General features: G+C 58.5%; 161 protein-coding genes, 2 tRNA genes, 1 pseudogene and 1 riboswitch. Of the genes and pseudogenes, 56 read left to right on the top strand and 108 right to left on the bottom strand.

The annotated features are described in order from the left end of the window. Window positions 1-514 precede the first annotated feature (514 nt). Genes B7Y89_RS08435 through B7Y89_RS08425 form a run of 3 tightly spaced genes read left to right on the top strand, consistent with a single transcriptional unit; the run spans window position 515 to window position 4,529 of the window. A complete protein-coding gene (locus B7Y89_RS08435; RefSeq protein ID WP_292937548.1) occupies window positions 515-2,419 on the top strand; it encodes a potassium transporter Kup in 1,905 nt (634 codons plus the stop codon). An 8-nt stretch (window positions 2,420-2,427) separates the two neighbouring features. Next, window positions 2,428-3,861, top strand: coding sequence for a DUF4118 domain-containing protein (locus tag B7Y89_RS08430; protein ID WP_292937546.1), 1,434 nt, complete (start codon window positions 2,428-2,430; stop codon window positions 3,859-3,861). After that, complete coding sequence (locus B7Y89_RS08425) at window positions 3,858-4,529, top strand: response regulator transcription factor (RefSeq protein WP_292937544.1); 672 nt, start codon at window positions 3,858-3,860, stop codon at window positions 4,527-4,529. Before B7Y89_RS08430 ends, B7Y89_RS08425 begins: the two co-directional genes overlap by 4 nt. Before the next feature lie 339 nt (window positions 4,530-4,868). Here the strand turns inward: B7Y89_RS08425 and B7Y89_RS08420 are convergent, their stop codons facing one another. Next, on the bottom strand, window positions 4,869-5,756 hold the full coding sequence (locus B7Y89_RS08420) for a hypothetical protein (RefSeq protein ID WP_292937542.1): 888 nt from the start codon (window positions 5,754-5,756) through the stop codon (window positions 4,869-4,871). Next, window positions 5,753-6,751, bottom strand: a complete 999-nt coding sequence (locus B7Y89_RS08415; RefSeq protein WP_292937540.1) for a 2-oxoglutarate and iron-dependent oxygenase domain-containing protein — start codon at window positions 6,749-6,751, stop codon at window positions 5,753-5,755. Before B7Y89_RS08415 ends, B7Y89_RS08420 begins: the two co-directional genes overlap by 4 nt. A gap of 151 nt (window positions 6,752-6,902) precedes the next feature. On the opposite strand from B7Y89_RS08415, the gene B7Y89_RS08410 reads away from it, so the two are divergent. The 4 genes from B7Y89_RS08410 to B7Y89_RS08395 all read left to right on the top strand — a co-directional run bounded on the left by B7Y89_RS08410 (window position 6,903) and on the right by B7Y89_RS08395 (window position 9,805). Beyond that, entirely contained in the window at window positions 6,903-7,841 is a 939-nt protein-coding gene (locus B7Y89_RS08410; protein ID WP_292937559.1) for a LysR family transcriptional regulator, read from the top strand. A gap of 87 nt (window positions 7,842-7,928) precedes the next feature. Continuing rightward, complete coding sequence (locus tag B7Y89_RS08405) at window positions 7,929-8,840, top strand: sterol desaturase family protein (protein ID WP_292937538.1); 912 nt, start codon at window positions 7,929-7,931, stop codon at window positions 8,838-8,840. A gap of 113 nt (window positions 8,841-8,953) precedes the next feature. Continuing rightward, window positions 8,954-9,346, top strand: coding sequence for a hypothetical protein (locus B7Y89_RS08400; RefSeq protein ID WP_292937536.1), 393 nt, complete (start codon window positions 8,954-8,956; stop codon window positions 9,344-9,346). A gap of 117 nt (window positions 9,347-9,463) precedes the next feature. Beyond that, complete coding sequence (locus B7Y89_RS08395) at window positions 9,464-9,805, top strand: UrcA family protein (RefSeq protein WP_292937534.1); 342 nt, start codon at window positions 9,464-9,466, stop codon at window positions 9,803-9,805. Window positions 9,806-9,849: 44 nt separating this feature from the next. Here the strand turns inward: B7Y89_RS08395 and B7Y89_RS08390 are convergent, their stop codons facing one another. From B7Y89_RS08390 to B7Y89_RS08350, 9 genes are read right to left on the bottom strand one after another with little or no spacing between them, the layout of a single operon-like run. Continuing rightward, window positions 9,850-10,782, bottom strand: a complete 933-nt coding sequence (locus B7Y89_RS08390) for a YncE family protein (protein ID WP_292937532.1) — start codon at window positions 10,780-10,782, stop codon at window positions 9,850-9,852. Between the two features lie 31 nt (window positions 10,783-10,813). After that, window positions 10,814-12,580, bottom strand: a complete 1,767-nt coding sequence (gene atzF / locus B7Y89_RS08385; RefSeq protein ID WP_292937530.1) for an allophanate hydrolase — start codon at window positions 12,578-12,580, stop codon at window positions 10,814-10,816. Beyond that, complete coding sequence (gene uca, locus B7Y89_RS08380) at window positions 12,577-16,170, bottom strand: urea carboxylase (RefSeq protein WP_292937528.1); 3,594 nt, start codon at window positions 16,168-16,170, stop codon at window positions 12,577-12,579. Before uca ends, atzF begins: the two co-directional genes overlap by 4 nt. Beyond that, a complete protein-coding gene (locus B7Y89_RS08375; protein WP_292937527.1) occupies window positions 16,167-16,802 on the bottom strand; it encodes an urea amidolyase associated protein UAAP2 in 636 nt (211 codons plus the stop codon). Before B7Y89_RS08375 ends, uca begins: the two co-directional genes overlap by 4 nt. Before the next feature lie 15 nt (window positions 16,803-16,817). Then, entirely contained in the window at window positions 16,818-17,642 is an 825-nt protein-coding gene (locus B7Y89_RS08370) for an urea amidolyase associated protein UAAP1 (protein WP_292937525.1), read from the bottom strand. Further along, complete coding sequence (locus tag B7Y89_RS08365; protein ID WP_292937524.1) at window positions 17,639-18,115, bottom strand: CopG family ribbon-helix-helix protein; 477 nt, start codon at window positions 18,113-18,115, stop codon at window positions 17,639-17,641. The genes B7Y89_RS08370 and B7Y89_RS08365 overlap by 4 nt, the downstream gene beginning before the upstream one ends. Before the next feature lies 1 nt (window position 18,116). After that, entirely contained in the window at window positions 18,117-18,890 is a 774-nt protein-coding gene (locus B7Y89_RS08360; RefSeq protein ID WP_292937522.1) for an ABC transporter ATP-binding protein, read from the bottom strand. Further along, window positions 18,887-19,702, bottom strand: coding sequence for an ABC transporter permease subunit (locus B7Y89_RS08355; protein ID WP_292937520.1), 816 nt, complete (start codon window positions 19,700-19,702; stop codon window positions 18,887-18,889). The genes B7Y89_RS08360 and B7Y89_RS08355 overlap by 4 nt, the downstream gene beginning before the upstream one ends. Before the next feature lie 42 nt (window positions 19,703-19,744). Beyond that, on the bottom strand, window positions 19,745-20,827 hold the full coding sequence (locus B7Y89_RS08350) for a putative urea ABC transporter substrate-binding protein (RefSeq protein WP_292937519.1): 1,083 nt from the start codon (window positions 20,825-20,827) through the stop codon (window positions 19,745-19,747). Window positions 20,828-21,306: 479 nt separating this feature from the next. Between B7Y89_RS08350 and B7Y89_RS08345 the strand changes: the two genes are divergently transcribed. The 5 genes from B7Y89_RS08345 (at window position 21,307) to B7Y89_RS08325 (ending at window position 26,875) form a co-directional block, all read left to right on the top strand. Then, on the top strand, window positions 21,307-21,519 hold the full coding sequence (locus B7Y89_RS08345) for a hypothetical protein (protein WP_292937517.1): 213 nt from the start codon (window positions 21,307-21,309) through the stop codon (window positions 21,517-21,519). 97 nt (window positions 21,520-21,616) lie between these two features. Continuing rightward, entirely contained in the window at window positions 21,617-24,016 is a 2,400-nt protein-coding gene (locus B7Y89_RS08340) for a TonB-dependent receptor (RefSeq protein WP_292937515.1), read from the top strand. Between the two features lie 143 nt (window positions 24,017-24,159). Then, window positions 24,160-25,029: an MBL fold metallo-hydrolase gene (locus B7Y89_RS08335; RefSeq protein ID WP_292937557.1), complete on the top strand. Its 870-nt coding sequence runs from the start codon at window positions 24,160-24,162 to the stop codon at window positions 25,027-25,029. A gap of 152 nt (window positions 25,030-25,181) precedes the next feature. Further along, entirely contained in the window at window positions 25,182-26,192 is a 1,011-nt protein-coding gene (locus tag B7Y89_RS08330) for a sterol desaturase family protein (RefSeq protein ID WP_292937513.1), read from the top strand. A gap of 71 nt (window positions 26,193-26,263) precedes the next feature. Continuing rightward, on the top strand, window positions 26,264-26,875 hold the full coding sequence (locus B7Y89_RS08325) for a hypothetical protein (protein ID WP_292937511.1): 612 nt from the start codon (window positions 26,264-26,266) through the stop codon (window positions 26,873-26,875). A 19-nt stretch (window positions 26,876-26,894) separates the two neighbouring features. Here B7Y89_RS08325 and B7Y89_RS08320 read toward each other — a convergent pair whose 3' ends face one another. Next, complete coding sequence (locus B7Y89_RS08320; RefSeq protein ID WP_292937509.1) at window positions 26,895-27,332, bottom strand: response regulator; 438 nt, start codon at window positions 27,330-27,332, stop codon at window positions 26,895-26,897. 207 nt (window positions 27,333-27,539) lie between these two features. Between B7Y89_RS08320 and B7Y89_RS08315 the strand changes: the two genes are divergently transcribed. Beyond that, window positions 27,540-31,937, top strand: coding sequence for a chemotaxis protein CheB (locus B7Y89_RS08315; RefSeq protein WP_292937507.1), 4,398 nt, complete (start codon window positions 27,540-27,542; stop codon window positions 31,935-31,937). Between the two features lie 92 nt (window positions 31,938-32,029). Here the strand turns inward: B7Y89_RS08315 and pnp are convergent, their stop codons facing one another. From pnp to B7Y89_RS08285, 6 genes are all read right to left on the bottom strand, one after another. Next, entirely contained in the window at window positions 32,030-34,348 is a 2,319-nt protein-coding gene (gene pnp, locus B7Y89_RS08310; protein WP_292937505.1) for a polyribonucleotide nucleotidyltransferase, read from the bottom strand. 153 nt (window positions 34,349-34,501) lie between these two features. Beyond that, on the bottom strand, window positions 34,502-34,750 hold the full coding sequence (locus B7Y89_RS08305) for a hypothetical protein (protein ID WP_292937503.1): 249 nt from the start codon (window positions 34,748-34,750) through the stop codon (window positions 34,502-34,504). Between the two features lie 54 nt (window positions 34,751-34,804). Then, on the bottom strand, window positions 34,805-35,041 hold the full coding sequence (gene rpsO, locus B7Y89_RS08300) for a 30S ribosomal protein S15 (protein ID WP_292937555.1): 237 nt from the start codon (window positions 35,039-35,041) through the stop codon (window positions 34,805-34,807). Then, on the bottom strand, window positions 34,978-35,928 hold the full coding sequence (gene truB / locus B7Y89_RS08295) for a tRNA pseudouridine(55) synthase TruB (protein ID WP_292937554.1): 951 nt from the start codon (window positions 35,926-35,928) through the stop codon (window positions 34,978-34,980). The genes rpsO and truB overlap by 64 nt, the downstream gene beginning before the upstream one ends. A 5-nt stretch (window positions 35,929-35,933) precedes the next feature. Beyond that, entirely contained in the window at window positions 35,934-36,641 is a 708-nt protein-coding gene (locus B7Y89_RS08290; RefSeq protein WP_292937501.1) for a site-2 protease family protein, read from the bottom strand. Then, window positions 36,638-37,213 (bottom strand): thymidine kinase, encoded by a 576-nt coding sequence (locus tag B7Y89_RS08285; protein WP_292937499.1) that lies wholly within the window; start codon window positions 37,211-37,213, stop codon window positions 36,638-36,640. Before B7Y89_RS08285 ends, B7Y89_RS08290 begins: the two co-directional genes overlap by 4 nt. Window positions 37,214-37,286: 73 nt before the next feature. On the opposite strand from B7Y89_RS08285, the gene B7Y89_RS08280 reads away from it, so the two are divergent. Beyond that, window positions 37,287-37,901: a YceI family protein gene (locus B7Y89_RS08280; RefSeq protein WP_292937497.1), complete on the top strand. Its 615-nt coding sequence runs from the start codon at window positions 37,287-37,289 to the stop codon at window positions 37,899-37,901. Here the strand turns inward: B7Y89_RS08280 and rbfA are convergent. From rbfA to rimP, 6 genes are all read right to left on the bottom strand, one after another. Continuing rightward, window positions 37,898-38,290: a 30S ribosome-binding factor RbfA gene (gene rbfA, locus B7Y89_RS08275; protein WP_292937495.1), complete on the bottom strand. Its 393-nt coding sequence runs from the start codon at window positions 38,288-38,290 to the stop codon at window positions 37,898-37,900. The two genes, B7Y89_RS08280 and rbfA, sit on opposite strands and share 4 nt — an antisense overlap. A 2-nt stretch (window positions 38,291-38,292) precedes the next feature. Then, window positions 38,293-38,829, bottom strand: coding sequence for a DUF1697 domain-containing protein (locus tag B7Y89_RS08270; RefSeq protein ID WP_292937493.1), 537 nt, complete (start codon window positions 38,827-38,829; stop codon window positions 38,293-38,295). Between the two features lie 173 nt (window positions 38,830-39,002). Further along, window positions 39,003-41,627, bottom strand: a complete 2,625-nt coding sequence (gene infB, locus B7Y89_RS08265; RefSeq protein ID WP_292937491.1) for a translation initiation factor IF-2 — start codon at window positions 41,625-41,627, stop codon at window positions 39,003-39,005. Between the two features lie 5 nt (window positions 41,628-41,632). Then, window positions 41,633-42,370 carry a DUF448 domain-containing protein gene (locus tag B7Y89_RS08260; protein WP_292937489.1) on the bottom strand — a complete coding sequence of 246 codons (738 nt, stop codon included), beginning with the start codon at window positions 42,368-42,370 and terminating at the stop codon, window positions 41,633-41,635. Further along, window positions 42,351-44,003 carry a transcription termination factor NusA gene (nusA, locus tag B7Y89_RS08255; protein ID WP_292937487.1) on the bottom strand — a complete coding sequence of 551 codons (1,653 nt, stop codon included), beginning with the start codon at window positions 44,001-44,003 and terminating at the stop codon, window positions 42,351-42,353. Before nusA ends, B7Y89_RS08260 begins: the two co-directional genes overlap by 20 nt. A 3-nt stretch (window positions 44,004-44,006) precedes the next feature. Further along, on the bottom strand, window positions 44,007-44,600 hold the full coding sequence (gene rimP, locus B7Y89_RS08250) for a ribosome maturation protein RimP (RefSeq protein ID WP_292937485.1): 594 nt from the start codon (window positions 44,598-44,600) through the stop codon (window positions 44,007-44,009). Window positions 44,601-44,923: 323 nt separating this feature from the next. Here rimP and B7Y89_RS08245 point away from each other — a divergent pair, with 323 nt between their 5' ends. Then, entirely contained in the window at window positions 44,924-45,052 is a 129-nt protein-coding gene (locus tag B7Y89_RS08245; protein ID WP_292937483.1) for a hypothetical protein, read from the top strand. Further along, on the top strand, window positions 45,052-45,276 hold the full coding sequence (locus B7Y89_RS08240; protein ID WP_292937481.1) for a PspC domain-containing protein: 225 nt from the start codon (window positions 45,052-45,054) through the stop codon (window positions 45,274-45,276). Before B7Y89_RS08245 ends, B7Y89_RS08240 begins: the two co-directional genes overlap by 1 nt. 55 nt (window positions 45,277-45,331) lie before the next feature. Here B7Y89_RS08240 and B7Y89_RS08235 read toward each other — a convergent pair whose 3' ends face one another. Next, entirely contained in the window at window positions 45,332-46,051 is a 720-nt protein-coding gene (locus B7Y89_RS08235) for a queuosine precursor transporter (RefSeq protein WP_292937480.1), read from the bottom strand. Window positions 46,052-46,110: 59 nt separating this feature from the next. On the opposite strand from B7Y89_RS08235, the gene B7Y89_RS08230 reads away from it, so the two are divergent. Then, a tRNA-Arg gene (locus tag B7Y89_RS08230) sits at window positions 46,111-46,187 on the top strand. A 152-nt stretch (window positions 46,188-46,339) separates the two neighbouring features. Here the strand turns inward: B7Y89_RS08230 and B7Y89_RS08225 are convergent. From B7Y89_RS08225 to rpsM, 19 genes are all read right to left on the bottom strand, one after another. After that, window positions 46,340-47,398 (bottom strand): tyrosine-protein phosphatase, encoded by a 1,059-nt coding sequence (locus B7Y89_RS08225; RefSeq protein ID WP_292937478.1) that lies wholly within the window; start codon window positions 47,396-47,398, stop codon window positions 46,340-46,342. A gap of 23 nt (window positions 47,399-47,421) precedes the next feature. After that, window positions 47,422-50,082 carry a TonB-dependent receptor gene (locus tag B7Y89_RS08220; protein ID WP_366415876.1) on the bottom strand — a complete coding sequence of 887 codons (2,661 nt, stop codon included), beginning with the start codon at window positions 50,080-50,082 and terminating at the stop codon, window positions 47,422-47,424. A gap of 129 nt (window positions 50,083-50,211) precedes the next feature. Next, on the bottom strand, window positions 50,212-50,883 hold the full coding sequence (locus B7Y89_RS08215; RefSeq protein ID WP_292937477.1) for a pilus assembly protein TadE: 672 nt from the start codon (window positions 50,881-50,883) through the stop codon (window positions 50,212-50,214). Next, entirely contained in the window at window positions 50,877-51,512 is a 636-nt protein-coding gene (locus B7Y89_RS08210) for a TadE/TadG family type IV pilus assembly protein (protein WP_292937475.1), read from the bottom strand. Before B7Y89_RS08210 ends, B7Y89_RS08215 begins: the two co-directional genes overlap by 7 nt. Next, window positions 51,509-53,452, bottom strand: coding sequence for a pilus assembly protein TadG-related protein (locus B7Y89_RS08205; protein ID WP_292937473.1), 1,944 nt, complete (start codon window positions 53,450-53,452; stop codon window positions 51,509-51,511). Before B7Y89_RS08205 ends, B7Y89_RS08210 begins: the two co-directional genes overlap by 4 nt. A gap of 147 nt (window positions 53,453-53,599) precedes the next feature. After that, entirely contained in the window at window positions 53,600-54,748 is a 1,149-nt protein-coding gene (locus B7Y89_RS08200; protein WP_292937471.1) for an aminotransferase class I/II-fold pyridoxal phosphate-dependent enzyme, read from the bottom strand. Between the two features lie 185 nt (window positions 54,749-54,933). Continuing rightward, entirely contained in the window at window positions 54,934-55,290 is a 357-nt protein-coding gene (locus B7Y89_RS08195; protein ID WP_292937469.1) for a hypothetical protein, read from the bottom strand. 12 nt (window positions 55,291-55,302) lie between these two features. After that, on the bottom strand, window positions 55,303-56,100 hold the full coding sequence (locus B7Y89_RS08190) for an NUDIX domain-containing protein (RefSeq protein WP_292937467.1): 798 nt from the start codon (window positions 56,098-56,100) through the stop codon (window positions 55,303-55,305). Window positions 56,101-56,397: 297 nt separating this feature from the next. After that, complete coding sequence (grxD, locus tag B7Y89_RS08185; RefSeq protein ID WP_292937465.1) at window positions 56,398-56,727, bottom strand: Grx4 family monothiol glutaredoxin; 330 nt, start codon at window positions 56,725-56,727, stop codon at window positions 56,398-56,400. A gap of 28 nt (window positions 56,728-56,755) precedes the next feature. Next, window positions 56,756-56,989, bottom strand: coding sequence for a BolA family protein (locus tag B7Y89_RS08180; RefSeq protein WP_292937463.1), 234 nt, complete (start codon window positions 56,987-56,989; stop codon window positions 56,756-56,758). Further along, window positions 56,989-57,312 (bottom strand): DUF1476 domain-containing protein, encoded by a 324-nt coding sequence (locus tag B7Y89_RS08175; RefSeq protein ID WP_292937461.1) that lies wholly within the window; start codon window positions 57,310-57,312, stop codon window positions 56,989-56,991. Before B7Y89_RS08175 ends, B7Y89_RS08180 begins: the two co-directional genes overlap by 1 nt. A gap of 107 nt (window positions 57,313-57,419) precedes the next feature. Continuing rightward, window positions 57,420-57,962, bottom strand: a complete 543-nt coding sequence (locus tag B7Y89_RS08170; protein WP_292937460.1) for a hypothetical protein — start codon at window positions 57,960-57,962, stop codon at window positions 57,420-57,422. Window positions 57,963-58,052: 90 nt separating this feature from the next. Further along, window positions 58,053-58,646 (bottom strand): hypothetical protein, encoded by a 594-nt coding sequence (locus B7Y89_RS08165; protein WP_292937458.1) that lies wholly within the window; start codon window positions 58,644-58,646, stop codon window positions 58,053-58,055. 129 nt (window positions 58,647-58,775) lie between these two features. After that, on the bottom strand, window positions 58,776-61,025 hold the full coding sequence (locus B7Y89_RS08160) for a prolyl oligopeptidase family serine peptidase (RefSeq protein WP_292937456.1): 2,250 nt from the start codon (window positions 61,023-61,025) through the stop codon (window positions 58,776-58,778). A 64-nt stretch (window positions 61,026-61,089) separates the two neighbouring features. Next, window positions 61,090-63,279 carry a prolyl oligopeptidase family serine peptidase gene (locus B7Y89_RS08155; RefSeq protein ID WP_292937454.1) on the bottom strand — a complete coding sequence of 730 codons (2,190 nt, stop codon included), beginning with the start codon at window positions 63,277-63,279 and terminating at the stop codon, window positions 61,090-61,092. A 243-nt stretch (window positions 63,280-63,522) separates the two neighbouring features. Then, on the bottom strand, window positions 63,523-63,948 hold the full coding sequence (gene rplQ, locus B7Y89_RS08150) for a 50S ribosomal protein L17 (RefSeq protein ID WP_292937453.1): 426 nt from the start codon (window positions 63,946-63,948) through the stop codon (window positions 63,523-63,525). A 118-nt stretch (window positions 63,949-64,066) separates the two neighbouring features. Next, the gene (locus tag B7Y89_RS08145; protein ID WP_292937451.1) at window positions 64,067-65,131 is read right to left on the bottom strand and encodes a DNA-directed RNA polymerase subunit alpha; all 1,065 of its coding nucleotides are present in this window, start codon (window positions 65,129-65,131) and stop codon (window positions 64,067-64,069) included. Window positions 65,132-65,248: 117 nt separating this feature from the next. Next, entirely contained in the window at window positions 65,249-65,638 is a 390-nt protein-coding gene (gene rpsK, locus B7Y89_RS08140) for a 30S ribosomal protein S11 (RefSeq protein WP_054108060.1), read from the bottom strand. A 49-nt stretch (window positions 65,639-65,687) separates the two neighbouring features. Then, complete coding sequence (rpsM, locus tag B7Y89_RS08135; protein ID WP_292937449.1) at window positions 65,688-66,056, bottom strand: 30S ribosomal protein S13; 369 nt, start codon at window positions 66,054-66,056, stop codon at window positions 65,688-65,690. A gap of 452 nt (window positions 66,057-66,508) precedes the next feature. On the opposite strand from rpsM, the gene B7Y89_RS08130 reads away from it, so the two are divergent. Beyond that, complete coding sequence (locus tag B7Y89_RS08130) at window positions 66,509-67,294, top strand: transglutaminase family protein (RefSeq protein WP_292937447.1); 786 nt, start codon at window positions 66,509-66,511, stop codon at window positions 67,292-67,294. Here the strand turns inward: B7Y89_RS08130 and B7Y89_RS08125 are convergent. The 3 genes from B7Y89_RS08125 to hemF form a co-directional block, all read right to left on the bottom strand. Next, window positions 67,291-69,378 (bottom strand): bifunctional (p)ppGpp synthetase/guanosine-3',5'-bis(diphosphate) 3'-pyrophosphohydrolase, encoded by a 2,088-nt coding sequence (locus B7Y89_RS08125; protein ID WP_292937445.1) that lies wholly within the window; start codon window positions 69,376-69,378, stop codon window positions 67,291-67,293. The two genes, B7Y89_RS08130 and B7Y89_RS08125, sit on opposite strands and share 4 nt — an antisense overlap. A 163-nt stretch (window positions 69,379-69,541) precedes the next feature. After that, complete coding sequence (locus tag B7Y89_RS08120; RefSeq protein ID WP_292937443.1) at window positions 69,542-70,168, bottom strand: GNAT family N-acetyltransferase; 627 nt, start codon at window positions 70,166-70,168, stop codon at window positions 69,542-69,544. Window positions 70,169-70,172: 4 nt separating this feature from the next. Beyond that, entirely contained in the window at window positions 70,173-71,036 is an 864-nt protein-coding gene (gene hemF / locus B7Y89_RS08115) for an oxygen-dependent coproporphyrinogen oxidase (protein ID WP_292937441.1), read from the bottom strand. A gap of 46 nt (window positions 71,037-71,082) precedes the next feature. On the opposite strand from hemF, the gene pdeM reads away from it, so the two are divergent. From pdeM to B7Y89_RS08090, 5 genes are all read left to right on the top strand, one after another. Next, window positions 71,083-71,757 carry a ligase-associated DNA damage response endonuclease PdeM gene (gene pdeM, locus B7Y89_RS08110; RefSeq protein ID WP_292937439.1) on the top strand — a complete coding sequence of 225 codons (675 nt, stop codon included), beginning with the start codon at window positions 71,083-71,085 and terminating at the stop codon, window positions 71,755-71,757. Window positions 71,758-71,884: 127 nt separating this feature from the next. After that, window positions 71,885-72,403: a translation initiation factor IF-3 gene (infC, locus tag B7Y89_RS08105; RefSeq protein ID WP_231468052.1), complete on the top strand. Its 519-nt coding sequence runs from the start codon at window positions 71,885-71,887 to the stop codon at window positions 72,401-72,403. 204 nt (window positions 72,404-72,607) lie between these two features. Next, a complete protein-coding gene (locus B7Y89_RS08100; RefSeq protein ID WP_292937435.1) occupies window positions 72,608-72,907 on the top strand; it encodes a hypothetical protein in 300 nt (99 codons plus the stop codon). 53 nt (window positions 72,908-72,960) lie between these two features. Continuing rightward, window positions 72,961-73,635 carry a L,D-transpeptidase gene (locus tag B7Y89_RS08095; RefSeq protein WP_292937434.1) on the top strand — a complete coding sequence of 225 codons (675 nt, stop codon included), beginning with the start codon at window positions 72,961-72,963 and terminating at the stop codon, window positions 73,633-73,635. A 76-nt stretch (window positions 73,636-73,711) separates the two neighbouring features. Beyond that, window positions 73,712-75,115 carry a DASS family sodium-coupled anion symporter gene (locus tag B7Y89_RS08090; protein ID WP_292937550.1) on the top strand — a complete coding sequence of 468 codons (1,404 nt, stop codon included), beginning with the start codon at window positions 73,712-73,714 and terminating at the stop codon, window positions 75,113-75,115. A gap of 12 nt (window positions 75,116-75,127) precedes the next feature. On the opposite strand, the gene B7Y89_RS08085 is transcribed toward B7Y89_RS08090, so the two are convergent. The 12 genes from B7Y89_RS08085 to ccoN form a co-directional block, all read right to left on the bottom strand. Then, window positions 75,128-77,911, bottom strand: a complete 2,784-nt coding sequence (locus B7Y89_RS08085) for a phosphoenolpyruvate carboxylase (protein ID WP_292937432.1) — start codon at window positions 77,909-77,911, stop codon at window positions 75,128-75,130. Between the two features lie 24 nt (window positions 77,912-77,935). After that, window positions 77,936-78,550 (bottom strand): bifunctional 4-hydroxy-2-oxoglutarate aldolase/2-dehydro-3-deoxy-phosphogluconate aldolase, encoded by a 615-nt coding sequence (eda, locus tag B7Y89_RS08080; protein ID WP_292937430.1) that lies wholly within the window; start codon window positions 78,548-78,550, stop codon window positions 77,936-77,938. Window positions 78,551-78,661: 111 nt separating this feature from the next. Then, a complete protein-coding gene (hemN, locus tag B7Y89_RS08075) occupies window positions 78,662-80,050 on the bottom strand; it encodes an oxygen-independent coproporphyrinogen III oxidase (protein WP_292937429.1) in 1,389 nt (462 codons plus the stop codon). After that, on the bottom strand, window positions 80,001-80,294 hold the full coding sequence (locus B7Y89_RS08070) for a hypothetical protein (protein ID WP_292937428.1): 294 nt from the start codon (window positions 80,292-80,294) through the stop codon (window positions 80,001-80,003). The genes hemN and B7Y89_RS08070 overlap by 50 nt, the downstream gene beginning before the upstream one ends. After that, on the bottom strand, window positions 80,291-80,440 hold the full coding sequence (ccoS, locus tag B7Y89_RS08065; protein ID WP_292937426.1) for a cbb3-type cytochrome oxidase assembly protein CcoS: 150 nt from the start codon (window positions 80,438-80,440) through the stop codon (window positions 80,291-80,293). The genes B7Y89_RS08070 and ccoS overlap by 4 nt, the downstream gene beginning before the upstream one ends. Beyond that, complete coding sequence (locus B7Y89_RS08060) at window positions 80,437-82,560, bottom strand: heavy metal translocating P-type ATPase (protein WP_292937424.1); 2,124 nt, start codon at window positions 82,558-82,560, stop codon at window positions 80,437-80,439. The genes ccoS and B7Y89_RS08060 overlap by 4 nt, the downstream gene beginning before the upstream one ends. After that, on the bottom strand, window positions 82,557-83,024 hold the full coding sequence (locus B7Y89_RS08055; protein ID WP_292937422.1) for a FixH family protein: 468 nt from the start codon (window positions 83,022-83,024) through the stop codon (window positions 82,557-82,559). The genes B7Y89_RS08060 and B7Y89_RS08055 overlap by 4 nt, the downstream gene beginning before the upstream one ends. Further along, window positions 83,021-84,490 (bottom strand): cytochrome c oxidase accessory protein CcoG, encoded by a 1,470-nt coding sequence (ccoG, locus tag B7Y89_RS08050; protein ID WP_292937420.1) that lies wholly within the window; start codon window positions 84,488-84,490, stop codon window positions 83,021-83,023. Before ccoG ends, B7Y89_RS08055 begins: the two co-directional genes overlap by 4 nt. Before the next feature lie 22 nt (window positions 84,491-84,512). Next, window positions 84,513-85,442, bottom strand: coding sequence for a cytochrome-c oxidase, cbb3-type subunit III (gene ccoP, locus B7Y89_RS08045; protein ID WP_292937418.1), 930 nt, complete (start codon window positions 85,440-85,442; stop codon window positions 84,513-84,515). Next, entirely contained in the window at window positions 85,435-85,605 is a 171-nt protein-coding gene (locus B7Y89_RS08040) for a cbb3-type cytochrome c oxidase subunit 3 (RefSeq protein WP_292937416.1), read from the bottom strand. The genes ccoP and B7Y89_RS08040 overlap by 8 nt, the downstream gene beginning before the upstream one ends. Next, window positions 85,602-86,351: a cytochrome-c oxidase, cbb3-type subunit II gene (ccoO, locus tag B7Y89_RS08035; RefSeq protein WP_292937414.1), complete on the bottom strand. Its 750-nt coding sequence runs from the start codon at window positions 86,349-86,351 to the stop codon at window positions 85,602-85,604. Before ccoO ends, B7Y89_RS08040 begins: the two co-directional genes overlap by 4 nt. A 25-nt stretch (window positions 86,352-86,376) precedes the next feature. Beyond that, window positions 86,377-88,017: a cytochrome-c oxidase, cbb3-type subunit I gene (ccoN, locus tag B7Y89_RS08030; protein WP_292937413.1), complete on the bottom strand. Its 1,641-nt coding sequence runs from the start codon at window positions 88,015-88,017 to the stop codon at window positions 86,377-86,379. Window positions 88,018-88,031: 14 nt separating this feature from the next. Between ccoN and B7Y89_RS08025 the strand changes: the two genes are divergently transcribed. Beyond that, complete coding sequence (locus B7Y89_RS08025; protein ID WP_292937411.1) at window positions 88,032-88,226, top strand: hypothetical protein; 195 nt, start codon at window positions 88,032-88,034, stop codon at window positions 88,224-88,226. A 26-nt stretch (window positions 88,227-88,252) separates the two neighbouring features. Beyond that, window positions 88,253-88,939: an OmpW family outer membrane protein gene (locus B7Y89_RS08020; RefSeq protein WP_292937410.1), complete on the top strand. Its 687-nt coding sequence runs from the start codon at window positions 88,253-88,255 to the stop codon at window positions 88,937-88,939. 117 nt (window positions 88,940-89,056) lie between these two features. On the opposite strand, the gene B7Y89_RS08015 is transcribed toward B7Y89_RS08020, so the two are convergent. The 4 genes from B7Y89_RS08015 to B7Y89_RS08000 all read right to left on the bottom strand — a co-directional run bounded on the left by B7Y89_RS08015 (window position 89,057) and on the right by B7Y89_RS08000 (window position 92,490). Further along, window positions 89,057-89,944: a bestrophin family ion channel gene (locus B7Y89_RS08015; RefSeq protein WP_292937408.1), complete on the bottom strand. Its 888-nt coding sequence runs from the start codon at window positions 89,942-89,944 to the stop codon at window positions 89,057-89,059. A gap of 98 nt (window positions 89,945-90,042) precedes the next feature. Next, entirely contained in the window at window positions 90,043-90,738 is a 696-nt protein-coding gene (locus tag B7Y89_RS08010; RefSeq protein ID WP_292937406.1) for a Crp/Fnr family transcriptional regulator, read from the bottom strand. 299 nt (window positions 90,739-91,037) lie between these two features. Further along, the gene (locus B7Y89_RS08005; RefSeq protein WP_292937404.1) at window positions 91,038-91,526 is read right to left on the bottom strand and encodes a flavin reductase family protein; all 489 of its coding nucleotides are present in this window, start codon (window positions 91,524-91,526) and stop codon (window positions 91,038-91,040) included. 52 nt (window positions 91,527-91,578) lie between these two features. Beyond that, entirely contained in the window at window positions 91,579-92,490 is a 912-nt protein-coding gene (locus tag B7Y89_RS08000) for a CmcJ/NvfI family oxidoreductase (RefSeq protein WP_292937402.1), read from the bottom strand. 284 nt (window positions 92,491-92,774) lie between these two features. Between B7Y89_RS08000 and B7Y89_RS07995 the strand changes: the two genes are divergently transcribed. Continuing rightward, a complete protein-coding gene (locus B7Y89_RS07995) occupies window positions 92,775-94,559 on the top strand; it encodes a DEAD/DEAH box helicase (RefSeq protein WP_292937401.1) in 1,785 nt (594 codons plus the stop codon). Window positions 94,560-94,600: 41 nt separating this feature from the next. Here B7Y89_RS07995 and B7Y89_RS07990 read toward each other — a convergent pair whose 3' ends face one another. From B7Y89_RS07990 to B7Y89_RS07975, 4 genes are read right to left on the bottom strand one after another with little or no spacing between them, the layout of a single operon-like run. Next, entirely contained in the window at window positions 94,601-95,332 is a 732-nt protein-coding gene (locus B7Y89_RS07990) for an ABC transporter ATP-binding protein (protein WP_292937399.1), read from the bottom strand. Next, window positions 95,332-96,291 (bottom strand): iron ABC transporter permease, encoded by a 960-nt coding sequence (locus tag B7Y89_RS07985; protein ID WP_292937397.1) that lies wholly within the window; start codon window positions 96,289-96,291, stop codon window positions 95,332-95,334. The genes B7Y89_RS07990 and B7Y89_RS07985 overlap by 1 nt, the downstream gene beginning before the upstream one ends. Further along, window positions 96,288-97,232, bottom strand: coding sequence for an ABC transporter substrate-binding protein (locus B7Y89_RS07980; RefSeq protein ID WP_292937395.1), 945 nt, complete (start codon window positions 97,230-97,232; stop codon window positions 96,288-96,290). The genes B7Y89_RS07985 and B7Y89_RS07980 overlap by 4 nt, the downstream gene beginning before the upstream one ends. Before the next feature lie 17 nt (window positions 97,233-97,249). Next, complete coding sequence (locus tag B7Y89_RS07975) at window positions 97,250-99,139, bottom strand: TonB-dependent receptor (RefSeq protein ID WP_292937393.1); 1,890 nt, start codon at window positions 99,137-99,139, stop codon at window positions 97,250-97,252. Window positions 99,140-99,242: 103 nt separating this feature from the next. Further along, a riboswitch (cobalamin riboswitch) is annotated at window positions 99,243-99,443 on the bottom strand. A 181-nt stretch (window positions 99,444-99,624) separates the two neighbouring features. On the opposite strand from B7Y89_RS07975, the gene B7Y89_RS07970 reads away from it, so the two are divergent. From B7Y89_RS07970 to B7Y89_RS07925, 10 genes are all read left to right on the top strand, one after another. Continuing rightward, window positions 99,625-100,809 carry a cell wall hydrolase gene (locus tag B7Y89_RS07970; RefSeq protein ID WP_292937391.1) on the top strand — a complete coding sequence of 395 codons (1,185 nt, stop codon included), beginning with the start codon at window positions 99,625-99,627 and terminating at the stop codon, window positions 100,807-100,809. Window positions 100,810-100,989: 180 nt separating this feature from the next. Beyond that, entirely contained in the window at window positions 100,990-101,301 is a 312-nt protein-coding gene (locus B7Y89_RS07965; protein WP_292937390.1) for a hypothetical protein, read from the top strand. Window positions 101,302-101,639: 338 nt separating this feature from the next. Next, window positions 101,640-102,602 carry a malate dehydrogenase gene (mdh, locus tag B7Y89_RS07960; RefSeq protein ID WP_292937388.1) on the top strand — a complete coding sequence of 321 codons (963 nt, stop codon included), beginning with the start codon at window positions 101,640-101,642 and terminating at the stop codon, window positions 102,600-102,602. Between the two features lie 85 nt (window positions 102,603-102,687). After that, entirely contained in the window at window positions 102,688-103,578 is an 891-nt protein-coding gene (gene sucD, locus B7Y89_RS07955) for a succinate--CoA ligase subunit alpha (RefSeq protein ID WP_292937386.1), read from the top strand. 222 nt (window positions 103,579-103,800) lie between these two features. Further along, entirely contained in the window at window positions 103,801-106,653 is a 2,853-nt protein-coding gene (locus B7Y89_RS07950; RefSeq protein WP_292937385.1) for a 2-oxoglutarate dehydrogenase E1 component, read from the top strand. A gap of 36 nt (window positions 106,654-106,689) precedes the next feature. Then, on the top strand, window positions 106,690-107,919 hold the full coding sequence (gene odhB / locus B7Y89_RS07945; protein ID WP_292937383.1) for a 2-oxoglutarate dehydrogenase complex dihydrolipoyllysine-residue succinyltransferase: 1,230 nt from the start codon (window positions 106,690-106,692) through the stop codon (window positions 107,917-107,919). A 120-nt stretch (window positions 107,920-108,039) separates the two neighbouring features. Then, a complete protein-coding gene (gene lpdA / locus B7Y89_RS07940) occupies window positions 108,040-109,440 on the top strand; it encodes a dihydrolipoyl dehydrogenase (protein ID WP_292937381.1) in 1,401 nt (466 codons plus the stop codon). Between the two features lie 111 nt (window positions 109,441-109,551). Next, window positions 109,552-109,749 carry a hypothetical protein gene (locus B7Y89_RS07935; RefSeq protein WP_054108024.1) on the top strand — a complete coding sequence of 66 codons (198 nt, stop codon included), beginning with the start codon at window positions 109,552-109,554 and terminating at the stop codon, window positions 109,747-109,749. Window positions 109,750-109,765: 16 nt separating this feature from the next. Further along, window positions 109,766-110,851 (top strand): serine hydrolase domain-containing protein, encoded by a 1,086-nt coding sequence (locus B7Y89_RS07930; protein WP_292937378.1) that lies wholly within the window; start codon window positions 109,766-109,768, stop codon window positions 110,849-110,851. Further along, on the top strand, window positions 110,851-111,465 hold the full coding sequence (locus B7Y89_RS07925; RefSeq protein WP_292937376.1) for a trimeric intracellular cation channel family protein: 615 nt from the start codon (window positions 110,851-110,853) through the stop codon (window positions 111,463-111,465). Before B7Y89_RS07930 ends, B7Y89_RS07925 begins: the two co-directional genes overlap by 1 nt. A 9-nt stretch (window positions 111,466-111,474) precedes the next feature. On the opposite strand, the gene B7Y89_RS07920 is transcribed toward B7Y89_RS07925, so the two are convergent. The 7 genes from B7Y89_RS07920 to B7Y89_RS07890 form a co-directional block, all read right to left on the bottom strand. Further along, on the bottom strand, window positions 111,475-112,476 hold the full coding sequence (locus B7Y89_RS07920; protein ID WP_292937374.1) for an NADPH:quinone oxidoreductase family protein: 1,002 nt from the start codon (window positions 112,474-112,476) through the stop codon (window positions 111,475-111,477). Window positions 112,477-112,568: 92 nt separating this feature from the next. Then, entirely contained in the window at window positions 112,569-113,177 is a 609-nt protein-coding gene (leuD, locus tag B7Y89_RS07915; protein WP_292937372.1) for a 3-isopropylmalate dehydratase small subunit, read from the bottom strand. 39 nt (window positions 113,178-113,216) lie between these two features. Beyond that, complete coding sequence (locus B7Y89_RS07910) at window positions 113,217-113,378, bottom strand: LPXTG cell wall anchor domain-containing protein (RefSeq protein WP_292937561.1); 162 nt, start codon at window positions 113,376-113,378, stop codon at window positions 113,217-113,219. A gap of 62 nt (window positions 113,379-113,440) precedes the next feature. Then, window positions 113,441-113,977: a DNA-deoxyinosine glycosylase gene (locus tag B7Y89_RS07905; protein WP_292937370.1), complete on the bottom strand. Its 537-nt coding sequence runs from the start codon at window positions 113,975-113,977 to the stop codon at window positions 113,441-113,443. Next, window positions 113,932-114,462, bottom strand: a complete 531-nt coding sequence (locus tag B7Y89_RS07900; RefSeq protein WP_292937368.1) for a hypothetical protein — start codon at window positions 114,460-114,462, stop codon at window positions 113,932-113,934. The genes B7Y89_RS07905 and B7Y89_RS07900 overlap by 46 nt, the downstream gene beginning before the upstream one ends. Window positions 114,463-114,469: 7 nt before the next feature. Continuing rightward, window positions 114,470-115,903, bottom strand: a complete 1,434-nt coding sequence (gene leuC / locus B7Y89_RS07895) for a 3-isopropylmalate dehydratase large subunit (RefSeq protein WP_292937366.1) — start codon at window positions 115,901-115,903, stop codon at window positions 114,470-114,472. Window positions 115,904-115,997: 94 nt separating this feature from the next. Further along, window positions 115,998-116,378: a hypothetical protein gene (locus tag B7Y89_RS07890; RefSeq protein ID WP_292937364.1), complete on the bottom strand. Its 381-nt coding sequence runs from the start codon at window positions 116,376-116,378 to the stop codon at window positions 115,998-116,000. Between the two features lie 136 nt (window positions 116,379-116,514). Here B7Y89_RS07890 and B7Y89_RS07885 point away from each other — a divergent pair, with 136 nt between their 5' ends. Beyond that, the gene (locus tag B7Y89_RS07885; RefSeq protein WP_292937362.1) at window positions 116,515-117,030 is read left to right on the top strand and encodes a sterol desaturase family protein; all 516 of its coding nucleotides are present in this window, start codon (window positions 116,515-116,517) and stop codon (window positions 117,028-117,030) included. On the opposite strand, the gene B7Y89_RS07880 is transcribed toward B7Y89_RS07885, so the two are convergent. The 12 genes from B7Y89_RS07880 to B7Y89_RS07825 are packed head-to-tail and all read right to left on the bottom strand — an operon-like array spanning window position 117,031 to window position 121,102. After that, window positions 117,031-117,381 carry a YbaN family protein gene (locus tag B7Y89_RS07880; RefSeq protein WP_292937360.1) on the bottom strand — a complete coding sequence of 117 codons (351 nt, stop codon included), beginning with the start codon at window positions 117,379-117,381 and terminating at the stop codon, window positions 117,031-117,033. 5 nt (window positions 117,382-117,386) lie between these two features. Beyond that, entirely contained in the window at window positions 117,387-117,800 is a 414-nt protein-coding gene (locus B7Y89_RS07875; protein ID WP_292937358.1) for a SufE family protein, read from the bottom strand. Between the two features lie 50 nt (window positions 117,801-117,850). Next, on the bottom strand, window positions 117,851-118,027 hold the full coding sequence (locus B7Y89_RS07870) for a hypothetical protein (protein ID WP_292937356.1): 177 nt from the start codon (window positions 118,025-118,027) through the stop codon (window positions 117,851-117,853). Then, window positions 118,024-118,236, bottom strand: coding sequence for a hypothetical protein (locus B7Y89_RS07865; RefSeq protein ID WP_292937354.1), 213 nt, complete (start codon window positions 118,234-118,236; stop codon window positions 118,024-118,026). The genes B7Y89_RS07870 and B7Y89_RS07865 overlap by 4 nt, the downstream gene beginning before the upstream one ends. Before the next feature lie 28 nt (window positions 118,237-118,264). Further along, window positions 118,265-118,510: a hypothetical protein gene (locus B7Y89_RS07860; RefSeq protein ID WP_292937352.1), complete on the bottom strand. Its 246-nt coding sequence runs from the start codon at window positions 118,508-118,510 to the stop codon at window positions 118,265-118,267. Between the two features lie 14 nt (window positions 118,511-118,524). Further along, window positions 118,525-118,797 carry a hypothetical protein gene (locus tag B7Y89_RS07855; protein WP_292937350.1) on the bottom strand — a complete coding sequence of 91 codons (273 nt, stop codon included), beginning with the start codon at window positions 118,795-118,797 and terminating at the stop codon, window positions 118,525-118,527. Beyond that, entirely contained in the window at window positions 118,794-119,111 is a 318-nt protein-coding gene (locus tag B7Y89_RS07850) for a hypothetical protein (protein WP_292937348.1), read from the bottom strand. The genes B7Y89_RS07855 and B7Y89_RS07850 overlap by 4 nt, the downstream gene beginning before the upstream one ends. Then, window positions 119,111-119,392 (bottom strand): hypothetical protein, encoded by a 282-nt coding sequence (locus B7Y89_RS07845; RefSeq protein ID WP_292937346.1) that lies wholly within the window; start codon window positions 119,390-119,392, stop codon window positions 119,111-119,113. The genes B7Y89_RS07850 and B7Y89_RS07845 overlap by 1 nt, the downstream gene beginning before the upstream one ends. A gap of 26 nt (window positions 119,393-119,418) precedes the next feature. Further along, window positions 119,419-119,793, bottom strand: coding sequence for an envelope stress response membrane protein PspC (gene pspC / locus B7Y89_RS07840; protein ID WP_292937344.1), 375 nt, complete (start codon window positions 119,791-119,793; stop codon window positions 119,419-119,421). Beyond that, entirely contained in the window at window positions 119,790-120,095 is a 306-nt protein-coding gene (pspB, locus tag B7Y89_RS07835) for an envelope stress response membrane protein PspB (RefSeq protein WP_292937343.1), read from the bottom strand. Before pspB ends, pspC begins: the two co-directional genes overlap by 4 nt. 3 nt (window positions 120,096-120,098) lie before the next feature. After that, window positions 120,099-120,947, bottom strand: coding sequence for a phage shock protein PspA (gene pspA, locus B7Y89_RS07830; protein ID WP_292937341.1), 849 nt, complete (start codon window positions 120,945-120,947; stop codon window positions 120,099-120,101). Next, window positions 120,944-121,102 (bottom strand): hypothetical protein, encoded by a 159-nt coding sequence (locus B7Y89_RS07825; RefSeq protein WP_292937340.1) that lies wholly within the window; start codon window positions 121,100-121,102, stop codon window positions 120,944-120,946. The genes pspA and B7Y89_RS07825 overlap by 4 nt, the downstream gene beginning before the upstream one ends. Window positions 121,103-121,286: 184 nt before the next feature. On the opposite strand from B7Y89_RS07825, the gene pspF reads away from it, so the two are divergent. Both pspF and recF read left to right on the top strand, forming a co-directional pair. Then, a complete protein-coding gene (pspF, locus tag B7Y89_RS07820; protein ID WP_292937338.1) occupies window positions 121,287-122,306 on the top strand; it encodes a phage shock protein operon transcriptional activator in 1,020 nt (339 codons plus the stop codon). 239 nt (window positions 122,307-122,545) lie between these two features. Then, on the top strand, window positions 122,546-123,619 hold the full coding sequence (recF, locus tag B7Y89_RS07815) for a DNA replication/repair protein RecF (RefSeq protein ID WP_292937336.1): 1,074 nt from the start codon (window positions 122,546-122,548) through the stop codon (window positions 123,617-123,619). A gap of 23 nt (window positions 123,620-123,642) precedes the next feature. Here recF and B7Y89_RS07810 read toward each other — a convergent pair whose 3' ends face one another. Further along, the gene (locus tag B7Y89_RS07810; RefSeq protein ID WP_292937334.1) at window positions 123,643-124,323 is read right to left on the bottom strand and encodes an arylesterase; all 681 of its coding nucleotides are present in this window, start codon (window positions 124,321-124,323) and stop codon (window positions 123,643-123,645) included. A 68-nt stretch (window positions 124,324-124,391) separates the two neighbouring features. On the opposite strand from B7Y89_RS07810, the gene B7Y89_RS07805 reads away from it, so the two are divergent. Together B7Y89_RS07805 and B7Y89_RS07800 are read left to right on the top strand one after the other, a co-directional pair. Next, window positions 124,392-125,084 carry an ABC transporter ATP-binding protein gene (locus B7Y89_RS07805; protein WP_292937332.1) on the top strand — a complete coding sequence of 231 codons (693 nt, stop codon included), beginning with the start codon at window positions 124,392-124,394 and terminating at the stop codon, window positions 125,082-125,084. Next, the gene (locus B7Y89_RS07800; protein WP_292937330.1) at window positions 125,081-127,618 is read left to right on the top strand and encodes an FtsX-like permease family protein; all 2,538 of its coding nucleotides are present in this window, start codon (window positions 125,081-125,083) and stop codon (window positions 127,616-127,618) included. The genes B7Y89_RS07805 and B7Y89_RS07800 overlap by 4 nt, the downstream gene beginning before the upstream one ends. Before the next feature lie 75 nt (window positions 127,619-127,693). Here the strand turns inward: B7Y89_RS07800 and B7Y89_RS07795 are convergent, their stop codons facing one another. The 4 genes from B7Y89_RS07795 to B7Y89_RS07780 form a co-directional block, all read right to left on the bottom strand. Then, window positions 127,694-128,110 carry a DUF805 domain-containing protein gene (locus tag B7Y89_RS07795; protein ID WP_292937328.1) on the bottom strand — a complete coding sequence of 139 codons (417 nt, stop codon included), beginning with the start codon at window positions 128,108-128,110 and terminating at the stop codon, window positions 127,694-127,696. A 54-nt stretch (window positions 128,111-128,164) separates the two neighbouring features. Further along, entirely contained in the window at window positions 128,165-128,581 is a 417-nt protein-coding gene (locus B7Y89_RS07790) for a DUF805 domain-containing protein (RefSeq protein WP_292937327.1), read from the bottom strand. A 151-nt stretch (window positions 128,582-128,732) separates the two neighbouring features. Continuing rightward, window positions 128,733-131,156 carry a TonB-dependent receptor gene (locus B7Y89_RS07785; protein WP_292937549.1) on the bottom strand — a complete coding sequence of 808 codons (2,424 nt, stop codon included), beginning with the start codon at window positions 131,154-131,156 and terminating at the stop codon, window positions 128,733-128,735. A 9-nt stretch (window positions 131,157-131,165) separates the two neighbouring features. Next, window positions 131,166-131,426: a hypothetical protein gene (locus B7Y89_RS07780; protein ID WP_292937325.1), complete on the bottom strand. Its 261-nt coding sequence runs from the start codon at window positions 131,424-131,426 to the stop codon at window positions 131,166-131,168. 399 nt (window positions 131,427-131,825) lie between these two features. Between B7Y89_RS07780 and typA the strand changes: the two genes are divergently transcribed. Next, the gene (gene typA, locus B7Y89_RS07775) at window positions 131,826-133,652 is read left to right on the top strand and encodes a translational GTPase TypA (protein ID WP_292937323.1); all 1,827 of its coding nucleotides are present in this window, start codon (window positions 131,826-131,828) and stop codon (window positions 133,650-133,652) included. Between the two features lie 88 nt (window positions 133,653-133,740). On the opposite strand, the gene B7Y89_RS07770 is transcribed toward typA, so the two are convergent. Then, on the bottom strand, window positions 133,741-134,598 hold the full coding sequence (locus B7Y89_RS07770; protein WP_292937321.1) for a hypothetical protein: 858 nt from the start codon (window positions 134,596-134,598) through the stop codon (window positions 133,741-133,743). A 154-nt stretch (window positions 134,599-134,752) separates the two neighbouring features. Between B7Y89_RS07770 and B7Y89_RS07765 the strand changes: the two genes are divergently transcribed. Beyond that, window positions 134,753-135,943: a glycosyltransferase family 1 protein gene (locus B7Y89_RS07765; protein ID WP_292937319.1), complete on the top strand. Its 1,191-nt coding sequence runs from the start codon at window positions 134,753-134,755 to the stop codon at window positions 135,941-135,943. 3 nt (window positions 135,944-135,946) lie between these two features. Here the strand turns inward: B7Y89_RS07765 and B7Y89_RS07760 are convergent, their stop codons facing one another. Both B7Y89_RS07760 and B7Y89_RS07755 read right to left on the bottom strand, forming a co-directional pair. Then, a complete protein-coding gene (locus tag B7Y89_RS07760) occupies window positions 135,947-136,399 on the bottom strand; it encodes a hypothetical protein (RefSeq protein ID WP_292937318.1) in 453 nt (150 codons plus the stop codon). Between the two features lie 53 nt (window positions 136,400-136,452). Continuing rightward, entirely contained in the window at window positions 136,453-137,085 is a 633-nt protein-coding gene (locus tag B7Y89_RS07755; RefSeq protein ID WP_292937316.1) for a PadR family transcriptional regulator, read from the bottom strand. Between the two features lie 99 nt (window positions 137,086-137,184). Between B7Y89_RS07755 and B7Y89_RS07750 the strand changes: the two genes are divergently transcribed. From B7Y89_RS07750 to B7Y89_RS07740, 3 genes are all read left to right on the top strand, one after another. Next, window positions 137,185-138,507 (top strand): replication-associated recombination protein A, encoded by a 1,323-nt coding sequence (locus B7Y89_RS07750; protein ID WP_292937315.1) that lies wholly within the window; start codon window positions 137,185-137,187, stop codon window positions 138,505-138,507. Beyond that, window positions 138,504-139,376 (top strand): hypothetical protein, encoded by an 873-nt coding sequence (locus B7Y89_RS07745; protein ID WP_292937313.1) that lies wholly within the window; start codon window positions 138,504-138,506, stop codon window positions 139,374-139,376. Before B7Y89_RS07750 ends, B7Y89_RS07745 begins: the two co-directional genes overlap by 4 nt. Before the next feature lie 25 nt (window positions 139,377-139,401). Continuing rightward, window positions 139,402-139,477 (top strand) — tRNA-Thr (locus tag B7Y89_RS07740). A 248-nt stretch (window positions 139,478-139,725) separates the two neighbouring features. On the opposite strand, the gene B7Y89_RS07735 is transcribed toward B7Y89_RS07740, so the two are convergent. Beyond that, complete coding sequence (locus B7Y89_RS07735) at window positions 139,726-140,205, bottom strand: hypothetical protein (protein ID WP_292937312.1); 480 nt, start codon at window positions 140,203-140,205, stop codon at window positions 139,726-139,728. Between the two features lie 886 nt (window positions 140,206-141,091). Here B7Y89_RS07735 and B7Y89_RS07730 point away from each other — a divergent pair. Together B7Y89_RS07730 and B7Y89_RS07725 are read left to right on the top strand one after the other, a co-directional pair. Then, entirely contained in the window at window positions 141,092-142,810 is a 1,719-nt protein-coding gene (locus tag B7Y89_RS07730; protein WP_292937310.1) for an AAA family ATPase, read from the top strand. A gap of 3 nt (window positions 142,811-142,813) precedes the next feature. Further along, window positions 142,814-143,650, top strand: a complete 837-nt coding sequence (locus tag B7Y89_RS07725) for a hypothetical protein (protein ID WP_292937309.1) — start codon at window positions 142,814-142,816, stop codon at window positions 143,648-143,650. A gap of 464 nt (window positions 143,651-144,114) precedes the next feature. On the opposite strand, the gene B7Y89_RS18295 is transcribed toward B7Y89_RS07725, so the two are convergent. From B7Y89_RS18295 to B7Y89_RS07685, 9 genes and pseudogenes are all read right to left on the bottom strand, one after another. After that, the gene (locus B7Y89_RS18295; RefSeq protein ID WP_366415890.1) at window positions 144,115-144,588 is read right to left on the bottom strand and encodes a DUF2326 domain-containing protein; all 474 of its coding nucleotides are present in this window, start codon (window positions 144,586-144,588) and stop codon (window positions 144,115-144,117) included. A 157-nt stretch (window positions 144,589-144,745) separates the two neighbouring features. Then, a pseudogene (locus B7Y89_RS18290) lies at window positions 144,746-144,805 on the bottom strand (hypothetical protein); the annotation flags it as partial. A 344-nt stretch (window positions 144,806-145,149) separates the two neighbouring features. Further along, a complete protein-coding gene (locus B7Y89_RS07715) occupies window positions 145,150-145,392 on the bottom strand; it encodes a hypothetical protein (protein ID WP_292937305.1) in 243 nt (80 codons plus the stop codon). After that, window positions 145,385-146,344, bottom strand: coding sequence for an SMEK domain-containing protein (locus tag B7Y89_RS07710; protein ID WP_292937303.1), 960 nt, complete (start codon window positions 146,342-146,344; stop codon window positions 145,385-145,387). Before B7Y89_RS07710 ends, B7Y89_RS07715 begins: the two co-directional genes overlap by 8 nt. Window positions 146,345-146,503: 159 nt before the next feature. Further along, on the bottom strand, window positions 146,504-147,373 hold the full coding sequence (locus B7Y89_RS07705) for a hypothetical protein (RefSeq protein ID WP_292937301.1): 870 nt from the start codon (window positions 147,371-147,373) through the stop codon (window positions 146,504-146,506). A gap of 229 nt (window positions 147,374-147,602) precedes the next feature. Then, entirely contained in the window at window positions 147,603-147,794 is a 192-nt protein-coding gene (locus tag B7Y89_RS07700) for a helix-turn-helix domain-containing protein (RefSeq protein WP_292937299.1), read from the bottom strand. A gap of 111 nt (window positions 147,795-147,905) precedes the next feature. Next, complete coding sequence (locus B7Y89_RS07695) at window positions 147,906-148,655, bottom strand: hypothetical protein (protein WP_292937298.1); 750 nt, start codon at window positions 148,653-148,655, stop codon at window positions 147,906-147,908. Between the two features lie 204 nt (window positions 148,656-148,859). Then, window positions 148,860-150,242 (bottom strand): site-specific integrase, encoded by a 1,383-nt coding sequence (locus B7Y89_RS07690; protein WP_292937297.1) that lies wholly within the window; start codon window positions 150,240-150,242, stop codon window positions 148,860-148,862. Window positions 150,243-150,497: 255 nt separating this feature from the next. Then, window positions 150,498-150,758: a hypothetical protein gene (locus tag B7Y89_RS07685; protein WP_292937295.1), complete on the bottom strand. Its 261-nt coding sequence runs from the start codon at window positions 150,756-150,758 to the stop codon at window positions 150,498-150,500. Window positions 150,759-151,346: 588 nt separating this feature from the next. Between B7Y89_RS07685 and B7Y89_RS07680 the strand changes: the two genes are divergently transcribed. From B7Y89_RS07680 to B7Y89_RS07655, 6 genes are read left to right on the top strand one after another with little or no spacing between them, the layout of a single operon-like run. Beyond that, complete coding sequence (locus B7Y89_RS07680; protein ID WP_292937294.1) at window positions 151,347-151,706, top strand: hypothetical protein; 360 nt, start codon at window positions 151,347-151,349, stop codon at window positions 151,704-151,706. Beyond that, the gene (locus B7Y89_RS07675; RefSeq protein WP_292937292.1) at window positions 151,706-152,440 is read left to right on the top strand and encodes a cellulose synthase operon protein YhjQ/BcsQ; all 735 of its coding nucleotides are present in this window, start codon (window positions 151,706-151,708) and stop codon (window positions 152,438-152,440) included. Before B7Y89_RS07680 ends, B7Y89_RS07675 begins: the two co-directional genes overlap by 1 nt. Continuing rightward, window positions 152,437-156,873 carry a UDP-forming cellulose synthase catalytic subunit gene (gene bcsA / locus B7Y89_RS07670; protein ID WP_292937290.1) on the top strand — a complete coding sequence of 1,479 codons (4,437 nt, stop codon included), beginning with the start codon at window positions 152,437-152,439 and terminating at the stop codon, window positions 156,871-156,873. The genes B7Y89_RS07675 and bcsA overlap by 4 nt, the downstream gene beginning before the upstream one ends. Next, window positions 156,870-160,388 carry a cellulose biosynthesis protein BcsC gene (locus B7Y89_RS07665; RefSeq protein WP_292937288.1) on the top strand — a complete coding sequence of 1,173 codons (3,519 nt, stop codon included), beginning with the start codon at window positions 156,870-156,872 and terminating at the stop codon, window positions 160,386-160,388. Before bcsA ends, B7Y89_RS07665 begins: the two co-directional genes overlap by 4 nt. Before the next feature lie 5 nt (window positions 160,389-160,393). Further along, window positions 160,394-160,834 (top strand): hypothetical protein, encoded by a 441-nt coding sequence (locus B7Y89_RS07660; protein ID WP_292937286.1) that lies wholly within the window; start codon window positions 160,394-160,396, stop codon window positions 160,832-160,834. Beyond that, the gene (locus tag B7Y89_RS07655) at window positions 160,824-161,831 is read left to right on the top strand and encodes a glycosyl hydrolase family 8 (RefSeq protein ID WP_292937285.1); all 1,008 of its coding nucleotides are present in this window, start codon (window positions 160,824-160,826) and stop codon (window positions 161,829-161,831) included. Before B7Y89_RS07660 ends, B7Y89_RS07655 begins: the two co-directional genes overlap by 11 nt. A 10-nt stretch (window positions 161,832-161,841) precedes the next feature. On the opposite strand, the gene B7Y89_RS07650 is transcribed toward B7Y89_RS07655, so the two are convergent. Continuing rightward, window positions 161,842-162,006, bottom strand: coding sequence for a hypothetical protein (locus tag B7Y89_RS07650; protein WP_292937284.1), 165 nt, complete (start codon window positions 162,004-162,006; stop codon window positions 161,842-161,844). 2 nt (window positions 162,007-162,008) lie between these two features. Then, on the bottom strand, window positions 162,009-163,031 hold the full coding sequence (gene rsgA, locus B7Y89_RS07645; protein ID WP_292937282.1) for a ribosome small subunit-dependent GTPase A: 1,023 nt from the start codon (window positions 163,029-163,031) through the stop codon (window positions 162,009-162,011). A gap of 229 nt (window positions 163,032-163,260) precedes the next feature. On the opposite strand from rsgA, the gene B7Y89_RS07640 reads away from it, so the two are divergent. Then, window positions 163,261-163,728, top strand: coding sequence for a GreA/GreB family elongation factor (locus B7Y89_RS07640; RefSeq protein ID WP_292937280.1), 468 nt, complete (start codon window positions 163,261-163,263; stop codon window positions 163,726-163,728). Between the two features lie 13 nt (window positions 163,729-163,741). Here the strand turns inward: B7Y89_RS07640 and B7Y89_RS07635 are convergent, their stop codons facing one another. Further along, entirely contained in the window at window positions 163,742-164,203 is a 462-nt protein-coding gene (locus tag B7Y89_RS07635) for a tRNA (cytidine(34)-2'-O)-methyltransferase (RefSeq protein WP_292937278.1), read from the bottom strand. 155 nt (window positions 164,204-164,358) lie between these two features. On the opposite strand from B7Y89_RS07635, the gene B7Y89_RS07630 reads away from it, so the two are divergent. Then, window positions 164,359-165,594: a glycosyltransferase family 4 protein gene (locus B7Y89_RS07630; protein WP_292937277.1), complete on the top strand. Its 1,236-nt coding sequence runs from the start codon at window positions 164,359-164,361 to the stop codon at window positions 165,592-165,594. A gap of 18 nt (window positions 165,595-165,612) precedes the next feature. On the opposite strand, the gene B7Y89_RS07625 is transcribed toward B7Y89_RS07630, so the two are convergent. Beyond that, window positions 165,613-167,006 (bottom strand): calcium-binding protein (locus B7Y89_RS07625; RefSeq protein WP_292937275.1); only part of this gene is annotated, 1,394 nt, incomplete at its 5' end.

Genomic DNA, 167,006 nt, shown 5'->3' with positions numbered 1-167,006 from the left:
AAAATCCAGGCCGCTGTCTAAACCATCGGAATGGTGGTTCCCTTTTGGACGCCGATCACCCCGCTAGCCGGGTTCCTTTTGCACGCCGATCCACAATTTCGACCAGGCATGTGCCGACCAATTTGCGCCATTCAGAGGTTTGGGTGTGAACGTCTGTTTGTGCCGAGACTTGCCAATCGCGGCATAAAAACTGTCGTCAGCAATGCCAGCACACCGGGTCGCTGTTGTTAAGGGTGGCGAACGACAGCAATATCTCTGACTACTTCATTCCAAGACTAGTGTGTCGATGTGAACGAACGGCATACTTCAACCCTGTCTATTCGAGGGCAGCAACGACCGAAGTTAAGGCCCTTTCGACTCTTGGTTTGATCATACCAAACACACTGCGTTCCAAGCTTCCCGTTCAACCGCTCAGGCTTGATTTTACGGGATCTTTACGCAGCAAGGACCTTATTCCCATGGCGGCTTAACGGCCATCTGCTGCAAAGCCAGTTCTTCATTCCGGAGACTGTCTGTGCAAGCTGCCAACACGACGAAACGCAACTCCCTTGCTGCGCTCACCCTTGGTGCAATCGGGGTTGTCTATGGCGACATCGGCACCAGCCCGCTTTACGCCTTCCGAGAGGCTTTGGCCCAGACTGCCGGAGGCGGAATTTCGCAGATCGAAATTCTCGGCGTACTGTCATTGGCCCTCTGGGCGCTGATCATTGTCGTCACACTGAAGTACGTTCTGTTCCTCAGTCGGATGGATAACAATGGCGAAGGCGGTGTCCTATCGTTGATGGCGCTGGCCAAGCGCGCGACAGGCGGGCGCTGGCTGGTAGTCTTGCTGCTTGGCGGTGCGGGAGCTGCCATGTTCTATGGCGATGCTATCATAACGCCTGCGCTCTCGGTTCTATCTGCGGTTGAAGGCTTGAAGACGATACCCGGATTTGGCGGGATGAGCGAAATGGCGATCCTTGCAGTTACCATCGCGATCCTTGTCAGTTTGTTTGCGATGCAAGCGCGTGGTACGGCCAGCATGGCTGGTCTGTTTGGACCAGTCTGCACGCTATGGTTTCTGGCGCTCGCGGCTTTAGGTATCTGGCATATTGTTGAAGCACCTGAAGTCTTGGCGGCGTTCAATCCACTCTATGCCGCCATTTTTATGACGTCACACGGGGTGACCGGCTTGTTTGTTCTGGGCGCGGTATTCCTGACTGTTACCGGCGCTGAGGCCCTTATCGCCGATATGGGGCACTTCGGGCAAAGGCCGATCCAGCTGGGCTGGCTGGTGTTTGTCTGGCCAGCGCTGACGCTGAACTATCTTGGCCAGGGCGCGCTGGCGCTCAAAGCACTGGCGGTTGCTCAAGCCTCAGGAAAGCCGTTGGCCAATGCGGACTGGTTCTTCATCATGGCCCCTGACAGCTTGCGCGCGCCATTGGTGATCCTGGCAACTCTGGCAACGATCATTGCCAGCCAAGCCGTAATAACAGGGGCCTATTCGCTGACCCATCAGGCCATCGCGCTCGGTTTGCTGCCACGCATGACCATCCGCCAGACTTCAGAACATCAGGTCGGCCAGATCTATATGCCTGCAGTGAACTGGCTGCTTCTGGCAGGGGTGCTGATCCTTGTCATCGGCTTCAAATCAAGCTCTGCGATGGCAGCAGCTTATGGCATTGCGGTAACCGGCACGATGGTCGTAACCACCAGTCTTGCGTTTATCATCGCATGGAAGTTCTGGAATTGGAATCCGGTCTGGACCGCGCTTTCGATTGCCCCGTTTCTCGCACTCGACCTGTTCTTCTTTGGTGCCAACTTCCTGCGTATCAGCGAAGGTGGCTGGGTGCCGCTGCTGGTGGCCGCGATTATTGGTCTGGTTGTCGTGATCTGGCTGAAAGGGCGGAAAACGGCGATGGAACGGGCAAGCGAGCAAGGCACCGCACTTAATGACATGATCACAGCGTTGGCTGCCCGTCCGCCTGTGAGCATTGAAGGCACCGCAGTATTCCTGACGCAAGACCTGGATATGATGCCATCGGCTTTGCTGCATAACCTCAAGCACAACAAGGCGCTTCACCGGACGAATGTCTTACTGAAAGTGGAAACCCAGTCTAAACCACACATCGCGCCAGATGAGCGACTTTCGCTGGAGCGCGTCGATGACCGCTTTTTGAAGGCCCGGCTGCGCTATGGTTATATGGACGCTATTGATGTGCCGAGCGATCTTGCCCGCAACCAAGGGCTGCTGGTGGGGCCGGGAGGAACGTCGTTCTTTGTGGGACGCAGTGCAATCCGCTTTGCGACCAAGCCGGCGATGCCGCGTTGGATGACGGTGATCTATATGTTCCTGCATCGCAATGCCGCCGATCCTACCGCATACTTTTCGATACCTCCTAATCGTGTGGTCGAACTCGGCAGCCAAATCGAGCTATGATGCACAACATGAGAGCCACAGCGACGCCTTACATTGTTGCCTTGCTTGCTGTGGCAGGCGTGTCTTGGCTGAGTTCGGTCTGGCTGGACGTGCTGGGCCTTGCCTCCGCAGCATTGCTGTTCTTGCTGCCGGTCCTTTACGCTGCAACGCGTGGCGGTATTGGACCGGGACTGTTTGCAGCGCTTTTGGGGGCTGGCGCCTTTAACTTCTTCCTTCTGCCGCCACGCTTCACCTTTCGCGTCCATGGGCTGGATAATGTTGTCAGCCTTGTGGTGCTTTTGGCAGTAGCAATCGTTACAAGCCGTCTTGCAACAAGGCTCATGGCTCGTGAGGCAGAGGCTTTGGAACGCGCCAGAATGGGCGAGGAGGCTGCTGAACTCTCCGCTATTCTGGGCGCACATCCAGCCCGATCAGCATTGCAAGGCGGTCTTGATCTGGTCTCAGGACGGTATGGTGATCTGGTTCTTGTTTCAGAAGATGCGCTGCAATCAATCGGCGCTGCCTTTTCGTCACTCGACCTTTCGGCAGCGGCTTGGGCGATCCATAATGGCGATGTTACAGGCCACGGTACACAAGTGATGGGCACGGCCGATTGGACATTCTTTCCGCTTGTCCAGAAAAACCGTCCGGCGAGCGAAGTTGCCGCGCTGGCACGTCCGGCCAATGGTTCCATCAGGCGCGCAAACCAGTTGGAACACGTGCGCCAACTTGCTCTTTTGCTTGGCCAGTGCCGGGACCGCGATATGCTTGAGGCCGAGCGGCGCGAACGGGAAATGCTGGAGCAAAGTGACCACCTGCGCCGTACTTTCATGGCTTCGATGGCGCATGATTTTCGAACACCGCTGACAGTAATTACCGGACAGTTGGCGCTCTTGGCCAATACCAGTGCAGGCGCAGGCGAAGCTTTAGCCGCTGCCCAACGCCTTGAACGAATGATGGCCGACCTGCTTGGTGCAGCGCGTCTTGAGTCACGCTCGCTCACGCCCAGTTTCGAAAGCCTTGATCTGGTCGACGTCATCGCGGCTGCCTGTGACGGGACTACCCTGCCCCCACATCTTTTGCTTACCCGGACACTCCCTGCTGATCTGCCATTTGTGAAAGCCGACCCGGTGCTGTTGCACCATGTGCTTGCCAACCTGATCGACAATGCCCTGCGCCACGCCAAATCACAGGTCGCCCTTGCTGCGACGCAGGAAGACGGCACAGTTTGCCTTGCTATCAGCGACGATGGTCCGGGCGTACCGCAAGCCGAGAGATCCCGTATATTCGATCGCTTTATCCGCCTTGAAGGCAGCGATCAATCGAGCGGCAGCGGGCTGGGCCTTGCCATCGCCAAAGGATTTTCCGATGCCATGGGAATGTCAGTTTCGATCAGCACCGCAACCACTGGCGGAGCGTGTTTTACGCTAGTGTTTCCGTTCGCCGAAAGGCCGTGTGCATGAGCCGTGTGCTGTGCATTGACGACGAACCCGCCATCTTGCGCTTGCTTTCGGTGGTTCTTGAACATGATGGTCATGAAGCCATCTCTGCCGCCAGTGGCCGTGAGGCAATGGCTATGCTGGCACGCGGCGGCATTGATGCGGTTCTGCTCGATCTTGGCCTACCGGACCGGGACGGCCTCGAACTCATTGCATCCATAAGGTCGCAGAGCGCTATTCCTGTCATCGTGGTGTCTGCGCGCGGTGACGTTGCCGAAAAGGTTGCTGCGCTCGATCTGGGCGCGGCTGATTACGTTACAAAGCCGTTCGACGGCGAGGAACTGCGCGCACGGCTGCGTGTGGCATTGCGCAACGGGCGGGCATCGCAAAAAGGCGGCGAATTGGTCCATGGCCCGATCCGCATGATTCCAGACCGCCACGAGGCGGAAATAGCGGGCCAACCCGTCGCGCTTACACCCAAAGAATATGCTGTGCTGCAAGCATTGGTCGAAGCTGGAGGCCGCATCATGACGCATGCAACCCTGCTCGAACGCGTTTGGGGAAAGGCCCACCGCAATGACGTCGAATATCTGCGCGTCGCTGTGCGTGCCCTGCGCCTCAAGATCGAAGCGGACCCTTCACAACCCACGATTATCCGCAACGAACCAGGCATCGGCTATCGTCTGACATAGATAGGTCTTGGCTGAAATGGGAGGATATCGGTGCTTGTGAAAGGCTCGAAGCGCGCGCAAGGACCGAAGCAATGAAAACTGACGGCTTCGTCCCAATTCTGGCCATACGAAGTCTGGTAGTCACATCAAAATCTACTGGCTCGCCATTCAAACAAGACGTTGAAAATCTGAAAACATAATTGTGACCAACATGCAGTGGGCAGGCCAAAGTCTAAACAGCAGAATTCTGTTCGCCATTTTTCAGAGCATTATTCGACAGCCTTCTCCGCTATCGTATTTTTTATGTAAGGTTGTGGTTTGCGCGGCGATCAGTTTATCTGGCGCGGGCGCCAGTGTTGGCTAGCGCACAATCTTTGCGTGGCGCAGGAGATGCTCATTTTCGCGTTCAGCCCATTGGAGCGACTCCATCGAGCACAGGCTTTTGTTCGCAAACGCGACGTTTGATTGGTGACAATCAACGGCAAAGTGCAATTGGCATCGTGCGCCTTTGATTGATGTGGACAGGATCACTTTGCCCTCAGTGTTGATCTTGAAGTCCCCGTTAACGAGGTTTTGACCGAGACGTTCAGGTTGGGTGCTATGCGTGATGGCAAGGCCGTTGGTGGCGACCGAGACTTCATAGCTCTCGATCTGGCCTTCTGTGGCAATACCGTCTGCCAGGGCCTTGGCGAGATCGCCTGCTTCATCCAGCGCAGCATCGACAGCCGGAAGCCGTGATTGTGCGTAGGCTGCATAATCGCCCGCGACAATCAGACCGCCGTCCATCGCATGGGTGTGCCCCGTAGTTTCGTTGAAAAGGCTTAACAGACGCAGTCCCAACAATGGGCCGGTGGTAGATTGCTGGCGCCAATCTTCGACATATGCGCCCGAGGGGGCGTACTCCAGAACGCAATTGCCAATGAAGCTGAGCGTGGCCGGTTCAGGCCATTGATTGCGCGGTTGGTAGCTGCGGTTGATGGTCCAGGATAGCTGTTGCGCGGCGTCATCCCATAACGTGTCCCCCACCCAGCCTTGACGATCCTCTGGGGGTGTAGCGGGGCCATCTGGCAAGCGCAGATCGATGGTGAATGTTTTGGACTGGAACCAGTAAACAACAGTTGTCTCGTCTGTCAGGCCATTGGCGAACGTGATGCTTTTGCGGCGGAATGCGCCGAGCAAGGCTTGCGGAAATGGCATGTCCGAAAGGTTCGATTGGGGAAGTGCCGCAAGCAGATCGGCGAGTGTCATACAGATGCGCGTTGGCCGAAGGAATCAAGCGGCACGGCGTCATTCAGCACAAGTTCGCCACTTGCGATCCGGCGCTTTAGATAAGCGAAAGTCTGGGCGGTTTGATTGTACAAATGCTCACCACATTTGAGCAGCGCGTATCGCGGTGCTTCGCCTTTGACGACAGGCGCGATGACGTGATCATAATTGCAGGCGTGGAACAGCGCGAAGGAATAGCGCTCTTCCGGGACTTTTTTAACGCGGTGGCGTGTGGCGATATAGCGGCCATTGGACATGATCTCCATCATATCGCCGATGTTCATAATCACCGTGCCATCAATCAACGGCACATCGATCCACGCGCCCTGCTTGTTGATAATCTGTAGGCCCGGTGCCGTGGCAAACAGCAGGGTAAAGCATTCATAATCGGTATGCGCACCAATGCCGGGGCAGTCACGCGCGGTGGCATCGTACGGGTAATGGATCAGGCGGAGCTGGCTTGGGGAATGGCTGGTGAGCGCATCGAAATGATCTTCAGCCAACCCCAAGGCAAGAGCGAAACTGCGGAAAAGCGCGCCGCCGATTTGCGTGACATGGCCGTAATAAGCCTGAACATCTTCGCGGAAACCCGGCATGTCGGGCCAGATGTTTGGCCCAAGCAAGGGATTGCGACCTGCCGCGTTTGGGTAATCGCGATTGATGTCGTAAGCCTCTTTAAGGTCGTCAGACCCTTCCCCAAACTGCTCCTCACCCACCGGCACATAGCCGCTGTGGTTTTCAGACAAGCCGATGTAGCTTTGCATCTTGGCTTCAGCTGGAAGCGCGAAATAGGCCTTGGCGCGTGCGATCAGGCGATCAAACAGCGCCGCATCCAATTGCGCGCCGCGGATATATAGGAAGCCTGTGTCTGCGCAGGCGCGGTCCAGCTCTTCGGCAACCGCCAAGCGGTCCTCGATGCGATTGCTGTCGATCCGGGTGATGTCGACAATGGGGAGGACCGGGGCTTTTGTCATCATGGATAAAGGCATAATTGCCGCAGGTCATAGCGATAGACGTGCCCTTTTTATGTTTTTCATTGATTTGATCTATGACCAACTTGCCGGACAGTTTATATGTGCAAATTCAACGGCCTTTTTGAAGTCGGCCTTGCTTAAGGATGATATCGGCGTGAGTGATCGCGTGCCATTGATCGACAAGAAATTTGCCAGCCGGGTTGATTGGAACCTGATGCGCACGTTTGTGGACATCGTCCGCGCTGGCGGCATCGGCGCTGCTGCACGCCAGCTAAACCGCCAGCAGCCAAGCATAAGCGCGGCGCTAAAGCGACTTGAAGATCATGTGGGAGCAACGCTCCTGCACCGTACCGCGACGGGTGTCGAGATGACGTCAGCGGGCAAAGCGATGATGGCCTTATGCGAAGATATGCTGGAATCTGCACGGATGATGCCGCACCAGATTGCCCAGGCAACCAAGCGCGTGGAAGGCTTTGTCCGCATCCAGATCGTGTCCGGACTGGTCTCGCCAGAGTTTGATGAGGCCATCGCCAGTTTTCATCGGCGCAATCCCGACATTCATATTGAAATCCGCGTGTCACCATGGCGGCAAGTGCTCGACGCGCTTGAACAAGGCGATGTGGAAATCGGCGTGAGTTATGATGCCAATGTGCGCGGCAGTTTGATGTACGAGCCTCTATTGGTTGAGCGCCAGCAACTTTATTGTTCGCGCAGCAGCCCTTATTTTGGCCATCGCGTCAGCCGGTTGCACGACCTTAAGGATGAAGGGTTTGTCCTCACCGGCGAAGATGAAATCGAACTGATCACCCATTTGCGCCGCCGCTACCGGCTTGGCTCCAAGGTGAGCGGGATGGCCGAAGACATCAACGAAGCGCGAAGATTGATCACGCAAGGCGTGGGCATAGGCTTTTTGCCAATCCTCGCAGCAGAAAATGAAGTGGCAAAGGGCAGATTGTGGCCCTTGCTGACGGCTGAATTCGAGCCATCTTACGATATCTATTTATTGGCGCGGACAGACCCGGCACGAGACACGGCAACCCAGCTTTTCTGGGACGAGGTGTACCGCCGCGTCCGCGCCCTTCGTAAGCCATAGTTCCAATCTATGCCTTTCATCGGAAAATTGCCCCTGCCCATATGACGCGGCGCAACGCACAGTTCCAACTGTAAATGGAGCCGGTGCATGCTTGCGAGCCTCAAGACAAAAGCCTTCAATATGATCCCGCCTGCGATGATCGCTGCGGTCATATTGTTTTGGGCCTATGCGCCCAAGGCGGTCGTCGATCACTCCTCGGCATTGTTGATCACATCTTCGTTGATCGTCGTTTTTGTTCTGCTGCTTGAATTTGTGCATGAACGGCACACCGGCTGGAGGATGAACCGGCAGGAGTTCTTTACCGATCTGTTTTACGTGGTGCTCAGCGCCACGGTGATTTCGTGGTTGACGCAAACTCTCGCCGAAGACCCGTTACTGGCGGCAAAGTCTGCACTTGGCATCAGCACCAAATGGATGGCTGCGGTGCCATGGTTGGCGCAAGTGGCGATGGTCATCGTCATTCTTGAGTTCGGGCAATATTGGATGCACCGGCTCATGCACAATTGGACGCCGTTCTGGCTGACCCATGCGCCACATCATCACCTTACACAATTGAACGCTGCCAAAGGCGCGGTCGGCAATCCCATTGAATTGTTCCTGATCAGCCTCAGTGTGCTGGCGTTCTTCGATTTCGAAAAGACCGCGCTGTTTGCCGGGCTTAACACGCTGAACGTCATCGCAACGTTTGCCCATGCCAATGTGCGGTCAGATCCGCCGATCTGGTATTCGTTCTTTTTCACGACAATCCGCCATCACAGCTTGCATCATTCCACCGATTATGAGGCAACCCGCTGCAATTACGGCAATTCGCTGATTTTGCTCGACCGCATCTTCGGCACCTATCGTGAAGGCGAAGGTGTTTTGGTGGGCCAGGACGAACGTAAGCGGCTTTCGATCTGGGAGCAGACGATCTTTCCGTTTCAGCCGTTGATTGCAAAAGTGAAAGCTGGGCGCGCTGGTAAGGATGTCGACACGGTTAGTGGCGCGACCACCGCATGAGCGCCATGCGAACCCTGCAAATTCATGCAGCGCAACATCCGCAAAGGACGGACTTTGCAGCTGCGAATCAGCCTAGCCTGATCGGTTTGTCAGCGCTTGCCCGGATTTCCATCGTGAATGCTTTCACCAAGCAATGGGGAAAACTAATGTTGCGACTAAAAACGCTTGCGGTGTTCGCGGTTCTGTCTGGGGCGCTTGCAACCCCTGCTATTGCGGCGAGCAAGCCGAGCACCCGCTTGGTCAAATGTGGTTCGGAAAGCTGCTTGCGTGTGTCTGGTCAACGAACGGATAAGACGTCAGCCGTGCTGATCAATGGCCGAGAAGTATCGGCAAAAGGTACGCAGCGGTGGCATGTGCGCGTGCCGGTCAAGACTGTTCGCGCCTGGTCTGCGCCTTATGCACGGACAATCGCGGTTTCGGTGGCGGGCTCCACACAAGATGTAAAGTTGCCAATCGGCATGATGGGGCACGGCGATCTGGCCATGCTGGTGGTGCGCGCGAAGTAATAACCAGGCAACGTTAGAGTAATAAACTACTGATTTCGCGTTGAATATTGAAATTGTCATCGTCTGCGGCTATATCAGCGACAGCGGCCATAGAGCCGTAATCGTTTTACGCAGGAGATGACCTTGAAAACTGCTCTCGTGGCGCTTGCCGCTCTCGCATTCGCAACATCGGCCACTGCCGCAAGTGCGAACTCCAATCCTTTCGCTCAAGACAAGGCGATCCTGAACCTTCAAGGTCTTGATTTGTCGTCGGCCGATGGGCAACAGCGCCTCGCCATTCGCGTGGACCAGGCTGCTCGAGCGGTATGCGGTGATCGCTTTTCAGGTTTGCACCTTGCTGTCGAAGCCAAGGCACAGCAATGCCGGACTGCGGTAACGGCTGATGTGCGCTCACAGATTGAAGCACGGCTTGCCAAAGCAAGCGGAACTGCTGCGGTCCGCGTCGCTTCAGCCCGTTAATTCTAGCATCATCCGCGGCCCGAATGTTCGGGCCGCGGAAGAGATTACATACCGTGCGCCAGAATCGGTTCTGGCCACCATGTGATCGTTTTCACGTCGTGGGCTGATGTCCACAAGCCTGACGATGCAAAGCGCAGCGCGCCGCTGCCCTCGGCTTTGCCCAAGCGGCTGACGACAGTCAGGTTCACCGGATCAATTGCGACGAAGGTTTGCGCTTCGGTCGTGCGCAGCCAGACGAGGCCTGCGCCGGTGTCGATATCACCCCATTTGAGCACTTCGCCAACTTTCACCCGGCCGGTCACATCACCAGTGGTCGGATTAATACGCGCGACAGTGCCGTCACCTTGTTCCTGAACCCATACTGCGCCGACGCCCGATGCAAGGAAGCCGGGGCTATTGCCCAACTCAGTGGTTTTGACGACGGTGTTTGTCTTGGGATCAATGCGTTGGACTGTCTTGCTTTCACTACTGACGGCCCACAGGGCATCATAACCGAACGTAAGGTAGTGCGTTCCAAGGCTGACCTTGATGGTGGCAACGACTTTATTGGTCGCCGGATCAATTCGCGAGACGACCCCCTTCTGGTCACTTGCGACCCAGATTGAACCGGCACCTGCGACGACATTCAATTCCCCTTTGGGATTGGCGATGCCGGTGGCAATTGTCGCCACCTTCTGGGCCTTTTGCGTGTCTATGCGAACCAGCGCGCCTTCCTTGCAATCAGCGACCCACAAACTGCCTGCGTGGATCGCCATGGCACCGCACGGGCGCGTCATAGCAACCTCGGCCAGTTTACCTTGGCGTGACCAACGCTCAACCCTGCCCACGTTGGTTGCCCAAACGCTGTCGCCATCTACGGCGAGAAAATCGGCGGAACCGGGGACTTCGAGCACCTGTTCTTTGTGCGCCAAGGCCATTGTCGGGATGATAGAACCGCTGATCGCCAGCGCTGTGAGCATTGCCTTGAAGGTTCGCATATCGGGTGTCCTTGCCAGAAGCGGAATTCCGTTACTTTTGAGCAATGTAGGCGCGCCAACCGCCAAGATGCGTGATGTCTTCGGCACCTGTCAAAGCGCGCGGTTCGGCGACGAAGCCTTTGACACTGGTGCCATCGGCGAGCGTTACGGTGCCGATTGCCAAAGGCGGCGGCACTTCCACGACGAAGCTGCCGAATTCCGCGACGCCCATTTCATAGACTTCGAGGGCGATAGCTGCGCCATCATCGCTGTAGACCAGCGCGGGCTTTGGCGGGACGCTGTCAGCGATGGCGTAAAGCCTGTAATTCGGGGCGGTTTCGAACGCGCCGACGAACTTTGCGTCGCGCGAGGTGAGCTGCCAGTGGAGCGGCATGTCTTTGAGGTGAGCGCCGACAACGGCCAGTTTCACGGTCTGCATTTTGCCCTCCAGATCGAGCGGGGGTGGTGATGGAAGATCGGCGATGGCGAGATAGGCGTCGGCCGCATCGAGTAGTGCGCGGTCGGTATCTGCAGGGCCGATCAGGGTTATGCCAAAACCGGTGGCATTGGTGCGGGTGCCGGCAGGTACGGCCAAAGCGGCCATATCCAACAGATTGACGAAGTTGGTGTAGTACCCGAAGGCGCTGTTTAGCACGATGGGGGATGCCTGGAGTTCGGCCACGCGGTAGGTTGTTCCGGTTGTGGGAAATACCATTATATCAATGGTTTGCCATAGGTTTTCGGCATAACGCTTTAACTCGGCGAGGCGGTAGATGCCGTTGAACAGTTCAACTGCTGTGGTTCCCTGCCCCACCTCGACGATCTCGCGCACCGTCGGGTCGACCGCTTCGGGATTGCTGGCGAGAATGCCTGCCATCGCGGCGGTGCGTTCTGCCACCCATGGCCCGCTGTACAAAAGCTGCGCGGCTTCTTGCAGCGGGGCGTAATCGATCTCGACCACGTTGTAGAGTTGGCCGAGTTTTTCTATCGCGCGATCAAAGAGATACTCGGATTCAAGATCGCCGAAAAACACGCGCTGGTCGCGGCGCGGGACGCCGATTGTCTTGCGTTCGATGGGCAGATTGGCGAGCGGTCTGGAATAGGCATCGCGCGCATCGAAGCCTGCCACGACGCTGTCAATCAGGCGGGCGTCGGCGGTGTCATCAGTGAAGACGGTGATGCAATCGAGGGTGCGGCAGGCGGGGACGAGGCCGGTGTTGCTCCACCTGCCTTTGGTTGGCTTGAAGCCGATAAGGTGTTGAAATGCGGCGGGAACGCGGCCTGATCCGGCGGTGTCTGTGCCGAGGGCAAAGGCGACCAGACCCGCTGCGGTGGCTGAAGCCGAGCCGGAGCTGGAGCCGCCGCTGACATAGGCCAGATTGTAGGCGTTGCGGGGGGCGCCGTAGGGGCTGCGGGTGCCATTGAGGCCGGTGGCGAACTGATCAAGATTGGTCTTGCCGACGCAGAGCGCACCTGCATCCAGCAAGCGTTGCACAACCGTGGCGGAAGCTTGCGGGCGATAGGCGAAGGCGGGACATGCCGCCGTCGTCTCAAATCCAACAACATCGATGTTGTCTTTTACCGCAAAAGGCACACCAGCCAGCGGAAGATCGTCGCCCGCAGCCACACGGGCATCAATCACACGCGCAGCAGCAAGCATGTCTTCATAGGAAGCACGACTGATCCAAATTTGTGGCTGGATCGCATCGTAAGCAAAAAGCCGCGCATGTATTTCATCAACTAGAGCCACAGCGGTGGTCTGCCCTGTCCTCACAGCATGGGCGATCGCGGTGGCACTCTGGCGTTCAAATGTGGTCATGCGTGCCTCGTGAGTGCCAGAATGGGCGTTCCGGGCTGCACGGCCTGGCGTTCCTGCGCATAAAGTGCCGACACTGTCCCTGCCCCGGGACTTTCGACGCGGCATTCCATTTTCATCGCTTCGATGATGGCGATGGTTTCGCCCGCCAGAACTTCGTCGCCGACGCCGACGAGCATTTTCCAGACACTGCCGCCGAAGGGTGCTTCGACCATGTCCGCGCCATCCGGCACAACTACCGCACCGGCATCGACCACTTCGGCATCGACCGAGTCTGTCCGATCAAATTCGCCGCGCCTTTGCCATTCGGCGCGCTCTTCATCGAAGGCGGCCTGGCGATGGGCTTCGAAGCTGGAAATCTGCGCGGCGTTGTCTGCCAGGAAGGCGCGATAATCGGCGAGGCGGAATTCGGAGGGTTCGATGCGGATCGAGCGGCGACCGGTGGGAAAATCGCGGCGCCATTGCGTAAGTTCATCGGCGCTGACCGGATAGAACCGGATCTGGTCGAAGAAACGCAGCAGCCATGGCTTGCCTTCGATGAAGGCGTCGGTCTGGCGATAAGTGTTCCAGACCTGAAGCGTGCGGCCGAACAACTGGTAACCGCCGGGGCCTTCCATGCCATAGATGCACATGTATGCACCGCCGATGCCAACGACATTGGGTGGCGTCCATGTGCGCGCCGGGTTGTATTTGGTGGTGACAAGACGGTGGCGCGGGTCAACCGGGGTGGCGACCGGTGCGCCTAGATAGACATCGCCGAGGCCGAGGACGAGGTAGTTGGCTTCGAAGATCAGGTTTTCGACCGCCGCTGCATCGGGAAGGCCATTGATGCGGCGGATGAACTCGATGTTATCGGGGCACCATGGCGCATCATCGCGCACCGCGCCCATATACTTTTCGATGGTTTCGATAGTCGCGGGATCGCGCCAACTGAGCGGCAGGTGGACGATGCGCGAGGGGATGGTGAAATCCTCAAGATCGCCAAGCCGTTCTTCTGCTGCGATCAGAGTGGCCAGTGCCGCGCTTTGCGTCATCGTGACGCCATCGAAATGGAATTGCAGCGAGCGGATGCCGGGGACGATATCGATCACACCGGGCAGTGCGAGGCGTTCGAGTTCGGTCATCAAGGCCTGGACGCGGATGCGCAATTCGATGTCGAGCACGATCGGGCCGTATTCGACGAGGATGTTGCGATCCCCCTGCTGGCGATAGACGGTGCGTGGACGCTGCGGGCCTTCGGGGATTTCACCAAGGATCGGGGTGAGCGTTTCGATAGGACGCGCAGGGCCGGTGCTGTGGCCTTCGCCGCTTTCCAGCAAGCGGCGCTGAAAGGTATCGGCCATGGCGGCATCGACCGCATTTACGGGCACGAAGCGCAACTTGTCGCCGGGGGCAAGTTGTCCGATCTTCCAGCGGTCTGCCGCGATGACCACGAACGGGCAGACGAAACCGCCAAGCGATGGACCATCCGGGCCGAGGATGATCGGCATATCGCCGGTGAAATCCACCGCGCCGATGGCGTAAGGATTGTCATGGATGTTCGAGGGGTGCAGGCCCGCCTCGCCGCCATCCTTGCGCGCCCATTGGGGCTTGGGACCGATCAGGCGGACGCCGGTGCGGTTGCTGTTGTAATGGACCTGCCATTCTGCGGCGACGAAAGTATCGACATCTTCATCGGTGAAGAAATCGGGTGCGCCGTGCGGTCCATACAGGACGCGCAAGGCCCATTCGTTGGATAGCGCGGGCAATGTGGCATCGGCCAGCGCAGGTTCTGCGCCTTCGCCTGCGAGGTGGATCGTATCGCCTGCGAGCAGGCGGCGCGCGGCGTGGCCGCCGAATTGCCCCAGTTCAAAGGTGCTGCGGCTGCCGAGATAGGGCGCGATATCCAGCCCGCCAGCGAACAGAATATAGCCGCGCAAACCGCCGCCGACCAAACGGCCAAGGGCAAGGGTTTGGCCAGCGGCCACGTCAATCGCAACGCCCCGCGACACCGGAGTGCCGTCCAGCGTTGCGCCGAAATCAGCACCGGTAAGGCAGATGCGGGTGGCGGTGTTGAAGGTGAGTGTAGGGCCGGTGATCGTGACTTCGAGGCCCGCCGTGCCTTCAGGATTGCCGAGCAGGCGGTTGCCGAGACGGAACGACTGATCGTCCATCGGGCCGGATGGCGGGACACCGATGGACCACAGCCGCTGGCGGCCCGGCCAGTCCTGCACGGTGGTAGCAGTGCCGCCGCTGATGATCTGGAAACTGCGCGGCTGATAGACGATATCGGCCAGCGCGCGGGTTGAAACCTCGCCACTGGTGAAAGCCTGGCTGCGGACCACATCGCGCAGCCAGCGCAAATTGGTTTCGATGCCATCGATGCGCGATTGATCGAGCGCCGCCTGCATCGCCTGAACCGCAAGATCACGCGTGGGGGCGTGGACGATCAGCTTGGCCAGCATCGGGTCATACCACGCGCTGACCGTGCTGCCCGCCATGCACCATGTTTCGGCGCGGATATCGGCGGGGAAATCTACGGCAGTCAGCGTGCCCGAGGTGGGGCGATAATCGAGCGCGGGGTCTTCGGCATAGAGCCGGACCTGCACCGAATGACCACGGGGTTCGCTGGGGGCAGTATCGAGGAAGCCGAACTCCCCTGCCCCGCCGCGCACCATCCATTCGACCAGATCGATGCCCATGACCTCTTCGGTCACGCCATGTTCGACCTGAAGGCGGGTGTTCATTTCAAGGAAGAAGAATTCCTGCCGTTCGGAATCGTAGAGGAATTCAACTGTACCGGCAGAGCGATAGTTTGCCGCTTGGCCCAAGCGGATGGCTGCGGCAATCAGATCGGCGCGCACGGTGGCAGGTAGCAAGGGTGCTGGCGCTTCTTCGACGACTTTCTGGTTGCGCCGTTGCAGTGAGCAATCGCGTTCGCCCAGCGCCACGACTTTGCCTTTGCCATCGCCGAAAATCTGCACTTCAATATGGCGGGCACGGCGGATGTAGCGTTCAAGGAAGACGCCCGCATCGCCAAAATTGCCAAGGCCCTGGCGCGCGACTGTGGCGAAGCCTTCGCGCACGGAGGCTTCATCTTCGCAAATCCGCATGCCGATGCCGCCGCCGCCAGCGGTGGCTTTGAGCATGACCGGGTAGCCGATGGCTTGTGCAGCATTGGCCGCTTCATCTTCATCGGTGAGCAGATTGGTGCCCGGAGCGAGCGGCACGCTATGGGCGGCGGCCAATTCGCGCGCGCTGTGCTTCAGGCCGAAAGTGCGCATGTTTTCAGGCGTGGGGCCGATAAACACGATCCCTGCGGCAGCACAGGCTTCGGCAAATTCGGCGTTTTCGGCGAGGAAGCCATAGCCCGGATGGATTGCTCCCGCGCCGGTTTTGCGTGCAGCATCGAGGATGGCGGCAACGTTGAGGTAGCTCTCGGTCGCGCGGGCCGGGCCGATGCATACGGCTTCGTCGGCTTGCGAGACGTGGAGCGAATCTGCGTCTGCCTCGGAATAGACCGCGACGGAGCGGAGCCCCATGGCTTTCAAGGTGCGGATGATGCGCGTGGCGATGGCGCCACGGTTCGCGATCAGGACAGTATCAAAGCTCATGCGGTGACAATCATCCGGACGGGGGTGGGATTGAAGCCGTTGCAGGGGTTGTTGATCTGCGGGCAATTGGAGACGACGACGGTGACATCCATCTCGGCAAAGAGATCGACGGTGAGGCCGGGGGCGGAGATGCCGTCAACGATGCCCAGCGCGCCATCGGCTTCGACCGGCACGTTCATGAAAAAGTTGATGTTCGAGACGATATCGCGCTTGCCTCGGCCTTCCGTCAGGTTGGCTTCGAGGAAGTTTTCGACGCAGGCATGTTCGGATTTGGTGTGATGACCGTAACGCAAGGTATTGGATTCACACGAGCAAGCACCGCCGATGGTATCGTGGTAATCGACCGAGGTGGAAGCGATGGTCATCATCGCGCGGCCTTCGTTCGAGCGCAGGACCGTGCCCTTGCGCAGGAACAGGTTGGCTTGGGCCGCGACGGTATCTTGCGCGCTGTAACGCTCGGAATCGTCAGATGTGGCATAGAGCAGGAAATCGACGGCCTGATTGCCTTCAAGATCGACAATGCGCAGGGTTTGGCCTGCGGCGATATGGTGCAGCCACGGCGCGCGGGCGGGCACGATTACATCGTGGACGATAGAGCCGGAAAGGCCAGCGAGATGGGGGTCGACGCTCATGGGAAGGTTTCCTTTTTAGCGGCGGAAATAGTCTTCGACGTTGAAAAAGGCGCGCTGGCCTTCGGGCGTCGCATTGCGGACGGGATCATCTTGCTCGGTGACCGGCCCGCGCCAAGCAGTTGCGCGCAAGGGTGTGACTGTCCATTGATCACGCGGATCGAGGACGTGCGGGCAATTGGCGATAACCACGATCACGTCCATTTCGGCGCGCAGCACAACGCTGCGTCCTGGGGCATAAGGGCCGATTTGCGTGACGATTGCGCCGTCTGCGGCAATGGTGGCGGCTTTGAACAGATTTATGCAGGGGTGAACATCGCGGCGTTGCAGCCCGTGTTTTGCTGCGCCCAGCAGGAAGCGGTCACGCCCGTTGGGATAAGGACCACTGTTGCTGCCATCGCCGTACTTTGCAGCATTTGTTGCAGCATTCGAGGTTCCGCAAAAGGCATCATGCGTGCCTGCGGTATCCTCGACAATGCTCATCATGACACGGCCCATATCGGACAGGAGCAGCTTGCCCTGACCGAGATAGGCGTTCCATTGCACCTTCACCGTGTCAGCCACGTTGAGCCGTTCGGTGGGCATTTCGGCGTTGAACACGAGGAGCGAGGCGCAAGCATCGCCTTTGACATCGATCAGGCGGAGGCGTGCGCCGCGCGAAAGGCGGCGGGTGGCGTAACCACCTGCGGCAATGGTTTCCTCCCACACCACATCAGCGGGCGAGACCCCTTCGGGCAGATCGGCGGCGACGGGCGGGAGGACCGGCATGGCTTCGACCACCGTGCCGGCCATGGAGCGGGCGTGATCGCGGGCGGCGTTTGGATCGGCGAGAGGTGCGCTCATGCGGCGGCTCCTTCGGATTGATCGCCTGCGTCCGGTTCATAAAGCGGCGGCAGCAGGGCGGTGGTGGTGACGAGCTGGAGCTGATGGACGCCGCGTACCCGGCGCAGCGCATCGCACAAGGCTTTCAGCCGGACAGCGGGGCCTTGCACCAGCAGGACTTCGAGCGACTGGTCATCTTCAAGAAAGACGTGCTGCGAGGAGATGACCTCTTTGAGGTATTCCGCCTGCGTCTGCGCGAGCTGATGGCGCACGCGGCCGCGATCACCGCGATAGACGATGGTGACGGTGCCCGCGAGCATCTCTTCGGGGCGGGTATAGGCTTCGTGTTCGGCGAGCGCGTGGCGGATCAGTTCGGCAATAAGCTGCGAGCGCGATGGCAGCCCGCGCTCTTCGACCATAACATCGAGCTGGCGGAACAATTCGCCCGGAAGGCTCATCGAAAGCCGGGCAAGGCTGGCGGGTTCTGTGCTCACGTCAGGCGCTTTCTTTGCTGGTTTCGGGTTCGGGTTCTGCATCTTTGCGCAAGGTAAGATCATAGACCGCCGTTGCGCCGAAGCGGTGCGGGGCGTGGGGATCGTGGCGGCGTTTATCGAGCGCGAGGACGCGGGTGCCGAGGCTGAATGCCTCGCGGATATCGTGGGTGACCATGATGATCGTCAGCGCATAATCGCGCCACAACTGCTTGATCAGCAGGTGCATATCGGCGCGTATGCCGGGATCGAGCGCGCCGAAGGGTTCATCGAGCAACAGGATACGCGGGCGCTTGATCAGGGCCTGTGCGATAGCGAGGCGCTGTTGCATGCCGCCGGAAAGCTGGGCGGGGTATTGGTGCAACGAGTCACCAAGGCCGACAGCTTTGAGCATCTGCGTCGCCTCTTCGGTAGCGGCGCGGCGGGCAGAGCCAAACAGGCGGGCGGTGAGCGGGGCTTGTTGGCATTCAAGGCCGAACACGGTGTTGTCCAGCGCGGACAAGTGCGGGAATACCGAATAGCGTTGGAATACCACGCCGCGATCCGGACCACATTCAGGCGCGAGTGGCACACCATCGAGCATGATGCTGCCGCGTGTGGGGCACTCCTGCCCGAGGATGATGCGCAGCAAGCTGCTTTTGCCAGCGCCCGATGGCCCGATGATCGAGACGAACGAGCCAGCTTCTATGTCGAGGTCGACCTTTTCGAGGACGATCTTCTCGCCATATTCGACCCAGACGTTTTGCAGGCTGAGGATGGGGGCGGGAATGGCGCTCAATGGTTTGCTCCATGTGCCCAGGGGAACGCGCGTTTGCTTAACCGGTTAAGGGCCACGTCCATGATGATGGCGAGCAGCGCGATCCATGCGACGTAAGGAATGATGACGTCCATCGAGAGATAGCGGCGGACGAGGAAGATGCGGTAGCCAAGCCCGATGTCCGACGCGATCGCCTCTGCCGAGATCAGGAACACCCATGCCGGGCCAAGCGAGAGACGGACCGTCTGGATCAGGCGCGGCATAGCTTGCGGCAGGGCGACGCGGATCATGATTTGCCATGAACTGGCGCCTAATGTTTGCGCCTTGATGATCTGTTCAGCCGGAAGCGCGGCGACGTGGGCGGCAATATCGCGCACCATGACCGGTGCGATGCCGATGACGATCAGCGCAACTTTTGCTGTCTCACCCAATCCCAAAGCGATGAACAGGATGGGCAGAAGGGCGATGGGCGGAATGACCGCAATTCCGGTAACCAGTGGGCCAAATGTGGCGCGCACCGGGGGCAACACGCCCAATACAAGACCCACAACCAGCGCCGTTAAAGTGGCGATGCCAAGGCCCAAGCCGAGCCGTTGCAGGCTGGCCATTGTATCAACCCAGAACACGAATTGTCCGCTGAGTTGGTCAGCCTGAAACATCAGCGCCAACATGCCTTGTGCCATGCTGGACGGCAGCGGCAGGATCTTGTCCATCGGATTGGCGGCGTGGCGCTGTGCCGCAAGGAACAAGTAGAGCAGCACCAGCAGCAGGATCGGTAGCGCCCCCAGAAGGATGCTATTGTTCCGGCGCACGTGACGGTTGACCCAACGCATGATCGTATTCGTACCTTAGCTAAGCCCGAAGGGTTTCGCGGATCACAGTTTGCCGTCGGCGGCGAGCTTCATGAAGCTATCGTCAAACCGTAGGGTGACGCGTGCGGGATCGCCGAGCGTTTTGGCGCCGGGGAATGCAATGCCCACCGCGTCAGCCGATGTTGCGCCTTTGAACAGGCCCTTCGAAAAGCTGAAGTCGCGCACCATGGTCATCTTGGTAATGAGTTCAGGTGCGGTTGTTGCAGCGACAGCGGCCTTGGGATCACTGTAGAGGAAGGTGGTCTTCAACTGGCTTTCGAACATTTCAGGCGTGGCGCCTGAAAGCTTGGCCATGGCAGCGCGTGCCTCCGCGCCCTTGGCGTCCTGCTGCTGCATAAGTGCAACGGTTTCATACCAGATGCCTGCGAGCGCCTTGCCGAGGTTGGGATTAGCTTTGAGCGTGGCGGTATCAACGACCATCAGATCGAGGATTTCGCCAGGAATATCGGCCGAGCTGAACACCTGGGTGACGCCTTCCCCGCCCTTCATCACAGAAAGCTGCGGGTTCCAGGCTACGGCGGCATTCACATCGGCTGCACCGAAGGCTGCGACGATATCGGCATCTGACGTGTTCACGGTGGGGACGTCTGTCGATTTCAGGCCGACCGATTCAAGCCCGCGCGCGAGCAGATAATGCGACACGGACAATTCAACCAGATAGGTTTGGCGGCCCTTGATATCAGCAAGCGAACTTGCGCCTTTCAACAAGATGCCATCGTTGCCGTTGGAGTAATCACCGACGATGATCGCGCTTGTATCTTTACCGCCAGCGGCGGGAATTGTGAGGGCGTCCATATTGGTGACAGTGACGCCATCAAATTTTCCCGCGGTGTACTGGTTGACCGATTCAACGTAGTCATTGACCTGCACAAGATTGATATTGATGCCGTACTTGTCGGACCACTTCTTAACGATGCCAGCCTGTTGCGCATAAGGCCACGGCATCCATCCGGCATAGATCGACCAGCCGATATTGAACTCGGTCTTCGGACCGGCCTGAGGACTTGGCGACTGTGAACAGCCTGCCAACATGAGTGCGCCAGCCATCAGCACTGCGGTGCCGAATTTGCCAACAAGCTTGATCATGATTCGATCCCCTTTCGCAATGCAGCATCACCCCACAGTTTCTCCTTGTCCATCAAAAATTATTACCACCGCAAAAAAAGGTAATACCGGCGACCGGCCAGACGACTGGACATGAAGGGGGTAGAGCTTTGGGCAAAACCAGTCTTTCTGCCGTGCAGCCTCGCAAGACAGCGCTGAAAACACTGGTTACACAGGGGTAAATCTTGGCGGAAGCTAGTGATCTGCGCAAATCAGCGTATTGACCTGAGGGTTTCCATTCCGTGCTTCGCCCTGCAGCAGACCTTCCGGCGTTCAAGCCGCCTGATCGCACGTCAGAACCGTAGTATTTCCGCCATTTTTGCAGTGCAGCATGAACTTCGGAGCGCAGTGAGCATGTGCAAAATTATTACGCTTGACGAGATATGTAATATCCATAGCGTAGGGACATCGCCATCACGGCGGACAATGAGGGTTGTTAGCAAATCGTAAAGTGAGGGTTCGTGGCTCAATATCTGGCCTGCACATCAATTTTTACAGATAAAGCGCTGCCGATGACGGGCAGCGTGTTTGCGGCAGCCAGCGTCTTATCCCCAGCCCGCTTTTACCCAATCCATACATATGGCGCAGAGTCAAAGCTGAGCCCGACGAAATTCCACCCCGGCAACGGCTTTGGACCTTCGCGTCTTGAACAATACAGGCCGAAAATCGGCTGACAAGGTGCCAATCCGGCCGAAAGGCCAAGGGTTAGAGCACCACTGGGAAGGATGTCACTTAACGACAGGCTCACCATTCAAGGGAGTCGGAGTGACTATGAAACTGTTTCGAAACACACTGCTGGGCGCAACCATGCTGATGGGTGTGGGCGCTGCTCCGGCTTTCGCGCAAGACGCCGCGCCGCAAGCGGTGGACGATGGCAGCGCCGGTGAGATTGTGGTGACGGCAACTCGCCGCGCCACTTCACTTCAAGACGTGCCGATCAATATAAGCGCGGTTGGTGCAGAACAGATCAATCGCCAGCGGTTGGACGACGTGCGCGACATCGGGGACTTCACACCGGGCCTGACCATTGCCGACACCGGGCCGGGATCTACCGGCAAGATCGTGTTGCGCGGCCTGAACGCCTCCGACACGAGCGCGAGCGGTGAGTCTTATGATAATGCCTTGGGCGTTTATCTTGGCGAAGTGCCGTTGTATTATGACTTCAAGCTGCTCGACATTGCGCGGGTAGAAGTGCTGCTTGGCCCGCAAGGCACGCTTTATGGTCTTGGCACTTTGGCCGGCGCGATCCGCAACATTCCCAATCGTCCGAATCTTGATACTGTCGAGATGGAACTGCACGGACGCTTTTACGGCAAAAGCCAGAGCGGCGATGTGGGTCTTCAGGCAGATGGTGTGATCTCCATCCCGATCATCAAGGATCACGTCGCCTTCCGCACCGCCACCGGCTATTACTATGATCCCGGCTTTATCGATTACACGCTGCTTGTGCAGGAACCGGGCGTTTCATTGCCGCAGCCAACCGGCCCTGTCAGCGTCACTCCAGATGCCTACGCGGCTAACCTGACCCGTCGCAATGATCTCAACTTCGAAAAGACGCTTTCCAGCCGCAACCAATTGTTGGTGCAGTTCAGCGAAGACCTGAAGGTGAACTTCACTTACGCCTACCAGGAAACCAAAACAGACGGCGGACAATACAACAGCAACGGTGTTCTTGGCACCGGTCGTTATGAAAGCGCAGCGCGTTTCATCGAACCGGTTTCACGCCGTGCGCATCTTGGCAGCATGGAAATCAACGCAAACATTGCCGATATTGTGGATGTGGTGGCGACAACTGCTTACACCAATGTGCGCAACAAGGCGCAAGGTGACAACACCGACCTGTTGCTCGATCTTGACTACGATTATGAATTGTTCCCCGCGTTTTCGAGCTATAACGAGAGCCAATCGACGCAAAAGCAGTTCAACCAGGAAATCCGCTTGGTTTCGCGCCACGGTGGACCGCTGAACTGGGTATTGGGCGGGTTTTACAACGAGTTGAAGAGCCAGCGCGATTACCGCGAAATTCTGCCGAACCATCCGTTTGTGGACATCACGACGAACCCTGACCAAGTCGAATACGCATCGTTCAACCGGTCGAAGGTGATCGAAAAGGCAGTGTTTGGCGAAGGGACGTTCAGAATCGTTCCCGAATGGCAGGTGACCGCAGGTGCCCGTTACTACAACTACGACATAGACGTAGCTGGTCGGGCAGTAACTCCACTGCTGGGCGATCCCATCAGCCCCTATGATCTCCCGGCGGCGGGGGCACCCGACCAAAACTCCGGGTGGGTTTGGAAGTTCAATACATCGTATAACTTCACGCCGGATATCATGCTCTATGCAACCTACAGCAAGGGCTATCGCATTGGCGGTCCGAACACCGTGGCACCGTGTGTATTGCCGCTGAAACCACCACCGTTCCAGAACGTGTGCGCCCTGCCGAACGAATTGTCGTTTGGGCCGGACACGACCAAGAACCTTGAAGTTGGTGTCCGGGCGCAACTGTTTGACCGCAAACTTACGCTGAACCTCAACGCTTACACCATTGATTGGGAAGGGATTCAGGTCTCTTCTGCAACAATCAACGGAATTGTCGGGATCACCGTGAATGGCGGCAAGGCCAAGTCGGAGGGCGTGGAAGCTTCATTCCAGATGCGCCCTGTTGACGGGCTTTCGATCCAAGGCACCTATTCCTACAATAACGCGCGGTTGACCCAGGACGTGCCCGGCATCATCGCGGTGAACAGTCCTGCCGGTGTTTACCCCAGCAGTCCGATCCAATTGAGTGCGCTGAAGGGTGACCGGTTGCCCGGATCTACCCGGAACAGCGGCAGTCTGGGGGTAACGTACACCACGCCGGTTGGTGACGGAAACCTCGTTGCGGACTGGACCGGCACCTATCGCGGCGATGTTGTCACGCGCCTTGGTTGGGACCGGGCGTTTGGCGACAAGTTGCCGGGCTTTGTCTTGCACCGTGCATCATTCGCCTATGAGACTGACAAATATTCTGTCTCGTTGTTTGCCAACAACATCTTCAACAAGTTCGCCGTGGCGTCTGTCTCGAATGACCGCTCACGCGTCGGCCTGAATGATGGTGTGTTGCTGCGCTACTATCGCCGCAATGTCATCAACCCGCGCACCGTCGGTATTGAAGCGCGGATCAAATACTAAGCTTACGGGGGGAGAGAGGCGCTATTCTGCAAAGGGTAGCGCCTCGAACCGTTTAGAGCGCTTTTCAGGGGTAAAACGGCATGGCATTTCTACCTCGCTTGTCTTGGCCGCATCGCGCTGCGGGGTGGAGTTTGGCGCTTTTGATGGCGAGCAGCGCGGCGGGTGGTGCAGCCATTGCTGCAACTCCGAAGCTGTTTGCGGAACGGTGGATTGACGGGACGAACGGCGTTGAACCCGCTACGCAGGTACAGGCCCTCGATGCTGACATGTTCGTGATCCGGCAATCGGTGAAAACCAATTTTGAAGCGCCGTTTGTTTACCTGATCTTTGGCCGTAAAAAGGCCTTGTTGATCGATACAGGGGCGCAAGACGGGCAAATCCGGCAGGCGGTTGACCGGTTGATCAGCGATTGGCTGGCCCGCAACAATCGCCCGGATATTCCGCTGGTGGTGGCCCATAGCCACAGCCATGGCGATCATATCGCAGGCGACAGCGCATTTCGTGAGCGCGCCAATACGACAGTGGTTGGATTGAAGCCTGCGGATGTTGCGGCCATTTTTGGCATAGCCAAGTGGCCTGAGCAGATCGGCCAATTTGACCTTGGCGGGCGCATGCTGCGCATCCTGCCAACGCCGGGACATCAATCGGCGGCAATCATGGTTTATGATCCGAAGCTGAAGATCTTGCTTTCAGGCGACACTCTCTATCCCGGCCGGCTTTATGTGCCGGTCAATTTTGTGGCGGACAACCGTGCCAGTGTGAACCGTCTGGCTGCGTTTGCGGCAAAACACCCGATCCGCGCGGTTTTGGGCGCGCACATCGAATTGACCCGCACACCGGGGCGCGATTACGCCCATGAAGCGGCAACCCATCCTGATGAGCATCCGCTTGAACTTCCAGCAGAAACGATTGGGGAGTTAAAGGCTGGGATGACTGCAAAGCTCGACACGCCGGATCAAGGCCAAGTCCATGATCATTTCATCATTGTCCCGGTGGCGGCGCGTCCGGAGTGACGACATAGATCCAATCTATGGGATCTATACCATAATGCTGTCTGGCGTGATGGGGCAGTTTTGATAACCGTTTAGTCCAAGTTTTATCATCGTAAGCCCTTAAGCAGATGGGGAAATCCCATGCAAAGGGTAAGCATCGCGAGAGCAAGCGTATGGACGGAGTTCGTGTAGGCAACCGGTTGATAGGCACGCAAGCGCCGGTCACCATTGGTTGGGAAAACATCCCCCGCGTTGAAGGCGGGCCGATCAAACAGTTCGTATTCACGTACTTTCAGCCCGCAGCATTGTTTGCGATGGTCGCTTTCTGGTATTATGCGCCCAATTCGCTTGCCAAAGCATCGACGGCTATCTGGATCGGGATTGCCTTCAAGGCACTGCTGCTGGCGCTGGAGTGGGTCAACCCGCGCTTTGAAAGCTGGCGGTTGACGTGGAAGGAGGCAATGACCGACCTGTTTTATGTCGGGCTTGGTTATACCTTCCTTGATCAGATCGAGAATTTCATTGGCAGCGGCGCGGTCATCGAAGCGGTCCGGAACAGCTATGATTGGGACAAGCTGTCCTGGTTCACCGGGCTGCCGCTGCTGGTTCAGGCTTTCATCATCTCATTCATGTTCGACTTCGGGCAGTACTGGATGCATCGCGGGATGCACAACTGGTATCCGCTGTGGCTGCCGCATTCGGTGCACCATTACATCACCCAGTTGAACATCAACAAAGGCGCGGTCGGCAATCCGATCGAACTGTTTCTGATCGGCCTTGGCATTGGCGGGTTCTTCGATTTCCTGCCGCGCGCCGCGCTTCTGGCCGGGGCGCTGGGACTGACAATCGGGATCTATCAACACATCAACGTGCGCTTCAACACCCCGCGGTGGTGGCGGTTTTTGTTCAACACGACCGAACATCACAGTCTGCACCATTCGCAAGACTTTGAAGCCACGCGCAGCAATTATGCCGGAAGCTACATCTTTATCGATCGCATCTTCGGCACGTGCATAGACGGCGAGGCCGAGCTTCTGGGCATGGAAGGCGGGCGCCGGATGACTGTTCGTGAACAGATGCTCTTTCCCTTCACCGAAGGCTGGAAATCGCTCAAGGCCAAGTATGGCAAAGGAAGCGCCGCCGACAATGAATTCGACCGGCCCGATGCGGTGCCCGCAGAATGACCGGGCAGGCCACTCCTCGCAATTTCGCAGACTTTGGACAACTTGAGCCAGCACCATCCGATGGACACCGTGTGAACCTTCGCCTCATCGACTGGATCTGGAATGTCAGAGGCAGCGTACCACTTGAACCCGGCCAATCGAGCGATGAGGCCTTCAACAAGTTGGACCCGCTATTCCGCGAATACGGCACAACGCATGAGCGGTTCAGTGATACGCTGACTTTCAGCAAAAAGGATCAACCGGCCCAAGACAAAATGTCGGTTTTTGATTCAGGCGTGCTGAAGATCGAACGAGGCGTGGGCGGAGCGGTTCTGCATTACCGCTTGGCCAGCCGGGCGTTGCTATTCTGTTTTTGTTTGCCTGTGTTGTTCTTGCTTTTTGCGCAGGCGACCATTGCTATTGGCGAATATCGCAAGCCTGCGCTGGAAGCGGCGGAAAAGGCGAAGAAGCCCGAGAAGAAAGAACCGGTCGTGCGCGCATTGCACCCGATTGATACATTCCTTGGCGCTCCAGCTCCGGAAAAGCCCAAGAAAGAAGGTGCGGGCAAGCGTGAAGATACCAAGCATTCGCCAACATCGGCCTACGTCTTTGCTGCGCTGTTTACTGCCATGTATGTGATTGGCCGCATCCTTGAAGCATGGCTGGTGAAGTCATTGTTCCGGAAAAAACTGCGGGGCGAGTAGGGCAAGAAACTGGAAATACTCACCTGCGCTGAAAGCATGTGGGGAATGGGCAGGACGGAATGCACCGTGCAAGTTCAAGCGCATGTGGAACCAAGGGGCCGCAGCACAGCCGGACAGCGGCAATGCCACATGCCAATTCGTGCAGGTTAAACGGCTTGGTCACGACCACCGCATCCGGGTCTGTTGCAAAAACTTCACTTGGATAATCAGCCAGAAAGAAGTGTGGCATCGGGCCTTGTTCAAGGATGCGGTGCATCGCGTTGACGCCGCTACCATTGGCCAGAATGCTGTCCACGATCATCATGTCCGGTTTGCACCGTGCGGAAGCCGCTACGGCCTCAGTCTCGGTAGAGATCAACGCGCAGACATGGTGGCCCAACTCTGTCAGCAATTCAGCCAAGTCCATGCCAATCAGGGCGTTCTCTTCGGCAATGACGATTTTAAGCCCGTCCATCATCCGCGGCCCCTTTGCCCCCTGAACTGCCACAGCTGCAATTGCAATTTTACGCCGTCTCACACAAAACGGCGCGCCCGCATAATCGCACATATTTGCTGGATTGGTGAGGCTCGGAAACTACTCATGCCGACCGAACGCGCTATGGATTTGGCAGTTTCTTCAAATAATTGTGCCTGAACCTGGACAGAGGATGCTATCTGCTGAACCATGGCAGAGACAGACGATACGTCCGCAGGCGCAAAGCCCCTGCCCCCTTCCCGGGACGGGGAACTGACGGCATCAGTTTCAGCCACGCCGTTGATGGCGCGCGGCCCGCCCGAGGCAATGCCGATTGTCGTGATCGGAGCTTCTGCTGGAGGCCTGGAGGCCACGTCCAAACTCCTGGACAGTTTGCCTGATGCAACCGGCATGGCGTTTATCATCATCCAGCACCTTGATCCCACCCACAAAAGCATGATGGTGGCGCTGCTGACAAAACACAGCGCAATGAAGATCCTCGAAGCGTTGGATGGAAGTCAGCTCTCTCCCAATCATATTTACGTCATCCCGCCGGGACGCTATCTTTCGGTGCGCGCAGGGACATTGCATTTGTCCCCCAAGCAAACGCAGCAAGGCGCACGTCTGCCATTTGACCATTTGCTCCAATCCCTTGCCAAGGAGTATGGTCCCAGAACAACCGCGATTGTCCTTTCGGGAACCGGCGCTGATGGCAGCGGTGCAATTGGCGCGTTGAAGGCGGCAGGTGGATATATCATCGCGCAACTGCCCGAAGAGGCTGAATACGATGGCATGTCGCGCAGTGCCATTGCCACAGGTCTTGTCGATGAGGTGCTGCCCCTGGCCGATATTCCGGCAGCATTATTCAAACAGCTAATCCGGCCAGTCAAAAAGTCCAACCGGACCAGCGTGGAACAAGAGCAACACGCCAGCGGGCTGGAAGCGATCATCGCCTTGCTAAAAGAAAAGACCTCTCATGATTTCACGCAGTACAAGCCTGGCACGATGGAGCGCCGCATAGAACGGCGCATGGGACTGCTGGCGATGGAGCGTCGCAATCTGTCAGCCTATCTTGAACTTTTGAACAGCGATCCGGATGAGCGCGAGTTACTCGCCAAGGACTTACTGATCAATGTGACCAGCTTTTTCCGCGATCCGGGCGTCTATGATGCCTTGCTCAATTCTGCGATCCCCGAATTGATTGAGCGTTTGGCCGAACACCAGCCGTTGCGGGTTTGGGTTGCGGGATGCAGCACGGGCGAAGAGGCCTATTCCATCGCGATCACGTGCCGCGAGACGATCAAGGCATCGGGCCGCGACATCAAGTTGCAGGTATTTGCATCCGATGTTGATGCCGATGCCATCGCAAAGGCGCGCGAAGGCCTTTATCCGCTCGAAATTGCAGGCGCCATTTCCGCTGAACGTCTGGCCCGGAACTTTATCAAGGATGACGCTGGTTACCGCGTTTCAACCAGTTTGCGCGGAGATGTGGTATTTACGGTGCAGGACCTTCTAACCGATCCGCCATTTTCAAAGATCGATCTGATTTCTTGCCGCAATTTGCTGATCTATCTGAACACCGAGGCGCAAGCGCAGGTCATATCATTGTTCCACTTCGCTTTGCGTGAAAACGGTTTGCTGGTGCTGGGTTCATCGGAAACCATCGGCGGTGGGGAAGACCGGTTTGAACCGATTGCCAAGTATGAACGCATTTACCGGCACATCGCCCGAAGCAGGAGCGCAGAACCGAGAAGCCCGTTGCGCTTTGGCGAGACGTTGCCAGCCATTGGGCTTGGCGACCGGATAGCACCGTTAAGCCGGCAAACGACTTTGGCGGACATTTGCCGTACAGCCGTGCTTGCCACGCATGCCCCTGCAGCGATCCTGATCAACCATAACCGCCAGTGTGTATATTCGATGGGACCGGTGGAGCGCTATTTGCGCATTCCGCCCGGCTATACCACGCTTGACGTATTGGCGATGGCAACCCCTGCACTGCGCACAAGGCTGCGTTTGGCAATTGATGAGGTTGGCCCGAATAAGTCACGCGTTGACGGCGGCAAAACCCGCATGACGTATAACGGCAAGACGGTTTGGTTCAGGACCGATGTTCAGGCGCTAAAAGGCGATCATGAAGAACTTATGCTCGTGTGCTTTACAGAAGTGCATGCAGAGCCAAGAGCCAAAGCATTTGCCGCAAGCCGCAACAATGCACCCCGCGTTGCGGAACTTGAGCTTGAACTTGAAGCGACCCGCGCCGAACTGCAGGCAGCAATCCTGCATCAGGAAATGTCGAGCCAAGAGCAAAAGGCCATCAATGAGGAGGCTTTGTCAGTCAACGAGGAGTTCCAGTCTACCAACGAAGAATTGCTGACTTCAAAGGAGGAACTGCAATCGCTGAATGAGGAACTGACCGCCCTGAACAGCCAATTGCAAGAGACGCTGGAGCGCCAGCGGTTGACGTCTGACGATCTTCAAAACGTATTGTACAGCACGAATGTGGGCACGCTGTTCCTCGACATGGAACTGAAGATCCGGTTTTACACGCCAGCCATCAGATCCCTGTTCAGCATCATCGCGGGCGATATTGGCCGACCGCTGGCTGACTTGCAGCCGATTGCTACCGATCATAATTTGCTGGCAGATGCGCGGCAGGTGTTGATCGACAAGGTCCTGATCGAGCGAGAGATTGATGCCCCCGATGAAACGTTCTTTCTGCGCCGGATATTCCCATACCGCACCCACAATGCCCGAGTTGAGGGCGTGGTCATCACCTTTGCCGACATAACGGAACGCAAGATCGCCGCCAAAGCGCTGGAAACGGCCAAGCTGGAAGCCGAGCGTGCCAATGTGGCCAAATCGCGCTTCCTTTCCGCAGCCAGCCATGACTTGCGCCAACCGCTGCAATCTATGACCTTGCTGCAAGATTTGCTGGCGCGGACGGTTCAAGGCGAAAAGCCCAAGCGACTGGTGGCGCGCCTGGAACAAACGGTGGGCGCGATGTCTGGCATGCTGAACGCACTGTTGGACATCAACCAGATTGAAGCCGGTATTACTGAAGCCCGGCCCATACGGTTTCCGGTGGCTGGCGTGCTTGATAGCTTGCGCGATGAATTTACCTCCTTGGCGCAATCGCGCGGGCTTACCCTGCGTATTTTGAGTTCAGACGCGTTTATAACCAGTGATCCGGCGTTGCTTTCGCAAATGATCCGCAACCTACTGGGCAACGCGGTAAAATATACGCGGCAGGGCAAAATTCTGCTCGGGTGCCGCCGCCGGGGCAACACATTACGCATTGAAGTGTGGGACACAGGCATCGGTATTGCCGCTGACCAATTGCACGCGATTTTCGATGAATTTCATCAGGTCGACAATGCTGCGCGCGAACGCAGTTTGGGATTGGGCCTTGGCCTGTCGATCGTACAGCGTCTGGGCCAACTTCTGGGACATGACGTGGACGTGCGGTCGAAACCCGACAAGGGGTCGGTCTTTACCGTTACGATTGCCGATGCCATTTCACCCATTGCTATAGTCGAGCCTACGACCGTCAAAATCGACACTGACGAAGTGATCAACCACCATAGTTGCAGGATTGTGGTTGTTGACGATGATCCCGATGTGCTTGAATTGCTTGAACAGTTGCTCACGGATGAAGGGCATTCGGTCAAGTGCGCGACAAGCGCAGCCGAAGCGCTGAAAATCATTACGGGCGGAGCGATGCTGCCAGAGATTCTGCTCACCGATTACAGTTTGCCCGGCGGGACATCCGGGCTTGAACTGATGCACCAACTGCGCAGCCGTCTAGCAGCGCCACTGCCAGCAATCATCCTGAGCGGCGATGTTTCGAGCGAAACATTGGCAAAAGTTGCAGCCCAGGGCTGCATGCAGCTGAGCAAACCGGTTAAACCACGCGAACTTCTGTCCGCGATTGAGCGGCTTTGTGTCGGCTCCTGTCCGATTGCTCCAATTGCCGCGCAGACCACCGACAAAAGCGTAGGCGCCGTTGCTTACGTCATTGATGAGGACCCGGATGTTCGCGCGACAATCCGCGAAGTGCTTGAAAGCGATGGCCAGATGGTAAAGACCTTTAGCAGCGCAGAGGCGTTTTTGGCCGCATACGCTCCGGGCGGCGAAGGTTGCCTGCTGGTCGATGTAAACTTGTCGGGGATGACAGGCATTGCACTGCTCCAAAAGCTGCGCGCACAAGGTGATAATCTGCCGGTCATCATGATCGCGGGGAGCGCGGGCACGAAGGACGCTGTGCAAGCCCTGCGCAATGGCGCGTGCGATTTCATCGAAAAGCCGGTGGGGCGCGCCGAACTGATCGGCAGTATCGCGCGCGCGGTCGACCAATCACACGAGATCCGGATTGTTGAGGCCACGCGGGATGCCGCCGCAGCACTTGTGGCTCAACTGACCAATCGGCAGCGTCAAATAATGGAGATGGTGCTGCGGGGGCAGCCGAGCAAAAATATTGCGGCAGACTTGGGGATTAGCCAGCGCACCGTGGAAAACCATCGCGCTGCAATCATGGCCAAGATGGCAGCAAAATCCTTGCCTGAATTGGCGCGCATAGCGCAAGCGGCCGCCGTTGAGCGGAAGGCCTGACGCCGTCTGGCTTTTGATCTGACGAGCCGTACGCAATGAAAAAGGGCCCGGTTCTTGCCGAACCGGGCCCTTTTTCGTTTCAGGCCTTAGCCTCAGTCGTCAGACTTGAGGAAAGCAGGCATGTGATCGGGAGCCGGACCATCTTCACGGTCACGACGTGGGCGATCACCGCCACCGCGTGGACCGCGATCACCGCCGCCACCTTCACGACGGGGGCCACGATCATTGCCGCGGGGCCCGCGACGGTCACCGCCACCGCGATCAGGACGATCGCCGCGAGGTTCGCGTGGTTCACGAGCCGGACGGGTATCTTCCAGTTCAGCACCGGTTTCCTGATCGACAACGCGCATGGAAAGGCGAACCTTGCCGCGCGGATCGATTTCAAGAACCTTGACCTTTACAGCCTGGCCTTCCTTGACAACATCCTGTGGCTTTTCAACGCGCTCGTTCTTCATTTCAGACACGTGGACGAGACCGTCCTTGCCGCCCATGAAGTTTACGAAAGCGCCGAAATCAACGATGTTGACGACCTTGCCATCATAGACTTTGCCGACTTCGGCTTCTTCGACGATGCCCAGGATCCAGGCCTTGGCAGCTTCGATCTGCGACGTGTCGGAAGACGAAATCTTGATCAGGCCTTCATCATCGATGTCGACCTTGGCCCCGGTGGTGGCGACGATCTCGCGGATCACCTTGCCGCCGGTTCCAATGATGTCACGGATCTTCGACTTGTCGATCTGGATCGATTCAATGCGCGGTGCATGTGCCGAAAGTTCGGTACGTGCTTCGCCCAGTGCCTTGGTCATCTCGGCAAGGATGTGCGCGCGGCCTTCCTTGGCCTGCTCCAGAGCCTTTGCCATGATCTCGCGCGTGATGCCCGCGATCTTGATGTCCATCTGCATCGTGGTGATGCCGTTGGCCGAACCTGCAACCTTGAAGTCCATATCGCCAAGGTGATCTTCATCACCAAGGATGTCTGACAGAACGGCGAACTTGTCGCCTTCAAGGATGAGGCCCATGGCGATGCCCGAAACCGGACGATCGATGGGAACGCCTGCGTCCATCATCGACAGACAGCCACCGCACACGGTTGCCATTGACGATGAACCGTTTGATTCGGTGATGTCTGACAACACGCGGATCGTGTAAGGGAACTCGTCCTTGGTAGGCAGCACAGGGTGCAGCGCACGCCATGCCAGCTTGCCGTGGCCGACTTCACGACGGCCCGGAGCGCCGAAGCGACCGACTTCACCGACCGAGTAGGGCGGGAAGTTGTAGTGCAGCATGAAGCGCTGATACGACAGGCCATCAAGACCGTCGATCATCTGTTCAGCGTCTTTGGTTCCCAGCGTGGTGGTGCAGATTGCCTGCGTTTCACCACGTGTGAACAGCGACGAACCGTGCGTGCGTGGCAGGAAGCCGACGATGGCTTCGATCGGGCGGACCTGTGTGGTGGTCCGGCCATCGATGCGGGTTCCGTCCTTGAGGATGGCGCCGCGAACGATGTCCGCTTCGACCTTCTTCATGGTCTTCAAAGCAACCATTTGCGTTTGCGGGGTTTCGTCCGCGAACGCAGCCTTCGCCTTTGCACGCGCGTCGTTAAGCGCGTTCGACCGGGCCGATTTGTCAGTCAGCTTGTAAGCGGCAGCAACGTCCTTGCCGACAACGTCCTTGAGCTTTTTCTTGATGTCGGCAGTGTTGTCCGACAGATCAACGTCCCAAGGCTCCTTGGCAGCCTTTTCAGCCAGTTGGATGATCGCGCCGATAACCTTGCGGATTTCATCGTGCGCGAACATCACGCCGCCGAGCATTTCTTCCTCGGTCAGTTCCTTGGCTTCGGATTCCACCATCATCACGGCCGAATCTGTGGCAGCAACGACGAGGTCGAGGCGACCTTCAGCGACTTGGCTGAGTGACGGGTTAAGCTGGTATTCGCCTTCCTTGAAGCCGACGCGCGCAGCGGCGATCGGGCCCATGAACGGAACGCCCGAGATTGTCAGCGCAGCCGAGGCAGCGATCATCGCAACTACATCTGGCTCAGTTTCGCCGTCATAGCTGAGAACCTGGCAGATCACGTTGATTTCGTTGTAGAAACCTTCGGGGAACAGCGGACGAAGCGGACGGTCGATCAGGCGGGAAACCAGCGTTTCCTTTTCTGTCGCGCCGCGCTCACGCTTGAAGAAGCCGCCGGGGATACGGCCAGCAGCCGAGAACTTTTCCTGATAGTGGACGGTCAGCGGGAAGAAATCCTGGCCTTCCTTGACAGACTTTGCAGCGGTAACCGCGCAAAGCACAACAGTTTCGCCATAAGTGGCGAGGACTGCGCCGTTTGCCTGGCGGGCAACACGGCCGGTTTCCAGAGTGAGGGTTTTGCCGCCCCATTCCAGCGATACGGTTTTGACGTCGAACATTTAGCTTCCTTCAGCCCACGGCCCTATTGCGCGCGGGTTTTTGCTGCCGGGGTTTCCCGTCCCGGTCCGGTGTGGGGCTTTTGCCCCGGACTGGCCGACTTCGCCGAATTGCGAAGTGGGCGGGTTGAGTCATCAGAACGAATGGCCTGAGCCTTATATATCGAAATGATCGGTACTCATTCTTGGCGGTTCGGTATTCTGAACCACCTCTCGGACATCACTACGAATGCTGTCTAAGCCACTTTCTAGGGAGCCTATTTGCGCGGACAACACATCAATCGACTGAACAAGCCGGTCGGTGTCAATTGAGGCGCGGACGGAGGCTTTCTCGATTGCCTCTTTTACACCCCAAGCCGCTAGAAACGGTGCGCAAAAGATCAAGTAGCCGATCCAGTCGCTCACCACCAAGCCCCCCCATAACGCAAAAGCGGCCCACTAGGGGCCGCTCCGCGTGTGTTACTTACGAAGACCAAGCTTCTGGATGAGAGCGTTATACCGCGCCACATCCTTTTTCTTGAGATAGTCGAGCAGCGAACGACGCTTGTTGACCATCATCAGCAGGCCGCGACGCGAGTGGTTGTCCTTATGGTTGGACTTGAAATGCTCGGTCAGGGTCTGGATGCGGCTGGTCAGGATTGCGACCTGTACTTCCGGCGAACCGGTGTCGTTTTCGGCGCGAGCGTGGCTTGCAATGACTTCTTGCCAGTCAGGCTACCGCCTGAAAGCTCAACCAAGGCGACCGGCACAGTGCCTGTCCGCCCCCAGTAAAGCCCGTCATTAAAGGGCAGTCCCGCAAGAACGCGGCCCTGACGGACCGCCCTTGCCTGTTCGGGACCGAGGTTGAGAGCCGGGATGTCGACCAGCCCTGCCTCTAACGGCAAGAGTACGTGTTCAAGGGCCGCGCCTTGGCCGAGTGCGTTGAGTTTGTCCAGCGAAATCGCTTGGGCCAGATCAAACGGCCCTGCCCGCAAACGGCGGAGCATGGTGACGTGGCCCACCGTGCCGAGAGTGCGGGCAATATCGCGCGCCAGACTGCGGATATAGGTGCCTTTGGAGACATGCGCGGTGAGCGTGGCGGATTGCAGCGCGCCTGCCACACCATCGGTCGCATCGAGGGTAAGCGTGTGGATCGTGACGGCGCGCGATTTGATTTCGAACTCCTGCCCTGCCCGCGCGAGATCATAAGCACGCTCGCCATCGATCATCAGCGCCGAGTAAGCTGGCGGCACTTGTTCGATGGGACCGGTAAAGTTGGCAAGAGCAGCTTCAAGATCGGCAAGCGTGGGCCGGACATCGCTTTGCGCGATGACTTTGCCTTCAAGATCGAGCGTGTCAGTCTCAACCCCCAAACCGATGGTGAAACTGTAGATCTTGCTGGCATCCAGCATTCGCCCGCAGAGCTTTGTCGCCTCGCCAATGCCGATGGGCAGGACGCCCGTTGCCAGCGGATCAAGCGTGCCACCGTGCCCGACTTTGACTTTGCCAAAGCCCGCCTGCCGCAAGTTGCGCTTTACCGCTGCCACGCCTTGGGTGGAGCCAAGCCCCAGCGGCTTGTCGAGAATGATCCAGCCATTGACCATGGGTGTTACATCAATTCCGGACCGGCAACCGCCGCAGCCAATTGCGCCAGATGCGCCGCCATCCATTGGACCGGCGGCCCGACAAGCCGTTCAACCAGCCGCAATTCTGGCATTAGATAAGGCAGGATTACGAGGATCGCGAAGACAACCAGCAGGCCGTACCGTTCAATTTTGCCATAAGCGTGCGCAAGCGGGGCCGGCAGGATGCCCATCACGATACGTGAGCCGTCAAACGGCGGGATCGGCAGCAGGTTAAAGGTGCCGAGGAACAGGTTTACGAGGAGGAAGTTGCGCAAATTATCAGCAAGGAACAACACGGGCAGCCCCGGCTCGACCGAACCGTCCGTGGCCCTCACCAGCAGACCAAGCCCGATAGCAGCAACCGCAGCGAGAATAAAGTTAATCCCCGGTCCCGCTGCTGCCACCGCGACCATGCCCCAGCGCGGATTGCGCAAGCGGCGGAAATCCACCGGTACCGGCTTGGCCCAGCCAAACACCGGAGCGCCCGTCAGCTTCAATAGACCCGGCAGAATGATCGTGCCAAACGGATCGACATGGCGCAGCGGGTTAAGGCTCAGGCGGTTCGCCTCTGCTGCGGTGGGATCACCCAAGGCACGCGCCATCCAGCCATGCGCCACTTCGTGAAAGACAATCGCAAGGATCATCGGGATCGCGACCGTGGCGATTGACCAGATTATACCGTCGGGGTTCATCGCATTGCCTCACTAAAATGTTTGCGGCACAGCGCGACATAGCGGTCATTGCCGCCGATTTCGGTTTGCGCACCTGCTCGCACGGCTGCACCGCTTTCATCGACGCGCAAGTTCATTGTCGCTTTTCGTCCGCAGTGGCAGACGGCTTTAAGTTCAACGAGCGAATCCGCAATTCCAAGCAAGGCTGCCGCGCCTTCAAACAATTCCCCCTGGAAATCGGTTCGCAGACCATAGCACAGAACCGGAATACCGGCCTCGTCAGCGATGCGCGCCAGTTGCCAGACTTGCAGTTTTGACAGGAATTGCGCTTCATCAACCAGTACGCACGATAGCGGCTGCGCGGCATGGGCGGCGCGGATGGACGCCCACAGATCGGTCGCGCTATCAAACCGGTGCGCCTGGGCGTGCAGGCCGATACGTCTTTCAATCGCCCGCTCTCCGCCGCGCTGGTCGATTGATGCTGTCCACAGCATCGTCGCCATGCCGCGCTCGCGGTAATTGAATTCCGCCTGGAGCAGGTTGGTTGATTTGCCTGCGTTCATGCTGGCGTAGTAAAAGTAGAGCTTGGCCATTACCCGAAGTGCCATAATGCCATGGCCACGGAACGCCATAGGCTAAGGGCGTTTATTCGACATGGAGTAGCGCATGCACCGACCAATGACGGGACGAGTGGCGTCATTGGTGGCGCTAACGCTTGGTTTGATCCCTAACCTGTCTGCATCGGCGCAGGCACCGCCTCCCTCCACCGAGGGGCAATTGCAATTCACCCTCGATCCTGTGTTGAGCAAAGTCCACGCGCGCGTTGGTTTCCTCGGCCTTGCCAGCAAGACAGCCCGGTTTCCCAAAGTGAGCGGCAGGATCGTGCTAAGCCCCAAGCGGCTCGATACCATCCAGTTAAACGTCGATCTTGACGCGACGGCTTTGGCGGCAAGCGATGCCATCACATTGGCACGGCTGAAAGGCCCTGATTTCTTCGACGTGAAACGCCATCCTAAGGTGCGCTTTGTCGGGCGAACTATGGCGATGACAGGCCCTGTTACGGCACAGATCAGTGGTGATTTGACCGCAAAAGGCATCACCCGTCCGGTTGTTCTCGCAGTCAGTTTTCGCAAACCACCTGCGTCGGCGACCGGCGGAGAACCGATCCAACTGACCGCGCAGACAAAGATCGACCGCACGGAGTTCGGGATGAAAGCCTATCGCTTCATCGTGGCAAAGACAGTGACGATAACAATAAACGCGCAGATGGTACCGCGTTAGATCTCGCCGAGATCGCGCTTCACTTTTGGATCTGCCAGGATCGATTCAATCCGGCTGGCCGTGTCGAAGCTCTCGTCGGGCAGGAATTTGACCTTGGGCGCAAACTTCAGCCGCAGCCGCTGGGCGACCTCACGCTGAAAGAATGCCGTGTTCGTGCGCAAGGCCTTCAGCACGATATCCTCGTCCTCGCCCAACAGCGCTTTGACGAAGACCGAGGCATGCTGAAGATCGGGCGACATGCGTACTTCGGTGACTGAAACGGTATGCGCGCTTAGCACTTCGTCATGCACGACCTGACGCATCAGCAGTTCCGACAAGATGTGGCGCACTTGTTCGCCCACTTTAAGCAGGCGGACGGAACGGGTTTCAGGGGTGGTCTGTTTGGCCAAGTCTAACTCATTTTCGCTAGGATACGGGCGATGGATCGCACATTGCGCGCGGTGCCGCGAGTGCCGAGACGGCGTTCGATGAAAGCACCGGTCAGTTTGCTTTCGCCAACGCCATTGGCAAAGTCGATATAGATGCTGCGGTTGCCGATGGCCATTTTTTCCATGCCGCGCATCGCCTGATCGGCAGCCAGCTTGTCGAACGCCGCTTGATCTGGCTGGGTGCCAAGGAACATGGTGTGGACCAGATTGTCCGCGCCGATGCCGGTGAACGGATTGCCTTCGATGGCTTCGGCCATAGCCTCACGGTTGCGGACGGCGACGAAGCTGTCGAAATCGAAGCGGTCCAGCATGACGTGGGCGAACATGTCTTCGAGGCCGTCAAGCGGGCGATCATCGTATTCGAACAGCAGGTTGCCGCTGGCCACCACGGTTTCAAGGCCGGTCAGCCCTTCGCGCTCAAACGCGTGGCGCAAGTCCGCCATCGTCAGACGATTGCCGCCGACATTGATGGAACCGAACAGGGCAACGTAGCGGGTCAAGCTCAAACTCCATCCGACTGGCATGCCGGGAAGGATGCCTCTTGTCTCCCCTCCCGCCTGCGGGAGGGGCCGGGGGAGGGTTTGTTGGGTAAAGCCGGTTTAGCAGGCCCTCCCCTAACCCCTCCCGCAAGCGGGAGGGGGATTTGCTGTGTTCCGGCTTCGCGGAACGCGTTTTACAAAGTCCGGTCGCGCATTTCGACTTCGAAGACTTCGAGCTGGTCGCCAGCCTTGATGTCGTTCGTGTCGGTCAGCAATACGCCACATTCCAGACCGCCGCGCACTTCGGCAACGTCGTCCTTGAAGCGACGCAGCGACGAAATAGTGGTGCGGCTGACGATGACGTCGTTGCGCGTGAGACGGGCATGAAGGCCCTTGCGGATGACGCCTTCGACGACGAGCAAACCTGCTGCCTTGTCCTTCTTGCCCGCTGGGAACACTTCCTTGACCTCGGCACGGCCAACGACCGTTTCGATGGCTTCTGGCCCCAGTTCACCGGCCATTTCCGAACGGATATCGTCGGTGAGCTGATAGATCACGTCAAAGTACTTCATGCGTACCTTGTTGCGTTCAATCAGTTCGCGCGCCTTGGCGTTTGGACGGACGTTGAAGCCGACAATCGGCGCGCCGCTGGCTTGCGCCAGATTGACGTCGCTTTCGGTGATCGCGCCAACGCCCGATTGCAGGATGCGCACCTTGATCTCGTCAGTCGAAATCTTGTTGAGCGCATTGACAATGGCTTCGACCGAACCCTGCACGTCACCGCGCACGACCAGCGGATATTCGATAACCGCATTCTTGGTGGCAAGCGCCGAGAACATGTTTTCGAGGTTGACCGGTGCCTGAACAGTACGCTTGGCGGTGGCGCGTTCCTGACGGTACGCCGCCACTTCACGGGCACGCGCTTCGCTTTCCACCACGGTCAACGTATCGCCAGCCATTGGCACACCGCCAAGGCCGAGCACTTCGACCGGCAACGATGGACCGGCTTCCTTTACCTGACGCCCCTTGTCATCCAGCATCGCGCGGACGCGGCCAGACTGGGTGCCGACGACGAGGATGTCGCCAACTTTGAGGGTACCACGGTTGATCAGGACGGTAGCCAATGGCCCCTTGCCCTTATCAAGCTTGGCTTCGATCACAGTGGCTTCTGCTGCACGATCAGGGTTTGCGCCCAGTTCAAGCAGTTCTGCCTGAAGCAGGATCTTCTCGATCAGTTCATCAAGCCCTGCGCCGGTTTTGGCGGAAAGTTCAACGTCCTGAACGTCACCCGACATGGCTTCCACCAGGATTTCATGTTCAAGCAAGCGTTCGCGGATTTTCTGCGGGTTGAATTCCGGCTTGTCCGATTTGGTGATCGCCACGATCATCGGCACGCCAGCAGCCTTGGTGTGATTGATCGCTTCAATCGTCTGCGGCATCAGGCCATCATCGCCCGCCACCACAAGGATGACGATGTCAGTGACATTGGCACCGCGCATACGCATTTCGGTGAAGGCTTCGTGGCCCGGCGTATCAAGGAAAGTGATGCGATCACCGCCCTTGGTCTTGATCTGGTAAGCGCCGATGTGCTGCGTAATGCCGCCCGCTTCGCCACGAACCACATCTGTACCGCGCAGAGCATCAAGCAGCGACGTCTTGCCGTGATCGACGTGGCCCATGATCGCCACGACCGGAGGACGCGCTTCCAGCGTCTCATCGGCGTCAACGTCAAACGTGGTGTCAATATCGGCGTCGCTATCGCTAACGCGTTCAATGTTGTGGCCAAATTCGGTGACCAGCAGTTCGGCAGTGTCCTGGTCGATGGTCTGGTTGATGGTGACCATCATGCCCATCTTGAACAGCGCCTTGATCAGGTCTGCAGCCTTTTCAGCCATGCGGTTGGCCAGTTCCTGAACCGTGATTGCATCAGGCACGATGACATCGCGCACTTGCTTCTCACGCGGTTGTGACTGGCCTGCAAAGTGTGCGCGCTTTTCCTTTTCGCGGGCACGCTTCAACGCAGCAAGACTGCGGGCGCGCGCGCCTTCATCATCGTTCAGCGCGCGGGTAACCGTGAGCTTGCCACCGCGACGGTCTTCGACCTTGCGATCACGCGGAGCGCCTGCCGGCTTCTTCGCTGCAGGTTCAGGACGCTTGGCCGGCGCGGTCGAAGCGACGGGGGTAAAGCGGCGTGGCGCAGGAATGGCAGCCGGTTCGTCAGCCTTGACGGCTTCTTCAGCAGGCTTGGGCGCAGGCTCGGCAGCCTTGGCGACTTCCGGTTCTGCCACGGGCGTTGCGGCAGGTGCGGGAGCGGCGACAGGAACTTCGGCTGCAACAACTTCCACTGCCGGTTCTGGCGTTGGCGCAGGTGCAGGCTCAGGCTTTGCGACCACAGCTTCAGCAGGCCGCGCGGCCTCTTCGGCGCGGCGACGCTCGTCTTCTATGGCACGAAGGCGCGCTTCTTGTTCGCGGCGGTTGTTTGCCTCAGCCGCAGCGAGGCGCGCTTCTTCGGCTTCACGCAGCAAACGCGTCTGCATCTCCTGCCGAGTTTCACGGCTGGCTGCGGGCGGCGGAGGGGGTGGCGGCGGGGGTGGAGGCGGCGCAGCAACAGGCGCAGCAGGCGCGGGCGCAGCGACAACAGGCGCGGCAACAGGAGCGGCTTCGCCCGGGCGGCCCACCAGCTTGCGCCGCTTCACTTCGACCACCACTTTGTTGGTGCGGCCGTGGCTAAAGGTCTGCTTGACCTCGCCAGCCTCTACCGCGGTCTTCAGGCCCAGTGGCCTGCGGCCCAAAGTAGGCTTTTTGTCGCTATCGCTCATTTAACTCAGTCGCCCTTCGTATCAATATCATCGTCTGCTGCCATGCCGTCATCGGGCTGTGCAGCATCATCGGTCTCGTGTCCGAGAAAGTGCATCAAGCGCTGCAAAGGCCCGGCGACTCGCTCGGTCGCAATCGGGTCGGTCAGCGCCAAGTGAACGACGTTGTCGCGGCCCAATGCCACAGACAGCGCCGCTCGGTCCAGCGGCAAGATTGTGCCTTTGAGCCCGGAGCCTTCAGCCCCTTCGCCCACACGCCAGGCTTGCGCCAATTTGTTCGGACCATCAGTCCCTGCATCGGAAGCATGGCCGAGGAAAGAGACCGCGCCCGAACGCGCTCCTTGCGCAATACGCTCGGTGCCGAGCAAAACATTGCCTGCGCGCAGTTCAATGCCAAGCCGGTCAGTTAACGTGCGGCGCAGCGCCACTTCAATGCGTTCGCCAAGATCAGCTGGAATTGTGAGCTTCACGCCTTTGAACGCGCGCGTCAGCGCACCCTTAAGTTTGCTATTCGCAAGGGCTTTTTCAAGGTCTGTCCGAGAAACACCAATCCAGGCGCCGCGCCCGGGGGCACGCGCCTGAACATCAGGCAGCACGTCACCATCGGGAGAAATGGCGAGGCGGATCAAATCCCCCCGCTCATCATGACGCCCGGTCAGTACGCACTTACGCTCCGGCGGGGTCTTACCCGCCGGGGTGCGATCAGCAATGTCGGAGCTTAGCGGCTCATTGTGAGGGTTCCGCATGGGCGGCCTCCTCAGCTTGTGGCCCGGAGTCAGCTTCAGGAGCGTCGTCGAACCAGTGGGCACGTGCGGCCATGATGATTTCGTTGCCCTGCTCTTCGCTCAGGCCGAATTCGCCAAGAACGCCGCCCTTGTCTTCGGTGCGCTCTGAACGTTCAGTCCGCTCACGCGGGGCTTTGTCGTTGCGCCGGCGCTGTTCGACGCGCTTCTTGGCGATGAGTTCATCGGTGGCAAGATCAGCCAGATCATCAAGCGTCTTGATGCCAGCCTTACCAAGGATGACCAGCATCGCTTCGGTCAAGTGCGGCAGTTCCGCCAAAGCGTCTTCGACACCAAGTTCACGGCGCTGCGTGCGCAGGGCTTCTTCGCGGCGTTCGATGGCTTCGGTCGCGCGGCTTTGCAGTTCCTGGCCAAGCTCTTCATCGAAGCCTTCGATGGCTGCGAGTTCGGAAATGTCGATGTAGGCCACTTCGTCCAACTCGCTGAAGCCTTCAGCCACCAGCAGTTGCGACAGGGTTTCATCAACGTCGAGTTCTTCCTCGAACATCTTCGAACGCTCGGCAAATTCCTTCTGGCGCTTTTCCGAAGCTTCTGCCTCGGTCATGATGTCGATAGCAGAGCCCGTCAGTGACGAGGCCAGACGCACGTTCTGGCCGCGACGACCGATGGCAAGCGACAACTGGTCATCGGGCACGACAACTTCGATGCGGCTTTCTTCTTCATCGATCACCACGCGGCTGACTGTGGCAGGCTGGAGAGCGTTGACCACGAATGTCGCGGTATCTTCGCTCCACGGAATGATGTCGATCTTTTCGCCCTGCAGTTCCTGCACGACGGCCTGAACGCGACTGCCCTTCATGCCGACGCAGGCGCCGACCGGATCGATGCTGCTATCGCGGCTGATCACGCCAATCTTGGCGCGGCTGCCCGGATCGCGCGCGGCGGCCATGATGGTGATGATGCCATCATAGATTTCGGGCACTTCCTGCGCGAACAGCTTCTTCATGAATTCAGGGTGCGCGCGGCTCAGGAAAATCTGCGGACCACGGTTCTGGCGCTCAACTTTCATGATCAGCGCGCGGACGCGTTCGCCGACGCGTGGCACTTCGCGCGGGATCTGCTGATCGCGGCGGATCACGCCTTCGGCGCGGCCAAGATTGACGATCACGTGGCCGAATTCGACCGACTTGATAACGCCGGTGATGACTTCGCCTGCACGGTCCTTGAACTCGTCAAATTGGCGATCACGTTCAGCATCGCGGACCTTCTGGAAGATCACCTGCTTTGCCGATTGCGCATCGATACGGCCAAGATCAACCGGCGGAAGCGGATCGACAATAAAGTCGCCCATTTGCGCACCCGGCTGCAGCTTTTCGGCCTGCTTCAGGTCAACCTGCTTGAAATAGTCTTCAACCACTTCAACCACTTCGACCACACGCCAAAGACGAAGATCGCCCGTGCGCGGATCAAGCTTTGCGCGAATGTCGTTTTCGGCGCCGTAACGGTTACGCGCAGACTTCTGGATTGCCTCTTCCATCGCCTCGATGACAATCGACTTGTCGATCATCTTCTCGGTGGCGACCGCGTTGGCGATTGCAAGCAGTTCTGCACGGTTGGCGGAAATCGCACTGGCCATGGGTCAGTCTTCCTGTTCTTCGTTGATTTCGCTCAGATCATCTTCTGAACTGAGAATTTCTTCATCAATGCCACTGGTGTCCAGCGGACGAGATGAGGCGATAAGCTTATCAGTCAAGACAAGCTTGGCATATTGCACATCAGCCAGCGGAAAGGTTACGCGGCCAGACTTGCGTTCATCCAGCGTAATTACATCATCTTCCAGCCCGACCAGATCGCCGGTTAGCGACTTGCGGTTGCCGTCAACCGGATTATGCAATGTGATGCGCACTTCATGCCCGGCCCAGGCCAGATAATCTTTCACGCGCGTCAGCGGACGATCAATACCGGGCGATGACACTTCAAGGCGATAAGCTTCGACGATCAGATTCTCTCCGGCATCTTCCAGTTCATCAAATCGGTCTGAAATACGGCGAGAAAGCGCAGCGCAATCCTCAATCACCAGCTGGCCGGTTTCGGGGCGCTCGGCCATGATTTGAAGCGTGTGCTCCTCATCACCAATTTCGCCACCCTTGAACATGCGCACGCGCACGAGATCAAAGCCGAGTGCCTTGACCTCGGGCTCAATAACCTCGGTAATTCGCGCAATATCCGCCATGCAATCTCCAGTAGCCGATCAGAAGCAAAAGCGGTGCCGAGCCGGGACCGTCTGGTTCCAGCCTGACGTTGCTTTCACAATGTCGGGATGAGCGGCAACTACGCGCGATTCCGTTAATTTGCAAGTCGCAATCTACGGCGATGTCGCGATAGAAACTTTCACCCCCACAAATTAGTATATTACACCAGATTTTGGCAATCGGATCACATTGCAATTACCATATTTTCGCAAGAAACCGCGGATTTCCGCAGTTCAGCGCGTTTGGCACAGCCCATGCACAGCATCAAACAACAAGCGAAACGACCAAACAGGAGGACGTGTTCATGACAACCATCGCCCAACGCATCACCGCCGCCGCTACCGCATTCGCGCTCAGCCTCGTGCTGATTGCCGGAACCGTACACACCCCGGCCCCAACCGGCACACCAGTTACAACGCAGGAGATGATTTGATGTCGCAGCTTCGCTTTGATGATTCGGCCGTCCGTCCATTGGAAAAGACCCGCGGGTTCCGCCTTGATAAGACGCGCGGCAAAATGATGGGCGTTTGCGCCGGGATTGCCAACTATTTCGGTCTGGATGTCACGCTGGTTCGCGTCGCCTTTGGCCTTGCAACGATCCTCGGATTTGGTTCGGCGATCATCGTGTATTTGCTGATTGGCTTTATCGCGGACTAGGCCGACCTCGAACGCCCTGCCCCGCCTGAGAACGGCGGGGTTGTGGCGTTGAAATCTAGCCTGCTTTTGCAAATGGCGAAAAATCGGTGCCGGTATCAAAGACATCGGTGCCCTCACGCTTTTTGAGCCATCCGACCACAGCATAGGTGACCGGCGTCAACGCCGCTTCCCAAACCACTTTCATCAGCCAGTTGGTGACCATGACGGTCAGGACCTGGTCAGTGGTCCAAATGCCCAGAAAGGCGATGGGATAGAAGATCAGGCTGTCGATGGCCTGCCCGAATACCGTTGAGCCGATTGTCCGCGACCACAAATGTTTGCCAGCCGTCAAAATCTTCATTTTTGCCAGCACGAATGAATTGACGAACTCGCCCGCCCAAAACGCAGTAACTGAGGCAAGCACGATCCGCCACGTCGATCCGAATACGCTTTCATATGCGGCCTGCCCGTCCCAGCCCGGAGCAGGCGGCATCGCGACGACAACAAAGCTCATGAATGCCATGAAAATCAGCGCGAAAAAGCCCATCCACACACAGCGGCGCGCGTTGGAGTATCCGTAAACCTCGGTCAGCACATCGCCGATCACATAGGACACCGGGAAGAACAGGATGCCCGCACCGAAGGTGAAACCACCGACTTGCGCCAGCTTTGCTGCGCCGATGAGGTTCGACAACAGCAAGATCGCCACGAAAGCAGCCATCACATAGTCGAAATACCGGAAGTGGCGGCGGGCACCGTCGACTCCGTCGATGCGCGAAATGTGGTGATTGTTCATGACACGCTTGCTAACGCGGTTTTCAGGCAACGAAAAGCATGCTTAAGGGAAATCGGCGCGCGCCCTTAGCTCATCTGGATAGAGCGCGAGACTTCTAATCTTGAGGTAACAGGTTCGAGTCCTGTAGGGCGCGCCAATCCATCCCAATGGAATTGTTGGGCAAAATTCGTATTTGCCATCTTTGATCCAAAGGCGTTACCCGCTTGAAACCTGCGTGGATCACTGCGCAGCAAAGTGCCCAATGACCCACAGCAAATTTCAAAAAAGTCGAACGGGATCAGCGCTGGATCAATTCAGATAGAGCGCCCGCAACCGCTCGATCTCGGGCTTGTTGACGCCGATTTCTTTGGCAAGGTAGGCTTCTACGCTGCCGTAATCCCGGTCAATCACTTCAAACAACTGCGCCAGATGGGACAAGCCTTTAGGGCTGTAGAGGGGTTCAGCCTTTGGGCCGCCGGGCTTTTTCAATGATGCCACATAGTACGGGACAATAGGGTTGCCCGGCCAATCTGCTGGATCAAGCGCCGGCATTTCAAACTGTGGACGGCGCAGTTCGGTGGAAAGGTGATAGTCTTCCAGAATAGTTTTGCGATCAACGCCCAAGGCGCTGAGCACCAATGCCGTAGCGATGCCCGTACGATCCTGTCCGGCAGAGCAATTGTAAAGAACGGGGCCCTCAGCCTTAACCAGCGAACGGAAAATAGCCTTGATTTGCGGATTAATCATCGGCCCCATGCTGGCATACATATTTTCACCGCCGTTTTTGCCGATACCGGCCATCAGCGGCTTGAGCGAATAATCATTGCTGACAAAAGTCGCATCGGTGCGATCATCAAGCATTGTCGGCGCAATCATCCGCTCATCTGTCGAACGCAGATCAACAATCGTTGCAATCTTGAGATTTGCCAAGGTTGTGTAATCAGCCTCGGTCAAAAGCGGCATCGCCCCTGAACGGAATATCCGCCCCCACACCACTTGCTTGCCATCAGCACCGATGTAGCCGCCGACATCACGGAAGTTCGATCCTTGCTCCAGCGGCAGGACCCGTTCGGCCACGCGCATCACCGAACCATCGCCGCCATCACGCAAGGTGTAATACCGGCGTTGCGCGGCAGTTGCTGGCAGAACGATGCGGCCAGACCGGTCTGCTTTTGCAACCATCTCGGACGAAGCGTCAGCGCCAGCAGGGTCGGATGAAGCCAAAACGGTAACCGGATCGGCATCGCTCCATTCGATGGCGATGTGCCCGGCATCAATGCGTGTAATCGCCGCCCGGTCTATCGCTGCTGCCGGAGTGGCAGCAGCGATGACGAGGAGCGATGCGGTGGCGGCGATTATCTTGCGCATGGTGGTTTCCTCTTAGCCCTTGATCAGAAGTTGAAGCGCATGCCGAACAAATAGCGCGACCCAATGCGCTCAACCTCGGTCGGCTGTTCCAGAGTGTCCTGATAGGCAATGTATGTTTCGTTGGTAAGGTTGGCAGCATCAGCAAACAAGGTGAAGTTGTCGTTCACCTGATAGCGCAGCGACACATCAAGATTGCCATAGGATTTGCGTGATTCCCCGCTGCCAAATCCGCCAAGGCTGTCCAGCCAATCAGACCGCCATTGGTAGCTGGCGCGCGCCGAAAAACCGTACTTTTCATAGTAAAGCGAGGCATTCCAGATCGTGTCTGACAGGCCCTGGAAGGCAATGCCCTTTTGCTGTGCACCATTCACCACCTGGGTATCAAACTTGCCATCCAGCAAGGTCAAGTTGCCCTGGAAGCCAAAGCCGTCAAGCGGTGAAGGCAAGAACGTGAACTTCTGTTGGTACGTCAACTCAACGCCATAGAGCGTGCCGTTCTGGCCATTAAAAGTGGATGTCAGCAAATAGCCCGAACGATCCCTCCCCCCGGTGTTGAAGACATCGCTGCCAACGATCTGGGCGTTCTGATAGAACACATTATCGACCCAGCGATGAAAACCTGCGACCGAGACCAAGCCATTGCCAGGCAGGTAATATTCGACGCTGCCGTCAAGTCCCCACGTGTACTCGGCCTCAAGCCCCGGATTGCCGCCGGTGATGGTGCCGGGCGACGCCGTATCGTTGATTGATGAACCGACCCGGATCGCACCATACGCTGGACGTGAAACGCCGCGCTGGCCCGAGAGCCGCATCACGAAATCATCGCCGAACGAGAAGCGAGCGTTAATGCTGGGGAACAGGTCAGTGCGCGTTTGCTTCACCGACAGCGGCGTTTGGGTTGTTCCTACCAGCGCAGTGCCACTGTTGATCAGGCGATAATGCTCCAGACGCACACCACCTGTCAGCAACACGTTGTCCAGTTCTGCCGACGCCATGACGTAACCCGCCAAAGTCTTTTCCAACTGGCGATACCGATCCGTAACCGGAATATCGTTGGCTGGATTGTAAAGCCCGGCCGCTGCCAGTTTGGGCAACAAGGTATCAAGCGCTTCGCGCATTGCCCGGTTATCAATATAATTCAGCGTGAAGCCGAGCGGGAAATCCGTAGTCCAAGGCCGGTTGGTGACAAAGCTGTTCACGTCGAACGGCTGCCCCACACGGGTGCCCAAAGCGCCAACGGCAGCGACGTTTGAAAACGAGAAGTTGTTTCCCACAATCGTGCGGTCGGCGTACAAACCGCCAGCTGAAAGCGTCAACCTGTCCATTTTTTTGCTGAGATCAAGCTTAAGCGTGTAGCTGTCGGAAACCGTGGCTTGGCGGGCAGCAATTGCAATAGCACCGGCATTGTTCAAAGACGTTTGATTGAATGCGGTCAAGGCCGTGGTGCCACGCGCTGGCGTGGTTCCATTCAAAACAGTGTTGAACAGCGACACGACCGGGAAGCGCGGGTCTGACCGGTCATAGGTTAGCGATGGCGAATTCAATCCGGACGTGCTGGCCTGCACCAGCGGCAAATACGATGTATTTTCCGTGCGCGCATAGTTCAGGCGAACATTCGCGCTAAAGCCATTGTCGGTGGCGTAATCCCCGCCGATGGCCCCAATGATGTTGCGATTGCGATATTCGCCGTAATTGAACGAACCACGCATCGGAACGCCGACCAGTGCGCCATTATCAAGATTGCGTGTACCGCTGGCTGCACGATCAAGCCGCAATTCGTACTGGTTGCGCTGTTCATCATCGTTGAATTCGGTGAAGATCGCCTTGGCCCAGATCTTCTGACCAGCAACGGGTTCGTATTCAACGCCGCCGAACAGGCCATTGCTCCAACGCTCGATCTCATACTGGCGGATGTCAATTTCCGTCGGGCCGAATGTGGTGTCTGTTGCACTGGATGGCGCGTCATAGGCACCAACTTCGCGGTTGTCGGTAAGCTGCTTGCGGCGATAGTGCGATCCGCCCAGCACGATGCCGACTACATCATTGGCCCAGCTGACGCGCAGCGACGCTTGACGCTGTTCACCTTTGCCAAGGTTCATGAACCCGTAGCCAAGATCACCGACAACATGCAGACCCTTGCGCTCAAGCGGCGACCATGTGCGCAGATCGACATTGGCAACGATGGCATCTGCCGGAAGCTCGGGCGTCAGGGATTTGTTGATCACCATCGACGACAGGATCACAGCGGGAACAGCGTCAAAGCGGAAAGCGCGGGTATCGCCGCCTTCATCCACACCGATCATAGGCACGCCATCAATCATGACCGAAGTCCAGCGATTGGGCGCGCCGCGGATCTGGATGTAGCGTTCCTGACCCTGATCGCGTTGCACGGCAACGGCAGGCAGGCGGGAAAGCGCAGCGGCACTATTCTGGTCAGGAAAACGGCCAACCGCATCAGCCGCCGCAACATCGACAAGATTTACTGCGATCCGCTTTTCACGGATGGAAGCTGCCTGCGATTCAGCGATTGTACCGGTAACAACGATAGGCTCGTTCGCTTCAGCAGCATCGGGTTCAACCATCGCATCCGCAGTCGGTGCAGCTTGGGCAAAAGCAGGAACAGCGCCGAATGCGGCGATTGCGATTGCAGCCGTAGCGCAACCGGTCGAAAAACGATGAAGCATGTAGCAGACCCCTGTCAGCGGCCATCTTGGCCATGCAGGGCGCGCTAGGGCAACAATGCGTCAGTTAACGGACAGTTTGGGGACTCGAAAATTGCAATGTGAAAGCTGTGAGACAGTACAATCCAAATCTTAGACTGCGGTCGCACACGAATGCGTTCCATCGCCGCCACTTACGTCAACGCCCAAGCGGCGGCTATCGCGGATCAGGAATGCGCCTTCCTTCTTCAAAGTGCGATTGCTTACGAATAAATCGCCAAACAGGCCTTTGTAAGTGTAGTAAACTTCAACAAACATTACCGCGCTGTTCGCAGCGGCAGTGATTTTGGTAGGACCGCTTCCCAAGCCCGTTATGATCGGGCCATTCAGCCCGTTAAGGTCGGTGTCGTTGCCATATCCGGATTGGCGCGCAAGGTTGCCAAAGCACCGCTGCCACCGGATGGTTTGCTTACCCGTCGCCGTATCGTGCTCAAGGCTTGTCAATATCACTTTGCCTTGGGCTTGGAAGTTGTAACCAGCAGCCTGTTCCTGCGCCCCGCGCATAACCTCCTTGATGTCGGTTTCATTCACCGTGGGAGTGACATTGACATTGTCGGTTTGCCCGATGCGCGAGGCGTTGTCGGCAAGCGACAACGCGACTTCGCTCATCTTCATGTCGACAGCCGTAAAATAGGCCAGCTCAATGCCATAGCACGCAACCGACAGCATCAAAGGCGCGGCGAGCGCAAACTCGACGAAGGCAACGCCTTTGGTGTCGTAAAGCAGTTTACGCGCGAGCGTGCGGGTTCGAGTGGAGCTTAGCATGTTTTTGGCCGTGCTGAATAACTGCCGCTTTGTTTTCCAAAGGGCTGATTGCGCTTAACCGCCGTGGCGCTGATTTCCCTGGTCGACCAATCCAGCGGGACCATGGGCATGGCAAAGACAGGTTCGTAGGCAACGTTCACCGTGTAAACGATCACGTCGTTGGCGCCACCCTTGCCAGCAGCCCCCAAGTCCTCGTCCCAAGCATCATTGCCATTCAGATCGGTGTAGGCCTCGCCCGGTGAGCAGTCCCCGTCACCGTTCACATCGTCGAGTTCTTCGCCGCGGTTTGCGCTGTTGAAATCAAAATAGCTTTTGCGCGTCGCAGAAACTCTCGCCTCAGGCAGTATTTCCAGAACCGCCCTTTTTACAACACGATCAGCAAGCGTAGTATCGCCGCTTTCCAGTGTTGAATCGCGGGCAGCCTTTTCAACCACGCCATCCAAAACCGACTTGGCATAGACCATCTGGCCAAGATCAAGGCTTCCAACAATCACCATCAGAAAGATCGGTGCAACCAGGGCGAACTCTACGGCTGTGACGCCTGCGCTGTCCCGTGTTAGCCGCCGCAAAAGCGAAGGTTGTGCTACCCGATGAAGGCTTGCTGGCACCATCCGTTTGCGCTTGATCATTGGTACACCCGCAGCTCGCCAACGCTCTTGGCGATATCCTGAAACGCACTGTTTAATTGCGTTGCGTTGGTTGCGAAAAATGAACTGTTGCTCGATGCGCAATAGGTCAGATCACTGGTGAATGACGAAGCAAAGGCAATCACCCAAACCCGGAATCCTTTGGCCTTGGCGACATCACAAAGCGCGCGGAAGCGGGCCGTGTGGCGGGCAGCCAGATTGCTGTAACCATCATCAGTGATCCGCCGATCATGCCATTCAACGCCATACGTCGATTGGATGGCATAGTTCGGTTCCATCATGCCATCGGTCATAAAAATGATGTGGCGTGCCACTTTGGCGCCGTTGGTTGGCGTGGCGTTGACCAGTTCCTGCCATGGACCTTCAGGCGAGTTGAGGCGCAAGCCCCACATCAGCCCCAGATCATGATATGTCGAACCAGCTGCAACCAGAGAATCCGCATAGTTGTAAAAGCTCGATTGCTCCATTTCCTGCAACAACTGCGCGCGCTGGGGACAGAACGATTGCGCCTTTGTCCCGCGTGTTGTTTCAGGTTCGTTCGTCAGATTGTTGTAAGAGTTCAGCCTATAATAGGCCAGTTCCGGCCACATCGGACCCCATTTGGTTGCTTCATCGCCATCTTGCGGCAGCTTGTCGATATTCAAATCCTGCGCGTCGGATGGCGACATGCCCAGCAAGTTGGAATAGCTGACGCTGCCCGTGGCAACCGTGTCACGCTCTTCAATACAGCCGTTCCACGTATAGCTGATGGGCGTTCCATTGGCCCCGTTGTTGACCGTTGCCGGAGCAAATCGCTTGTAATCAACCGTGCTGAAATTGACCTGCTTGTAGGCCCAATTGCTGAATTCCTGACGCGTACGGGTCTCAAAGATCGCATCAGATGTCGCATATTGATAAGTCAGAAAATTGCGCGTCACGTAGTAGGAAAACACGCGCCAGGGCCGACCATCGTTGTTAGTCCGTTGGCAGGTGTAGCGCGTGCGGATCTGGGGCTGCGTGGTGGTTGTGGTAACCACCTGCCGCCCTGAATTGCTCGTCGTGCTACTGTTCTCGGACGTAGCGCCATTGTCAGTCCACGCCGTGTCGGCAGGACGCGCGGAATTGCAGTTGGTTTGCGACGAGTAATTGGTCGAACTGAACTGCGATGCAGGGCCAGACATTTCGGCGCTGTAGTTTTCCGAACTCGTATAGACAGGTTCATTCCAGCCAACGAACACTTGCTCATTAATGGTCCTGAACACCGGTTCGCGCGATTGGATCGGCCATTGGTCTGCCAGAAAATTCGGATCGCGATCATGGATCAACCGGCCAACATTGACCGAAGAACTATAGGGCACGAACGAGTAACGGACGCGTGCGTTTGATCCCGAAGCTTCCATCGCAAGCGTGTCGTAAAAATTCTTCATCGCTGCGCGCAAGGCCTGGATGCGGGTTTGCGACGTCCCAGAAAGCGTGCTGCCCATCGAACCGGTGGTATCAAGCACCATCGTTATGTCGCTGTTGCCAACGCCCAAGGTCGCCTGACAGCTTACCGAGATGTCGAAGGTGTCAAAGCCCATCGCACCCATGACAGCCATTTTTACCGATGTTTCGGCGGAACCAACAACGAAATTGCCCTGATCAGGTGAACTCGAAACAAAAGTTGTGCCGGTTGCACCAACATCGCTTTCAACAAAATTCGTGTTGAAGTAGGTGCTGGCAACTGCTTGCTCATCGGTGTCGTAGCCATCGTTGGTAACAGCGCGACGGCCTGCCAGTGTCGCGGCATCACAGGCGGTTTGCAGCCGGTTGCGTGCCTTGTAGACACGGCTCATGTCCAAGCCGCTTCCGACCATCGTCAGAATGACCGGCAAAGCAATTGCAGCAAGCGGCAAAATGCTACCTGTGGAATTGAGCTGTAGGCGAGAAAGCCAACCGGTCACTTGCTACCTAACTTTCGTTTTTGGATACTCTTCCAAAAGCAACAGTAAGGCTTGCTAGAATCATAAATTGATTGGTAATTTTTGCGTTAACCGAACATATTTAACCCTATGGGAACTGGTTAAAATCTTTCGAGAATCTGTTCATGATCAACTGGGCCCCGTCGACAACCGTCGTTGCGCGAACCATGGTGTGATCCGCTGCACCGCTTCTTCAATCAGCTGTGTTGAAACGGCAAAGCTGAAACGAATAAAACGATGACCATTGACCGGATCAAAATCGATCCCCGGCGCAATGCACACACCGGTATCGCCAAGCAATTGCGTGCAAAACGCCAAGCTATCTTCGGTAAATTCGCTGGCATCTGCGTAAATATAGAATGCGCCATCAGGCGGAGCGATGTGCCCCAGCCCCATTTTCGGCAACGCTTCCAGCAAGATCGCCCGATTGCGCGCATAAGTTTCGACATGCCCCTTCAACTCGTCACGGCAATCAAACGCAATTAACCCCGCCTTTTGCGCCAAGACTGGCGGGGTGAGAAACAGGTTGCCCATACGCGCCCGTGCAGCGCCGATCAAATCTGGCGGCACCACCAACCAGCCCAAACGCCAACCTGCCATGCTGAAGTATTTCGAGAACGAGTTGACGACCACCGCTTGCGGCAAATGTTCCAGCATCGATGCTGCTCGCCCGCTGTATTCAAGGCCATGATAAATCTCGTCTGACACAACACGTATGTCCTTGCGCCGGCATACATCGGCAATGGCAGACAGCTCTTCAGGCGCAATAATGGTACCCGTCGGGTTTGCGGGACTGGCAATGATCAGTCCGCCGGGCACGGGATTGAGCGCGTCAATCGCAGCCGCCGTCACTTGAAACCGCTCGGCCTCTCCACAATCCAATTCAACAGGTTCAAGGTACATCGCCTTCAATGTGTTGCGATAAGCCACATAGCCGGGACGCGCCAAAGCCACCCTTGCACCGGGACGAAACAGACACGACAGCGCCATGACAAAGGCTGGTGATGCACCACACGTCAGGATTACTTGCTCTGGATCAACTTCCACACCGTAAGTATCTGCATAATGGCGCGCGATCCGGTTCTTGAGCGGCACACTTTCCCAATACCCCATCGCTTCATTATCAAGCACTTCATGGGCCACTGCGATGGCGCGGACAGGCGCACCGGTTGATGGCTGTCCAAACTCCATGTGGATGATGCTATGACCTGCCGCCTCCATGTCATGGGCGAGACGGCTGACGGTGATAGCGTGAAAGGGTTCAACTTGAGCAATCATGGCGTGGTGCTAGTTGCAGGGGATACAAGTTGCAAGGCCGAGCCTGCCCACAAAACCAGGCTTTTTCGGCATGCATCAGGTGGAGTAAAAATCACCCCAATAGACGAGGCGTGTTTCAGAATTTCCGCAAAATACCAAGCAATCGGAACAATCAGCCCCACACCACCATAAGCAGCGGTAGTTGCTTAATCGATGGCGCCGACGACATACAAAATGCCGGCCCAAAGCGCTATCGATAGCGTAACCGGCAATGCCATTCGGACCCAAGCGGGTGCCTTGGTGGCTTTATAGACATAAGCTGATTCTGAGCCGTTATTGGGCTCATCCAACTGCTGCAACTTGTCTTGAAGCATGTGAACGGGTGACGCGATGGGCGAATCTATGTGATTTGCCGCGCGCAGCTTATTCGCCGGCTTGTCGATTACGACAGTCGGTTGCGAGTTTGGAACGATGACTTCGGCGGGCAAAGCTTGCGGTTGGGACATGATGACACCTCGGATAAACCTTACACACCAAATCCTTAACCCAATCTCAACAGCCATTGGGTCCAACTCCTAGCCGCGATTTGCCGTCTCAATCGGTTCGCCCAAAACAGGGTAGCCATAGCCGTCCGGGATCATCAACCAACGCTTACCGTCGCGTATTTCAACAAAAGGGCTAATCGCGTCAATTGGAAATACTTCCGCATGTGCACGAACGGCGTCAAAAGTATCGAACAATGCCAAACGTTCAAGGTTGCGTTGGGTTGGAAAAATAATTCTGATCTTTCCTCTTTCGGCAAGTTCAAGTGCTTCTGCAGCACTAGCCCAGAATAAATGACGGTTTTCAGTGGCATCAACTTCAATGTCGACTGCGCCAGTCCCCAAATCGGCAAGAAAGAAGCGCGTATCAAAAATTCTTTCGGCACGATGCCTCGGCCACCAGCGCGCAAACGGTACAAGTCGATCCGGCACCAAAGTCCAGCCAAAGGCATCAAGCACCGGCGCAAGATTACCTTCAGCCAACAACATACGCCGCGCTTTTGCGGCGATCACACCGTCAACCCGGCCCTCAATGCCTATGACCAGTCCGGTTTCCTCCAGTGTCTCGCGCACGGCGGCAACACGCGCCGCGCCAAGATCGTGATCTCCGCCCAACTGCGCGGCCAGTAGTCGGTCGGCGGGATCCACTTTGCCTCCTGGAAAAACCGTGGCCCCCCCGGCGAACGCAAGGCTGGCGTTGCGCTCAACCATCAGCAACTGCGCCGGTCCCCCAGCAGAATTTCGCCGATAAATGACAACAGTTGCCGCCGGAACTGTTCTGGCCAGCAGGTTTTCAGGTTCAAGATCATGTGTTTCCATCAGACCCACCATGTCTGCTGGAAGGACACTTGCCAAGTCGGCACAGCATGTCGGATTGTTTTACACTTGGTGTGAATCCGTGCGCTGCCCACCGCCTGCTTAGCCCAGTTCCCTTGCCTTTTTAAAGTTTGGCACGGCTCATGCATACTTCCTGCTGTCCCGAAGAGTATGTTCTTCTCGAGGCGGAGCCAGTCCCCCCGGGCAATATGGCTCCGCCTCTCCCGGGCCCCCCCCAAAGTCCGAACAACAAAAAACGCGACCGACAAACTGCCGACCGCGCTTTTGGATAAACCATGAACTTGAGAAAGATCAGGCGGGTTTTACGCCGCTATCTTCCATCAGTTGATGAAGTTCGCCTGCTTCAAACATCTCCATCATGATGTCAGAACCGCCGACAAATTCACCCTTTACATAGAGCTGGGGTATTGTCGGCCAATCAGAGTACGCTTTTATTCCGCCACGGATTTCCATGTCTTGCAACACATCGACGCTGGCGTATTCCACGCCCAGATGCTCCAAAATGGCAATGGCTTTGCTGGAAAAGCCACATTGCGGGAACAACGGCGAACCCTTCATAAACAGGACAACATCGTTGCCGTTGACGATTTCGGCGATACGTTCTTCGGTGGTGTTGGACATGGGGGATCGTGTTCCTTTCGCGCCGTTCTCAGTTGGGAACGGCGGTGGTCAGTTGCAAGGCATGAAGCACGCCGCCCATCCGGCCACCTAGCGCTTCATAAACCAGCTTGTGCTGTTTTACACGCGGGAGACCGGCGAAGCTTGCCGACACAACGCGCGCGGCGTAATGGTCACCGTCTCCGGCCAAATCGGTTATTTCGACTTCCGCATCAGGCAACGCCGTGCGGATCATGGCTGCGATCTCGTCAGCGGCCATCGCCATCAGGATTCGCCCATCAACTGCCGACGTGCGTCAACCGATTTCGCATCAAGTGCGAGGCGGATTTCAGCCTCGTCAATCTCAACTCCGGCAGACGTTAAATCACCCAACAACTTGCGCACGACATCTTCGTCACCCGCTTCTTCAAAATCCGCCTGCACAACGGATTTGGCGTAACCTTCTGTCTCAGCAGCGTCGAGGCCCATGCGTTCAGCTGCCCAAACACCCAAAAGGCGGTTGCGGCGGGCATGCAAGCGGAACATCATTTCTTCGTCACGGGCGAATTTGGCTTCAAAAGCCTTTTCGCGGTCGTCGAAAGTGGTCATGGGCCAATGAATCCTTCAATAGAAGCTCTTCCCTAGCCGATAGTCAGCCCACGCTCGCGCTGCAAGGGACCTGCAAAAGAATTGCAGGCCCGCTACCACAAAAATGATCAAGGCTGGCCACGGCGCACGTCAAGCTGCACGCCGCCTTGACCCGAAACCTCGCAAGAAAACTCGTCACCGCCGCGCAACGTCCCTGCCACGCGATAGCCGCCGCCGCTGCGCGAGGCATCGTAAACTTCCTCAACTTCGCCGCGGCGCGATGCTTCATCGACGCAGCGCTCAACGGCATCGTTGATATTGCGGGTTGCACGCTGGTCAAAGCCACCTTGACCGCCGTTTTGACGCCAATCTTCGCCCTGGTCGGGCGCGCTCGGCACGGGATCATTGCGATATTGCGGGTTCTGCTCGCGATAGTCCTGATCGCGCGGGACAGTGCGATTGTTTGATTTGCTGGCTGCGCTGGCTATGGCTGCGATGCCGCCGATGATCAGCAATCCGGCCAGTACATCGCCGCCATCAATCCCGCGATCCCCGCGCCAATGCCGTCCGCCGCCCCAGCCCGGCCGGGCCTGTGCCTCTGCTGCCAGTGGCAACATGGCCGTGGCCAAACCTGCCATCGCAACTGCCACCTTTGCAAATTTGCCAATCATATCTGTTACCCCCGCCCGAATGCGATAAAGAGATAGGCGGTTCAGGCTTTCACGCACCTGAACCGCCGCTGTCCTTGGCTTTCGCCACCCTTACAGACCGCGAATACCGCTATAGTCGATATCTACCACGCGGCCACGTTCGACCCGGCACTTGAACGATCCGGCATCATAGCCGCGTAGCGAATTGTCCCAGCCGCGATAATCACCGTTCCAGCCACGACCATAGTCACGATCACCACGGCGCCAGTCGCGGCCATTGGCGTTGACGGCGATGCGTCCTCGTACTTCATAGCCCCAGCGCGTCTGGCGGATGTCGCGAACGTCTGTCACATCAGCTCTGCCATAGCTGAAACGCGATGCAGTTCTTTCGGCGTTTCGCACACATTGCTCAATTGCCCCGCGCACATTGCCCTGTCCGTAAAAACCGTTGCGATTGCCGCGATTATTCCAGTCGTTGCGACCGTTCCAATCATCACCATAGCCATAGCGGCCATCATCGTAACGATTGTTGTTACCGGCCGCAGCGGCAATCGCGGCAATGCCGCCGATGACCAGCGCACCAGCAATAATGTCGCCGCCGTCAATGCCGCCGCGGTGATCGCGCGCCATGGCAGGTGCAGCCGAAGACACCGCAACCGCAGCGACGGCGGCTGTTCCGACGAGGGCTTTGGTAAACGTCTTCATGCTTGCCATCCTTCGTATCGGGCGGGGCAATTCCCGCCACGAATGAAGTTCTGCCTGATTCGCCGTGATAGGACGCTGAACCGGCATGACAGCTTTTGTTCACAAAAAGCGATCTTTACATGAACAACCTTATTGCGCGCCCGGTTCGCTTGGCAAGCCTGTCCAGTACGCGAGAAAGGAAAGCACGTCGGCACCGGTACTGATCACTTTGTCGACCGGCTTGCCCGCACCATGGCCTGCCCGCGCCTCGACGCGCAACAAGTGGGGCCGGTCACCAATCTGCGCGGCTTGCAATGCCGCGACATACTTGAAACTGTGCGCCGGCACGACCCGGTCATCGTTATCAGCTGTCGTCACCAGAATGGCGGGATAGGCCTTGCCGCCGGAAATGTTATGATAAGGCGAATAGGCCCGCAGCGTGCGCCAATCGGCCTCACGGTCGGGTCTACCGTAATCGTCGACCCAGAACCTGCCCGAAGTGAACCGGTCAAACCGCAGCATGTCCATCACGCCAACATCCGGATTGGCTGCGGCAAACAGATCGGGCCGTTGATTGACCACTGCGCCCACCAGCAGGCCGCCGTTCGAAGCCCCCTGAATCGCCAGCGCGCCTTTCGCAGCTATGCCTTCACGGATCAGATATTCACCCGCCGCGATGAAATCATCAAAGCTGTTTTGCTTATTTTCGCGCCGCCCCGCCTCATGCCAGTTGCGACCGAATTCGCCCCCGCCCCGGATATTGGCAAGTGCAAAGGCGCCGCCTGCCTCAAGCCAGGCCATCCGCACCGGCGAAAAGCCCGGCGTCAACGATATGTCGAACCCGCCGTAGCCGTAAAGCAGCGTCGGCAGCGCGGTTCCCGCCTTGGCAGCAGAGCGTTTGCGCACGACATACATCGGTACCTGCGTGCCATCTTTTGATGCGAAACGGCGTTGTTCAACCTCAAAGTCTGCCGGATCAAACGCCATCTTCGGTACGGCAAAGGGGGTTACGGCACCGCTACGCAAATCCATCCGGTAAATCGCAGGCGGCGTGGCAAAACTGCTGAACTGATAGAACGTCTCAGGATCGCCCGGACGCCCGCCAAAACCGCTAGCCGTGCCAATACCGTTGAGCGTAATTGCCTTGCCCGGGCGGCCCTGACGGTCAGTCATAACAGCAACGCTTTGCCCGTCCTGCAAGTAGGACAGCAAAAATCGATCACCAATCATCCGCGCGCCTTCAAGCTTGTTGGCACGCTGCGGCACAACCACTTTCCAGCCGGACTTCGCCCGCGCCAAATCAATGTTGACCAGATGAAATTCGGGCGCGGCAAGGTCTGTCAGAAACCACAGCTTATCACCAATCCCGGCCACCATCCGCCAATGGTTGGAAATCTCGGGCACGAGCGGCACCGACACCCACGATCCTGCCTGACGCCCTGTTAGCGGGATCAAATGAACCGCGTTGCGCTTGTCTGTGCTGACTTCGCTGATGATAACTGCCCAGCGCCCGTCACTTGTCACTTGCGCCTTGTGGCTCCATTCGGGATGGTCTGGCGTTGCGAAGACGTGTTGGTCCTCCCCCTGCCCTGTTCCGACGCGATGATACCACACGGCCTTGTTGAAGCGGGGCGCGCGCGGGTCTTCACCTGCCACAGGCGCGGGAAAGCGGGAGTAGAGGAAACCCTCATCGCCAATCCATGCGATCTCCGTGTCATTGGCCCAGGACAGCCGCTCTTCCAGCACTTTGCCTGTTGACACCTCAACCACGCGCAAGGTGCGCCAATCGCTGCCCGCCTCTTGTTCAGCAAAAGCGAGGAACCGGCCTGTCGGTGATGGCTCCCATTGCGCCAGCGCCAGCGATCCGTCTGCGCTCCAAGTGTTCGGGTCCACCAGCAAGCTTTGCGCACCATCTACGCCTTTGCGCACCCACAGAGCAGACTGGTTTTGCAGGCCTGAATTGCGCGAATAAAAGTACCGGCTACCGGCTTTGCGCGGCAGGCCGTAGCGCTCATAATCAAACAGGCTGCGGATGCGCGCGGCGAAGTGGTCGCGGCCCGGCAGATTGCCTAGGTAATCGGTAGACAGCGCGTTCTGGCGCGCAATCCATTTGGCCACATCGGCATCCTTGCCGGGATCAGCCTCAAGCCAACGGAAGGGATCTGCAACGCGCTCACCGAACGGCTGCTCAACCAGTCCGTCTATGCGGGTGACGGGATAGGCGCTGCGCTGCAAGATCATGCGTGATGGCGGAATTGCCGATGATGCGCCGCTTGATCCGGGTAAGCTGGCAATTTCCGCTGCGTTTTCGGCGCGCAATGGCGCGGCTGCCCAAAATAAAGACAGTGCTGCAATCGCACCAATGGCGCGTTGCCTTGTCAGATCCTTTTCCCAAATCATTATTGCTGCCTTCATAGCAGCTTAAGACGAGATCTGCGAGATGAATTGCCAAGTGAACTTAAGATCAGTCTTGTGGTTTCAGGCCGGTCCAGTGGGCAAGAAACGCATAAACGTCAGCCGATTCCTCGATCATTTTTGAAACGGGTGTGCCAGCGCCATGCCCTGCGCGCGTGGCAATACGGATCAGGTGAGGCTTTGGCCCGATGTCCGCCGCTTGCAGCGCGGCAGCATATTTGAAGCTGTGGCCGGGAACGACGCGGTCATCGGTATCGGCAGTTGTGGTCAGGGTTGCGGGATAGGCCGAACCAGATTTCACGTTGTGATAGGGGGAATAGGAGCGGAGCCGCCGCCAGTCGGCCTCCTTTTCGGGGAAGCCATAATCGAACACCCATTCGCGCCCCGCGGTGAACTTGTCGAAGCGCAGCATGTCCATCACGCCGACGGCAGGGTGGGCGGCGGCGAACAGGTCAGGCCGCTGGTTAACTACCGCGCCCACCAGCAAACCACCGTTGGAACCACCTTCAACCGCCAAGCCATCCTTGGCCGTCACACCATTGGCCTTCAGCCATTCGCCCGCAGCGATGAAATCATCGAATACGTTCTGCTTGGTCGCGCCTTTGCCGCCAAGGTGCCACGCCTCTCCATATTCGCCGCCACCGCGAATGTTGGCCACGGCATAGGCCCCGCCCGCTTCGAGCCATGCCATGCGCGCTGCCGAAAAGCCGGGTAGGACCGAGATGTTGAAGCCGCCATAGCCGTACAGGATCGTCGGCAATGGCCCGTCCAAATCTTGGCGGCGGACGACGAACATCGGAATTTTTGTGCCGTCTTTGGATGGATAAAACACCTGCCGCGTTTCAAAGCGCGCGGGATCGAACGTCAGCTTGGGCGCGGCCCAAACGCTGGTCGAAGCGGGGTTGGCAGCATCAAAGCTGTAAACGGTGGCAGGCTGGGTGAAGCCGCTGAACACGAAGTGGCCTTGGGCGTCCCCCGGTTCGCCCTGCACCCCGCTTACACTCCCGATGCCGGGAAGCGCCAGCGTTCCGGCGGGCTTCCCGTCCAGATTGGCAAGCCGCAGTTCAGCCTTCACATCGCGCAAATAATTGAGCACCAGTTTGTCGCCAACAATGCTCGCGCCATCAAGCACAGCTTCATCTTCTGGGACAACGATCATGATCGCCGGTTCCGCGCCCGAAAGATCAACCATCACCACCTGTTTGCGTGGCGCATCCTTGCTGGTCATGAACCACAGCGTATCGCCGATGCCGTCGATCAGGCTCCATTCGTCCTTCAGCAAAGTGACCAACGGTCGCACCGTCCAATCACCCTTGCCGATGGCCGCAACGCCCACCGCATTGCCTTTTTCGCTGCCGGTGCTGGTCGAAATGACCATCCAGCGCTGATCATGGGTGACGGCGGCGGAATGATAGAGGCGCGGGTTATCGGGCGTGGCATAGACCAGTTTGTCTGCCGACTGATCGGTGCCGATCTGGTGATACCACACTGATTGGTTGGAACTCACAGCCTGGAACGCCTCACCCGGTTTCGGCGCGGGGAAGCGTGAATAGAGGACGCCGCCACTGCCAGCCCACGCCAGCGCAGAGAACTTCACGTGCTCCAGCGTCTCGGGAAGGGTGGTTCCGGTGGCGACATCGAGGAATTTGACGGTGCGCCAATCCGATCCCCCATCCTGCACTGTAAAGGCAAGGCGCGCACCATCCTTGGAAGGCTGCCAATCGTCAAGCGCGGTCGCGCCATCCTTAGCCCAAGTATTCGGATCAATCAGTACGCGGCGTTCACCGCTGCCATCAGCGTTGCGGACATAGAGCACGGACTGGTTTTGCAAGCCGGAGTTGTGGCGGAAAAACAGGAGACTGCCCGCCTTTACCGGCATGCCGATGCGTTCGAAATCAAACAGCGTTTTAAGACGCACTTCAAATGCCGGTCGCTCTGCCAATTTGGCAAGGTAATCAGCGGTAAAGCGGCTTTGCGCTTCCACCCACGCGGCCACCGTTATGTCCTCGCGCACATCGGCTTCAAGCCAGCGGTAAGGATCGGCAACCTTCTCCCCAAAAGCCGTTTCAACTGCGCTGCCACGTTGGGTGGCGGGATAGTGCATTATGGCCTCTCCACTTTGCCCAAAAGCTGGCGTGACAACAAGCGTGGCAGCCGAGGCTGCGAGCAAGGTGCGGATGGATGGCATGTAGGCACTTTCAGTTTGGTCTTTCCGGTTGCGAAGGAAACTAGCTGACATTCGTGTTCACGCAAGCAAGCCCGAACGAATTTACACAGCATGGACTATCGACAGAAAGATTTGCGAAACAGCCGTACCGAAAAAATCATGACGGACAATCGAGGTGTGTTTTTTGCCCCCTCTCCCAACGCTCGCCTGTGAAAGAGAGAGACGTCATTTGCCCCTCAGCCCTCTACAACGAAAAACGGGCGGTGGCATTGCTGCCCCGCCCGTTGTTCTAACTTGTTATGAACCGAAGCGCTATTACGCGGCTTCGTATTCGTCTTCGTCAGCGGTCATTACCGGACCTGAGTCCTGACCCTTGGCCGAAGTATCGCGGTCCACCAGTTCGATCACGGCGACTGGCGCGGCATCCGAAGCGCGGTAGCCGGCTTTGATGATGCGGGTGTAGCCGCCGTCACGAGTCGCATAGCGCTCAGCCAGCACTGTGAACAGCTTGGTAAGCTGCGTATCGTCACCCAGACGGGCATGTGCAAGACGACGGTTCGAAAGGCCGCCCTTCTTGCCCAGCGTGATCAGCTTTTCAAGGTAAGGACGCAGCTCGCGTGCCTTTGGCGTGGTCGTGGTGATCTGCTCATGCTTGATCAATGCCGCCGCCATGTTGCGGAGCATCGCCATACGGTGGGCAGATGTACGACCCAGCTTACGCTGGCCAATTTTATGACGCATGGGTATTCCCTTCAGTTCGTAGGGGGGCCGTACAAGGTACCCCGAAACAGGCGGCTATTGCAGGTTGCCGCCAAATCACCCAAAAATCGGGGCGTTCCGAAGAACGCCCCGATTATCTTTAACCCAAAAGCTCTTGTTCGAGCTTCTTGGCCATTTCTTCGATGTTCTCTGGCGGCCAGCCAGGAATGTCCATGCCGAGGCGCAGACCCATCGAGGAGAGAACTTCCTTGATTTCGTTGAGCGACTTGCGGCCGAAGTTCGGCGTGCGCAGCATCTCGGCTTCGGTCTTTTGGACCAGATCGCCGATATAGATGATGTTGTCGTTCTTGAGGCAATTGGCCGAGCGGACCGACAGCTCCAATTCGTCGACCTTCTTGAGAAGGTAACGGTTGAGTTGGTTGGCATCGCTTTCTTCCGGTGCGTGGGTGGCAACGCCGCCCGATACCGAAGGAACATGACCAACAGGAACCTGATCATCGAAGTGGACGAACAGCGACAACTGGTCCTGAAGGATGCGCGCAGCATAAGCCACTGCGTCTTCAGGCGTTACCGTACCATCGGTTTCAACGGTGAGGTTAAGCTTGTCGTAGTCAAGCTCTTGTCCGATGCGGGCATTATCGACCTTGTAGGACACCTGACGGACCGGCGAATAAAGCGAGTCAACCGGGATAAGACCGATTGGTGCATCGACCGGGCGATTGGCAACAGCAGGGACATAGCCCTTGCCGGTATCAACCGTCAGTTCCATGTTGAAGGTTGCGCCTTCATCAAGATTGCAGATGACGAGGTCCTTGTTGAGGACTTCGATATCGCCGGTAACTGCAATGTCGCCTGCCTTGACTTCGCCCGGGCCGGTTGCCGAAAGCTGGAGACGCTTGGGGCCTTCGCCCTGCATCTTCAATGCGATCTGCTTCACGTTCAGAACGATGTCAGTCACATCTTCACGCACGCCGGCAAGCGACGAGAACTCGTGAAGTACGTTCTCGATCTTGATCGAGGTAACGGCTGCGCCCTGCAGCGATGACAACAACACGCGGCGGAGCGCGTTGCCGAGGGTGAGACCAAAGCCACGCTCAAGCGGTTCAGCGACAAAAGTCACGCGACGCTTGGGATCGTTGCCCGGTTTGATCTCGAGATTGTTGGGCTTCTTCAGTTCCTGCCAGTTCTTGATGTTGACAGTCATGGAATTCCCCTGGGGTTTGTGCGGGCTTGCCGGACATCGGACGAATTATCCGTATCCGGTCGAGGTATTGGGTGGGTGAAAGCGCCGGTACCAGCGCCACCACCCACCGAAGGCAAATTAGACGCGACGACGCTTCGAAGGACGAACGCCGTTGTGCGGGATCGAGGTCACATCGCGGATAGCCGTGATGGTGAATCCGACCGCTTGCAGTGCACGGAGCGCGCTTTCACGACCCGAACCGGGGCCCTTGACCTCGACCTCGAGGGTGCGGACGCCGTGTTCAGCAGCCTTCTTGCCAGCATCGTCTGCAGCGACCTGCGCTGCATACGGTGTCGACTTGCGGCTGCCCTTGAAGCCCATCATGCCGGCCGAGGACCACGAAATCGCGTTGCCCTGTGCGTCGGTGATGGTCACCATGGTGTTGTTGAAGCTGGCGTTTACATGCGCAACGCCGCTTGTGATGTTCTTACGCTCGCGGCGCTTAATGCGCTGAGGTTCGCGTGCCATTGATCTCTATCCTCGATAATCTGGGACGGAAGAAAGCCCTTCTCGGGTCTTACTTCTTCTTGCCGGCGATCGGCTTGGCCTTACCCTTGCGGGTGCGGGCGTTGGTGTGCGTGCGCTGTCCGCGGACCGGCAGGCCCTTACGGTGACGCAGACCACGATAGCATGCGAGGTCCATCAGGCGCTTGATGTTCATCGCAACTTCGCGACGAAGATCGCCTTCCACGTTATGATCGGCATCGATCGTTTCGCGGATCTGGAGGACTTCGGCATCCGACAGGTCTTGCACACGACGGCTGTGGTCAATTCCCAGCTTGTCGGCGATCTGCTTGGCCTTGTGAGGCCCGATACCATGGATGTAGGTGAGCGCGATAATAACGCGCTTGTTGGTGGGGATGTTTACCCCGGCAATACGAGCCACTTGATTCTCCGTTTTGCTCCACAGGACACAAGCGACTCGCGCCGCTGGCCCTATCTCATCGCGAAAAACACTCGGGAAACCGGATAATCTGCGGGGTTTCAGGGGTTTAATCCCGATAACGCATACTATGGCCGGAAGTGAGTGAAAGGCGCGCTTAAGCCGTTTCGCAAGCAACGTCAACCGCTCTGCGCATAGATAATAAGAGACAGCGCACCCCAACCCGGCGCGGTCGAACTCTATTATGGAAGCTTGATACCGCAGATCAGGCACAAGGTCAAAATCGAACGTGCGGTTTGTCCGCTTTCGCGTTGCGCCGGTTGTCCCCGCCTTACTTGGCTGCCCCTATGCACAATGCACCACAAACGCTAAGCGGCCGGTCATCCCGTCTGAATTGTGCCAATTATCCGCACCGCTGACCGGAACCTTTGGCACACCTGCGGATAGGGGCATCCATGGCTCAAGACATAACCCTTTCCGTACGGCTTGATTACACAATGCGCGAATGTGCGCCGGTGCTGATGCAAATTGCGGCTGCGGCGCTTCCCGGTCAGGAAGTGCGCACAGCATCGCTTGTCGTCACGCCGCCTGTATCCACGCGGGCTATAGCAGCGCATGACAATGTGGGCGAACGAACGTGGCTTGAACCAGTGAGCGGCTTTACCGTATCCTATGATGCGCAAGTAACGGTCAAGCGTCAGGCTTCGGTACTCGCAGCGCTTGCTGCCGATCCGCTGCCGTCCTTGCCCGCAGGCGTGGTCGAATATCTCCTGCCTTCACGCTATTGTCCGGTTGATACGCTGCACGTAACTGCGATGGACCAGTTCGGTGGGATGAGCGGCGGGATGATGGTTTCATCCGTCACCGAATGGATCGCCGGACACCTTACTTATGTCCCCGGCGCAAGCCATGGAGCGACAACCGCGCTAGACACTTTTCTGTCCCGTGAAGGCGTGTGCCGCGATTACGCGCATTTGTTGATCGCACTGGTGCGTGGTCTTGGAATTCCGGCGCGGATGGTCAGCGCTTATACGCCCGGCGTTACTCCGCCCGACTTCCATGCGCTCGCCGAAGTCTGGCTGGACGGAGGCTGGCATCTGGTGGACGCCACCGGCATGGCTGATCCGGCCAAGACCGTGATCATCGGTGTCGGGCGAGATGCCGCAGACGTCGCGTTCCTGACAATCTTCGGCGCCGCAGAATTGAATGCGCAGTCCGTTGATGTGAAGCTGGCCGGTTAGATCCGCTCGGCCTGTGCCACAGCGTCGCTGGCGCGCAAGGCGCTGACGATCCGGGTCAGATGCGCCAGATCACGCACTTCAAGATCGACTTCATAAGTGTGAAACGGGTTTTCGCGCTGGGTCATCTCAAGATTGACCACGTTGGCGTGATTGTTGGCAAAGATACCCGCCATTTCAGCAAGCGTTCCAGGGCGGTTATACAATTCGGCGCGCAAGCGTCCAACCGCGCCATCGGTACGCGCATCCCACGACAGATCAATCCAATCGGCGTCGACGCCATCGGCCAGTTTCATGCAATCAATCGCGTGGACTTCCACGCCCTTTTCCGGACGGCGCAAACCAACGATGCGGTCACCGGGTACGGGATGGCAGCAATCGGCCAGCTTGAACGCCATGCCCGGCGTCAAGCCACGCACCGCGATGGCGCGTTGCTGGCTGGGCCAGTTTTCTTGCGGTAAATTGGCCGCGCTGCCGGGAACGAGCGCTTCCATCACTTGCCGGTCATCAATTTTGGCTGAACCGATGGCGAACATGAAGTCCTCCTCAGTCGCCATTTTCAAGCGCTTGACCGCATCAGCCAGCGCTTTCTTGCCGATTTTGGTCGATAGCCGCTCGACGATTTCCTCGTAGAGCTTGCGACCGATGGCGGCGACCTCGCCCCGCTCTTTCTGGCGGACAAAGCGGCGGATCGCGGCGCGGGCTTTGCCGGTAACGACAAAGCCAAGCCATGACAATTGCGGTTCGGAATTGCGACTTTTGATGATTTCCACCACGTCACCATTGCCCAGCGCCGTTCGCAGCGGCACGTGACGGCCATTAATTTTGGCACCGACCGCAGCGGCGCCCAAATTGGTGTGAACCGCAAATGCGAAATCAATCGGGGTTGAGCCTTTGGGCAACTGGAACAGCGCACCCTTGGGCGTGAATGCGAAGATGCGATCCTGATAAATCGCCATCTTGGTGTTTTCGAGCAATTCTTCGGCGTCGTGACTGGATTCAAGAATTTCGATCAAATCGCGCAACCAGCCAACTTGCCCGTCCGATCGGCTACCTTGTTTGTAAGACCAGTGCGCCGCCAGACCGAATTCGTTCAATTGGTGCATTTCGCGAGTTTTGATCTGAACTTCGACACGCATCGCATTGGAATATATCAAAGACGTGTGCAGCGAACGATAGCCGTTCATCTTGGGCGTCGAGATGTAATCCTTGAAACGCCCCGGGATCATTTGCCACGCCCGATGCAGCAAGCCCAAGGCCCTGTAGCAATCGTCTTCGTTTTCGGTCAGCACGCGGAAGGCCATGATATCGCTGATCTGTTCGAACGACACGTGGCGTTCAGCCATCTTGCGCCAGATCGAATAGGGATGCTTTTCGCGGCCCGAAATCTCGACCCGCATGCCCTCGCCCGCCAGCACCTTTTTGATTTCCAGCGCGATGGCATCAACTTGCGCGCCCTCTTCGCTGCGGATGGCTGCCAGACGCCCGGTGATCGTAGCATAGGCCTCAGGTTCGATCTGTTCGAATGCGAGCAACTGCATCTCGCGCATATATTCGTACATGCCCACACGCTCGGCCAGCGGGGCATAGATTTCCATAGTTTCACGCGAGATACGACGGCGTTTTTCCTCGCTGCGGATGTAATGCAGCGTACGCATATTGTGCAGACGATCAGCCAGTTTGACGAGCAGGACGCGCAAGTCCTCGCTCATCGCCAGCAGGAATTTGCGCAAGTTTTCAGCCGCGCGCTCGCTCTCGCTCATCGTTTCGATTTTGGAGAGCTTGGTTACGCCATCGACCAGCCGCGCGACATCGGGGCCGAATAAACGCTCGATATCGGCGACCGTGGTCAGCGTGTCTTCGACCGTATCGTGCAGCAGTGCAGTGATAATCGTGTCCTGATCGAGCTTCAGCTCGGTCATCAGGCCCGCGACTTCTACCGGGTGCGAGAAATAGGGGTCGCCGCTAGCGCGCTTTTGGGTGCCGTGTTTCTGGACGGTAAACACATAGGCGCGGTTCAGCATTGCCTCATCCGCATCGGGATCATAGGCAAGCACACGTTCGACAAGTTCATACTGGCGGAGCATCTGTCATGTAAGATGGGCGAAACTGCAGGCAGTTCGCAAGGGCAAACACGCGCTTTGCCCCAATCTTGACGTTTTGCCGCGATCTTCACACTGTATTTGCCGCAGCAGATGGCCTTAGCAGTGTTGGTCTGGGCAATCTGGTGCGGGAGCGCCAATCGGCTTATCAGCCAGTGATCAGCGCGATTTTGGGTGCGGTCTCCTCAGGGTAGAGCCCGCATAGCCTTGGATCGCGATAGACTTCGACGAAACGGGCGATGGGCTTGAACCCTCGCGACATATAGAACGGTACGGCGCGGGGATCGTCATTGGTGCAGGAATGCAACCAGACGCGTGATACCGCTTTGGCCCAAGCCATCTGCAACGCCTTGCGCATCAGCCATTTGCCAAGACCTTTGCCCGTCGCGCCGGGGATCAGTCCGAAAAACACGATCTCGCATTCGCCCTCGGTCCGGAAATCGAGTTCGACAATGCCGATTTCCACGCGGGCACGATCAACAACTGCGAACAGATGCACACGCGAATCTGACAAAATTTCAGATAGTTCGGCATCGTTCTTAATAAGTCGTGACCACCACAACCACGGCCCGCCCACGCGTTTGTAAAGCATTCGGTACTTTTCAGGTGTGCAGTCTTTCCACCGGACAAGCTGGATCGGCACATCATCTTCGGGCGTCAGGCGGCGCAAGTCTGCGGGCGGCTCACGCATTTCAAGCGCGGTGACAATGCAAGCAAGATCACCGGCGCGGACGTTGAAATAGCCCTCGCCCAATGGTTCGCCATCAACCTTCATGCTTTCAGGTCCAGACGGCTTCGGGAGGCAGGCTCATCAGGATTGCGTCGATATTGCCGCCGGTCTTCAGCCCGAACAGCGTGCCCCGATCCCAAACGAGGTTAAATTCCGCATAGCGCCCGCGATATTCCAACTGTTGCAGCTTTTCAGCCGCGTTGAAGTCCATGCCCATGCGACGGCGGACAAGTGTCGGGAAGATGTTGAGGAACGCATCACCGACATCACGGGTAAAGGCAAAGTTCGCCTCGAACGCAGCCTGATCGGCACATTCAAGGTGATCGTAGAAGATCCCGCCAACACCGCGATGAACCTTGCGGTGGGGGATATAGAAGTAATCATCCGCCCACTTCTTGAAACGCGGGTAATATTCCGGATCATGTGCGTCACAGGCCGCCTTGTAACTGGCGTGGAAGTCTGCGGTGTCTTCGTCATACGGGATTGGCGGATTAAGATCACCCCCGCCGCCAAACCAGGCCTTGCTGGTGGTCAGGAAACGCGTGTTCATGTGGACTGCGGGCACATGCGGGTTGGCCATGTGGGCGACAAGGCTGATGCCGGTGGCGGTAAAGCCCGGTGTTTCAGCACTGGCACCGTTGATCGTGCCTGCAAATTCCTGAGAAAATTCACCCTGTACGGTCGAGACGTTGACACCGACCTTTTCGAAGATCTTGCCCTTCATCAACCCCTGGACACCGCCGCCGCCATTGGCGACCGCTTCGCCATCGGCTTCGCGGTTCCACGGCGTATAGGCGAAGCTGGCATCGGAACCTGCCTCGCGCTCGATTGCTTCGAATTCGGCACAGATGCGGTCCCGCAGCGATTCAAACCATGTGCGGGCTTGGGCGGTGTTGGTGGTCCAGTCGGTCATGGATACGGTACTTGCCAAGGGAAACGCCATCCGGCAAGGGGGTGTCATGGTTCCCTTTTCGTTCGCACAACAGGAATTCCGGCTGGGCGCATCCAGAGCATTGTTCTGGGCTGAGGAAAACGCGTTACTGGTGGCCGATTTGCATTTGGAGAAGGCCAGCTTCTTTGCCCGTCATGGCCAGATGCTTCCTCCTTATGACAGCAGGGCGACGCTGGAGCGTCTGGCCGAAGCAGTGAAGGCAACCGGTGCAAGGCGGGTCTATTGTCTGGGCGATTCGTTCCACGACTCGGGCGGGGTGGACCGGCTTGAACCCCACGCTGCGGGCATGCTGGATGCCCTCACCCGCACCATAGACTGGGTCTGGATTACCGGAAATCACGATGAAGACGCCAGCGCGCCCGGCGGAACGGTGGTGGACGAACTTTCTGCACGCGGCATTTTGCTGCGCCATATTGCCCGCAAAGGAGAAGCGGGTTGCGAAGTTTCAGGCCACTTCCACCCCAAATTGCGGGTTAAAGTGCGCGGTCGCTCCATTGCCCGCCCATGTGCCGTAGCCAGCGAAAACCGCCTGATTTTGCCCGCTTTTGGCGCTTTGACGGGCGGTATGGATGCAGCCGATCCGGCCATTCTGGCAGCATTGCAACCTGCCCAAGCAATTGATGCCATCGTTCCGGCCGGTGACCGTCTGGCCCGCTTTGCGCTGTGGCGCTGTGCCGCATGACCAGAATGGTTATGCAATGGGCGTAATGCGCGCTTTATCTAAGCGCACATTGTGATATGAGCGCGCCAATCGACTTTTTGTTTAAACTGCAGGAGAAAGCACAATAGCTCCCCCACCCCGGCGCAGTATGGCGCCCCCCGTCAAGAGCGGGCCTCGCTTTAACCAGATGATCAACGTGCCCAAAGTGCGCGTGATCGACGAAAATGGCGAGAACCTGGGTGTCATGTACACCCGCGAAGCAATCGATCAGGCTGCCTCTGTTGGCCTCGACCTTGTCGAAGTATCGCCTACGGCTGATCCGCCGGTCTGCAAGTTCCTCGATGTCGGCAAATTCCGGTATGAGGCGCAGAAGAAGGCCAACGCTGCACGCAAGAGCCAGAAGACGCAGGAGATCAAAGAGATCAAGATGCGTCCAAACATCGATGACCATGACTACGATACGAAAATGCGTAACGTGGTGCGGTTTATCGAAGATGGCGACAAGGTGAAGATCACGCTGCGTTTCCGTGGCCGTGAACTCTCGCATCAGCAGATCGGCATGAACCTGCTCCGCAAGGTGCAGGACGACGTGGCTGAAATTGCGAAAATTGAAGCCTTCCCCCGCATGGAAGGCCGCCAGATGCTAATGGTTCTTGCGCCGAAATAAGCGTTTAGAGCCGCATTCTGAAGGATTTGGGGCGTGCCGGAAGGTGCGCCCCTTTCCATTGGCCGACAGCGGGGGGCGGCTTGGCGCGTGTTCCCACAACACAGCGCAACCCGCCCTGATCCATGCACGTCCCAACGAAACAAACATGCCCGATGTTTGATCCCGTCCGTATTAGGCATGGTTCGTTAACTAAGGATTCCCTGCATGATTACTTCTGTAAAAGTCATTTCCACCCTTGGCATTATGGCCTGTTCACTTGGCCTCGGTGGTTGCGCCACCAAAAGCTACGTGCGTGAACAGGTTGCCATTGTCGATCAGCGCGTAAGCGCACTGGAAGGCCGCGTTGCTGAAACTGACGGTGTTGCCCGTGCAGCACGCGGTGAAGCTCAGGCTGCTGCCGGACAGGCCCAGACCAATACGCAGCGCCTTGATGCGCTGACTGGCCGCGTCGATGGCGTTGAACAGCGCATGGTTGAAGCGCAGCGCAAGCGTCCGCGCAACTAAGTGAACACAGCTTCCGATCTGCCCGTTTACTGATGATTTGAGTGCGACAATCGATGAACCACGGTATTTTGGCGCTTGCAGGTCTTGCGCTTATCCAATCTGCCCCCGGCACAGCCGCGCAGACGATGATAGCCCCTGTTGCTTCAGAAACGTCGCAAACTCAAACCACAGAAGCGGACAGATCGGAGGCTGCTTTTCGCGTAACACGTTGGGTTGCAACTTCGGGCGATCATGCCCGCCTGCCCTATATCATCATAGACAAGCCGTCGGCGGCGATGTTCCTGTATGACGCCAAGGACAAGCTTTTGGCCAAGGCCCCGGTTTTGCTGGGCATTGCCTTGGGTGACGAGGCGACGCCCGGTATTGGTTCAAAGAATTTATCCGAAATCGGTCCTGCTGAAAAAATGACGCCCGCCGGACGGTTTTTGGCCAAATTCGGCGTGGCGGCAGGATGGCAAAAGGTGTTGTGGGTGGATTATGCGACGTCGGTTGCCATTCACACAATTCCCACCGGCAACTCGAAAGAAAAGCGCCGCGAGCGGATGCTGTCCGAAGCCATCGACGACAATCGCGTGACCTTTGGCTGCATCAACGTGCCCAAGGCGGCTTATGCAAAAATTCGCCAGCAGTTCGGCAAAAAGGGCGGATACGTTTATATCGTACCTGATTCAAAGCCGGTTGAAGCGGTATTCCCGCCGCTGCATGCCCTGCCTAATTTAGCGCGCTAGCCGGCTTGCCCGTTCGCTTTGTGCGCTGGCTCTGCTAGGGCAAGCGCGGGGATGAACGGGGAGCCTTTAACTGGTGATCGACGCGCGCAAGATCGGATTGATTGCCGGACCGCTGGGCATGGTGGTGACGCTCTTGATCGCACCGCCTGCTGGCATGCCCGATACGGCGTGGAGCGCAGCGGGCCTCGTCTGGTGGATGGCCGCATGGTGGATGACCGAAGCTTTGCCGCTGTCGGCCACGGCGTTCCTGCCATTCCTTGTCTTGCCGCTGACCGGCGTTGCGGATGCCAACAAAACGGCGTCATCCTATTATTCGCCGATCATGTTCCTGTTCGTCGGCGGGGCATTTCTGGCCTTGGCAATAGAACGCACGGGCCTGCACCGGCGGCTCGCGCTATTTATCATGAGCTTTGCCGGGGCAAAGCCGGGGCAATTGCTGCTGGGCGTGATGGTAGCCACTGCGGTGCTTTCAAGCTTTATCTCGAACACCTCCACCGCCCTCATCATGATGCCAATGGCGCTGGCGATGCTGGCCGCAGGCGGCGTGCGTGAGGGTGAAACCGCTGGCATGGCGGGCGCTTTGCCGATGGGCATTGCCTTTTCGGCATCACTGGGCGGCCTTGCCACGATGATCGGCACGCCCACCAATGCCATTGCCGCGGGGCTGATCGAAAAGACGCTGGGCACGCAGATCACCTTCCTTGGCTGGGCGATGTATGGCGTACCGATTGCGCTGCTGGCGGTTCCCTTGGCCGCATGGATCATTGCGCGGGTGCAAGGATTGGACAAGGACAGCTTTGATCCGGTGTCAGCGCGCAACGCTATTGACCATTCGGCGCATTGGTCCAGCGCCGAGCGACGTTTGATGCCGGTCGTGATGTTCGCCTTTATCGCGTGGGTGCTGCAGCCATGGCTCGAAGGGTTTTTCCCCAAAGGCGGGCTGACCGATGGCTCTATTGCAGCGATTGCGGGGCTGGTGCTGTTTGTCCTGCCAGACGGTTCGGGCCGTGCGATGCTGACATGGCCAGAGGCGAACCGCGCGCCGTGGGACGTGGTGCTGATGTTTGGCGGCGGCTTGGCCATGGCGATGGGCATGACAGAGTCCGGCTTGACGTTGTGGATGGGCAAGATGTTGCTACCATTGCAATATGTGCCTCTGCCCGTAGTCGCACTCGTGCTGGTCGCGTTCGTTATTCTGGTGACGGAATTTGCCAGCAATATTGCGGCGGCCAGCGGTATTATGCCGGTGGTGGCGGCGCTGGTTGCAGCATTGGGCGCTGATCCCATTCTGCTCGCCCTGCCCGCCGCCTTTGCCGCCACATGGGGCTTTATGCTGCCCGCGGGAACCGGACCGAACGCGTTGGCGTGGGCTACGGGGCATTGCTCCATGCGGTCGATGATCAAGGCGGGATTTGCGCTTGATATTGCGGGCGTATTTTTGCTGACCGGCGTGGTTTGGGGAATTGCCGCGATGACGTGAGGGAGAAGATGGTTATCCGTGCGCGCCGAAGTAGTTTGCGATGGCCACCGCGATGCGAATGTTCAGCGCGTGGGCGCGCTCAATCGGGTCGATGAAGCGTGCGCGGATGGCGCCATAGTCTTCACCGCGATGATCGGGATAGTCGGTGGGTTCGTCCACGGCAAAATCGGTGATTTCAGGTTCGATGACGGGATAGGCGCGGCGCAATTGGGCCAGCGCATCATCCACACGCAGAGACAGCACCATTTCCAGCACATCGTCGCGGCTCACGTCGTTTGATCGCGCAAAAGGCGGGACTTGCACGGCACGGAAGAACATGTGCATCAGCAGCGCAAGACGCAGCGATTGAAGCAAGCCGATGCTTCGGCGATCTGCATCCTGCACCGGATCGCGGCCTTGCCGGTGGCCCGGCACCAGCGAGAGCAAGCGGTGGAGCTTCATCCAATCAACCCGCAACCGCGAGGTCAGGCGGCGGAAGACGCCAGCGCGGTCGTCCTTGGTCAGATACTCCGCCAGTGCAAGGCAGGCGGTTTCCAGCGCGGTTTCAGTGCCGCGATAAGGGCGGCTAGCCCAATAGGCAGAATTGAACAGTTCACCATGCGCCGCCACGGTCTTGATCGAGGCCAGTCCATTGGCCGCGCGCAACAGGCGCACCAACTGGTTGCCACGGTCTGACCGGCCAAGCAGTTCGGCAACCGATTCCATCTCTTCGCCAGCAGCCGTACCCGCACCTGCGATGACGTTTACCGGATAGCCGATCTGCTGAAGGATGGCGTTATGCGGGATGGCGCGGATCTGGCGCAAGCTCATCGTACGGTCACTACCGACATCGGACTGGCGGCGCGAAACGCGGCTGCCAGTGGACTTGAGCAGCCCCAATCCGAACGCGGTCAAAGCGCGGGAATACGTCGCGCTTTCAAGGTGTTCGCGCTGCACCCGGCGGATCGACCGGTAGAAATCAAGGCTGAGATCGGTGCGGTCATAGAACGGGTCCTTGGCCGTCAGATCAAGGTCCTTGCCCTCTGCTTCGGCAATGCGGGTGAGCGTTGCCAACGCCAGATCATCGTTGCGGAAAAACAGATAGCCATCGCCGCCTTGGAAGCTGGCCTCGGGCTCAAGCGTGATCCCGGCACGCGCAAATCGGCGGCGCGCCCAGTTTGACAGCGGCCATGTGAGGCGATCAGCAAGGCCGGATGGATGCGCGCCGCGCCCCATCGATTCCCCGTGTGTATCGAAAATCAACGCAGCAACATCGGTCAGCCCGTTGTTTTTCATCGCTTCGGCAAGGCGGCCCTGCAGGCGTTCAATGGCGAGCGCGGCGGGAAGCTGGCCCATGAAACGGCCAGCATCGGAAAATCCGGTCTGGATCGAGACGCGCCCACGAGCACGAGCATAGGCACGGTACGATTCCTCGGCTAATAGCGCTTCAAGGAAGCGGCCACCGTGTTCCAGCGCGGTTTCCGTTTCGAACAGGGGAGAAACGTCAACTTTGCCTTCGATACCGAACAACTTGGCGAAATAGAGCGCAGCCAAAACGGTTTGCGGCTGTTCGCATTCGGCAATCAACATGCGGATCGGCGCATCGGCATCGATGTGTTGGAGCATCTTGGCCATGACCAGGAACTGGCGCATCGCCGTGCTTGTTTCGATGGCCAGCGCGCCGAAGTTGACGCGCAATGGCTTCACCTCGCCAAGCAATTCACGCAACCGCGACAGTGCGCTTTTGCTGCCTAGGTCAAGCGTGCCTTCAGGGTCAATCCGGCGGCGCAAGGCGTTGTGAAGTTGCGAGGCGTTGACGCGGAAGTGGATCCAGCCAATGCCAAGGCCATCGGCGCGCATGGCAGCAGCAAGCGTTGCCAGCGCAATCGCCTTATCCTCTGAAGCCGCCTTTGCTTCTGCTTCAAGCGCCTCGATCAGCGGAGAAAGGCTGAGCAGTTTGGCAGGATCATCCGCGCTTAACCGGTTGGCTGCAGCGGCCAGATTGTCTGGCGCTTCAAGATTGGTCGAAAACAATTCTGCCATGTCTGCCGAATAGGATTGCGCCGCATCAAGCGTCGCCAGCAAACCATGCGTGTCGTCAATCGCCCTCAGACAAGAGGCGTAACTTGCCAGACGGCGGGCCTTTTCGCGCAAGCGGAAGGCGATGGATGTGGTCCAGCCGATGTCGGTCCGGCCATCCATGTCATAGCCCACCCACGTGGCAAACCGGAATGGCAGCGGGCGGAAATCAAGCCAGCGGCCTGGCCAGCGCTGGCGGGCGTGGGCAAGCAGCGTGGCGTTGATCTTGTCACGTGCTGCCGCCGCGCGTTCAATCGCGGCACAAACTTCAATGTGTTCAAATTCCAGCGTAATCGCAGGACCGACTGACGGGACAGTGCAAACCGTTGATGCCTGCGGATCATCATTAAGTGCAGCGGTGGCAACCGCATCGGCTTGCGCAGGGCTGAGCAGGAACGTGGGATGCGCCGTGAACACTGCGTGGAGCAGCGGCTTTTCCCAGCGGGTGCGGAAGTCCGAAAATCCTGCCTCTTCCGGGTTGATCGCGGCAATGCACGACAGGTTTTCTGCCGCCGCTGTCGGCGCGATCAGACGACGCAGCCGCACAGCGCGGCTTTGCAGCGCCTCGCATTCCATTTCCGCCACAAGGCTGTCGAGATCATCAAGGCTTAAGCCGCCATCTTCCAGCAGGCGCGACAAATCGTGGCTTAACTGGAAAACGGGATTGAACAGCGGCGTTTCGGCCGTCCGCTCATGGAGTTTCTGCAACCTAGCCCTGAGCTTGGCGACCGTTTTCATGTTCGCTGATTTCCTCTGAATTCGTTATCGCCCTAGCGCGACTGCTTCGCGCGCAGCAGCTTCAATCGCCGCTTCATCAGGCATGCCTTTGCCAACCACCCAACTGCCGCCAACACACAATACCGGATCAAAACCCAGCCATTCGGGCGCAGTGGCAGACGTAATGCCGCCGGTTGGACAGAAGCGGCATTGATAGAACGGTCCGGCCAGCGCCTTCAACGCGGGAAGCCCGCCCGATGTGGAGGCGGGAAAGAACTTGAAATGGGTAAGCCCCAGATCAAGACCGCGCATGATATCACCGGCTGACGCGATACCCGGCAGGAACGGAATGCCCGATGCGACGGCCGCTTTGCCAAGATTATCAGTCAACCCTGGCGAAACGATAAATTCGGCGCCCGCATCAATCGCGGCTTTGAGTTCATCGGGATTGGTCACCGTGCCCGCACCAACAATCGCGCCTTCGACAGCCTTCATCGCGTGGATAACATCCAGCGCAGCAGCGGTGCGCAGCGTGACTTCAAGAACGCGCAAGCCGCCCTTGACCAGCGCGCGTGCGATGGGGAGCGCGTGAGCCACATCCTCGACCACCAGAACCGGAATGACCGGCGCTGTCCGCATGATGGTTTCAATCGGCTTCATGGCGTCTCCCTTGCGCAATCGTTCAGCGCATATTCCCTGCTGGAATGCTGGCTTAACGCGAGTGAGACAGATTGTGCACCTGCTAAGAGCGGATGCATAGCTATTCTTGGATCAAATGGCCGAGCTGAATTGCTTCTCTCCGCCACGATAGGCATCAAAAACAGCAGCGATTGAACGCGCATAGGGTTCATTGCCCGCCAGCAATTCAAGACTATTGCCATCAAGCCTGGCAAGACCGCGCTGGATGAAGGGTTCCAGACGGTCGCGGTTGATCGCCAGCAAATCAACGTCGATGGTTGCTTTGCCCCGGCACAGAAGATCGGTGATGATGGCCCCGCGCCGACGGTCATCTGCGGTACGCACCACGCCCTTGCGCCCGGTCAACTGGTCTGCACCAACCAACATCCGATAGCGTCCGGCGTTCTTTTCATTCTGCACGAACACTTCGGGAAATTCGCTGATGGACGAAGCGCCAAGGCCGATGATCACGGACGACTGGTCTTCGGTAAAGCCTTGAAAATTGCGGCGCAATGTGCCGGCCTTGGAAGCGAGCGCAAGGTCATCACCCGGCAGCGCAAAGTGATCAAAGCCAACCGCATCATAGCCCGCAGTGGTAAGGCGCGCATAGCCTTCGGCGGCCATGCGGAAGCGGGCGCGTTGATCGGGCAATTCGCTGGCATCGATGCGCTTTTGGCGCGGGATCATGTGCGGCACGTGGGCGTAACCGAACAGGGCGATCCGGTCTGCACCCATCGCGATTGACTGGTCCAGTGTCTCGGCCAGCACCGCATCATCCTGGAACGGCAGGCCGTACATCAAATCAAAGTTGATCGAAGCCACGCCCGCGTTGCGCAGGCCTTCCACGGCGCGTTCAATATGTTCGCGCGGTTGGACGCGCCCGATGGCGGCCTGGATCCTGGGATCGAGCGTTTGCACGCCAAGGCTGGCCTTGATCACGCCAATGCCGCGCACCGCCATGAACCAATCGGCAGCCAGCCCGCGCGGATCAAGTTCGATAGAGATCACCGGGTTCGACAGGCGGAAATTGAGGGTCAGCTTGTCTACCAACCGCACAAAATCTGTCGGCTTGATCGCATTGGGGCTGCCCCCACCAAAGGCTATACGCGCTATGTGGACCGAGGGATGGAGATTGCGCGCAACCAGTTCAATTTCGTGATGTAACGCTTCGAGATAGGCGGTGAGACGCTGAACCTTGTTCGCGGCACCAGTGTTGCAGCCGCAGTACCAGCAGATTTCCTGACAATAGGGGATGTGGAGATAAAGCGAGACGTTTCCGCGCATGGCTTGCAATGCGGCGCGCTGGCGTTCTTCAAAGCTTTCGTCGACGAATTCTGCAGCGGTAGGATAGCTGGTGTAACGCGGAACCGGGCGTTCCAGCAGTTCGGGATAATAGGCCCATTCGGCAAAGGTTTCGGTCAGGTTATCGCCTTCACGTGACGTCTTCGCTGTCGTCGTCGCTCCATTCCCCAAAGCCGTCATTGTCGTCTTCCCTATCACTGTCATCGCAACAGATATCGGCGGCAAAACGCTTGCGCATTGAGATATGACAAACTTTGCAGCAGGGCTGATTGGTATTGCCGTCTCTTTTTCCGGGGATGCGGATGGGCACCATGCCACCTGCTCCGCCGCATGATGGCACCATCATGAACGAGGCTTGCGCAGGCGCGGGGCTGGCCATCTGGAGTATCGCCAGCGGAGCGAGCAGTTTGAGCAAGCGGCTCATAGCTCGTCATCCTCTTCGATCAGGATGCGCGCTGCAGCACCGTCCAAATCGCCGAATTGCCCACGTTTCAGAGCCCAGAAAAACGCAGCCAATCCGAACAGGCCCATCCCCAGCGCTATCGGCAGCATGATCGCAATGCTGTTCATCTGGCTTCTCCTGAAAGGCGCAAAGAATTGGCAACGACGATCAGCGAACTGGTCGACATGGCGATGGCAGCAACCAATGGCGTTACAAAACCGGCAATCGCCAAAGGCACGGCCAGAATGTTGTATCCGATCGCCAGCACAAAGTTCTGGCGGACCACGCGCATGGTGGCGCGCGATACGCGGATGGCGCGGGGGATGGCGAGGAGCGATTCACCGGTAAACACCATGTCTGCGGCTTGCCGTCCCACATCGCTGGCTGTGCCCGGCGCGATGGATGCGTTGGCCGCAGCAAGCGCAGGGCCATCGTTCAAGCCATCGCCCGCCATCATCACATTCCGGCCAGCGTGTTGCAGACGTTCAATGGCTTCCTGCTTTTCAGCGGGCGATGCTGCGGCTTGGGCGGTAAGGCCTGTGATCCGCGCAATCGTGCCCACTGCGCTGACAGAGTCACCCGAAAGGATGGATGCTTCGATTTTCATCGCGGCCAATTGCGCCAATGCAGCTTCGGCGTCGGGACGCAGCCGATCAGCAAACGTTATGACGCGAACGGGGCTGCCATCAATGCGCAGCGCTGTGGCCATACCCTGTGCCGATGCGGGGCGACCGAGTGCTACAGGAATGCCGTTCCAACGCGCGCTGACTCCTTCACCGGCATCTTCGCGCACGCCTTCCAGTTCGGCTGCGCGCGCGCGCCTCCCGCCAAGCGCCTGGACCAGACCCTGCGACAGGGGATGGCGGCTGTGGCTGGCAAGGGCGAGCGCGACCGAGGCCTCTGCATCGGAGAGTGCGCCAAGCGTAACTTCATCGGGCACTGGTCGGCCAAGCGTTAACGTGCCGGTTTTATCGAGCAGCAGCCGATCAACTTCAGCCATGCGCTCCAGCGCCGAACCGTCTTTGACCAGCACGCCGCGCTTCATCAGCGCGCCTGCCGCCACGACTTGCGCCACAGGCACGGCAAGGCCGAGCGCGCAAGGGCACGTGATGATCAGTACGGCGATGGCGATGACGAGCGAATGGTAGACCCCAGCCCCTGCCAGCATCCATCCGGCAAAAGTCACCGCCGCCAACGTATGCACCGCAGGCGCATAGAGCCGGGATGCGCGATCCGCGATCCGCACGTATTTCGAGCGCGATTGTCCGGCAACTTCCATCAGTCGCGCGATTTCGGACAGCGCGGTGTCCTGTCCCGTGGCGGTGACGCGCACATCGACCGGCACATCGGCGTTAAGCGTGCCTGCATGGACCAGCGCGCCAGGCCCTGCCTTTACCGGCTCGCTTTCACCCGTAAGCAGCGATTGGTCAAAGCGGGTGTTTCCGCGCAGAACTTCCCCATCGGCGGCCAGCCGTTCACCAGCGGCCACGCGCATCAGCATGCCGGGAAGCAGGGATTTTGCATCAATCCAACGGGTAGCGCCATCAGCCTCGATCACCATCGCGCCGGTTGCGGCCTGCCGCAGCAGCGCATCGACGCCCGACCGCGCACGATCCCGCATCATGGCATCCAGCACACGCCCCGCGAGCAGGAACATCAGCAGCATCAGCACGCCATCAAACCACGCTTCAGCCCCGCCGGTCAGCGTTTCATAGAACGACAGGCCGGTGGCGATAGTGACGCCGATAGAGATCGGCACGTCCATATTGGTCTTGCCATGGCGCAAAACCTTGAGCGCCGAGGCGAAGAACGGGCGGCCAGCATAAACGATGGCGGGAACGCCGATCAGCGCGGAAACCCAATGGAATAGCGACCGCATTGTGCCATCCGCGCCCGACCAGACGCTGACAGACATCAGCATCACGTTCATGCAGGCAAATGCCGCAACGCCCAGCGGCGCGAGCAAGGGCTTTACTGCCGATACAGGCTCTGCCTCGGGCTCGCGCACCTGGGCTTCGAAGCCGGTAGCGGCGAGTGCGGCGACCAGTGCTGGCATTTCTACGTAAGGTTCGTGAACGACTTTGACGGTGCGGGCGGTCAGGTTGGTGCGGGCGGAATGGACGCCTTCTACCTTGCCGAACGCGCGTTCGACTTTGCCCATGCATCCGGCGCAGTGCATGGTGGGGACGGCCAATATGGTGTGGATAGGCGCTGTTATCTCAGGCTTTTTGAAGGCGACGACGCTCATAGCACTTCGCCCATCGTGCGCCATGCCTTGCCCTGGGCCTCGACCGTGATGCGCAGGCGCCAGCGGCCTACTTCCAAAGGCGCGGCATAAGTGCCGGGGCGGGTTTCGTGCAGGACCAAAGCGGTTGTGGGGCGACGGCCCAGAGGGTGCTCTGCCACGGCGGTTACCTTGGCTGCGGAGATTGGTTTACTATCCTTATCAAGCAGTTGCAGCGTTGCGCGTCCCTCATCATCGCGGGCAATCGCGCCTTTCCAGCCAAGCGCCTGTTCGGCGCTGGCCTGCTTCAACCAGCCGTTGAATTGCTGGCTGGCGACGTAGGAGTTTTCAACCACGACCCCGCCGAAGGTGGACGAGGCGAAGCGCGCCATCAGGAGGTTTACGCCCACGACAACGGCAAAGAAACTGATGAGAATCAGTGCCATATGCCAGCCGGTGAAAGTGCGGATGCGGCGTGGCGGGATCATTGGCCGTTTCCTTGTGCTGTGGTGAAGGTCGTTTCGCTGATGTCTGTGCCGCCTTCCTTGTCGGTCGCGACAAGGACGAGAGCAAATTCGGCAGGCGCGCTACCACGGGGGACGAGGGCATAGACACGGACCGGTTTGGTGGTGTCTGAGGGCACTTCGACGGTCAATTGGCGGCGTGCAGCGGTGGAATCCATCTCGTCAGTATAGATCGTGCCGTTATCCAGCCCGCGCAGTTCGATGCGGAATGTGCGCGGACGCGATTCCATGTTCCGCAGCTTAAGCGTGTAGGCATTGCGCACCGAGCCGTCGGACAGGGTGACGTATTCGGGGTTGCGATCCTTGGCGATGGAGATGTCCATGCGCTCACGCTGGCCCAGGGCGAACAGCAGCGCGAGGCCGATGCCCGACCATACGCCGAGGTAGACCAGCGTGCGCGGGCGGAAGACTGTCTTCAAAATCGGCACGGAAGTTTCGCCGCGCTTTTCGCGCTCCGCATCGTCCAGCGTACAGTAATCGATCAGACCGCGCGGACGTCCGACATCAGCCATCGCCTTGTCGCAAGCATCAATGCACAATGCGCAAGTGATGCAGCCGATTTGCGGCCCTTCGCGGATATCGATACCGGTGGGGCACACGGCCACGCATTGCATGCAATCAATGCAATCACCCAGCGGGGTGGCGGCCTTGAGCGCCGACTTGACCGAACCACGCGGTTCGCCGCGCCAGTCTTTATATGTGACGAGCAACGACTTTTCATCGAGCATCGCGGTCTGGATGCGCGGCCAAGGGCACATGTAAATGCAAACTTGTTCGCGCATGAAGCCGCCGAAAATGAACGTCGTCATCGTCAGCACAAAAGTGGTGGCATAAGCGACAGGCGCCGCCGTGCCGGTCCAGAATTCGTACTGCAGGGTAGGCGCATCGGCGAAGTAGAAAATCCAAGCGCCGCCTGTGGCGAAGCTGATCCCAAGGTAAATGCCCCACTTCAGACCGCGCCGTGCGATCTTGGCCGGTCCCCATGGAGCCTTTTGCAGCCGCAATTGGGCGTTGCGATCGCCATCGATCAGCCGGTCAACGTGCTGGAACAGATCGGTCCATACCGTTTGCGGGCAGGCATAACCGCACCATGCGCGCCCGACCACGCTGGTAACGAGGAACAGGCCGATCCCCGCCATAATTAGCAGACCTGCCACAAAGTAAAATTCGTGCGGCCAGATTTCGATGTTGAACATGAAGAACCGGCGGTTCGCCATATCGATCAACACCGCCTGATCGGGAGCATAAGACCCGCGATCCCAGCGGATCCACGGGGTGCCCCAGTAGATTGCCAGACACACGGCCATGACCAGCCACTTGAAGCGCCGGAACGCGCCATCAATGGCCTTGGGGAAAACGGCCTTACGTTTTTCGTACATGCCGATTTCGTTGGAGTGGTCCGCGCTCATTTTGGGATCGTGCGCGTTCATGGCCGTGTGTCCTGTTTTCGGTTTATTGGGCTACTGTGGCGGGTGCTACGGGTGCCGCTGGGTCTGCTGCCGGAGCAGGCGCTGCTTCACCGCCGCCCAGCGAATGGACGTATGTTGCCAGCATCTTGACGGTTACCGGATCAAGCCGGTTACCCCACGATGGCATCACGCCGTAACGGGCATTGGTGATGGTTTGCGTCAGAGCCTTGCGATCACCGCCATAAAGCCAGATCGCATCGCTAAGCTTTGGCGCACCGACTGCGCGGCTGCCTTCACCATTCGCGCCGTGGCACACCGCGCAATTGGCGGTATAGATTTCGGCACCACGTTGCGCCGATGCGCTGGGTTTTTCCTCGCCAGCAATCAGGCGAACATGGCTGACCACATCCTGTACTTGGGGTGCTGTCAGGATGCCGTCGCGCCCGAAGGCTGGCATCATGCTCATCCGCGTGGCGTCATCGCCGGGCTGGCGAATGCCGTTGACCAGCGTCTGATGAATGGCCGCAGAATCGCCGCCCCACAGCCAATCATCGTCATTGAGGTTAGGATAGCCTGCGCTGCCCGCTGCGCCGTTGCCGTGGCACTGGATGCAATTGACCTTGAATGCAGCGCGGCCACCATCAATTGCGGCACGGCGCAGGCGGGGATCGGTCGCAATCTGTTCAATCGAGGCTTTATCGAGTTCTGAGCGGATGGCTGCTGTCCGCAAGGATTCAGCCTTCATTTCCTTGTCCAGATCACCCCGGCTGGACCAGCCGAATGTGCCTGCGGTTGCAGTGTTGAGCATCGGAATAGCGGGATAGACCACGCTATAGCCGATTGCGAAGACGATGCAGGCATAGAACGACCACAGCCACCAGCGCGGCAGGGGGTTGTTCAGTTCTTCGATGCCATCCCATTCATGGCCAACGGTTTCGACGCCGGTTGCGTCATCCAGACGTGGTTTAGACATCGCTTTCGTCCTTGAAGATCGAATTGGCAGCATCGCGGTTCATTGGCCGTGCACCGGGCCGGAAGGGCCATGCGCAAAGGCCAAGGAAGATGACGGTCATCATCACCAGCCCCCAGCTGTCGGCCAGATGCCGCAGCAGGTCATACGTGGAGTGCGTGCTCATCGGCCCTTCTCCTTCGCCAGCGCTTCTTGCGCGGCAGGGGCGTTCACATCGACCAGCGTGCCCAGCATTTGCAGATAGGCGACCAGCGCATCCATTTCGGTCAGGCGCTTGGGATCGCCATCGAAATCGCGCGCCTGTGCCTTGGGGTAGCGCTTCTTCAGATCAGTCGCATCGCCATCGGCCTGTGCCTGAACTTTCAGATCGTCATTGGCCTTGGCAATGTCGTCCGGCGAATAGGGCACGCCCACTTGATATAGCGTGCGCAATTCCGCCGTCATGTCGCCTGCGTTCAACTCATGCTCGGCCAGATGGGCATATGTCGGCATGATTGATTCCGGCACCAGGCTGCGCGGATCTTTCAAATGCTGGACATGCCATTCATCCGAATAGCGATTGCCGACGCGCGCCAGATCAGGCCCGGTGCGCTTTGATCCCCATTGGAAAGGATGGTCGTACATCGATTCCGCCGCGAGGCTGTAGTGGCCATAGCGTTCGACCTCGTCGCGAAACGGGCGGATCATCTGGCTGTGGCAGTTGTAGCAGCCTTCGCGAATGTAGATGTCGCGTCCGGCTTGTTCGAGCGGGGTGTAAGGCCGCATGCCCTCCACCTTTTCGATGGTGTTATCGATCCAGAACAGCGGCGCGATCTCTACGATGCCGCCCACCGTCACCGCTGCAAAGGCAGCAAGGCCCAGCAGGGTGACATTGCGTTCCAGTTTCTTGTGGCGTTCCACGATTGTGGTCATGGGATTTTCTCCGGAAAGATCTGGATCAGGCCGCAACCGCGACGAGCGGGCGATCCTTTGCGGGATCGAAGGCGGCATCGCGCATCGGTGCCTCGTCACGCTGGTGGCCAAGGATGGTGCGCCACACGTTGACGGTCATCACCACCGCACCGCTGAGGAACAAGAGGCCACCAAAAGCGCGCAGGAAGTACATCGGTTTCAGCGCAAGCACGGTTTCGGCAAAGCTGTTCACCAGATATCCGTCAGCGCCATATTCGCGCCACATCAGGCCCTGGGTGATGCCGGCAACCCACATTGACGAGGCGTAGAAAACGATGCCCACAGTGGCCAGCCAGAAGTGCCAATTGACCATGCGCAAGCTGTAGAGGCGCGGTTTGGCCCATAGACGCGGCACCATGTAATAGACGCAGGCAAAGGTGATCATGCCGTTCCAGCCCAAAGCGCCGGAATGAACGTGGCCGATGGTCCAATCGGTATAGTGCGACAGGCTGTTGACCGACTTGATCGACATCATCGGGCCTTCGAACGTGCTCATCCCGTAGAACGCCAGCGCCATCACCATCATGCGGATGATCGGATCGGTGCGGACTTTGTCCCATGCGCCGTTTAGCGTCATCAGGCCGTTGATCATGCCGCCCCAGCTTGGCATCCACAGCATGACCGAGAAGACCATGCCCAGCGTCTGCGCCCAATCGGGCAAGGCGGTGTAGTGAAGGTGGTGCGGACCTGCCCAGATATAGAGGAAGATCAGCGCCCAGAAGTGGATGATCGACAAGCGATAGGAGAAGATCGGACGTTCGGCCTGTTTGGGCACGAAGTAGTACATCATCGCCAGAAAACCTGCGGTGAGGAAGAAGCCGACCGCATTATGGCCGTACCACCACTGCACCAGCGCGCCCTGCACGCCTGCGAAAACCGGGAAGCTGCGGCTGCCGACAAAGCTGACGGGCCAGTTCAGGTTATTGACGATGTGCAGCATCGCCACGGTTATGATGAACGAGAGGTAGAACCAGTTTGCCACATAGATATGCGGCTCGGTCCGCTTGATGATCGTGCCGACAAAGACCGCCAGATAAGCGACCCAAACGATGGTCAGCCAGATATCGACGTACCATTCAGGCTCGGCGTATTCCTTGGCTTGCGTGATGCCCAGCAGATAGCCGGTGGCGGCCAGCACGATGAACAGCTGGTATCCCCAAAACACGAAACGGGCGAGGCCGGGGAAGGCCAGCCTCGCCCGGCAAGTACGCTGCACGACGTAGAACGACGTGGCGATCAGCGCGTTGCCTCCAAATGCGAAGATGACAGCAGATGTGTGCAGCGGGCGTAACCGGCCGAATGCGGTCCATTCCAGCCCCAGATTAAGCACTGGCAATGCCAGTTGCAGCGCGATGATCAGGCCCACAAGGAACCCGGCCATGCCCCAGAACACCGTGGCGATGACACCCCAGCGGATCACGTCATCGTCATATCTCCCTTGATCGGGCGAAAGGATGGCGCGGGACAGATCAAGCCCGCGCAAAGTGACGATCAGCCCGATGATGCAGGCTAGGCCGACAATGCCCATGTGGATAGCGAAGCCTGTATCGACTGCGGCAGCGCAGGCGAGTACGGCGATGAGAAGCCCTGCGAGCCAAAGCCCTGAGCGTTTGAGAGCAGATTCCATGGAGCCTTCCTTCCATGAGTGATGTTGATGCCGCGCTGCACCCAACCGGGACTGCGGACATTGATCGACATCAAATCGGCGGAAATCAGGCTTATACTTTGGTCGTAGATGGGAAATCGGGAATTTTGCGCTTCGTCAATGCCGGACGATTCGCTGCGATGCATCAGCAGCTTCAAGCCACGGACAATGTCTGGGTCTACGAGGGGTAGACCAGCCGTGGTGCAGGACATGACCGATGAAAAAGCTGATGACTGCCGCCCTGCCCGCCCTGATTGCTGCTGCCGCACTGGCTCCGGCGACGGCTGTTGCCGGTTCAGCAGACGGCAAGTTGCAAGTGAAGGTGCTGGGCACTGGTGTGCTGCCTGATGGCAAGATCGTTGCGGTTACCAACGATCCGCTGAACCTGACGGTTGGTGCGAACACCAAGGCCAACGATAATTATGTGCCGACGCTGGCGGTGGAATATTTCGTCACGCCAAATATCTCGGCCGAGACGATCTGCTGCTTTACCCAGCATCACGTCAGCGGCACCGGCACTCTGGCTGCGGCAACGAACATCGTAGATCATGTGCTGGTCTTGCCCGCTACGCTGACGCTGAAATACCATTTGCCTACCGGTGGCGGCATGAAGCCTTATCTGGGTGCCGGGCCTGCGATGTTTCTGTATTTCGGCGAAAAGCCCGGCTCAAGCATCGTGCCGCTGGGCGTTACCAAAGTGCGCTTTTCCAACGATGTGGGCTTCGCCCTGCAAGCAGGCGTTGACGTTCCGTTGAATGACAAGGGCCTCGGCCTGAGTCTGGATGCCAAGAAGTACTTCATGGACACGACCGCGCACTTCTTTGCCGGCAATGCCGAAGTGCTGACGACCAAGCATTCACTTGATCCATGGGTTGTCAGTGCGGGCCTTGCCTACCGCTTCTGATAAGCGATTTCACCGGGCCCTGCTCACCCCCATGCGTGCAGGGCCCGGTGATAGCGGGCAGGAAGGTTGAAGGGGTTCTGGGATCACCTCGTCACCCCCCTGCCCGCACCTTTTGCGTCAGGTCAGAATCCGGCCGCCGACTGGCAATACCGGCGCGGGTGCCTTCATTCCCACCGATTGCAACAAGTCGATCTCGATCGTGCGACACATCGCGTCCAGCGGCAGATCGTGAACGGTGTTGGAAAACGGATCTACCAGTTCGTTGCCGATGGCCAAAACCGCCAGGAACATCAACCCGGCGATGGTCGAACCAAGCGGCGTTGCGAAACCCAGCGTCTCCACTAGTCCAAACGGCAAAAGCACACAGAAAACGTGCGCAAAGAGCGTGGGATAGAAACGGAAATGGCTGGGAAGTGGCGTATTCTTCAGCCGCTCCATACCGCCTTGTGCGTTGGCAATGTCGATCAACACGCTTTCAATCGATGTTTGCTGGATCGTATCAATCCACCCCCGCCGTCGCGCGCCATCAATCTCGTGGCTCGTCCCATCCAGAATGGCGTTGGCCACATTGGTGCGGCCCATCGCATCACGTTCTTCCACTTTGGACAGGTAATCTGTTACCTCTGCATCGTAGGGCAAGCGCCGCAACTGGCACCGCAAGGCGTTCACATAAGCAATTTGGCGGAACACGATATCGCGCGCCAGTGGCGTGCCTTGCGGATCGGGCATGAAGCTGATTGTGGCGCGGGCCAGATTGCGACTGGCGTTGATCATGGCCCCCCACAGCACCCGCCCTTCCCACCAGCGTTGATAGGCCGAGTTGCTGCGAAAGCCCAGGAACAGCGCAACAACCGAACCCAGAAGAGTGAGCGGCAATTGCGGCGCGCGAAATGGCAAGACATAATATGTGACCGTCACCACCACGTCCCAGACGAACAGAAACGTCAGCGGCTTCCAGACATTGCGGACGATGGTCTTTACTGACGGGATGGGTTTGACGATCAAGGATCAGACTCCGCATTTGAGCAGCGCTTTGGCCTGCATGGGAACTTGCAGGTAAAATGCCTAAGGCCGACCCATTCAAGCCCTATGGCACAAGGCTGTCAGCCCGCCAAAGCGAGCAGCGCACCACGGTTGACGATCTCAACCTCGCGGCGAGAAGGCAGTTCCACCACGCCATCATTTTTGAGCTTGGTGAATTGGCGGCTTACCGTCTCGATCGTCAGCCCCAGCAAATCGGCCACTTGTTGGCGCGAAAATGGCAGCGAGAACCGTTTGGCAGGGCCAATTGCCCCTGTGCAACTGCTGTCAGCCAGACGGTCAGACATTTCCAACAGGAACGTAGCGATCTTTTCCGACGCATTTTTGCGCCCCAACAGCATCATCCATGACCGGGTGCGGTCCAGTTCGGCCAGCGTGCGCTCAAGCAACTTGTGTTCAAGTTCAGGATGTTCGCGCGCAAACCGGTCAAAATCGTTGCGCGAAAATACGCAGACCCGCGCGTCGGTTAATGCAACGACGCTGGCGCTGCTGGTTTGACCGAACGGGCGTCCGATGAAATCGGATGGATAGGCCACGCCGACAATCTGTTCCCGGCCGTCTTCTGTGCTGGTCGTGAGTTTGAGGACACCTTCGATGACATTGGCGACGAGAAGTGAATCGTCGTCTTCCCAAATCAGCGGTTCGCCAGCCGTAACATTGCGCCGCCGACCGATGTTGTTGAGCGCCACAAGCTCAGCATCGTCAAGGCCAGAGCAAATCGCACGGTTACGGACAACGCAGGTATCGCATGGGGTCATTGGCTTGCGTTACCATTGCACGCAACGTCCCGCAATTGGCGAAAGTGCCAAACCGCTGTTCAATCGCCAAGATCAGGCCTTGGAGGGTCATTTGGATATGAAAAATGGGGCGGTCGGAATACCAGACCGCCCGAGTAGGGGAGAAATCGGCGAAGCGGAGAGGTAGCCCAGAGAGCGAAAGCTCTCCGTTTCGTCGCAGCTATCACTAATGCTGCGCAACTGCCCAGACCTTGACCGATATCAAAAACGCAACCAGATTTCAGCTTCCAGAACGCTTGGCGCTCATCTCTGATCAGCGATTAAACGCCGGGTAAATCTGCCACGTCATGATACTGCCCCCGGAAGAACAGCAGCGGCGTGCCATCCTCGCGTCGATCAAGCGCTTCCACAGCGCCGACCACCAGCAAGTGATCACCGATTTCCTCAACGCGTTCGATCGTACAGTCAATCCATGCGATTGCATCATCGAGAAGCGGTTGGCCTGACGGGCTCTCTCCATGCGCCAATTCGGCGTACTTATCTTCTGCACGCGAGGCGAAACGGTTGCACAAGTCCAACTGGCCTGCTCCCAACACGTTAACGCAGAACCGGCCACTCGCGGCAATTTTTGGCCAGGTACTGGAACGCTTGTCCGGGAAAAAGCCCACCAGCGGCGGTTCGAGCGAGATTGACGAGAATGAACCCACCACCATGCCGTGGCGCTGACCATCGGCATCAACAGCAGTGATAACACATACGCCAGTCGGCCAGGTGCCGAGGACGTTACGGAAGTGGCGAGCGTCGATCATTTCTGCCCCCTGTCGACAAACGCAGGAGACGTCAACTACCTTCCCTTTTGGGCTATTCAAAGAAAGCGATGCACCGCACTTCGATGCTCATTCGCGTTTGCGTATCGGGCAGGCTTGTGTCGTGAAAAGCCGTGTGCGGACAACGCCATGTGACCGAATGATCGCTATCCTGAAATTTGAACAGCAATACATCGTCGGCCGTCATGTTCGAAAAATACCACCACCTGTGCCGTTCACGATGACGAAAGATGGTAGCTGCGATCATTTGATCTTCGCCCTCGACGGGGGCGGTCAAGGCATCACCTGTCGGGAATTCATCCACAACAAACAGGGTATTTGAGGCCGTTTCCTCGTCCCCCACGGTACGCCCATCGCACACTGCCAGCGGCCAGTCCTGCGGCCCCGGTGAAAATGTGCGCCATAGCGAAAAGCAGATATAGCGCTTGTATCCGGGTGCATCGGGGAAACGACCAGCATATATGCGCGCCGCCGATCGGCGGCCGGTCAATTCGTTGTAATCGACATGCGCCTCGCCCGCAGGTGGTTGAATGCCGCCGCTGTGCTGATAGCCTTCGACTTTCTCTTTGGCCCGTGCGGTAAGATCGGCGGAAGTGCGGATCATCCATCCTTGCGCTGCAACCCGCGTGGCTCCGCACAGTCCAGCCACGAGTTCTTCCACTTCATCCAGATACAGCGTATCGACTGTGGACCTGTCGTGGAAATCCTTGATGGCTGTCTGATGCTTGCTGATCATGAAGCCATGGGTATCAAGCACGAAGTGGTCGCGGATGGGCATGCCATCGCGCACGACGCAATCATAATCACAGTATTCGCCGGTGTTGATTTCGGCGCCCTGGCTGACATAGCGGCGGGTTACGTAGTCACCCTCGGCCAGATACCGGATGCGCGCTGGCGCTTGGCGGACCGTATCTTCTACATCGACTGCATCCGCTTGATCGGCCACCAGTTATGTCTCCCGCAAATATAATTTGGTACCCTAACAATTTATACAAATGTCCATTCCATCGCAAGCTGTGGTTTCACACCAACGCCCCGGCAGCATGCCAATTTGAAAAAAAGACAAGCCAAACATGAAATCACCCTGTAAGGGCCGCGCGAACTGCATCGCCAGAGTCTTGTGGGATAAATCGAGGCCAGAGCGATGCGCAGCGGTGACCGCTGCGCAAACAGCCGGCAGACTGACCCTACAAAAACGTGCCGCATAAGTGGCCAGACAAGCGATGACGTATGATTTTTGAAAACTTGCCCGCCCCTCTCGCCAAGGCCCTGGAGAACCACGGCTACACCGCGCTTACCCCGGTTCAAACCTCGGTAAGCCAGCCAGAAGCCGTGGGCCGCGATATGATCGTTTCGGCCCAGACCGGTTCGGGCAAAACGGTGGCGTTCGGTCTTGCCATGGCCAACGAACTGCTCGGCGATGCGCCGACGATGCCATACACCACATCACCATTGGCGCTGGTGATTGCGCCAACCCGCGAATTGGCGTTGCAAGTCAGCCGCGAATTGACGTGGCTTTATGCCCCCACCCAAGCGCGCATCGCCACATGCGTTGGCGGTATGGACGCTTCGCGCGAACGCCGCGCCCTTAGCCACGGCGCGCATATCGTTGTCGGCACACCGGGCCGACTGCGCGATCACCTTGAACGGGGCGCACTTGACCTTTCGGCCTTGCGTTCGGTCGTGCTCGATGAAGCAGACGAAATGCTTGACATGGGCTTCCGCGAAGATCTGGAAGAACTGCTCGACGCGACGCCAGAAACGCGCCGTACGTTGCTGTTCTCGGCAACGATGCCAAAGCCGATCGAGGCGCTGGCCAAGCGTTATCAGCGCAATTCCTTGCGCATTTCCACGGTTGGCGAAGATCGCGGCCATGGTGACATTGCCTATCGTGCGGTTGCCGTCGCACCGGCTGAAATCGAAGCCGCCGTCGTCAACCTGTTGCGTTACCACGAAGCCGAAACCGCGATGCTGTTTTGCGCAACCCGCGACAACGTGCGCCGCCTTCATGCTACGCTGGTGGAACGCGGCTTTACCGCTGTTGCGCTATCGGGTGAACATAGCCAATCTGAACGCAACAACGCACTGCAAGCGCTGCGTGATCGCCGCGCGCGCGTTTGCGTTGCCACAGACGTCGCTGCGCGCGGCATCGATCTGCCCTCGCTCAGCCTTGTGGTTCACGTTGAAATTCCGCGCGATGCCGAAACGCTTCAGCACCGTTCGGGCCGGACAGGCCGTGCAGGCAAGAAGGGCACTGCTGTGCTCATCGTGCCCTACCCACGCCGCCGCCGTGTTGAAATGATGCTGCGCGGCGCACGCATCAATGCCGAGTGGGCCGATGTGCCTTCGCTCGAAATGATCCGCGCGCAAGATCGTGTCCGCCTGATGGAAACCATTCTGGCACCGGTGGAAGTGGATGAAGCCGATCTCGAAATCGGTCGCGTCCTGCTTGAACAGCGCTCGCCCGAGGAACTGGCCGCCGCGCTGGTCCGCGCGCACCGTGCCGCGATGCCGCAGCCTGAAGAAATGCTGACTTCGGGTGGCAACGATGAAGGCCGCCGCCAGCCAACCGCGCATCGCGAAGGCTTTGAAGACACCGTGTGGTTCCGCATGGATGTAGGCCGCCGCCAGAATGCCGATCCGCGCTGGATTTTGCCCACATTGTGCCGCCGTGGCCACGTTTCGCGCCAGGAAATCGGCGCGATCCGCATCACGCCCAACGAAACGTGGTTCCAGGTGCCACGCGCAATCGCAGACAAGTTTGCCGATGCCGTGCGCCGCACAGCCGATCCCAAGGGTGAGGACGAGAACGGCATTCACATCGAAGCATCGCCCGATGGCCCGCGTGAAGTGGCGCGTGACAACCGTCGCGGTGATTCAAACGATGGCCCGCGCGCTCCGCGCAGCCATCCCGGTGGTCCACGTCCGCACCCCGGTGGCCCGCGCCAAGGTCCACGCGGCCCTCGCCCCGAAGGCAAACCCCACCGCAAGGGTCCGCCGCCCAAGCGTTCATAATTTGACCGGCCTCCCCGATCCTGAATCGGGGAGGCCGTGTTTTACATGACAAGAGCGCGATGGCCGGGTTCGCCCACCCATTGCGTTTGCAGGCCCCACACGTCTGCAATAACGCGTTCTGACAATGCCTTGACCGGCGCCCCTGTTGCCGCGACAGTGCCTTTGTCCAGCACGATGACATGGTCGGCGTGATTCATCGCCAATGCCAGATCATGGACAACCACGACAACGCCCCGCCCCTGCGCCGACAATGCGCGTAGGCGCGCTGCCAAGGCTTGCTGATGCGCCAAATCCAGCGCAGCCAGCGGTTCGTCTGCCAATATCCATTGCGGCTGTGTGGCGAGGACGCGTGCCATCAATGCTCTTGCGCGCTCCCCTCCTGACAAATCGGACAAAGCCCTGTCTGCCATGCCTTCAAGCTGCATCAGGCCCAACGCTTCGTCAACGGCGCGCGCATTTTCTGCATCACCGGTGCGGTGCGGCATGCGCCCCAACCCGGCCAAAGTGCGGACCGAAATGTTCCAAGCGACTTGCGCTGACTGTGGCAGATAGCCAATCCGGCACGCGCGCTCTTGTGGCGTAATCTGGTCAAGCGGCTTGCTCAGCAGGGTAACCGTGCCGCTGTCGGGAACGATCAGGCCCGCAAGCGCGCTCAACAGCGTTGATTTTCCGGCACCATTCGGACCGCAGATGGCGGTGAGACGTCCGGAATGCAGTTGCGCGGTCACGCCGCTCACCCGTCCCGGAATGGTGATACCGAGAGCTTCGAGCATTATGCAAGTTCCCGGCGGATCTTGAGCAGCAACCGCAAGAAAAACGGCGCTCCGGCAAGGCTGAGGGCGATGCCGAGGCGCAATTCCCCGCCCGCAAGCGGGAGAATGCGGCACAGACAATCGGCAATGAGCAGCAACAGCGCTCCGGCCAATGCCGAGGGGACCAGCGTCGCCGAGGGGCGCTGATCGGTGAACGGGCGCACGAAATGGGGGACCATCAGTCCGACAAAGCCGATCATCCCCGCCACCGCCACACCGCTGCCCACGATCAGGCCGACGCCCACGATCATGAGCCAAAGCAGCCGGGTCGGCTCAACCCCAAGCGAACGCGCGGCATCCTCACCCAGCGTCAACGCATCAAGGCTTGGGGCCGCGCGCCACAGCGCGACGAGGCCAAGAACAGTCAAGGGGGCGGCAAGGCGCACTTCATACCAGCCGCGATCAGCCAGTGCGCCCATCAGCCACGTCACGATATCGGACAAGGCAAAGGGATTGGGCGAAAGGCTGATGGCAAGACTGGTGAGCGCGCCAGCAAGGCTGGCGATCATCATGCCGGCCAGCGTAAACAGCGCAATCCCGCCCGAGCGCCCGGCGATAAGTGCAAGCAAGCCCATTGCACCGCCTGCGCCAATCAGGGCGAGCAATGGCAGGAGCAGCGCTTGCGCTGCAAAACCGGCGTAGAATGACAGCACCGCGCCAAGCGCTGCGGCAGGTGCAATGCCAAACAGGCCGGGGTCCGCCAGCGGATTGCGCAAATAGCCCTGCATCGCTGCGCCCGCTGCGCCAAGGCCCGCACCGAGGATGAGCGCAAGGATAGCGCGCGGAAGCCGCAGCTCCATCAAGATGGCAGTGGCATTGGGCACCGGCGGGCCGAACGGGTCAATCCACACCTGGCCTGCAAGAAGGGAAAGCGGGAGGGTAGCGATGAGAGCAAGGATAAGAGTTTTGGTGAGACTCATTTCGTTGCGCCATGCGGGCGAACAGGCCCACCCCCTCCCGCTTGCGGTCGGTGACCTAAGGAGCGGCGCACTTTGGCCAATTGCCGGGCCGCAGCGATGATGGTGGGGCCGCCGCAATAGAGCAGCTTGGGGTTCAGGTGAGCGCGGTGCGTGGTGGTCAGGGCCCGAAGCGCGGGATGCGATAGAACGCGGTCATCGCCTTTGCCCGTTTCTGCGCTCTGGCCTGCGACGAGAATCAGGCTGGGAGGATCAGCCAGCATCTTTTCAAGCGGCAGGAAATCAGCCTGCCCCAGCCCGCGCGCGGCGGCGAAATTGGTGAAGCCTGTGCGGCGCAAAAGATCAGCGATCAGCGTGCCGTCGCCGGGGACCATGCCACCCGACTGCCAGACTACGGTGGGGATCGGCGGGGTGCTCGCGGGGGGAGCAGCGTTCACGAGTGCTGCATCCATGCGCGCGACCAAAGCCTCGCCGCGATCTGCATGGCCCGCCAGTGCTGCAATCTGGCGGACCTGGGCGCGGCTGTCGGCAATGGTAGCAGCCATGCCGATGGGTTCAAAATGCAGGCCGAGGCGGTCATAGGCACTGGCGCTTGCCGGATCGATGAACGTGCTGCCAAGGACCAGATCGGGGCGCAGCGAAAGCACTTCTTCAACCGTGCCGCGTGTGGATGGCAAACGGCGCGCGGTCGCTTCATCCATCGAGGAGGAGCGCGGGTCTTTGCTGTAGTGCGAGATGGCAAGGATTTGTGCAGGATCAGCCACTTCTGCAAGGATTGCATCGGTGCAAGGGTTCAGGCTGACGATGGTGGGATAGGGTTGGTCTGGTTGATCGGGGGTGGCGCGGGATTGGGGGATGCAACTGGAAAGGAGGGTCGCTGCGGCCAGCACCACCCCCTGCCCCCAACCTCTGACGAGGATGGGGGAAAGAGGGCGTTTCGCCATAAAGGCGGGGTGCCGGTTCAATAGCGCGCCCGGATGCCGATGAATGCTGACCGGCCCCACGTGCCATAACCAGCGGCAGTCTGATATCCTTCGTCGAAGAGATTTTCGACGCGGCCATAAATTTCAACCGCCTTGGTCACAGGAAGACTGGCGCGCAAAGTGGTGAGCGCATAGCCATCAAGACGGCGAGAATTTGACGCGTTTTCAAAGCTATCCCCGACCATGCGCAAATCTGCCCCCAAAGTGAGGCCTGCCAGCGGCGTTGTCCAGTCGCTCGAAACAGTCAGCGCATGACGCGGGCGACGGGCCAAATCGCGCCCATTGTTGGCATTGCCGGGCGTCACATTGCGCGCTTCGAGGTATGTATAGGCTGCGCGCAACTGCACGGTCTCGTTGGGGCGGGCGCCAAGTTCGACTTCAAAGCCTTCTGCGCGGGCTTTGCCGATGTTGTCGTAAAGGCCGAACGGGCGCGTCGCGCAAGCGTTGACGCTGGCGCAAGAGACGAATGCGATCAGGTTGCGGCTGTCGCGGCGGAATACTGTGGCCGAGGCATGCAACGCACCATTGCGGCTGCCCCATTCGAGGCCTGCATCATAGCTTTTTGAGCGTTCCGGAATGAGTGCGGTGTTGCCGTATTCCGAGAGCAATTGATACAGTGTTGGAGCCTTGAAACCTTCACCGTAAGACGCGCGCAGACGCAAACCCTCGGTCAATTCGAACGAACCGTTGGCGCCAAATGTCCACGCCGTGCCAAAGCGGCTGTGATCATCAACGCGGAACCCTGCGGCAAGGCTGGCGCGGTCTGATGTCCATCCAAGCATGGCGTGGCCACTGGTGAGATTGGCGCGGGCTTCGGCGTCGAACGTGCTGGAAAACCGCGTCCATTCGCTATCTGCGCCAAAATCGAGCGTGAAGCTGGCGGGAAGGTTCAACCGTCCGGTCAAGTCTGCACGTTCTGATCGGCCCTCGTACCCGAACGAAGGGGCTGTGCCGAATGTGGGATCAAAGTATTCGCGCTTGGTATCGAACAGGGCAATGCCCGTGTTAAGCGTGAGCAAGTCGGACGAATAGCGTAAGCCGACGCGGCCAGATGCTTGGCGGGTTGTCTGAAATTCAGGGGTGTCGCCAAACACGGTGTAGGTTGGCGGACCAAAGCCATCGATATCAGTAAGACTATCGGCATAACGGGCGGTGGCGACAATCGCGAGATCTTGCGTGATATTCAACCGTCCACGTCCGCCGATGCGCCACTGGCGGAAGCCATCGGGTTCAGTGCCCACTGCTGCTGCCGAAATGCCATCATTGCGGGTATAACCGCCGTTGATAGATAGCGCGCCGAGGTCTGAAGACAGGCCCGCAGCGGCATCAGCGGTGAAACTTTCATTGGCGCCATATTCGGCGCTGGCTTCAACGCCGGTGAAATCGCGCGACTGGACCGCGATCACGCCGCCAATGGCCGCGCTGCCCCAAATGACCGAATTCGAACCGCGCAAAACGTCGATCCGTTCAATCCCGCCGGGGGTAAGCGTACCGAAATCAAACCCGCCCGATGGCGCAGAGACATCTTCAACGCGCACGCCATCGACGAGGACAAGGACTTGTTCGGCATCAGCGCCGCGCAAACGGACGCCGGTAAAGCTACCGGGGCCGCCGTTGCGCGTGAACGTCAGGCCGGGGACCCGTTCGAGCACGCGGGTGATGTCGGGGCCCTGAATCGACTGGATTTCTTGTGCTGTAATGACGGTGACGGGCTGGCCGAGTTGATCGACGCGGGCTTCACTGCCGGTAGCAATGACGGTGATCGTTTCGGCGCGTCGCTGATCATCTGTCAGCGCACCGTCGTCAGCCGAAGCATGGGCCGGAATAGCAAGAACCAAAGCGGAAACGGAAAGCAGATACTTCTTCACAAGACGGACTCCCGGCCACGAACGGAACTGCCGTTCATGGCGAGAGGAACGCTGGGCCAAATTGGCGCGCCTCGTCGCGTGCGCCCGGTACACCCCGCCCGGCCGCGGAACGACGACCATCGGCAGGTTTCCTGGCTCCCGGGTCATCGTGCGTCGCCCGCCTTCCCAGCACCGGGATCGAATCCGGCACCAGTGGCATAACTGGGCAACGCGCTATCCGGTTACAGTTGCGGGGGCAGCACCGGATTTGAACCGGCTTCCCTCTTAGCCCGGATTAGCGGGCACCGTTGGCGTCGGCGGCGGCACTACTCCGAACTTTTGTGCACTGCAAGACCCTACCTTTAACTTCGATCAGACGCCCTTCGAGGAGGTTAACCGGATAGAAGGGGAATGTGCCGCATCGGGACAGGCGGAAATGCGCAGATGCGATGACCCTGCCAAAGGGTTAGCGCGGCCTGTGGATAATTAGGATTCGCCGCACTATCATGCCCTTGGACGTTGCTTACCGACCAGTCGAGCTATCTTGCGCCGCGCCGCAAGAGGAGCGCGTACGACCGGTTGAAGCGCGCCCACGTGATTTTGCAGCGCGTATCCGACGGCGTGACATGCGCTCTATCCGGCGGGCATTGCGGGCACCATCGCTGATAAAGCAGCGCATGGTTGGCATTGCGATGTTCGGATTGCTGGCAATGGTGCTTGGGCCAATGGGCTGGGGCGAACCGGGCGGGATTGGCGCAGCATCTGCGCAAGAGCGCAAGACGGGGCTCCAACCATTTGAGAAAGCGGGAGAAAGCTTTCCAGGTTCGGCGTTCTATTGGCTGGCTGCCGAAGAAACCGGACTGATTGCCCCGACCGAAGCCCAATCGGCGTGGGATGCACGGCGCGACGATGAAGAAGTGCCGGTTGGCGCAATGGCGAGGCCGGTATTGGCAACCGGGACGGGAGAAGACCGCTGGCGCGCGCTGCAATGCCTGACCGCAGCAATCTATTACGAAGCGGCCAGCGAACCGGATGCAGGGCAGCGCGCGGTGGCGCAAGTTGTGCTCAATCGTGTGGCGCATCCCGCATGGCCCAACACCGTCTGCGGCGTGGTCTATCAGGGATCAGAGCGGCCATCGTGCCAATTCAGCTTCGCATGTGACGGATCAATGGCGCGCAAGCCGATGGCAGCGTTTTGGGATCGTGCCCGCCGCGTGGCATCTGATGCGCTGGCCGGATATGTCTATGCGCCAGCGGGCCTTGCCACCCATTATCACACCACGGCGGTCCATCCTTATTGGGCGCCAAGCCTGACTTTCCTTGGTACGATTGGAGCGCACCGGTTCTATCGCTGGGCAGGCAATGCCGGAAAGCCTGCCGCATTTACCGCGCGCTATACAGGCGGGGAACCAGTAGCCGCACCGCATCCGCGCACGTGGACGCCATTGCCCGCCGATGTGGCCGATCCTCTGGCGCTTGAGCGAGCATTCGAACAAGGCCAGATCGCCGCGAACGTAACAGCCCTGCCAACTGCCCCAATGCCTGCGCCAATTTATAGCGCTCCGATCCAGCAGCGTGGCGGCGAAGCGCTTTTCAAAGCAGAACCGGCCAACTCTCCGTTAAGCGGCAGTGGTGCAATCCGGCCTGAATATGAAAATGCTGGCCGTTGGATCGCCCAACCCGGCAGCTGAACGCCTCGAAGAGCCCACCCGCGCTTTCGGCTCATCGTAAAATCGTTTCATACCGAGTGGTTATCGCTTCCTTTACCGTGTCATCCAACGGAAACTTAGTGCGATCGGGCCTAAAGGCGTGGTCGAACAAGACGGCCCAGGCGTAATTTTTGTGGTGCCGTTAAGGAGACAAGACAACTCATGGTGCGATTTGCCCCCCGTTACGGCATTGTTTCCCCCTGCCTCGCCCGCCCCATTCGTGGACGGCATGTGCGTGCGGTGAACGACAATGCCGAAGAATGGTGCGGTTCATGGCTGCAAGAGAGCGAAACACTCGACACTGCGTTACGCATGTTTGCAGCCCATGGATTTTCAGCCGCTTCCCGCGCGTGCGATGCAGCGTCAATCGCCGACATGAGCGGCGATGATGAGCGGTCGCAATTCTGGCTGGAAGTGTGCCGCACGCTTGATCGGCGGCTGGCACAGGATTTCGCAAAGCAACTGAGCCGTTAAGGCATTCCCGTTCAATGGCGCTTCAAGAGGCCCCGGTGTGCATGCCGGGGCCTTAATTGTTTTGATTTGCAGCGCTGTTTGACCGTGATTCACCATCCAGACACAAGCGGTATCGCTATTGCGAAGTGTTATCACAAAAAGGCGGAAACTAGCTATTTTTCGCGGTTGCAATCATCTGCGCGCGCGCTTAGTGCGGCACCCATACGTCAGCACTCCCCTGTCTCGCGGGGCATGGGGGAGGACTGGGACGGTTTTGCCGTGGCGTGTCATTCGTGGCAACCTTGGTGAACCGGTTGTCTTGTATGCTTGTCCCCGCGAACGGGAAAGGACCGTAAAGCATGGCACGCAAGAAGATTGCGCTTATCGGCGCAGGCAATATCGGTGGAACGCTTGCCCACCTCGCTGCCCAAAAGGAACTGGGCGATATCGTCTTGTTCGACGTTGCTGAAGGCGTGCCTCAGGGCAAGGCGCTTGACCTGTCGCAATGCGGTCCGGTCGAAGGTTTTGACGCCAAGATCACCGGTTCGAACGATTATGCCGATATTGCAGGCGCAGACGTGATCATCGTCACCGCCGGCGTTGCCCGCAAGCCCGGCATGAGCCGCGACGACCTGCTCGGCATCAACCTTAAAGTTATGAAGGCTGTCGGCGAAGGCATTGCTGCCAACGCACCTGACGCGTTCGTGATCTGCATCACCAACCCGCTCGACGCGATGGTTTGGGCGCTGCGCGAATTCTCGGGCCTTCCGCACAACAAGGTTGTCGGCATGGCAGGCGTGCTTGATTCGGCGCGCTTCTCGACTTTCCTTGCATGGGAATTCGGCGTTTCGATCCGTGACGTGAACACGTTTGTTCTGGGCGGTCATGGCGATACGATGGTGCCTGTCACCCAGTACTCGACCGTCAACGGCATTCCGGTGCCAGACCTCGTCAAGATGGGCCTGTCCACGCAGGAAAACATCGACGCGATCGTGCAGCGCACCCGTTCGGGCGGCGGCGAAATCGTCGGCCTGCTCAAGACCGGTTCGGCGTTTTATGCTCCTGCTGCTTCGGGCATCGCCATGGCTGAAGCCTATCTGTTCGACCAGAAGCGCATCCTGCCTTGCGCCGCTTATGTCGAAGGCCAGTACGGCGTTGACGGCCTTTACGTCGGCGTGCCCGTGCTGATCGGCGCGAACGGCGTGGAAAAGGTTATCGAGATCGAACTCGATGATGCTTCGAAGGCTGGCCTTCAGGTTTCGGTCGACGCGGTCAAGGAACTGCTGGAAGCCTGCAAGGGCATTGATCCAAGCCTCGTCTGAAAATCAGTTGTGCCCTACCAGTTCGGTAGGGCACTTTTAAATTTCCGCGCTTCCGAAACATGAAGCACGCTCGGAAAGGAACATTATGTCCATTCTCATCGACAAGAACACCAAGGTCATCACGCAAGGCATGACAGGCGCTACCGGCACGTTCCATACGGAACAGGCGCTGGCTTATGGTACGCAAATGGTTGGTGGCGTTACCCCCGGCAAGGGCGGCACGACGCACATCGGTCTGCCCAACTTCAACACCGTGCATGAAGCCAAGGCTGCCACCGGCGCCACCGCATCGTGCATCTACGTGCCGCCTCCGTTCGCTGCCGATTCGATCCTCGAAGCTATCGACGCCGAGATGGAATTGATCGTGGCGATCACCGAAGGCATTCCTGTGCTCGACATGGTCAAGGTCAAGCGCGCATTGGCAGGGTCCAAGAGCCGCCTGATCGGTCCGAACTGCCCCGGTGTTCTGACGCCGAACCAGTGCAAGATCGGCATCATGCCGGGTTCGATCTTCAAGGAAGGCACCGTGGGCGTTGTTTCGCGCTCGGGTACGCTAACCTATGAAGCCGTGTTCCAGACCACCGCGATTGGCCTTGGCCAGACGACGGCTGTCGGCATTGGTGGTGACCCGGTCAACGGCACCAACTTCATCGATATCCTCGAACTCTTCCTTGCTGACGATGCTACCAAGTCGATCATCATGATCGGTGAAATCGGCGGTGATGCAGAAGAAATGGCTGCACAGTTCCTGATCGACGAAGCCAAGCGTGGCCGCAAGAAGCCTATGGCAGGCTTTATCGCAGGCCGTACGGCGCCTCCGGGCCGCCGCATGGGTCATGCCGGCGCGATTGTTTCGGGCGGCAAGGGCGATGCAGACAGCAAGATCGCGGCAATGGAAGCTGCTGGCATCAAGGTTTCGGCCTCGCCATCACTGCTTGGCGAAACGCTGGCTGAAGTGCTGAAAGAACGCGTTTAATCGTACGTAAAAGCTACCGCCCGGATAGGCCACCATACGTAGGTGACCGCCGGGCGGATGCTTGGAATTGGGCTGTTATGGTTAATCCTATCGGATGATACCTGTGGCCACTGGATTTTAACGGGACCAAATTACGGTCTCGTGGGTAAGGTTTCTTTCGCCGGTCGGCGAAGGCGCGATTGTCCGAAGCCCCCAACCTCCCCGGGGGATCAGGAGTTGACAATGGGTTCTGAATTGCACGAATTCGACGTGGATCCCTCACAGGAAGGTCCGCAACCCGGTCCTTCGTGGGCCAGCAAACGCTGGCCCGTTACCGATGCTTTTGCAGGCGATGACCTGACCCAGGCGATGGACCCGATGGCGATGAAAGCCGCCATCGAAAAGGCCGCCAAGAAAGCCGGAACTCCGTTGGACGAAGCCGCGTTGCAACAGGCCGCGCTCGATTCCATCCGCGCCATGACCCTGATCCGCACGTACCGTGTGCGCGGGCATTTGGCCGCTGATCTTGATCCGCTGGGCCTTGCCCGTCAAAAACTGCCCGCCGACATTTCGCCCGAATACCATGGCTTCACCGCTGCCGACATGAACCGCAAGGTTTACATCGGCGGCGTACTGGGCCTTGAATGGGCAACGCTGACCGAACTGGTCGTGATCCTGCGCGCAAATTACTGCGGGCACGTCGGCTTTGAATATATGCACATCGCCGATGTGGAAGAGCGCCGCTTCATCCAGGACCGCATCGAAGGTGGTGACAAGTCGATCGACTTTACCCCCAACGGCAAGAAGGCAATCCTTGCCGCTGTTGTGCGCGGCGAACAGTACGAAAAATTCCTCGGCAAGAAGTACGTCGGCACCAAGCGCTTCGGCCTTGATGGCGGGGAATCGATGATCCCGGCGCTTGAAGCCCTGATCAAGTACGGCGGCCAGTTGGGCGTGCGCGAAATCGTTTACGGCATGGCCCACCGCGGCCGCCTCAACGTGCTCGCCAACGTGATGGCCAAGCCTTACCGCGTCATTTTCCACGAATTCTCGGGCGGCACTGCCAACCCGCAAGACGTCGGCGGATCGGGCGACGTCAAGTACCACCTCGGCACCAGCACCGACCGTGAATTTGATGGTATCAAGGTTCACATGAGCCTTGTTCCCAACCCCTCGCACCTTGAAACGGTCGATCCTGTCGTGCTCGGCAAAGTCCGCGCGCAGCAGGTTTTCCGTGACGACATTGGCGAAGACGTTGGCCCCAATGCGCGCCACAAGCAGGTTCTGCCAATCCTGATCCATGGCGATGCTGCCTTTGCCGGACAAGGTATTGTCTGGGAGTGCTTCGGCCTTTCGGGCGTGAAGGGCTACAACACTGGCGGTTGCATCCACTTCATCATCAACAACCAGATCGGCTTTACCACCAGCCCGCAATTTTCGCGCGGATCACCCTATCCATCGGACGTGGCGAAGGGCGTGCAAGCGCCAATCCTGCACGTCAATGGCGATGACCCGGAAGCGGTGACTTTCGCGTGTAAGATGGCAATCGATTATCGCCAGAAGTTCGGTCGCGATATTGTCATCGACATGTGGTGCTACCGCCGCTTCGGTCACAATGAAGGCGATGAACCTTCATTCACGCAGCCGCTGATGTACGCCAAGATCCGCCAGCATCCGCCAGTGAGCGATGTCTATGCCAAGCGTCTCGTCTGGCAGGGTGTGATTGACGAAAATCACAAGGCCGAAGTCGAGAACCAGTTCACCGCGACACTGGAAACCGAATTTGAAGCTTCAAAGGGCTACAAAGCCAATGAGGCTGACTGGTTTGGCGGACGCTGGTCGGGGCTGAACAAGCCAGCCGACCCGGTAACTGCGCGCCGCAATGTGCCAACAGGCATCGATCAGAAGATGTTCGATAGCCTTGGCCGTACGCTGACCGCCATCCCCGACGATCTGACCGTGCACAAAACGCTGGGCCGCGTGATTGATGCCAAGCGCGAAATGTTCACGACGGGCCAAGGGTTCGACTGGGCAACCGGCGAAGCTTTGGCATTCGGCAGCCTTGTCATGGAAGGTTATGGCGTACGCTTGTCCGGCCAGGACTGCGGGCGCGGCACGTTCAGCCAGCGTCATGCCGTCTGGGTCGATCAGACGACCGAGCGCAAGTATGTGCCGCTAACCACCCTGCCCCATGGCAGCTTCGAAGTGCTGGATTCCACGCTATCGGAATATGGCGTGCTCGGCTTTGAATATGGCTATGCCAGCGCTGATCCCAAAAGCCTTGTGTTGTGGGAAGCGCAGTTTGGCGATTTCGCCAACGGTGCGCAGATCGTGATCGATCAGTACATTGCCGCATCGGAAGCCAAGTGGCTGCGGGCCAACGGCCTCGTCATGCTGCTGCCGCACGGGTACGAAGGCCAGGGGCCCGAACATTCGTCAGCCCGGCCCGAACGTTTCCTGCAGCTTTGCGCTGAAGACAACATTCAGGTTTGCAACATCACGACGCCGGCAAATTACTTCCATGTGCTGCGCCGACAAATGCACCGTCCGTTCCGCAAGCCGTTGATTATCATGACGCCCAAAAGCCTGCTGCGCCATCCTTTGGCAAAGTCGGTCGCGTCCGATTTCATCGGTGAAGGGCACTTCATGCGTATCTTGTCCGACACCAACGGTTCGGCAGACAAGGACACCAAGCGTGTTGTGCTGTGTTCGGGCAAAGTTTCGTACGACCTGATGGAAGCGCGCAATTCAGCCGATATGACGGATACGCAAGTGATCCGGCTTGAACAGCTTTACCCGTTCCCGGGTGAGCCACTGGCAACACGCCTCGCGCGGATGCCCAATCTTGAAGACGTGGTGTGGTGTCAAGAAGAGCCCCGGAACAACGGTTCCTGGTTCTTTGTCGAGCCGCTGATCGAGGAATCGCTGAAGGCTGCCAAATGCAAAGTTGCCCGCGCACGCTATGCCGGTCGTCAAGCTTCGGCCTCGCCTGCAACGGGCCTCGCCAGCCGTCACGCGAGCGAGCAAGGCGCGCTGGTTGCCGATGCTTTGGGGCTCTCGGTACGCGGTGAAATCCGCCGCCAGAAGAAATCCTGATTTTCCTGAATTTTCCTTCTCCCAAGGAATTGCATTATGTCGATTGAAGTAAAGGTTCCAACGCTGGGTGAAAGCGTCAGCGAAGCAACCGTCGGCCAGTGGCTGAAAAAACCCGGCGAAACCGTTGCCCTTGATGAGCCGATTGTCAGCCTTGAAACGGACAAGGTCGCGGTTGAAGTGCCTGCGCCTGCCGCTGGTGTGATGGGAGCATTGGTCGCCAACGAAGGCGATACTGTGGCGGTGGGCGCGCTCCTTGCGCTGATCGAAGACAGCATTGCTGCTGCGGGCAATCAGCCGCCAGCGCCACGAACAGAGGCGCCGGTTGCACCTGCTTCTGATACGATGCCAAAGGATGCTGGCACCAGCGGCGATGCAGCAGTGCTTTCGCCTGCGGTGCGACGCGCGGTTCTTGAATATGGCATTGATCCTTCAAGCGTTAAAGGCACCGGCAAAGACGGCCGCCTGACCAAGGAAGATGTGACTGCTGCGGCACAAGCCAAACAAGCAACGCCTGCTCCGGCGACTTCTGCACCAGTCACAACTGTTGCCGCTGCACCTGTTGCGGGCCGCAATGAAGAGCGCGTGAAGATGACGCGCATGCGCCAGACCATCGCCAAGCGCCTGAAAAGTGCGCAAGAAACCGCCGCAATGCTCACCACGTTCAACGACGTGGACATGGGCGCGGTGATGGAAGCCCGCTCCAAGTACAAGGACGTGTTTGAAAAGAAGCACGGCGTGAAGCTTGGCCTGATGAGCTTCTTTGCCAAGGCTTCAGTACTGGCGCTGAAGGATATCCCTTCGGTCAACGCGCAGATGCAGGGCGATGAAATCGTCTATTTCGATTACGTCGACATTTCGGTTGCCGTCTCGGCCCCGAACGGGCTGGTCGTACCTGTCGTCCGCAACGTCGATAAGCTGAGCTTTGCCGACATCGAAAAGTCGATTGCCGATTACGGCAAAAAGGCGCGCGATGGTTCGCTGACGATGGAAGACATGAAGGGCGGCACTTTCACCATTTCGAATGGCGGCGTGTTCGGCGGACTTATGTCCACCCCGATCATCAACCCGCCGCAGTCCGCCGTGCTCGGCCTGCACCGCATCGAAGACCGTCCGGTTGTCCGCAACGGCGAAATCGTGATCCGCCCGATGATGTACATCGCGCTGTCATACGACCATCGCATCATTGACGGCCGCGAGGCTGTGACGGCATTGAAGACGATCAAGGAAGCGATCGAGGATCCAACCCGCTTGCTGATCGATTTGTGATCTGATGTTTCGCGGCATCCCGCAACAAGCTCAGGATGAGCGGGTGCCGTGTTTCTGACCTGAATCCAAGGCCGCTTATGCTGAGTTTGTCAAAGCATGAGCGCGCAACGGAGGCCGAACATGGCTGAATACGATTACGACGTTCTGGTTATCGGTGCCGGTCCCGGCGGTTATGTTGCGGCCATCCGCGCCGCACAGCTGGGCCTGAAAACGGCTTGTGCCGACGGGCGCGATACGCTGGGCGGAACCTGCCTCAATGTTGGTTGCATTCCGTCCAAGGCGCTGCTGCACGGCTCGGAAATGTTTGATGAGGCCACCAACGGCACGTTCAACACGTACGGCATCAAGACCGGTCCGGTCGAACTCGACCTTACCGCAATGCAAGCGCAAAAGCTGGATTCCGTAAAGCAACTGACCGGCGGCATCGAGTTCCTGTTCAAGAAGAACAAGGTTACCTGGCTTAAAAGCTATGCCGCGTTTGAGGACGCCCACACTGTCACAGTTGCAGGCCAGACTGTTACTGCCAAGAACATTGTGATTGCCACAGGTTCGAGCGTCACCCCACTGCCCGGCGTTACGGTCGATAACGACGCAGGCATTATCGTTGACAGCACCGGCGCGCTGGCGCTGGATCGCGTTCCGAACCACATGGTGGTTATCGGCGGCGGCGTAATCGGGCTTGAACTCGGCTCGGTGTGGCGCCGTTTGGGTGCGAAGGTTACGGTCGTGGAATTCCTTGACCAATTGCTGCCCGGCATGGACGGTGATGTGCGCAAGGAAGCGGCCAAGATCTTCAAGAAACAGGGCATGGACATCAAGCTTGGCACCAAGGTGACCGGCGTTGCTGTCAGCGGCAAGACCGCAACCCTGACGGTTGAGCCCTCCAAGGGTGGCGAAGCTTCGACCATTGAAGCCGATTGCGTGCTGGTGGCAATTGGCCGCCGCCCCAATGTGGAAGGCCTTGGCCTCGACAAGATCGGGCTTGAACTGAACGCCCGTGGCCAGATCGAAACCGATCACGATTTTGCCACCAAGATTGATGGCGTATGGGCAGTGGGTGATGTGATCCCCGGCCCGATGCTGGCGCATAAGGCCGAAGATGAAGGCATTGCGGTTGCTGAAAACATCGCAGGGCTGACCGGCATCGTGAATCACGATCTTATCCCCGGCGTGGTCTATACCTTCCCCGAATTTGCTGGCGTTGGCCTGACCGAGGAAGCAGCGCGCGAGAAGGGTGACATCAAGGTCGGCAAGTTCCCGATGCTCGCCAACAGCCGCGCCAAGACCAACCACGAGCCGGACGGCTTCGTAAAGGTGATCTCCGACGCCAAAACAGACCGCGTTCTGGGCGTGTGGTGCATTGCATCGGTGGCAGGCACGATGATCGCGCAAGCCACCCAAGCAATGGAATTTGGCGCGACGTCGGAAGACATCGCCTATACCTGCCACGCGCACCCGACGCATTCCGAAGCGCTGAAAGAAGCCGCTATGGCGGTGACGGGCAAGCCGATCCACATGTGATTTTTGCGACGACAATTGACAGGGGCCGTCCTTCGGGGCGGCCCTTTTCGTTTGAACGCGTGGCTTCAGCCGCCTAAGTGCAACGCAACGCAATTTGAAGGAACTGCCACGATGTCGATCAAGCTTACCCTGACCGAAGACGAAACAGAGATCCTGATTGATGCGCTTGAAGCGGATATGGAAGGCTATCTCGAAGCGGCCAAGGAAGCGCGCGGCAATACGCGCCGTGAAGAAATGAAGACTTTCACCGATGCGGCAGAGCGCATTGGCGCATTGAAAGCGCGGTTGGAAGCGCTGCTGGGCGAGTAAGCCGGCGCGCGTGCAAATGACCCGCCGCCTTCTTGTTTCAGCGCTGGCTGCCTGCGGTCTTTTGCCCGCAAAGCTGGCGGCGCAAGTTACGGACGGCGGGCTTCATCATCTTCTGTCCCGGCCACTCAATGCGGCCACGTTGGCAAGCTTGCGTCAGGCATTGGGTACGCCGGGAATGGCTCTGTTTTGGCAAACAGGGTCTGCGCCACCGGTCGTCATGGCCGATGGTTTTCGCGCTGCCGGGAACCCTGCTTCTGTAACAACGCAGGACCAGTGGCATCTGGGTTCGATAACCAAGTCACTGACTGCAACGGTGTTTGCCCGCGCGGTGGAGGCAGGCGTCATTGGCTGGGATACGCCGATTGGCAATGTCCTGCCACGTGTTCCGCGTCGGCATCGCACCCTCACCGCCATTGAGCTGCTCAGCCACCATGCGGGGCTGGCCAAAGACATCCCGTTGGGTGAATTGTTCGCCATGCCCATGATCGAGGCAGACGCACGCTCCAATCGCCGCCGCTACGCCGAAATGGCATTTGACATGCGCCCAGTCGGCCCCGCCCACAGTGGGTATTCCTATTCCAACGCAGGCTATGTTTTGGCTGCCCAGATGCTCGAAGAAGTCACTGGCATACCTTATGAAGCGTTGGCGCAGCGTGAAGTGCTGACACCGCTTGGCCTGGCCAGCGCAGGTTTCGGCCCGCCGGGATCACCCGAGCAGTTCGACCAGCCGCGCGGCCACCAGAACGGACAGCCTGTTTGGGCGGATAATCCCGCTGTAATGGCACCGGCTGGTGGCCTGCACATGGCGCTTGGCGATCTTGCCGCTTATCTGCGCGCGCATCGTGACCAGGCACCACTGCTGCGGCCCGAAAGCTGGGCGCAATTGCACACCCCCCGCTTTGGCAGCACGTCAGCGCTGGGTTGGATTGCGGGCCAAGACGGTAGTTTGTGGCACAACGGGTCGAACACCAACTGGTACGCCGAGGTTCTGATTGAGCCACAATCTGGCCTGATTGTTGGCCACTGCGGCAATGATATGGCATTGTTCACACATCAGCGGGCGCTCTTGCCAGCGCTGCGCCAAGCGGCGATGGGCCTGTAATGACACCCGCAATTCCCCAACTGCTCGATCTTGCCGGCATCGCCGTTTTCGCGCTCACCGGCGCACTTTTGGCGGCAAAGTTGCGGCAGACATTTGTAACAATGGCATTCTTTGCGCTGGTTACCGGCGTTGGCGGCGGGTCTGTGCGCGATTTGCTGATCGGTGCGCCGGTTTTCTGGGTGCGTGACCCGTGGGTGGCACCGGTATGCTTGGCCGTCGCACTGGTCGGGTGGTTCACCCCGCGAAACTGGTGGGACAAACCCGTGCTGGAATGGGCCGACGCTGCAGGCCTTGGCGCCTATGCCGTGCTGGGCACGGCAAAAGCTTTGGCATTTGGCGTTGCGCCTGTTGCGGCTGTGCTGATGGGCGTAATCACCGGTTGCGTCGGCGGGATCATCCGTGACGTGCTGGCAGGCCGTCCCTCAATCCTCATGCGGCCCGAATTGTACGTCACGGCAGCCGCGCTTTCATCGGTGCTGTGCGCGGGCGGTATGGCGTTGGGCCTATCGAGCGGGATCGTTTGGCCCACTGCTGCGCTTGCCGGGTTCGGTTTGCGCGGCGCGGCAATCTGGTGGCGCTTGGGTTTGCCAACCTATCGGGCTGATGTTGGATAATCCACCCCTTCAGCCAATCATCTCGACCACGACTTTCCCCATGGCTTGCCGGTTTTCCAGCATCGCAATGGCCGCACTGCCTTCATCAAGCGTGAAGCGCGAAGAAACGCGGGGGTTGATTTTGCCTGCGCGCAGCAAATCAAACAATTCAGCCACTTGCGCCTTGAACCTCTCAGGCTCTCTTGCGATGAACGCACCCCAGAACACGCCGCAAACATCGCATGATTTAAGCAGCGTCAGGTTCAAAGGCAACCGTGCAATACCCGCTGGAAACCCGACCACAAGGAAGCGCCCTTCCCACGCGATGGCGCGCACAGCAGGCTCGGAATAATCGCCACCGACGATGTCATAGACAATGTTTGCGCCAGTCGGTCCGCAAGCCATTTTGAACGCTTCGGCCAGTTCTTTTGACTGCACCTTGTCAAAGGGCGCGCGGCCATAGACGACGACGTCATCGGCCCCTGCTGCACGCGCAACGGCTGCCTTTTCTTCGGACGAGACCCCTGCGATCACGCGCGCGCCATAAGCCTTGGCCAGTTCGATTGCCGACAGTCCCACGCCACCGGCCGCACCCAATACCAGCACCACGTCGCCAGCCTTGATATGGCCACGGTCCTTCAACCCATGAATGGTGGTGCCATATGTCATCAGCAATGACGCGCCCGTTGCAAAGTCAACGTCATCGGGCAGGGCAAACAGGCTGCTGGCAGGTGCCACAATCTTTTCGGCAAGACCGCCGTGGCCAATCATGGCCATAACACGGTCCCCGACCGACCAGCCAGAAACGCCTGCACCTAGCGCCTCAATCGTACCTGCCAGTTCACTGCCGGGAGCATAGGGCCGCTCCGGCTTGAACTGGTACATGTCGCGGATCATCAGCGTGTCGGGAAAATTGATCGAGCAGGCATGAACACGCACGACCACCTCACCCGCTCCGGGCACAGGATCGGGCAGATCATCCAGCACCAGCGTTTCGGGGCCGCCCGCAGCGTGAGTACGCAGTGCCTTCATTGCAATCTCCCAAAGCCTTTCGCGGAATCGCTCCGCCTAAGCCCTTAAGGAAGCAAGTTTTGCGCGGCTTGGAAAGCCTTTTAATTGAGCGCTTAAGCCGCCGCTACGGCATCCGTACCGCGCGCAAGGAATGGCAACTGATCGCGCATCTTGGCCTCATGCGTGGAAATTGCCGTATCACGGGCCATCGTCAGCCCGACTTCATCAAGGCCGTTGATCAGGCAGTTCTTGCGGAACGCGTCAATTTCAAACGAGAAGCGATCCTGAAACGGGGTTGAGACGGTCTGTGATTCCAGATCGATCATCACAGGATCGGTCTGTGCAACTTCCATTAACCGGTCAATCGCTTCTTGCGGCAAGACCACGGTCAGGATGCCGTTCTTGAAGGCGTTGCCCGAAAAGATGTCGGAAAACGAAGGCGCGATGACGGCCTTGATACCCAGATCAAGCAAGGCCCAAGCCGCGTGTTCACGGCTGGACCCGCAACCGAAGTTATCACCCGCGATCAGGATTGGCGAACCGGAAAACTCGGCGCTGTCAAAAATATTGTCAGGATCCGCGCGCAACGCTTCAAAAGCACCGCGCCCGAGGCCCTGCCGTGTAATCGTCTTCAGCCACTTGGCAGGGATGATCACGTCAGTGTCGACGTTCTTGCGTCCGAACGGGATAGCCCGTCCGTCAATCTGGTTCACCGGTTCCATGCCGCCGCTATAGCTTTGCGCGCGATGGATGCAAGGCCGTCAGTCTGTTTCAGGAACGTCTACGGGAGGTGCTTTTGGTGCCGTGCTTTCCGCGCGCTCCTTGCGGCGCGAAGCGTAAAGCAGGGCCGCAGCAAGGGCTGCCGAGCCAACCGCCGCGCCCGCCATGGCAGCTTTGCCAGTCCAGTCGGATTTCTTGCTCACGGTAAAGCTCCTTGATATCGTGGATCATAGATTGACCCGGTGCAGGATAATTACAAGCATCATCAAAGGAATTTCCGCAGAGAAGTCCATTGCTCAAGCTTTGCCTCAAAACAAAGCGCGGCATGCGCGGGGCTGCTGGACGGCAGACGCAGCAATTCAAAAGCCCCTGCTTCCGCCAATTGTGGCGCACCGATCCCTGCGGATTTTGCACCGTTAAAGGCCACGGCGCGCAATGCGGGAAGTGTGGTGACAAGGTCTGCCAGCGCATTGGGGGCTACGTTACGGATCGCCGTATCAAGGCTGCCTTTGCGCGTGGCGCTGCCAATTGAATCCCACAACCCGATGCCATGTTCGATCACTGTGGCCAACCGCTGCTCGTATTCAAGACTGGCGAGATCATGCCTGATCACCGCGCCAAGCAGCCGCCAGAATTGATTGCGCGGATTGGCATAATACCGGCCGGCAGCAAGGCTTGCCTCGCCCGGCAAGCTGCCAAGTATAAGGACGCGGGTCCTGGCATCAACAATCGGCGCGAAAGACGCCTTGCGCTCGATCAGCGTTGCACCAGCGGGCTGACGGGATCGCGGTTCGCCTCCCACTGGCCCCATTTGTCGCCAAGTCCGGGATGGTCGACTGCGCCTTCACGCATCGATGCGGCTGCTTGGGCTGCGGGCAATGGCGGCAATGGCCCGTTATCGCCCATCATCAATTCATCGCCCAATAAACGAAAGCCTTGCGGGCCGGGATGGAATGCCTGAACCACGGTCATCACGTTGCCGCCATATTGCACCACGTCGATTACCAAGGCATCCACTTCGCCCTTGGGCGTGCCCACGCGCACTTGCCGCGCAATGGCGCAATCGGGCCACTGTGCGGCACCGCCGGTGATAAAGGCCTTGGCCTGCGCGTCCTGCTCCAGCGGCGTTGCGCCTTCAAACGTGTTCAGCGCGCGGTTGCCGTCACTGCGCATGCACAGCGATTGCGGCTGATATTGTCCGCCCGGTGGCAGTTCCGAAACGCTCCAGAACGCATGGGCCATCAAGAACCCCGCAAGCTGAAGCGCCGCTATCGGAAGACCTGCCATGCCAGTTTCAGGCCATCAGCTTGCGCACGTCGGTCAACCGGCCGGTCACTGCCGCAGCAGCGGCCATGGCGGGGCTGACAAGATGCGTACGCGCGCCGGGGCCTTGGCGGCCGACGAAATTGCGGTTTGATGTAGAAGCGCAACGTTCGCCAGCGGGCACTTTATCGGGGTTCATGCCAAGGCATGCCGAACAGCCAGGTTCCCGCCATTCAAAGCCCGCTTCCACAAAGATGCGGTCCAGGCCTTCATCCTCGGCCTGTTTTTTCACAAGGCCTGAACCGGGCACGACGATGGCCCATTTGACGTTGTCAGCTTTATGACGCCCTTTCAGGATCGCGGCAGCAGCGCGCATATCTTCGATGCGGCTGTTGGTGCACGAACCGATAAAGATGTTTTGCACTTCAACGTCTTCGAGCAGTTGTCCCGGCGTCAGGCCCATATATTCAAGGCTGGCGCGTGCGGCGTCCTGTTTTGAAGGATCGGCAAAGCTTTCAGGCGCGGGGATGACGCCGGTGATCGGCAGCACGTCTTCAGGGCTCGTGCCCCATGTGACGGACGGCGCAATGTCGACAGCGTCAATCACCACGACCTTGTCGTATTTCGCACCAGCATCAGTGGCTAGGCTGGTCCACCACGCCACGGCCTTGTCCCAATCTGCACCCTTGGGCGCATAAGGACGCCCCTTGAGATAGGCAAAAGTCTTATCATCGGGCGCACACAGGCCCGCGCGCGCGCCGTGTTCGATCGCCATGTTCGAGATCGTCAGACGGCCTTCAATCGACAGATCGCGGATGACCGAGCCGGTATATTCGATGACCGAGCCGGTGCCGCCAGCTGCGCCGAGCACACCGGTGATGTGCAGCACCACGTCCTTGGCCGTAACGCCGGGCTGCAACTGCCCTTCTACGCGCACTTCCATCGTCTTGGATTGCTTCAGCAGCAGCGTCTGTGTGGCCAGCACATGTTCCACTTCGCTAGTGCCGATGCCAAACGCCAGTGCGCCAAGGCCGCCGTGACAAGCAGTGTGGCTATCGCCGCAAACAATCGTTGCGCCCGGCAGCGAAAAGCCCTGCTCCGGCCCGACAACGTGGACAATGCCCTGCTCTGCATCGGCATCACCAATATAACGAATACCGAAAGCGGGCGCATTGCGCTCAAGCGCTTCCAGTTGCTGGGCCGATTCAAAATCGGCGATGGGCACGCGCGCGCCATCAGCGGTACGGCGCGCCGTGGTGGGCAAGTTATGATCGGGCACAGCCAGCGTGAGATCCGGACGGCGCACCTTGCGGCCTGCCGTGCGCAATGCTTCAAACGCTTGCGGGCTGGTCACTTCATGAACGAGGTGACGATCAATATAGATCAGGGCAGTGCCATCATCGCGCTGTTCAACAACGTGGGCGTCCCAGATCTTCTGGTAAAGGGTGCGGGCTGTGTTTGACATAATTCCAGCGGTTAGGCCCGCCCTTCCCGCAATTCAAGCAGGAAAGGACGGGCCATCCGGTGTGCGAACGTAATTTTGTTACGCTCTGCCAGCATTAGCCGCGACGGCCATCACGGTCACGCCTGTCGATCTGCAAGCGGGCGTTGACCGTAGCGATACGGCGCTCCAACGTGCGGTATTCCGAAACGCTCAAACCCCGATTGGCAAAGCGATTGTAGGTCTGCTTGATGTCGCGTGCATCGCGGCGCAGGCCCTGTGCCTCACGCGGGGAAATGGCACGGTTGGCCTGAGCGCGCTGGATGCGGTTATCAAGCTGGTTGATGTCGCGGCGGATTTCAGCATTGCGGGCCGGCGTCAGGTACGATGCCTCGGCGCGGTTACCACCGGGATAGCGGTCATTGTCACGCGCCATCGCCGGGGCTGCGGTGCCTGCAATCATGGTCGAAAGGGCGAGTGCGATAATGGTCTTGCGCATGATGTTCACTCCTTGGTTGCGTTGAGGTCAAACTGCACCACCAAGGCTGAACGCCAGAAAAACAACACGTCGCGACTTTCGGGCAAAGTGTAAGAATGTGTCGCAGTGCGCCTTTCGCAGGTGTAAGAGGGACCCCATGCAAATACTCGCCGCATTCCTCATCATTATCGCCACCGTGCTCGCCATGGAATTCGTTGCATGGAGCAGCCACAAGTACATCATGCATGGCTTTGGCTGGGCCTGGCACCGTGACCATCATGAACCGCACAACAACTTCTTTGAAAAGAACGATCTATACGCGGTGTTTGGCGCAGCCATCTCGATCAGCTTCTTTTGCCTTGGCAGCCCGATCATCGTTGGCGAAGCGGCATGGTGGCCAGCCACGTTTATCGGCCTTGGCGTGCTGGTCTATGGCATCATCTACACAGCCATTCACGATGGCCTGATTCACCAGCGCTGGTTCCGCTGGGTGCCAAAACGCGGCTATGCCAAGCGGTTGGTCCAGTCGCACAAGCTGCACCATGCCACCATCGGAAAGGAAGGCGGCGTCAGCTTCGGCTTCATCTTCGCGCGTGATCCGGTTGTGCTGAAAAAGGAACTGCGCGAACAGCGCAAGAACGGCATTGCGGTGCTGCGTGAGGCGGTGGAGTAACTATTCTTTCCGCGTCCAGATCCACACCCCGACGCTGCCCATGGTCACTGCGGGGATCAATACCCACGGCCAACCTGCGGTCACCGCCGTCAGGACCACACCTGCAGCCATAGCGATCAAGGCGCCCTGCTTGCCTTTGCGTGATATCGCGCGGCGTTCACGCCATTGGCGCAATGGCGGGCCATAACGCGGATGATCAAGCAGGCGCTGCTCCCACACCGGGTTGGAGCGGGCAAAACAGAATGTGGCCAAAAGCAAGAACGGTACCGTCGGCAAAACCGGCAGGAACACGCCAACCGTCCCCAGTCCCACTGCAATAACGCCGCCTGCAAGATAGAGGTGGCGGCGCAACGGGATCAGACCGTTGACGCCAGCCGCGCGGCATGTTCGCGCACCAGCGCAATCATGTTGGGCACGCCCTGCGTCCGGTTTGAGGACAATTGCTTCTTGAGGTCAAACGGCCCGAGCGCTTCGGCAATGTCGGTTGCAGCCACTTCGGCAGCGGGCTTGTCCTGCACAGCGGAGAGCACCAGTGCCACGATTCCCTTGGTGATCGCGGCATTGCTATCGGCAAGGAAATGCAGGCGATTGCCCTCACCCGGCGTCGGATAAACCCACACGCTGGCCGAACAGCCGCGCACCAGCGTCGCGTCAGTTTTCAACGCATCGGGCATGTCTTCCAGTTCCCGGCCCAGTTCGATCAGCAGGCGATAACGCTCGTCGCCGTCAAGGAACTCGTACTCTTCAAGGATGTCATCAAGGCTGCGCATGGCTCGCATCTAGCGATACGCTCGGCCCTCGTCCATCGCCGATAGGGGCATCAGCCCGAAAGTCCGCCCGGACGCGTCAACGCAAAGTAAATCACGTAAAGCCACGACAGCACGCCGTGAATTGCGGCCCAGACAATGGAGTTGTGCAGGTTCCACGATATGGCCACCGCAATCGCACTGCCAAGCCCGATTCCGGCCTTGGCGGCGCCGTCTGTATGCTTGCTCATAGGTCCACTCCAGCAGCGATGGCTTCAAGCTTGCGCAACCGTTCGCGCATGTCGGCAAGGTCGATCAAACGGGCCGCGTCACCGGTATCAGAACGCTCGATTTCCAAGCGCTTCAACGCAAGCCAGCCATCCCATCCGCGCAACGCAGTCATGGCACAGATGCCAAGGCCGGTAAGTGCGGATAATGCTAGGACAATGTCGGAAGTCATGTCTGCAACTCCCTGATAGGGGGTGATTTTACTTTTCGCGCAGGGAATCGATCTCGCGCGAAAGGCGGCGGGCTTCGCCATCTTCGGTGGCGATGCGTTCCAGCACTTCAAGACGCTTGCGCATTTCGGCGACCTCGCGCTCCAGCGCTTCGGTATAGGCCGGATCAATTTCGGCCTGATCCAGCTGCGTTGCGTTGTGCTTGTCCCGGTTCAAGCGGATGATCACGTAAGCGACAATCGCAACAATTGCGACGATGGCTGACCAGTAAGACATCGAACAGGCTTTCCCTAATTGACCTTTTCGCTGCGCAGATTTTCAATCTGTAGCGCAAGGTCGGATTTGTTATCGATGGCAATGCGTTCCAACACCCGCACCCGTTGCTCCAACCGTTCGGCCTGGGCGGCGGATTGTGCAGCCTTTTCGGCAGTCTGCCTTGAAAGTAATTCCAGTTCACGCTCACGGAAAGCCAGACGGCGCTTGTACATGTCTGAACCCAGACCAAGCACAACCGGCACTACCACCAACATGAATGCAAGCGCTAAAACAACATCAGCGTTCATGGCTGGCCTCCCTGCCCGATACCTGGCCGTTCGCTGCGCAATGCCTCGATCTGGCTGGCAACTTCAAAACCGCGATCCGTCACGATGGCCTCCACATTGGCAAGGCGTTGATGCGTGGCGTCCAGTTGCTGACGCAACATGGCGTTCTCTTCGCGCAGTTTGGCAACTGCTGCATCATCGCCGCGTTGCGTCTTGCCGCCCCATTCGTCTTCCAGCGCATAGCCATGGCGGGCCCGGATCCAGTTGTTTATCACCCAACCGCCTGTGGAAAGCGCGATGATGGCAAGGACAAAGTCTGGCCCACCCCAGTCCATCACGCCCTCCGGTCTTCAAGCGAGGCAGATTCGCGGCGCAGGGCTTCAATCTGGTATGCTGTGTCAAAGCCCTTGTCGGTCACGATGCGCTCCAAAACCCGGACGCGTTCTTCAAGTTCGCGGGTGTGCTGGGCATACTGCGCGGCTTTTTCAGCGCTCAACTCTGCGGTTGCGTTAATCTGCATTTCGGCAATCTTGGTGCGGTGCTTGGTCCAGATCGCAACGATCGGGATGCACAGCGCGATGATCGGTATCAAAGGGCCAAGTGTATCGGGTCCCATTGTATCAGTCCCTCATGAAACGGTTGTCAGCGCAGCTTTTCGATCTCGGCCGAAAGGCGCGGATTGCTGTTAACGTAAAAGCTTTCGATTTCGGCCAGGCGGCGGTCGATATCGCGGAAGCTGGCGCGCACTTCACGTGCGGTGCGCCCCGGCGATTGGCGCACGCCCTGCCAGAACTGTTGCTCTTGCCGGTCGCCATAAAGCCCGGCTGGCTTCTTGTTGGTCAACACGCCAACCACAAAGTAGGCAAAGAACGGCCACCCCATCGAAAAGGCAAGGATCAGAAACCCCAGCCGGATCCACAGTGCATCAACCCCTGTGTAATCGGCAATCCCGGCGCAGACGCCCATGACTTTGCCGTTGACCTTGTCGCGATAAAAACGCGTGCGCGGGCTGTTCATTTCACGATCCTTCCTTGTTCGGCAAACATGCGGTCCAATTCGCGCAGCTTCTGGTTATCGCCTTCACGGTCAGGCAAAATGCGGGCTGGCTTGAAGTCCGGATTGTCAGATGCGACCAATCGCTCCACCGTATCCATGCGTTCATCAAGGCGGCGGGCCAATTGGTACAATTCCTCCAACAGCGCTTCATCCCCGTTGGTCAATGTCGCGCCTGTTTTCCATTTTGTGATGTAATGCAGGATCAGCCACGGCAGGCCCACGAAGATTGCGACGACCGCCGTAAATGGAATTAAATCGTCCATGGCTTAGCCCTCCTTGCCCAGCATGCGCTTCATTGCCTCAAGCTCTTCGTCGATCTTGTCCTGGCCTGCCAAAGCAGCGATTTCATCGGCCAGACCGGGCTTGCCGCCACCTTCGGCAAGGCTCAGCGCATCGGCACGGCCTTCGGCATAGTCGACGCGGCGCTCAAGCTGGTCAAAACGGGCCATCGCCTCGTCAACCCGTTCACTGGCCAGCAGCGTGCGCAGACGGACGCGGTTCTCGGCGCTTTCAAGGCGCGCGGCGATTGCTGTCTGGCGGCTACGGGCTTCGCGAAGGCGCGTCTGCAGCTTTTCGATGTCCAGTTCATAGGCGCGCATCGCATCGTCCAGAACGCCGATTTCGGCCTGAAGCTGCACCGCCATGTCGGCTGCTTTCTTCTTTTCGACCAAAGCCGCGCGCGCCAAATCCTCGCGGTCTTTCGATAGCGCCAGTTGCGCCTTTTCCGACCAGTCAGCCTGAAGGCGGTCCAGCTTTGCCACGTGGCGGCCCATTTCCTTTTGATCGGCAATGGTGCGCGCGGCAGAAGCACGGACTTCGACCAGCGTTTCTTCCATTTCCATGATGATCATGCGGATCATCTTCGAAGGATCGTCAGCCTTTTCCAACAAGTCGTTGAAATTGGCGGCAATGATGTCGCGTGTCCGCGAAAAGATGCCCATCAGGTTTACTCCGGTGTTGAAAGACGATGAGGAAAAAGCGGGGCCAGAAAATGGTGTGCGCGAACGATCATTCGCGCCGGGGTTTGTACGAAGCCGCTCCATTTCCGCGTCAAGGCGGGTGGTGCGGGCCCCCTCGGCGTGGCGAGGGCCGATCGGGTTCAGATCATCACTCATGCAAGTTCGCCTGTAATGGCCGCCGATGATGCCATCACGCTGGGCACAGCATCAACTTGTTGGGTCAGCGCAAAGACGCACAGGACCACAATTGCACCAATGCTGGCGAGGCTGGCGCGTCCGAGCTGGGTGGAAAAGAAGCGGGCGGTGTACATCTTGCGAACCTTTCGGCGGGTGTGTGGCAGAGGCGTTTTGGCGTCTCAGCCGGGATTGTTAATGATACAGCAAGGGGTGTGCCAAACCGCGAACACCCTGGTTTCCCGACACTTTTCGATGGACAGCACTGTTTTGCGTTGGCGCTTATTGCCAATCCTTGGGAAATAGCGCTATTCATTGGCAATGGATCGTGATGTTCAATTTATGGGGCAATCGGGCGCGTTTCTTGACGCGGTCGAACGTGCCAGCCGCGCCGCTCCGATGCGCCGCCCCGTGCTGGTGATCGGCGAGCGCGGCACGGGCAAAGAACTGATCGCAGAACGCCTTCACCGGTTGTCGGCGCGATGGTCCGAACCGCTCGTCACCATGAACTGCGCGGCCCTGCCTGAAACGTTGATCGAAGCCGAATTGTTCGGCCACGAGGCAGGAGCATTCACCGGTGCCACCCGCGCGCGCAGTGGCCGCTTCGAAGAAGCCGACAAAGGCACGCTGTTCCTCGATGAACTCGGCACGCTATCGATGGGTGCCCAAGAGCGCCTGCTGCGAGCGGTTGAATATGGCGAAATCACCCGCATCGGATCAAGCAAGCCGGTGCGCGTCGACGTGCGGATCGTGGCTGCAACCAACGAAGACCTGCCCAAAATGGCCGAGCAAGGCCGCTTCCGCCCCGATTTGCTCGATCGGCTCAGCTTCGAAGTCATCACCCTGCCCCCTTTGCGCGTTCGCGAAGGCGATGTCGCCGTGCTTGCCGATTACTTCGGGCGGCGCATGGCCGCAGAATTGCAATGGGACGCATGGCCCGGTTTTGCCCCGCAAACCCAGCGCGCGCTGGAAGAATATCAGTGGCCCGGCAATGTGCGCGAATTGCGCAACGTCGTGGAACGAGCGGTCTATCGCTGGGACGACTGGACCAACCCCATCGCCAGCGTCCAGTTTGATCCGTTCGAAAGCGCGTGGAAGCCCATTTCGCCGCCGCGCGCGGTTGAAGAGCAGATTGCAACTCCGGCACATTCGGCACCGACGCCGGATCTGGATGGCGTAACCGATCTTCGCAGCGCGGTCGAAGCCCATGAACGCGCGATTGTCGAACACCATTTGGCCCGCAACCGTTACAACCAACGCCAGACCGCCAAAGCGTTGGGCCTCAGCTATGACCAGTTGCGCCACTGCATGAAAAAGCACGGGCTGATGGAGCGGGGGTAATTCAAGAAGAAGGATGTTTCGCGCAGAGACGCAGAGGAAGCAGAGAGCGCAGGGATGTTCTACCTTGCTGCCCGGCAGGTTTGAATATCTATCGCGTTGCCAACCCGGCCTGAACGGGGCTGCGCCCGATCAAAATTTCTCCCCGTTCTCTGCTTCTTCTGCGGCTCTGCGGCTCTGCGCGAACCAAATTCTCCCTTCACTTTGCACCAAACCGCAAAACCCCGTAACGCGACCAACCGATGTCCATCACCCGCCTGACCTTGCGCGATTTTCGCAATCACACCGCCACGCGGCTTGATGGCATGCGTGCATTCAATGTGCTGGTGGGGGAAAACGGCGCTGGCAAAACCAACGTGCTTGAAGCAATCAGCCTGCTCGCCCCCGGACGCGGTCTCAGGCGCGCGCAACCGGCAGAAATGGCAGGGCGCGATGGCAACGGCGGGTTTGCAGTCGCCGCCGATATGGAAGATGGCGCGGTGCAGATCGGAACCGCCACCGATCCGCAAACGCCGGGCCGCCGAACGGTGCGTATCAACGGCGCTGAAGGCCCTGCCGCGCGGCTTGGCGAATGGCTGTCGATCACATGGCTTACCCCCGCGATGGACCGGCTGTTCGCCGAAAGCGCAGGTTCACGGCGGCGCTTCCTTGATCGCCTCGTTCTCGCCCGAGAACCCGGCCATGCCCGCACCGCCACCCGCTATGAATCCGCACTGCGTGAACGCAACCGGTTGCTGGGCGAAGCAAGCGAGCCTGATCCGGTATGGTTAGACGGCATTGAAGCGCAAATGGCCGAAACCGGCGCGGCCATGGCGTCTTCCCGCGCGGACTTGGTGGCAGACCTTGGCCTTTTGCTGGAAACGGTGCCGGAACAGCCCTTCGCTCGCCCCTTGCTGCATTACGCCAGCGCAGCACCGCTGGAAGCAGACGCCTTGCGCGCCATGCTGCGTGAAGGCCGCAGACGTGACCGCGCCGCCGGACGCTCACTCATCGGCCCGCACCGCGATGATCTGGCGGTTACGCTTGCTGCGAAAAACGCCCCCGCCGCCGATTGCTCCACCGGCGAACAAAAAGCCATGCTGATCGCCATCGTCCTGGCCCACGCAAGCCTCACCGCTGGGAAACGCCCCCGCTTGCTGCTGCTGGATGAAATCGCCGCGCATCTTGACCCCATCCGCCGCACCGCGCTGTTTGACCGCTTGGCCCAATCGGGCGCGCAAGTGTGGATGACCGGCACTGAAATCGCCCCCTTTGCCGAAATCGCCGATGCCAGCGCGGTATGGTCGGTGCGCGACGGCGTGGCAGAAACACTCTGAATCCCGTTCGTGTCGAGCAAAGTTTATTTGCTGACCGCCGCCTTCAACGCCGCAGCAACCGTCCCTTGTGTTGCCGCCACAATCCGCTCCACCCCTTGCGCATTGGGATGGACATTATCTTCCAACATCAGCGCCTTGTTCCCCAGAACCGGCTCCAGAAAGAACGGCACCAGTGCAGCTTCATGCTTTTTCGCAAGTTCGGGCCATATCCCATTGAACTGCTTGCCATAACTTTCACCCATATTGGGTGCGGCCATCATACCCGTCAGCACCACCGGAATGCCACGCTTGTCAAATTCGCTCAGGATCGCATCGAGGTTTGCCCGCGTTTCTTCGGGCGGTAATCCGCGCAGCATGTCGTTCCCGCCCAGCCCTACCAGCGCCAGCACCGGCTTCACCTGCTGATTGTCGAGCGTAAACGCCAGCCGCTGCAAAGCCGCTGCGGTGGTATCACCCGAAACACCGGCGTTCACCAACCGCGCAGGCGTTCCCGCCGCCAGTAGGGCCGCTTCCAGCCGTGGCGGATAGCCCTCGCCCGGGTTCAATTGATAACCAGCGTAAAGGCTGTCCCCGAACGCCAGGATAACCGGTGCATCCGCTGGCACCGGTACAGCCGCCTGCGATGCCAAGGGCGCGGGATCGGACGCCTTCTCGGCAGAACAGCCTACAATCAAAAAGGCGGCGACAAGAGAGGCGTAGCGCATTGTAACTCCTGCGGCGCGTCCCCAAGTGCCGGTTGCGCCATGCAACCAATCTATGCCACCTGAGGCTTGTGACAAGCACCCACCCCCAAGTTATCGCTGCATCTGCCCTCACCCTGTCGCTTGGCAATGGTGAAGCGCAGGTGGAAATCCTTCGTGGCATCGACCTTTGCGTGAACGCGGGCGACACGCTGGCCCTGCTCGGCCCCTCCGGCTCGGGCAAGTCCTCGCTACTGGCCATCCTATCCGGGCTTGAGCGGGCCACAGGCGGTACTTTGTCCGTGGCCGGGGCTGATTTTACCGCGCTTGATGAAGACGGCCTTGCCGCCGCCCGCCGCGGGCGCATCGGCATTGTTTTGCAAGCCTTCCACCTGCTGCCCACGATGACGGCGCTTGAAAACGTCGCAACCCCGCTTGAACTGGCCAGTATGCCCGATGCCATGGCGCGGGCAGAGGCGGAACTTGTCGCTGTCGGCCTTGGCCATCGCCTGCACCATTATCCCGCGCAACTTTCCGGCGGGGAACAGCAACGCGTTGCCATCGCCCGCGCGCTTGCGCCAAAGCCTGCCATCCTGTTTGCCGATGAACCCACCGGCAACCTCGACAACACCAATGGCGCGGCAGTGGCGGACCTCTTGTTCGCCCGCGCGGCCGAGGCTGGCGCAACCTTCATCATGGTCACGCATGACGAGGCTCTGGCGGCGCGCTGCCATCGGATCGTGCGCCTTGCCGATGGGCGCATCATTTCGGACAGCAAAGCGTGAACCTTGGCTGGGGTGCAGCCTGGGGTTTGGCAAAGCGCGGGCTGGACTGGCGCTTCAAGGGCTTGCGCCTCCTGCTCGTCTGCCTTGTGCTGGGCACAGCCGCGCTTTCCGCCATTGGCACGCTGACCGGCGCGATTGAGGGCGAACTGCGCACACGCGGCCGCGAAATGCTTGGCGCTGACGTGGAATTTACCCTGGCTGCGCGCCAGCCCACATCCGATGAACGGGCAGCCATTGCCGCCATGGGAGATCTGTCCGAAGGCGCGCGACTTCAGGCAATGGCCACCGTCCCCGGTGCCGAAACGCGCGCCACCCCTGTCGAACTCAAAGCTGTTGACGCCAAATGGCCGCTTTACGGGCGCTTCACCCTTGCCGATGGCAAAAGCGTTGGCCCGCCACAGGGCCTGTCTGCATGGATCGCGCCGGGCGTGGCAGACCGTCTTGACGTCAAAACCGGCGATAGGATTCAAGTCGGTAAAGCCGTCCTTTCCGTGGGTGGCATTATCGGCAGCGAACCCGACCGGCTGGCAGAAGGCTTTTCGCTTGGCCCCACGATCATCATCAGCAAGGCAGCGCTTGATGCCTCGGCTCTGGTCCAGCCCGGATCGATGGTCCGCACCAAATTGCGCGTAAAGCTGCCCGTCAGCGCCGATCCGGTGGCCTTGGGCGAAAGCATCAAAGCCAAGTACCCGCTGGCAGGCTATGAGGTGCGTACGCGCGAAAAAGCCTCGCCCAGCCTTGACCGGTTTGTTTCACGCATGGGCCAGTTCCTCGTGCTGGTCGCGCTGGCTGCGCTTGCCATTGCAGGCATCGGCATTGGCAACGGCGTCAATTCCTACCTTGAAGCGCGCCGCAACAGCATTGCCACGCTCAAGATCCTTGGTGCATCCAGCGGTGATATTGCGCGCATTTTTCTGCTGCAACTCGCGGCGGCGTCCGCATTGGCGATCCTTGCGGGGCTAGCGGTTGGTATCAGCGTTACGCCGTTGCTGGGTCAAGCGCTGAAAGGCTTGCTGCCCATCGAACCCGGCCTTGTGATCGATGCCCGCGCACTGGCCATCGCTGCGGCTTATGGCGCGCTGATATCGTTGACATTTGCCGCGCCGCCGCTGGTGCGCGCGCGGGATTTCCCGGCGATGGCGCTGATGCGGGCGCGGGTCAATCCACTGGCATCACAATGGCGGGCAGTGCTGCTACCGGTCGGGCTTGGCCTTGCAGGGATTGCCGCACTGGCTATCCTCACCGCGCCGCAACCCCTGCTCGCCGCCGGATTTCTGGGCGGAGCCGCCTTGCTGTTTGTGCTGCTGACCTTGCTTGGCAAAGGCCTGACGGCATTGGCCTCACGGATGCCCCGGCCCAAGGGCGCCATCGCGCGCATGGCACTGGCCAATCTCCATCGCCCCGGCGCACAAACATCTGCTCTGGTCGTGGCGCTGGGCTTTGGCCTGGCATCATTCGTCCTGCTGGCGGGCGTGCAGACCAGTCTTGACGGAAATATCGTCAGCCGTGTGCCAACCCGCGCGCCGGATTACTTCGTGCTGGATGTCCCGCGTGACCGGATGGACGCATTTGAAGCCGTTGTGAAAGGTGCTGCGCCTGCTGCCGACATTCGCACCGTGGCTGCATTGCGCGGCTCCATTGTGGCTTATGGACCGGCAAATGCGATGACCCGCGTGGCCGATCTCAAACAAATTCCCGACAACGCCTGGCCGCTGCGCGGTGATCGCGGCCTGACCTATTCGGACGCGCTGCCCGAAGGCAATGTCCTGACCCAAGGAACCTGGTGGACGCAAAACTACACTGGCGAACCGCTCGTTTCGGTCGATGATGATTTGCGCGAAGTGCTTGGCCTGAAGTTGGGTGACCGGATCGCGGTGTCGATCCTTGGCGTTGAACGCAGTGCCAAAATCGCCTCGTTCCGGCAGATCAACTGGGAGAACATGGGGTTCAATTACGTGCTGGTGTTCAGCCCCAACGCCATCACCGATGCCCCGCACAACCTTGCCGCCACCATCAGTTTGCCCGCGCAAGCCAAGTCCCCACAAGTGCGCCGCGCCATCCTGTCCGGTCTGGTCAAGGCCCTGCCTTCCAGCTCTGTTGTCGAAATCGGCCCTGTTCTGGGGCAGGCCCGCGCGATCCTTGCCCAAATGGGCACGGCTATCCTTGCGGCGGCCAGCGTGGCGATCCTTGCCGGAATGGCCGTTCTGGCAGGCGCAATTGCCGCCGCGCGCGAACGCAAGACCTATGACAACACCATTCTGCGCGTACTGGGTGCCAGCCGCCGTCAATTGCTCATCCTGTTGCTGGCCGAATACGGCTTGCTATCGGCTCTGCTGGCAGGCGTTGCCCTGCTGCTTGGCACCGGCGTTGCGTGGGGCGTGATCGTGCTGTTGTTTGAATTCGACTGGCTGCCAGACTGGCCGCGCATCCTTGGTGTGCTAGGCGGCGGCGTCGCACTGGTCATGGGGCTGGCGATTACCGGCTCGGTCGGCCTGCTGAGGACAAGGCCGGCGCAAGTGCTGCGGGAGTTGTAAATGCGCCTGATCCGTTCGTGTCGAGCGAAGTCGAGACACGAACGGAATTAGGTGCAATCTGAGTTCAGCATGCCCTCACCGGAACACATCCACCGGTGAAGGCCTTTTCGGATCCGCTCCGAACCGGTTGGCCCCGCGCGTACCGTCCAGACACATCAACACTAAAAGGGCAAACCAGCCGAACAGCGGAATCAACCACAGCAACAGCAGCCATCCCGTGCGATCCTGATCGTGCAAACGCCGCACCGATACGGCAAGTCCCGGCACCACGCTGACCAGCCAGAACAATCCGCTGATCCAGCCGCCCGACCCGACCAGACGCGTTCCGTAAACGAACGCGCCGCCGCCACGCTCTACATCATTCGTGCCGAATACCGCGTTCAGAACGATCATCACGATGAAATAGAATAGCGCAAAGCCCCAGTATTCCTTGCGCCGCGACCGTCCGCCAAATTCGGCATAGCGGCGGTAAGGCAGGATCATCCAGTTCATGGCAGCGCTTTCAAATTTTGTGAGCGCAGCGCTAGGCCGCGCTCCACCGGTCCATCAGGCAAAAACGTCAGAATTGGTTGGATTCTTTGGATCATTGCCAAAGCGATTGGGACCGCGCGTTCCTTCTAAACACATGAAAATGAACACGATCAGGCCACCCACGTAAGGGATGAAGGCCAGCAAAACCAACCAGCCCGATTTGTCCTGATCATGGAAACGGCGCACTTGCACCGCGACAGACGGAATGAGGCTGCCGAGCACGAAAACGACCAAAAGCGCAACCGCCAACCAGAACAGAGGGCCGGGTTCGGTCTGGCCGCTTTGATCCATCGCCACGCCGCCTGCAATCATCAAAGCCACGCACAGCATGGCCACAAGGGAGTTGAACAGGATGAACATCCAATATTCCTTGCGCTGAAGACGCCCCGAAAAATCGGCATAGCGCCGGTAAGGCATCAACATCCATTCCATCGTCATTCCCCCTTTTGCGTCCCACACTTTCGCGCAGGATTTGAAAATGACCACGAATTGGCCCGGCCTGCAAGTATCGCCCCGCAGCCCTGTTGAAAGAAAAGGGGGCCGCAAAGCCCCCTTCTCCATGCGATCAGGTGTTAATAGGCAATCAGAACGTGAACCGCGCTGAAACGCCATAAGTGCGCGGCTGGTTGGGGTATCCTGACAGCGAGCCATTTTGTGCCGGGCTATCAAAGATTTGCAACAGCGTACGGTCGTTCAACAAGTTGCGGCCCCAGACCGTCAGCGACAAACCGTTTTCCATCGCATACGTCAGTGACGCGTTCACGTCGTTGATATCCTGCCGGAATTCACGCGCTGCCGCCAATGCAAGGCTGGCATTCGGGCTGCCATCGGGATTGCGGAACACAAGCCCCGGCAAACCTTCGACCAGATTGAACGACGCTTCGTAGTGGTAATCGAAGTGCAGCACTACGCGATCACCGTTGCCCAGCGGCTGGTTGTAATCCAGCGCCAGCGTTGTTGACAGCGGCGAAACCCCTGCTGGCGTCGTTCCGCTCAAATCACCGAACGCCGAAAGTTTGAATTCGTCAAACTTGGGCTTCAGATACGTCATGGCGACTGACAATGTCAGCGCATCGGTCGGACGGACCGATCCGTCAAATTCGATGCCGAACACCGACTGCTTGCCCGCATTGGCAAGGAAGAAGCCCGTGCCGGTAAAGATGTTCGACTGGAACCCCTGGATCGACTGCTTGAACACTGCGAAGTTGGCCGAAGCCACGCCCCAGTTGCCCTTCATCCCGAATTCGTAAAGCGTGGCGTCTTCGGCTGCTGCAAACCGGCTGCCCGAGCCAAGATTGGCAACCGCAAGGTTCTGTGCCCGCAGCGCAATCAGGTCAGCTCCGCTTGGACGGCTATCGCGCGAAAGGTTGACCGATGCCGCCTTATAACCCGTCGCATATGTCGCATAGACGTTGACCGTATCGGTCACTTCCCAAGCCAGACGCGCGGTATAGCTGACGTCACCATCGCTGATCCGGCCCGATTCCACGGCATTCGGCACGTTCTGGAACGGCGGGAAGAACTGCAACGGCGTCAGGCCCAGCAGCGGATTAAGCGCCGGATTGGTCGACGCCGCCGTTGCGCCCGCAACAATGGCCTGGAAAATCGGCGCGGTGGCAGGCGCGCTTGCATAAGCCTGCACAGCGGCTGGATCGGCGGGATTAACGCCGCGTCCAATCAGCCCTTGCGCAATTCCGCCAGCACGGGCGAGCGCAACGAAATCAAGTCCGGCAAACACGTCGTTTGATGTGGTATTGGTCGAAAAGCGTTTGCTATCGTGGGTGTAGTTCAGCCCGCCGGTCAGCGTCAGCCCATCGGCGATTTCAAAATCAACCTGACCAAAGGCCGAATAAGCCTCGTTCTTCAGCCGGTAGCTCTCATCAAGTCCCTGCCCGTTGGCAAAGAACGTACCTGCAAGGTTTCGCCCCACCAGCGGTGAAAGCTGTGTTTCAAGCGCTACAACGTTGGTGCAACGCGGGCTTGCCACTGCGCAACCGGTCGCGCCCTGAATAAGCAGGTTTGCATAAGTGCGCGCGTTTGCGCCCCATGCGATGTCGTTGGTCTGGTTGACAGATTCGTTGAAATAGAAGCCGCCCAACAGCGCATTTACGGGGCCGTCCCAATTGGTGGCAGCGCGGAATTCCTGTGTAAACGTATTGAGGCGCAAGTTCTGGAAGTTGCGGCCCAGCAGATCAACCCCGGTGAAATCCGAATCCTGATCGGTCAGCGCATCGGTACGGCGATATGCCGTGATCGACGTCAGGTTAACCGGTCCCAATTCATAATCGATCTGGCCCGAAAAACCCCAATTCGTAATGTCGTTGGACGATGCGATGTTGTTGTAGATAACATCGTTGAACTTGCCCGAAGGCTCATTGATCACTGTGCGACCCGCGCCAATCGCCTTGACGGCACCTGTCGCTGTGGATTGCCGAATGTTCACCACTGCACAGCAGTTTTCGTCAATCTTGGCGTAGTCAGCAATCAAGCGGACTGACAGCGAACTGCTTGGTTCAAGCAGGATCTGCCCGCGCGCGAACCAGCGGTTGCGTTCATTCTCCTGAACACCCGCGCCCAGATCATCAATAAAACCGTCGCGCTTGTTGTAACCGCCCGCAAGGCTGGCTGCGATGGTTTCTGAAATCGGACCGGTGACAACGCCCTTCAGGACAATCGCATTGAAGTTGCCGTAGCTTGCCTCAACATTGCCGCCGAATTCAAACTTGGGCTTTTGCGTGACCAACGAGATCACGCCCGCGCTGGCGTTCTTGCCGAACAGCGTTGATTGCGGGCCTTTCAGCACTTCCACGCGCTGCACATCGGGCAAATCGGCAATCATCGATGCGGACCGCGAACGGTACACGCCATCAACAAACAGGCCGACCGATGGTTCGATACCGGCGTTGTTTGCGCCGTTGCCGAAGCCGCGGATGTAGAAGTTGGTGTTGGCCGAGCTTTGCAGCTGGTTCACTCGCAACGACGGTACTAGCGATGACAAGTCCTTGATATCGCGTATTTACGCACGTTCGATTGATTCCGCGCTGGTCACCGAAACCGCAATCGGCACGTCCTGCAGCGTCTGCTCGCGCTTGGATGCGGTTACGATGATTTCACCGAATGCCGGATCAGTTTCCGCCCGATCAGTTGCAGGCTGCGCTTGTTCGTCGGCAGGCACAGCTTCCTGTGCCTGCGCGTTGGCTGCGACACAAAGCGCAAGACCGCATGCGCTGAACATAAGAGCTGCGCGTCCGGTGCGACCGGCGAAGTTCGACTTCATTACCTTGTATTCCTTTTCAAATTCCGGCTGGCCATCTGCGCTTGCCTTTGCAGCTTGAGCGCACCAGTGCGGAAGGACATCCGATTTCCCTAACCGCACCATTAAAACTCCTGCGCGCAAGGTACAATCCGAATGCATTCAGAATTGGCTGATTTCCGTGCAATTCCACCCTATGTTGCAAAGGTGTCACAGTGGTAATCGCCCATAGCAGAATGCCGTAACGTCACCTGCTCATGCCACCACCAAACACCGCGCTTGCTCAGCATTTTCGCCGGAGCTCAAGCCTTTTCGCATCACTGTGCTTGCCGCAACGCACAATAAAGTATAAGCGCGCGCCGTAGATCGGAGCGGGCCACGCTTGTGCCGAACTCTGACCGAATCCAAATCGAAAGCCATTTCATGTCCGCCCACCAGCGTAATATCGCGATCATCGCCCACGTCGACCACGGCAAAACCACCCTTGTCGACCAGCTCTTCCGCCAATCCGGCACCTTCCGTGACAATCAGCGCATTGAAGAGCGCGCGATGGATTCCAACGATCTCGAAAAGGAACGCGGGATCACCATTCTGGCCAAGTGCACCTCGGTCGAATGGGAAGGCACCCGCATCAACATCGTTGACACCCCCGGCCACGCCGACTTTGGTGGCGAAGTTGAACGCATCCTCTCGATGGTTGACGGCGTGATCCTGCTGGTCGACAGCTCTGAAGGCGCGATGCCGCAGACCAAGTTCGTCACCGGCAAGGCGCTGGCTCTGGGCCTCAAGCCCATCGTCGTCGTAAACAAGATCGACCGTCAGGACGAACGCACGCAAGAAGTGCTCGACGAAGTGTTCGATTTGTTCGTGAGCCTTGATGCCAACGACGAACAGCTTGAATTCCCCGTCCTGTTCGCTTCTGGCCGCAATGGTTACGCCAGCGATGATCCGCTTGCCCGCGAAGGCACGCTGACCCCGCTGTTCCAGAAGATCGTTGATCACGTGCCTGCCCCTTCGGCAGATCCCGATGGTCCGTTCAAGTTCCTCGTCACCTTGCTGGATCGTGACAACTTCCTTGGCCGAATCCTTACAGGTCTGGTCTTCTCAGGCAGCGTCAAGACCAATCAGGCAATCCACGCGCTGGATAACGAAGGCAACGTGATCGAAACTGGTCGCGCATCCAAGATCATGACCTTCCGTGGTCTTGAACGCGTTCCCACCGACGAAGCGGTTGCTGGCGACATCATCTCGATCGCCGGCCTCACCACCGCAACGGTGTCGAACACCATTTGCGATACGAGCGTGTCCGAACCACTGCACGCCCAGCCGATCGATCCGCCAACGCTGTCGATGCGCTTTGCCGTCAACGATTCGCCAATGGCGGGCCGTGAAGGCACCAAGGTGACCAGCCGCATGATCCGTGACCGTCTGGCCCGCGAAGCCGAATCCAACGTCGCCATCAAGGTCACCGAAAGCAGCGACAAGGACAGCTTCGAAGTTGCCGGGCGCGGCGAATTGCAGCTGGGCGTACTCATCGAAACGATGCGCCGCGAAGGCTTCGAACTCGGCATCAGCCGTCCGCGCGTGCTTTATGGTGAAGATGACAACGGCAAGCGCACCGAACCATACGAAACCGTCGTGATTGACGTGGATGATGAATACGCCGGCACCGTCGTTGAAAAGATGGCCACGCGTAAGGGTGAAATGACCGACATGCGCCCATCGGGCGGCGGCAAAACCCGCATCACCTTCTCGGCCCCGTCGCGCGGCCTCATCGGCTACCACGGCGAATTCCTGTCGGACACACGCGGCACCGGCATCATGAACCGCCTGTTTGAAAAGTATGGTCCGCACAAAGGCAAGATCGAAGGCCGCAAGAATGGCGTGTTGATCTCGAACGGCGCTGGTGAAGCCAACGCTTACGCGCTTGGCCCATTGGAAGAGCGCGGCATCCTGTTCGTCGGCGTCGGCACACCTTTGTACGAAGGCATGATCATCGGCGAAAACGCCAAGCCGGATGATCTTGAAGTCAACCCGATGAAGTCCAAGCAGCTGACGAACTTCCGTTCGACCGGCAAGGACGACGCCATCCGCCTCACCCCGCCAAAGGTGATGACGCTGGAACAAGCCATTGCCTACATCGACGACGATGAAATGGTGGAAGTGACGCCAAAGTCCATCCGCCTGCGCAAAGCCATCCTCGACCCGAACGAGCGGAAGAAGGCAGGCCGAAAGAAAGAAGCGGCTTAAGCGAAACAAAAAAAGGGCGGTCCGATCGGGCCGCCCTTTTTGTTTATTCCCCTCCCGCTTGCGAGAGGGGGTGGTCTCTAGCGCTCGCTCAGAAGCGGAAGCCGATGGCGGCGCGCAGGGCGTGCGTGTCGAGGTACTTGTCCTGGATGCGCATGTTGGTGCCGCCACCGTTCAGCAGGAACGGGTTGGTTGGCAGTGCGGTGCCCTGGCCGACCGAGACGTTGTACTTGTTATCGCGGTAACGGCTGTAAAGGTATTCAAGGCCGAACGAGATATTGTTCGTCACCATGATTTCGGTGCCACCACCTGCTTGCCAGCCCCAAACCATCTTGCCGTCATCGTTTTCGGTAAAGCTGTTGGCGGTGTTGGTGGTGGTGAATTCATGATCGATCTTGCCGTAGCTGACGCCGCCGGTGCCATAGAACAGCGCACCGCCGCCGGGGGTGAAGCCTAGCCGGGCGCGGGCCGATACGGCATATTCAAGTCCGCGATCAATGCGATAGGCTGCAGGAGTGCTGCTGAAGGCCGATGCACGCTCGGTCGATTCATTGCCCACGCCTTCGATCAGCGCGCCGACCACAATGTTGCCCATGCGGCGGTCTGCACCGATGCGCGCGCCATATTCAGCGCCCGCTTTGTCATTGGAACAACCGGGGTCGCGATTGGGGCCGCGTGATCCACCATTGCAAAAGCCGGGTGCAAACGCGTTGGCACCGGTGACGGTGGTGACGGTGTCACCGTATGTGCCGTTGCGGTCAGTGTCGAATTCGAATGTGCTGCCGTTTTCGCCAAGCAGGCTGATGCCGCCAAATGCTTGAATATAAGCGCCGTTGAAATGATTATCGCGATCCCATTCGCCTGTGCTCGCATCCTGCGCAAGCGCGGGGACGGCTGCAAGAACAGCGGACATGACAATAGGCAGCGCGAAATGGGTGCGTTTAATCATTTGATTTCCTCATGTTAGACGCCGTTAGGGCGGTTGTTGTCCAAACCGGCGGAGGCAGGATTGGTTTCCTGTCGCGACAAATAATTGTGAGGACGGCAATCGCGCCAAACGCGGTGTCTCGCCATTCGGACAGAACAGGGCTATGGGCCTGCCGATGAACGATGCGACCTCTCCAGCCCACCCGACCGACCTTTCGGGTTTGCGCGTGGCCCTGTTCAGCGGGAACTACAATTACGTCCGCGATGGGGCCAATCAGGCGCTGAACCGCTTGGTCGGTTACATGTTGCGGCAGGGTGCCGATGTCCGGGTCTATGCCCCCAAGGTTGAAAATCCTGCGTTCCCTGCCACCGGCACGCTGGTCGGCATCCCGTCGTTTGCCATTCCGGGCCGCGCCGAATACCGCTTTCCGCTGTCGCTTTCGCCGCGCATCCGCCGCGATCTTGCCGCTTTCGATCCGCACGTGGTCCACGTATCATCGCCCGATGTGGTGGCGCACCGCGCAGTGTCATGGGCGCGGCATCGCAAATTGCCGATCCTCGCATCGGTCCATACCCGGTTCGAAACGTACTTCCGCTATTACAACATGGCTTGGGCAGAACCGGTTGTCGAAGCGCTGATGCGCCGGTTCTACCGACGCTGCGATGCGTTGGTCGCCCCATCGGAATCCATGGCGCAGGTGTTGCGCGACCAGCGGATGAATTACGATATCGACATCTGGTCACGCGGGGTAGACCGTGATGTGTTCAATCCAGCGGCACGCAGCCTTGATTGGCGTCGCGAACACGGCATCGCCGATCATGATGTCGCCATCGGGTTCCTTGGCCGCCTTGTCATGGAAAAGGGGCTCGACGTCTTTTCGGACTCGATCGATCAACTCCGGCGCAAGGGCGTGCAATTCAAAGTCATCGTCGTTGGCGAAGGTCCGGCGCGGGATTGGTTCACCGCACGACTGCCTGAAGCCGTGTTCGTCGGCTTTCAGGGCGGCGCAGATCTGGGCCGCGCGGTGGCAAGCATGGACGTCTTGTTCAACCCCTCGGTCACCGAAACCTTCGGCAATGTCACGCTTGAGGCGATGGCCTGTGGTGTACCCGTGGTGGCCGCCGCGGCAACCGGCAGCCAGAGCCTCGTCGATGACGGCGTTTCGGGCCGCCTGATTGCACCGGGCGCCGTCCGCCAGTTCGCCGAAGCCCTGCGCTGCTATGCCGAAGACTCCGCCCTGCGCGCCCGCCACGGTGCCGCTGGCGAAGAACGCAGCCTCGAATTCTCGTGGGACCGCATCAATCAGGCCGTCGCCGATACCTACCTGCGGCTGGTGCGCCAAAAGGCACAACGCCGCAAAGGGTAGGCTCTACCGCAATACGCCTGATGCAGCCATACGCCGGGAATACCACAGGAAAAACAGCAACGACGCCCAGATGACCGCCGTCATGGTCAACATCGCGCCACTGTTCATCGAAGCAGGCATGGAACTGTCAGTGAACTGGTAAATCTGGCTCACCGCCAGACCAAGCAGCGATAGAGCATACGCTGCTACAGCACGCGCGGATCGCATCAGTAGCAGGATCGATCCGACGAAGGCCCCCCACACGCCGAGTGCCCAGAACGCGGTAAACCATGCGGGGAAAGTCCCCACATACGCAATTTCAGCTTCGCCCATGCCGACCGACTGCATGTAGCCAATCGGATCGACCTTGCTCATCGTGTAGTCAACGCAACCAAAGCTATTCCACAGCAGACTGATCACGCCGACGATCCAAAGATGCGCTGGCGTTGATGCAGGCGATGTTTGCAGATTGTCCACGGCCTTTCCCCCCAGTTGATTGCTTGGAGACAGTACCATGGACAACTCCGGCCTTAAAGCCGCTCGATCTTGCGCGCGGCCTCGTCCAGAATATCGGCGATGGCATGTGCAGTTTCGGTGGCGAACCCCTCGGCCATCGCGCGGTTGCGCAAGACCGCGTGGAGGTTGCCCATGGCGCGCCTGACCGGCGGACTTTCCGAGCGTTCGCGTTGATCGCCCACGGCCTTGAGCCGCGCAATGATGGCGGCAAGTTCTTCTGCCTTTCCAGCCAGTTCGTCGCGCCCCGCCTTGGTTGCGGCAAAGGCCTTGCGCGGCCCTGCATCAGCTTCCTCGACAATCAGCCCTTCGTCCACCAGCAGCGCGAGCGTTGGATAGACAACGCCGGGACTTGGCGCATAATCCCCCCCAGCCAAATCGCCCACGGCACGGATCAGATCATAACCGTGACGTGGTTGTTCGGCGACAAGGTGGAGCAACAGCAAGCGCAATTCACCGCCTGCAAACATCCGCGTACCCCGGCGGCCCCTGCCCCCGCTACCGCTACCGCGCCCACCAAACGGGCCATCTTCACCGAATGGGCCGCGGCCGCCAAAGCGCCCACCCATCATAGCCATCATCTTGGCAGCGCGCCGTTCCAGACCACCACCGTTGCAAGTCCGCACATGGCGGCCATATTCAAATCGCATTTCAATTCCCTTTATCTTGATGGGTCTAAGATATATCTTATAATCATCTTTGCAAGAGGCGGGTGCAATTTAATCTGCAGTCTCCTATCTTTGCCACCAATGGCAGACCTTTTCGCCCCGCAACCGCAGGACCGCCCACCCCCTATCGCCAGCGCCGAAGCGCCGCTGGCTGACAGGTTACGTCCGCATGACTTGTCCGAAGTCATCGGCCAGGACCACTTGACCGGTCCCGATGGCGCGATTGGGCGGATGGTGGCAGCAGGCAAGCTGACATCAATGATCCTGTGGGGGCCACCGGGCACCGGCAAGACGAGCATTGCGCGGCTGCTCGCCGAGGCTGTCGGCATGCGCTATGTGGCCATCAGTGCGGTATTCTCGGGCGTGGCAGACCTTAAAAAAGTATTTGCCGAAGCCGAGGCAACGACGCTGACCGGACGGCGCACATTGCTGTTTGTGGACGAGATCCACCGATTTAACCGCGCGCAGCAGGACGGGTTTTTGCCAGTGGTTGAGAACGGCACGATCACGCTGGTCGGCGCTACCACTGAAAACCCCAGCTTTGCTTTGAACGCGGCAATTCTGTCGCGTGCCCAAGTGCTTATACTGCACAGGCTGGACGTAAACGCGCTTGGCAAGCTTCTGGCCCGCGCAGAAGAAGCTACGGGATTGCAACTCCCCCTTACCCCGCCCGCGCGTGAGGTGCTGGTCGCATCTGCCGATGGCGATGGCCGGTTCCTGCTCAATCAGGCTGAAACGCTGTTTGACGTATCGCTGCCCGCTCCGCTTGATCCAGAAGGCCTTGGCAAATTCCTGATGCGCCGTGTGGCGGTGTACGACAAGGACCGCGACGGGCACTACAACCTGATTTCAGCGCTGCATAAAAGCGTGCGCGGATCAGACCCGCAAGCCGCGCTATATTACCTTGCGCGCATGCTGGTGGCCGGTGAAGAGCCGCTCTATCTGCTGCGCCGTCTGGTGCGGATGGCCGTGGAAGACATTGGTCTGGCTGATCCGCAAGCGCTGCTGCAATGCCTTGCTGCCAAAGATGCCTACGAGTTTTTGGGCAGCCCCGAAGGCGAATTGGCGATTGTGCAGGCGTTGCTATACATCGCAACCGCGCCCAAATCGAACGCCGCCTATACCGCCCACAAAGCCGCATGGAAATCCGCACGCGAAACAGGATCATTGGCCCCGCCTTCAAACATCCTCAACGCACCGACCAAGCTGATGAAAGATATCGGCTATGGCGCTGATTATGCTTACGATCACGATGCACCGGACGCATTTTCAGGCGCGGACTACTGGCCCGAAGGCATGGCGGCACAGACATATTACCGCCCGGTTGAGCGCGGATTTGAACGGGAAGTGGCACGCCGCTTGGAATGGTGGGATCGCAAACGCCGCGAACGGGCAGCACCGTGAATCCAGACAGGTTCGGGCATTTCGTTGCAATTGACTGGTCCGGCGCTGCCGGAGAACGGCAGAAAGGCATCGCTGTCGCCATGGCCACACATGGCCACGACGCGCCAAGGCTGATCCGCGCAGGGCATCGCTGGTCCCGGCTGGAAGTGCTGAACTGGTTGCGTAACGATGTGCCCGACGATGCGCTGATCGGCATGGATCTGGGGATTTCACTGCCCTTTGCCGATAAGGACGCGTTCTTTCCCGGCTGGGCCGAAAGTCCAACGGATGCGCGCGCTTTATGGGCACTGGTTGACCAGATTTGCGCGAGCGATCCCCATTTGTCGGTGAACGCTTTTGTCGATCACCCGGATGCGGCCCAGCATTACCGTCGCCATGGCGGTCGCGAAGGCGCGCAATTCGGCGGGGGTCAGGGGCGTTTCCGCGTGTCCGAAGCCGCACAGCGACGGATGGGATGCAGGCCTTATTCCAACTTCAACCTTGTTGGCGCAGCCCAAGTCGGCAAATCGAGCCTTACCGGCATGCGGCTGCTGCACCAACTGGGCACCAGCTGCTCGGTCTGGCCCATAGACCCCCTGCCCCCGCGCGGACCGGTGGTGTGCGAAATATACACCACCATCGCCGCGATGGCGGCAGGGCGCACCACAGGGCGTTCAAAAATGCGCGATGCGGGAGAGTTGGACGCCGGCCTCGCCGTGCTTGGCAGTGCCGCCTCGGGCATTACAGGACCGCTTGATGATCACAGTTGCGATGCGGTCATAACCGCCGCATGGCTGCGCAAAGTCGCGGCCAATCCACAATTGTGGGCCCCACGCGAACTTTCTGCAAAAATTGCACGCACTGAGGGCTGGACCTTCGGGGCAATCTAACGCTAGAGGCGAATCCACATCGCGTGCCGGCTTAGCTCAGTTGGTAGAGCACCTGATTTGTAATCAGGGGGCCAGGGGTTCGAATCCTCTAGCCGGCACCAGTGTTTTCAGGGACTTACGCTCAACAAGGCAGCGTACAAAACTAAGCCCCAACATTGCTACATGCACCATACATGCACGCGACAAAGATTCGCTTCGATCAACGCGCAAGACTGAAAGCTGCCCTGCCCCCAAATCAGCCGAGCAACCTTTAGTTTGATCATGCGCAAACCCGCACGAAACTGCCATTTTTGAACAATCGAACGTGACAGTGCAAAGCCGGTGATCGCGATAGTTCTTTCAGTTCGGGCTATAGACCAAAGTGCCCCTGCAATAGGGGGGCAACCGCCTGCCATGCACCGGCTGTGCTTGAGATTGCTTCTGTCCCGGATTTCACCGTGCCGAATAGCGCCTTGATCACACCCGTCTTGCGCTCTTCAGGCTTTGCAGATGCCTGGGCCGTCAACAAGGCAATCTGCTCGAGTAATTCGTTCTTGGTCGTCTCAGTCGCATCTTCAGCGACGAGCACTGCGTCTGTTAGCTTCTTCAGAGGTTCTGCAATATCTGCGGAGCCACCTTCTGTGAGGGATTGTAAATTGACTTTGATTTCATCGACGTTGCCGAAGTTGATCGCGCCGACCATGCCGCCTGTAACGGTGACTGTCTGATTGTTGTAATGGAACGGTGCTGGTGCAGGTTTCGGCATCTCAATCTTTGGCGAGGCCGGCAAGCCCATTATCGATTCGATGTCGGCCTGTGCTTGATTTGCTAGACTAGCATACATAGCCATCTGCCTCATTCGGCTAGCCTCAACTTTGTCACTGCAATCAATGCAGAGAAGTGCCCCCCCGTGGGACCAGAATGCTGCCCGCCCGCATTGCATACATAAGGGGCGCTTCGATTCGATTTCGTCTGTCATCAAGCGACTATTGATCTTCGGGAGGCATTTGGAAAGCGCCTGCCACGCTACAGGGCGCGTGCGGCCTGTCGAGGTCACGCGGACACGTCAAAGGCCTGCATCGCGTCTGTGGCCCCTGTCAGGCTGGCAAGGCGGGAATGCTCAGGACGAAATCGCGGGTCCTACCTAGAGGATTTCGGGGACATAAGCGCATGGTCACCGCAAAAAAGCATCGCTTCCCGATTTTTGGGCAATGCTACAGTTTCGAGTTCCAGTCTCAGGGCACAAAAAAGCCCCCGGGCCAGGCACACCGGGGGCAGTCATGGCCCGTGGAAAGCAAGAGGCAAGGGCTTCATTGAAAGGAAAGGGGCACAAAGGGATTGGTCGCGAAGCGCGATCGCGAGCGTGGAATTTGACCACCTCGAGGATCTGGGTCCACCGCCAGTTTTCTTCCCACTCGAGCCACATGGGGCAGCTTGATTTACTGATCGAAACTGCAGGTTGGCGGACATCTTGCAATTGTGCGTTACCTGCAGTTTGAATCGTCAATTTTCTCGGAAATCCTAAGAAAAATGAAAAGGAAAGACTGGGTGTTGGTGCCCTTGCAACCTGCAGTTAGATACGGTGTTGATCGGTAACCTTTAGGATCACAAGGCTCCCTCGATTACGAAATCTGACCGGTTGACCACCTCGAGGATATAGCGAATTAGGCAGTTAGCCAGCGGATGGGACTGATACTACAGCCCTTCCACCGCTAAAGTCCGGAATAGGTGATCAAATGCCTGAAGTCATTCCAGCTGACGTACCTGTCGACGTCGTCATCGCCAGGTCCGCTCTGCATGTCGCGGACCGTGCCGGACCTCTTGTTGCGATCCTCCCGGACAGTGACAACTGGAATGACTACGGGCGCAACTTCTTCGCCAAGCTGCATATACGTCCCGTCGAGGGCGATTCGCTCGATCTCCAAATGAGGATGATGTTCCAAGGGCGCATGAGGAGCGAGCCGGTCTTCACCGAGCTGCTGCAGCAGTTAGGAGAAGTGTTCCCCATAGAAGAGATCCAGGCGCCATTCGTATCGCTGTTTATTGAGGTCGAACACTATCGACAGGTGATCGAAAAGCTTGGTTTCCAGGTCGGCGTCAGCGCGCTTCGCAAGATGCACGACGCAACGGTCGCCCGTACCGAGGGGACCAGCAAGCAATTGCTTGACCTGATCGACGACGAGGAGTTCCATATCGGAGCGCTCCGTAACGGAGGCGCATACGACGCCCTCAGGCGCGGCGGCCGATTTTTCCGGCCAGATACCCCCGATCCCGTCGACGATGCGGCCATCGACTTCGCCTTCTCCGCGCGACTGCTGAGCGCCGACAATCCCTACACGTTGCCATTCCGCTTCAACCGCGAAGGCATCTTCCGCGACCGCGCCTCCGTTCTCATCGGCCGCAACGGCGTGGGCAAGACGCAATTGTTAAAGTCGATCGTCGACGGCCTCCACTCCAACCATCCTCACGGCTACCTGCGACCGCACTTCCTTCCGGCCTTCCGCCCTTCGCGCGTGCTCGTCTTCTCCTCGGTCCCGACCGATCCGTTTCCGCGCTCGATCGGCGCATGGCACGGCATCGACTACGAATACTTTGCCGTGAACGCGTCGGGCGAGAACCGGGCCGACCCACTGCTCGCCGCGCTCGTCGCCTGCAAGAAGTCGGAAGACCGCAGCGGCTTCGGCGTGAACCGCGATAAATCCCGCATGGACGTGATTCAGGATGCGCTCAAGCCCATTGGATTGTGGCACCGCCTTCACTTGCCCCTTCGCGCACGCAAACAGGGTGACGACCTTCCTCACGTCATCGAGCCTGGTGGACATAGCTACTTTCCCATCGACAAGCGCCTTAACGAGCTGAACTCGATCCGGCTGATTCAGCAGATCGACTGGTCCCGCCCGGCTATCGTCCTCGATGATGAGTTGCAGGCGCGCCGCCTCAGCAGCGGCGAATACGCGATGCTGCGCTTTGCAGCGCAGGCGTCCGCCGCCATCGACCAGGGCAGCCTTCTCCTGCTCGACGAGCCGGAGACGCATCTCCACCCAAACTTCGTATCCGATATGATGGAAATCCTCGACAATCTGCTCCAGTCTACAAGATCGATCGCTGTGATAGCTACACACTCCGCGTATGTCGTACGCGAAGCGCCGCGCGACCGGGTCAACATCCTGACTCTGGACCGTCGCGAGGTCAGCATCGACACCCCGCGCATGCAGACTTTTGGCGCCACCATCGACAGCATCTCACAGTTCGTCTTCGGCGACACCAGCATCTCGCACCGCTACCAGAAGACCTTGGCAGGATGGGCCGATCAGACCGGGCGTGAGCTCGGCATTGAAGGCGTCATTGAGCAGTACGGTGCCGAGTTGAACTCGGAGAGCCTGTCGTTCATCGCCCGCCGTCTAGCCGAACCTCCGGCCGCTGAGCCTGAGCCGGAAGTCCCGGAAGCGTTTTGATCCATGCAGTACCTCCCCCTTCCCGTAACGGCCGCCGAGGACGAGGCGGTCGTGAACAAGCTCGCCAAGACGGCCATCTGGGCACCGCACCAGGCCGATTGGATCGCCGCTTATCAAACGTTCCATGCGAACGGCGGAAGCCCGTTCGCGATCAATCCACACGACTTCGGGCCCGGGGTGGGCCACCGTCAATACGCACTGTACGACAGCCGGAAGAGGTCCGGAGAGCTCGGTCGCATGCGCCGCAAGGCGGGGCTGAAGTCATGCCCGGTTTGTGGCTCGCCAGTCACCGGGGACCTGGACCACTATCTCGCCCGTAGCATCTATCCGGAATTCTCGATCATGCGGGCGAACCTCGTGCCCGCGTGCCGGCACTGCAATTCAGGCGTGAAGGGCAATACCATCCATGGCGGAGATCCGCGCCGGTTCATTCACACATATTTTGATCCGTGGGCGGCCCAGGCGATCTGGTTTGTGGAGCCTATCCCACCGTATAAGGCGGCAACGTTCAGACCCCGCCCTATGCCGGGTCTGCCGGCGCCGCAGGGCGAGATCGTCGAGTTCCATCTGGAGAACGTGCTCGGCACGCAGTTCTATCTTTCGATGGCCACCTACTGGTCGTCACTTCCGGGGCAGCTGAAGATGCGGGATCCGGCGCTAACGATAGGGAGCGTAACGCAGCAGATAGATCAGGAACTCCGCGTGGCGCTGCATTCGGGGGGCACTAACTGCTGGCAGGCTGCCCTGCTGCGTGGCATTCGAGACGATGCGGCCGCCATCGAGCACCTGCGGCAGGAGGCCATCGCAGCCGTTTTGCCCCCGTTGCCGCCGATGCCGTGATGGCTGCATAGATGGATGGCAGCTTTTGGCTGGAGCAGTCGTTCACGAGCAGGCTGACAATTGACCTAGTTTGTTTCGAAGGCAGAGGTCGGACCTTGGCCAGTTGAATGTCTGCTAGCCTAGATTGGCCTCCCTATACCCGGAAGGTGGCTAGCTGCTCGATTCTTGAAATTGGAAGGTGGCGGCAAGTCGTTCATTCTTCACCTTTGTGGGCTGTTCGGGCATTGGGCTTCGATATGATAATGCACCCCAGTTTTTCGCGGGTCCTACCGGCGGGATCTCGAAGGCATATGCGCTTCGGGACCGAAGTTTACGTTTAGAACCCCGATGTTCAGCATTTAAAAAGTTTGAAGTTGTAATTCGCCAAGCCGCTCATTGGGGTAGGCAAGCTGTCAGGCTGCACTCGACGCTGGAACGAGCATTCATGACGAGATTGGTCGTTGAAACAGCGTTTTTGGGTGCCTTCAACCTAGCTCTTGATAATGGGATCTCAAGAAGCGCTGGCTCTTTGTGAATGTTGCCACCACGCTCTGCTCGAGCTCGTAGAACCATGCCTCATCACGACAGTTCTCGAGGCGGTCAACATTAAGAGTGAGAATGTACTGCTGCTCATCGCCCCAAGGCGCCCTAGTAAGGACGTATTCCAGATTGCGCTGCAGCGTGTCGTCATCCACATCGAAGATGTTATCATGAACGAGCAGGCCAGGATGACGGGCTCGGGTGTAGTCATTCAACATCAGCGCCACGTCGTAGATGAAGACCTTCTCTCGCTCAACGCTGTGACTGCCGTCATCGTCAATGCGCAGAACAATCTCGACCACTTGTTTCTTATTGGTTACCCGAACCTCGAAGGATGCTTTTTTGTTTCCCTGAATAACCTGATGGATCGAGAGGATCGTCTTCTGGAAAGATCGCAGCCCTTCCGCTGCCGTAGACACGCTAGCCTGCAGAAGGAGCCGCTCGGCCTCAATTTCGCTCTTTTTCGTCTGGCGATCGATGAGAAGCTGATCGTAGCGACCAAAGAAACTCTTGAGCTGCCCAAGTTCATCGCTCTTCGCCTGAAACGACGCATAAGTTTGCCGAAGGTTTCGTAGCTCACCGTCTTGATTCAGCACCCCCAAGAGTTTGGCATATTGACGATCGAACTGCTGAAGCTGCCTGTTGATATCGCGGATTTCTACATCCAACACCTTCGTTTTCTCTTCAAGGAGGTGGCGCTGGAATTGTTCGATTTTAGCTTTGAAGGAGAGGACCTCTCTCAGTTCGCGGACGATACTGGTGCCGAGGCCTGATTTGAGCTGATCGTAGAAATCCTGAATTTCTTCCGCAGGAATTTCAGGTTCAACTGCGATAGGGGCGAGGCTCGATACGCGCCTGGCGAGCACCTCTTTCCGACGCCGTTATTCTTCGAACTTGTTTCGTCGCTTTCGCCGAGAATGATATTCACCCCGGGCTTGAATGCGATCGCTTTGAAGATTTCCGGATCTGTGTAGAGACGCTTAATCCGCATCAGATGCTACCAGATATGGCTCGTCGAATTCGACCAAGCCAACGGCATATAGAAATGTGATGCCGTAGAAGAATGAGTTTGATGAAAACCATGGCTTACGCTTGAAGTGATCCACCACGTCAAAGATGCTTACGCGGCCCTTGCCACTCGCCTTTATAAAACTCGCGATTTCGAAGCCGACGATGGGAGGGGATTTTGCCAACGCCTCGTCTTTCAGGAAGATGTTAGGCACTGATCGTAGCTTTGTTGGGAAAAACATTGCAGGCAATGAGCTGATTGATCAAATAATAGCGCACGGCACCTTCGTCGAAATCAGCTTCCCCTGTACCCATCATTCCCATTATCCGATCGCATAATGCCTGCAGAGCGACCTCGGGATCGCCTTTGAACTCCCTCAGAACCCGATCACTCCAGTTCCACAGATAAACTTGAAGCTTGCGGACACGAACGTGACCCAAGTCGGTGTGAACCTCGACTTCCTTGAGTGCCAGACCGTAAATCTCAAAGAGTTTCACATACTCTTGCTGAAGAAAATCTGCGTGGTTAGCAAACCGATCGCGAATTTTCCCTTCGGGGTCAGGATCTTCGCGGTTATCGCCCGCGTGTATGCCATCTTCTGATGCACTCAGCACCTCTATTAGGCGCATGAGTGTGCGAACTTCATTCGATTGGCGGGGCTCCGACAACCGGAGTTCTTTTCGAAGGAAATCCTGACAAGCTTGCAGCTTGTCCAAGTTCAAGCCGCCGATCTTCCGTAAGAGGTCTTCCACATCCCATACGTCATCTGAGATTGACATCGAGAATGTGCTTTGAGCACCTAGGGCCTGTTCTCGGTAGTTTTTCTTCGTTCCGATAATCAAAACGATTAGGCGATCATATTTGTTTTGCAGATTGGCTTTAATGAAGCCGTCAAAAGTGTGCCTGACCTTCGTAAAATCGGCAGTCGACGTAACTTGGATGGCAATACGAATTGCCTCATCGCCGAGGTCAATCGCTCGGGCATTCTTCTCGGCTATGTTGATGTTGATGAGATCGTAGTCCAGCGCCAGATTGAGAAGGTCGCGGAAAAAAATTTCCGCGTGCACATTTAAATCTTGAAGATTCAATGAATTGGATGCTTCGACGGACATGCGCAGGTGTGAAAGGTAATACGTCACGATCCCCAGCAGTTTGGCCCGGTTCATCGTCTCCGCTCATCCCTCAAATCGTTTCCTCTGGTTAGCGCGCGCCTATGATTCTGGGCAAGGAAAATCGAGCCTAACGCAGCTGCGGTTGAATTTGTTTTGCCTGTCTTGGGTGACCAGCCGGGAGCATAGATATTAGTTGCTCGGTTGCGGGCGTGCTCAACCGGCGGCTAGCCACTGTGAATATGGTAGCGCCCGGCCACATGCTTCCTGAAGCCGGTGGCGATACTTGGCGGGGAGCGTCTTGCCCGTCTTGAACCGGCTGAGTGTCGCCTCAGGGATTCCTGCATCCTTCGCCAAAATCTTGGCGGCGCCGATTGCGGTGATTGCATCGCGGACCCAATCCCGAAGTTCGGAAATTGGGGTCATCGTGGAATCATCATGCTGAGAGGGTGAAATTCCAGAGACAGGAGAGAGCCGTGGAACGGGGGAAGACTGGTTGATTAGATAGGGTGCAATAATCGCACCGCTGGAATCGGTCGAAACACCAGCAATTTCCGCTTCCAGCGTTGCAGTAATCGCATCGTGAAATTTCATGTGCGGTGCAGTCATTGCAACGGATTTCATGTCTGGCGTTGCGGTTACTGCATCGCCGAATTTCATCGGGGTTTTTGTTTTTGCTCGCCCGAATTGCTTCTTGGCACCAGAGGTCGGTCGCCATGCTTGGTATTCGTGCGTGGCGAATTCAGTACGTTTGCCTTCCCCTGTAGACACAAACGTGATGCGATAAGTTCGGGCCTTCGCTTGGCCGTGGTCGGCGCCAGACGTGCATTCGATGAAGCCAAACTGCATCAGTTCTGCCAAGGCCTGCCCGTTGGCCGCGTGGTTTTGATTTCCGAGGGCTTTTCCGATTTGCTTCACCGATATTGCGAGGGTGCCGTTGTTCCAACCATTGTGATGAAACAGAAGGACAAGCAGGATAGAGCGGGCCCGCATGGAAGCGTGCCGCCACGCAACACTTTCCATCACCGCACGCGGCAACATGATGAAGTTCCCGCGGTGGTCTGCTTTTTGTGGCCCGTTCGCCATTATCCCGCCTCAGGATCTGCGAAAACGAGATAGGGCAAATGGCGAGCATCGGCCTGCGCAAGCGCCCAATCGCGAGCAACGGCTACATGGTCGAACAACTCGCGATCTACCGTACGATCGCGGCCACGGATTGAGACGCGCCAAAGCGTGCAACCAGCAACTTCCAGCCGATCTAACCGGACGCCAAACCAATCGGCTGGTATGGGCGGTAGGGTAAAGGTCTCCACCGTTAGGCGGCCTGGCTGGTGCTATTGCGCTTGCGGCTTTCGATCCATTCGTCAAGATCGCGGGGATCATAACGAACGCTGCGGCCCAATTTTACATACGGAGGACCATCCCCACGAACGCGAGCACGCGCCATGCTGCCGGGGTGCCATCCGATGCGAGCGGCGGCTGTTTCGCTGTCTAAGAGTTCGGTCATTGCGTCACCTAGTTGTGATTGGTGACGATTAGTTATCTTGGGTTTTTTGGCAGGGATTGGGGGGAAAGATTGAAGTTGGTCCCGCGCAGCTAGCAGCTACTTAGAGTTTCGCTATGAGTCTAGCGGCGGGCCTTCGTCCTCTAAATCGTTCCAGAGACAGGAAAAACGTTCAACGTAGCGTTGAACTTCCTTGCGTTCGGGAAGCTGGTCACAGTGCAATTGCCGCATGTAATCATTTATGAATTGCCGGATTGGACCAGCCCCTTGATTGAGAATGTCCGGGTTGCGCGCCGCTTCGACGGTAAGCGCAACCTTCACTTCATCCCACTTCCACTGCGTAGGTGCCCCGTGCTTTCTGCGGCCATCAATTGCAGTTGAGACAGCCCCCCACGCCTGCCAGCCGGGATCTTCGGCAAGGGCAAGAAGTTGAGCTTTCGGGAAGTGAATGCCGTATGCGATCTGCGAAAGAGAGACACGCTCATTCTGCAAGTCAGTGGAGTATCGGTCGCGCAAGCGGTACGGGAGTTCGCTGGCTGTCATCTCTGTGATGTGGCCAAGGTTTCCGACCGCAAATTCTGCTTTAGCATTAGCCCCTATCGCCATGCCTATTCGCCAAAAATCGCACGGAATTGAGGTGAAATGTTCAGGTTGAACTTGAAATGCCGAAAGATCAGGACGGTCAATTCGAACGCACGACTCTCGATATTCAGAGACATAGCCAGCCAGACCGCTTTGATCACCGTGCAACGCCACACCGATGAGGAATTTCCGAACGGTTAGTGGCGTGGCGGTCGTGTGCATTTGCCGCACGGCTTCAAAAGCATCGCTTAGAGAAATGTCGATTTCTGGGTCGAAGCCCAAAGGGCCCCTGTCATCCGAATATATCAAGTCCGGTCCGCTCCGGTCCGCCGTAAGTTAGGGGCAGGGAGAGCGGAATTCCCCCGGTTCGGCCGGCCAGCCTAGCCCCCGGAATGATCTACCGCGCGCCGATGGTATTTGCCAACGGCGGCGCGGTGATCGATCCACAGACTATGTCCGTGAAATCTGCCGGGGCTCCCGTTTTCTTCAGGCTGCGCCCGCAGAAACTTTGGGGAATGCGATCACATTGTTAGGCTCTACAGGTGTCACCAGATTGTCGAGGTGCTGAGCCCACTTGCCCAGCGCTTCTCGCTTTTCCGGTGCCCAATCGTATCGTTGATAAACGGCTGAAATGCCCGAACGGCTGGCACCCGACACATGGTTCAAGGTCGCTTCGGTCACTTCGAACCTTACGCCTAGCCGCTGAAAGCCCGTTGCCAGTGTGCGCCGTGCGTCATGTATGCGCCAAGGTGCTATGGTGATTGGGGCCACGCCTTCACAGGCTTCTGCTGCGCCATCAGCTTGGGTCTTTAGTATAGCCGCATCAAGGCAGGCTTTTGCGCGGCTGTAGCCCTTCACATGCGTTGCGCCGCCATCAGTCGAAAACAGGAAACCAGAGCGCGGCCACTTCCCTTCCTGCCCTGCCAGCCGGTCAAGGATGGTCAAAACGGAATCTGCCAACGGGACGAGATGCGCTTTGCCATTTTTCGTTCGGTGACTTGGCAATGTCCACGAGGCAGTCGCCCGATCAAATTCTGACCAATCGGCCCCCGCACATTCTTCGCGCCGTTGGCCTGTCATGAAGAGCAAGAGATACCATGTCCTCAGTGGGTCGTTCAGCATGCCGATCGCGCGAAGGATAAGGGGCAGCTCTTCGTCACTGAGAACGCGGTCTCGGCTTTCCACGGCTTCGGGCTGGTCCATTGTGGCAATCGGACTGGCTTCGATGTCCCGCCGCTTGATCGCCCAATTCATCAGAATACGAACGGTTGCGAAAACATTGCGGCGTACGGCTGGCTGCGATGCTGGAATGCCGTCTAGGACATTGATCAAATCGGCGGTGGTAATCTGAGGTAGGGGTTTGTCCTTCAGCACTGGCACCGCATGGCCACGAAGGCTTTGCGCATATGATTCCTTGGTTCGGTCGCTCATCTTGCTCGGCAAGCCCTTGATAAACGCGTCCACGTAAGCAGAGAACGCCAACTCTTTCAGCAAACGGTCCGCTTCGATCTGAGCGGCCAGTGCTTTTGCCTCATCAGCCTCCTTGGCGCGCTTTGCCTCAATAGGGCAGTTACCGCGCACGACTTCGGCCCGAAGAATTTCTGCTTCCTTGCGCGCCCGATCAGGCGTCCATTCACCATGACGCCCGATTGTATAGCGCTTCAGCTTTCCGGCTCGGCCACCAATGCGATATTGGAAAATATATGTCTTGGTTCCCGATGGCATCGCCAAGAGGCCAAAGCCCTTTGTTTGCGCATCCCAGAGTATGGCCTGTTTGCCCTCCTTGGGCACGGTAAAGGCGTCAACGGTTCGTTTCGAGATGGCGGTAGGCTTTCTATCGCTTGCCGGTTCTTTTGCTTCGATGGTCACTGCCCTGCCCTTACACGCACGCTACATGCACGCTACATGCACGCTACATGCACGAGATGGTCATCAGACGCAATCAGCAGTTATTTGAGGTTATGCAGAAGCCCATATATTCTGGAGTTTCGCAATCAGACTGCCCAGCCCGCCTAGTTTCGCCATCTAATTTGTAATCAGGGGGCCAGGGGTTCGAATCCTCTAGCCGGCACCATGTCTCCCCCCCCCGTTCCGTTGATGCGCTGAACGCCTCAAACGCTGTATCTAGTCTTCTGGCCGGGTGCGAAGCGCGATGATCCGGCCGATGGGGTCGCTATTGCCTTTTGGTGATGGGAGAAATTTCGGCGCTGGTGTGGCTTTTGTGACGGCGGGCGCGGAGCGGGTGCGCAGCTTTATTTTTGCCTCGGGCGACACACCATCCAAGAAGTTGGGCGTAATCTGCCCACCGCGTTCCGTACGCTTGAACGGCGCTTCCTGGCTTTCTGCCTGCGTGGGACTGACAAGCACCAAGGCTGTAAACAACACTGGGGCAAGGCGGGAGCCTGAATGCATCAGGCACAGATAGCATGTTCTATATACCTTTAGTACTATTTATCAGATAACTATAAGCAAATTGAGCCGACGATGGCATTGCAAGCCTGTTTTGCGGGTTGATCGGCCACGCGGCAACAAACGACATCCGTGCAACACATTCGAGATGTAGTCTGGCCTGAAATCACGGCGCGGCACCGACGCTTGTCAAAGGGACAGAATTCGTCGCGCCACCCCTTCACCGCCCAAAACTTTAATAATTTTTTTCGTGCGAAACGATCTCAAGCAAAAATTTGCGGATAAAAATTTACAGCTTTCCGTTGGCAATCGCGTGTTGCCTGAAAAATGCAGTAACTGCCAAAGCTGCAAGCGCCCTTCGCTTAAACTCCTGTTTTTATTAACCTAATTTCTAAGGCTTTAGCCACCTCCGGCGGGAAGTCGAACAGTTCAGACTCTCCAGAATTCGCCAGTTTTCCATCAGAAACTCGCGCCGCAACTGCTCTGGTCCGCCGCTGATACATTTTGGATTTGTTAACCAATTTATGTGAGCTATTACGGCATTCTACTAAGGGCAGATACTCGATGCGTGCTGATGTAAAGACCCTCTTTGACCGTCTTGGCAAAACCGACTTCCAGTATCGCGACTTTGGTGATCGCTTCACCGAGGCGGAAGCTTGGCCCGTCTTTGAAGCAATATTGCGCGATCCACGCGTCCAGCAAACGGTCATTGGCAACGTGGTGGTACCCGCGCGTGAACCCGAACCGGAAGTTCGTGTGCAATCGCCTGCTGCACAAAATGCGTTGCCACTGGGCGCTGCGCTTTCACGCAAATACGGTGGACAGCCGCCCCATACCAACGCGCGCACCGAAACACATGAACCACAAGATGTGCGCAGCTTGCTCGCCCGCATTTCAACGGCCGTCAGCAAGGGGACCATCTGATGCCACTGGTGCTGGTGCAAGGCCTGAGGGGCGGCGTGGGAACGACAAGTGTCGTTGCAAACCTGGCCATCGGGCTCGCGCAAGCGGGCCTTCCGGTGACCGTATTGGATATGGCCGCGCGGAGCACAATGGCTCTGCATTTCGGGCTGGAACCGACTGATCGACTTCCGGCACTGGACACTGCACAATCAAACGATCTGGTTGTGCACGGCGTCACGTTGCGCGATGCCTACACAATCGCAGACCGCGGCGATTTGACGTACGGTCTGGCCGCAGGTGAAATCAATTTTGCCGAGGACATGCTGATGATCGCCGATGTCGGATCAGCAGACATGAGCCTGTTTGAGCAACTGCGCCCATACGCAGCACTGTACATTCTGGTGCTGGCGCCATCGGGCGAATGTCTGGTGGGCCTGCCCGAAGCGTTGGACGCCGCCGGGCCAAACACGCGTTTTGTGCTGAACAAGGCGGACGACACGCGCAAATTGGCGCGCCACGCAGCGGTCTTCGTGCGCGAATTGTTGGGCGACAAACTCCTTGCCACCATTCGTAGCGATGAAGCCGTTGCCGAATCTGCGGCGATGATCCACCCCTTGGTTCGCCACGCGCCCGTCAGTGCCGCGCTTCATGATATCAACACGTTGGGCGAATTGGTCGCTGGCATGGTGCCGCTGGCCCACGCTGCCAGCGCTGTTGCGCACGAACCACCGCGTCGAACCAGCCAGGCTGCATGAACGGATTGTTAAAACGCGCACAAACGGTGCTGTCACTGGCTGCGTTGGCATTCGCCGCAGTCGTTGTGATTGGCGTGCCGCTCGACCTCACCCAGCAATGGCTGATGGCCGGTGGCACGATCGTTGGTACGATCATGTTGAGCCGCACAAGATCACGCAAGATGATCCTGACGCTCGGCATTCTGGCGATTTTGACGTCGACGCGCTACATGTTCTGGCGCACCACGCAGACGCTGTCATTCAACACCCTGCCTGAATTCGTGTTCGGAACCGGGCTGTATCTGGCCGAACTTTACGCATGGGTGCTGCTGCTGCTGGGCTTTTTGCAAACCAGTTGGCCGCTGGAACGCCCCGTCGTCGAGATTGAGGGCGAACCGGACACCTGGCCCACCGTTGATGTCTATGTCCCGACGTACAACGAAAGTTTGGATATCGTCCGGAACACCGTCTACGCGGCGATGGACATGGATTACCCGGCCGATCGCTTCCGGGTTTACATTCTGGATGACGGTCGACGCGCGGATTTCCGCGCTTTTGCGCGTGAAGCGGGCTGCGGATATATCACGCGGGATAACAACCTTCACGCCAAGGCAGGCAATCTCAACGCAGCGATGAAGCAGACCGATGGCGAATTGATCGCCATTTTTGACTGTGATCACGTGCCGGTCCGCTCGTTCCTGCAATTGAGCGTGGGCTGGTTCCAAAAGGATCCGGCGCTGGCGTTGATGCAAACGCCGCACTTCTTCTATTCGCCCGATCCGGTGCAACGTAATATCGCCTCGGCACGCCACATGCCGGGCGAAGGCGACTTGTTCTACAACCCGGTACAAGACGGCAACGACTTGTGGAACGCCACGTTTTTCTGCGGCAGTTGCGCGGTCATCCGGGCAGAAGCTTTGGCGCAAACCAACGGCTTTGCCGGTGAAACCGTCACCGAAGATGCCCACACCGCGCTCAAGCTTCAGCGTATGGGGTGGAACACCGCCTATATCTCCACGCGTCTTTCGGCGGGCTTGGCCACCGAACGTCTGGTCGTTCACATCGGGCAGCGCATCCGCTGGGCTCGCGGGATGACGCAGATCATGCGGATCGATAATCCGCTTATGGGCAAGGGTCTCAAGTGGCAGCAGCGGCTTTGCTATCTGAACGCGATGCTGCACTTTCAGTTCCCGCTGCCGCGCATCGTATTTTTGACCAGCCCGCTGGCTTACCTGATCTTCGGCCAGAACATCATCCAGGCCTCGGCAACATTGATCTTCGCTTATGCGATGCCTCACCTGTTTTGTTCGCAAGTCGCTGCAGAGCGCCAGCAATCTGGCTGGCGGCGGCCATTTTGGGGCGAAATTTACGAAACGGTTCTGGCGTTCCATCTGGTGGCGCCAACTGTCATGACGTGGTTCCAGCCGCGCAAAGGCAAGTTCAACGTCACCGACAAGGGCGAATTGCTCGACAAGACGTTCTTCGATTGGGCCATCGTCAAGCCGCACATGATCACGATTGGCCTGATCTTGGGCGGCGTGCTCCTTGCTGTGTCCAAGTACCTGTTTTTTCAAAGCTACTTCAACGTCCAGCTAGATACGCTCGCGCTGAATCTGGCGTGGGCCCTGTTCAGTCTGGTCTTGCTGACAACAGCGGTTTCTGTCGCGCGTGAATCCCGTCAGGCGCGCAAGGAAATCCGCGTTGACGCAGCTTTGCCGGTGACCGTCCACTTCGCGTCAGGCCATGTCGCCAATGGCGTTACGACCGACATTTCGATGGGCGGCGCGGCCATTCGCATTCCGGCAAACGCAGCGCCAGCTGACACAGTGACGCGCCACATCGTGCTGTCTGCCGGGACCGAGAATTTGGCAATCCCGGTCGATCAGATCCGCCGCAAAGGTGATATGATCGCGGTGCAATTCCATAAGCTTGAACACGTGGCTGCGCGGCAGATTGTGCGCGTGGTCATGGGGCGTGCCGATGCATGGCAGCGCAGTTACGCGCCAGAGCGTGTTTCAGGCCTACGTTCGTTCTGGGACATTATTTTGATTGATATCTTGACCATCAAGCGCGCACTCGGCCTGAATTTCAATGAACGCAAAGCCGAAAAGGCGATGCAGATTGCGCAAACGCCACCAGTTCAAAAGCCTTCTGCCCCAGCTTCATCTGGAACGTCCAAACTGCTGAAGGCTGCAGGTCTGGCCTTTGGCCTCTTCGCTCTTGGCTATGCCTTGGCACCGCAGTTCGTTTTGGCAGCACCTGTAACAGGCCCGGTAGCAGCCCTGCTTGCAGATCCCGCAACTGCGGCTGCAACCCCATCAGACCAACGCACAGAACGCCTGACATTCAAAGACTTGCGCATTCGCAATGCGATCCGCTTGCAAGGCACGCGCGGCGAAATCAGCATCCCGTTCGGGGTGCGGCAGGATCAAGTGGTGAGCGCTGCCTCAATCACATTGCAGACCGCGTGGTCCCCTGCATTGCTGAGTGATCGCAGCCAGTTGGTGATCATCGTCAACGGCGAAGTGGTGCAAGTTGTCCAGCTTCTGCCGCAAAATTCTGGCGGCCAGATCATCACCGTACCGGTCAACCCTGCGCTGTTTCTACCCGGTGACAACCAGTTGAACTTGCGCCTGATCGGCCATTATGCGCGCGATTGCGAAGACCCGTTCCACAGCCTGCTCTGGGCCAATATCAGCAATACGCGGTCCTGGCTGGATCTGACACTGCAACCGCTGCCCAACACTCCCGACCTTGCCCGCCTGCCCTCTCCGTTCTTCGAGAAGGGCATCAACACCGCACTGAAAGTGCCATTCGTATTCCCCGGCCAGCCCCATCACGGCGAACTTGAAGCCGCCGCCTCCATAGCATCGTGGCTCGGCAGCCTTGCCAGCTATCGCGGCTATGCTTTCAAGCCGTCGTTCGGTGCCATCCCCACCGGTAACGCGGTGGTGTTCCTGAACCGCGGCGATGCCATGCCCGAACTCGGCCTTGCGGTTACCGGGCCGTCGGCTGCGGTGATCGTCAATCCCACCGACCGTTTTGGCAAATTGCTGGTCATCATGGGCCGCGATGATATCGAATTGCGATTGGCCGCGGCGGCCATCGCCACGGGCAAAGGTGTGTTTGGCGGCGCACGGATGAGCTTTGACGGCGCACGCATCCCCAGTTGGCCGCGCTATGGCGCGCCCCGCTGGCTTTCAACCGATCGCGCGATCAAAGTCGGTGAACTCGTTGAACCCTACGCGTTACAGGGCATGGGCCTGCCGCCCGGCCCATTGACCGTGCGCTTTCGCGTTGCGCCCGACTTGTTCTTCTGGCCGCGTCAAGGCGGCGAGATCGATCTGCAGTATCGCTATCCCGTGGCCAATTGGCTTGACCGTGACGCATCGCGGTTGGACGTATCGTTGAATGGCCAATACCTGAAATCGCTGCCCGTCACCGGAAGCTGGTGGAGCGGACTGTTCGGCAAAGCCGGGGTGAACAGCGCCGATAATACATCCAGCGTGGTCTTACCGCGCTACAGCCTGTTCGGCCAAAACGAATTGGTGTTCGATTACAATCTGATCGTCGCCAACAAATCTAAATGCACCGGCATGCTGCCTGAAAACGTGCGCGTTGCGGTTTTGCCGGAATCCAGAATTGATCTGACGGCGGCCTATCACGGCATCGAAATGCCTGATCTGGCACCGTTCGCAAGCGCGGGGTATCCGTTCACGATCCGCCCGGACCTTGCCGAAACAACCGTGATCATGGCGAGCGATCCATCGGCCGCAGCCATTGAAGCCTTCCTGACATTGATGGGCCGTTTTGGAGATTCCACAGGCGTGGCGACTACCGGCATCACCATCACGGACCGCGCCGACGCATCCCGCCTTGAAGATCAGGACATTCTGATGATCGGCAGCACCGCGCTTGCCGGGACAGAAGGGCTGTTTGCCCAAGCCCCGTTGCGTTATGAAGGTGACGCCCTGCAGGTCGCGCAAAAAAGCCCGATGCAATATGTCGGCGCGCTCCTCAGCAATCGTCCCCAGGCTGAAACGTCTGAAATTGAAAGCATCGTGCGCAGCGCGCGGGGCTTTTCTGGCATCGTCAGCTTCCGCTCACCCCATGGCAAGGACCGCACGGTGGTTGCGCTTTTGGCCGAAGATACGGCTGAACTGCCCAAACTGGTGGATGGCATGGCCGACGCCAAGATCAACGCACAAATCCAGGGTGATCTTGCGGTTGTTTCGGGCGAAGGAATGGTCAGCTTTGCCGTTGGACCAACGTATTGGGTCGGTTCGCTCCCGGTCTGGATGAAGGTCGCCTACTGGTTCAGCCAGCGTCCGTTCCTGATGGCCTTGTCCACACTGCTCCTCGCTATGGGGCTTACCGGCCCTGCTTTCCTCTTCTTCCGCCGTCAGGCCCGCGCCCGACTGGCTGCCATTGGCGATAAAGGTGAACCGAAATGACGCGCAAATCTGAACTTTTGCAGCGTAGCCTCGTCATGTGCCTTGTTGGCACCATGGCCCAACCGGGCACTGCAGCGGCCGAGGTACCCGGCGTCAAAGCCTTGCTTGAGCAAGCCAAGTATTGGCGATCAAAAGGCCGTAACGACCTTGCCGATCAGGCATTGCGCCGCGCGCGCGCGCTTGATCCCAAAAGCGCGGAGGCAAAGCCGGTAGCGCCAAAACCCGCCCCCAAACCCTTGCCCAAGCCCGCATTCGGCCAAGCGCAAGCGCCTGTTGCCACAGCACGTGTCTTGCGTGCGTCCCCCCCGGCCCCGAAACGCCGAGCCGAAGCCCGCCGTGCCAAACCGACACCAGCGTCAACCGCTGGAACAGCCCGCGTCGCCGGCTTTTCAGCCTTGGACGCAGGAGATATCGACACCGCTGCAGACCGCTTTGAACACGCGCTCGCATCAAATCGCAACGATGGTGATGCATTGGGCGGATTGGGCATCGTGCGGTTGCGCCAAAGCCGCTTTTCCGAAGCACGCGACCTTCTTGAACGCGCTTCGAAGCAGCCCGGCGCGGCACGCTGGGCCGAAGCATTGACCACGTCGCGCTTCTTTGCCGCTGTCGAAGACGCCCGTCGTGCGCTGAACAGCGGCTTGAAGGACAAGGCGCAAGCCATGGCCGAAGACGCTGTGCGGATGAATTACGCACAGCCGCAACCCGCGCTCGAACTTTTGGCTGAAATCTACGAACAACAAGGGCGGTTTGCCGATGCTGCTGATCTTTACAGCCAGGCCGGTGATGGCGGGGCGGCCAATGAAACACGCTTGCGCAGCCGCGCTGCCCGTGGCCGCGCTCTTGCCGCTGCGGCGCAAGGCGATGATTACATGGCCGAACAAGAATTCCACAACGGATTGATGATCGACAGCAACGATCCATGGATTCGCTACGAATTTGCGCGCTTCATGATCCGCAAAGGCAGGCGCGTCGAAGCGGAATCACTGATCGCTTCGCTGTCCCAATCCACGTCGACAGATTCGGTTTACGCAGCGGCTCTGGTCCATCAGGATCTGGGCAATGCGCTCGCGGCCTCGGCACTGATTGATCGCATCCCTGAAGGTCAGCGCACAAATGCGATGCGCAGCTTTGCCATCGGCATCAAGACCGAAAGCGCCATTCAGCGGGCAAAAGCGATGGCCGATGTTGGACAAAAGGCAGGCGCAATTTCGGCCTTGCGGCAGATCGGTGCCATGTCTGCCCTGCCCGCTGCCCGTCGGGCGCAAGTGGCGGACGCCTTGTTCGATCTGAATGACACTGCGGCTGCTTCCAGCATGGCCGCCAACGCGCTGAACGGTGAAATCACCGATCTGGCAGGATATGATGCGGTTGTCCGCGTTCTGGCCAAAACCGGTCGTGAAGATCTGGCGCGCGCGGCTTTGCAGAAGGCATCAGCATTGGGCAACAACTCGCCTGAAGGGCAGCGGGCCGTGGCCAGAATGTCCGCCGGACTTGCTGTTTCGCAGGCTGAGCGGCTGCGTATTGCCGGACAATTTGCCCCTGCCTTTGACTTGTTGCAGGCGGCTTGGAATTCCGCGCCCGATGACGTCGAAGTCCTCTCGGCCGTTGCGCGTCTTTACCAAAGCGGCAAAATGCCTGCCCGTGCGGCGCAATCATTTCAACTGGTGCTTGCGCGCCAGCCGCGCGACCGTGGCGCCTTGCTTGGTCTGGCGGAAACGGCCCAAGCCGCAGGCGACCGCAATCTGTCCGAGCGCGCCAGCGTTAAGGCGCTTGAAGCATGGCCTGAAGATTATCAGGTACGCCTGAGTTTGGCGCGCCTTGCCGAACAGCGCGGCGATAAGAGCGCGTCGGTCCGGCTGCTGAAACAAGCCCGTGCGCTTTACAGCCAGCAATATGGTGCTGGTCCAACCGTGCCTCCGGGCGGCAATCCGTTCTCGGCCAGCAATCTTTCCACCGATGGGAATCCTTTCCGCGCGCAATCCATGACAGCACCGGCGCGGATCAATCCCTTCGCCTTGGGCAACGGCACGCAGCTTCCCTTGGTTGGCGTGGCCAGTTATGATCCGCCTGCCATGGTTGCATCCCAACGCGTGGCATCGGACGGATGGGACAACTCCCCGGCCGCACCAACCCGTTCGCAAAATGGATGGGATAACGCAGCTTCAACGCGGTCACAAAACGGTTGGGACAACCCTGCCCCTGCACGTTCACAAAGCGGCTGGGACAATCCCGCCCCAACCCCGAACCGGTCGCAAAATGAATTTGGCGCAGCACCGTACCAGCCCATGCCGTCACCATTCCCCGGTAGCAGCGGTGGCTATGGTGCAATGCCGATGGGCGGGCCGGTTGACCCGGTGATGTCCGGTATTGAAGCAGACATCCGCGCCCTGACCAAAAGCTCCGGCCCACGCGTTGATTTGCAAACTTCCTATCGCCAACGCAAAGGCGAAACCGGCCTCAGCGCCTTCAGCGAAATCAAAGGCACCGCTGAAATTTCCACCGGCCTTTTGGGTGGCCGCGTCAAGGTGCGCGCAGAAGGGGTGATGATTGATGGCGGACGCCCTGAAGGCTCCGGCCTTGCGCGCTTCGGGCGCAATGCAACCATCGAAGCGCAATCCATCGTCGCCAAAGTGCCATCACCACTGGTGCAAGCCGTCACACAACAGGCGTCCGGTGTCGCGTTGTCGGCAGGCTATGAAAGCGATCTTGTGCAAGCCGAAGTCGGCACCACCCCGCTGAACATGGGGCGCACCAAACTTGCCTTCCGCGCGGCGCTAACCCCGCGCTTCACGCCGAATTTGACGGCGAAAGTATGGGTTGAACGCAAGCCGGTTACGGATTCCATCATTTCCTATGCCGGAACGCGCGATCCCGTTTCGGGGGAACGCTGGGGCCAGGTCATGCGCACCGGTGGCGGCGTTTCAGGATCGTATGATCAGGATGGCAACGGCGTTTACGGTGAAGTGGCCTATAGCCGCTATCGCGGCCGGATTGTCCCGAGCAACTCGTCCATCGAAGCAAACGTCGGCGGCTATCTGCGTCTGGTCAAGGGCGAACATTCGCAACTGACCGGCGGCATCAACGCCAATTACCAGACTTACGATAACAACCAGAACTACTTCACTTATGGTCACGGCGGCTACTTCAGCCCGCAAAACTTCGTCAGCATCGGTTTCCCGATCAATTACACGCTGGCCACCGACAAGCTTGATGTAAAAGCCAGCATTACACCGGGTTTCCAAAGCTTCAAACAAGAAGACACCGCGCTCTATCCGTCCGAACCCGGTTTGCAGGCGCAATTGGACGCGCTCAAAGCGCTGAACACCGATGTACGGTCGCGTTATGACAGCCTCAGCCGCACCGGCTTTGCCATTTCGGCGGGCGGTTCGGCCTACTATCGCATATCGCCCTCTACCGAAATTGGTGGAAACACCTCGTTCAATACATTCGGTAATTTTGATGAATTCCGCTCGACCATCGGCATTCGCCAGTCGATTGGCGGAACGAAATAACGCCAATGCCGCTTACCGCCACGTCCTCTTCTTTAAGCGTGCCCGGCGTTCCCATTTTGCTGGCGCAAATAGTGGCAGAGCTTTCAGACGTGGCACCAGTGCCGCAGATCGAAAGCTTTGTCTTCGCACTGGGTCAGCGGTTGGCAACACGGGTTTATCTGAACGATGCCGCCAGCCTTGCCGAACTGGAAGATCAGGTGAACTTCTTGTGGCGCGAACTGGGCATCGGGCGGTCGCGCATGGCTGCTGATGCAACCGCAATCGTGGTTCACCATGATCCCGGCCATCTGCCCGACGACGTTATCGAAGCGCAAGCGCGCCCCTACCTTGCCGAACTGGTGCGCGGAACATTCGATGCCTGTTTCAGGCGGCTGGGCAGCAGCGACAAAACGCAGACGACCGCAAAATGGGTCAAGCAGATGATCGAGATCCGACATGGCAGTTAACCGCCGAAACTTTGGGCTTGGCCTCGTGTCTGTCCTGACCGTTGCTTGCGCCAAAGTCCCTGAAAGCAATGCCAGAACAGGCGATGGCTTCTGGGCGCAATTTCGTGAACGCTTCATCCTGCCCTCAGGCCGCGTGATCGACAATGGCAATGGCAACATCAGCCACAGCGAAGGGCAAGGCTATGGCATGCTGTTGGCTGCCATCAACAGCGACGAGGCCACGTTTGATGCTTTGGCGGGCTGGACCGAAGATACGCTTGGCCGCGATGACATGCCCCTGCATGCATGGCGATACGATCCGCGCGAGGCCAATCCGATACCTGACCGCAACAACGCCACCGACGGTGATATCCTGATTGCGTGGGCACTGTCGCTTGGCGCGAAGAAATGGCGCAATAACAGCTACGCCGCGCGGTCAAAGGCCATCCGTCAGGCGATCCGTTCACGCCTGATCGTCCAGCGCAATGGTCAACAATTGCTCCTGCCGGGTCTGGTCGGCTTTGTTGAAGCCGAACGCGTGGTCATCAACCCGTCTTATTACATCTGGCCGGCGCTTGATCATTTCCGGGCCATCGATGGCGCAGCGGCATGGGCGGCTGTGATCAATGACGGCATGGCCATCATGTCGCGGGCGCGCTTTGGCGCACACGGTCTTCCGGCGGACTGGCTCCAAGTGGACCCGACCGGAACGTGGATGCCGGCGATAGACAAGCCCGCGCGCTTCGGCTTTGATGCCATCCGCATCCCGCTCTATGCCGTGGCAGGGCGCCGCAAAACCTTGTCGGCACCGGTCATCGCATGGTGGCAATCGGTGGCTGCATCAGGTCAGCAGATCCCGGCGTGGATTGATCTGCAATCGGGACAAGTCGCGCCCTATGGCCTGTCAGCCGGTGGCGATGCAATCAAGGGGCTCGCCCTTGGCCAACCACAGCCAGAAGTTTTGGCAGGCGATTACTACGCCGCCGTGCTGCAACTGTTTGCGCGCTACGTGAAGTAGGCAAAACGCCCTACTTCGCAGGCCCGGCCTTCTTGGCCTTGTGTTCGGCCAGCAGCGTATCAAGCTCTTCAATGCGCAACCGTTCGGGCGTGCCCTTGGGCAGGCCCTTCAGGCGGCACGCCGCCCACAGGCTTTTGCGCTCAGCTTCCAGCGCTTTGAGATAAAGGTCGGCCATCGTTACTTCCTTTTTCCGGATTTGACTGCGCGGCCCCGCCGCTCTGCCATAGTGCCGGTATTGTCCTGATCTTCGTTCGATAGCTTGCGCCAACGCCCTAATCGCGCAACATCAAGCGATCCTTGCGCAATTGCAGCGCGCACCGCACATCCCGGTTCGGCTTCGTGGGTGCAATTGGTAAAGCGGCATTCCAGCGTCAGCGCTACGATATCATCGAACACTTCGGCAAGGCCGGTGGCCGCATCCGACAACTGGAATTCACGCATTCCCGGCGTGTCCATCAGCCACCCGCCCTGATCAAGCCGGTGCATCTGGCGCACGGTTGTGGTGTGGCGGCCCTTCCCGTCCTGTTCGCGCACGGCCTGCGTCAGGATGCTGTCAGACCCGCGCATCGTGTTGACAAGCGTCGATTTTCCAACGCCCGATGAGCCAAGCAGCGCAACCGTCTCCCCCCTGCCGCAGCGCGCGGTCAAATGCGCCACACTCGCCGGATCGCGCGCATTCACCGCCTCGACGGCAAGGCCGGATTGAAGACGATGTGCCCGGTCAATATAGCTTTGCAGATTGTCGGTCAGATCGATCTTGGTCAGCACCAGAACCGGCCGCACTGCCACTTCACGGCACAGCACCAGATAGCGTTCAAGCCGGGGAATGCTGAAATCCTGATTGCACGACGCAACGATGAACAGCGTGTCGACATTGGCGGCGATCAACTGCAAACGCCGGTCATCGCCGGGCGCAGGCCGCTTGAACAGGTTTACGCGCTTCAGCACGCGTTGCGGCTCAAGCGTTTCTCGGTCAATCAGCAGCCAGTCACCCACAGTCGGACGATCCTCCTCGCCATGGGACACCGGCAATCGCGAGGAAATTTGCGCTTCGATGCCATCGCCCGCCACCGCAATTTCCCCGCGATGGACCGCCATGACGCGCACCGGCTGGCAAGTTGCCGCATCTTCCGGCGTCACTTGCGCGCTGAAGAACGGCGTCCAGCCAAGGTCTGCAAGATGGGTTTCAGGCTCAATCATAACGGGTTGGCAGGGGCTTTCATGAATACATGATCACGCAATAGCATTGATCCCGCCCACAAGCACGTGGCAGCGCCCATGGCAATGGCGCAGGACCGGTTTGCGGTCTTATGTGTTACATTGTCCGGCGGGGCGCTGGAGTCAGTTCGCTGGTCTGAAAAGCAAATCAACCTTGCATCCTACATGCGAACGGTCGAACTGGCCTTTCGTCTCAATGGAGTTGCCAAAAATGAGTGTCGCGTTTCGCCGTGAGGGCGATGACGAACATATGGAGCCGAAGTTCGAGCTGCCGATTCCACCGGGACCAAACCTGGTCACCGCGCGCGGATTGGCGCAAATCCGCAGCCGGCTGGTCGAACTCGAAGCACAATTGCCCGGCATTTCCGATGAGGAAGCGGTCAAAAAGGCGCGGCGCGAATTGCGCTATTGGGGCACGCGGCAATCAACCGCACAACTGGTGGACCGGCCCGATGGCAGCGTGGTCGCATTCGGCACAACCGTGACGATACGCCATGGCGGCAAGCTACGCGAAATAACCATCGTGGGCGATGACGAGGCTGATCCGGCAAACGGCCTGATCTCGTTTTCTGCGCCGCTCAGCCGCGCGGTACTGGATGCCGAAATTGGCGAACTGGTCGACTTTGCGGGCAAAACCGAAGCGATCAAGATCGTCAAGATCTGCGTGCGGGACGAATAGCGCAACCGAAACGCTATATACCGCCAGACGGCAAGCTTCCGGTTTGCCGCAAGGCTTCCCCCAGCGCGAGGGCGGTCGCGGTGGCAAGGTTCATCGACCGCACTTGGGGCCGGATCGGCAGGCACACGCGCGCATGGCATGCCTCTGCAACCGCTGCGGGAACACCTGCGCTTTCTTTGCCGAACAGCAGTACATCATTGGCGTCATATTCAAACTCATAAGCAGACTGTTTGCCCTTGGTGGTGAACAGCACCAGCCTTTGCGTACCGATGCTGTCCTGAAATGCCTGAAAATTGGCATGACGGGTGACGCTTACGTGGTCGATATAATCCATGGCCGTCCGGCGGACCCGGCGGTCGTCCCAATCGAATCCCAGTGGTTCGATCAAATCGACAGCCGCCCCCATGCACGCGCCAAGACGCAAGACGGCACCGACATTTCCGGGGATTTCAGGTTCAAACAGGGCAATGCGCATGGGTGCTGATTGGCGCGGGCTGGCGTTTCTGGCAAGCCCCTGACGCGTTTGGCCAGCAAACCCCATACCAATCCGGGGGAAACGCGGGTTCCCATTCTGCGGCCATCCTATACGATAGAACACGCAATCGCGGCCCTTCACGGATAAGTGCAAAAATGACCAAGCAGCCGACCACCATTCTATTTGTGCATCAGAACATGCCCGGACAGTTCCGGCATCTGGCGGCAGAGCTTGCGAAAAATCCGGCCTATCGCGTGGTTTTCCTCACCCTCCGCGAAGGCGTGACAATGCCCAACATCGTGACCGCGCGCTATGCCTTGCCAGAAGCGCCGCCCCCGCCCGCCGAGCCGCTTGTCAGGTCAATCGCCCAATCGGCGCATTTTGGGTCCGCTGTCGCCAAAGCGGCTGTCGACATGACCAAAAAGAACATCGTCCCGGATCTGATCATTGCCCACCCCGGCTGGGGTGAAGCGCTGTTTTTGCGCGATGCCTGGCCCAAGGCCAAGATCGTGACTTACGCCGAATACTATTATCAGGCCTATGATGGCGACATCGGGTTTGACCCCCTGTTTCCGCGTACGTTGCAGGGCGTTTGCAATGCGCGGATCATGAACGCCAACCTGCTGCTCAGCCATGAAGCGGCAGACGCCATGATCAGCCCCACCCACTGGCAAAAAAGCCGCCATCCGCAGTTTCTGCAAGACAAGACGACGGTCATCTTTGACGGGATCGATACGGAACGCGCCGCCCCGCGCGCCGATGCCAGTTTCACCCTTGGCAACGGCCAAGTGCTCACCGCCAAGGACGAGGTCATCACCTATGTGGCCCGCAACCTTGAGCCGCACCGCGGCTTTCACGTCTTTGTCGAGGCATTGCCCAAACTGCTCGCCGCGCGGCCCAATGCGCGGATCATTGTCGTGGGCGGAGATGAACGAAGCTACAGCCCGCCCCCGCGTGGCGGCCACGATAGCTGGCGTAGCGCGCTGATGAACGGGGTCGATCTGGGCCAAGCGGCGGATCGGGTCCATTTCGTGGGCAAGCTGTCCTATGCCGATTATCTGTCGCTGCTCCAGATTTCGGGCGCGCATTTGTACCTGACGTACCCCTTCGTACTGTCGTGGAGTTGCCTTGAAGCGATGTCGGCAGGCTGTGCAATCGTGGCGTCCGATACCGCGCCGGTTGCCGAGGTCATCACGCACGAACAAAACGGCCTTCTTGTCCCGTTTTTCGACAGTTCAGCCTTGGTGGCCAGCGTCTGCAGAATCCTTGATGATCCGGCACTCAGCCAAAAGCTGCGGCAATCCGCAAGGCAAACAGCGATTTCCCGCTACAACCTCGCAGACTGCCTGAAGCAGCAATTGGCATTTGTGAACAGTGTCTTGGCTACGTAACCTCGCGTTTTATCGAGGTTAGATGCTGTTCACCGTCAGCCTTGCAATCTCCGTCGTCAGCGTTCCATCACTGTAAAACACCTGGTCTGCACCAACTGTTTGCGAGAATGATCCAGCCGCAACCGACCAAGTGTCTCCGGCATCGAAGGACAGATCAAGGTGCGAACTGTTACCTTGCCCAACCAGTTGCTGGATGAAGCTCGCATCGATAACCAGGTTCGCGTCTGTGCCGGTGGACCGGAAATCAAGCGTTTCGATCTGGCTCATTTCGTTCAACAGATCGCCTTCGGTCACCACGCCGCTGTTTTCAGCCAGAGCGACCGTATCTGATCCTGCCCCCCCGAAAATCGTCCAGTTGTTGCCAAGCGCCAGCGTGAAACTGTCATTACCGGCAGAGCCGATGACGTTCTCAATTCCCGTCATCGTATCGCCCGCAGCGTCCCCGCTCGTCCCGCTGCCTGTCGCCGCAAGGTTCAGAGTGATGGCGCTGGCTGATGCAGAATAATCCGCAGTGTCGGTGCCAATCCCGCCGGTCAACACGTCAGCGCCCGCCCCGCCGATCAGCGTGTCATCACCATCGCCGCCGCTCAACACGTTGTCATTGGCGTTGCCATAAAGCATGTCGGCCTGCGTTGAACCGATCATGTTCTCAATGCTGGTAAGCACATCGCCTGCCGCATCGCCGCCAGTGCCCGCCGGGCCATCAAGATAGGCGGTGACCGCGCTGGCCGAGGCCGAATAGTCAGCCGTATCGGTCCCGTTGCCACCGGTCAGCGTATCTGCACCAGCGCCGCCCACCAGCGTATCATCGCCATCGCCGCCGCTGATCGCGTTGGCGCTGCCGTTGCCGTAAAGCGCATCGGCCTGCGTGGAACCGATCAGGTTTTCAACGCCGGATATCACATCGCCCGCCGCATCGCCGCCGGTGCCCGCAGCGCCGTTCAGATACGCCGTAACCGCGCTGCCGGAAGCCGAATAATCCACCGTGTCCGTGCCGATGCCGCCCGTCAGAGTATCCGCGCCTGCGCCGCCTGCCAGCGTGTCGTTGCCGTCGCCGCCGTCGATAACGTTGGCGCTGCCATCGCCGTACAGCGTATCTGCGTGGGCCGAACCCGTCAGGTTTTCCAACGTCGCGTAAACATCGCCCAGCGCATCGCCGGTGTTCAGCGCGGTGTTGCCAAGGCTGGCCGTCAGGCCCGCAGAAGCAGTGCTATACGACACAGTATCGCTGCCCGCACCGCCGGTCAGCGTATCTGCACCAGCACCACCCACCAGCGTATCGTCACCATCGCCGCCAGTCAGCGCATTGGCAATGCCATCGCCCACCAGCGTATCGGATTGCGCCGTGCCGATCAGGTTCTCGATTGCAGAAAGCACATCGCCCGCAGCATCGCCGCCCATGCCCGCAGCGC

The organism is Novosphingobium sp. 32-60-15 (assembly GCF_002280675.1).
In the GTDB taxonomy this organism is placed as follows: domain Bacteria; phylum Pseudomonadota; class Alphaproteobacteria; order Sphingomonadales; family Sphingomonadaceae; genus Novosphingobium.
This window is presented reverse-complemented; position numbering and strand designations above follow the sequence as displayed.

Coding starts and splice junctions, on each gene's coding strand:
- B7Y89_RS08430 (WP_292937546.1), top strand. CDS start 2,428: ATGAGAGCCACAGCGACGCCTTACATTGTTGCCTTGCTTGCTGTGGCA.
- B7Y89_RS08425 (WP_292937544.1), top strand. CDS start 3,858: ATGAGCCGTGTGCTGTGCATTGACGACGAACCCGCCATCTTGCGCTTG.
- B7Y89_RS08420 (WP_292937542.1), bottom strand. CDS start 5,756: ATGACACTCGCCGATCTGCTTGCGGCACTTCCCCAATCGAACCTTTCG.
- B7Y89_RS08415 (WP_292937540.1), bottom strand. CDS start 6,751: ATGATGACAAAAGCCCCGGTCCTCCCCATTGTCGACATCACCCGGATC.
- B7Y89_RS08405 (WP_292937538.1), top strand. CDS start 7,929: ATGCTTGCGAGCCTCAAGACAAAAGCCTTCAATATGATCCCGCCTGCG.
- B7Y89_RS08395 (WP_292937534.1), top strand. CDS start 9,464: ATGACCTTGAAAACTGCTCTCGTGGCGCTTGCCGCTCTCGCATTCGCA.
- B7Y89_RS08390 (WP_292937532.1), bottom strand. CDS start 10,782: ATGCGAACCTTCAAGGCAATGCTCACAGCGCTGGCGATCAGCGGTTCT.
- atzF (WP_292937530.1), bottom strand. CDS start 12,580: ATGACCACATTTGAACGCCAGAGTGCCACCGCGATCGCCCATGCTGTG.
- uca (WP_292937528.1), bottom strand. CDS start 16,170: ATGAGCTTTGATACTGTCCTGATCGCGAACCGTGGCGCCATCGCCACG.
- B7Y89_RS08375 (WP_292937527.1), bottom strand. CDS start 16,802: ATGAGCGTCGACCCCCATCTCGCTGGCCTTTCCGGCTCTATCGTCCAC.
- B7Y89_RS08370 (WP_292937525.1), bottom strand. CDS start 17,642: ATGAGCGCACCTCTCGCCGATCCAAACGCCGCCCGCGATCACGCCCGC.
- B7Y89_RS08355 (WP_292937520.1), bottom strand. CDS start 19,702: ATGCGTTGGGTCAACCGTCACGTGCGCCGGAACAATAGCATCCTTCTG.
- B7Y89_RS08350 (WP_292937519.1), bottom strand. CDS start 20,827: ATGATCAAGCTTGTTGGCAAATTCGGCACCGCAGTGCTGATGGCTGGC.
- B7Y89_RS08340 (WP_292937515.1), top strand. CDS start 21,617: ATGAAACTGTTTCGAAACACACTGCTGGGCGCAACCATGCTGATGGGT.
- B7Y89_RS08335 (WP_292937557.1), top strand. CDS start 24,160: ATGGCGAGCAGCGCGGCGGGTGGTGCAGCCATTGCTGCAACTCCGAAG.
- B7Y89_RS08330 (WP_292937513.1), top strand. CDS start 25,182: ATGGACGGAGTTCGTGTAGGCAACCGGTTGATAGGCACGCAAGCGCCG.
- B7Y89_RS08320 (WP_292937509.1), bottom strand. CDS start 27,332: ATGATGGACGGGCTTAAAATCGTCATTGCCGAAGAGAACGCCCTGATT.
- B7Y89_RS08315 (WP_292937507.1), top strand. CDS start 27,540: ATGGCAGAGACAGACGATACGTCCGCAGGCGCAAAGCCCCTGCCCCCT.
- pnp (WP_292937505.1), bottom strand. CDS start 34,348: ATGTTCGACGTCAAAACCGTATCGCTGGAATGGGGCGGCAAAACCCTC.
- truB (WP_292937554.1), bottom strand. CDS start 35,928: ATGGTCAATGGCTGGATCATTCTCGACAAGCCGCTGGGGCTTGGCTCC.
- B7Y89_RS08290 (WP_292937501.1), bottom strand. CDS start 36,641: ATGAACCCCGACGGTATAATCTGGTCAATCGCCACGGTCGCGATCCCG.
- B7Y89_RS08285 (WP_292937499.1), bottom strand. CDS start 37,213: ATGGCCAAGCTCTACTTTTACTACGCCAGCATGAACGCAGGCAAATCA.
- B7Y89_RS08280 (WP_292937497.1), top strand. CDS start 37,287: ATGCACCGACCAATGACGGGACGAGTGGCGTCATTGGTGGCGCTAACG.
- infB (WP_292937491.1), bottom strand. CDS start 41,627: ATGAGCGATAGCGACAAAAAGCCTACTTTGGGCCGCAGGCCACTGGGC.
- B7Y89_RS08260 (WP_292937489.1), bottom strand. CDS start 42,370: ATGCGGAACCCTCACAATGAGCCGCTAAGCTCCGACATTGCTGATCGC.
- nusA (WP_292937487.1), bottom strand. CDS start 44,003: ATGGCCAGTGCGATTTCCGCCAACCGTGCAGAACTGCTTGCAATCGCC.
- rimP (WP_292937485.1), bottom strand. CDS start 44,600: ATGGCGGATATTGCGCGAATTACCGAGGTTATTGAGCCCGAGGTCAAG.
- B7Y89_RS08245 (WP_292937483.1), top strand. CDS start 44,924: ATGACAACCATCGCCCAACGCATCACCGCCGCCGCTACCGCATTCGCG.
- B7Y89_RS08240 (WP_292937481.1), top strand. CDS start 45,052: ATGTCGCAGCTTCGCTTTGATGATTCGGCCGTCCGTCCATTGGAAAAG.
- B7Y89_RS08235 (WP_292937480.1), bottom strand. CDS start 46,051: ATGAACAATCACCACATTTCGCGCATCGACGGAGTCGACGGTGCCCGC.
- B7Y89_RS08225 (WP_292937478.1), bottom strand. CDS start 47,398: ATGCGCAAGATAATCGCCGCCACCGCATCGCTCCTCGTCATCGCTGCT.
- B7Y89_RS08220 (WP_366415876.1), bottom strand. CDS start 50,082: ATGCTTCATCGTTTTTCGACCGGTTGCGCTACGGCTGCAATCGCAATC.
- B7Y89_RS08215 (WP_292937477.1), bottom strand. CDS start 50,883: ATGCTAAGCTCCACTCGAACCCGCACGCTCGCGCGTAAACTGCTTTAC.
- B7Y89_RS08210 (WP_292937475.1), bottom strand. CDS start 51,512: ATGATCAAGCGCAAACGGATGGTGCCAGCAAGCCTTCATCGGGTAGCA.
- B7Y89_RS08200 (WP_292937471.1), bottom strand. CDS start 54,748: ATGATTGCTCAAGTTGAACCCTTTCACGCTATCACCGTCAGCCGTCTC.
- B7Y89_RS08195 (WP_292937469.1), bottom strand. CDS start 55,290: ATGGCTGTTGAGATTGGGTTAAGGATTTGGTGTGTAAGGTTTATCCGA.
- B7Y89_RS08190 (WP_292937467.1), bottom strand. CDS start 56,100: ATGGTGGGTCTGATGGAAACACATGATCTTGAACCTGAAAACCTGCTG.
- grxD (WP_292937465.1), bottom strand. CDS start 56,727: ATGTCCAACACCACCGAAGAACGTATCGCCGAAATCGTCAACGGCAAC.
- B7Y89_RS08180 (WP_292937463.1), bottom strand. CDS start 56,989: ATGGCGATGGCCGCTGACGAGATCGCAGCCATGATCCGCACGGCGTTG.
- B7Y89_RS08175 (WP_292937461.1), bottom strand. CDS start 57,312: ATGACCACTTTCGACGACCGCGAAAAGGCTTTTGAAGCCAAATTCGCC.
- B7Y89_RS08170 (WP_292937460.1), bottom strand. CDS start 57,962: ATGATTGGCAAATTTGCAAAGGTGGCAGTTGCGATGGCAGGTTTGGCC.
- B7Y89_RS08165 (WP_292937458.1), bottom strand. CDS start 58,646: ATGAAGACGTTTACCAAAGCCCTCGTCGGAACAGCCGCCGTCGCTGCG.
- B7Y89_RS08160 (WP_292937456.1), bottom strand. CDS start 61,025: ATGATTTGGGAAAAGGATCTGACAAGGCAACGCGCCATTGGTGCGATT.
- B7Y89_RS08155 (WP_292937454.1), bottom strand. CDS start 63,279: ATGTCAGCTAGTTTCCTTCGCAACCGGAAAGACCAAACTGAAAGTGCC.
- rplQ (WP_292937453.1), bottom strand. CDS start 63,948: ATGCGTCATAAAATTGGCCAGCGTAAGCTGGGTCGTACATCTGCCCAC.
- B7Y89_RS08145 (WP_292937451.1), bottom strand. CDS start 65,131: ATGACTGTCAACATCAAGAACTGGCAGGAACTGAAGAAGCCCAACAAT.
- rpsK (WP_054108060.1), bottom strand. CDS start 65,638: ATGGCACGCGAACCTCAGCGCATTAAGCGCCGCGAGCGTAAGAACATC.
- B7Y89_RS08130 (WP_292937447.1), top strand. CDS start 66,509: ATGGCTCAAGACATAACCCTTTCCGTACGGCTTGATTACACAATGCGC.
- B7Y89_RS08125 (WP_292937445.1), bottom strand. CDS start 69,378: ATGCTCCGCCAGTATGAACTTGTCGAACGTGTGCTTGCCTATGATCCC.
- B7Y89_RS08120 (WP_292937443.1), bottom strand. CDS start 70,168: ATGAAGGTTGATGGCGAACCATTGGGCGAGGGCTATTTCAACGTCCGC.
- hemF (WP_292937441.1), bottom strand. CDS start 71,036: ATGACCGACTGGACCACCAACACCGCCCAAGCCCGCACATGGTTTGAA.
- pdeM (WP_292937439.1), top strand. CDS start 71,083: ATGGTTCCCTTTTCGTTCGCACAACAGGAATTCCGGCTGGGCGCATCC.
- infC (WP_231468052.1), top strand. CDS start 71,885: ATGGCGCCCCCCGTCAAGAGCGGGCCTCGCTTTAACCAGATGATCAAC.
- B7Y89_RS08100 (WP_292937435.1), top strand. CDS start 72,608: ATGATTACTTCTGTAAAAGTCATTTCCACCCTTGGCATTATGGCCTGT.
- B7Y89_RS08095 (WP_292937434.1), top strand. CDS start 72,961: ATGAACCACGGTATTTTGGCGCTTGCAGGTCTTGCGCTTATCCAATCT.
- B7Y89_RS08085 (WP_292937432.1), bottom strand. CDS start 77,911: ATGAAAACGGTCGCCAAGCTCAGGGCTAGGTTGCAGAAACTCCATGAG.
- eda (WP_292937430.1), bottom strand. CDS start 78,550: ATGAAGCCGATTGAAACCATCATGCGGACAGCGCCGGTCATTCCGGTT.
- hemN (WP_292937429.1), bottom strand. CDS start 80,050: ATGACGGCTTTGGGGAATGGAGCGACGACGACAGCGAAGACGTCACGT.
- B7Y89_RS08070 (WP_292937428.1), bottom strand. CDS start 80,294: ATGAGCCGCTTGCTCAAACTGCTCGCTCCGCTGGCGATACTCCAGATG.
- ccoS (WP_292937426.1), bottom strand. CDS start 80,440: ATGAACAGCATTGCGATCATGCTGCCGATAGCGCTGGGGATGGGCCTG.
- B7Y89_RS08060 (WP_292937424.1), bottom strand. CDS start 82,560: ATGAGCGTCGTCGCCTTCAAAAAGCCTGAGATAACAGCGCCTATCCAC.
- B7Y89_RS08055 (WP_292937422.1), bottom strand. CDS start 83,024: ATGATCCCGCCACGCCGCATCCGCACTTTCACCGGCTGGCATATGGCA.
- ccoG (WP_292937420.1), bottom strand. CDS start 84,490: ATGAACGCGCACGATCCCAAAATGAGCGCGGACCACTCCAACGAAATC.
- ccoP (WP_292937418.1), bottom strand. CDS start 85,442: ATGTCTAAACCACGTCTGGATGACGCAACCGGCGTCGAAACCGTTGGC.
- B7Y89_RS08040 (WP_292937416.1), bottom strand. CDS start 85,605: ATGAGCACGCACTCCACGTATGACCTGCTGCGGCATCTGGCCGACAGC.
- ccoO (WP_292937414.1), bottom strand. CDS start 86,351: ATGACCACAATCGTGGAACGCCACAAGAAACTGGAACGCAATGTCACC.
- ccoN (WP_292937413.1), bottom strand. CDS start 88,017: ATGGAATCTGCTCTCAAACGCTCAGGGCTTTGGCTCGCAGGGCTTCTC.
- B7Y89_RS08025 (WP_292937411.1), top strand. CDS start 88,032: ATGAGTGATGTTGATGCCGCGCTGCACCCAACCGGGACTGCGGACATT.
- B7Y89_RS08020 (WP_292937410.1), top strand. CDS start 88,253: ATGAAAAAGCTGATGACTGCCGCCCTGCCCGCCCTGATTGCTGCTGCC.
- B7Y89_RS08010 (WP_292937406.1), bottom strand. CDS start 90,738: ATGACCCCATGCGATACCTGCGTTGTCCGTAACCGTGCGATTTGCTCT.
- B7Y89_RS08005 (WP_292937404.1), bottom strand. CDS start 91,526: ATGATCGACGCTCGCCACTTCCGTAACGTCCTCGGCACCTGGCCGACT.
- B7Y89_RS07995 (WP_292937401.1), top strand. CDS start 92,775: ATGATTTTTGAAAACTTGCCCGCCCCTCTCGCCAAGGCCCTGGAGAAC.
- B7Y89_RS07990 (WP_292937399.1), bottom strand. CDS start 95,332: ATGCTCGAAGCTCTCGGTATCACCATTCCGGGACGGGTGAGCGGCGTG.
- B7Y89_RS07985 (WP_292937397.1), bottom strand. CDS start 96,291: ATGAGTCTCACCAAAACTCTTATCCTTGCTCTCATCGCTACCCTCCCG.
- B7Y89_RS07980 (WP_292937395.1), bottom strand. CDS start 97,232: ATGGCGAAACGCCCTCTTTCCCCCATCCTCGTCAGAGGTTGGGGGCAG.
- B7Y89_RS07970 (WP_292937391.1), top strand. CDS start 99,625: ATGCCCTTGGACGTTGCTTACCGACCAGTCGAGCTATCTTGCGCCGCG.
- B7Y89_RS07965 (WP_292937390.1), top strand. CDS start 100,990: ATGGTGCGATTTGCCCCCCGTTACGGCATTGTTTCCCCCTGCCTCGCC.
- mdh (WP_292937388.1), top strand. CDS start 101,640: ATGGCACGCAAGAAGATTGCGCTTATCGGCGCAGGCAATATCGGTGGA.
- sucD (WP_292937386.1), top strand. CDS start 102,688: ATGTCCATTCTCATCGACAAGAACACCAAGGTCATCACGCAAGGCATG.
- B7Y89_RS07950 (WP_292937385.1), top strand. CDS start 103,801: ATGGGTTCTGAATTGCACGAATTCGACGTGGATCCCTCACAGGAAGGT.
- odhB (WP_292937383.1), top strand. CDS start 106,690: ATGTCGATTGAAGTAAAGGTTCCAACGCTGGGTGAAAGCGTCAGCGAA.
- lpdA (WP_292937381.1), top strand. CDS start 108,040: ATGGCTGAATACGATTACGACGTTCTGGTTATCGGTGCCGGTCCCGGC.
- B7Y89_RS07935 (WP_054108024.1), top strand. CDS start 109,552: ATGTCGATCAAGCTTACCCTGACCGAAGACGAAACAGAGATCCTGATT.
- B7Y89_RS07930 (WP_292937378.1), top strand. CDS start 109,766: ATGACCCGCCGCCTTCTTGTTTCAGCGCTGGCTGCCTGCGGTCTTTTG.
- B7Y89_RS07925 (WP_292937376.1), top strand. CDS start 110,851: ATGACACCCGCAATTCCCCAACTGCTCGATCTTGCCGGCATCGCCGTT.
- B7Y89_RS07920 (WP_292937374.1), bottom strand. CDS start 112,476: ATGAAGGCACTGCGTACTCACGCTGCGGGCGGCCCCGAAACGCTGGTG.
- leuD (WP_292937372.1), bottom strand. CDS start 113,177: ATGGAACCGGTGAACCAGATTGACGGACGGGCTATCCCGTTCGGACGC.
- B7Y89_RS07900 (WP_292937368.1), bottom strand. CDS start 114,462: ATGGCAGGTCTTCCGATAGCGGCGCTTCAGCTTGCGGGGTTCTTGATG.
- leuC (WP_292937366.1), bottom strand. CDS start 115,903: ATGTCAAACACAGCCCGCACCCTTTACCAGAAGATCTGGGACGCCCAC.
- B7Y89_RS07890 (WP_292937364.1), bottom strand. CDS start 116,378: ATGCGCAAGACCATTATCGCACTCGCCCTTTCGACCATGATTGCAGGC.
- B7Y89_RS07885 (WP_292937362.1), top strand. CDS start 116,515: ATGCAAATACTCGCCGCATTCCTCATCATTATCGCCACCGTGCTCGCC.
- B7Y89_RS07875 (WP_292937358.1), bottom strand. CDS start 117,800: ATGCGCAGCCTTGATGACATCCTTGAAGAGTACGAGTTCCTTGACGGC.
- B7Y89_RS07870 (WP_292937356.1), bottom strand. CDS start 118,027: ATGAGCAAGCATACAGACGGCGCCGCCAAGGCCGGAATCGGGCTTGGC.
- B7Y89_RS07865 (WP_292937354.1), bottom strand. CDS start 118,236: ATGACTTCCGACATTGTCCTAGCATTATCCGCACTTACCGGCCTTGGC.
- B7Y89_RS07860 (WP_292937352.1), bottom strand. CDS start 118,510: ATGTCTTACTGGTCAGCCATCGTCGCAATTGTTGCGATTGTCGCTTAC.
- B7Y89_RS07855 (WP_292937350.1), bottom strand. CDS start 118,797: ATGAACGCTGATGTTGTTTTAGCGCTTGCATTCATGTTGGTGGTAGTG.
- B7Y89_RS07850 (WP_292937348.1), bottom strand. CDS start 119,111: ATGGACTGGGGTGGGCCAGACTTTGTCCTTGCCATCATCGCGCTTTCC.
- B7Y89_RS07845 (WP_292937346.1), bottom strand. CDS start 119,392: ATGGGACCCGATACACTTGGCCCTTTGATACCGATCATCGCGCTGTGC.
- pspC (WP_292937344.1), bottom strand. CDS start 119,793: ATGAACAGCCCGCGCACGCGTTTTTATCGCGACAAGGTCAACGGCAAA.
- pspB (WP_292937343.1), bottom strand. CDS start 120,095: ATGGACGATTTAATTCCATTTACGGCGGTCGTCGCAATCTTCGTGGGC.
- pspA (WP_292937341.1), bottom strand. CDS start 120,947: ATGAGTGATGATCTGAACCCGATCGGCCCTCGCCACGCCGAGGGGGCC.
- B7Y89_RS07825 (WP_292937340.1), bottom strand. CDS start 121,102: ATGTACACCGCCCGCTTCTTTTCCACCCAGCTCGGACGCGCCAGCCTC.
- pspF (WP_292937338.1), top strand. CDS start 121,287: ATGGATCGTGATGTTCAATTTATGGGGCAATCGGGCGCGTTTCTTGAC.
- recF (WP_292937336.1), top strand. CDS start 122,546: ATGTCCATCACCCGCCTGACCTTGCGCGATTTTCGCAATCACACCGCC.
- B7Y89_RS07810 (WP_292937334.1), bottom strand. CDS start 124,323: ATGCGCTACGCCTCTCTTGTCGCCGCCTTTTTGATTGTAGGCTGTTCT.
- B7Y89_RS07795 (WP_292937328.1), bottom strand. CDS start 128,110: ATGAACTGGATGATCCTGCCTTACCGCCGCTATGCCGAATTTGGCGGA.
- B7Y89_RS07790 (WP_292937327.1), bottom strand. CDS start 128,581: ATGGAATGGATGTTGATGCCTTACCGGCGCTATGCCGATTTTTCGGGG.
- B7Y89_RS07780 (WP_292937325.1), bottom strand. CDS start 131,426: ATGAAGTCGAACTTCGCCGGTCGCACCGGACGCGCAGCTCTTATGTTC.
- typA (WP_292937323.1), top strand. CDS start 131,826: ATGTCCGCCCACCAGCGTAATATCGCGATCATCGCCCACGTCGACCAC.
- B7Y89_RS07770 (WP_292937321.1), bottom strand. CDS start 134,598: ATGATTAAACGCACCCATTTCGCGCTGCCTATTGTCATGTCCGCTGTT.
- B7Y89_RS07765 (WP_292937319.1), top strand. CDS start 134,753: ATGAACGATGCGACCTCTCCAGCCCACCCGACCGACCTTTCGGGTTTG.
- B7Y89_RS07755 (WP_292937316.1), bottom strand. CDS start 137,085: ATGCGATTTGAATATGGCCGCCATGTGCGGACTTGCAACGGTGGTGGT.
- B7Y89_RS07750 (WP_292937315.1), top strand. CDS start 137,185: ATGGCAGACCTTTTCGCCCCGCAACCGCAGGACCGCCCACCCCCTATC.
- B7Y89_RS07735 (WP_292937312.1), bottom strand. CDS start 140,205: ATGGCTATGTATGCTAGTCTAGCAAATCAAGCACAGGCCGACATCGAA.
- B7Y89_RS07730 (WP_292937310.1), top strand. CDS start 141,092: ATGCCTGAAGTCATTCCAGCTGACGTACCTGTCGACGTCGTCATCGCC.
- B7Y89_RS07725 (WP_292937309.1), top strand. CDS start 142,814: ATGCAGTACCTCCCCCTTCCCGTAACGGCCGCCGAGGACGAGGCGGTC.
- B7Y89_RS07710 (WP_292937303.1), bottom strand. CDS start 146,344: ATGAACCGGGCCAAACTGCTGGGGATCGTGACGTATTACCTTTCACAC.
- B7Y89_RS07705 (WP_292937301.1), bottom strand. CDS start 147,373: ATGGCGAACGGGCCACAAAAAGCAGACCACCGCGGGAACTTCATCATG.
- B7Y89_RS07700 (WP_292937299.1), bottom strand. CDS start 147,794: ATGACCGAACTCTTAGACAGCGAAACAGCCGCCGCTCGCATCGGATGG.
- B7Y89_RS07680 (WP_292937294.1), top strand. CDS start 151,347: ATGCGTGCTGATGTAAAGACCCTCTTTGACCGTCTTGGCAAAACCGAC.
- B7Y89_RS07675 (WP_292937292.1), top strand. CDS start 151,706: ATGCCACTGGTGCTGGTGCAAGGCCTGAGGGGCGGCGTGGGAACGACA.
- bcsA (WP_292937290.1), top strand. CDS start 152,437: ATGAACGGATTGTTAAAACGCGCACAAACGGTGCTGTCACTGGCTGCG.
- B7Y89_RS07665 (WP_292937288.1), top strand. CDS start 156,870: ATGACGCGCAAATCTGAACTTTTGCAGCGTAGCCTCGTCATGTGCCTT.
- B7Y89_RS07660 (WP_292937286.1), top strand. CDS start 160,394: ATGCCGCTTACCGCCACGTCCTCTTCTTTAAGCGTGCCCGGCGTTCCC.
- B7Y89_RS07655 (WP_292937285.1), top strand. CDS start 160,824: ATGGCAGTTAACCGCCGAAACTTTGGGCTTGGCCTCGTGTCTGTCCTG.
- B7Y89_RS07650 (WP_292937284.1), bottom strand. CDS start 162,006: ATGGCCGACCTTTATCTCAAAGCGCTGGAAGCTGAGCGCAAAAGCCTG.
- rsgA (WP_292937282.1), bottom strand. CDS start 163,031: ATGATTGAGCCTGAAACCCATCTTGCAGACCTTGGCTGGACGCCGTTC.
- B7Y89_RS07640 (WP_292937280.1), top strand. CDS start 163,261: ATGAGTGTCGCGTTTCGCCGTGAGGGCGATGACGAACATATGGAGCCG.
- B7Y89_RS07635 (WP_292937278.1), bottom strand. CDS start 164,203: ATGCGCATTGCCCTGTTTGAACCTGAAATCCCCGGAAATGTCGGTGCC.
- B7Y89_RS07630 (WP_292937277.1), top strand. CDS start 164,359: ATGACCAAGCAGCCGACCACCATTCTATTTGTGCATCAGAACATGCCC.